Source organism: Neorhizobium vignae, assembly GCF_000732195.1.
Classification (GTDB): domain Bacteria; phylum Pseudomonadota; class Alphaproteobacteria; order Rhizobiales; family Rhizobiaceae; genus Neorhizobium; species Neorhizobium vignae.
Window position 1 is genome coordinate 1 of the sequence record NZ_JNNU01000009.1, and the last position, 230,686, is coordinate 230,686.

At 62.5% G+C, this 230,686-nt stretch carries 204 protein-coding genes, 1 pseudogene and 1 riboswitch; of the genes and pseudogenes, 116 read left to right on the forward strand and 89 right to left on the reverse strand.

Annotated features, from left to right (window positions below; translation table 11 throughout):
* Both GQ59_RS16485 and ettA read right to left on the reverse strand, forming a co-directional pair.
* Window positions 1-1,685, reverse strand: a 1,685-nt coding sequence (locus tag GQ59_RS16485; RefSeq protein WP_037083202.1) for a methyl-accepting chemotaxis protein, incomplete at its 3' end; no start/stop codon positions are given.
* A 226-nt stretch (window positions 1,686-1,911) separates the two neighbouring features.
* A complete protein-coding gene (gene ettA, locus GQ59_RS16490; RefSeq protein ID WP_037083204.1) occupies window positions 1,912-3,561 on the reverse strand; it encodes an energy-dependent translational throttle protein EttA in 1,650 nt (549 codons plus the stop codon).
* 90 nt (window positions 3,562-3,651) lie between these two features.
* Between ettA and GQ59_RS16495 the strand changes: the two genes are divergently transcribed.
* The 4 genes from GQ59_RS16495 (at window position 3,652) to GQ59_RS16510 (ending at window position 8,489) form a co-directional block, all read left to right on the forward strand.
* Entirely contained in the window at window positions 3,652-4,590 is a 939-nt protein-coding gene (locus tag GQ59_RS16495; RefSeq protein WP_037083206.1) for an alpha/beta fold hydrolase, read from the forward strand.
* A gap of 74 nt (window positions 4,591-4,664) precedes the next feature.
* Window positions 4,665-5,627 carry a DMT family transporter gene (locus tag GQ59_RS16500; protein WP_037083207.1) on the forward strand — a complete coding sequence of 321 codons (963 nt, stop codon included), beginning with the start codon at window positions 4,665-4,667 and terminating at the stop codon, window positions 5,625-5,627.
* A 1-nt stretch (window position 5,628) separates the two neighbouring features.
* Window positions 5,629-6,831: a succinate--glutarate CoA-transferase gene (caiB, locus tag GQ59_RS16505; protein WP_037083210.1), complete on the forward strand. Its 1,203-nt coding sequence runs from the start codon at window positions 5,629-5,631 to the stop codon at window positions 6,829-6,831.
* Window positions 6,828-8,489 (forward strand): thiamine pyrophosphate-binding protein, encoded by a 1,662-nt coding sequence (locus GQ59_RS16510; protein ID WP_037083213.1) that lies wholly within the window; start codon window positions 6,828-6,830, stop codon window positions 8,487-8,489. Before caiB ends, GQ59_RS16510 begins: the two co-directional genes overlap by 4 nt.
* Before the next feature lie 59 nt (window positions 8,490-8,548).
* Here the strand turns inward: GQ59_RS16510 and GQ59_RS16515 are convergent, their stop codons facing one another.
* From GQ59_RS16515 to GQ59_RS16525, 3 genes are all read right to left on the reverse strand, one after another.
* On the reverse strand, window positions 8,549-8,890 hold the full coding sequence (locus GQ59_RS16515) for a RidA family protein (protein ID WP_037083215.1): 342 nt from the start codon (window positions 8,888-8,890) through the stop codon (window positions 8,549-8,551).
* A gap of 71 nt (window positions 8,891-8,961) precedes the next feature.
* Entirely contained in the window at window positions 8,962-9,300 is a 339-nt protein-coding gene (locus GQ59_RS16520; RefSeq protein ID WP_037083218.1) for a protein tyrosine phosphatase family protein, read from the reverse strand.
* An 89-nt stretch (window positions 9,301-9,389) separates the two neighbouring features.
* On the reverse strand, window positions 9,390-10,229 hold the full coding sequence (locus tag GQ59_RS16525) for a DUF4432 family protein (RefSeq protein WP_037083221.1): 840 nt from the start codon (window positions 10,227-10,229) through the stop codon (window positions 9,390-9,392).
* A gap of 193 nt (window positions 10,230-10,422) precedes the next feature.
* Here GQ59_RS16525 and GQ59_RS16530 point away from each other — a divergent pair, with 193 nt between their 5' ends.
* Both GQ59_RS16530 and GQ59_RS16535 read left to right on the forward strand, forming a co-directional pair.
* Window positions 10,423-11,814: a L,D-transpeptidase gene (locus GQ59_RS16530; protein ID WP_432762591.1), complete on the forward strand. Its 1,392-nt coding sequence runs from the start codon at window positions 10,423-10,425 to the stop codon at window positions 11,812-11,814.
* Between the two features lie 126 nt (window positions 11,815-11,940).
* Window positions 11,941-12,543, forward strand: coding sequence for a ClpX C4-type zinc finger protein (locus tag GQ59_RS16535; protein WP_037083225.1), 603 nt, complete (start codon window positions 11,941-11,943; stop codon window positions 12,541-12,543).
* A 32-nt stretch (window positions 12,544-12,575) separates the two neighbouring features.
* Here the strand turns inward: GQ59_RS16535 and GQ59_RS16540 are convergent, their stop codons facing one another.
* The 6 genes from GQ59_RS16540 to GQ59_RS16565 form a co-directional block, all read right to left on the reverse strand.
* Window positions 12,576-13,292 (reverse strand): ParA family protein, encoded by a 717-nt coding sequence (locus GQ59_RS16540; protein ID WP_037083226.1) that lies wholly within the window; start codon window positions 13,290-13,292, stop codon window positions 12,576-12,578.
* 219 nt (window positions 13,293-13,511) lie between these two features.
* Complete coding sequence (locus GQ59_RS16545; RefSeq protein WP_037083229.1) at window positions 13,512-14,657, reverse strand: iron-containing alcohol dehydrogenase; 1,146 nt, start codon at window positions 14,655-14,657, stop codon at window positions 13,512-13,514.
* Window positions 14,654-16,039, reverse strand: a complete 1,386-nt coding sequence (locus tag GQ59_RS16550) for an aldehyde dehydrogenase family protein (RefSeq protein WP_037083231.1) — start codon at window positions 16,037-16,039, stop codon at window positions 14,654-14,656. Before GQ59_RS16550 ends, GQ59_RS16545 begins: the two co-directional genes overlap by 4 nt.
* Window positions 16,040-16,081: 42 nt before the next feature.
* Window positions 16,082-17,452 carry a glutamine synthetase family protein gene (locus GQ59_RS16555; RefSeq protein ID WP_037083234.1) on the reverse strand — a complete coding sequence of 457 codons (1,371 nt, stop codon included), beginning with the start codon at window positions 17,450-17,452 and terminating at the stop codon, window positions 16,082-16,084.
* An 87-nt stretch (window positions 17,453-17,539) separates the two neighbouring features.
* Window positions 17,540-19,090, reverse strand: coding sequence for an amino acid permease (locus tag GQ59_RS16560; protein WP_037083597.1), 1,551 nt, complete (start codon window positions 19,088-19,090; stop codon window positions 17,540-17,542).
* A 101-nt stretch (window positions 19,091-19,191) separates the two neighbouring features.
* Window positions 19,192-19,968, reverse strand: a complete 777-nt coding sequence (locus GQ59_RS16565; RefSeq protein WP_152564359.1) for an N-formylglutamate amidohydrolase — start codon at window positions 19,966-19,968, stop codon at window positions 19,192-19,194.
* 172 nt (window positions 19,969-20,140) lie between these two features.
* On the opposite strand from GQ59_RS16565, the gene GQ59_RS16570 reads away from it, so the two are divergent.
* From GQ59_RS16570 to GQ59_RS16590, 5 genes are all read left to right on the forward strand, one after another.
* Window positions 20,141-21,031 (forward strand): MurR/RpiR family transcriptional regulator, encoded by an 891-nt coding sequence (locus GQ59_RS16570; protein WP_037083238.1) that lies wholly within the window; start codon window positions 20,141-20,143, stop codon window positions 21,029-21,031.
* A gap of 147 nt (window positions 21,032-21,178) precedes the next feature.
* A complete protein-coding gene (locus tag GQ59_RS16575; RefSeq protein WP_037083240.1) occupies window positions 21,179-22,285 on the forward strand; it encodes an ABC transporter substrate-binding protein in 1,107 nt (368 codons plus the stop codon).
* 71 nt (window positions 22,286-22,356) lie between these two features.
* Window positions 22,357-23,232 carry an ABC transporter permease gene (locus GQ59_RS16580; protein WP_037083241.1) on the forward strand — a complete coding sequence of 292 codons (876 nt, stop codon included), beginning with the start codon at window positions 22,357-22,359 and terminating at the stop codon, window positions 23,230-23,232.
* Window positions 23,229-24,017, forward strand: coding sequence for an ABC transporter permease (locus GQ59_RS16585; protein WP_037083242.1), 789 nt, complete (start codon window positions 23,229-23,231; stop codon window positions 24,015-24,017). Before GQ59_RS16580 ends, GQ59_RS16585 begins: the two co-directional genes overlap by 4 nt.
* Window positions 24,018-24,026: 9 nt before the next feature.
* Entirely contained in the window at window positions 24,027-25,088 is a 1,062-nt protein-coding gene (locus GQ59_RS16590; protein ID WP_037083245.1) for an ABC transporter ATP-binding protein, read from the forward strand.
* A 68-nt stretch (window positions 25,089-25,156) separates the two neighbouring features.
* On the opposite strand, the gene metH is transcribed toward GQ59_RS16590, so the two are convergent.
* Window positions 25,157-28,930 (reverse strand): methionine synthase, encoded by a 3,774-nt coding sequence (gene metH / locus GQ59_RS16595; RefSeq protein WP_037083599.1) that lies wholly within the window; start codon window positions 28,928-28,930, stop codon window positions 25,157-25,159.
* Between the two features lie 168 nt (window positions 28,931-29,098).
* Between metH and GQ59_RS16600 the strand changes: the two genes are divergently transcribed.
* Window positions 29,099-30,355, forward strand: coding sequence for an AGE family epimerase/isomerase (locus tag GQ59_RS16600; RefSeq protein ID WP_037083248.1), 1,257 nt, complete (start codon window positions 29,099-29,101; stop codon window positions 30,353-30,355).
* 95 nt (window positions 30,356-30,450) lie between these two features.
* Window positions 30,451-30,936, forward strand: coding sequence for an MgtC/SapB family protein (locus GQ59_RS16605; RefSeq protein WP_037083251.1), 486 nt, complete (start codon window positions 30,451-30,453; stop codon window positions 30,934-30,936).
* Between the two features lie 24 nt (window positions 30,937-30,960).
* On the opposite strand, the gene GQ59_RS16610 is transcribed toward GQ59_RS16605, so the two are convergent.
* The 3 genes from GQ59_RS16610 to GQ59_RS16620 form a co-directional block, all read right to left on the reverse strand.
* Window positions 30,961-33,888 (reverse strand): hybrid sensor histidine kinase/response regulator, encoded by a 2,928-nt coding sequence (locus GQ59_RS16610; protein WP_037083601.1) that lies wholly within the window; start codon window positions 33,886-33,888, stop codon window positions 30,961-30,963.
* Window positions 33,889-34,062: 174 nt separating this feature from the next.
* Window positions 34,063-36,246 (reverse strand): putative bifunctional diguanylate cyclase/phosphodiesterase, encoded by a 2,184-nt coding sequence (locus GQ59_RS16615; protein WP_051904012.1) that lies wholly within the window; start codon window positions 36,244-36,246, stop codon window positions 34,063-34,065.
* A 216-nt stretch (window positions 36,247-36,462) separates the two neighbouring features.
* Window positions 36,463-38,004: a UbiD family decarboxylase gene (locus tag GQ59_RS16620; RefSeq protein ID WP_037083253.1), complete on the reverse strand. Its 1,542-nt coding sequence runs from the start codon at window positions 38,002-38,004 to the stop codon at window positions 36,463-36,465.
* Between the two features lie 523 nt (window positions 38,005-38,527).
* Here GQ59_RS16620 and GQ59_RS16625 point away from each other — a divergent pair.
* The 4 genes from GQ59_RS16625 to GQ59_RS16640 all read left to right on the forward strand — a co-directional run bounded on the left by GQ59_RS16625 (window position 38,528) and on the right by GQ59_RS16640 (window position 41,886).
* Entirely contained in the window at window positions 38,528-40,045 is a 1,518-nt protein-coding gene (locus tag GQ59_RS16625; protein ID WP_037083255.1) for a PAS domain S-box protein, read from the forward strand.
* A complete protein-coding gene (fixJ, locus tag GQ59_RS16630) occupies window positions 40,038-40,652 on the forward strand; it encodes a response regulator FixJ (RefSeq protein ID WP_037083604.1) in 615 nt (204 codons plus the stop codon). The genes GQ59_RS16625 and fixJ overlap by 8 nt, the downstream gene beginning before the upstream one ends.
* A gap of 115 nt (window positions 40,653-40,767) precedes the next feature.
* The gene (locus GQ59_RS16635) at window positions 40,768-41,118 is read left to right on the forward strand and encodes a response regulator (protein WP_152564361.1); all 351 of its coding nucleotides are present in this window, start codon (window positions 40,768-40,770) and stop codon (window positions 41,116-41,118) included.
* A gap of 117 nt (window positions 41,119-41,235) precedes the next feature.
* Entirely contained in the window at window positions 41,236-41,886 is a 651-nt protein-coding gene (locus GQ59_RS16640; RefSeq protein ID WP_037083260.1) for a helix-turn-helix domain-containing protein, read from the forward strand.
* 174 nt (window positions 41,887-42,060) lie between these two features.
* Here the strand turns inward: GQ59_RS16640 and GQ59_RS16645 are convergent, their stop codons facing one another.
* From GQ59_RS16645 to GQ59_RS16665, 5 genes are all read right to left on the reverse strand, one after another.
* A complete protein-coding gene (locus tag GQ59_RS16645; protein ID WP_037083263.1) occupies window positions 42,061-42,798 on the reverse strand; it encodes a copper homeostasis protein CutC in 738 nt (245 codons plus the stop codon).
* A gap of 107 nt (window positions 42,799-42,905) precedes the next feature.
* Window positions 42,906-43,895 (reverse strand): ROK family protein, encoded by a 990-nt coding sequence (locus tag GQ59_RS16650; protein ID WP_084683197.1) that lies wholly within the window; start codon window positions 43,893-43,895, stop codon window positions 42,906-42,908.
* Window positions 43,892-44,758 carry an ABC transporter permease gene (locus GQ59_RS16655; protein WP_037083266.1) on the reverse strand — a complete coding sequence of 289 codons (867 nt, stop codon included), beginning with the start codon at window positions 44,756-44,758 and terminating at the stop codon, window positions 43,892-43,894. Before GQ59_RS16655 ends, GQ59_RS16650 begins: the two co-directional genes overlap by 4 nt.
* Window positions 44,758-45,678 (reverse strand): ABC transporter permease, encoded by a 921-nt coding sequence (locus GQ59_RS16660; RefSeq protein ID WP_037083269.1) that lies wholly within the window; start codon window positions 45,676-45,678, stop codon window positions 44,758-44,760. Before GQ59_RS16660 ends, GQ59_RS16655 begins: the two co-directional genes overlap by 1 nt.
* 91 nt (window positions 45,679-45,769) lie before the next feature.
* Window positions 45,770-47,308: an ABC transporter substrate-binding protein gene (locus GQ59_RS16665; protein ID WP_152564362.1), complete on the reverse strand. Its 1,539-nt coding sequence runs from the start codon at window positions 47,306-47,308 to the stop codon at window positions 45,770-45,772.
* Window positions 47,309-47,444: 136 nt separating this feature from the next.
* Between GQ59_RS16665 and GQ59_RS16670 the strand changes: the two genes are divergently transcribed.
* Both GQ59_RS16670 and GQ59_RS16675 read left to right on the forward strand, forming a co-directional pair.
* Window positions 47,445-48,587: an ROK family transcriptional regulator gene (locus GQ59_RS16670; RefSeq protein WP_244447985.1), complete on the forward strand. Its 1,143-nt coding sequence runs from the start codon at window positions 47,445-47,447 to the stop codon at window positions 48,585-48,587.
* 8 nt (window positions 48,588-48,595) lie between these two features.
* Window positions 48,596-50,032 (forward strand): M81 family metallopeptidase, encoded by a 1,437-nt coding sequence (locus GQ59_RS16675; RefSeq protein WP_037083272.1) that lies wholly within the window; start codon window positions 48,596-48,598, stop codon window positions 50,030-50,032.
* Window positions 50,033-50,560: 528 nt separating this feature from the next.
* Here the strand turns inward: GQ59_RS16675 and GQ59_RS16685 are convergent.
* Window positions 50,561-51,235: a GntR family transcriptional regulator gene (locus GQ59_RS16685; protein WP_037083277.1), complete on the reverse strand. Its 675-nt coding sequence runs from the start codon at window positions 51,233-51,235 to the stop codon at window positions 50,561-50,563.
* 339 nt (window positions 51,236-51,574) lie between these two features.
* On the opposite strand from GQ59_RS16685, the gene GQ59_RS16690 reads away from it, so the two are divergent.
* The 10 genes from GQ59_RS16690 to GQ59_RS16735 all read left to right on the forward strand — a co-directional run bounded on the left by GQ59_RS16690 (window position 51,575) and on the right by GQ59_RS16735 (window position 61,269).
* Complete coding sequence (locus GQ59_RS16690; protein WP_037083285.1) at window positions 51,575-52,702, forward strand: BMP family ABC transporter substrate-binding protein; 1,128 nt, start codon at window positions 51,575-51,577, stop codon at window positions 52,700-52,702.
* 52 nt (window positions 52,703-52,754) lie between these two features.
* Window positions 52,755-53,882, forward strand: coding sequence for an ABC transporter permease (locus GQ59_RS16695; RefSeq protein ID WP_037083288.1), 1,128 nt, complete (start codon window positions 52,755-52,757; stop codon window positions 53,880-53,882).
* Between the two features lie 3 nt (window positions 53,883-53,885).
* Window positions 53,886-54,812 (forward strand): ABC transporter permease, encoded by a 927-nt coding sequence (locus GQ59_RS16700; protein ID WP_037083290.1) that lies wholly within the window; start codon window positions 53,886-53,888, stop codon window positions 54,810-54,812.
* A gap of 12 nt (window positions 54,813-54,824) precedes the next feature.
* Window positions 54,825-55,841: a formamidase gene (locus tag GQ59_RS16705; protein ID WP_037083293.1), complete on the forward strand. Its 1,017-nt coding sequence runs from the start codon at window positions 54,825-54,827 to the stop codon at window positions 55,839-55,841.
* 11 nt (window positions 55,842-55,852) lie between these two features.
* Window positions 55,853-56,554 (forward strand): biuret amidohydrolase, encoded by a 702-nt coding sequence (gene biuH, locus GQ59_RS16710; protein ID WP_037083615.1) that lies wholly within the window; start codon window positions 55,853-55,855, stop codon window positions 56,552-56,554.
* Window positions 56,551-58,104: an ABC transporter ATP-binding protein gene (locus tag GQ59_RS16715; RefSeq protein ID WP_037083296.1), complete on the forward strand. Its 1,554-nt coding sequence runs from the start codon at window positions 56,551-56,553 to the stop codon at window positions 58,102-58,104. Before biuH ends, GQ59_RS16715 begins: the two co-directional genes overlap by 4 nt.
* Complete coding sequence (locus GQ59_RS16720; RefSeq protein ID WP_037083298.1) at window positions 58,104-58,787, forward strand: cysteine hydrolase family protein; 684 nt, start codon at window positions 58,104-58,106, stop codon at window positions 58,785-58,787. The genes GQ59_RS16715 and GQ59_RS16720 overlap by 1 nt, the downstream gene beginning before the upstream one ends.
* Window positions 58,780-59,133, forward strand: coding sequence for a cupin domain-containing protein (locus tag GQ59_RS16725; RefSeq protein ID WP_037083300.1), 354 nt, complete (start codon window positions 58,780-58,782; stop codon window positions 59,131-59,133). The genes GQ59_RS16720 and GQ59_RS16725 overlap by 8 nt, the downstream gene beginning before the upstream one ends.
* On the forward strand, window positions 59,130-60,968 hold the full coding sequence (gene atzF, locus GQ59_RS16730) for an allophanate hydrolase (RefSeq protein WP_037083301.1): 1,839 nt from the start codon (window positions 59,130-59,132) through the stop codon (window positions 60,966-60,968). The genes GQ59_RS16725 and atzF overlap by 4 nt, the downstream gene beginning before the upstream one ends.
* A 115-nt stretch (window positions 60,969-61,083) precedes the next feature.
* Window positions 61,084-61,269, forward strand: a complete 186-nt coding sequence (locus tag GQ59_RS16735) for a hypothetical protein (protein WP_037083302.1) — start codon at window positions 61,084-61,086, stop codon at window positions 61,267-61,269.
* 20 nt (window positions 61,270-61,289) lie between these two features.
* Here the strand turns inward: GQ59_RS16735 and GQ59_RS16740 are convergent, their stop codons facing one another.
* A complete protein-coding gene (locus GQ59_RS16740) occupies window positions 61,290-62,201 on the reverse strand; it encodes a LysR family transcriptional regulator (RefSeq protein ID WP_051904014.1) in 912 nt (303 codons plus the stop codon).
* Between the two features lie 125 nt (window positions 62,202-62,326).
* On the opposite strand from GQ59_RS16740, the gene mdlC reads away from it, so the two are divergent.
* On the forward strand, window positions 62,327-65,410 hold the full coding sequence (gene mdlC, locus GQ59_RS33335) for a benzoylformate decarboxylase (protein ID WP_201772427.1): 3,084 nt from the start codon (window positions 62,327-62,329) through the stop codon (window positions 65,408-65,410).
* 82 nt (window positions 65,411-65,492) lie between these two features.
* On the opposite strand, the gene GQ59_RS16760 is transcribed toward mdlC, so the two are convergent.
* The 4 genes from GQ59_RS16760 to GQ59_RS16775 form a co-directional block, all read right to left on the reverse strand.
* A complete protein-coding gene (locus GQ59_RS16760; RefSeq protein ID WP_037083307.1) occupies window positions 65,493-65,951 on the reverse strand; it encodes a DUF3237 domain-containing protein in 459 nt (152 codons plus the stop codon).
* A gap of 5 nt (window positions 65,952-65,956) precedes the next feature.
* Window positions 65,957-67,252: a TRAP transporter large permease gene (locus GQ59_RS16765; protein ID WP_037083308.1), complete on the reverse strand. Its 1,296-nt coding sequence runs from the start codon at window positions 67,250-67,252 to the stop codon at window positions 65,957-65,959.
* The gene (locus GQ59_RS16770; protein ID WP_037083310.1) at window positions 67,249-67,749 is read right to left on the reverse strand and encodes a TRAP transporter small permease; all 501 of its coding nucleotides are present in this window, start codon (window positions 67,747-67,749) and stop codon (window positions 67,249-67,251) included. The genes GQ59_RS16765 and GQ59_RS16770 overlap by 4 nt, the downstream gene beginning before the upstream one ends.
* Window positions 67,750-67,823: 74 nt before the next feature.
* A complete protein-coding gene (locus tag GQ59_RS16775; protein ID WP_037083313.1) occupies window positions 67,824-68,843 on the reverse strand; it encodes a TRAP transporter substrate-binding protein in 1,020 nt (339 codons plus the stop codon).
* Between the two features lie 730 nt (window positions 68,844-69,573).
* Here GQ59_RS16775 and GQ59_RS16785 point away from each other — a divergent pair.
* Window positions 69,574-70,962: an FAD-binding oxidoreductase gene (locus GQ59_RS16785; protein WP_051904015.1), complete on the forward strand. Its 1,389-nt coding sequence runs from the start codon at window positions 69,574-69,576 to the stop codon at window positions 70,960-70,962.
* A gap of 4 nt (window positions 70,963-70,966) precedes the next feature.
* Here the strand turns inward: GQ59_RS16785 and GQ59_RS16790 are convergent, their stop codons facing one another.
* The 6 genes from GQ59_RS16790 to GQ59_RS16815 form a co-directional block, all read right to left on the reverse strand.
* Window positions 70,967-71,851, reverse strand: a complete 885-nt coding sequence (locus GQ59_RS16790) for a hypothetical protein (RefSeq protein ID WP_152564363.1) — start codon at window positions 71,849-71,851, stop codon at window positions 70,967-70,969.
* Between the two features lie 19 nt (window positions 71,852-71,870).
* Window positions 71,871-73,277 (reverse strand): vanillate/3-O-methylgallate O-demethylase, encoded by a 1,407-nt coding sequence (gene ligM, locus GQ59_RS16795; RefSeq protein ID WP_037083321.1) that lies wholly within the window; start codon window positions 73,275-73,277, stop codon window positions 71,871-71,873.
* A gap of 416 nt (window positions 73,278-73,693) precedes the next feature.
* Window positions 73,694-74,509 carry a GntR family transcriptional regulator gene (locus tag GQ59_RS16800; RefSeq protein WP_084683198.1) on the reverse strand — a complete coding sequence of 272 codons (816 nt, stop codon included), beginning with the start codon at window positions 74,507-74,509 and terminating at the stop codon, window positions 73,694-73,696.
* Between the two features lie 131 nt (window positions 74,510-74,640).
* A complete protein-coding gene (locus GQ59_RS16805; RefSeq protein ID WP_037083324.1) occupies window positions 74,641-75,735 on the reverse strand; it encodes an ABC transporter ATP-binding protein in 1,095 nt (364 codons plus the stop codon).
* An 86-nt stretch (window positions 75,736-75,821) separates the two neighbouring features.
* Window positions 75,822-77,588: an ABC transporter permease gene (locus GQ59_RS16810; RefSeq protein ID WP_244447986.1), complete on the reverse strand. Its 1,767-nt coding sequence runs from the start codon at window positions 77,586-77,588 to the stop codon at window positions 75,822-75,824.
* 74 nt (window positions 77,589-77,662) lie between these two features.
* Window positions 77,663-78,724, reverse strand: coding sequence for an ABC transporter substrate-binding protein (locus tag GQ59_RS16815; protein ID WP_152564364.1), 1,062 nt, complete (start codon window positions 78,722-78,724; stop codon window positions 77,663-77,665).
* A gap of 490 nt (window positions 78,725-79,214) precedes the next feature.
* Between GQ59_RS16815 and GQ59_RS16820 the strand changes: the two genes are divergently transcribed.
* From GQ59_RS16820 to GQ59_RS16850, 7 genes are all read left to right on the forward strand, one after another.
* Window positions 79,215-80,120 (forward strand): LysR family transcriptional regulator, encoded by a 906-nt coding sequence (locus GQ59_RS16820; RefSeq protein ID WP_037083326.1) that lies wholly within the window; start codon window positions 79,215-79,217, stop codon window positions 80,118-80,120.
* Window positions 80,121-80,359: 239 nt separating this feature from the next.
* Complete coding sequence (locus tag GQ59_RS16825; protein WP_084683199.1) at window positions 80,360-81,439, forward strand: amidohydrolase family protein; 1,080 nt, start codon at window positions 80,360-80,362, stop codon at window positions 81,437-81,439.
* Between the two features lie 3 nt (window positions 81,440-81,442).
* Window positions 81,443-82,582 (forward strand): amidohydrolase family protein, encoded by a 1,140-nt coding sequence (locus GQ59_RS16830; protein WP_051904019.1) that lies wholly within the window; start codon window positions 81,443-81,445, stop codon window positions 82,580-82,582.
* Between the two features lie 15 nt (window positions 82,583-82,597).
* Window positions 82,598-83,722 (forward strand): amidohydrolase family protein, encoded by a 1,125-nt coding sequence (locus GQ59_RS16835; RefSeq protein WP_051904020.1) that lies wholly within the window; start codon window positions 82,598-82,600, stop codon window positions 83,720-83,722.
* Complete coding sequence (locus GQ59_RS16840; RefSeq protein ID WP_037083328.1) at window positions 83,719-84,825, forward strand: amidohydrolase family protein; 1,107 nt, start codon at window positions 83,719-83,721, stop codon at window positions 84,823-84,825. The genes GQ59_RS16835 and GQ59_RS16840 overlap by 4 nt, the downstream gene beginning before the upstream one ends.
* Window positions 84,826-84,827: 2 nt before the next feature.
* Window positions 84,828-85,241 carry a Rieske (2Fe-2S) protein gene (locus GQ59_RS16845; RefSeq protein ID WP_037083330.1) on the forward strand — a complete coding sequence of 138 codons (414 nt, stop codon included), beginning with the start codon at window positions 84,828-84,830 and terminating at the stop codon, window positions 85,239-85,241.
* A gap of 37 nt (window positions 85,242-85,278) precedes the next feature.
* Complete coding sequence (locus tag GQ59_RS16850) at window positions 85,279-86,298, forward strand: extracellular solute-binding protein (RefSeq protein ID WP_037083333.1); 1,020 nt, start codon at window positions 85,279-85,281, stop codon at window positions 86,296-86,298.
* A gap of 84 nt (window positions 86,299-86,382) precedes the next feature.
* Here GQ59_RS16850 and GQ59_RS16855 read toward each other — a convergent pair whose 3' ends face one another.
* A complete protein-coding gene (locus GQ59_RS16855) occupies window positions 86,383-87,561 on the reverse strand; it encodes a thiolase family protein (RefSeq protein WP_037083334.1) in 1,179 nt (392 codons plus the stop codon).
* 10 nt (window positions 87,562-87,571) lie between these two features.
* Window positions 87,572-88,861 (reverse strand): beta-ketoacyl-ACP synthase II, encoded by a 1,290-nt coding sequence (fabF, locus tag GQ59_RS16860; protein ID WP_037083338.1) that lies wholly within the window; start codon window positions 88,859-88,861, stop codon window positions 87,572-87,574.
* A gap of 89 nt (window positions 88,862-88,950) precedes the next feature.
* On the opposite strand from fabF, the gene GQ59_RS16865 reads away from it, so the two are divergent.
* From GQ59_RS16865 to GQ59_RS16895, 7 genes are all read left to right on the forward strand, one after another.
* Window positions 88,951-89,523, forward strand: coding sequence for a TetR/AcrR family transcriptional regulator (locus GQ59_RS16865; protein ID WP_037083340.1), 573 nt, complete (start codon window positions 88,951-88,953; stop codon window positions 89,521-89,523).
* 147 nt (window positions 89,524-89,670) lie between these two features.
* Complete coding sequence (locus GQ59_RS16870; RefSeq protein ID WP_037083342.1) at window positions 89,671-91,275, forward strand: ABC transporter substrate-binding protein; 1,605 nt, start codon at window positions 89,671-89,673, stop codon at window positions 91,273-91,275.
* Between the two features lie 40 nt (window positions 91,276-91,315).
* Window positions 91,316-92,305 (forward strand): ABC transporter permease, encoded by a 990-nt coding sequence (locus GQ59_RS16875; RefSeq protein ID WP_037083344.1) that lies wholly within the window; start codon window positions 91,316-91,318, stop codon window positions 92,303-92,305.
* Between the two features lie 10 nt (window positions 92,306-92,315).
* Window positions 92,316-93,146, forward strand: coding sequence for an ABC transporter permease (locus GQ59_RS16880; protein WP_037083347.1), 831 nt, complete (start codon window positions 92,316-92,318; stop codon window positions 93,144-93,146).
* Complete coding sequence (locus GQ59_RS16885; protein WP_037083350.1) at window positions 93,143-93,925, forward strand: ABC transporter ATP-binding protein; 783 nt, start codon at window positions 93,143-93,145, stop codon at window positions 93,923-93,925. The genes GQ59_RS16880 and GQ59_RS16885 overlap by 4 nt, the downstream gene beginning before the upstream one ends.
* On the forward strand, window positions 93,922-94,719 hold the full coding sequence (locus GQ59_RS16890) for an ABC transporter ATP-binding protein (protein ID WP_037083352.1): 798 nt from the start codon (window positions 93,922-93,924) through the stop codon (window positions 94,717-94,719). The genes GQ59_RS16885 and GQ59_RS16890 overlap by 4 nt, the downstream gene beginning before the upstream one ends.
* Window positions 94,709-95,800: an aminotransferase class V-fold PLP-dependent enzyme gene (locus GQ59_RS16895; protein ID WP_037083355.1), complete on the forward strand. Its 1,092-nt coding sequence runs from the start codon at window positions 94,709-94,711 to the stop codon at window positions 95,798-95,800. The genes GQ59_RS16890 and GQ59_RS16895 overlap by 11 nt, the downstream gene beginning before the upstream one ends.
* On the opposite strand, the gene GQ59_RS16900 is transcribed toward GQ59_RS16895, so the two are convergent.
* The gene (locus tag GQ59_RS16900) at window positions 95,801-97,357 is read right to left on the reverse strand and encodes a VOC family protein (protein WP_037083358.1); all 1,557 of its coding nucleotides are present in this window, start codon (window positions 97,355-97,357) and stop codon (window positions 95,801-95,803) included. It lies immediately after the preceding gene.
* Between the two features lie 347 nt (window positions 97,358-97,704).
* On the opposite strand from GQ59_RS16900, the gene GQ59_RS16905 reads away from it, so the two are divergent.
* Together GQ59_RS16905 and GQ59_RS16910 are read left to right on the forward strand one after the other, a co-directional pair.
* Window positions 97,705-99,558: an ABC transporter ATP-binding protein gene (locus GQ59_RS16905; protein WP_174459620.1), complete on the forward strand. Its 1,854-nt coding sequence runs from the start codon at window positions 97,705-97,707 to the stop codon at window positions 99,556-99,558.
* Window positions 99,559-99,568: 10 nt separating this feature from the next.
* Window positions 99,569-101,467: an ABC transporter ATP-binding protein gene (locus tag GQ59_RS16910; RefSeq protein ID WP_037083360.1), complete on the forward strand. Its 1,899-nt coding sequence runs from the start codon at window positions 99,569-99,571 to the stop codon at window positions 101,465-101,467.
* Window positions 101,468-101,608: 141 nt separating this feature from the next.
* Here the strand turns inward: GQ59_RS16910 and mmsB are convergent, their stop codons facing one another.
* The 6 genes from mmsB to araD1 all read right to left on the reverse strand — a co-directional run bounded on the left by mmsB (window position 101,609) and on the right by araD1 (window position 109,338).
* Window positions 101,609-102,799: a multiple monosaccharide ABC transporter permease gene (mmsB, locus tag GQ59_RS16915; protein ID WP_037083362.1), complete on the reverse strand. Its 1,191-nt coding sequence runs from the start codon at window positions 102,797-102,799 to the stop codon at window positions 101,609-101,611.
* Window positions 102,799-104,358: a multiple monosaccharide ABC transporter ATP-binding protein gene (gene mmsA, locus GQ59_RS16920; protein ID WP_037083364.1), complete on the reverse strand. Its 1,560-nt coding sequence runs from the start codon at window positions 104,356-104,358 to the stop codon at window positions 102,799-102,801. The genes mmsB and mmsA overlap by 1 nt, the downstream gene beginning before the upstream one ends.
* Window positions 104,359-104,415: 57 nt before the next feature.
* Window positions 104,416-105,447, reverse strand: a complete 1,032-nt coding sequence (gene chvE, locus GQ59_RS16925; RefSeq protein ID WP_244447992.1) for a multiple monosaccharide ABC transporter substrate-binding protein — start codon at window positions 105,445-105,447, stop codon at window positions 104,416-104,418.
* A gap of 117 nt (window positions 105,448-105,564) precedes the next feature.
* Complete coding sequence (locus GQ59_RS16930) at window positions 105,565-107,409, reverse strand: IlvD/Edd family dehydratase (protein ID WP_152564365.1); 1,845 nt, start codon at window positions 107,407-107,409, stop codon at window positions 105,565-105,567.
* Between the two features lie 2 nt (window positions 107,410-107,411).
* Window positions 107,412-108,338 (reverse strand): Gfo/Idh/MocA family protein, encoded by a 927-nt coding sequence (locus tag GQ59_RS16935; RefSeq protein ID WP_037083370.1) that lies wholly within the window; start codon window positions 108,336-108,338, stop codon window positions 107,412-107,414.
* Between the two features lie 7 nt (window positions 108,339-108,345).
* Window positions 108,346-109,338 carry an AraD1 family protein gene (araD1, locus tag GQ59_RS16940; RefSeq protein WP_037083372.1) on the reverse strand — a complete coding sequence of 331 codons (993 nt, stop codon included), beginning with the start codon at window positions 109,336-109,338 and terminating at the stop codon, window positions 108,346-108,348.
* A gap of 328 nt (window positions 109,339-109,666) precedes the next feature.
* Between araD1 and ytfQ the strand changes: the two genes are divergently transcribed.
* The 5 genes from ytfQ to GQ59_RS16965 all read left to right on the forward strand — a co-directional run bounded on the left by ytfQ (window position 109,667) and on the right by GQ59_RS16965 (window position 115,035).
* A complete protein-coding gene (gene ytfQ / locus GQ59_RS16945) occupies window positions 109,667-110,626 on the forward strand; it encodes a galactofuranose ABC transporter, galactofuranose-binding protein YtfQ (RefSeq protein ID WP_037083374.1) in 960 nt (319 codons plus the stop codon).
* 109 nt (window positions 110,627-110,735) lie between these two features.
* A complete protein-coding gene (locus GQ59_RS16950) occupies window positions 110,736-112,262 on the forward strand; it encodes a sugar ABC transporter ATP-binding protein (RefSeq protein ID WP_037083378.1) in 1,527 nt (508 codons plus the stop codon).
* Window positions 112,259-113,308, forward strand: coding sequence for an ABC transporter permease (locus tag GQ59_RS16955; protein ID WP_037083381.1), 1,050 nt, complete (start codon window positions 112,259-112,261; stop codon window positions 113,306-113,308). The genes GQ59_RS16950 and GQ59_RS16955 overlap by 4 nt, the downstream gene beginning before the upstream one ends.
* Window positions 113,305-114,291: a galactofuranose ABC transporter, permease protein YjfF gene (gene yjfF, locus GQ59_RS16960; RefSeq protein WP_080953963.1), complete on the forward strand. Its 987-nt coding sequence runs from the start codon at window positions 113,305-113,307 to the stop codon at window positions 114,289-114,291. Before GQ59_RS16955 ends, yjfF begins: the two co-directional genes overlap by 4 nt.
* Window positions 114,292-115,035 carry a FadR/GntR family transcriptional regulator gene (locus tag GQ59_RS16965; RefSeq protein WP_037083382.1) on the forward strand — a complete coding sequence of 248 codons (744 nt, stop codon included), beginning with the start codon at window positions 114,292-114,294 and terminating at the stop codon, window positions 115,033-115,035.
* Window positions 115,036-115,041: 6 nt separating this feature from the next.
* Here the strand turns inward: GQ59_RS16965 and GQ59_RS16970 are convergent, their stop codons facing one another.
* The 5 genes from GQ59_RS16970 to GQ59_RS16990 form a co-directional block, all read right to left on the reverse strand.
* Entirely contained in the window at window positions 115,042-116,190 is a 1,149-nt protein-coding gene (locus GQ59_RS16970) for a M20 family metallopeptidase (RefSeq protein WP_037083383.1), read from the reverse strand.
* Between the two features lie 211 nt (window positions 116,191-116,401).
* Window positions 116,402-117,262 carry a shikimate dehydrogenase gene (locus GQ59_RS16975; protein WP_037083384.1) on the reverse strand — a complete coding sequence of 287 codons (861 nt, stop codon included), beginning with the start codon at window positions 117,260-117,262 and terminating at the stop codon, window positions 116,402-116,404.
* Window positions 117,263-117,323: 61 nt separating this feature from the next.
* On the reverse strand, window positions 117,324-118,337 hold the full coding sequence (locus GQ59_RS16980; protein ID WP_037083386.1) for a TRAP transporter substrate-binding protein: 1,014 nt from the start codon (window positions 118,335-118,337) through the stop codon (window positions 117,324-117,326).
* Between the two features lie 73 nt (window positions 118,338-118,410).
* Window positions 118,411-119,691, reverse strand: a complete 1,281-nt coding sequence (locus tag GQ59_RS16985; RefSeq protein WP_037083388.1) for a TRAP transporter large permease — start codon at window positions 119,689-119,691, stop codon at window positions 118,411-118,413.
* A gap of 10 nt (window positions 119,692-119,701) precedes the next feature.
* Window positions 119,702-120,265, reverse strand: coding sequence for a TRAP transporter small permease (locus GQ59_RS16990; protein ID WP_037083390.1), 564 nt, complete (start codon window positions 120,263-120,265; stop codon window positions 119,702-119,704).
* 294 nt (window positions 120,266-120,559) lie between these two features.
* Here GQ59_RS16990 and GQ59_RS16995 point away from each other — a divergent pair, with 294 nt between their 5' ends.
* Window positions 120,560-121,198: a TetR/AcrR family transcriptional regulator gene (locus tag GQ59_RS16995; RefSeq protein WP_037083629.1), complete on the forward strand. Its 639-nt coding sequence runs from the start codon at window positions 120,560-120,562 to the stop codon at window positions 121,196-121,198.
* Here the strand turns inward: GQ59_RS16995 and maiA are convergent.
* The 3 genes from maiA to hmgA form a co-directional block, all read right to left on the reverse strand.
* Complete coding sequence (gene maiA / locus GQ59_RS17000; protein ID WP_037083393.1) at window positions 121,195-121,830, reverse strand: maleylacetoacetate isomerase; 636 nt, start codon at window positions 121,828-121,830, stop codon at window positions 121,195-121,197. The genes GQ59_RS16995 and maiA overlap by 4 nt on opposite strands.
* The gene (locus tag GQ59_RS17005; protein ID WP_037083394.1) at window positions 121,830-122,846 is read right to left on the reverse strand and encodes a fumarylacetoacetate hydrolase family protein; all 1,017 of its coding nucleotides are present in this window, start codon (window positions 122,844-122,846) and stop codon (window positions 121,830-121,832) included. Before GQ59_RS17005 ends, maiA begins: the two co-directional genes overlap by 1 nt.
* Window positions 122,847-122,932: 86 nt before the next feature.
* On the reverse strand, window positions 122,933-124,297 hold the full coding sequence (gene hmgA / locus GQ59_RS17010) for a homogentisate 1,2-dioxygenase (RefSeq protein WP_037083395.1): 1,365 nt from the start codon (window positions 124,295-124,297) through the stop codon (window positions 122,933-122,935).
* A 79-nt stretch (window positions 124,298-124,376) separates the two neighbouring features.
* Between hmgA and GQ59_RS17015 the strand changes: the two genes are divergently transcribed.
* Complete coding sequence (locus GQ59_RS17015) at window positions 124,377-124,853, forward strand: MarR family winged helix-turn-helix transcriptional regulator (protein ID WP_037083397.1); 477 nt, start codon at window positions 124,377-124,379, stop codon at window positions 124,851-124,853.
* On the opposite strand, the gene GQ59_RS17020 is transcribed toward GQ59_RS17015, so the two are convergent.
* Window positions 124,850-125,329: an Lrp/AsnC family transcriptional regulator gene (locus tag GQ59_RS17020; RefSeq protein WP_037083631.1), complete on the reverse strand. Its 480-nt coding sequence runs from the start codon at window positions 125,327-125,329 to the stop codon at window positions 124,850-124,852. The genes GQ59_RS17015 and GQ59_RS17020 overlap by 4 nt on opposite strands.
* 124 nt (window positions 125,330-125,453) lie before the next feature.
* Here GQ59_RS17020 and hppD point away from each other — a divergent pair, with 124 nt between their 5' ends.
* Entirely contained in the window at window positions 125,454-126,569 is a 1,116-nt protein-coding gene (gene hppD / locus GQ59_RS17025; protein ID WP_037083402.1) for a 4-hydroxyphenylpyruvate dioxygenase, read from the forward strand.
* 74 nt (window positions 126,570-126,643) lie between these two features.
* Here the strand turns inward: hppD and GQ59_RS17030 are convergent, their stop codons facing one another.
* From GQ59_RS17030 to GQ59_RS17040, 3 genes are all read right to left on the reverse strand, one after another.
* Entirely contained in the window at window positions 126,644-127,594 is a 951-nt protein-coding gene (locus tag GQ59_RS17030; protein WP_037083404.1) for an isoaspartyl peptidase/L-asparaginase family protein, read from the reverse strand.
* 87 nt (window positions 127,595-127,681) lie between these two features.
* Window positions 127,682-129,274: an ABC transporter substrate-binding protein gene (locus GQ59_RS17035; protein ID WP_037083405.1), complete on the reverse strand. Its 1,593-nt coding sequence runs from the start codon at window positions 129,272-129,274 to the stop codon at window positions 127,682-127,684.
* Entirely contained in the window at window positions 129,271-129,837 is a 567-nt protein-coding gene (locus tag GQ59_RS17040; protein ID WP_244447987.1) for a MarR family winged helix-turn-helix transcriptional regulator, read from the reverse strand. Before GQ59_RS17040 ends, GQ59_RS17035 begins: the two co-directional genes overlap by 4 nt.
* Window positions 129,838-130,032: 195 nt before the next feature.
* On the opposite strand from GQ59_RS17040, the gene GQ59_RS17045 reads away from it, so the two are divergent.
* From GQ59_RS17045 to GQ59_RS17065, 5 genes are all read left to right on the forward strand, one after another.
* Window positions 130,033-130,734, forward strand: coding sequence for a creatininase family protein (locus GQ59_RS17045; protein ID WP_037083406.1), 702 nt, complete (start codon window positions 130,033-130,035; stop codon window positions 130,732-130,734).
* 77 nt (window positions 130,735-130,811) lie between these two features.
* Window positions 130,812-131,783: an ABC transporter permease gene (locus GQ59_RS17050; RefSeq protein WP_037083407.1), complete on the forward strand. Its 972-nt coding sequence runs from the start codon at window positions 130,812-130,814 to the stop codon at window positions 131,781-131,783.
* On the forward strand, window positions 131,783-132,658 hold the full coding sequence (locus GQ59_RS17055; RefSeq protein ID WP_037083410.1) for an ABC transporter permease: 876 nt from the start codon (window positions 131,783-131,785) through the stop codon (window positions 132,656-132,658). Before GQ59_RS17050 ends, GQ59_RS17055 begins: the two co-directional genes overlap by 1 nt.
* Window positions 132,655-134,370 carry an ABC transporter ATP-binding protein gene (locus GQ59_RS17060; RefSeq protein ID WP_037083412.1) on the forward strand — a complete coding sequence of 572 codons (1,716 nt, stop codon included), beginning with the start codon at window positions 132,655-132,657 and terminating at the stop codon, window positions 134,368-134,370. The genes GQ59_RS17055 and GQ59_RS17060 overlap by 4 nt, the downstream gene beginning before the upstream one ends.
* 18 nt (window positions 134,371-134,388) lie before the next feature.
* Window positions 134,389-135,273 (forward strand): polysaccharide deacetylase family protein, encoded by an 885-nt coding sequence (locus GQ59_RS17065; RefSeq protein WP_037083413.1) that lies wholly within the window; start codon window positions 134,389-134,391, stop codon window positions 135,271-135,273.
* A 47-nt stretch (window positions 135,274-135,320) separates the two neighbouring features.
* On the opposite strand, the gene GQ59_RS17070 is transcribed toward GQ59_RS17065, so the two are convergent.
* Window positions 135,321-135,638 carry a hypothetical protein gene (locus GQ59_RS17070; RefSeq protein ID WP_037083414.1) on the reverse strand — a complete coding sequence of 106 codons (318 nt, stop codon included), beginning with the start codon at window positions 135,636-135,638 and terminating at the stop codon, window positions 135,321-135,323.
* A gap of 69 nt (window positions 135,639-135,707) precedes the next feature.
* Window positions 135,708-136,637, reverse strand: a complete 930-nt coding sequence (locus GQ59_RS17075; protein ID WP_037083415.1) for a LysR family transcriptional regulator — start codon at window positions 136,635-136,637, stop codon at window positions 135,708-135,710.
* An 87-nt stretch (window positions 136,638-136,724) separates the two neighbouring features.
* Here GQ59_RS17075 and GQ59_RS17080 point away from each other — a divergent pair, with 87 nt between their 5' ends.
* Window positions 136,725-137,630 carry a DMT family transporter gene (locus GQ59_RS17080; protein WP_037083417.1) on the forward strand — a complete coding sequence of 302 codons (906 nt, stop codon included), beginning with the start codon at window positions 136,725-136,727 and terminating at the stop codon, window positions 137,628-137,630.
* Window positions 137,631-137,699: 69 nt separating this feature from the next.
* Here GQ59_RS17080 and GQ59_RS17085 read toward each other — a convergent pair whose 3' ends face one another.
* The gene (locus GQ59_RS17085; protein ID WP_037083419.1) at window positions 137,700-138,314 is read right to left on the reverse strand and encodes a DUF922 domain-containing Zn-dependent protease; all 615 of its coding nucleotides are present in this window, start codon (window positions 138,312-138,314) and stop codon (window positions 137,700-137,702) included.
* 186 nt (window positions 138,315-138,500) lie between these two features.
* Here GQ59_RS17085 and GQ59_RS17090 point away from each other — a divergent pair, with 186 nt between their 5' ends.
* From GQ59_RS17090 to GQ59_RS17120, 7 genes are all read left to right on the forward strand, one after another.
* Window positions 138,501-138,818 carry a hypothetical protein gene (locus GQ59_RS17090; RefSeq protein ID WP_037083424.1) on the forward strand — a complete coding sequence of 106 codons (318 nt, stop codon included), beginning with the start codon at window positions 138,501-138,503 and terminating at the stop codon, window positions 138,816-138,818.
* A 68-nt stretch (window positions 138,819-138,886) separates the two neighbouring features.
* Window positions 138,887-139,522: a TetR family transcriptional regulator gene (locus tag GQ59_RS17095; protein WP_037083426.1), complete on the forward strand. Its 636-nt coding sequence runs from the start codon at window positions 138,887-138,889 to the stop codon at window positions 139,520-139,522.
* Window positions 139,523-139,617: 95 nt separating this feature from the next.
* Complete coding sequence (locus tag GQ59_RS17100; RefSeq protein WP_037083428.1) at window positions 139,618-140,460, forward strand: metallophosphoesterase; 843 nt, start codon at window positions 139,618-139,620, stop codon at window positions 140,458-140,460.
* Window positions 140,461-140,482: 22 nt separating this feature from the next.
* Complete coding sequence (locus GQ59_RS17105) at window positions 140,483-141,778, forward strand: ABC transporter substrate-binding protein (protein WP_037083431.1); 1,296 nt, start codon at window positions 140,483-140,485, stop codon at window positions 141,776-141,778.
* A gap of 81 nt (window positions 141,779-141,859) precedes the next feature.
* Complete coding sequence (locus GQ59_RS17110; protein ID WP_037083434.1) at window positions 141,860-142,810, forward strand: carbohydrate ABC transporter permease; 951 nt, start codon at window positions 141,860-141,862, stop codon at window positions 142,808-142,810.
* Window positions 142,800-143,663, forward strand: coding sequence for a carbohydrate ABC transporter permease (locus GQ59_RS17115; RefSeq protein ID WP_037083437.1), 864 nt, complete (start codon window positions 142,800-142,802; stop codon window positions 143,661-143,663). Before GQ59_RS17110 ends, GQ59_RS17115 begins: the two co-directional genes overlap by 11 nt.
* A 1-nt stretch (window position 143,664) precedes the next feature.
* The gene (locus GQ59_RS17120; RefSeq protein ID WP_037083439.1) at window positions 143,665-144,405 is read left to right on the forward strand and encodes a tyrosine-protein phosphatase; all 741 of its coding nucleotides are present in this window, start codon (window positions 143,665-143,667) and stop codon (window positions 144,403-144,405) included.
* 35 nt (window positions 144,406-144,440) lie between these two features.
* Here the strand turns inward: GQ59_RS17120 and GQ59_RS17125 are convergent, their stop codons facing one another.
* Both GQ59_RS17125 and GQ59_RS17130 read right to left on the reverse strand, forming a co-directional pair.
* Entirely contained in the window at window positions 144,441-145,418 is a 978-nt protein-coding gene (locus GQ59_RS17125) for a S1C family serine protease (RefSeq protein WP_037083441.1), read from the reverse strand.
* Window positions 145,419-145,520: 102 nt separating this feature from the next.
* Window positions 145,521-146,315, reverse strand: coding sequence for an NAD-dependent epimerase/dehydratase family protein (locus tag GQ59_RS17130; RefSeq protein WP_037083633.1), 795 nt, complete (start codon window positions 146,313-146,315; stop codon window positions 145,521-145,523).
* A 221-nt stretch (window positions 146,316-146,536) separates the two neighbouring features.
* Here GQ59_RS17130 and GQ59_RS17135 point away from each other — a divergent pair, with 221 nt between their 5' ends.
* The 8 genes from GQ59_RS17135 (at window position 146,537) to GQ59_RS17170 (ending at window position 154,718) form a co-directional block, all read left to right on the forward strand.
* On the forward strand, window positions 146,537-147,289 hold the full coding sequence (locus tag GQ59_RS17135) for a FadR/GntR family transcriptional regulator (RefSeq protein ID WP_037083444.1): 753 nt from the start codon (window positions 146,537-146,539) through the stop codon (window positions 147,287-147,289).
* A 75-nt stretch (window positions 147,290-147,364) separates the two neighbouring features.
* Window positions 147,365-148,270 carry a 5-dehydro-4-deoxyglucarate dehydratase gene (gene kdgD, locus GQ59_RS17140; protein ID WP_037083636.1) on the forward strand — a complete coding sequence of 302 codons (906 nt, stop codon included), beginning with the start codon at window positions 147,365-147,367 and terminating at the stop codon, window positions 148,268-148,270.
* 3 nt (window positions 148,271-148,273) lie between these two features.
* Window positions 148,274-149,410, forward strand: coding sequence for a mandelate racemase/muconate lactonizing enzyme family protein (locus GQ59_RS17145; protein WP_037083447.1), 1,137 nt, complete (start codon window positions 148,274-148,276; stop codon window positions 149,408-149,410).
* Window positions 149,410-150,276, forward strand: coding sequence for an amidohydrolase family protein (locus GQ59_RS17150; RefSeq protein ID WP_037083450.1), 867 nt, complete (start codon window positions 149,410-149,412; stop codon window positions 150,274-150,276). The genes GQ59_RS17145 and GQ59_RS17150 overlap by 1 nt, the downstream gene beginning before the upstream one ends.
* An 82-nt stretch (window positions 150,277-150,358) precedes the next feature.
* Window positions 150,359-151,330 carry a TRAP transporter substrate-binding protein gene (locus tag GQ59_RS17155; RefSeq protein ID WP_037083453.1) on the forward strand — a complete coding sequence of 324 codons (972 nt, stop codon included), beginning with the start codon at window positions 150,359-150,361 and terminating at the stop codon, window positions 151,328-151,330.
* A gap of 84 nt (window positions 151,331-151,414) precedes the next feature.
* A complete protein-coding gene (locus GQ59_RS17160) occupies window positions 151,415-151,936 on the forward strand; it encodes a TRAP transporter small permease (RefSeq protein WP_037083455.1) in 522 nt (173 codons plus the stop codon).
* The gene (locus GQ59_RS17165) at window positions 151,936-153,216 is read left to right on the forward strand and encodes a TRAP transporter large permease (RefSeq protein WP_037083456.1); all 1,281 of its coding nucleotides are present in this window, start codon (window positions 151,936-151,938) and stop codon (window positions 153,214-153,216) included. The genes GQ59_RS17160 and GQ59_RS17165 overlap by 1 nt, the downstream gene beginning before the upstream one ends.
* 68 nt (window positions 153,217-153,284) lie before the next feature.
* Window positions 153,285-154,718 (forward strand): aldehyde dehydrogenase family protein, encoded by a 1,434-nt coding sequence (locus GQ59_RS17170; RefSeq protein WP_037083458.1) that lies wholly within the window; start codon window positions 153,285-153,287, stop codon window positions 154,716-154,718.
* Between the two features lie 58 nt (window positions 154,719-154,776).
* Here the strand turns inward: GQ59_RS17170 and msrA are convergent, their stop codons facing one another.
* From msrA to GQ59_RS17210, 8 genes are all read right to left on the reverse strand, one after another.
* A complete protein-coding gene (msrA, locus tag GQ59_RS17175; protein ID WP_037083637.1) occupies window positions 154,777-155,301 on the reverse strand; it encodes a peptide-methionine (S)-S-oxide reductase MsrA in 525 nt (174 codons plus the stop codon).
* Between the two features lie 74 nt (window positions 155,302-155,375).
* Window positions 155,376-156,068: a hypothetical protein gene (locus tag GQ59_RS17180; RefSeq protein ID WP_037083464.1), complete on the reverse strand. Its 693-nt coding sequence runs from the start codon at window positions 156,066-156,068 to the stop codon at window positions 155,376-155,378.
* 8 nt (window positions 156,069-156,076) lie between these two features.
* Entirely contained in the window at window positions 156,077-157,129 is a 1,053-nt protein-coding gene (locus tag GQ59_RS17185; RefSeq protein WP_037083466.1) for an ABC transporter ATP-binding protein, read from the reverse strand.
* Window positions 157,130-157,162: 33 nt separating this feature from the next.
* A complete protein-coding gene (locus GQ59_RS17190) occupies window positions 157,163-158,005 on the reverse strand; it encodes a carbohydrate ABC transporter permease (RefSeq protein WP_037083467.1) in 843 nt (280 codons plus the stop codon).
* Window positions 157,995-158,927 carry a carbohydrate ABC transporter permease gene (locus tag GQ59_RS17195; RefSeq protein WP_037083468.1) on the reverse strand — a complete coding sequence of 311 codons (933 nt, stop codon included), beginning with the start codon at window positions 158,925-158,927 and terminating at the stop codon, window positions 157,995-157,997. Before GQ59_RS17195 ends, GQ59_RS17190 begins: the two co-directional genes overlap by 11 nt.
* A gap of 11 nt (window positions 158,928-158,938) precedes the next feature.
* Window positions 158,939-160,213 carry an ABC transporter substrate-binding protein gene (locus tag GQ59_RS17200; RefSeq protein WP_037083469.1) on the reverse strand — a complete coding sequence of 425 codons (1,275 nt, stop codon included), beginning with the start codon at window positions 160,211-160,213 and terminating at the stop codon, window positions 158,939-158,941.
* A 51-nt stretch (window positions 160,214-160,264) separates the two neighbouring features.
* A complete protein-coding gene (locus tag GQ59_RS17205) occupies window positions 160,265-161,866 on the reverse strand; it encodes an FAD-dependent oxidoreductase (protein WP_037083638.1) in 1,602 nt (533 codons plus the stop codon).
* Window positions 161,867-161,880: 14 nt separating this feature from the next.
* The gene (locus GQ59_RS17210) at window positions 161,881-162,912 is read right to left on the reverse strand and encodes a LacI family DNA-binding transcriptional regulator (protein ID WP_037083471.1); all 1,032 of its coding nucleotides are present in this window, start codon (window positions 162,910-162,912) and stop codon (window positions 161,881-161,883) included.
* 107 nt (window positions 162,913-163,019) lie between these two features.
* Here GQ59_RS17210 and GQ59_RS32815 point away from each other — a divergent pair, with 107 nt between their 5' ends.
* The 5 genes and pseudogenes from GQ59_RS32815 to GQ59_RS17235 all read left to right on the forward strand — a co-directional run bounded on the left by GQ59_RS32815 (window position 163,020) and on the right by GQ59_RS17235 (window position 166,784).
* Complete coding sequence (locus GQ59_RS32815) at window positions 163,020-163,343, forward strand: SGNH/GDSL hydrolase family protein (RefSeq protein ID WP_174459621.1); 324 nt, start codon at window positions 163,020-163,022, stop codon at window positions 163,341-163,343.
* 285 nt (window positions 163,344-163,628) lie between these two features.
* Window positions 163,629-164,474 (forward strand): annotated as a pseudogene (locus GQ59_RS33075) (2-dehydro-3-deoxygalactonokinase).
* A 2-nt stretch (window positions 164,475-164,476) separates the two neighbouring features.
* Window positions 164,477-165,406: a 2-dehydro-3-deoxygalactonokinase gene (locus tag GQ59_RS17225; protein ID WP_037083472.1), complete on the forward strand. Its 930-nt coding sequence runs from the start codon at window positions 164,477-164,479 to the stop codon at window positions 165,404-165,406.
* A gap of 12 nt (window positions 165,407-165,418) precedes the next feature.
* Window positions 165,419-166,039, forward strand: a complete 621-nt coding sequence (locus tag GQ59_RS17230) for a 2-dehydro-3-deoxy-6-phosphogalactonate aldolase (RefSeq protein WP_037083476.1) — start codon at window positions 165,419-165,421, stop codon at window positions 166,037-166,039.
* A 94-nt stretch (window positions 166,040-166,133) separates the two neighbouring features.
* Window positions 166,134-166,784, forward strand: coding sequence for a class I SAM-dependent methyltransferase (locus tag GQ59_RS17235; RefSeq protein WP_037083477.1), 651 nt, complete (start codon window positions 166,134-166,136; stop codon window positions 166,782-166,784).
* A 6-nt stretch (window positions 166,785-166,790) separates the two neighbouring features.
* Here the strand turns inward: GQ59_RS17235 and GQ59_RS17240 are convergent, their stop codons facing one another.
* Window positions 166,791-167,642 carry a MurR/RpiR family transcriptional regulator gene (locus GQ59_RS17240; RefSeq protein ID WP_037083479.1) on the reverse strand — a complete coding sequence of 284 codons (852 nt, stop codon included), beginning with the start codon at window positions 167,640-167,642 and terminating at the stop codon, window positions 166,791-166,793.
* Window positions 167,643-167,870: 228 nt separating this feature from the next.
* Here GQ59_RS17240 and murA point away from each other — a divergent pair, with 228 nt between their 5' ends.
* The 10 genes from murA (at window position 167,871) to GQ59_RS17290 (ending at window position 179,428) form a co-directional block, all read left to right on the forward strand.
* Window positions 167,871-169,127, forward strand: coding sequence for a UDP-N-acetylglucosamine 1-carboxyvinyltransferase (gene murA / locus GQ59_RS17245; RefSeq protein ID WP_037083480.1), 1,257 nt, complete (start codon window positions 167,871-167,873; stop codon window positions 169,125-169,127).
* The gene (locus tag GQ59_RS17250) at window positions 169,124-170,008 is read left to right on the forward strand and encodes a glucosamine kinase nucleotide-binding domain-containing protein (protein ID WP_037083482.1); all 885 of its coding nucleotides are present in this window, start codon (window positions 169,124-169,126) and stop codon (window positions 170,006-170,008) included. The genes murA and GQ59_RS17250 overlap by 4 nt, the downstream gene beginning before the upstream one ends.
* A gap of 181 nt (window positions 170,009-170,189) precedes the next feature.
* Window positions 170,190-171,113, forward strand: coding sequence for an N-acetylmuramic acid 6-phosphate etherase (murQ, locus tag GQ59_RS17255; protein WP_037083640.1), 924 nt, complete (start codon window positions 170,190-170,192; stop codon window positions 171,111-171,113).
* 77 nt (window positions 171,114-171,190) lie between these two features.
* On the forward strand, window positions 171,191-172,711 hold the full coding sequence (locus GQ59_RS17260; protein ID WP_037083483.1) for an ABC transporter substrate-binding protein: 1,521 nt from the start codon (window positions 171,191-171,193) through the stop codon (window positions 172,709-172,711).
* 41 nt (window positions 172,712-172,752) lie between these two features.
* Window positions 172,753-173,715 (forward strand): ABC transporter permease, encoded by a 963-nt coding sequence (locus tag GQ59_RS17265; RefSeq protein ID WP_037083485.1) that lies wholly within the window; start codon window positions 172,753-172,755, stop codon window positions 173,713-173,715.
* Window positions 173,715-174,554, forward strand: coding sequence for an ABC transporter permease (locus tag GQ59_RS17270; protein ID WP_174459622.1), 840 nt, complete (start codon window positions 173,715-173,717; stop codon window positions 174,552-174,554). The genes GQ59_RS17265 and GQ59_RS17270 overlap by 1 nt, the downstream gene beginning before the upstream one ends.
* Entirely contained in the window at window positions 174,551-176,296 is a 1,746-nt protein-coding gene (locus GQ59_RS17275) for an ABC transporter ATP-binding protein (protein WP_037083489.1), read from the forward strand. The genes GQ59_RS17270 and GQ59_RS17275 overlap by 4 nt, the downstream gene beginning before the upstream one ends.
* Before the next feature lie 12 nt (window positions 176,297-176,308).
* Window positions 176,309-177,334, forward strand: coding sequence for a serine hydrolase domain-containing protein (locus GQ59_RS17280; RefSeq protein WP_037083490.1), 1,026 nt, complete (start codon window positions 176,309-176,311; stop codon window positions 177,332-177,334).
* A 10-nt stretch (window positions 177,335-177,344) separates the two neighbouring features.
* Entirely contained in the window at window positions 177,345-178,460 is a 1,116-nt protein-coding gene (locus GQ59_RS17285) for an anhydro-N-acetylmuramic acid kinase (protein WP_037083493.1), read from the forward strand.
* A gap of 47 nt (window positions 178,461-178,507) precedes the next feature.
* Entirely contained in the window at window positions 178,508-179,428 is a 921-nt protein-coding gene (locus tag GQ59_RS17290) for a DMT family transporter (RefSeq protein ID WP_037083495.1), read from the forward strand.
* Here GQ59_RS17290 and GQ59_RS17295 read toward each other — a convergent pair.
* From GQ59_RS17295 to GQ59_RS17315, 5 genes are all read right to left on the reverse strand, one after another.
* Window positions 179,425-180,168 (reverse strand): ABC transporter permease, encoded by a 744-nt coding sequence (locus GQ59_RS17295; protein WP_037083497.1) that lies wholly within the window; start codon window positions 180,166-180,168, stop codon window positions 179,425-179,427. The two genes, GQ59_RS17290 and GQ59_RS17295, sit on opposite strands and share 4 nt — an antisense overlap.
* Window positions 180,165-181,103, reverse strand: a complete 939-nt coding sequence (locus GQ59_RS17300) for an ABC transporter ATP-binding protein (RefSeq protein ID WP_037083499.1) — start codon at window positions 181,101-181,103, stop codon at window positions 180,165-180,167. Before GQ59_RS17300 ends, GQ59_RS17295 begins: the two co-directional genes overlap by 4 nt.
* The gene (locus tag GQ59_RS17305) at window positions 181,100-182,266 is read right to left on the reverse strand and encodes an ABC transporter permease (protein ID WP_037083500.1); all 1,167 of its coding nucleotides are present in this window, start codon (window positions 182,264-182,266) and stop codon (window positions 181,100-181,102) included. Before GQ59_RS17305 ends, GQ59_RS17300 begins: the two co-directional genes overlap by 4 nt.
* Window positions 182,267-182,359: 93 nt before the next feature.
* Complete coding sequence (gene osmF / locus GQ59_RS17310; protein ID WP_037083504.1) at window positions 182,360-183,271, reverse strand: glycine betaine ABC transporter substrate-binding protein OsmF; 912 nt, start codon at window positions 183,269-183,271, stop codon at window positions 182,360-182,362.
* Window positions 183,272-183,609: 338 nt separating this feature from the next.
* Window positions 183,610-184,287 carry a GntR family transcriptional regulator gene (locus GQ59_RS17315; RefSeq protein ID WP_037083507.1) on the reverse strand — a complete coding sequence of 226 codons (678 nt, stop codon included), beginning with the start codon at window positions 184,285-184,287 and terminating at the stop codon, window positions 183,610-183,612.
* Between the two features lie 163 nt (window positions 184,288-184,450).
* Between GQ59_RS17315 and araD the strand changes: the two genes are divergently transcribed.
* Both araD and GQ59_RS17325 read left to right on the forward strand, forming a co-directional pair.
* A complete protein-coding gene (araD, locus tag GQ59_RS17320; protein WP_037083509.1) occupies window positions 184,451-186,181 on the forward strand; it encodes an L-arabinonate dehydratase in 1,731 nt (576 codons plus the stop codon).
* A 24-nt stretch (window positions 186,182-186,205) separates the two neighbouring features.
* Entirely contained in the window at window positions 186,206-186,931 is a 726-nt protein-coding gene (locus tag GQ59_RS17325; protein ID WP_037083510.1) for a ribonuclease activity regulator RraA, read from the forward strand.
* A 27-nt stretch (window positions 186,932-186,958) separates the two neighbouring features.
* Here GQ59_RS17325 and GQ59_RS17330 read toward each other — a convergent pair whose 3' ends face one another.
* The gene (locus tag GQ59_RS17330; protein WP_051904024.1) at window positions 186,959-188,203 is read right to left on the reverse strand and encodes an ROK family transcriptional regulator; all 1,245 of its coding nucleotides are present in this window, start codon (window positions 188,201-188,203) and stop codon (window positions 186,959-186,961) included.
* A gap of 329 nt (window positions 188,204-188,532) precedes the next feature.
* On the opposite strand from GQ59_RS17330, the gene GQ59_RS17335 reads away from it, so the two are divergent.
* The 14 genes from GQ59_RS17335 to GQ59_RS17390 all read left to right on the forward strand — a co-directional run bounded on the left by GQ59_RS17335 (window position 188,533) and on the right by GQ59_RS17390 (window position 202,267).
* On the forward strand, window positions 188,533-189,558 hold the full coding sequence (locus tag GQ59_RS17335; RefSeq protein ID WP_037083511.1) for a sugar ABC transporter substrate-binding protein: 1,026 nt from the start codon (window positions 188,533-188,535) through the stop codon (window positions 189,556-189,558).
* A 139-nt stretch (window positions 189,559-189,697) separates the two neighbouring features.
* On the forward strand, window positions 189,698-190,762 hold the full coding sequence (locus GQ59_RS17340) for an ABC transporter permease (protein WP_037083512.1): 1,065 nt from the start codon (window positions 189,698-189,700) through the stop codon (window positions 190,760-190,762).
* Between the two features lie 2 nt (window positions 190,763-190,764).
* Window positions 190,765-191,544, forward strand: coding sequence for an ATP-binding cassette domain-containing protein (locus tag GQ59_RS17345; protein WP_037083513.1), 780 nt, complete (start codon window positions 190,765-190,767; stop codon window positions 191,542-191,544).
* A 613-nt stretch (window positions 191,545-192,157) separates the two neighbouring features.
* Window positions 192,158-192,775, forward strand: a complete 618-nt coding sequence (locus GQ59_RS17350; RefSeq protein ID WP_037083515.1) for an HAD-IA family hydrolase — start codon at window positions 192,158-192,160, stop codon at window positions 192,773-192,775.
* Between the two features lie 18 nt (window positions 192,776-192,793).
* Window positions 192,794-193,864 (forward strand): ABC transporter ATP-binding protein, encoded by a 1,071-nt coding sequence (locus GQ59_RS17355; RefSeq protein ID WP_037083518.1) that lies wholly within the window; start codon window positions 192,794-192,796, stop codon window positions 193,862-193,864.
* A 42-nt stretch (window positions 193,865-193,906) separates the two neighbouring features.
* Complete coding sequence (locus tag GQ59_RS17360) at window positions 193,907-195,145, forward strand: extracellular solute-binding protein (RefSeq protein WP_037083521.1); 1,239 nt, start codon at window positions 193,907-193,909, stop codon at window positions 195,143-195,145.
* A gap of 58 nt (window positions 195,146-195,203) precedes the next feature.
* Window positions 195,204-196,124 (forward strand): carbohydrate ABC transporter permease, encoded by a 921-nt coding sequence (locus GQ59_RS17365; protein ID WP_037083524.1) that lies wholly within the window; start codon window positions 195,204-195,206, stop codon window positions 196,122-196,124.
* Complete coding sequence (locus GQ59_RS17370) at window positions 196,121-196,984, forward strand: carbohydrate ABC transporter permease (protein ID WP_037083527.1); 864 nt, start codon at window positions 196,121-196,123, stop codon at window positions 196,982-196,984. The genes GQ59_RS17365 and GQ59_RS17370 overlap by 4 nt, the downstream gene beginning before the upstream one ends.
* A 178-nt stretch (window positions 196,985-197,162) precedes the next feature.
* Complete coding sequence (locus tag GQ59_RS32710) at window positions 197,163-197,312, forward strand: hypothetical protein (RefSeq protein WP_167336304.1); 150 nt, start codon at window positions 197,163-197,165, stop codon at window positions 197,310-197,312.
* A gap of 247 nt (window positions 197,313-197,559) precedes the next feature.
* A complete protein-coding gene (locus GQ59_RS17375; protein WP_037083530.1) occupies window positions 197,560-199,500 on the forward strand; it encodes an AfsR/SARP family transcriptional regulator in 1,941 nt (646 codons plus the stop codon).
* Between the two features lie 95 nt (window positions 199,501-199,595).
* Window positions 199,596-199,751, forward strand: a complete 156-nt coding sequence (locus GQ59_RS32360; RefSeq protein WP_156376354.1) for a hypothetical protein — start codon at window positions 199,596-199,598, stop codon at window positions 199,749-199,751.
* Window positions 199,752-200,022: 271 nt separating this feature from the next.
* A complete protein-coding gene (locus tag GQ59_RS17380; protein ID WP_037083532.1) occupies window positions 200,023-201,285 on the forward strand; it encodes a YcaO-like family protein in 1,263 nt (420 codons plus the stop codon).
* Entirely contained in the window at window positions 201,282-202,022 is a 741-nt protein-coding gene (locus GQ59_RS17385) for a TfuA-like protein (RefSeq protein WP_037083534.1), read from the forward strand. Before GQ59_RS17380 ends, GQ59_RS17385 begins: the two co-directional genes overlap by 4 nt.
* Window positions 202,019-202,267, forward strand: a complete 249-nt coding sequence (locus GQ59_RS17390; RefSeq protein WP_037083536.1) for a hypothetical protein — start codon at window positions 202,019-202,021, stop codon at window positions 202,265-202,267. The genes GQ59_RS17385 and GQ59_RS17390 overlap by 4 nt, the downstream gene beginning before the upstream one ends.
* Before the next feature lie 15 nt (window positions 202,268-202,282).
* Here GQ59_RS17390 and GQ59_RS17395 read toward each other — a convergent pair whose 3' ends face one another.
* Window positions 202,283-202,711: a helix-turn-helix domain-containing protein gene (locus tag GQ59_RS17395; protein ID WP_037083538.1), complete on the reverse strand. Its 429-nt coding sequence runs from the start codon at window positions 202,709-202,711 to the stop codon at window positions 202,283-202,285.
* A 364-nt stretch (window positions 202,712-203,075) separates the two neighbouring features.
* On the opposite strand from GQ59_RS17395, the gene GQ59_RS17400 reads away from it, so the two are divergent.
* From GQ59_RS17400 to GQ59_RS17435, 8 genes are read left to right on the forward strand one after another with little or no spacing between them, the layout of a single operon-like run.
* Window positions 203,076-204,110 carry an ABC transporter substrate-binding protein gene (locus tag GQ59_RS17400; protein WP_037083540.1) on the forward strand — a complete coding sequence of 345 codons (1,035 nt, stop codon included), beginning with the start codon at window positions 203,076-203,078 and terminating at the stop codon, window positions 204,108-204,110.
* 26 nt (window positions 204,111-204,136) lie between these two features.
* Entirely contained in the window at window positions 204,137-204,931 is a 795-nt protein-coding gene (locus GQ59_RS17405) for an ABC transporter ATP-binding protein (RefSeq protein WP_244447988.1), read from the forward strand.
* On the forward strand, window positions 204,928-205,755 hold the full coding sequence (locus tag GQ59_RS17410) for an ABC transporter permease subunit (protein ID WP_037083542.1): 828 nt from the start codon (window positions 204,928-204,930) through the stop codon (window positions 205,753-205,755). Before GQ59_RS17405 ends, GQ59_RS17410 begins: the two co-directional genes overlap by 4 nt.
* Window positions 205,756-205,810: 55 nt before the next feature.
* The gene (locus GQ59_RS17415) at window positions 205,811-207,169 is read left to right on the forward strand and encodes an FAD-dependent oxidoreductase (protein WP_037083543.1); all 1,359 of its coding nucleotides are present in this window, start codon (window positions 205,811-205,813) and stop codon (window positions 207,167-207,169) included.
* Window positions 207,166-208,323, forward strand: a complete 1,158-nt coding sequence (locus tag GQ59_RS17420) for a CaiB/BaiF CoA transferase family protein (RefSeq protein WP_037083544.1) — start codon at window positions 207,166-207,168, stop codon at window positions 208,321-208,323. Before GQ59_RS17415 ends, GQ59_RS17420 begins: the two co-directional genes overlap by 4 nt.
* Complete coding sequence (locus GQ59_RS17425; protein WP_037083546.1) at window positions 208,320-209,096, forward strand: enoyl-CoA hydratase-related protein; 777 nt, start codon at window positions 208,320-208,322, stop codon at window positions 209,094-209,096. The genes GQ59_RS17420 and GQ59_RS17425 overlap by 4 nt, the downstream gene beginning before the upstream one ends.
* A 35-nt stretch (window positions 209,097-209,131) precedes the next feature.
* On the forward strand, window positions 209,132-210,055 hold the full coding sequence (locus GQ59_RS17430) for a LysR substrate-binding domain-containing protein (RefSeq protein WP_037083646.1): 924 nt from the start codon (window positions 209,132-209,134) through the stop codon (window positions 210,053-210,055).
* Window positions 210,052-211,455: an amidohydrolase family protein gene (locus tag GQ59_RS17435; protein WP_037083548.1), complete on the forward strand. Its 1,404-nt coding sequence runs from the start codon at window positions 210,052-210,054 to the stop codon at window positions 211,453-211,455. Before GQ59_RS17430 ends, GQ59_RS17435 begins: the two co-directional genes overlap by 4 nt.
* On the opposite strand, the gene fdxA is transcribed toward GQ59_RS17435, so the two are convergent.
* Window positions 211,452-211,790, reverse strand: a complete 339-nt coding sequence (gene fdxA / locus GQ59_RS17440; RefSeq protein ID WP_037083550.1) for a ferredoxin — start codon at window positions 211,788-211,790, stop codon at window positions 211,452-211,454. The two genes, GQ59_RS17435 and fdxA, sit on opposite strands and share 4 nt — an antisense overlap.
* Window positions 211,791-211,983: 193 nt before the next feature.
* Between fdxA and GQ59_RS17445 the strand changes: the two genes are divergently transcribed.
* A complete protein-coding gene (locus GQ59_RS17445) occupies window positions 211,984-213,786 on the forward strand; it encodes an adenine deaminase (RefSeq protein WP_037083552.1) in 1,803 nt (600 codons plus the stop codon).
* Window positions 213,787-213,798: 12 nt separating this feature from the next.
* Here GQ59_RS17445 and GQ59_RS17450 read toward each other — a convergent pair whose 3' ends face one another.
* The 14 genes from GQ59_RS17450 to GQ59_RS17520 all read right to left on the reverse strand — a co-directional run bounded on the left by GQ59_RS17450 (window position 213,799) and on the right by GQ59_RS17520 (window position 230,635).
* Window positions 213,799-215,196, reverse strand: coding sequence for a M20/M25/M40 family metallo-hydrolase (locus GQ59_RS17450; protein WP_037083553.1), 1,398 nt, complete (start codon window positions 215,194-215,196; stop codon window positions 213,799-213,801).
* An 88-nt stretch (window positions 215,197-215,284) separates the two neighbouring features.
* On the reverse strand, window positions 215,285-216,142 hold the full coding sequence (nadC, locus tag GQ59_RS17455; protein ID WP_037083554.1) for a carboxylating nicotinate-nucleotide diphosphorylase: 858 nt from the start codon (window positions 216,140-216,142) through the stop codon (window positions 215,285-215,287).
* A 3-nt stretch (window positions 216,143-216,145) separates the two neighbouring features.
* On the reverse strand, window positions 216,146-217,687 hold the full coding sequence (locus GQ59_RS17460) for an L-aspartate oxidase (RefSeq protein ID WP_037083555.1): 1,542 nt from the start codon (window positions 217,685-217,687) through the stop codon (window positions 216,146-216,148).
* Window positions 217,684-218,655 carry a quinolinate synthase NadA gene (gene nadA, locus GQ59_RS17465; RefSeq protein ID WP_037083557.1) on the reverse strand — a complete coding sequence of 324 codons (972 nt, stop codon included), beginning with the start codon at window positions 218,653-218,655 and terminating at the stop codon, window positions 217,684-217,686. Before nadA ends, GQ59_RS17460 begins: the two co-directional genes overlap by 4 nt.
* A gap of 68 nt (window positions 218,656-218,723) precedes the next feature.
* On the reverse strand, window positions 218,724-219,626 hold the full coding sequence (locus GQ59_RS17470; protein WP_037083559.1) for an NUDIX hydrolase: 903 nt from the start codon (window positions 219,624-219,626) through the stop codon (window positions 218,724-218,726).
* Between the two features lie 97 nt (window positions 219,627-219,723).
* Entirely contained in the window at window positions 219,724-220,668 is a 945-nt protein-coding gene (locus GQ59_RS17475; RefSeq protein WP_037083561.1) for an ABC transporter substrate-binding protein, read from the reverse strand.
* On the reverse strand, window positions 220,665-221,447 hold the full coding sequence (locus GQ59_RS17480) for an ABC transporter permease (RefSeq protein ID WP_037083562.1): 783 nt from the start codon (window positions 221,445-221,447) through the stop codon (window positions 220,665-220,667). Before GQ59_RS17480 ends, GQ59_RS17475 begins: the two co-directional genes overlap by 4 nt.
* A 135-nt stretch (window positions 221,448-221,582) precedes the next feature.
* A riboswitch (TPP riboswitch) is annotated at window positions 221,583-221,686 on the reverse strand.
* Between the two features lie 63 nt (window positions 221,687-221,749).
* The gene (locus GQ59_RS17490; RefSeq protein WP_037083564.1) at window positions 221,750-223,438 is read right to left on the reverse strand and encodes an ABC transporter permease subunit; all 1,689 of its coding nucleotides are present in this window, start codon (window positions 223,436-223,438) and stop codon (window positions 221,750-221,752) included.
* Window positions 223,435-224,484 carry an ABC transporter substrate-binding protein gene (locus GQ59_RS17495; protein WP_037083565.1) on the reverse strand — a complete coding sequence of 350 codons (1,050 nt, stop codon included), beginning with the start codon at window positions 224,482-224,484 and terminating at the stop codon, window positions 223,435-223,437. Before GQ59_RS17495 ends, GQ59_RS17490 begins: the two co-directional genes overlap by 4 nt.
* A gap of 21 nt (window positions 224,485-224,505) precedes the next feature.
* On the reverse strand, window positions 224,506-225,531 hold the full coding sequence (locus GQ59_RS17500) for an ABC transporter ATP-binding protein (RefSeq protein ID WP_037083566.1): 1,026 nt from the start codon (window positions 225,529-225,531) through the stop codon (window positions 224,506-224,508).
* A complete protein-coding gene (locus GQ59_RS17505) occupies window positions 225,521-227,152 on the reverse strand; it encodes a CocE/NonD family hydrolase (protein WP_051904027.1) in 1,632 nt (543 codons plus the stop codon). Before GQ59_RS17505 ends, GQ59_RS17500 begins: the two co-directional genes overlap by 11 nt.
* Before the next feature lie 4 nt (window positions 227,153-227,156).
* A complete protein-coding gene (locus GQ59_RS17510) occupies window positions 227,157-227,972 on the reverse strand; it encodes a creatininase family protein (protein ID WP_037083567.1) in 816 nt (271 codons plus the stop codon).
* A gap of 22 nt (window positions 227,973-227,994) precedes the next feature.
* The gene (locus GQ59_RS17515) at window positions 227,995-229,509 is read right to left on the reverse strand and encodes a class I adenylate-forming enzyme family protein (protein ID WP_037083568.1); all 1,515 of its coding nucleotides are present in this window, start codon (window positions 229,507-229,509) and stop codon (window positions 227,995-227,997) included.
* Between the two features lie 142 nt (window positions 229,510-229,651).
* On the reverse strand, window positions 229,652-230,635 hold the full coding sequence (locus GQ59_RS17520) for a LysR family transcriptional regulator (protein WP_152564366.1): 984 nt from the start codon (window positions 230,633-230,635) through the stop codon (window positions 229,652-229,654).
* Between the last annotated feature and the right edge of the window lie 51 nt (window positions 230,636-230,686).

A 230,686-nucleotide genomic window follows, 5' to 3' on the forward strand; every position in this document is an offset into this window, starting at 1 on the left:
ATCTCGTCGATCACGCCGATGATCTGGCCGATCTGCTGCGACGACTTCTCGATCCGTTCCATGGCGGCAACCGCATTGCGGACAACCTGGGCCGACTGGTCGGCCCGGGTGCGGGCGTCGCGGACGACGTCGCGGGCTTCGGCGGTGCGCTTCGAGGTCGAAACGACGTTGGCGGTGATCTCTTCCAGAGCCGCCGCTGTTTCCTCCAGCGATGCGGCCTGCTGTTCCGTGCGCTTGGACAGGTTGTCCGAAGCGTCGGAGATTTCTCTCGAACCACTGGTAACGGTGGAAACCGAGCTTCCGACGCTCAAAAGCGCATCGCGCAGCTGGCGGACCGACGTGTTGAAGTCGTGGCGCAGTCCTTCGAACTGCGGCGCAAGCGCTTCGTCGACCTCGCAAAGCATGTCTCCGGCGGCAAGCCGCCGCAGGTTTGCGGCAAGGGCGCCTGTCGCCTGGGTGAGACGTGCTTCCGCTTCCGCTTCCGTCTGCTGCTGCAGTTCGAGACGCTCGGCCTCCGAGCGGCGGCGCGTGCTTTCGGCCTCCGATTCGAGCTGGCGGTTGCGAATGGCCGCCTGGCGGAAAATCTCGACTGAGCGCGCCATCTCGCCGATGCCGTCCTTGCGGTCCGCATAGGGGATTGCGTCGTCCGTATTCCCCGAGGCGAGGCTTGCCATGCGATCGCCGATCTTGCGGATCGAGCCCGACAGGCTGCGGGCGATGAGAACGCTGAGCGAGATGACCGCGACGATGAAGAAGCCGAGCGATGCGAACATCACCTGCAGGCTGGATGCGGCCGAGGACGACTTGTCATCCCCAAGGCTCTTGATGTCGGCAGCCGCCTGATCGATCAAGGCGCCGGTGTATTCGCGACGCTTGTTCATCGCATTGGTCCAGGCGTCGAAATCGCCAGGAGCCGGCGTATAGCCCTTGTAGGTTTCGATACCCTTCAGCGTGTTGGTGATCAGCACGCCGTCGGCGGTCTGCCAATAGGCGTCGAACTTCGCGACGACGTCCGGAGAAGAAAGATTGCGAAACGGCTTTTCGAAGATGCGGGTCTGCTGGCGGCCCTGCATGTAGCGCGCGACTTCTTCGGGGGCGAGCGTGCCGTTCTTGCTATACTGCTGACCCATGCGGTTGATGATCGCGTAGCCGTTGTTCACCTGAACCAGCGACTGATAACCATCGAGATAACGCGCCAGCTCGCGATCTTCCGTGAGGCTCGCAACGCGGCCGATAATGTCCAGGCCCCGCTCGGAGACCGGGCTTACATATTGCGCCGAAAGAAGCTGATTGGTGTCGCCGCCATCGATCTTGGCGCGATATTCACCCATGCGCGCATAACGTTCCTCCAGCGATTTGGCGAGCTCACGCAGGCCCGGCTCGCTATAGCCATTCGCGTCGATCTGCTTGTGGAGTTCGACGACCTTCCTCTGCGCGGCGTCCAGCTTGCTGCGCGCCTCGGGGCGTTGCGCCGGCGCCACTGAGCTTTCCAGCGGAATGGCATTCATGAGATCGCCCGCGGCCAGCGCGAGCCTTTCAAGCACGACCGCACGATTGAGTTCGCGGTACTGGGCATAGGCATCCAGGCTTGAAAGCGCACCCAGCGTCATGACAGCCAGAAGCGGAATGGACGCGAGAAGCGTCAAAGACATACGGAAAGGCAAACGCTCGATCAGACGCAGCATAAATAAATCCTCGAAATGGCCCCGTCGTCATGACAGCGTATAAGGCCCGCAAATCATGGACCTTCCCCGAGGGCGAAACTGCAACGCAATCTTTGCAATTGTCTTGATTAGCTCACACAAAAAATCCCCATAAATTTGGGGGTGCGAGATTTAGCACTTATTAACCTGCCTAGAATGCAAAACCCCGGCAAAGCCGGGGTTCTAACTTAGGCAAAGCTAAAAGATATTAACGCGTCAGACGCTTGTGAGCCTGGCTGCCCGGGTTGAGAGCGTCCGGGCCGAGTCGGCGGACCTTGTCCTGCTCATAGTCCTCGAAATTGCCTTCGAACCATTCCACATGGCCGTCGCCTTCGAAGGCGAGAATATGCGTCGCCAGGCGGTCGAGGAACATGCGATCATGGCTGATGATGATGGCACAGCCGGCAAAGTTTTCCAGCGCGCTTTCGAGCGCACCCAGCGTTTCCGTATCGAGGTCGTTGGTCGGTTCGTCGAGGAGCAGAACGTTGCCGCCGGCCTTCAGCATCTTGGCAAGGTGAACGCGGTTGCGCTGGCCGCCAGAGAGATTGCCGACCTTCTGCTGCTGATCGCCGCCCTTGAAGTTGAAGGCGCCGCAATAGGCTCTGGAGTTCATGTCGAACTTGCCGAGCTTGATGATTTCGGCGCCGCCCGAGATTTCTTCCCAGACGGTCTTGTTGCCGTCGAGCGCATCGCGGCTCTGGTCGACATAACCGAGATGCACGGTGTCGCCGATGCGGATCGAACCCGCATCCGGTGTTTCCTGGCCGGTGATCATCCGGAACAGCGTCGTCTTGCCGGCGCCGTTCGGGCCGATGATGCCGACGATGCCGCCCGGCGGCAGCTTGATCGACAGGTCGTTGATCAGCGTCCGGCCTTCGAAGCCCTTGGTGATGCCTTCCATCTCGATGACCACCTGGCCGAGACGCTCGCTGACCGGGATGATGATCTGCGCGTCGCCGGGACGCTGCTTCTCGGCGGCTTCCACCAGCTGTTCGTAGGACTTGATACGCGCCTTGGACTTGGCCTGGCGCGCCTTCGGGCTGGAAGCGATCCATTCCTGTTCGCGGGAAATCGCCTTCTGGCGGCCTGCCTCTTCGCGGTTTTCCTGCTGCATGCGCTTGGCCTTGGCAAGCAGGTAGGCCGAGTAGTTGCCTTCGTAAGGAATGCCGCGGCCGCGGTCGAGCTCGAGGATCCAGCCCGTGACGTTGTCCAGGAAGTAGCGATCGTGGGTGATCATCATCACGGCGCCCGGATAGTCGCGCAGGTGCTTTTCGAGCCAGGCGATGGTCTCGGCGTCCAGATGGTTGGTCGGTTCGTCGAGCAGCAGCAGATCCGGCTGCGACAGGAGAAGGCGGCAGAGAGCCACGCGGCGGCGCTCGCCACCCGAAAGGCTGGTGACTTCCGAATCGCGCGGCGGGCAGCGCAGCGCTTCCATGGCCATCTCGACCTGGCTTTCCAGATCCCAGAGGTTCTGGCTGTCGATGACGTCCTGAAGCTTGGCGCCCTCTTCCGCGGTCTCGTCGGAATAGTTCATCATCAACTCGTTGTAGCGGTCGAGGACGGCCGTCTTCTTGGCGACGCCTTCCATGACGTTCTCGAAAACGGTCTTGGACGCATCGAGATGCGGCTCCTGCTCCAGGTAGCCGACGGTCGCGCCTTCAGCGAGCCAAGCTTCGCCGGTATATTCCTTGTCCTTGCCGGCGATGATGCGCAGCACGGTCGACTTACCGGCGCCGTTCGGGCCGAGGATACCGATCTTGGCATCCGGATAGAAAGACAGATTGACGTTCTCAAGGATTTTCTTGGCGCCGTAGGACTTGTTGAGTCCCGACATGTGATAGATGAACTGACGTGCCATGGATAAAGTGCTCCGGGGGGAATTTCGGTTTGCCGCTATGTAGGCGAATTGGGAGCCGGGAGCAATGCGCGAACAGTCGAGGGAGTGAGGATGTTCGACGAAACGAGGCGGTTTACGAGCCCGACGGGCGCAAGCCTTGCCTATCATTACCAGCCGGCGACAGAACCGGCGCACGCCATCCTGCTGATCTCGCACGGGCTTGCCGAGCATTCCAGGCGCTACAGGACGTTCGCCGAGGCGATGGCCGGCCATGGCTTCCACGTCTATGCCTTCGACCATCGCGGCCACGGCGAGACGACCGCGCCGGATGCGCCGATCGGCCGTTTCGCCCGGCACGACGGCGTCACCCTGGTGCTCGCGGACGTCAAGGCCATGCGCGACATGGCGGCGGGCACCCATCCCGGTCTGCCGGTCCTGCTCCTCGGCCATTCGATGGGCGGGCTGATCGCGCTCAACGCCGCCGTCGATCATCCCGAAAGCTTCGATGCGGTTGCGGTCTGGAACTCCAACTTCCATCCCGGCCCGGCGGGCCGCGCCGCCCAGGTGATCCTGCGCATCGAAAAAGCCTTGAAGGGCTCCGACGTGCCGAGCGGGCTTCTGCCGAAACTCACGTTTGGCGCCTGGGGGAAATCGATTGCCGGCCACCGCACCGAATTCGACTGGCTGAGCCACGACCCGGATATCGTCGACGCCTATATCGCCGATCCTCTCTGCGGCTTCGACGCCAGCGTCTCGCTCTGGCTCGACCTCTTCGAGCTGACCTTCCGCGCTCCGAAGATGATCGATCGCCTGGCGAAAACCCTGCCGATCCACCTGATCGGCGGTGCTGAAGACCCGGCAACCAACGGCGGCCGCGAAATCCTGTGGCTCTCGGAGCATTTCAAGCGCAGCGGCTTTTCGAACGTCACGACCAAGGTCTGGCCCGGCACGCGCCACGAGACGCTGAACGATACCGTGCGGTCCCGCGCCACCGCCGAGTTCGCCGCCTGGGCCCGGGCCGCCCTGCCCTTACCCGCGCCGGCAGTCTGACCGCACATCAAACGGAATGAGTTCATGACATTTAATCAAGTGCTTCCGGGGCCGGTCCCGGCTATAGGAAATCCATGAATTCGTCGCCCGCAAGCCTTGCCGCATCAGCCCCGAACCGGATCGTCAACGGTATGGGTCTGATGCTGATCGCCATGCTGATCGCCCCTTTCATCGACATCTTTTCCAAGCTTGCCACCGATACCGCATCGCCCACCTTCATCACTGCCGCCCGCTTTGTCTTTCAGGCGATCTGCATGCTGCCGATCGTGCTCTGGAACGGATACTGGCGGAGGTTTTCCTGGCGGCTCAGCGCCTTCCATGCCATCCGTGCGAGCCTCATCACGGTCTCCATGGTCTGCTTCGTGGCAACGCTTGCGGTCATGGAAGTGGCCGACGCGATTGCCATCTTCTTCGTCGAGCCGATCATCCTGACGGTGCTTTCCAGCGTCTTCCTCAAGGAGACCATCGGCTGGCGGCGTTATACCGCCTGCGCGGCCGGCTTCGTCGGCGCCATGATCGTCATCCGCCCGAGCTTCCAGGAGATCGGCTTCGTGGCGCTGCTGCCGATTGTCACCGCCTTCTGCGTGGCGATCTTCGCGATCCTGACCCGGGCGCTGGCGCATCGCGAAGATCCCTGGTCGATGCAGTTCCAGATGGCGCTCTGGGGAATTCCGATCTCCGCCATCCTGCTCTTTGTCGGCGACCGGACCGGGATCGCCTTCCTGGCGCCCTCGGTGCCGGACTGGACGACCTTGCTGTGGCTCGCGGGCGTCGGCGCCTTCGCAGCCCTGTCGGGCATCCTTGCCGTCTATGCCTATCGGGCAGCGCCGGCGTCCGTGATCGCGCCGCTGCAATATTTCGAGATCGTTTCGGCGACGCTGTTCGGCTGGCTGGTCTTCGGTGACTTCCCCGATCCGGTCAAATGGCTCGGCATTTCGATCATCATCGGATCCGGCCTCTACATCATCTGGCGGGAACGCCGCGTAGCCTCCATGAAGCCGGTAACCAGCGCCGCCAAATCAACCGTGACCCCGTGACATGACCCAGACACCCAAAAAACCGCCGCTTACCGGCATCCGCGTCATCGAGCTCGCCCGCGTGCTCGCCGGTCCCTGGGCCGGCCAGATGCTGGCGGACATGGGCGCCGATGTCATCAAGGTGGAAAATCCCGATGGTGGCGACGATACCCGCGCCTGGGGTCCCCCTTTCGTGGAAGGCAAGGACGGCGAAAACCTGTCGGCCGCCTATTACCACTCTACCAACCGCGGCAAACGCTCGATCGCCGTCGACCTGAAGACCGCGGAAGGCCAGGATATCGTCCGTCGGCTGGCTGCGACCGCCGACGTGCTGATTGAGAACTTCAAGCTCGGCGGCCTCGTCAAATACGGGCTCGACTACGAGAGCCTGAAAAAGATCAATCCGAAGCTGATCTATTGCTCGATCACCGGTTTCGGCCAGAACGGCCCCTACGCCAATCTTGCCGGCTACGACTACATTGTCCAGGGCATGTCCGGTTTCATGTCGATCACCGGAGAACCGGACGGGCAGCCGATGAAGGCGGGCGTCGCCATCGCCGACATCTTCACCGGCATCTATGCGGTGACCGCCATCCAGGGCGCGCTGATCCATGCGATGAAGACCGGCGAAGGCCAGCATGTCGACATGGCGCTGCTCGACGTTCAGGCGGGCATCCTCGCCAACCAGAACATGAACTATCTGGTTTCCGGGGAAGCGCCGGTGCGGCTCGGCAATGCCCATCCGAACATCAGCCCCTACGAGGTCGTGCCGGCCGAGGACGGTCACCTCATTCTCGCGGTCGGCAATGACGGCCAGTTCCGCCGCCTCTGCCGCATCCTCGGCATCGAACAAGTCGCCGACGACGAGCGCTTCGCCACCAACAAGGCGCGGGTCGCCAACCGCGTCGAGGTGCGGCGGCTGATTCTCGCGCAGACATCGAAATGGAAAAAGGCCGAGCTGCTGGCCGCCTGCGGCGACAATGCCGTGCCGGCCGGGCCGATCAATTCGATCGCCGAGATGTTCGACGACCCGCAGGTCAAGGAACGCGGGCTCCGAATCGACCTCGAAGCGGCCGACGGCACCGTCATCCCGGGCGTGCGCAGCCCGATTGTGCTGTCGGAAACGCCGCTCGTCTATCACCGGCCGAGCCCGGCGCTTGGCGAACATACCGCAGACGTGCTGGCGCAACTTGATCAAATCGAAAAAGAGGGGAGAGAAAAATGAACACCGTCATGAAGACCGGAGGGCAGCTCATCGTCGAGGCGCTGAAGGCGAACGGCGTCAAGCGCATCTCCTGCGTTCCGGGTGAGAGCTATCTCGCCGTGCTCGACGCCCTTTATGAAAGCGGCATCGAGGTGCTCGTCTGCCGCCAGGAAGGCGGTGCGGCGATGATGGCCGACAGCTGGGGGCGTTTGAGCGGCGAACCGGGCATCTGCATGGTGACCCGCGGCCCCGGCGCAACCAACGCCTCGGCCGGCCTGCACGTCGCCAGGCAGGATTCCATTCCGATGATCCTCTTCGTCGGCCAGATCGGCCGCGAGATGAAGGAACGGGAAGCCTTTCAGGAGGTCGAATACCGCCGCGCCTTCACCGAATTCGCCAAATGGGTCGGCGAGATCGACGACGCCCGCCGCATTCCCGAATTCGTCACCCGCGCCTTTGCGGTCGCCACCTCCGGCCGCCCCGGCCCTGTCGTGCTGACGCTGCCGGAAGACATGCTGGTCGAGGAAGTCGAAGCGCCCGCTGCCCGCGCCTATATGCCGGTCGAAAGCCATCCGGGCAAAAGCCAGATCATCGCATTCGAGACCATGCTGAAGAATGCCGAGCGTCCGATGTTCATCCTCGGCGGCACCCGCTGGAGCGAGCAGGCGGTTGCCGATTTCCAGGATTTCGCCACCCGCTTCAAGATCCCGGTCGGCTGCTCCTTCCGCCGCCAGATGCTGTTCGATCACCTGCACCCGTCCTATGCGGGCGATGTCGGCATCGGCATCAACCCCGCGCTCGCCAAAGCGGTCAAGGAGGCCGACCTGCTGGTGCTGATCGGCAGCCGCATGTCGGAAATGCCCTCCTCCAGCTACACGCTGATCGACATTCCCTACCCGAAGCAGAAGCTCGTCCATGTCTTCCCGGATCCCGAAGAACTCGGCCGCATGTACCGGCCCGATCTTCCGATCTGCGCCGCCCCTGCGGAATTCGTCGCTGCCCTGAAGGACCTCGATCCGCCGGCCGCCCCTATCTGGGCCGAAGGGAAATCGGGGCTGCACGACTCCTACCTCAAGTGGTCGACGCCGCCGGAGGCCGGCCCCGGCCCGGTCAGGATGGGGCCGATCATGCAGTGGATCGAGGAGAACGTGCCCGACGACGCGATCTTCACCAATGGCGCCGGCAATTACGCCACCTGGCTGCACCGTTTCCACCGTTTCCGCAAATACAACACCCAGTCCGCCCCGACCTCCGGTTCGATGGGTTACGGCCTGCCGGCCGCGGTAGCCGCAAAACAGCTGTTTCCGGAGCGCGAGGTCGTCTGCTTTGCCGGCGACGGGTGCTTCATGATGCACGGCCAGGAATTCATCACCGCCGTCCGCTACGGCCTGCCGATCATCACCGTGCTCGTCAACAACGGCATTTACGGCACGATCCGCATGCACCAGGAGCGGGAATATCCGGGCCGCGTCAGCGCCACCGACCTCGTCAACCCGGATTTCGTCGCCTATGCCAAGGCTTTTGGCGGGCACGGCGAACTGGTCGAGACGACGGAAGAGTTCGGTCCGGCCTATGAGCGGGCGCGAGCAAGCGGCAAGCCTTCGATCATCGAGGTCCGGCTCGACCCGGAAGCGATCACGCCGGCCAGGACGCTGACCCAGATCCGCGAAAAGGCCTGAAATAGAAAAGCCGGCCTATCAAAACGATAGGCCGGCCTTCTGATTCAATATCGCAGCGATCAGATTGCAGCGGTAACGATAAACTCGACCTTGTACTTCGGCGCAGCGAGCTTGGCTTCGCTGGTGGCGCGGGCCGGCGGGTTGGCCGGATCGATCCAGGCTTCCCATACGGCATTCATTTCGCCGAAATAGGCGATGTCCGAGAGGTAGATGATCGTCTGCAGGATCTTCGACTTGTCCGAACCGGCGGCTGCCAGCAGGCGGTCGACTTCGGAAAGCGCGTCCTTGCACTGGTCGGTGACCGATTCACCTTCGCCAACCTGGCCGGCGAGATAGACGGTGTTGCCGTGGACGACGGCGGCGCTCATGCGGGCGGCCGGCTCGATACGCTGGATGCTCATGGAATTCTCCTCAAAAAAATTGAGCTTCGGGAAAAGACCCCGCGCAAAAGGCACGAGGCCGCGGAAAATCTTCAGCCGCGCAGATGCTGGCTCTTTTCGTAGATCGCCGTCGAACGGGCGCCGGACCGGCAGAAGCCGAGCATCGGGCGCGGGAACTCGTCCAGCACATCGACCATCGCCTTGACGCCCTGCTCGTCGAGGCCCATGCGGCCGACCGGGATGTGGCTGATGTCGAGGCCAAGTTCCTTGGCGCGTGCTTCGATCTCGGCGAAATGCGGCTGGCCCGGCTCTTCGTCGTCAGGACGATGGCAGACGACCGATTTGAACCCCATGGCCTTGATCTGATCGAGATCCTCGACGGTGATCTGGCCGGTGACGGAATACTCGTCGTTGATCTGGCGGATATCCATGGCTTGAGCCCTCCGTTCTGATTGAGGCGCCAGCATTACGACGGTGCCGACCGGGCGTCAATCGGGCGACGGCCGCGGGATGCCCGGTCTCAGACGAAGCAGAAGCGCAGGCCGTATTCGACGCTTTCGCCGGGTTTGACGAAGCCGAGTTCTCCGTTTGCCAACAATTCCTGACGGCTTGCCAGGCGATGTGAAACCGGCTCTATCCCAAGCACATGCGCCGGCGCCTTCTGGTTGCGCCAGACCTGCAGATGCGCAAGCGTATCGGTCCTGAACTTCACCTTCAGCGTCAGTCCGCCGATCGCTGCGATCGGACCGAGGGCAATTTCGGCCCACGGCTCGCCCTCGACGGCCGCCGGGACGCAGAATATGCCGCCGGTCTCGCCTCCAAAGGTCCAGGGGAATCCCCCGTTGTCGAGCATCGCGCCACTCAGCCGGACCCGATCGTCGAACAGCCAGGCGCCGATATTCATGTGGTACATATGCACCCGGGCGAACGGCTTCGACCCGGTATTGGTGACCTTGTCCGACAGGCTCACCTCGCCCGTCGCCCCGTCGATCCGCCAGTGGCGTTCGAGGAGGGCCGTCTCGCCGGTCGCAAGGGTCAGCGGCACGCGGGCACGGCACTCCGCATCCGGCCCCTGCGCATCCCAGAACAGGATTTCAGCGGGGTGGGACGAGAAGGATCCGTGCAGCGGATATTTCCGGCCGTCAGAGGCGCCTTCGATCGCCTCCGGGTGACGGATATGGTCCGGCCCGCAGGTAAAGAGAAAGCCTTCGAGCGAGTGATCGATTCGCGGATCCCCGTCGTCTGGAATGGCTCGGCCCGGAGCAAGGTCCACATCGCCCACAAAACAGCCTCCGATATCGAGAACGGAGCTCTCGTCGAGGAAAATCCTCGGTCCGTTAGCGGCGGAAAAAGCCTTCATAATCATTCCCTTCACGGTTTCGTCAAAACTTCTAACCGATCGTGACGTGAATTTAACGGTGTGTTCATGACGAATTCACTTTTTCCACACTACGGTCAAATTTAACTTGTCTGTGGCGACAGGCGAACGGGCGGGAACCAATGTCCGAATTCCCGATTACGTTTAAGTAGGAAACAAGGAAGTCGGTGACATCGTGAAGCGGCTATTTTTTGCATGCGCAAGTCTGGTGATCTTGACCGCGGCACAGGGAATTCCCTCCGCCGAGGCGCAGAACCGTTACGGCCGCTACCCCTCGGAAACAATGCTCGTCGCTCCTGACGGCTCGATCCTCGACTACGTACCCGACCGCGGCGATGTCATCATCAGCCGCGACGGCATGGGGCGCCGCGTCCTCATCGACCATTTCGGCAATGTCGTCGCGACCGAGGTGCGCGGGGAAACCTATCGCCCCAGCCGGGCGCAGGAATATCCACCGGCGCCCGGCGGTTACCGGTCGCTGCGTGACACGGGCGGTTACCAGCAGGGTGCAGGCGGTTATCGCGACTACCGCGAATACCGGCCGGGTGAACCCGGCGCGATCACCGGCGGCATCCCGGGACAGGGACCCGTAACCCGCATGCCGCTCGACGAGGGCCTCCCCGACGCTGATCTGGGCTATCCGCAAGAGGCCTCGATCGAACCGGACCAGCGGCCGGCGGAAACGCTTCTGCCGCAGAAGCCGATCATCACCGTCACCAAGAAACCGCAGGCGGAGATCGCGGCCCTTCAGGTCTTTCTCGATCGCGAAGGCATCTCGCCCGGCGTCATCGACGGCCATCTCGGCGACAACGTCAACAAGGCGATCGCCGCCTGGCAGGAAATGACCGGCGAGACGCTCGATCCCAACAATTCCGAAGACATCATGCAGCGGCTGACCTATTCGGGCGGCCTGCCGATCGTCGACTACACGATCACCCCGGCCGACGCCGCCGGTCCCTACGTCGCGTCGATCCCGGAAGACTATGCCCACAAGTCGCAGCTGCCGGCCATGTCCTATACATCCGTGACGGAAAAGCTCGCCGAGCAGTTCCACATGGACGAGAACTATCTGAAGGCGCTCAATCCCGGCGTCGATTTCACCATCCCCGGCTCGACCATCAAGGTCATCAATCCCGGCCAGCCGAAGGCTGGTCAGGTCACCCGCATTCTCGCCGACAAAGCCAGGAAGCAAGTCTTCGCTTACGGCGCAGACGGGCGCCTGATCTCCGCCTATCCGGCCACCATCGGCTCGACCGATACGCCTTCACCGACCGGAACCCATACGGTCGAACGCATAGCGCTCGATCCCGGTTACACCTACAATCCGAAGATCAATTTCAAGCAGGGCAACAACGACCAGATCCTGCAGATCCCGCCGGGTCCGAACGGCCCGGTTGGTACGGTCTGGATTGCGCTCTCGAAGCCCACCTACGGCATCCACGGCACGCCGGAACCCTCCAAGATCGGCAAGACCAACAGCCATGGCTGCATCCGCCTGACCAACTGGGATGCAAGGGAACTCGCCAAGATGGTCAAGCCCGGCACGACGGTCGAGTTCACCGAGTAAGATCCCGGAACAACACATCAGCCGTCGGCACCCGCTGCCGACGGCTTTTTGTTGCCTGACAATCTGGCTTCGGGCAAAAGAGGTCCTGGTTTTTTCCGAAAGACATGTGCATCGGCGGTGGATGGAATGGATTTCCCAACGAGACTGAAAGGCGCGCTGTCTCTCCTCCTCGGACGCGGGGACGACGGAACTGTCTGCTCCTTTTGCGGCGAGAACCGCCGCGCTGTCGAGGTGATCATCGCCGGTCCGGCAGCCACGGCGATCTGCAATCGGTGCATATTCGTCTGCAACCAGGTCATGCTTGAAAATTCCGGCCCGCCAGGTTTCCGTCGCCATGCCGAAAAAGGTCATGAGACGTCGATCGCAATACCGCTCGCCCATGACGAAGTCCTGTTGGGCGCTCCCGAACGTATCGCGCTCGAGCAAATGCTGCACGCCCTCGTCGGCTCGCTTCCGCAAAGCAGACTGATCGGCTGGAGTTATATGCACTCGGAGGATCGGTTCGACCTGCTGACGATCGAGATCCTGACCACATCCGGAATGCAGCCGAATGAAATCAGCAGCCTCGCCCAGCAGAACTGGCGTCAGATGCGCGACCGTTTCGTCGCCGCGCGCAATGTCCCGGCCAATCGGGAAGAGCCCGACCTCATCGCGATTGGAGCCGCAGCCACCCAGGCGGCCGGTGCATATGCAAAGGCGGTCGGCTCTCTCGAACCGACCGCCTACTAGCAAATCCTGGGATCAATAGAACTCGGCCTGGATCAGGCGGCGTAGCGTCCCAATCCGAAGAGGCGCGACGCGGCGGAGCGGGTGATCTTGACGGGCATGAGACGCATGACTTCCTGTGCGTAGGACCGGGCGTTTTCCTTTGCCTTGTCGATATTGCTGACCTTGGCTGGATCAAGTGTGTGGAGCGTTCCGCCGGTCTCGAAGAGTTCCTTGAAGGCGATTCGTTCGCCGATCGGCGTATCGAGCACATGCACGCCGCGGGCAGCCAGAAGACCCTTGATGGTCAGCAGCGCCTTGGTCGTGACCATGGACGTCACCCGCGTCAGCACCACCGAATGCGGGATCACCAGGCCGGCCTTCTCCTTCATGTAGGACAGCAGGTCGAGGATCTGCGCCGCCCCCTTCGCGTCCATGGCCGAACCCTGGACGGGGATCATCACGTGATCGGAAAGGCCGATCGCCGTGGTGACCAGCGCATCACGGGCGCCGGCCAGGTCAATGATGAAATAGTCGGTGCGCGATGCCATTTCCCGGAGATGACATTGCAGCGATGCGAGTGTGACTTCCGATACCACGTCGATGTTGCGCACCGCGCCGGAGGTCTCGAACCATTGGCTGATCCAGCGCTGCGGATCGGCATCGATGACGGTGACGCGAAAACCCTGATGGGCAAGTTCAGTCGCGAGCAGGAGCGCAGCGGTTGTTTTTCCGGCTCCACCCTTGGCATTGGCAAAGGAAATTACTGGCATTTTCGGTCCTCGAACAAGTCTTGAGCCACATCGCTCACGAGGACACCGGGAAGCATGGTGTCATGGGCACATCCTTTCCAAACATGGTTAACGAATTGCAAATTTAACCACCATTAATATCACTCAGGAGATTTAGCTTTTGGCTCTAAAACGCGGAAAAGCCCGGAGGTTTCGGCCTCCGGGCTTCGTTGAAGACGGTTTTGCAACTGTACGGAAGTCTTAAAAGCAGTCGAGGAAAAGCGCCTTTGTGTTCTCCATCGTCATGGTGACCGGGTTGCCGCCGCAGCTCGGGTCCTCCATCGCCATAGCCGTGAGCTCATCGATTCGGTCCGGCTTGATTCCCATGGCCGTGAGATTGTCTGGCACGCCGAGTTCCGAGCGCAGCGACAGCACGTATTCGTAGAACCCGTCGAAGCCGCCGGCGATGCCAAGATAGGCAGCGGCACGGGCGATCTTATCCTCGATCGCCGGACGGTTGAAGCGCAGCACCGGCGGCATGACGACCGCGTTGGTCATGCCGTGATGGGTGTTGTAGACCGCCCCGATGGGATGCGACAGCGAATGGATGGCGCCGAGCCCCTTCTGGAAGGCGACGGCGCCCATGGCCGCGGCCGACATCATGTTGGTGCGGGCTTCTAGGTCGGCTCCGTCCTTGTAGGCGCGCGGCAGGAATTCCTTGACGAGCCGCATGCCTTCGAGCGCGATCCCGCCGGACATCGGATGGTAGAAGGGCGACGAATAGGCTTCCAGGCAATGGGCGAAGGCATCCATGCCGGTTCCGACGGTGATCACCTTGGGCATGCCCATGGTCAGTTCCGGATCGCAGATCACGACGCCCGGCAGCAGTTTCGGATGGAAGATGATCTTCTTCACATGGGTGACGGAATTGGTGAGCACCCCTGCCCGGCCGACTTCCGAACCGGTGCCGGCCGTGGTCGGCACGGCGACGATCGGCGCGATCCTGGCGGCATCGGCGCGGGTCCACCAGTCACCGATATCCTCGAAATCCCAGACCGGCCGCGTCTGGCCGGCCATGAAGGCGATCAGCTTGCCGAGATCGAGGCCCGAACCGCCGCCGAAGGCGACGACGCCGTCATGGCCACCGTCATTGTAGGCCTTGATGCCGGCTTCGAGATTGTTCTCGTTCGGGTTCGGATCGACCTCGGCGAAGATCGCCCGGCCGAGACCCGCCTCTTCAAGCACGTCGAGCGCATGGCCGGTGATCGCCATCGAGGCCAGTCCCCGGTCGGTGACCAGAAGCGGTTTCTTGAGGCCGAGCGTCTTGCAGGCGTCCGCCAGTTCCTTGATGCGTCCGCGGCCCAGCTTGACGGCGGTCGGATAGCTCCAGTTCGCGACGATATTCATTTCGTGACCTTCTTGAGATGGTAGGATTTCGGGCGGGTCAGGTTGTGGAAGCCGAGCACGGAGAGCGAGCCGCCCCGCCCGGTTTCCTTGACACCGGTCCAGACCAGCGCCGGATCGAGATAGTCGGCGCGGTTCATGAACACCGTGCCGGTTTCGAGCTGGCTGCCGATCCGGTTGGCGCGATCGACGTCCGGCGTCCAGAGCGACGCCGTCAACCCATAGCGGCTGTCGTTCATGTAGCCGATCGCCTCGTCGTCACTCTTCACCTTCATGATGCCGACAGCCGGGCCGAACGTCTCTTCCCGCATGATCTCCATGGTGTGATCGACATCGACGAGCACCTGCGGCGCGAGATAGGCGCCGCCGTCATCGGCCGGGAAAAGCTTCGGATCGACGAGCGCCTTGGCACCGCTCGCCACGGCATCGGCGATCTGCTGGCGCACCACCTTGGCGAACCGCTTGTTGGCCATCGGCCCAAGCGTCGTTTCCTTGTCGAGCGGATTGCCGAGCTTGTAGTTCGACACCCAGGCAACCGACTTCTCGACGAAGGAATCGTAGAGCGATTCGTGCACGTAGATGCGCTCGATGCCGCAGCAGCACTGGCCGGAATTGTAGGTCGCACCATCCATCAGCGTATCGACGGCGGCATCCAGATCGGCATCCTCCATCACATAACCGGGGTCCTTGCCGCCGAGCTCGAGCCCTATGCCGGTAAACGTGCCGGCAGCGGCCCGCTCAATCGACCGTCCGCCCTCGACGGAGCCCGTGAAGTTGATGAAGTTGAACAACCCTTCCGAAATCAGCTTGGCCGACGTCGCGTGGTCGAGGAAGATGTTCTGGAAGACATCCTCCGGAACCCCGGCCTCGACGAAGGCGCGCACCATGCGCTCGCCAACGAGCAGCGTCTGCGAGGCGTGCTTGATGACCACCGTGTTGCCGGCCATCAGCGCCGGCGCGACCGTGTTGATCGCCGTCATATAGGGATAGTTCCAGGGCGCTATGACAAACACCACGCCATGCGGCTCCCGTTCGATGCGGCGTTCGAACGTGGCGCTGTCCTCGACGCGCAAAGGTGCCAGTGCATCCGCCGCGATCGACGCCACATAGCTGGAACGCTCGTTGAACCCCTTGAACTCGCCGCCGTAACGCACCGGCCGGCCCATCATCCAGGCAAGCTCCGGCACCACCTCGTCGACCATCTCGTTGAGGCGCGCCACGCCTTTCAGCACGAGCTGGACACGCTCTTCGAGCGGCCGCTTCGCCCACGCCTTCTGTGCATGCCGAGCGCGGCCGACGGCCTCCGCCGCGACCTCGGGCGACATGGCCGGACGTTCGGCATAGACCGAGCCGTCCACCGGCGAGATACATTGGATCATCGTCATGATCGGTATTCCCATTGCGTTTTTGATGTGTATGGCGAGGTTCTACACCCTCTCGAAACCGCGTGCCACTTCCCAATCCGTCACGCGGCGGTCGTATTCCTCCTGCTCCCACTGGCCGGCCCGGACATAGTGGTCGATGACGTCGCTGCCGAAGGCGGAACGCAGAAGTTCCGATCCGTTCATCAGATCGACCGCATCGCGCAACGTTTTCGGGATTTCGCGAATGCCCTTGCCGCCATAGGCATCGCCGACGAAGGCCGGTTCCAGCGCCATCTTCTTCTCGATGCCGTCAATTCCGGCAGCCATCAGCGCCGCCATGGCGAGATAGGGGTTGAGGTCGGAACCGCCGACGCGGCATTCGATGCGGATCCCCTTGGTCGCCTCGCCGCAGAGGCGATAGCCGGCGGTGCGGTTGTCCTTCGACCAGACGGCTTTGGTCGGCGCGAACGTACCTGCCATGAAGCGCTTGTAGGAATTGATGTAGGGCGCCAGGAAGAAAGTGATCTCGCCCGCGTGGGCGAGCAGCCCGGCAATGTAGTGCCTCATCAGTTCCGACATGCCGTGCTCGCCGTCCTTGTCGAAGAACAGCGGGGTCTTGCCGTCGGCGCTCCACAGCGACTGGTGGATGTGCGACGAGCTGCCGGCAGCCGAGTAGTTCCATTTGGCGAGGAAGGTGATCGCCTTGCCCTTGCCCCAGGCGATCTCCTTGCACGCATTCTTGATGATCACGTGCCGGTCGGCCATGGTCAGCGCGTCGGCGTAACGGACGTTGATTTCCTCCTGGCCGGCCGAAGCCTCGCCCTTGGAATTCTCGACCGGAATGCCGGCCCCCTGCAGCCCGGTACGGATCGCCCGCATGACCTCCTCTTCCTTGGTGGTCTGGAAGATGTGGTAGTCCTCGTTATAGCCGCTGGCGAGCCTGAGATTGCGGTAGCCGCTTTCGCGGGCCTGGTCGTAGGTCTGGTCGAACAGGAAAAATTCGAGTTCTGTCGCCATGAAGGCGGACATGCCCATGTCCGCGAGCCGCTGAACTTGCCTCTTCAGGATGGCGCGCGGCGAATGCGGCACCTCTTCATGGGTGTGATGGTCGAGCACGTCGCAGAGCACCAGCGCCGTGCCTTCGAGCCAGGGCAGCTTCCTGAGCGTCGCAAGATCCGGCTTCATCGTATAGTCGCCGTAGCCCTGTTCCCAGCTGGTCGCCTTGTAGCCGGAGATGGTTTCCATCTCGATATCGGTGGCGAGCAGGTAGTTGCAGCTATGGGTTTCCTTGTAGGCGCTCTCGACGAAATATTCCGCCTGGAACCGCTTGCCCATCAGGCGGCCCTGCATGTCCACCTGGGCGGCGATGATCGTATCGATACGGCCGTCGGCGACATCGCGTTTCAGATCGTCGAAGGAGTAAATCGGGGTCATGCCTCACATCCGTTTCAAAAGGGTGAACCGCCACAACCTCTCGAGTGTCGTGGCGGCGGGATCATTGGGGCGTTAAGCCCGTCGCGCTTACTTTTCTCCGACAGCCGCTTCCGCGGCAGCGATCTCGGCCTGCCGCTTGGCGATGGCGTCGCCGATCGGTGGTCCCATGAAGCGCCGGTTCTCGAAGGCGAACCAGACGATTCCGGTCAGCACCAGGAAGCCGACGGTAATTTCGAGCGCCCAGTCGTTCGGCGGCTGGATGCCGATGAAGAAGATGACGATCATCGAGATGATCGCCAGGACGGCGATCAGCCTGTAGACCGGAATACCCATGTTCCAGGGTCCCATCTTCGGCCATTTAGCGGTGCCGATCGTGAACAGCCCGAGCGCGATCGGCAGGACGAAGGACAGGAACAGGAAGATGACCGTGCAGGACACGACGATCGAATAGGCCGGCGTGCCGGCAATGGTGATCGCCGAGGTGAACCAGACGAACAGGACGGCGAGGATGGAGCCGGTCCAGATCGCCGCGACGGGCGAACGGTATTTCGGGCTGACCTTGGCGAGCACCGACGACGCAGGCAGGCCCTTGTCGCGCGAGAAGGCGAAGATCATCCGCGATAGCGAGGTGACGGTAGCCAGTCCGCAAAGGAGCTGAGAAATGAAGATCAGGAAATACAGGATGCTCTTCACGGTCGGGTTCATCTGCGCGTCCATCGCCCAGAAGAACACGTTCCAGCCCTGCTTGGCCGCATCGTCCATGTTGGGGATCATCAGTACGAAGGAGCACAGCATGATGTAGCCGAACACGGCGGACCATACGACGGCCGAGACCATGCCGCGCGGCACGGATTCCGCCGCCTTGAGGGTTTCCTCGGATGTATGGGCCGAGGCGTCATAACCGGTGATCGTGTAGATCGGCAGGAGCAGGCCGAGAAGGAATGCCATCACGCCGGAAACGCTATTCGGCCAGACGAGCGCCGCCCCCTCCGTGCCGGTATAGTTGGCGAAGGTGAAGAGCCGCGCGAAATCGAAGCCAGGGGCTGCGATAAGGCATGCGATCGTCAGCAGGATCGCGGTCGCGAAGATCAGATAGCCGGAAAAGTCGGTGAGTTTCGCGGTCAGACCTATGCCGAAATGATTGATGCCGGCCTGCAGCCCGGTGATGACGGCAACGAAAACCACGCGGTGTGTCAGCGTGTCCTCGATGCCGAAAGTCGGCCCGAAGGCGCCGAAGAAGAAATAGAACGTCCCGACATTGATGGCGCCGAGCACGGTGACGAGGCCGAGCAGGTTGAGCCAGGCGGAAAGCCAGCCGGTAAAGCGGTTGCCGAGGATCGATCCCCAGTGATAGAGGCCGCCCGCCGTCGGATAGGCCGAGCCGATCTGCGCCAGCCCGAGCGCGAAGATGCCGGAAATCAAGCAGCCGAGTGGCCAGCCGATGCCGATCGCCGCGCCGCCGGCGCCGGCAGTCGCCTGGCCCAGCGAGTTGATGCCGCCGGAGAGAATGCAAATGATGGAAAATGAAATAGCAAAGTTCGAAAACGAGCTCATGCGGCGCTCGAGTTCCTGCGCATAGCCCATGGAATGCAGGATATGAACGTCCTGCTTTTTATCGCCTTCGGTATAATCGGACATGACTTCCCCCTGTTGGCAGAAAGACCGCGCCATCGCGGCCATCCGGTTTGTCCTTCCCGCGGCGATCGACCGCGGGCATGCGAGCTGCTGCTCCCCGGGTCTTATCTTTGGATCTCTGCGAGGCTTTCCCGCAGCAATCCTGTCAAGAAATCGGCCACGACCCCCTGGCCGGTTTCGTCTGTTATGAGATCATTCCTGATTTCGATCATGACATTGAGAAGTCCCGCCGGCAGGGCGTGGACTTCCAGCGTATGCGTCACGCCGTCCGCCGGCCCGTAAGGCTCGTTGCGCTCGACGCGGTAGAGGTGCGTGTCGGATGCGGCCTGCAGCATCCGGTCGGCCAGCCGGCTGTCGGTATCGTGAAGCACGCCGATCTCGACCGGGCGCTCCTTGCCGAAATAGACCGGCGTGAAGCTGTGAATGGTGACGAGCACCGTCTGAAGCCCCCTTTCCCGCCGTGCCCCGATTTCCTCTCGGATGCGGCCGTGGAACGGCAGGTAGAGTGCCGTGGTCCGGCGCGATTTCTCTGCCTCGGAGAGGTTTTCGTTGCCGGGAATCCGGAAGATCTCGGACACGTCACGGATCGCTGCGGGCGAATCCGGCGGCCGGTTGCAGTCGTAGATAAGCCGCGAAAACCGCTGGTGGATCAGCGTCGCGTCGAGGCTCTTCGACATCAGCCGGGAGACGGCAAGCGCTCCCGGATCCCAGGCGATATGCGAGGCGAGCGCATCCGCGGAAAGCCCCAGATCGCCATACCGTTCCGGCAGGCGGCGCGAGGCGTGTTCGCAGACGAGAAGCACGTCTCCGCGCCCGTCGGCATTGTCCACCGCGACGGGCTCGCCATCCGCCTCCGTGAAGAATTCCGACTGGACCAGCATCAACGCCTTCCGGAAAAAATCGTTTAAATTGGATTAAGAAGAGAATTCTTCACTTTCCGGCTGCCGTCAACGTGATTCTGAAAATTTCTCTTCACCCGCTCCATTGACACCTGTCACAAAAGTACTTTTAACTCGTGTCATAAACCGGCGAAGACCGGAGGGAACAGCTTTCGTGCCACCAACTGCACGCACCGTATCAGATGTCATTCGTGTTCGTTACGACGGCCTGACGCGTGCGGAAAAACAGTTGGCGGACAGCCTATTGGAGAACTATCCGGTGTCGGGGCTCGGCAGCATCACTGTGATCGCGGAGAACGCCGGCGTTTCGACGCCGACGGTGGCACGCATGGTGCAGAAGCTCGGCTACAAGGGCTATCCGGAATTCCAGTCGCATCTCCACCAGGAGCTCGAGGCAACGATCTCCAATCCGATCGCCAAGCACGACCGCTGGGCCTCCAATGCGCCCGGCACGCATATCCTCAACCGCTTCGCCGACGCCATCACCGCCAATCTGCGCGACACGCTTTCGGATCTAGACACCACGACTTTCGAGGGCGCGGCCGCACTTCTGCGTGATCGCAACCGGGGCATCTATTTCGTCGGCGGCCGCATCACCGGGGCGCTGGCGGAGTATTTCTTCACCCACATGCAGGTCATCCGTCCGAAGACGACCCTGATCTCCACCAATTCCAGTTCCTGGCCGCAGCATGTGCTGAACATGAGCGCCGGCGACGTGCTGGTGATCTTCGATATCCGCCGCTACGAGCAGGAGATGGCGACGCTGGCAGAGGCCGCACGGGCCAACGGCGTCGTCATCGTCTTGCTGACCGACGTCTGGGCCTCGCCCGTCGCCAAGCACGCGCAGCACACATTCAAGGTGCGGATCGAGGCCCCCTCGGCCTGGGACAGTTCCGTCATCACCCTGTTCGTCGTCGAGGCGCTGATCGAGGCGGTGCAGAGCGCAACCTGGGAGGAAACCCGCGAACGAATGAACTCCCTGGAAGGCCTGTTCGAGCGAACGATGCTGTTCCGCCGGCCGGGCCGCCAGGGCCGCCCCGACTGATAGTCGGGGTCAAGAAATATGCCGGTAATTCCGGGGGTTTATGAGCAACAGCTCATCCTCCGGCCTGTCATATACGATACATAAACTGGCTCTACGAGTCGCGCCGAACGATCCGGACCACACGACCTGAACCCCTAGGAGGATACCGTGCTCAACAAGACCCAACGTCTTCTTTCCCTGACGACCGCCATCGTCATCGCCTCCACCGCCATCGCCGCCGCCGAGCCGAGCGCCGAGCTGATCGCAGCCGCCAAGAAGGAAGGCACGCTGACCACGATCGCCCTGCCCCATAGCTGGTGCGGTTACGGCGACGTCATCGCCGGCTTCAAGGCGAAGTACGGCCTCGAAGTCAACGAACTGAACCCCGATGCCGGTTCGGGCGACGAAATCGAAGCCATCAAGGCCAACAAGGGCAACAAGGGGCCGCAGGCGCCTGACGTCATCGACGTCGGCCTCTCCTTCGGCCCGTCCGCCAAAGCCGAAGGCCTGATCCAGCCCTACAAGGTCTCCACCTGGGATTCGATCCCGGCCGACGCCAAGGATGCCGACGGCTACTGGTACGGCGACTATTACGGCGTTCTCGCCTTCCTGGTGAACAAGGACCTCGTCAAGACGTCGCCGAAGGACTGGCCTGATCTCCTGAAGTCCGACTACGCCAATGCCGTCGCGCTTGCCGGCGATCCGCGCAGCGCCAACCAGGCCGTCCAGGGCGTCTTCGCTGCCGGCCTCTCCGGTGCCAAGGGCGACGCCGCCAAGGCCGGCGACGAAGGCCTGAAGTTCTTCGCCGAACTCAACAAGAAGGGCAATTTCGTTCCGGTCACCGGCAAGGCCGCGCCGTTCGCGCAGGGCACGACGCCGATCATCATCGCCTGGGACTATAACGCCTTGTCCTGGGGCGAAAGCCTGAAGGGCAACCCGCCCTTCGAGGTTGTCGTTCCGGCAAGCGGCGTCGTTGCAGGCGTCTACGTCCAGGCGATCTCCGCCTTCGCTCCGCATCCGAACGCTGCAAAGCTGTGGATGGAATACCTCTATTCCGACGAAGGTCAGCTCGGCTGGCTGAAGGGATATTGCCACCCGATCCGCTTCAACGATCTTGCCAAGAACAACAAGATCCCGAAGAACCTGCTCGACGCCCTGCCCCCGGCAGCAGCCTATGAGAAGGCCGTATTCCCGACGCTCGCCCAGCAGGCTGCCGCCAAGGAAACCATCACCAAGAAATGGGATAGCGTGGTCGGCGCCAACGTCGCAAAGTAATCGGAACAAGACTGACCTCCCGCGCCACCCGGCGCGGGAGTTTTCCCGTTTTCCCTGGATGGCCAGCCTTCATGACCACCGCTTCCACGTCATTCATCGATCGCCGGACAGTCATAGACTGGCTGGGCATCGTGCCGTTCATGGTATTCGCGCTCGCCTTCCTGATTGTTCCGACGCTCTATCTGATCGTCGGCGCCTTCTTCAATCCGGCTGGCGAATTCACGTTTCAGAACATTGTCGACCTCTTTTCGCCTTCCATCATGGGCGCTTACTGGATCAGCATACGGGTATCCGTCGCCTCGGCGCTGGGTGGCGGATTGATCGGTTTTTTCCTCGCCTGGGCGGTCGTGCTCGGCGGTGTGCCGTCCTGGATCCGCTCCAGCCTGCTGACCTTTTCGGGCGTTGCGTCGAACTTCGCCGGCGTGCCGCTCGCCTTCGCCTTTCTGGCGACACTTGGCCGAACCGGGTTGGTGACGATCTTCATGCGGGACTGGCTCGGCTTCAATCTCTATTCGACGGGGTTCAATCTCCTCTCCTTCTTCGGCCTGACGATCACCTACATGTTCTTCCAGATCCCGCTGATGGTGCTGATCCTGACGCCGGCGCTGGACGGATTGAAGAAGGAATGGCGCGAGGCATCCGAAATCCTCGGCGCATCCACGTGGCAATACTGGCGCATGGTCGTGCTGCCGATCCTCTGGCCGAGCCTGATGGGCGCCACGCTCCTCCTTTTCGCCAACGCCTTCGGCGCGATTGCGACCGCCTTTGCGCTGACCGGCGCCTCGCTCAACATCGTGCCGATTCTGCTCTACGCCCAGATCCGCGGCGACGTGCTGCATAATCCCAATCTCGGCTATGCCCTGGCCCTCGGCATGATCGTCATCACCGGCATTTCCAACATCCTCTACATCTGGCTGCGCAGCCGCGCCGAACGGTGGCAGAAATGAAGGCGCACAAGATCTTCGCCTGGATCGCGATCGCCATTGGGGCCATCTACTTCTTCGTGCCGCTGATCGGGACGTTCGAGTTCTCGCTGCGCATGCGGCGCGGCGTCTATTCCCTCGATGCCTACCAGTCGGTGTTTACGGACGCTCAGTTCCGCGCCACCTTCGGCTTCTCGATGCTGATGGCGCTGGTGACGATCGTCGTCGGCATGCTGCTTATCGTGCCGACCGCCTACTGGGTCCGGCTGCGCCTGCCGCAGATGCGGCCTGTCGTCGAGTTCATTACGCTGCTGCCGCTCGTCATTCCGGCGATCGTCATCGTGTTCGGTTACCTGCGCCTCTACAATTCCTCATCCTGGATCCCGTTCACGGGCTCGACGCAGGGCACCAACGTCCTGCTGACATTCTCCTACGTGACGCTGGCGCTCCCCTACATGTACCGTTCGGTCGACACGGCGATGCGCACTATCGACGTGCGGACGCTGACCGAGGCCGCGGAAATCCTCGGCGCCAAGTGGCCGACAATCATGTTCCGCTGCATTTTCCCGAACGTCATGTCGGGCGTGCTCTCCGGCGCGTTCATCACGTTTGCGATCGTCATGGGCGAATTCACCATGGCAGCCCTTCTCAACCGCCCGGCCTTCGGCCCCTATCTCCAGCTCGTCGGCGCCAACAAGGCTTACGAGCCTTCGGCGCTGGCAGTCATCGCGTTTGCGATCACCTGGCTGTCGATGGGTCTGATCCAGCTCGTTTCCCGCGTCGGCAAATTGTCGCCGTCCAGGCCTTAAGGAATTTTGATGTCGTTCCTCGTTCTCGAAAGTATCAAGAAGAGTTTCGGCCAGACCCAGGTCGTCAAGGACTTCAACATGTCCATCGAGAAGGGCGAGTTCGTCTCCTTTCTCGGGCCGTCGGGCTGTGGCAAGACGACCGTGCTGCGCATGATCGCCGGGTTCGAAAGCCCGAGCGACGGGGCGATTTCGATCAACGGCCGGAACCAGAATGCGCTGAAGACCAACCAGCGCAATATCGGCATGGTCTTCCAGGCCTATGCGCTGTTTCCGAACATGAACGTCTTCGACAACGTCGCCTTCGGCTTGAAGGTCGCCGGCAAGTCCAAGACGGAGATCGAAACGCGCGTCAAGGAAATGCTGAAGCTGATCAGCCTCGACCATCTGGCCGACCGTTACCCCTACCAGATGTCCGGCGGCCAGCAGCAGCGCGTGGCGCTCGCCCGCGCGCTTGCGCCGAAGCCGCAGGTCCTGCTGCTCGACGAGCCGCTGTCGGCGCTCGACGCCAAGATCCGTGTTTCGTTGCGCGAAGAGATCCGTGAAATCCAGCGCCAGCTCGGGATCACCACCGTCTTCGTGACGCACGATCAGGAAGAGGCCCTGTCGATCTCCGACCGCGTCGTGGTCATGAATGCCGGCCGCGCGGACCAGATCGGCACGCCGTCGGAAATCTACAATCGTCCGACCACCCGTTTCGTCGCCTCCTTCGTCGGCACGCTCAACATCATCGAGGCGACCGTCGTCGATCCGGCGGCCAACACCGTCAAGGTCGGCGAAAACACCATCAGGCTGCGGGAATCGATCGGCGCGCTAAAGGGCGGTGACAAGCTGTCGATCGCGCTGCGTCCGGAAGCGGGCTCGCTGCTGGAAAACGCCAAGGGCGATACCTCGCTGACCGGCCAGGTGATCTCCTCGCATTTCCTGGGCTCGGTCATCCGCACCAAGCTCGAAGTGGGCGGAAACCAGATTTCCTTCGACATGTTCAATTCCCCGGATGCGGTCCTGCCGCAGTCGGGCGAAACCCTGACGCTGCGCTTCAACGCCCACGATTTCCTGATCATCCGCGACTGATCGCAAACGGAAAACGGCATCCTCGCGGATGCCGTTTTGCATTTGGCCAATCTCAGGCGGCGCCGTCCTCAGGCCGCGTCGTCGATCGCATCCTGGCCGGACGCCGGCACGTAGTTGAGGACCGGGCCGAGCCAGCGCTCGGTCTCCTCGATCGACATCCCCTTGCGCTTGGCATAATCCTCGACCTGGTCCCGCTCGACCTTCGCCACTCCGAAATAGTAGGATGCCGGATGGCCGATATAGAGGCCGGAGACCGACGAGCCGGGCCACATGGCGTAGCTTTCCGTCAGAATGACGCCAGTCGCCGCTTCCGCATCGAGAAGCCGGAACAGTGTCGCCTTTTCCGTATGGTCGGGCTGGGCCGGATAACCCGGCGCCGGGCGGATGCCGTGATAGGCTTCGGTGATCAACTCTTCCGCCGAGAATGTCTCGTCGGGCGCATAACCCCAGAATTCCTTGCGGACCTGCTCGTGCATGCATTCGGCAAAGGCTTCCGCGAAGCGATCGGCCAGCGCCTTGACGAGGATCGACGAATAATCGTCGTTCGCCCGTTCGAACCGCTCCGCGATCGCCACTTCCTCGATGCCGGCCGTGACGACGAAACCGCCCACATAGTCGTTCAGGCCGGTCTCGGCAGGTGCGACGAAATCCGACAGCGCCACATTCGGGCGACCGTCCCGCTTCGAAAGCTGCTGTCGCAGCGTGAAGAAGGTCGCGAGTTCTTCCGCGCGGCTTTCGTCCGTGTAGACGCGGATATCGTCGCCGACGGCATTGGCCGGCCAGAAGCCGATCACCGCCCGCGGCCGGAACCATTTTTCCGCTATGATCTTGTCGAGCATCGCCTGGGCGTCCGCATAAAGCTGGCGTGCCGCCTCGCCCTGTTTCTCGTCTTCGAGGATCGCCGGGAAACGGCCCTTCAGTTCCCAGGTCTGGAAGAACGGGGTCCAGTCGATATATTTCGCCAGTTCCGCGAGATCGTAGGTCTCGAACACTTTCGTGCCGGTGAACTGCGGCTTCTTGGGCTGATAGGACGACCAGTCGACCTTCTCGGCATTGGCCCGCGCACGCGCGATCGGAAGACGTGTCTTTTCCGCTTCCGAGCGAGCATGGGCGGCGGCAACCTTGGCATATTCCGCCTGCACGGTGCTGATATAACCCGCCCTGGCATCCTCGGAGAGAAGCGACGACACCACGCCGACCGCGCGGCTGGCATCCGTCACGTAGATCGCCTGGCCGCGTTCGTAGCGCGGATGGATCTTGACCGCCGTGTGCACTCGGCTGGTCGTCGCGCCGCCGATCAGGAGCGGAATGTCGAAACCCTGGCGCTCCATTTCCGAAGCCACATGCGCCATCTCGTCGAGCGACGGGGTGATCAGGCCGGAAAGCCCGATGATATCGACCTTCTCGGCAATCGCCGTCTCCAGGATCTTGGTGGCCGGCACCATCACGCCGAGATCGATGATCTCGTAATTGTTGCAGGCAAGCACGACACCGACGATGTTCTTGCCGATGTCGTGGACGTCGCCCTTGACGGTCGCCATCAGCACCTTGCCGGCCGACTTCTTCTGGTCCCCGCCATTGAGGCGCTTTTCCTCTTCCATGTAGGGCAGAAGCACGGCCACGGCCTGCTTCATCACGCGGGCGGACTTCACCACCTGCGGCAGGAACATTTTTCCCGAGCCGAACAGGTCGCCGACCACGTTCATGCCGGCCATCAGCGGCCCCTCGATCACATGCAGAGGCCGCTCCGCATTCTGGCGCGCCTCTTCCGTGTCAATGTCGATGAACTCGTTGATGCCGTTGACCAGCGCATGCGAAAGGCGCTTCTCCACCGGCCATTCGCGCCAGGCGAGATCTCTCTCCTTGGCTTCCTTGGCCCCGGTCCCGCGATAACGCTCGGCGATGTCGAGCATCCGTTCCGTCGCATCGTCGCGGCGGTTGAGCACGACGTCCTCGCAGGCCTCGCGCAGTTCCGGATCGATATTTTCGTAGATCGCCAGCTGGCCGGCATTGACGATGCCCATGTCCATGCCCGCCTGGATGGCGTGGTAGAGGAACACCGCGTGCATCGCCTCGCGCACCGGCTCGTTGCCACGGAACGAGAAGGACAGGTTCGAGACGCCGCCCGAGACATGCACGAGAGGCATGCGCTCGCGGATCGTCTTCGTCGCCCGGATGAAGGCGAGACCGTAGCCGTTATGCTCCTCGATGCCGGTCGCGACCGCAAAGATGTTGGGGTCGAAGATGATGTCTTCCGGCGGGAAATCCGCCTCTTCGGTCAGGAGCTTGTAGGCGCGTTCGCAGATCGCCACCTTGCGCTCGTAGGTATCGGCCTGGCCCTGCTCGTCGAAGGCCATGACCACGATGGCGGCGCCGTAGTTGCGCAGCAGCTTGGCCTGGGCGATGAACTTCTCCTCGCCTTCCTTCATCGAGATCGAGTTGACGACGGGCTTGCCCTGCACGCATTTCAGGCCCGCCTCCATGATCTCGAACTTCGACGAGTCGAGCATGATCGGCACCCGGGCGATATCCGGCTCGGCGGCGATCAGGTTGACGAATTCGACCATCGCCCGCTGCGAGTCGATCAGGCCCTCGTCCATGTTGATGTCGATGATCGAAGCGCCGTTTTCCACCTGCTCGCGGGCAATCGCGAGTGCCGCGGTAAAATCACCGGCGGTGATCAGCTTGCGGAATTTCGCCGAGCCGGTGACGTTGGTGCGCTCGCCGACATTGACGAACGGCACGTCCTTGGTGAACTCGAAGGGCTCCAGGCCCGCAAGCGACATGAACGGCCGGTGTTCCGGCACTTCGCGCGGCTTGTACGGCGCGACCGCTTCGGCAATCGCGCGGATATGTTCCGGCGTCGATCCGCAGCAGCCGCCGACGACGTTGACGAGGCCTTCCTCGGCAAAGCCTTTGATCTGGCGGGCCATGTCTTCCGGCGATTCGTCGTAACCGCCGAACGAGTTCGGCAGACCGGCATTCGGATAGGCAGAGATGAACGTGTCGGCGACGCCCGAGAGTTCCTGCAGGTGCGGTCGCATCGCATCGGCGCCGAGCGCGCAGTTGAGGCCGACGGTGAAGGGCTTCGAATGACGGATGGAGGACCAGAAGGCCGACGGCGTCTGGCCGGACAGCGTGCGGCCGGAAAGGTCGGTGATCGTGCCGGAAATCATCACCGGCAGGCGGATGCCCTTCGCCTCGAAACGCTCTGCACAGGCGAAAATCGCGGCCTTGGCGTTGAGCGTATCGAAGATCGTCTCGATCAGGATGATGTCGGCGCCGCCGTCGATCAGGCCGTCGAGCTGTTCGCCATAGGCGATGCGAAGGTCGTCGAATGTCACCGCCCGGTAACCGGGATTGTTGACGTCGGGCGAAATGGAGGCGGTGCGGTTGGTCGGGCCGATGGCGCCGGCGACGAAACGGCGGCGGCCGTCTTCCTTCTGTGCCCGCAGCGCCGCCCGCCTGGCCAGCCGCGCGCCGTCACGGTTGAGGTCGTAGACCGCGTTCTCCATCTGGTAATCGGCCTGCGCGATGCGGGTCGAGGAGAATGTATTGGTTTCGATGATATCCGCGCCTGCCTTGGCATAGCGGTAATGGATTTCCTCCACCGCCTGGGGCTGCGAGAGAATCAGAAGGTCGTTGTTGCCCTGCTGGTGGCAGGCGCATCCGGCAAATCGTTCGCCGCGGAAATGGCCTTCGTCAAAACCCAGGCCCTGGATTTCGGTGCCCATCGCGCCATCGATGACGAGGATGCGCTCGCGCGCGGCCGCCTTGAGTGCCGCCAGAATCTCCGCGCCATCGCGAGCGGCGGCCTCGGGACCAAAGAGTTCGTCGAACATGGCACTGCCCTTCATCATTTCCGGATCGCTCAATAACCGCATAAAGATATGTTTATGTCAATATATAACCTGAGTGTCGTGCGATATAGAATAGTCGATGACATGCAACCGGCCGGGCGTTATAGGCGTTCTGACCCACTGCCCCGCCAAAGCGATTCCGAGGTTTTCATGAGTGACACCGGTCAGAGAGAAGCCAACTGGGCGAGCCTCCCCTATCATCGGCGCTGGCTCTTGGATCAGGCGGACGGGCTTTTCGATTTCTTTCAATTCCGGGCGATAAACCCGAACGGCGGCTTCTTCGATCTCGACGACCTGGGCTCGCCGATCGGCGGCACCAATCCGGCCCGCGGCATCCATGCCTCGGCGCGCATGGTCCATTGCTTCTCGATCGCCTACCTGCTCGGCCGGCCGGGCTCGGGTGACATCATCGACCACGGCATGCGCACCCTCTGGGAGCGTCATCGCGATACGCAATATGGCGGCTATTTCTGGCAGGTCAATGATGACGGCGCAGCCGATCCCGCCAAGCAGGGTTATGGCCACGCCTTCGTGCTGCTCGCCGCCGCCTCCGCCAAGGTCGCCGGCCATCCGCTCGCCGACCAGATGCTGGCCGATATCACGGACGTGCTGGAAACGAAATTCTGGGAACCCCGCCACGGCGCGATTGCGGAAGAATTCAACCGTGACTGGTCGCCGATCGATGGCGGAGGCTATCGTGGCCAGAATTCCAACATGCACCTCACCGAAGCGCTGATGGCCGCTTTCGAGGCAACCGGCGAAACAGCCTATCTCGACAAGGCGGAAAGCATCGCCGACCTCGTCATCCGCCGCTGCGCCGGCAGTGTCGGTTTCCGGGTCGCCGAGCATTTCAACCCGGAATGGACGATCGACAAGGGTTATTATCATCCCGACGAGATGTTCCGCCCGGCCGGCACCACGCCCGGCCATTGGCTGGAATGGTCCCGGCTGCTGCTGCAGCTCTGGTCGCTCGGGGATAAAAAACACGGCTGGATGCCGGATGCGGCGAAATCGCTGTTCGTCCAATCCATGTCACTGGGCTGGGACAAGGAGAAGGGCGGCTTCTTCTATACGCTCGACTGGAACGACAAACCTGCCAAGACCAACAAGCTCTGGTGGCCGATGTGCGAGGCGGCCGGTGCCGCGCATTTCCTCAACGAGCATCTGCCGGCCGATAACTTCCACGAGGACAGCTACCGGCTGATCTGGGGCACGATCGCCAACCGGTTCATCGACCACAAGAACGGCGGCTGGCACGAGGAACTGACCGAGGACATGCGTCCGGCCCACACCCTCTTTCCCGGCAAAGGCGACATCTACCACGCCCTGCAAGCCTGCCTCATCCCGCTCTTCCCGGCGAACGGCAGCCTGACGAAGGTGATCGTCGAGGCTGGAGGGCGTATCTGAGGCGTTTTCGACGGCCTCGCCTCGCGGCGGCGGAACCATCCAATCCTTCGTCAGTTTCCGATGTCACATCGCTGTAACATCGGACCATCGCCGCCATGATCAACACGCTTGCCGAGGAGTTTTCGCACGAGGCGCCCGTTGCGATCGAAGTGCTTCTGGCGAGATTGATCGGCGCCGCCGTCCTCTGTGGCCTCATCGGCCTCGAACGGGAGTTCCGCAACAATTCCGCCGGCCTGCGCACCAACATGCTGATCGGCCTCGCATCCGCGGTGTTCACGCTGGTCGGGTTGCAGGTCATGCATGAATTCGGCAACCAGCCCGATACGGTCCAGATCGATCCGATCCGCCTCGTCGAGGCTGTCACCGCCGGGATCGCATTTCTGGCCGCCGGTGTCGTCTTCCAGATGCGCGGCAACGTGAAGGGCCTGACCACCGGCGCCAGCATGTGGCTGTCGGGTTCGATCGGCCTCTGCGTCGGCCTCGGCATGTGGATCGTTGCCGTGGCGGCGACCGGCGCCGGCATCGTCATTCTCTGGCTGCTGCGCAAGACCGAAGTGGCGGCGGGCATGAAGGACGAATAGCAGCCCAGCCGCAGAGAAGACGGCTCAGCCGCCCTTGCGCGGCGTCACCATGGCTCGGATACGGCTGGTCAGCAGCTCATAGTCGTAAGGCTTGATGATCAGCGACGTCTGGTCGAGAGTTTCCGATCCAGGCACATTGCGGTCGCCGGTCGCGAAGATAACCGGCAGATTCGGCAATGTTTCGCGCAATTTCAATGCGAGCTGCAACCCGCTCATTTCCGGCAGATGGACATCGGTGACGAGGACGTCGATCGGATCGCTGTCGGCTGCGGCGAGCGCCTCGACGGCCGATCCGGCCTCGATCACGGTCATGCCGGAATCCTGCAGGAAATCCGCCGTCGAAATGCGGATCAGTGCTTCGTCCTCCACCAGAAGAACGGCGATCGGCAGATCCGACGCCGGCGTTTGCTCGACAGCAGGTTTGGCCAAAGACATCTCCCCTGGGTTTTCCGGCAGGCGCGGAGGCGCGGCCTGCCGATTCTGATCGATTACCTGGCGGATCTTCCGGGCGAGCGCCTCCCGCGTATAGGGCTTGCTCAAGAGATTGACGCCCGGATCGAGCCGTCCTCCATGGACGATCGAATTCTCGGTATAACCCGACGTGAACAGCACGCCGAGATGCGGCAGCCGCTCCTTGGCCCGCTTGGCGAGATCGCGGCTCTTCAGCCGGCCCGGCATCACCACATCCGTGAACAGGCAGTCGATCGGCACGCCGCTTTCGACGATCGCAAGCCCGCTGTCCGCATCCTTGGCCCGCAGGACCCGGTATCCCAGTTCGGCAAGCAGGCTGACGGTGATTTCCCGCACCGCTTCGTCGTCCTCGACGACCAGGATCGTCTCGTTTCCGCCAAGGGCAGGGCCACTGGTGGTTTCGGCGACCACATCCTCGTCCTCCATCGATCGCGGAAGATATATCCGTACGGTGGTGCCATTTCCAGGCTCGCTGTAGATCCGGATATGGCCGCCAGACTGCTTGACGAAACCGTAGACCATCGACAGGCCGAGCCCTGTTCCCTTGCCCTCCGGCTTGGTGGTGAAGAAGGGGTCGAAGACCTTGCCGAGAATGTCGGCCGTCATGCCCGTACCGGTATCGGTGACCGCGAGCATCACATATTGGCCGGCCTCGATGTCGAACGTGTGGCTCGCATATTCGTCGTCGAGATAGGCATTGCCGAGCTCGATCGTCAGCTTGCCCTGCCCGTTCATCGCATCGCGTGCGTTGATCGCGAGGTTGAGGAGCGCATTCTCGACATTGCTCGGATCGACGAGCGTGTTCCACAACCCGCCGCCGACGATCGTGTCGATCTCGATCGCTTCTCCCAGGCTGCGCCTCAGGAGGTGATCCATCTCGCGGATCAGGCGGCTCAGATTGATCACCTTCGGCGAAAGCGGCTGACGGCGGCCGAAGGCGAGAAGCTGCGAGGCGAGCCGGGCGCCGCGCGAAGCCCCTGCAAGCGCGCTGTTCAGCCGCCTTTGGGCAACTTCGTTGCCTGCGAATTCCCGGCCGAGAAGCTGAAGATTGCCGGTGATAACCTGCAGGAGATTGTTGAAATCGTGGGCGATGCCGCCGGCGAGATTACCGATCGCTTCCATCTTCTGGCTCTGGCGAAGCACTTCCTGCGTCCGCTCGAGCTCGATCGTTCTTTCCTCGACTCGGTGGCCGAGGGTTTCCGCGAGGCTTGAAAGCTCCGATTCTGTCTTCTTCTGCTCGTCGATATCGGTATTGGTGGCAACCCAGAGGGTGATCTCACCCTCTGCATTCTTGATCGGCACCGCACGGCTGATGAACCAGCGATAGACGCCGTCGTGGCGCCGAAGGCGGATTTCCGTCTCCAGCCGGCTTCCGGTGCGCAAAGCCTCGTCCCAGGCGGCGGCAATCCGGGGCGAATCATCCGGATGGAGCATCTCGGAGCGCCGCTCCCTGTCGAAATAGAATGACTCGAGGCCGCTATAGGTGAAGATCTGGTCGTTGCACCATTGCATCCGGCCGTCCGGCGTCGCCGTCCACACATGTGTCGGCAAGGACTGGGCAAGCGTCCTGAAACGGTCCTCGTTTTCGCGGGCCGCCTCCTGTGCACGGCGAAGCTCCGTAACGTCCTGGCCCTGCACGAAAATGCCGCTGACCATCCCGCTGTGATCGCGGATCGGCTGATAGACGAAATCGAGAAAGCGTTCTTCCGGCTCAGCGCTTTCGGGGGACTGGAAAACGACCCGCGCACCATAGGCGCTGTAGGGCGTGCCGGTCCGGTAGACCTCGTCCAGCAGTTCGTAGACACCCTGCCTGGCGAGCTCCGGCAAAGCCTCGCGCACCGTCTTGCCGATCAGGTCCTCGCGGCTGACGATCGTCCGGTACGACCTGTTGACGATCGAAAAAACATGCTCCGGGCCGCGCAGCACGGCCATGAAGCCGGGCGCCTGCTCGAACAGCATGCGCAGATATTCCCGCTCCTCGCCGAGAGCGGCATTCTGCCCTTGGACCGCATCGGCCCGGCGCATCAGATCCGTATGCACCTTGAGGGCGCCATCGCCCGCGGACCGGCTGCGCAGCAGGTGAAGCTCGGTCACGTCCACCGTATGCTGCAGGATGAAGATCAGCCGCCCCGCCTCGTCCTTGATCGGAATATGGGTTGCGCTCCAATAACGATCCTCTAGCTCTCCATCGGGACCTGGGATCGGATAGGGGATGAGCGGCAGGTGATCCACCTCGGCGGCAGAAAGGACCTTGGCGAAGGACTGGCGCAGCAGCCGGCCCGGGACGGAATCCGGTTCGCTGGGAAACGCGTCGAACATGCTGCGGCCGACAAGCTCTTCGCGGCTGCGCCCCGTCACCGCCAGATAAGCGTCGTTCATTCCGACAAGCCGCAATTCCCGGTCGAGTATGACATAGGGATTGGGCGACAGATTAAACAACTGATTCAGATCGATTTCGGAAAGCTCCGTCAGTCTGAACATGCGCCGTCCCTGATGCCAATGCATCACAGGTTATAGGGTTTCCGCTAATATTGACAATTGAAATCAGGACGGTTCAGGAAATCTCCCACGGGATTATCGCGATACGCTAAAAAACATCTAACACCCCGGTTTTGCTCCCGGTTCCGGCACCGACCCGTGCGGGATTCAGGCGGATTACTTGATCCCGATCCGCTGCCTTTCCACCGGCTGGACGAAAAGCCGGGCAACCTCGTCGGCCGGCATCGCCTTGCCGTAACGGTAGCCCTGCCCCGCCTCGCAGCCCATCAGGCGAAGCGCCGCCTCCTGCTCCTCGGTCTCGATGCCTTCGGCAATCGTCTTCAGCCCCAGTTCCCTGCTGAGCGCGATGAGCGCGCGGGTAATGGCGGCATCGCGCGGCTTGGTCAAGAGATCGCGCACGAACCCCATGTCGATCTTGAGCGTCGTCAGTGGATAGCGCTGCAGCGAACCGAGCGAAGCGTAGCCCGTGCCGAAATCGTCGAAGGCGATGCCGACGCCGAGTTCGCGCAGCGCCTGGATCGATTCGAGCGACTGGTCGTCGTCGTTGAGCGTGACCGTTTCGGTGATCTCGATCTCCAGGGACTGCGGGTCGAGCACGTAGCGTTCGATCAGGTCAACGACGTTGCGGGCCAGATCGCCGGCCCGGACCTGCGCGGGAAACAGGTTGATGCCCATCTTGATCGGCGGATACCCGGCCGCATCCCAGGCGGCCATCTGCCGGCCCGCCTGATCCAGCACCCAGAAGCCCACGTCGAGCGCGATCGAACTCTGCTCCAGAGCCGGGAGAAAGGCGGCCGGCGACAGGAGACCGCGCTCCGGATGCTGCCAGCGGATGAGCGCCTCGACGCCGAATACCTCGCCGGTATCGAGCGTCACCTGCGGCTGGTAGTGCAGCACCAGCTCGTTCTTGTGCAGCGCCCGCAGCAGTTCGTCCCGCAGCATCCGCTTTGCCAGGGTCTCGTTGCGCATCGACTGTTCGAACATGCGCACGACCCGGCCGCCGGCCTGCTTGGCCCGGTAGAGAGCGAAGTCGGCACTGGCGATGAGCTCCTCGGAATCGGAACCGTGGTTCGGTGCGAGCGAAAAGCCGACACTCGCCCCGACGCGGAACGTATGCCCGGCAACCTCGAACGGTATCTTGAAAGCCTCGATGACCGCATTTGCAATTTTCTGGGCCACGAGAGGATCCCCGGTTCCGGGAACGAGAATGGCAAACTCGTCGCCGCCGAACCGGGAGACCGTGACCTTACGGTCGAGGACCGCCGGCAATCTGACACCGATCGCCTGCAACAGGGAATCGCCGATGCCGTGCCCCAGGCGATCGTTGACGTCCTTGAACCCGTCGAGGTCGAAGAGCAGCACGGCGAGCGGCCGGTTGCGCGCCAGTTCCTCGCGCAAAAGATCCTCGAAACGGTGCCGATTGCACAAGCCGGTCAGCGTATCCTGGCTTGCCAGCCTCAGGAGCCGAGCGTCGCGGTCACGGCGTTCGGATATGTCCTTGATGATGGCGCCCACGCCGACGCCGCGCTGATCGTGCCAGATCGAAAGCGCCATCTCGACCGGAAACTCCGAACCATCCTTGCGGCATGCCGAAATCTCGACGGTCTTGCCCTTGAGCATGGAACTGCCGCCCGCGACCACGCGCGCGAAACCGGCGTTGTGGGCAGCGCGGAAGCGTTCGGGCACGATCAGGTCGAGCGACTCGCCGATCATCTCCTCCCGGCTGAAACCGAACATATCGAGCGCCGCCTGGTTGACGAACTCGACCCGGCCGGTGGGATCGACGGTAATCAGCGAGAGATCGGTGGCATCCGCAAAGTTGGCAGCCGTCGCCTGCGGTATGCCCTCGCGACGCAGTTCCATGTGCTCCATGACCATGGCGGCAAGACCGGCGAGCGTTCGCCTTTCCCGCTCGGAGAAACTTTCTCGCACCTGCGGGTCGGCAATGCACAGCGCTCCGAGCCGGAAACCATCCGGCGAGATCAGCGGCGCACCGGCATAAAACCGGATGAATGGCTCGCCTGCGACGATCGGCAGGCCGGAGAACCGTGCATCCAGCCGCGCATCGGAGACGACAAGAACATCGTCCGTGCGGATCGTGTGATCACAGAAGGATTCGGATCGGTGGGTCTCCTCGATATCGAGACCCGAACAGGCCTTGAACCATTGCCGATCCTCTTCGATCAGCGTCACGAAAGCCATGCGCGTGGAAAAAAGCTCGGAGGCAAAGCGGCAGATTCGATCGAAACGGTTTTCAGGCCCGGAGCCTGCGATACGGTAGTTCGCCAGAGCGTCAAGCCGTCTGCGCTCCGCAATATCGATGCTGTCGGCGTAAGACATCTCTGCTCCAGAGGAGGGCGGTAGTGCCGCTACCATAGAAATCCATCCATTAGAGAAAGCATAACGAGGGCCCCCCAAGAAATGAATGGTGTTTGGCAAGGGGAACACCCGTTTAGCGGGATGGAAGAGAGCTTTTTCGACTTAAAATGAAAAACCTCCCGGAATTGCCCCCGGAAGGCTGCTTCGGTAAGGCACAATGTCCCGAAATGGATCATCCTATCGGGGAAGATAGTAACGACCGCGCTCGTCACGCTCCAGCCCCTTGGAGCGGAAGGTGTCCAGTTCGCGCACGACCTCGCGGCCATCGCGGCTGCCGACGGCGGCCATCAACTCCTCGAAATGTTTGGCGCCATCCCTCAATGCCGCTTCGAGCGATGGGAAGCGCGCACCGGGATAGGTCGGAGCCTGCGGCGTGACGAGTTCCCAGTTCTGGGCATGCTGCATCGGCCAGGTCAGGTCGTAGCCGGCCTTGGCGCCGGAGCGGGCGCCGTGAAGCGACGGATCGAGCGGCGACAGCCGAACGCCGGTCGCGATCACCAGATCCCGGTCGGCCTGGAAGCGGGTACCGAACGCCCATTCCATCTGGCTGTCGTCGAAGATGTCGATATCCGGATCGACGACGAACACGTTCTTGACGCCGACGGCGCCGAGAACCGCGTAGAGTGCCGAACGTGCCTCGCCGGGATAGGTCTGGCGGATCGAGAAGCGCATGCTCATCGATCCGCCAGCGGCAACCGGCGCATAAACGGCGACCGGCTGGCGCACGACGTCGCCGAGCGTCTTCCAGACATTCATTTCCATACGCAGCGCTTCGAGGTTGGAGGTATCGGTGAAGTCCATGCGATTGCCGCTGATGGTCGCGGTCTGGAAGAGCGCGTCCCGGCGGTGGGTGATGGCGGTGACATGGAAGACCGGGTTGGTCTTCACGACGCCGTAATAGCCGAGATATTCGCCGTACGGCCCTTCCTTCTCCACGTAACCGCGCTCGTCGAAATAGCCTTCGATGACCATTTCCGCGTCGGCCGGAACCATGATCTCGTTGGTGACGCATTTGACGACCGGCAGCGGCGCCCCGCGCAGGGAGGAGATCAGTTCCAGTTCGTCGACCGGCTCCTTCATGGTGGCGGACACCATGTCGATCGGATGGCAGCCAACCACATAGGCAACGTTCAGCCTCTCGCCCCGCTCGGAAGCAGCCATGTACATGACGCGCAGGTCGCTCGGCGCAATCAGGTCGACGCCCGCTTCCTGAGGGCCGCGCAGCATCAGCCGGCGCATGCCGCAATTGTATCGGCCATCCTTCGGGTCGATCGTATAGTCGATCGTCGCGGAAATGTAGGGCGCGCCGTCGAGCGCATGCTGCACGTGGACCGGCAGCTTTAGGAGGTCGGCGTCAGTGCCGGACAGCACGACCTGCTGCACGGGCGCCTCGTTACCGGAAAGCTTTACCAGTTCCGGCTTCAGCGACAGGCGGCGGCGCATTTCCAGCGCCACTTCGCCGGCGGGTACGCCGAAAGCCTTTGCGAGACGCGAACGGCTGCCGACCACATTGCCGATCAGCTGCTGGCCTTCGGGACCGGCATTTTTGAACCAGACTGCCTTCGGGTTGTTCTGCAGGATCGCCGCGACATCGGCCAGATCGACCTTCCCCTCGCGGATATCGAGCTCGTCGGCGCTCAGGCTCTCGACGAAATTCTTCAACCGGAAACGGTCGAGATCAAGCGCGGCGGCGGATTGAGTTGTCGTATTGGCGGTCATTCTTCCTCTCCCGAAAACGCGTTTCTGCGTAGGACGTTTTCTAGCCAGAACAGTTGATAAAATCAAATATAATTATACAATGTTGTATGAGGCCGTATCGGGGAAGCGTGATCGGCCGGCGTCGACTGCAAGACCATGTGATCCGTGCGAGGAAATTCCTTCGGACTGTCATGCGTCGTCTCGTAATTGCCGCATCGGTCGCCTTAGCCGTTCGTCCCACAGAAGGAGGCCTCGGCCGGCTACGTCGAGGTCGCCCATATTCCGCAGCAATGAACCTTTGACCCCAAGGCTCGTTGCATTGGCTGAAGCGGCACCCGCCGCCGCTTTCATTCGTGCCGGCAGCCGGGCGCACATCGGCACAAATAAACGCGCAAAAGTATATTCTTTTTAAGCTACAACCGCCTCCGCCGTTGGACGCCGCATCCACGCTCATGCTAGAACGGCTTCAAAGATAGGCTGTCAGGTTTAGGATGCACAAAGGAATGGCGTACCTCCTGCAGACGATCGGCTTCGGGCAGGCATCATGACTTCCAAGACGATCGCCGAAAAGAAGGATGACTATATTCAGTCTTTCTTGAGCCGTCGGTTTTCCCCCGCCGAGGTTTATGTCATTGCGACCCTCGCCGTGCTGCTCGCGTTCCTGCTGCGCATTTCGCTGCATGGCGTCCTCGACGAAAGAGCACCATTCACGTTCTTCATTCCGCCGATCCTGATTGCCGCCCTTATCGGCGGGATGCGGGCCTCGCTTTTCGCGGTGGCGCTTTCCGTTCTGGCAGCCTACGTCATCAAGGAGCTGACGCCGCGGGGAGCCGTTTTTTCGGAAATGGCCATGATCAGCATCATCGGCGTGGTGATCGCACTGGTCGGCGAAATCCTTCACTCCGCACGCAAGGCGATCGGGAAGGCCCAGGCGAAGGCTGAATCCCGCGAAGCCCATCTTCGCTCCGTCCTCGACACCGTTCTCGATGCCAGCATCGTCAGCACAAGGGACGGGACGATCGTCTCCTTCAACGCCGCGGCTATCCGCCAGTTCGGCTACAGCGAAGAAGAGGTGGTCGGCCAGAACCTGCGCATGCTGATGCCGGAACCCTACCACCGCGAACACGACGGTTACATGGAAAGGTATCTGAGGACCGGCGAGAAGCGGATCATCGGCATGGACCGCGTGGTCGTCGGTCGGCGCAAGGACGGCTCGACCTTCCCGATGAAGCTTGCTGTCGGCGAAACCCATACCGGCGGGGAAACCTTCTTCACCGGCTTCGTGCGCGACCTGACCGAACGCGAGGAATCGGCGGCGCGCCTGCAGGAGATCCAGGGAGAACTCGCACGGCTCGCCCGCCTCAATGAAATGGGTGAAATGGCATCCACCCTCGCCCACGAACTGAACCAGCCCCTCTCGGCGATCGCCAACTATGTGCATGGTTGCGCACGCCTTCTGCGCGACATGGATGAAGCCATCGCGGTGCGCATGCGCGAAGCGCTGGAAGAGACGGCGCGTCAGTCGCTCAGGGCGGGCCAGATCATCAAGCACCTCCGGGAATTCGTGACCAAGGGCGAGACTGAAAAGGCGCCGGAGAACATCCGGCGCCTGGTAGAAGAAGCCGGCGCCCTGGCGCTGGTCGGCTCGCGCGAAAAAGGTGTCCGGGCGATTTTCGAGTTCGCGCCAGGACCGGAAATGGTCACCGTCGACCGCATTCAGGTCCAGCAGGTCCTCACCAACCTGATGCGCAACGCCATCGAGGCGATGCGCGACAGCCAGCGGCGGGAACTGGTCATCCGCACCCTCCAGGAGGACGAAGACATGATCCAGGTGATCGTCCAGGATACCGGCCCCGGCATTCCCGAAGAGATCGCCGATCAGCTTTTCAAACCCTTCGTCACCACCAAGGCCGGCGGCATGGGAATAGGGCTTTCGATTTCCAAGCGCATCGTCGAAGCGCATGGCGGCGAGATGACGGTGACGCGCAATGCGGCCGGAGGAGCGACGTTCCGTTTCACACTCCCGATCGACAAGGAGGAACGCGAGAATGCAGATGGGTGACTACACGATCCATATCGTCGACGACGAGGAGCCGGTCAGAAAGTCCCTTGCCTTCATGCTGACCATGAACGGCTTTGCCGTGCGCATGCATGAAACCGCCTCGTCCTTCCTGCAGTTCGCGCCGAGCGTGCGAAACGGCGTTTTGGTCACCGACCTCAGGATGCCGGACATGACCGGCGTCGAACTGATCCGCAAGCTGACAACCAGCCGGACCGGCATTCCTTCCATCGTCATCACCGGCCATGGCGACGTGCCGATGGCGGTGGAGGCGATGAAGGCAGGCGCTGTCGATTTCATCGAAAAACCGTTCGGCGACACGGTCATCATCGAAGCGATCCAGCGGGCCGCCGAGCTGCTGTCGGATAAAATGCTCGATACGGACGACCTGGCCGAGGTTCAGACGCGGCTTGAAAGCCTGAGCGATCGGGAGCGGCAGGTGCTGGCGGCCGTGGTTGCCGGTCTGCCGAACAAGTCGATCGCCTACGATCTCGACATAAGCCCCCGCACCGTCGAGGTGCATCGCGCCAACGTCATGGCCAAGATGAAGGCGAAAAGCCTGCCGCAACTCGTTCGCATGGCGATCGCCGCCGGTTTCGGCCCCCATTGAACGGCGGAAAAATATTGGGATTTCTTGATCTATCGCAAAGCGCTACTCCCCAGGCAGGCCCTAGATGTCTGATTTGAGCGGCTCTCCGGCTGCCCCCACCCGCGCGGGAAGTTTGGTGTTATCACAAGCGAGAAGCATAGTCGTCATCGCGCCCGATCTCGGTCTCAGGCAGTCGTTGACATTCGCACTCGAGGTAGAGGGCTACCGCGTCGAGGCGCATGAATCCTGGCGCAAGAACACCGCTGTCCTTGGTCCCACTCTGTGCATGATCATCGACGACCAGGTGCTGCGTTCTTCGAGCGATATCCTGCAGCGCGTGCTCCAGTCGGGTCAGGCAGTAATCCTGCTCACCGACGGCATGTCTCCACCAATCGAAGGCGAACTCGGCCCGGTCCTGAGTCTTACCAAGCCGTTCAACGGCGCCGATCTCCTGGGGCTCGTCAAGAACCTTGCGCTCACGGCCTGAGCCGGTTCGAAGCGGTCCTTCCGCCCCGCCCTACGTAAATCCCCCTAGTGATACAACCCAATTTTTCCCCTGCACGTCTTCTGTCATCTTGACACTACAGCAAGGGGAGACGTGAAGATGCACACCGCAGCCGCTGATGCCACGAAGTTGCAGCTCACCAAGAGCCAGATCGTGATCGCACCCCAGACAGCGGGTCTCTTCCGGGCCAATTCTGTGACGACCTTCAATGCCGGCGCCGAAATCTACGCCCCCGGCGACAAGGCGGGGACCTTCTATCACGTCGAATTCGGTGCCGTACGGATCCACCGCCTGTTGTCGGACGGAAGGAGGCAGGTCATCGCCTTCCATCTGGCCGGAGAAACTTTCGGGTTTGAGGCTGACCGGACCCATAGTTTCTTCGCCGAAGCCATCGCTCCGACAGGCTTGCGCGCCATAAGCCGCACCGCCAACGACCAGGCCTTGCCGGAACTGCTTTCTCTGGCGCTGCGCGGCATGCTGCGCGCCCAGGAACATATCATGATGATCGGCCGTCAGACGGCGGTGGAACGGATCGCCGGTTTCCTCGTCGACATGGCGGAACGCCAGGGCGGGCTCGAACATTTCGACATTCCCATGACCCGGCTGGATATAGCCGACTATTTAGGCCTGACGATCGAAACGGTGTCGCGCGTTTTCGCAAAACTCCGTGCGGCCGGCCTTATCAAACTGCGGAGCATTCGTTGCATCGAGATCAAGAAGCACGAAGCACTCCGCAGCCTCTGCGCATGACAGTCAATGAACGTGCATAGCAGTGCATGAGCGGACGATGGCGGTCGTCCGCTGACCATGGAAGTGCATCTCTCCTCTATTCGTATCATCCTCCCTCACTGCCGAGCGGCAGGTCGTCGTCCCCCCGGCGGCCTGCCGCAAAGTCGTGCCTGCCGATCAGCAGAGACCTGAGCATCAGTCCCGCGCCACTTCCAGTTCGTCGAGCAAACCGCGCATCTGCCGAACGATCTCGCTGCTTGTCTCGTGAGAAGCAGGCGCCTGGAAACCGAAGGCGACGGCGCGCTCATCCTTGCCTTCGACGGGCCGGCGGCAGGAACTGTGGACCTCGTGCACGCCGGTTTCCCGAACCACCCGTTCGACGGTCGCGATATTGATGCCGCCGCCGGGCATGATCGACACCCGGTCCCCCGCCCGCTCCACCAGCATCGTCAGCATGTCGATCCCTTCCGGCCCGCTCACCTTGAGACCCGAGGTCAGGACACGCTCGACGCCGAGTTCGATAGCCTGCTCCAAGGCTTCGAACGGATCCGGCACCAGATCGAAGGCGCGGTGGAGGGTCACGCCGAGGCCTTGCGACTGCGCCATCAGCCGCTTGAGCAGGGGCATGTCGAGCGTCATGTCCGGACGGCTCGCTCCTATCACCACACCCGCCAAACCGGCCGCCCGCACCGCATCGATATCGGCCATCATCGCCGCCTCGTTGTCGGCGTCGTAGACGAAGCTGCCGGCCCGCGGCCGGATGATCGCATAGACCGGGATCGGCGCCCTGGCGGCAAGCGCGATCATGCCCGGCGGCGGCGTCAGCCCGCCGACATCGAGTGCCGCGCAGAGTTCGATGCGGTTTGCGCCACCGGCGATGGCGGCGGCCACACCTTCGGGACTATCGACGCAGACTTCGAGCAGGATGGACAGGATCAGTCTCCTTGATGACCAGCACTCTTGTAACAGCAGGCGCCCCTGAAAGGCATTCTAATGATCTTGAGCGGCACTTTCGCGACCGTGGACGGCGCTTTCGCAACCTAGACGGCGCTCTGATGCCCGAGCACGGCAGCGCCGACCAGCCCGCCATCCTCCTGCCGCAGCGCCGGTGTCACCAGCGGGTGATCGAAGCGGTTGAGGATACGCTTGCGCACCGCCCCGTCCAGCGCATCGATGAGCGGCGTGACCGATGCGAGCCCGCCGCCGACCGGCACGATCGAGGCGCCGGTGACATTGACCGACAGCGCCAGCGGATCGGCGATGAGTTCGAGATAGACGCCGACAGTCCTTGCCGCCCTCGCCTCGTCCGCCTGCCAGTCTTCGAGGATCCGGTAGCTCGTTTCCTCGCAGCCATGCAGGAAATGATGCAGCCGCTCGATGCCGCGTGCCCCGCCGATCGTATCGACGCAGCCCGACTGGCCGCAGCCGCAGGAGAAACGCGGAATATGGATCGTCTCCCCGTCGAGTTCGACCGTCGTGTTGAGGATCGGGCCGTGGCCCCATTCGCCGGTGACGCCACCCGCCCCGCGCACCAGCCGTCCGTCGATCGCCAGCCCCCCGCCGATGCCGGTGCCCATGATGGCGCAGAAGACCACCGAATGGCCGCGCCCGGCGCCCTCGTTGGCTTCGGCAAGCGTCAGGCAGTCCGCGTCATTGGCAGCCAGTACCGGCCGCCCGAGGATCGCCGAAAGCTCGTCGCCGATCCGCCGTCCGGTGATGCAGGGAATATTGGCCGAGGTGGCGATGCCGTTTCTGGGGTCGATGAGGCCGGCGATCGACAGCGCCAACGGCGAAGCTGGATCGCCGACATGCGCATTGCGCTCGATCAGCGCCGAAAGCGAGGCGGCAAGCTCGTGCCAGTCCGCAGCCGGGGTCGCCACCTTTTCGAGCGGCACCAGCGCGCCCGGCGCCGGCGAGACCGCGAATTTCATGAACGACCCGCCGATATCGACGCAGAAGACCGGTCTTGCGGGCGCAGCGTTGCCAATTGCCGGCTGGTCTGTCGTGCGGGGTGTGGAGCCGGTGCTCATTTGCGCGGATCCAGAAGGTCGCGAAGGCCGTCGCCGAGGATGTTGAAGCCGAGCACGGTGATCATGATCGCAAGACCGGGAAACAGCGACATCCAGATGTTGAGGCCGAGATAGTTGCGGCCGTCGCTCATCATCGCGCCCCATTCGGGAAGCGGCGGCTGGGCGCCGAGGCCGAGGAACGACAGGCTTGCGGCCGACAGGATGACCGTGCCGGCGGTCAGCGTCGACTGCACGATGATCGGCCCGATCGCGTTGCGCAGGATATAGTGGCTCATGATGCGGCGGCGCGAGATGCCGAGCGAGATAGCGGCTTCGACATAATCCATGCGCTTCAGGCCCAGCGTCAGGTTGCGGCTGAGCCGGGCGTAGACCGGCACGGAGAAAATGGCAATGGCGATCAGAAGGTTGATCAGGCTGGAGCCGAGCACGCTGACGATCAGGATGGCGAGAACGATGCCCGGAAAGGCAAACAGGATGTCCATCGTCCACATGATCGCCTGGTCGACATACCGGCCGCTCATGCCCGACAGGATGCCGAGCGGCACCCCGACAAGCACCGCCAACCCGACGGCCAGAACCACCTCGGCCAAGGAGATGCGCGCTCCGAAGATGACGCGGGCAAAGATATCGCGGCCATTGTCGTCGGTGCCGAACGGATGCGCCAGCGACGGCGGCTCCATGATCGCCAGCAGGTCCTGGACATAGGGATCGGCCGGCGCGATCAGCGGCGCGAAGATCGCGGCGAGCACGATAATGCCGATCAGGAAGCCGCCGATGGTGATGCTGCGATGGGTCGCCATCCAGCGCAGTCCCCGGTAGACCGCCGGCCGGCGCGACGCGATATCGGTGTCAACGGATGCCATCAGTCGAACCTTATCTTCGGGTTGAGGAAGGCGATCAGCATCTCCGCCAGGAAATTGATGACGACGACGCCGGTGACGGCGACGAGGGTCACGCCCTGGATGACGGGATAGTCGCGGTAACGCACCGCATCGACGAGGAAACGTCCGATGCCCGGCCAGTTGAAGACGGATTCGGTCACGACAGCGCCCCCCATCAGGCTGCCGAAATTCAAGCCCACGATGGTGATGATCGGCAGCAGCGCATTGCGCAGCGCATGGCTCCAGTAGATGTTCCTCGGCAGGACGCCCTTGGCGTAAGCCGTGCGGATATAGTCCTGGCTCATCACCTCGATCATGCTGGAACGGGTCATGCGGGCGATGACCGCGGTCGGCAGTACGGCCAGCGTGATCGACGGCAGGATGAAGCTCTTCCAGGATGCGGCACCGAGCAGCGGCAGCCAGCCGAGCTGCACGGAAAACGTATTCATCGCCATCAGCGCCAGCCAGAAATTGGCGATCGAGGCGCCGGCAATCGCAAGGATCATCACGATCTGGTCCGGCCAGCCATGCCGGTAGATCGCCGCGATCATGCCGGCCGGTACACCGATGCCGATGGCGATCAGATAGGCGGTGATCGCAAGCCCAATAGTGAACGGCAGGCGCTCGGCGATCTCATCGACGACCGGCAGCTTGGATTTGATCGAAATACCGAGATCGCCCCTCACCGCGCCATAGGCGAAGGAAGCGTATTGCGCCGGCAGGCTGCGGTCGAGGCCAAGCCGGACGGTCATGTTGTCGACGGCTTCCTGCGTTGCCTCGGCTCCGGCCATCAACCGCGCCGGATCGCCCGGCAGCGCGCGGATCGCCACGAAGACCAGCAGCGACACGCCGATCAGGATCAGCGGCAGGGCCAGCAGTTTCTTGGTGATATAGGCTCTCATCCGCCTGCTGTCTTTCGGGGCCCGGACGGGCCTCATTCACTGAAAAAGGAAACGGCGGGCGGATTTCTCCACCCGCCGTCGTGTTACGATCCTACTGCTTCTTGGCGTCCTTGACGACGATCAGGCCGCCGGGGATCACCCAGGTGCCCTTGACGCTGGCGCGCGTCGCAAACAGGTCCTGCTTGGTATAGAGCAGAACATGCGGAGCCTGCTCGTTCACTTGTCTCTGGGCGTCGACATAGATCGCGTTGCGCGCCTTTTCGTCGAGCGTCGAGGCAGCCTTGTCGATCAGTTCGTCAAGCTTGGCATCGGAGAAGAAGCCGAGGTTCGCGCCGGCGGGCGACGCGCTCTTCGTGTAGTAGAGCGGGCGGAACTGCAGGTCGGCGCCGTTGACGCCCGACGACCAGGAGGCGATCGACGAGCCGATATTGTCCTTCTCCTTACCGGCCGGATCCTGGAAGGCCGCCTTCGACCAGACGCCACCTTCCATCTTGCGCACGTCCAGCTTGACGCCGGCCTTGGCCCACATCGCCTGCAGCAGTTCGCCGATGCGTGATTCCTGCTCCTGCACGATGGTCGACATGGAGAACCCGTCCGGATAACCGGCTTCCTTCAGGAGCTGCTTCGCCTTCTCGACATTGTACGGATAGGGATTGAGCGTCTTGTCGTAACCGGGGGTGACCGGAGCGAGCGGCGAATTCGCCGGCGTCGCATAACCGTTCATGAACGCCTTGACGATGCCGTCGCGGTCGGTCGCATAGTTCAGCGCCTGGCGGACGCGCACATCGTCGAGCGGCTTCAGCTTGGTGTTGAGCGACACCCAGAAGACGGCCGAACCATCGGTCGTCGAGAGCTTCATCTCCGGGTTCGCCTTGACCTGCGCGGCAAACGCAGCCGGGAACGGGTTGATGACGTCGGCGTCACCGGTCTGCAGCGCCATGTTCATCACCGAAGGCTCGGCCGTCCAGGTCCACTTGATCTGGTCCTCGCCCTTCGGCGCGCCGCCCCACCATTCGGTGTTCTTGGCCTGGATCACGTATTCGCCGGACTTGTATTCCTGCAGCTTGTAGGGACCGGTGCCGACGGCCTTGGAGCCGACCGTGCCGGCAGCATCGGCAGTCGGGCTGACCATCAGGCAGGGACCGGTCGACAATAGTGCCAGGAAGGCCGGGTACTGGGTCTTCAGCTTGAACTGAACGGTCATCGGATCGACGGCGGTCACGCCTTCGAGGAAGGTGCGCAAACGGCCGCTGGCGGCAAGGCCGCGCTTGGTGTCGAGGTGACGGGTGAAATTCTTGACCACGGCATCGGCATCGAACGCCGTGCCGTCATGGAACTTGACGCCCGGACGCAGCTTGAAGGTCCAGACGAGACCGGAAGCGTCTGCCGACCATTCGGTGGCGAGCGCGGGCTTCAGCGACAGATCGGGATCGCGCTTGACGAGACCTTCATACATCGGGTCCAGCAGAGCGGCCGTATAGGTGGCGGTCTGATCGCCCGGATCCATGGAGCGCGGGGCTTCGGCCTGCATCACGTTGAGCGTCGCGGCACTCGCCGCAGCCGGAAACACGAGGCTGCCCGCAACCGTGCAGGCAAGCGCAAAATGACGGCTTTTCAGGAACATGGTCATAGTTGTTCACCCTTGGTTTTGTTGACATGAGGGCGGACATTGCCGCCTTAGATCATTTTTATAATTTATTGGCGTTGATTTGTTCATTTTCTGAACTTAGTGTCAACCCACCTTCACAAACCGAAAACAGCCGCCCTTGAACGCATTGCTCACCTCCTCCCAGCGACAGCTCGTGCGCATCATCAGCGAGTCCGGTCCGCTCAGCCGGACCGAGATGGCGAACCTGCTGGGCCTGAGCAAGGCGGCGATGAGCGGCATTGCCCGTGACCTGATCGACCTCGGCGTGCTGCACGAAACCGAGACGGTCTATGGTCAGGGTCGCCCGTCGGTGCGGCTCGACCTGCATCCGGAATGCGCCTTCTTCGTCGGCATCTCGCTGCTCGAAGACCCGGCGCCGATGATCCTCTGCGACCTCAACGGCAAGATCATCGCCCGCCAGGCGATGCCGCTGTCGCGCGATCCGCAGGTCATCGCCGAGGCGATCACCGAGGGACTGCCGAGCCTGCTCGAAACCCATCCGTCAGCGAAGGAAAAACTGTCCGGCATCGGCATCGCACTCTCCGGCTTCGTCGACGAGACCCAGTCGAACTGCGTGCAATCCACCCTGCTCAACTGGCAGGACGTGCCGCTCGCAAAGATCATCCGCGAGCGTACCGGCGTCGAGACCTTCATCGAGAACGACGCGAAGGCGGTCGCCGTCAGCGAAAAACTGTTCGGCAGCGCCCGCGAAATCCAGAGTTTCAGCGTCGTCTCGCTCGGCGACGGCATCGGCTGCGCCCATTTCATCGACGGCAAGCTCTATCGCGGCAATCACGGCGGCGCCGGCGAAATCGCCCATTGCACCATCGAGCCGGGTGGCTCGCCCTGCCGCTGCGGCAAGCGCGGCTGCCTCGACACGGTCTCCTCGATGAAGGCCATCAAGGAAATGTCGCGCGCCGAGGGGCTCGAATGCGTCTCGCTTTCCGACATCGAGAACGAGGCCTCGACCGGCAATGCCGCCGCGATCCGCATCCTGCACCGCGCCGGATCGGGGCTGGGACTGGCAATCGCCAACCTCATCCAGATCAACGACCCCGGCCTGATCCTGATCACCCATGTCGAAGGCTCGTTCGACGGCCTGTTCGGCACGGTGGTCAACCAGGCGATCGAAACCAACGTGCTGCCGCGTTACGCCGGCCAGACGCCGATCCGCATCAAGCGCGTCGATGGCGATGTCTGGGCGCGGGGTGCCGCCAGCATCGCAGCCCATAATTTCCTGATCGGCCCCAATACAAACTGAGGTATCCCATGCGCATCGCTGTCGGCGGCATCCATATCGAATGCAGCACCTATAATCCGGTCCTCAACGAGGAGAAGGATTTTCGCATCGTGCGCGGCGAGGACCTGACCACGGCCCCCTATTTCGCCTTCCTGAAGGATTACGACGCGGAATTCCTGCCGACCATCCACTGCCGCGCCATTGCCGGCGGCCCGGTCTCCCGCTCCACCTATGAGCGCTTCAAGGCCGAATTCCTGGACCGCCTGAAGCCGTTGCTGCCGCTCGACGGTCTCTATCTCGCCATGCACGGCGCCATGTATGTGCAGGGCATGGAGGATGCCGAGGGCGATTGGATCACCGCCGCCCGCGACCTGGTCGGCCCCGACTGCACGATATCGGCCAGTTACGACTTGCACGGCAATGTCAGCCAGCGGATCATCGATGCGCTCGACATGTATTCCACCTACCGCACCGCGCCGCATATCGACGTCGAGGAGACCATGCGCCGCTCGGTGAAGATGCTGGTCGAAAGCCTGAAGAGCGGCGTCAAGCCGGTGCTGCTCTGGGCACCGATCCCGGTCGTGCTGCCCGGAGAGCGTACCAGCACTGTCGATGAGCCGGCCAAGAGCCTCTACGAGATGATGCCGGAAATCGATGCGATCGACGGCGTCTGGGATGCGTCGCTGATGGTCGGTTACGTGTGGGCCGACGAGCCGCGCGGCACCGCCGCCGCAATCATGACCGGCACCGACCGCACCGTCCTCGAGCGGGAAGCCAAACGTGTCGCCAAGGCCTATTGGGACGCGCGCGAACAATTCGTGTTCGGCTGCGAGACCGGCTCGATACAGGAATGCGTCGACAAGGCGATCGCCTCGAAAACTGCTCCGGTCGTGCTCGCCGAATCCGGCGACAACCCGACCGGCGGCGGCGTCGGCGACCGCGCCGAGGTGCTGGCCGACCTGATCGAGAAGAAGGCGACCGGCGTCGTGTTCGCCGGCATCGCCGACAAGGCGGCGACCGAGGCCTGCTATGCTGCCGGCGTGGGTGCCGAACTCGACCTTTCGATCGGCGCCTCGCTCGACACGATCGGGAGCAAGCCGGTTCAGACCAGGGTCAAGGTCCAGTTCCTCCACGAAACGTCCGACCTTGCCGACCGGCAGGCGGTCGTGGCAATCGACGGCATAGAACTGGTCCTCTCGGCCAAGCGCCGCCCCTATCACTACATCGCCGACTTCACCCGCCTCGGCCTCAACCCGAACGGCGCCAGGATCATCGTCGTGAAGTCGGGCTACCTGTCCCCGGAACTGGCGCCGATCGCCAATCCGAACCTGATGGCCCTGTCGCCGGGTGTGGTGGACCAGTTCGTCGAACGCCTGGAACGGCACCGCAAGCTGAAGCCGACCTACCCCTTCGACAAGGACTTTGCCTACGAACCGCAGGTGTTTGTTTCGGCGCGGTCGAAGTGACGATCCACGAAGCAGCTTTGAAGACGAGGGTTCCCCACCCTCCCTCATTCCTGTGCTTGTCACAGGAATGAGGGAGGGTGGGGACTGGCGCCAAGGTGACACGGAAAGCGCACCACCGGGCTGGTTGCTCCGACGAACAGCTCACTCAAAACGGGGACGATTTCAGCGCCCCTGAAAAATTCCCCATCGGCGTTCAACGACTTAGCCGCATTCCCTTCCCCATCCGTCCCCGCCTCCCGCAACCGCCCGCATAATCTCCCCGTCATCGGATGGGAAACCGGGTTCGCGAACCGGCCGCATCATCCGGCTCGCAAGGTCCGGTTTCCGGTGGCGGTCGAGGAAGCGTTGGAAGGGGGCTCGGAAATCCCCGGAAAGCGCAGAAAACGGCCGGGGCGGGCGGAAAGCCTGAATACCCACTACCCCAAAATACCCCGCCTGCCCCATTCCCGCAAAACGGAACCGTTGGATTTTTCATCCGGGCGGCCAAAAGTGCTGTCTGGAAAAGAGGTCGTGGCGTTGACCGGCCGACTATTCTCCGGCAGCCGCGAACACCGCGCTGGCGTCGCTGACGATCGCCACATGCGAATAGGCCGCCTGCCCCGCAGCAACCGCATCGGCACGGATGATCGCGGTGACGATCTGGTCGTGCTCCTCATAGGATTTCGCAAGGCGCCCCGGCAGGCGGAACTGTGCGCGGCGGAAAGGGGCGAGCCGCGCCCGCGTCTGCGTCACCATCTCGAAGACGTGGTCGTTATGGGCGCCGCGATAAAGCCTTGTGTGGAATTCGGTATTGTGCGCCGCATAATCTTCTTCGGCACCGGCATGCACGAGCCGCATCGAACCGCGATGTTCGAGTTCCAGCGCCCGCCGTTCATCGACCGTCATCCGCTCCGCCGATAACCGGGCGCAAATCCCTTCGAGCTCGGCCATCGCCTCGAACATCGAATGCAGATAGGTCCCGGTCACGTTGGTGACGACGGCGCTGCGGTTCGGTTCGCGCCCGACAAGGCCCATGGCACCGAGCTCGCGCAGGGCCTCGCGCACCGGTGTGCGGGACACTTCGAAGCGCGAGGCGAGCGTGATCTCGTCGAGCTTCTCCCCGGGCAGGATGGCTCCCGTGACGATCATGTCGGCGATGGCGCGCACCATCTGTTCGACGGTGGTTCCGGTACGGATGACTTCTCTGCGCCTGACCTGCTTCACGGGACGATTCTACTCACACTCGCAACCTGCATACAGATGCCGTTCCGGATTCGATAAGTCAAATGACGCCGGCAAGACATTGGTAGTTTTCAGCTTTCTGACGCCGGAAAATCCCACCGTCAATTGCCGTATTGCTCCGCATGCGAGATTGCTGAACAAATCATAATGACTGATTATTTATTAAGCGAAGATGCGCTGAATCTGTATGCACTTTTTATCCCCGCTTTTCCGCCTGTAAAAATTCGGACGCAATAACAACAGCTTGAAGCCTGGCACGCACATTGCATGCACTTTTCTGTACCCGTTCGAAACCGGCCCAGCGCCGCAAGGAGCATTCCGATGACCAAACTCCTTCCCATGAACCGCCGCAACTTTCTCCAGGCTTCCGCCGCCGGCCTGGCCGCCGGCACCGTGCCCGGCCTGTTCGGCTCGCAGGCCATGGCCCAGACGGCGCTCACCGTCGGCTTCATCTATGTCGGCCCTAAGGACGACTATGGTTATAACCAGGCGCATGCCGAGGGTGCGGCCGTCATCAAGAAGATGCCGGGCATCACGCTGGTCGAAGAGGAAAACGTTCCGGAAACCGTCGATGTCCAGAAGACCATGGAATCGATGATCAATCTCGACGGCGCCACCCTGCTCTTCCCGACCTCTTTCGGTTACTTCGACCCCCATATGCTGGCCATGGCTGCCAAATATCCGAAAATCCAGTTCCGCCATTGCGGCGGCCTGTGGACCGAGGGCAAACATCCGGCCAATACCGGCTCCTATTTCGGCTATATCGGCCAGGGCCAGTATCTGAACGGCATCGCCGCCGGTTACGCCACCAAGAGCAAGAAGATCGGCTTCGTTGCCGCCAAGCCCATCCCGCAGGTCGTGCAGAACATCAATTCCTTCCTGCTCGGCGCCCGCTCCGTCGATCCGACCATTACCTGCCAGGTGATCTTCACCGGCGAATGGTCGCTCGCCGTCAAGGAGGCCGAAGCCACCAACGCGCTGATCGACCAGGGCGCCGACGTCGTCACCTGCCATGTGGACAGCCCGAAGGTGGTGGTCGAGACCGCTGCCGGCCGTGGCGCCTTCGTCTGCGGTTACCACGCCAACCAGAGCGCCCTCGCCAAGGACAAGTACCTGACCGGCGCCGAATGGGCCTGGGGCAATGTCTATACCAACTTCATCAAGGCGGCCCAGAGTGGCGGCAAGCTCGGCAATTTCGTCCGTGGCGGCCTGAAGGACGGCTTCGTCAAAATGAGCCCGCTCGGCCCGGCCGTTTCCGCCGAAGGCCGCAAGAAGTTCGAGGCGACGCTTGCCGAGATCATGTCCGGCAAGTTCTCGGTCTTCAAGGGCCCGATCAAGGACAACAAGGGCAATGTCGTCGTCACCGCCGGCACCGCCTTTGCCGAGGATGCGATCGAGCTCGAAAGCATGGGTTACTTGGTCGAGGGCGTGGTCGGTTCGACCTCCTGACGTGATGTCCTGACCTTACGTCCCTAACCTCACGTCAAGGGGGAAAAGCGCCATGACGGCCGAAGCGAACGATCCGAGACTATCCATCGCGGCGGGGGGCAATGCGTCCTTCCGCCCCCTCCTCGAATGGCTGGCGCGACGGGCCGAACCCGTGGCGATCGGGCTCGTGGCGATCCTGATCGGCCTGGCGCTTTTCTCCCTCTTCATCCTGGCGGTCGGCAAGTCGCCGCTTACCCTCTTCCAGCTCATGTACACGGGCGGTTTCGGAAGCTGGTTCTCGATCCAGAACAGCCTTTCGCGGGCCGCGCCGCTACTGCTGACGGCGCTCTGCGTGGCGCTGCCGGCACGGCTCGGCCTCGTCATCATCGGCGCGGAGGGCGCGGTCGTGCTCGGCGGCGTCGCGGCAGCGGCGAGCGCCATGCCCTTCGTCGGCATCGTGCCGCCGATCGTGCTGTTCGTCTTCATGGCTATCGCCGCCATGGTCGTCGGCGGCATCTGGATCGGCTTTGCCGGTTTCCTGCGCCACTATCGCGGCGTCAACGAAACGATCTCCTCGCTGCTGCTCGCTTATATTGCCATCGCCCTGATGAACCAGTTCGTCGAAGGACTGCTGCGCGATCCGGCGAGCTTGAACAAGCCCTCCACCAAACCTCTGCCGAAGGACTACATGCTCGGTCAGATCCCCGGCATGGACGTCCATTGGGGCCTCGTCATCGGCGTCATCGCGTGCATCCTCTCCTGGGTGCTGATCGAGATCACCAGCTTCGGTTTTGCCGCCCGCATCGCCGGCGGCAATGTCCGTGCCGCCCAGATCCAGGGCCTGCCGGTCGGCAAGCTGATCGTCGGCTTCACCGCGATTGCCGGCGGTTTTGCGGGCCTCGCGGGCATGATCGAGGTCGCAGCGGTGCAGGGTAGCGCCAACGCCTCGCTTGCCGCCGGCTACGGTTATACCGGCATCCTCGTCGCCTTCCTGGCGCGGCACAATCCGTTGGCGATCATTCCGGTCGCCATCCTGCTCGGCGGCATCTCCGCCTCCGGCGGCCTGATCCAGCGGCGCATGGGCCTGCCGGATGCCACCGTTCTGGTGCTGCAGGGCACGCTCTTCATCGTCATCCTGTTCTGCGAGACCTTTTACGGCCGCTTCAAGATCTTCAATCCCGACCTCTGGAAAAGGAGCTGACCGATGGAAGACACAGGTATCGGCCTCTGGGGCGTGCCGCTGGCGATCTTCGCAGGCGCCATCCGCGTCTCGACCCCCTTCATCTTCGTCTCGCTCGGCGAGACGATCACCGAGCGTTCCGGCCGCATCAATCTTGGGCTTGAAGGCACGCTCGTCTTCGGCGCCATGACGGCCTATGCGGTCGCGGTGATGACAGGCTCGCCGACACTGGGCGTACTGGCCGCCATGGCGACCGGCGCCATCTTCGGCACGATCCACGGCTGGATCTGCAAATGGCCGAAGGTCAACGACATCGCCATCGGCATCGCCATGATGCAGTTCGGCCTGGGCCTCGCCTTTTTCCTCGGCAAGTCCTTCATCCAGCCGGTGGCGCCGAAATTGCCCTCCATCCCGCTCGGCGGCTGGTCGGCGGTGCCGCAAGTGCAGGCGGCGCTTAACATCAACGTGCTGTTCTTCATCGGCGCCGCACTCGCGCTCTTCCTCTGGTGGGCGTTCAGGAATACCCGTATCGGCCTCACCTTACGCGTCGTCGGTGACAGCACCGATGCGGCCCGCGCCATGGGCATCAGCCCGGACCGCGTCCGCCTTCTGGCGACCGCTGCCGGCGGCTCGCTGGCGGCGATCGGCGGCGCCTACCTGTCGCTCTATTACCCCGGTTCCTGGAACGAGGGTATTTCCTCCGGCCAGGGCCTGATGGCGGTGGCGCTGGTGATCTTCGCTCGCTGGAACCCGATCGGCTGTTTCCTCGCCGCCCTGCTCTTCGGCGGCGCCGGCGCGCTTGGCCCTGCCCTGCAATCGGTCGGCGTGACGCAGGGCTATTATCTGTTCTACGCGGCACCCTACGTGCTCACCCTCATCATCCTGATCGCGACCTCGTCGCCCACCCGCTCGCTTGCCGGTGCGCCAGGCGCGCTGTCGCTGACCAAATAAGGGAGATCGGTCATGAACGGATTGGGCGGCCTCAACAAATCGGAGCACGGCGTCGGTATCGGCCTCGTCCAGCTCCAGCTTCCGGTGACGGTCACCAGGGCGGATCTTGCGAAGCAGACACAGGTGATCGTGGATATGGTCGCCAAGGCGCGACGCAACCAGCCGGGCATGGATCTCGTGGTCTTCCCCGAATATGCGCTGCACGGACTTTCGATGGACATCAATCCGGAGATCATGTGCTCGCTCGACGGCCCGGAAGTCGCGGCCTTCCGTAAGGCCTGCAGGGACAATGGGATCTGGGGCTGCTTCTCGATCATGGAGCTGAACCCCGGCGGCATGCCCTACAATTCCGGCATCGTTATCGACGATAACGGCGACCTGAAGCTCTATTACCGCAAGATGCATCCCTGGGTGCCGGTCGAACCCTGGGAGCCGGGCGATTTCGGCATTCCGGTGATCGACGGACCGAAGGGCGCAAAACTCGCCCTGATCATCTGCCATGACGGCATGTTCCCGGAAATGGCCCGCGAATGCGCCTACAAGGGTGCCGAGATCATGATCCGCACCGCGGGCTATACCGCGCCGATCCGCGAAGCGTGGCGCTTCACCAACCAGTCGAACGCCTTCTGCAACCTGATGGTGACGGCGAGTGTGTGCATGTGCGGCTCGGACGGCACGTTCGATTCCATGGGCGAAGGCATGGTCTGCAATTTCGACGGCACGATCATCGCCCATGGCACGTCCGGCCGCGTCAACGAGATCATTACCGCCGAGGTACGGCCCGATCTGGTGCGCGAGGCCCGGCTTGGCTGGGGCGTCGAGAACAATATCTACCAGTTCGGCCATCGCGGTTACGTCGCGGTATCCGGCGGGGCGGGCGATGCGCCCTACACCTACATGCACGATCTGATTGCCGGGAAATACAGACTGCCCTGGGAGGACGCGGTGAAGGTCACCGACGGCACCTCCTGCGGCTTCGACAAACCCGTGCGGTCTTATGGAGAGACTTTCAAGCTGGCTGGCGAATAGGAGAGACAATGATGGACGCGATGGGTGAAACCAAAGGGCATTATATCGACGCCGATCCCTATGCCTGGCCCTACAACGGCGACCTGAGACCCCAAAACACCGCCCTCATCATCATCGACATGCAGACCGATTTCTGCGGTAAGGGCGGGTATGTCGACCATATGGGTTACGACCTGTCGCTGGTGCAGGCGCCGATCGAGCCGATCAAGACGGTGCTCGCCGCCATGCGCGCCAAGGGCTACCACATCATCCACACCCGCGAAGGCCACCGCCCGGACCTCGCCGACCTGCCGGCCAACAAACGCTGGCGCTCGCAGCGCATCGGCGCCGGCATCGGCGATCCCGGTCCCTGCGGCCGCATCCTGACGAGGGGCGAGCCCGGCTGGGACATCATTCCTGAACTCTACCCGATCGAAGGCGAAGTGATCATCGACAAGCCGGGCAAGGGCTCCTTCTGCGCCACCGACCTCGAACTCATCCTCAACCAGAAGCGCATCGAAAACATCATCCTCACCGGCATCACCACCGACGTCTGCGTCTCGACGACGATGCGCGAGGCGAACGACCGCGGTTTCGAATGCCTGATGCTGGAAGACTGCTGCGGCGCTACCGACTATGGCAATCACCTAGCCGCCATCAAGATGGTCAAGATGCAGGGCGGCGTCTTCGGGTCCGTCTCCAACTCCGCTACCTTGGTGAGCCAGCTGCCATGAACAACATTGTCCGCGATACGCCCCTACCCCAGGCCGGCAAGGCGGTCGGCATTGAAACGCTCGGCATGACCATGCGCTTCGGCTCCTTCACCGCGCTCGACAACGTCTCGATCGACGTGCCGGCCGGCTCATTCCATGCGCTGCTCGGTGAAAACGGCGCCGGCAAGTCGACGCTCGTCAAATGCATCATGGGTTTCTACCACGCAACGTCCGGCTCGCTTTCGGTCGATGGCCGCGAAGTCTCGGTCGCCTCGCCCAAGGACGCCGCGACCTACGGGCTCGGCATGGTCTACCAGCATTTTACGCTGGTCCCGTCGCTGACCGGGGCCGAGAACCTGGTGATCAGCCGCACTTCCGTGCCCTCGGTGATCAACTGGGCGAAGGAGCGTAAGGATCTTGCCGCCTTCATGGAACGCATGCCGTTCCAGATCCCGCTCGAACGGCCGGTCAGCGAACTGGCGGCCGGCGAGAAGCAGAAGCTGGAAATCGTCAAGCAGCTTTATCTCGGCCGCTCCTTCCTCGTCCTCGACGAACCGACCTCGGTCCTGACGCCGGCGGAAGCCGACGAAATGCTCGGTATCGTGCGCGGCATGACCGAACGCGGCGAGCTGACCGTGCTGATGATCAGCCACAAGTTCCACGAGGTGACGAAATTCGCCGACGCGGTGTCGATCCTGCGCCGCGGCAAGCTGGTCGGCACCGGCAAGGTCAGCGAACTTTCAACCGCCGACATGGCGGCGATGATGATCGGCGACGTCAAGCTCGCCGAACTCGACAGCCGCCTGCCGGTGCCGGAAGCTGCGAAATCGGTGCTGAAGGTCGAACAGGTCAAGGCACCGGATCGCTCCGGCCTGAAGACCATCGAGATCGACAATCTTTTTGTCCGTTCCGGCGAGATCGTCGGCATTGCCGGCATTTCCGGCAACGGCCAGAAAGAACTGACCGAAATCCTCGCCGGCCAACGCCCGACCGACCGAGGCACAGTGACCGTCAACGGCGAGGCCTATGGCGCCACGAGGCCGGAGACGCGCAAGAACAACGTCCGCTTCATTCCGGAAGAACCGCTGCAGAACGCCTGCGCGCCAAAAATGACGGTCAGCGAAAACCTCGCCTTCCGCACCTTCGACCTGAAGGGTGACGGCAAGGATGCGATCTGGCTGAACAAGGGCGAGATGAAGAAGCGGGCCTCCTCGCTGATCTCGGATTTCAAGGTCAAGACCGCCTCGTCCTCTTCACCCATCGCCGCCCTCTCCGGCGGCAATGTGCAGCGCGCGGTGCTCGCCCGCGAACTGACCGGCGATGTCGATCTGCTGATCGTCTCCAACCCCTGTTTCGGCCTCGATTTCTCGGCTGTGGCGGAAATCCGCGCCCGCATCATGCGAGCCCGAAACTCCGGTACCGCCGTGCTGCTGCTCTCGGAGGATCTCGACGAACTGCTGGAAATGTCGGACCGCATCATGGTGATTTCGGAGGGCAAGCTGGTCTACGAGACCTCGATCCGCGCCGCCGATATCGGTGTGATCGGCGCCCATATGGCGGGGCATCACTGATGGGTCAGATCAAGGCAGAACCCTTCGCCTTTCCGGCGAAACTGGATGCGCTGGCGCTCATTGTCATCGACATGCAGCGCGATTTCGCCGAGCCCGGCGGTTTTGGCGCCAGCCTCGGCAACGATGTCGGGCGCATCACCAAAATCGTGCCGGACGTCAAACGCCTCATCCAGGGTTTTCGCGATGCCGGCCTGCCGGTCATCCACACGATGGAGTGCCACAAGCCGGACCTTTCCGACCTGCCGCCCGCCAAGCGCGACCGGGGCAATCCGACGCTCAGGATCGGCGATGTCGGCCCCATGGGGCGAGTGCTGATTTCAGGCGAGCCCGGTACGGCGATCATTTCGGAACTTGAGCCGATCGACGGTGAAGTGGTGATTGAAAAGCCCGGCAAAGGCGCCTTCTATGCCACCGAACTCGGTGACGTCCTGAAGGCGAAAGGCATCAGCCAGCTCGTCTTTGCCGGCGTCACGACGGAAGTCTGCGTCCAGACGACGATGCGCGAGGCGAACGATCGCGGTTACGAATGCCTGCTCGCCGAAGAGGCGACCGAGAGCTATTTTCCCGAGTTCAAGGCGGCCGCCATCGCCATGATCCGCGCCCAGGGCGCGATCGTCGGCTGGACCGCCCATGTGGAGGACATTCTGGACGAGATCGCGCTAAAGGGGATGACCAATGCCTGAATCAACCCGCGAACTCCTGACGCTAGGCGGCTGGAAAGACTTGCAATTCGAGCCGTTCCGCGACGAAGTCACGATCCACTGGATCCGCCCCTTCGAGGGGGACCAGCCGGGCGTGGCGCTTTTGAAATACGAGGCCGGCGCCGGCGTTCCCCGCCATCGCCATGAGGGCCTCGAAACCATCCTGGTGCTCGAGGGCGTGCAATCCGACGAGGCGGGCGACTATGGCCGCGGCAGCTATATCGTCAATGCGCCCGGCACCGAACACTCCGTCTGGAGCGATACCGGCTGCGTCGTGCTGATCCAGTGGGACCGGCCGGTGACAATACTGGAAGAGGAAATGGCATGAGCTTGCCGGAACAGACGCCCGCCTTCGATATCGCCTCGCTTCACGCGTTCTACCAGGATGGCGGCAGTGTCGCGGAGATCGTCGAAGCGGTTTTCACGCGCATCGTTGAAGTGAGCGATCCCGGCATCTTCATCCATCTGGCCGACAAGCAGGCAGTGCTGGCAGAAGCCGCCAAACTCGGCGCCTTCGATCCGACAAAACCGCTGTTCGGCATTCCCTTTGCCGTGAAGGACAATATCGACGTCGCCGGCATGCCGACAACAGCCGCCTGCCCGGACTATGCCTGTACGCCCGAGAAGGACGCGACCGTAGTCGGCCTGCTCAAGGCCGCCGGCGCTCTTGTCATCGGCAAGACCAATCTCGACCAGTTCGCGACCGGCCTCGTCGGGGTCCGCTCGCCCTATCCGATCCCGAGAAATGCCATCGACGCGAGGCTCGTGCCGGGCGGTTCATCTTCCGGTTCGGCGGTCGCGACCGCGCAGGGAATCGTCAGCTTCGCGCTCGGCACCGATACCGCCGGCTCAGGCCGCATCCCGGCCGGCCTCAACAATATCGTCGGACTGAAGCCGAGCGTCGGCGCCCTATCGACCACAGGCGTCATTCCCGCCTGCCGCACCCTCGACTGCGTCTCGATCTTCGCGCTGACTACGGACGACGCGTGGACGGTATTCTCCGTCGCCGCGAAATACGACGAGACGGACGCTTATTCGAAGGTCGTTCCGGCGACCGGATTCGGCTCGGCGCAGCCGGTGCTGACGATCGGCATCCCTGACAAGGCCGACCTGCAATTCTTCGGCGATACGGTCATGGAGGCAGCCTATGGCGATGCCGTATCGATGCTCGCAAGGCTCGGGCATCGCATCGTCGAAGTGCCCTTCGGCGAGTTCTACAAGGTTGCCAACCTCCTCTACGAAGGCGCCTGGGTGGCCGAGCGTTATGCGGCGGTAAAGGACTTCTTCGACACGAGGGAAGAGAGCTTCCACCCGGTAACCCGCAGGATCTACGGCGGCGCCAAATCGCTCTCCGCAGCCGACGCCTTCAAGGGTCTTTATGCGCTGCAGGCGCTCAAGAAGACGCTGGCGCCGCTGATCGCCTCCGTCGATCTCTTCTGCGTGCCGACCGCACCGACCCACTATACGCGCGCCGATCTGGATGCAGAGCCGATCCGGGAAAACTCGCGGCTCGGCACCTACACGAATTTCGTCAACTTGGCCGACATGTGCGGCATCGCCGTGCCGACCGGTACCCGCGCCGACGGCCTGCCGGCAAGCGTCACGCTGCTTGCCCCCTCCGGTCGCGACGGCCTTACCGCCTCCGTTGCCCGTGACCTTCACCAGACGAGCGGCCTTTCGCTCGGCGCCACCGGCTGGCCGCTCCCGGCGCCTTCCGAAACGCCCGCAATCGTCGCCGACGATGATCTGATCGATATCATCGTGGTCGGGGCCCACCTTTCCGGCATGCCGCTCAACCATCAGCTTACCGATCTCGACGGCAGCTTCTCCCGCGTCGCAAAAACCTCCGCCGCCTACAGGCTCTACGCGCTCGCCGGCACGGTGCCGCCGAAACCCGGCATGGTCCGCGTCGCAGAAGGCGAAGGCGGCGAGATCGAGGTCGAGGTGTGGAAGCTGACGCCGGCGGCCTTCGGCCTGTTCGTCGCGGCAATCCCGCCGCCGCTCGGCATCGGCACCGTTACCCTGTCGGACGGCACCTCGGCCAAGGGGTTCCTTGCCGAACCGTTCGCGCTTCAGGGCGCGCTCGACATCACCGCCTATGGGGGCTGGCGGGCCTATCTCAAGGAGTTCGCATCGCTGCCGCGGGTCGGCAACGTCGGCTGACCTACTGCGGCTGGCCACGCGGGCAAGCAAATCCGGAAAAGATGCGCATGCGCGGGAACGCCTTCACGCGCCGTCCGTTCGACTGCTGCGCCAATCAGGCGCTGGAGGAGAAATCATGGGTATCGAACAGGCACCGACCGAAAAGGGCCGGGAATCCGCCCGCGGTCTGAAGCAGAGCACCCGCAAGGAAGAGAAGAAGGTCGAAGCCCAAAAGGGTTCGGACCTCGCCAAGGGCGCCGACCGTTTCGAGGAGCGGTCGAAGAGCTCGGACGGCAAGAGCGCCGGGGCCAAACAGCGGTAGAGCGTAAATCGCCCTGCCCCTTACATCGACCAGGTCTCGCTGACGCGGCGGATGCATTGCAGCAGATTGACCGTTGTCGGCGTCATCAGGCCCTTCTTTCGGCGATAGACGCGGAACGTCCGCTGCCAGTCGAGTTCTGGCACGTTGACGCGTGCCATGTTGCCCCGTTCCACGTCCTCGCGCACCAGGGGCAACGGCATCCAGCAGAACATCGCTTCCGAGAGAACCGCGGCCTTGAGGACCGGCACCGAGCGGGAGACGATCGACGGCGCGTTCGGCTCCAGCGCATTGTCGTGGAACCGCCGCTGCCACTCCCTGACGGTCGGTGTGCCCGGTGGAGGCATGGCCCAGTCGAAGCCCGCCGCCTCGGCAAGCGCTACATGCTCCCGGCTGATGATCGGATGATCGGACCTTGCAAAAACCGAGACCGTATCGTGCATGATATCAGGCGTCGCCATGATGATGTCGTCGTCGAGATAAGGCTCCGGTGAGATCGCGATATCGATCGTACCGCCCTTCAGCCCTTCCAGCACCCGGTCCTCCAGGTCCTCTATCACCTGGTACTGCACTTCCGGATGTTGTTTGCGCATCTCGCCGATCACGGCGATGATGAAGCCGCCCACGACGCTCGCCACTCCGCCGATCCGCACCACGCCGCGGCTGGCGCCGCGCATTTGCTGGATCACGTCGGTCGCATTGCCGATCTCGGAAACGACCAGCTTGGCATAGGGAATCAGGGCATCTCCGAACACGGTCGGCACCACCCCGCGCGTCGTGCGCTCGAAGAGAGGAACGCCATAGCTGTCCTCCAGCCGCTTCAGCATCCGCGTGATCGCCGGCTGCGTCATGTTCAAGGCCGTGGCGGCCGCGCCGAGGCTGCCGCGCCGCGCGCATTCCAGAACGATTTGAGCCGAGCGTACATCCAAAGTCATGCCTTGATGTAATGGATTCTTGGAAATTCTTCAATTCCAAGATGGGGCGCTATCTGCGACACTTCCCACGACAAGATATGCGCTCAGGGTGGCAACCCTGAAGGCCGGGAGGAGGCCTCGAAGCTATGAACAAGATGTCGCTGGATTTCCTGTCCGGCAGCACGAAGCTGCGTGGACAGACGGTAAGCGAGGCGGTTTTCGATTTTCTGAGGCAGAAGGGCATCGACCGGATTTTCGGCAATCCGGGCTCCACCGAACTGCCGATGTTCGTCAACGTCCCCGAAGACTTTTCCTATGTGCTCGGCCTGCAGGAATCGATCGTCGTCGCGATGGCGGACGCCTATGCGCAGGTGAGCCGCAAGCCGGCCTTCGTCAACCTGCATTCCGCCGCCGGCCTCGGCCATGCGCTCGGCAATATCTACACGGCCTATCGCAACCGCGCGCCTCTCATCATCACCACCGGCCAGCAGAGCCGCGAGCTGCTGCCGCACGATCCGTTCCTGTTTGCCGAAAGCCCGACCGAGTTTCCAAAGCCCTATGTGAAATGGGCCTGCGAACCGGCTCGCGCAGAAGACGTGCCGGCAGCGATTGCCCGCGCCTACTATATGGCGATGCAGGCGCCGCGCGGCCCGGTCATGGTCTCGGTCCCCTTGGGCGACTGGCAGGCACAGGCAGCCCCGATCGCCATCCGCGACGTGGAAACGGTGATCAGTGCGCCGGCTTCCGCGATCGACGACCTCGCCCGCCGGCTGAACGACGCCCGCGAGCCGGTGCTGGTCGTCGGGCCGGGCGTCGATATCGACAATGCCTGGGATGCCACGGTGCGGCTGGCGGAAATCCTGCAGGCGAAGGTGTGGGTAAGCCCGCTTTCGTCGCGCTGCAGCTTTCCGGAACGCCATCCGCTGTTTGCTGGCTTCCTGCCGGCCTTCCAGCCGAAGCTCGCGAACTGCCTGCATGGCGCAGACCTCGTTCTGGTGCTCGGCGCGCCGGCCTTCACCTATCATTTCGCAGGCTCCGGCCCGGATATCCCGGCTGGCGCCGAACTCTGGCTGATCACCGACGATCCGGCCCAGGCGGCGAGCGCCATCGTCGGCAACGCCATGGTCTCGAACCTGCGCGCCGCCACCGAAAGCCTCGTCTACCGCCTGCGCTGCCGCCCGCAGCGCACCGGCGGCCCGGCCCGCACCATTCCAAGCCTGAAAACGCCGAAGGGCATTACCCAGGAATTCTTCTACCAGACGCTCGCCGACGTCCGCTCGCCGGACAGCATCGTGTTCGAGGAAGCCCCAAGCGGCCGTGACGCGCTGCACGACTTCTTCCCCATCGAACGGCCCGGCGGCTTTTTCGCCACCGCCAGCGGCGGGCTCGGCTATGCCCTGCCCGGCTCGGTCGGTGCCGCTCTGACCAGGCCGGAACATCCGGTCATCGCCGTGATCGGCGACGGATCGAGCCTCTATTCCATCCAGTCGATCTGGTCAGCCGTCGAATACGATGCCGATCTCATGATCGTCATCCTCAACAACGGCGGCTACAAGGTGCTGAAGGCGATTGCCGAGCGTAGCGGCTCCGGCCGTATCGACGGGGTCGATATCGGCCACATGGATTTCGTGCAAATCGCCGAGGCGCAGGGCTGCAAGGCCGTTCGCTGCGAAAAGGGCGATGAACTGTCGTCATGCCTACGGGACCTTCTCAAGATGAAGGGGCCGCGGCTTTTGGAAATCATGCTATCCGAGGAGGAGACTGAAATGAATGTCGCTGTCAGAAACGAACAGATCCTGAAAACCCCCGAAAAATTCTTCATCGGCGGGGAATGGGTCGCCCCGCTCGGCACCAACAAGCTCGACGTCATCTCGCCGGTGACCGAAGAAGTGCTGATGAGCTATCCGGAAGCCAGCAATGCCGATATCGACAAGGCCGTTGCCGCCGCCCGCGACGCCTTCGACAACGGCCCGTGGCCGCGCATGACCTTCAAGGAACGCGCCGGTTACCTGCGCAAGGTCGCGGACCTGCTCACCGCCCGCCTCGACGAGATCGCCAATGCCTGGACCACCCAGGTCGGCGCGCCGATCTTCCTGACCAAGAAGCTGGTCGGCCAGAACCCCGGCCTTTTCAACTATTATGCCGGCCTGATCGAGAACGACGAGTTCGTCGATCAGCGCAAGCGTGCCGATGGCGGCGAAGTCCGCGTCGTGCGCGAGCCGGTCGGCGTCTGCGCCGCGATCACGCCGTGGAACGCGCCAATGGTGCTCCTCAACTACAAGGTCTCGGCAGCGCTTGCCGCCGGCTGCACGATTGTCGCCAAACCGTCGCCGGAGACCCCGCTGGACGCTTACCTTCTGGCCGAGTGCATCGAACAGGCCGGGCTGCCCAAGGGCGTCTTCAACCTCGTTCCGGCCGGCCGCGAAGGCGGCGATTACCTCGTCCGCCACACGGGCATCGACAAGGTCTCCTTCACCGGCTCGACCATCGCCGGCAAGGCGATCGCCGCAGCCTGCGCAGACCGTCTGGCCCGCGTCAGCCTGGAACTCGGCGGCAAGTCCGCGGCCGTTCTTCTCGACGATGCCGACTTCGCCAAGGCGCTGCCGGCGCTGATGGTCTATTCCATGCCGATCACCGGCCAGGTCTGCTTCTCGCTGACCCGCATCCTGGTGCCGGAATCCCGCAAGCAGGAATTCATCGACCTCTATGTCGGCGCCGTGAAGAACATCAAGGTCGGCGATCCGGCGGATCCAACCACTCAGATGGGCCCGCTCACAATGGCTCGCCAGCTTGCCCGCGTCGAAGGCTACATCGCTGCCGGCCGCGCAGGCGGTGCGACGGTTGCCTGCGGCGGCGGGCGCCCGAAGGGCCTCGACCGCGGCTACTTCATCGAGCCGACCGTCTTCACCGACGTGACGATGGACATGAAGATCGCCCAGGAGGAAATCTTCGGCCCGGTCGTGTCGATCATCAGCTACAAGGACGATGACGAAGCGGCAAGGATCGCCAACGACACGACATATGGCCTGTCCGGCGCCGTCTTCACGGCCAATCCGGAGCGTGGTTATGCGTTTGCCCGCCGCATGCGGACCGGCAGCGTCACCGTCAACGGCATGATCGTCGACATCCACCATCCGTTCGGCGGCTTCAAGCAGTCCGGCATCGGCCGCGAAGGTGGTCCGGAAGGTCTCGAAAACTATTTTGAGGTCAAGACGATCCATATGGCCTGAGGCCAGCGGGTTTTCATAGTCAACAAAAAGGCCGCCGGTTTGATGATCCGGCGGCCTTTCCATTTCTCGGTGGACTGGTGGATCAGAGCACTTCGAAAACGCTGATGCGCACAGCACTTGCCAGACGCTCGCCGGTGCCGATGAAGATCGTATGGTTCAGCCAGGCATAGCGCGGATCGCCGGTCTGCAGACGCGGCGTTGTGCGCATGTAATAGAGCGCCGGATCGACCGTCTCGCCCGCCGCCAATTTGGCCAGCACGTCTGCCGGCCCATGCCGGAAGCCGAAATTGCGGATGTCGATCATCGCCCCGTCATGGGTTTCGATCACGTAGCGCGTGTCGAGTTCCGCATACCCGGCGTCATAGACGCTTTGCCAGTCGGCGCCGAGATTGAGGACGCGCCCCGAAAGGCGCTCCCCCTCGACCACGCCGCCGATGATCGGGATGATCCGCCATCGGCCGCCCGGGCCGCCTCCCTTCTCGATCGGCGTCCCGAGTTCGGCGCGGATTTCGCAAAACTGTCTGAGGCTCGGAGCGATCATGTGCGTCATCTCATCGTTTGCGGCAGCCAGAGCGAGATCACCGGGAACGCCACCAGCAGGAAAAGCCGGATGATATCGTTGAGAATGAAAGGCATGACGCCGCCGTAGATCGTGGTGATCTTCACGTCCTTCGCAATCGAATTGATGACGAAGACATTGATTCCGACGGGCGGCATGATCATGCCGAGCTGGCAGGCGACGACGATGATGATGCCGAACCAGACCGGGTCGAAGCCAAGATGGCCGATGACCGGGAACACGATCGGCACGAGCAGGATGATCATCGCCATCTCGTCCATCAAAGCCCCCGCGATCAGGAAAATGACCAGGATCAGCGTCAATGTCCCGTATGGCCCGAGATCCATTCCCACCAGCAGTGCCGTCAGCTTCTGCGGCGACTGGGTGATCGCCAGGAAATAGCCGAACAGGATGGCGCCGATCAGCACGCTGAACAGCGAAACCGACGTCCGGAGCGACTCCACGAGGCTCGCCATAATGGACCGATAGTTCAGCCGGCCGCGCAGCAGGCCGATGACCATGGTCATCAGGGCCCCGACCGCCGCCGCTTCCGTCGCGGTTGCGATGCCGAGATAGATTACCCCGATGACCGAAATGAAAAGAAGCATGACGGCCCAGACGTCCCGAAGCGATGCGAGAGCTTCCCTCAGCTCGAACGGCTTTCCGGGCGGCAACCGCTTGCCGTGGGCGATCAGCACGGTCGCCATGTACATGAAGGTCGCCATGATGCCGGGGATGATGCCGGCCATCAGCAGCTGCGCGACATCCGTCTCCGTCAGAAAGGCGTAGACGACCATGATCACCGAAGGCGGGATCAGGATGCCGAGCGTGCCGCCTGCGGCGATGACGCCGGTCGAGGTGGCATCGGCGTATTTCGCCTTGCGCATCTCTGGCAGCGCGATGCGGGTCATTGTCGCGGCGGTCGCAATCGAACTGCCGCAGATCGCCGCAAATCCGGCGCAGGCGCCGATCGTGGAGAGGGCGAGCCCTCCCCGGAACTGTCCGAGCCACGCATTGCCCGTCCTGAACAGTTCCCGCGACATGCCGGAATTGGTGGCAAAGGCCCCCATCAGGATGAAGAACGGCACGAGCGTCAGGTTGAAGTCGGTAATGACGCGGATCGGCGATGTCGTCAGCAGGTTGAGCGCCGGCGACATGCCGCGCATGGCGGCAAAGCCGAATATGCCGACCAGCCCCATCGAAACCCCGAGCGGAACGCGCAGGCCCATGAGCACGAACATGGCGACAAAGCCGCCGATAGCGACGAGATCAGCAGTATTCATACGCCGTGGCCCTCAAGCGGATCGATATCTTCAGGTTCCCGCCGAACGAAAGGCGAGATCGCGGTGGTGACGACGGCCGATGCGCAGCCGAGCCAGATCAGTCCGATCAATGGCCAGACGGGGATGCGCAGATCGAACGTCGCTTCATTGCTCCGATAGGCGCTGGCGAGGCGGAAGGACATCATGTAGGCGAGCATGGCCGTGAAGGCGAGGAGCAGGGCCCAGGCGATGAAATTGAGGATGCGGCGCCCCCGCGGGCCCATCGGCTCGTAGACCAGGTCGACCGCGATATGCCCGCCGCGATAACCGAGCGACGCCAGGCCCCACATGATGCAGGCGCCGATCAGATAGCGCGAAATATCGAAGGAGTCTGGGATCGGCCACGCCAGGACATAGCGGCCGACGGTGGAAGCGACGATCAGGATGGTACACAGCCCCAGCAGGATGCCTGCCACAAGATCGACCACGTCGCTGAAGCGTTCCAGATAGCGGTTCATGGACAGCACTCGATGAACGGATGGAAAACGGCGGGCGCCGCGACAGCACCCGCCTGCGAATGGTCCCGAACGCGCTATTTCACGTCGGCGCCGTATTTCTTGAGTGTCTCTTGCAGGCCCGCCCAGGCTGCCTTCGCGTCTATGCCGGCCTTGGTGGCTGCAGCCTCCCATTCGCCCTGCAGCGAACCTGTCGCCTTTTTCCAGAGGCCCACCTCATCCGGGGTCGGCTTGTAGAGGGTGTGGCCGCCCGCATCGATCATCTTCTGGCGCCCGGCCGCTTCCGCATCGGCCCATTTGCTGGCCATCTTCTCGGCCCATTCCGGCGTGCAGTGATCGTCGATCACCTTGCGGTCGGCGGCGGAAAGCCCGTCGATCTTGGCCTTGTTCATCACGAAGGCAAAGGTTGTGGCGTAGAACGGCAGGTCGAGATGATGCTTGGTCACGTCCTGCAGACCGAACGTATAGATCGAATTCCAGGGCGAGGCGGTCATGTCGGCACCTCCCTTGGAGATCAGTTCGCGCATTTCGCCCGCCGGCACCTGCACCGATGCGGCCCCGAGCGAGCTCACCATGCGGGCCATGGTCGCGTGCGCCGGGCGGATGTTCTTGCCCTTGAGGTCGGCAGGAACCTGGATCGGTCCCTTGACGCCGTGCAGCGTTCCCGGGTCATGCAGATGCACCATGCAGACGTAGACGTCCTTCATTTCCTTCTGGGCGTACTGTCCATACCATTCGTCGAGCGCCCGCGACCCGCCCTTGGCATTGGCGATCAGGAAGGGAATTTCGCCCGCCGCGATGATCGGAAAGCGCCCTGGCTGATAACCCGGATTGATGAAGCCGATGTCGACGATGCCGTCGCGCGCCATGTCGTAATGATCGGGTGCGGCGCCGAGCTGGGAGGCAGGGTATATGGTGATGTTGATGCGCCCGCCGGACGCTTCCTTGATCGATTTCGCCCAAGGCTCCATCCCGCCCGGTTGCAGCGCATGGGTGGCGGGGACCCAGTGCGACAATGTCAGTTCCACGTCGGCGGCGTGAGCGGGTGCAGTCAGCGCCGCGAGGCAGGCCGAAGCGAGCAATGCCTTCAGTTTCATGTGTTTCTCCTCCTTTGAGATCAGAGGCCGGCGGGGCTCCCTCCCCGCTCCGGCCGACGAATATCGCGGTCAACCCACCAGGAGAGTTCAAGTCCCGGGCAGATCGCCGAAGTCGTTGGAAGTTCCGTGAAAAGACGCGATTGCGCGACGCATAAAAACGGCCGGCGAAAGATGCGCCGAAAGGTCGGCGGCGACGCGGCCGCGCGTCATCTCCGCAGCCGGAACCGAACCCGCCATGTCTGTGGCAGAAGCAGCTGTCCCGGCCAGTGTTGTATACATGTATTTCCTCCCGTGCCCGGTCTCCCAAGGTGACGCCGTCCTCCCGACATCGCCTACCCGAACATTCGAATTTCAACACATCCGGCCTGAAACAACAAGCTTCCTTTTCGTTTTGGATACAAAAAGTCAGGGTTCCTGAGATTTTTTCGATAGGCACTTCAACCGCCGTTCAAACCGTCTAGAATGTCGCGGCGGCACTTATTGCATACACGGCAGAAGGAATGCGGCAACAAGGCCAGGCTGGAAGGCGCTGGTCCGAAGGAGGGAATGTTCGGCCGGGAGAAACTGCCCGCCGATCGGTTGGGATACGGTATCGGCGTCCAAAACCGTTCGCGGAAGCATCGGGACGCGCCAAGATTTCCGGCCCGGGTTCCTTTGAATCCGTAGGCCGGATCGCGCCTCGGGCACGATTATTTCAAGTCATCATTGCGGCATCAGGGAGGAAGAAAAAATGGATGATCTCGTCACGCCGGTCGGTCAGGCGGTTGCGAAACTCAAGGGCATTCTCGGTGACAGGTTGGTGACGTCGGCCGCCGTCCGCGAACACCACAGCCACGATACGTCGCGGCTGGCCCCTCACCTGCCCGATGCCGTCGTTTTTCCGCGCACCGAAGAGGAGGTCCAGGCGATCGTCTCGGCATGTGCTGCGCATGGCGTTCCGGTCGTGCCCTTCGGCGCGGGATCTTCGATGGAGGGCCACACGATCCCGATCCGCGGCGGCATTTCGCTGGACACCCGCGAGATGAACAGGATCATCGAGATCCGGACGGAAGATCTGCTGGCCGTCGTGCAGCCCGGCGTCACCCGCAAGCAGCTGAATGTGGACCTGCGCGAAACCGGCCTGATGTTCTCGGTCGATCCCGGCGCCGACGCCTCGATCGGCGGCATGGCCTCCACCCGCGGCAGCGGCACCACCTCGGTCCGCTACGGCACGATGCGCGAAAACGTGCTGGCTCTTCGGGTGGTGACACCCGACGGCGAGGCCATCCAGACCGGCTCGCGGGCCAGAAAATCCTCGTCCGGTTATGACCTGACGCATCTCTTCGTCGGCTCCGAAGGCACGCTCGGCGTCATCACCGAATTGACGGTCCGCCTGCATCCGATCCCGGAGGCCATTTCATCGGCGATCTGCTCCTTCCCGACGGTCGCCAATGCCGTAGAAGCAGTGATCGAGGCGGTGCAATATGGCATCCCGGTCGCCCGCGTCGAATTCCTCGATGAGGTGGCGATCGCCTCGACCAACAATTATTCGAAGCTCGACCTGCCGGTCGCCCCCACCCTGTTTTTCGAGTTCCACGGCACCGAGGCCTGGGTAAAGGAACAGGCGCAACTGGTCGAGGAGATCACCAAGGGCCATGACGCGATCTCCTTTCGCTGGACCGCGGATGCCGACGAGCGCGCCAAACTCTGGCAGGCCCGCCACGATCTCTACTGGGCGACCAAGGCGATCATTCCCGGCTACGAACTCTATACCGGCGACATCTGCGTGCCGATCTCGCGGCTTGCCGAAAGCATCGTCGCGGCGCGCGCCGATATCGACGCCTCGTCGCTGAAGGGCCAGATCATCGGCCATGTCGGCGACGGCAATTTCCACACCGCCTACCTGATCGACCCGAACAATCCGGACCACCTGAGAGAAGCCGACGAGATGGCCGACCGCGTCGTCGAGCGGGCGCTCGCCGTCGGCGGCACCGCCAGCGGCGAACACGGCATCGGCATCGCCAAGCTCAAGTTCATGCGCAAGGAACACGGCAAGGCGGTGGACGTGATGAAGAAGATCAAGGCGGCACTCGATCCGCTGGGGATCATGAACCCGGGGAAGATGGGGGATGCTGGCTAGGTAGCTACTTGGTGTAATCAAAATCTTGGAACGGATCAGCTTCTCCCTCCAAGATTTGCCAATTGAAATCGTATCTATCGTTTGTGGGTATGTTCTCAGGAAATTTTATAAGGAAGTAGCTTCCAATACCGTGCTCGAATTTATCGAGCGGTACATCAATGTTAATTGAAAGCGATGCAGTCGATGAAAATGCTCCATCGAGAAATTGCGATGAAAGCACGACTAGTAGGCCAGCCACTGCATTCAACAGATTGTCAAAATTTGCTTTCCGAAACTCGTTGTGCCGGTCGTGTTTCGACGAATTATATGCCTGATACCATATAGGCTTGCCATGCTCTAGCCAGCCTTTGAAGGGATGGAAAACTTTATTGTTGCCCCGCCACACCGGCGCCCTCACTTGGTATTCAGACAGAAAATGCGACGCTTCCATCTTCTTATAGTCAGCAATATTAAGGCCATTTGCCTTTGGGAATTTGTTTTCTCGAAGGATTGCTTTAAAATTTGCCTCGATTTCAGTGCAAGCACGAAGCAACAACTCATGAATCCGAAATGAGTATGTACAATTATTCAAATCATCAGGCTCGATGTAATCAAAAAGATCAATGACATCTTTCTGAATTATCTCGTATGCTCGAATGTAGTGGGCTGCATCGGTACTGAATTTCGGATGGCGCATATACTTCCATCGGCCACCTTCAGAGTATTCACCGTCTATGAACTGCCGAATAGTTCGTCGAAATGGCTTGCCTACGGACATATTCCCTCCAGCGCGTGGAATGGCTACCCTACAATAAATTGGATACAAAGAAATCGGCTGAGCGATCGAGCCGGGGAGCGCCCTCAACTCTCGCCCAAAACGAAAAACGGCGCCCGAAGGCGCCGTTCTCATGTGATATCCTGGGAGGATCTCAGACCTTCTTGGTGCGCCAGCTTTCGGCGTAGTTTTCGCGGGCTTCGGCCGCATAGGGGGTAGGCGAGACGCGGACCCGGATTTCGGCCTGCTTGTGGCCCTTTTCGATCGAGGTCTTGGCCGTGCCGCCATTCGGCTCGCCCCAGATCAGCGTCAGGACATCGCCTTCCTGGACATCGGCATCGACGATGCCGAGCGACAGCATGCAGCGTTCATTGTAGCTGTAGCCGTTGAACATCGACATGCCGACGACCTTGTCGCCATGCATGATCTTGTCGGCGCTGGACGAGGCATAGTTCGGCTGCGGCAGGTCGATCCACTTGTAGGCTTCGCTGCCGGGAACGAAGTTCGAGGCGATGACCTTCATCACGTCTTCCGCATTCCACTCGAAGGTGACCTTCTTGCGCTGCGGCTGACCCTTCATCTTTTCGAGGGCCTCGCGGCCGACGAAGTCGTGGTCGAACTTGATGTAGATGCCGTAACCGAGCTCGTAAGGATTGACGTAGTAGTCTTCGATATTGTCGGAGACGAGGCTGCCGCCGATCGAGCCGGTCGCTTCGTAGCTGTCTTCCGTCAGCCAGTCGCGGTAACCCTGCAGTTCGGCGCCGGTATAGATGCCCGGCAGCGGCGACGGAATCCAGCCGGATTCCAGGGTGTTGGTCGAATAGGCGCGCGCACCGACGAGATAGAGGTCGACGCCGGCATCCTTTGCGGCCTTGACGATGATCTCGCGAACCTCGTCCTTCTCGGCATAGGGACCCCAGACCTCGAGACCGGGAGCGCCGGCCATGCCGTGGCGCAGGGCCTGAACCTTCTTGGAGCCGATATTGATCCAGTCGACATGGAAGAACTTGATGTCGGGGATCGGGCCGCCATTCATCTTCTCAAAAATCTTCGGAGCGTCCGGGCCCTGGATCTGGAAGCGGTAGTGAACGCGATTGACTTCCTTGCCGTCCGGGCGCGAAGGCGAACGCGGATCGTGGGTGAGCTTGACATCATGCTTGCCGAGCGAGGCGTTGTAGCGCAGCCAGTTGGCGGTCGGCGCACGGCCGACGAGCACGAATTTGTCATCACGCTCGCGGAAGATGATCATGTCGCCGATCACGTGTCCGGCAGGCGTCACCGGAACGTAATGCTTGGCGCGATCGACGCCGAAATTGGCAAAGCTGTTGATCGCCAGGCTTTCGAGGAACTTGGCCGCATCCGGGCCTTCGACGATCAGCTCGTCCATGTGGTGGGACTGATCGAACAGGACCGCCGAATGGCGCCAGGCCATCTGCTCGGTGCGCCAGTTCGAAAATTCCGGTGCGACGACCGGATAGATATACATGCCGATGCGCGAATTGCGCAGCATCTCGACAGTATTGCCCTTTTCTTTCAGGATCTGGGTCAGATTCTTCGGCATTTTCTTGGCCTTCCCTCGGTTGCGCTCCGGCATAACGCCCCACCGGCAAACCCGGTTCGGGATACGATATGCATCGTCTCAAGATGTCTCATGCAATTGAGGGTCAGCGGTCTCCTCCCGCCATCTCCTCTGAACAGCCCGGTTCTCGAACCTCGCCTCGACGGCTTGGCGGAAATCGAGGCCTCCTCCCGGTCGAAGCAATTCATAGAGCAATCGATTTTGGGATACAATACCCATATTGGGCCGATCGACGAAAAGCGCCGCAACAGCCCATTAGAATTGCGCCGTTTCTATAATCTATGGGTAATAATTGATGCAGTGCGGAAAAACCAACGGGATCCGGATTAGCGCCCTTTAAGGGGGAATCTGGTAACTTGGGATCCCAAATGGAAACCCTCCACCGCCGGAGCGTGGGCCTAGTCTTCGTTTTCGTCCTGCATCAGGCCGTTGATATGGCCCGCCGGACTGTCAAGGTCGAAGATCGGTAGGATGCGCGAACCGTCGATCGCAAAAAGCCCCTTGCTGATGCCGAGGCTGATCTTCACGCCTTCCCCATGCTCGCGAAAAAGGCTTTCGGCACGGGCACCGTCGCGGGCGATCAGCGCCGAGACCATGTGATGGTGCTGCCAGTGCGCGTAATGCAGGTGCTGCGCCCGCTCCTTGCGGGTGATGTTGTCGAAGCGGATCGAATCCGGGGCGCCGAAGGGCACGCGATCGAAAAGGCTGGTGAGCTGGTGCAGGAGATTTCCACCGGCGGCCTCGATGATCAGCGTGTGGAAACGCAGGTTCATCACCGCATAACGTTCCTCGTTGACCGGATCGTCGATGCCGCCGTTCTCGAAGATATCGTCGCCCTCGCGCAGGCAATCCTTGAGCTCGGCAATCAGCGTCGGCAACGGGCCGTCGGTGGCGATCTTCTTGGCCGCATAACCTTCGATCATCGAACGCAGCTCGATCGCCTCGATCACATCGGCCACCTTGTAGGCCCTGACCCGATATCCGCGGGCGCCGACGCGCTGCAGCACGCCCTCTTCGACGAGCACGGCCAGCGCATGCCGGATCGGCGTGCGCGACACGCCGAGCGCTTCGGCAAGCCCGGATTCGGACAGTTTCTTGCGCGGGTCGATCGTGCCGTCGCTCGCCCAGGTCCTGAGTTTGTCGATCACGTGCTGCTGGCGGGTCTCCTGCTTCTCAGGCCCGGGAGGATTCTGAGTTCGGGTGCCTGTGGTCATGCTTGGGCCTCACCTGCGCCATATCGAAATGCGGATCGCGCCAGACGAGACATGCCGGCGGGAACGTCGCTTCAATATTGAATATCTGCGACAAAACGCAAGTTTTCCATATCCGTGGACAGCCGAAACGATCAGTTGCGCACGGCCCAGGCGGCCTCCACGGGTGCGGCGACCGTGACCGGACGGCCGATATCCACGTTCGAAAGCGACGATGCCTCGACATGCAACGTCTGCGCCGGCGTCTTGACCATGATCGAGCGGTGCGAGCCGCGGAAGATCGCCTGCGAAACCTCGCCCGACCAGGAGAGATCGCCGTTCACCTGGCCCGCATCGCGGACATGCAGGTTTTCGGGTCGCACCATGACGGTGACATCCGCTCCCTTCGGCATTTCGGTTGCCGCATGACAGTCACCGGACCACCCCTGGCCTTCGACCGAGAGCTTGTAATATTGCCCGCCGTTCGGGCGGCAGTCCTTGACGGTCGCGTTCAAAAGGTTGGGCGTTCCGAAGAAGGCGGCGACCTGCCGGTTTTCCGGCCGGCGGTAGATCTCTTCCGGCGCGCCGACCTGCAGGATCTTGCCGCCATGCATGACGACCACCCGGTCGGACAGCGCCATGGCTTCCGCCTGGTCGTGGGTGACGTAGAGGGCGGTGATCTTCAGACGCTGCTGCAAGGCGCGGAAATCGTCGCCCATCTGGGTGCGCAGGCGCGCGTCGAGGTTGGAGAGCGGCTCGTCGAGCAGCAGCACTTCCGGCTCGAACACCAGCGCGCGGGCGATCGCCACGCGCTGCTGCTGGCCGCCGGAGAGCGCCGGCGACGGACGTTCGGCATATTGCTCCATCTCCACGAGACGCAGTGCGTTCATGACGCGATCCCGGACTTCCGTGTCGGGACGGCGGCGGATGCGCAAGGGGTAGGCGACATTGTCGAACACCGTCATATGAGGCCAGATCGCGTAGGACTGGAAGACCATGCCGAGACGCCGGCGTTCCGAGGGCACAAAATAGCCTTTGTCCGAATCCGACACGACATTGTCGCCGATCGAGATGCGGCCGCCGGTATTCTTCTCGAGACCGGCCACCATGCGCAGCGTCGTCGTCTTGCCGCAGCCCGAGGCCCCCAGCAGCGTGACGAACTCGCCGCTCTTGATCTTCAGGTTCACATTGTCCACGGCGGTTATCGCGCCATACATGCGGCTCACGTTTTCGAGCGTCACCGAAGCCATATTTCTCTTCCTTTCGGAGCGGATGCCAGGATCCGCTTAAACGACAACCAAAAATCGGCGGCGGTCGCAACCGCCGGGCCTGAAACCTAAAGCTTGCTGATGCGGGCCTTGATGAAACTGAGCTGGACCCAGCGGAACACGATGACGAGCAGCATCATCATCAGGCCGATGACGCTCACCTGTTCGGCATTGCCGTTGGCCCAGAGCTTCATCAGCACGACCGCCAGCGTTTCAGATCCGACCGAATAGAGAAGGATCGACGCCGACAGTTCGCGCATGATACCGAAGAAGGTCAGCACCCAGCCGACGGCGAAGGCCGGCCAAGCGAGCGCCACCATGATCCGCCACATGGTCTGGGCCCAGGTTGCGCCGTGAACGCGGGAACATTCTTCCAGATCATAGGAAAGCTGGTGATAGGCGCCGGTCATGACCCGCACGGAGACCGGCGTACCGAGCGCGATATAGGCAAGCAGCAGCGCCCAGATGGTGCCGTAGATCGGGATCGGTCCCGGCAGCATCGCAAACGCCCAGAGGAACCCGACGCCAAGAACCATGCCCGGCATCATCCACGGAAGCCAGGCCATGCTGTCGATCAGGTTGCGTCCGCGCCAGCGGGTGCGCACCGAGATGTAGGCAACGATCGCGCCGAGCGCCATGGTCGCGGTGGCGCCGAGCAGGCCGAGAACCATCGTATTGCGGACCGCCCGCCAGAATTCGCTGTTGGCGAAGACGTTCCGGTAGTGCTCCAGCGTCAGCATGTCGTAGGTGTAGAAGCCGAAGAAGCGGAAGAACGAGCCGAGCATCAGCTGCCCGATCGGCAGTACGACCGTGATGAAGAAGAACAGCACACAGAAGGCGAAGGTGACCCAGCGCCAGGGGCCGAGTTCCATGACGCTCGGGCGAAACCCCTTGCCCGTGACGGTCTGGAAACTCTTGCCGCGCAGCATCCACCACTGCCAGATGACGAGCAGGAACATCAGCCCCATGATCGCGAAGGACAGCGACGTCGCGTACTGGTAGTCGGGCGTGGCGCGGTGGTTGATGGACTCGTAGATGTCGGTCGTGATCACCTTGATGCCTGCGGGCAGGCCGAAGAACAGCGCCGACTCGAATGTCTCGATGCCCTTGATGAAGCTCAGCATGAACGAGCTGGTCAGCACCGGCAGCATCAGGAGCAGGGTGATCTTGCGGAAGGTCGTCCAGCGCGATGCACCGCACATCCGGCTCGATTCCTCAAGCGACGGGTCCATCGCCCGGAAGGCGTCAACCATGAACAGGAACAGGAAGGGGATCGAATACTGGCACATGTGCCAGATGACGCCGCCATAGGAATATATGTTGACGAGCGGATCGGTCGCGCCGGTTGCCCAGCGCCAGACCATGTTGATGACGCCCACCTGCGGATTGGCGAGCATGCCCCAGGCCATTGCCGTCAGGATCGGCGGAATGAAGAACGGCAGCGTGATCAGCACTTCCAGCGTACCGCGGAACGGCGTGTCGGTGCGCGCGACGATCCAGGCGAGAAACACCGCGATCGTCAGCGAGGGTATGGTCTTGGCAAGCGAAATGCCGATCGTGTTGGCCAGAACGATGAGGTTCTGGGTTGTCATGATCGACCGATAGCCATTGAGATTGAACTCGCCGGCCATGCCGGGCGGCGTCGAATGCAGGCTGCCGTAGAGCAGCATGGCGAGCGGATAGATCGTCAGGAAGCCGAGGATCAGGATCAGCACCAGCATGCCGATCAGACGCCACAGCGATCCGCCCGAAAAGGCGCGCGTGAAAGCATTGCCGGCAAGCGTCGGCGCAGTTTCGGCAATGTCGTCTAGGGGGCGATTGTGGATAATCGTCATGGGATCCTCGCGGCTCCGGGTATGAAGAACGGCACCGCCGGCCCGAACATCGGACCGGCGGTGGCCTGGGAGGCTTACTTGAAGATGTCCTTGGACTTGGCCAGCATCTCGTTCTGGCGGGTCGTGTCCGTCGTGCCGTAGAGCTTGGCTTCGGAAATCGCCTTGACGTCCGCCGGCAGGCCATCAGTCATGCCGGGAAGGACGGGACCGTAGCCGAGACCCGCGTAGATTTTCTGCACGACCGGTCCCTGCATGAAATCGAGATAGAGCTTGGCGGCGTTCGGGTGCGGAGCCTTCTTGAGCATGACGTTGCCGTAAAGAACGTAAGGAACGCCCTCCTCCGGAATGATGAATTTGACCGGCAGCCCCTTCAGATCCGAAAAGTCGGTCATGATAACCGGCATGTAGATCGAATATTCGCCACGGGCCGTGCGGCGCTGCGATTCGCGCTGGTCGCGGGTGAAGACGAGCTTCTGGCTCGCGACCTTCTTCACATAGTCTTCGCCGATCTTGTCATAAGTCGAAAAGAACCAGAGGTAACCGGCACCGATCGCGCGCGGATCGTCGGACAGGATCTTGCCCTGCCACTTGGGGTCGGCAATGTCTTTCCAGCTCTTCGGCTCATCGGCCGGCTTCACGAGGCCGGTATTGATCATGATCCCGTAGGGAATGGTCATGACCGAGGCCATCGGCACCTTGAGCTTGAACTTGTCGCCGATCTTTTGCGAATTCGGGGTCACTGGCAGCGGATCGACGGACTTGTCCTCCTTGTCGTAGAGCATGGTCTGCCCTTCGCTGGTGAACATCACGTCGGCGGCAAACCGGCCGGCGGCCTGCTCGACGCGGACGCGCTCGCGGATTTCGCTGGCGCGCGCCTCGAGAATTTCGACTTCTATACCGTATTCCTTGGTGAACGCGGCAGCGATCTGCTTGGTGCTCGGCTGGCCGACCAGCGCGGTATAAAGGATGAGCTTGCCTTCCTTCTTGCCGGCCTCAACCACTTTCTGCCATTCGGCATCCTGTGCGAAAGCGGGCAGGCCTGCCGCCGCCGAAATGGCAAGGCTGCCCGCAGCCGCCATGAAAAACCGGCGCGACCATTTTTGAATGGCCGAAGTCATGGATGTGTTTGTCGTCACGTGTCTCTCCTCCCTGGAACTGACGATCGAGCATCACGTCCGGGACCCGATCCCGGCACTCGACGCTCAAAATTTCCGCGGCCACCGGCCGCGATCTCCTTTGTCACCGCAAGCGGCGCCGCTTTCCCGAACGGCTACTCAATCTCGACGGCTTGCCGATCGCTTCGAAACGATCTGGCGCGCACCCTGCAATTGACAAGGTCCCTGATAAGCACCGCGTGATGCGGAACATTTGGGCCTTCGGCTCGGACAGGATTGGCCTTGGCCAACTCAAACTCCCTTTTCTGAATTCCGATCTGCGCCGGCTCTCCCTGCCAGTCGCGGCGATGCCACAGGCACCGGAATTCCCTCTTCTGTTAGATTGACCTTTTCCCGTGCAGGGGAAAAGCACCATTTTTTTACATTCACTTTTCTCGAAAATAGAAAGATGAATTGTGCTACCGTTTACGCGGAGGGCCGCTCGACAGGGCGGCATGGGAGACCTAAGACATTGGATACGCTAATCAATATCCGCACGTTTCTGGCGGTTGCCCGGTCCGGCAGCTTTTCGGCGGCGGGCCGGCATCTCGGCGTCGCACCGTCAGTGGTAACGAAACGCATCAGCCGGCTGGAAGACCAGATGCGGGTGAAACTCTTCGTCCGCTCGACCCGCCAGATCATCCTGACGGAGATCGGCGAACGCTACCTGCCCCGCTACCAATCCCTGGTCAAGGAGATCGACGATGCCATCAGCGGAGCGGCGGCCGTCGCCCAGCGGATCGAGGGACATTTGAGGATAAAGGCGCCGACGACCGTGACGATCGCCTTCCTCGCCCGCATCCTGAGCGACTTCCAGCAGGAAAACCCGAACGTCACCATGGACCTTGCGCTGGTCGACCGCTCCGTCAATCCGGCAGAAGAGGGATATGACATCGCGCTCGGCGCCCTACCCGCCTCCTATTCCAACGTCGTCGACGAACCGCTCTGCCCCTATCCGCGAAAACTCTGCGCCGCTCCTGACTATCTCGAAAACCGTGGACTGCCGAAACATCCGCGCGATCTGGTCAATCACATCTGCCTGACGTTTCACGCGACGGGTTCAACCTGGTCGTTTCGGAGCCCCGGCGGGCCGATCGATGTCGAGGTACGCTCCGCCTTCAGCGCCAACGATACCCAGATCCTGCACGACCTGGCGCTGCGGGGCCGTGGTGTCGCCATGGTGGCGAATTACGTGGCGGAAGAATCCATCCGGACGGGCAAGCTGATCGAGCTGCTGCCGGACTATCCCGTGGCGGAACTCTGGCTGAAGGCGCTCATCCCCCAGACCCAGGCACGCAAACCGACCGTGCGGGCGCTGATGGAATGGCTGCGCATTCATATGCACGCGGCTCTCGTTCCGGGTGATCGAGCAGCGTGAGCGCCGCGCCTTTGCCCGAGGAGAAAAGCTGAAAGCCGTTTGGCTTTCTCGAATCGAGAAAGCCGCTACGATGAAAAAGCATATTCTCTTGGCTCCCCGTGCCGCTTACCCTCCCAAATCGAGGAAACGCATCGCTGATGCGAGGGTGGCCACCGTCTGTCGACGCACCGCCTGGGAGTGAGGTTCAGGTCCGCCGCGAAACGAGCGGCCGGGCTGACAGACAAGGGAGGTTTTAAGCGGTGGATACTGCTGTGACCCAGCAGCGCCCTGTGCTTTCGCAATTGGGCGCGATCGATTGTGACGTTCATCCGGACGCGCCGCTGCGCGAGGATCTTCTACCCTATTTCGACGAATACTGGCGCGAGATCGTCACGACGCGCGATATCGACCGTCTGGAACTCACCAATTTCCCAACCCGCACCAAGCCCTTCTTCCGGGAAGACTGGAAGGCGACGGAGGGGAAGGGCGTCGAAAAGCTGCGGAAAAACCTGCTCGATCCCTACGGTCTCAAATATGCGATCCTCAACTGCGTCACCGCCGTGCACGCGATCTACGATCCCTATCTCGCGACCGCCGTGTGCCGCGCCACCAACGACTGGCTGAAGGCGGAGTGGCTGGACCGCGACCCGCGCCTGCGTGCTTCTCTCGTGCTGCCGATGCAGAACCCGGAAGCCGCCATCGAGGAAATCGAGCGCTTTGCCGACGACAAACGTTTCGTGCAGGTGCTGACGCTCTGCATGGGCGAGATGCCGCTCGGCCGCCGCATCTACTGGCCGGTCTACGAGGCCGCCCAGCGGCACGGCTTTGCGCTGGGCGTGCATGCCGGCAGCGCCTATCGTCACGCGCCGAGCCAGAGCGGTTTCCTCTCCTATCTCGCCGAGGACTACGTCCACCAGGTCCAAGGTTTTGCCGCCCAGGTCGGCAGTTTCGTCGCCGAGGGCGTGCTCGGCAAATTCCCGGACATGAAAATCGTGCTCATCGAATCCGGCGTCTCCTGGCTGCCCGGCCAGATGTGGCGGATGAGCAAGGACTGGCGCGGCGCCCGCATCGAAATCCCCTGGGTGAAGGAGCCTCCGTCGGCGCTGGTCCGCCGGCAGATCCGCATGACGACGCAGCCCTTTGACGCGCCGCGCGATCCGGCCGAACTGGAACGCATCATCGAGCATCTCGATTGCGACGACATGCTGCTGTTCTCGACCGACTATCCGCATGCGCAATTCGAGGGGGATGCCGCGATCCCCGCCGGCTTCCCGGAACGCCTGATCGACCGGCTGGTTCGGGACAATGCGCTCGCCACCTATCCGCGACTGGAGGACTAAGCCATGGACCATGCCGTTCTGGACAAGGACGCCACTCCGGAAAAGGACCCCACTTTGGAAAAAGATAGGGGGGCAGACGCCAGGCTCGGGATCGTCGATTGCGATATCCATCCGGCCTTCGGTTCGCCCGCCGAACTTGCGAAATTCCTGCCCGTTCGCTGGCGCGACCATCTCGCCGACTATGGCCAGCGCAGCGCCAATCCGGTCGTCGGCACCCTGCCCTATCCGCGCATGACCCCCGGCAACGGCATGCGCCGCGACGCCTGGCCGCCGAATGGCGGACCGCCGGCCTCCGACCTTGCCTATCTGCAGGAGCAGCTGCTCGATCCGCTCGGCATCGAATACGGCATCCTCCAGCCCTTAGCGGCCGGTTCCTCGACATTGAACCAGGAACTCGGCGCCGCCATGTGCGCCGCCGTCAACGACTGGCAGCTCGACAAGTGGACCGGCCCGGACCCGCGCCTGAAAGCGTCCATCTCCGTCACCCAGGAAGACGTGACGGCGGCTCTCGCCGAAATCGAGGCGCGCATCGGCGACAGGAGTTTTGCCCAGATCGCCATTCCGCCGCGCACCATCGAACCGGCGGGCCGCCGCCGCTACTGGCCGATCTACGAGGCCGCCGAACACTACGACATGCCGATCGGCATGCATTCCGCCGCCTACGGCCAGCACGCCAATAGCGGCGCCGGCTGGCTGAATTTCTATATCGAGGAACACTACGCCTTCTCGCACAGCCTTCAGAGCGTCGTCACCAGTATGGTCTTCGAGGGCGTCTTCGAACGCTTCCCGAAGCTGAAACTGGTCGTCGTCGAGGGCGGTTTTGCCTGGGCGGCACCTCTGATGTGGCGGCTCGACAAGCAGTGGGAACGGATGCGCTCCGAGGTGCCGCATGTGAAGCGGCCGCCGTCCGAATATATCCGCGAAAACGTCTGGTTCACCACCCAGCCGATCGAGGAGCCGGAAAACAACCGCCACCTGCTGGACACGCTGCGCTGGGTCGGCACCGACCGGCTGATGTTCTCGACCGACTACCCGCACTGGGATTTCGACGATCCGCGCTACGCCTTCAAGGTGCCGCTGTCGCCGACCGAGCGCGCGCAGATCTTTCGCGATAACGCAAAGAACGTCTACCGCCTGCCCTGAACACGGAGTGCTCACATGAACGAAATGGTGAGATCGCTGGGCAACGAGCCCGGACTGTCGACCATCGGCGGCATCGACTGCGACCTGCACCCGGCCTCGCCGGCGACCACGACACTGCTGTCCTATCTCGACGACTACTGGCGCGAAACATTTATCATGCGCGGCGTCGATCGGATGAGTCTGGCGATGACCGCGTCGCCCCCGCGGGCACCGATCAATGTCCGTTCCGACTGGAAGGCGGCAAGCGGCTTTGCCGGCGATACGCTGGAGGCTGTCCGCGCCCAGGCGCTCGATCCGTTCGGAACGCGGCTGGCGATCTGCAACGTGCTGCACGGCTCGATGATCATGCATTCCGACGACATGGCCGCCGCGCTCTGCGGCGCCGTCAACGAATGGCTGGCGCGGGAATGGCTCGACAAGGAGCCGCGCCTGCGCGGCTCGATCATCGTCTCGGCCCAGAATGCCGAACTCGCCGTCGCCGAGATCGAGAAGCGCGCCGCAGACAGTCGTTTCGTGCAGGTGATGATCCTCGCCCAGAACGACGAACCGCTCGGGCGACGCCGCTACTGGCCGATCTACGAGGCCGCCGCCCGCAATAGGCTGCCGCTCTGTATCCATGCCGGCGGCAGCAACCGCCATGCGCCGACCGCCACCGGCTGGCCGAGTTTCTTCGTCGAAGCCTATGTGGCTCAAGCCTCGATCTTCGAAAGCCAGCTCCTCAGCCTCATCGCCGAAGGCGTCTTCCACAAGGTGCCGGACCTCAAGGTCGTGTTCGCCGAAAGCGGCTTCACCTGGCTGCCGTCGTTCTTCTGGCGGGCCGACAAGACCTGGCGCGGCGTGCGCGCCGAAACACCGTGGGTCACCGAACAGCCGAGCGACATCGTCAAGCGGCATGTGCGCTTCACGCTGCAACCGGTCGAAGCGCCACTCGAAACCGATGCGCTCGCCCGCACGCTCGACCACATCGACTGCAACGACATCCTGCTGTTTTCGACCGACTATCCGCATGCCCAGTTCGAGGGCGTTAATGCGCTCTCGGCCAGGTTCGGCGAGACGCTGGCCAAGAAGATCCTGATCGACAACCCGCTCGCCACCTATCCGCGGATCGCCGCGGATTTTAGGAAGGAGGCCGCACGATGACCGAAACCCAAACGCTGGAACGCCCGGTCGAGGCGAAGACCAAATTCAATCTGATCGACTGCGACATCCATCCGTCGATGAAGACGCCGGCGGAGATGCATCCCTACCTCTCGCAGCGCTGGCGGGATCATCTCGCGACCTACGGCGGCCATACCCGCCAGGGACTGTCCGAAACGCTGTCGCATCCGCGCATGGTGCCGGAAGTCTCGCGCGTCGATTCATGGCCGCCGGCAGGCGGACCTCCCGGCTCCGACCTGCCCTTCCTGCGCGAACAGCATCTCGACGGGCTTGGCATCGATATCGGCGTGCTGGTGCCTCTGCGCTTCAACGCCAGCGGCCAGCGGCACCCGGATTTTGCCGCCGCCATCGCCACTGCCATCAACGACTGGCAGGTCGGCAAATTCCTGGAGCCGGAACCGCGCCTGCGCGGCTCGATCGTCGCTACCCAGGAAGACCCGGAAAAGGCCGTCGCCGAGATCAACCGCCGCTCCTCCGACAAGCGTTTCGTGCAGATCCTCCTGCCGCCGCGCTCGATCGAACCGCTCGGAAAACGCCGTCACTGGCCGATCTTCGAGGCAGCCGTCAGCCACGGCCTGCCGATCTCCCTGCATGTGGGCGGCGTCGGCGGACATCAGGCGACCGGCGCCGGCTGGCCTTCCTATTACATCGAGGAGCATCACAGCCAGGTCCAGACCATGCAGTCGGTGATCGCAAGCCTGATCTTCGAGGGCGTCTTCGAGCATTTTCCGGGCCTGAAGATCTCCTTCGTCGAAGGCGGCTTTTCCTGGCTGCCGGCCTTCGGCTGGCGCATGGACAAGGCCTGGGCTGCGATGCGAGACGAAGTTCCGCATGTGAAGCGCCTGCCTTCGGAATATCTGAAGAAGAACGTCTGGTTCACCACCCAGCCGATGGAAGAGCCGAATCCGGCCAAGAACCTCACGGATACGCTGAACTGGATCGGCACCGACCGGCTGATGTTCTCGACCGACTATCCCCACTGGGATTTCGACGATCCCCGCTACGCCTTCAAGGTGCCGCTGTCGGCGGCCGAGAAAACGGCGATCTTCGCCGGAAACGCTGTCAACTTCTATGGATTGAATTGAGCATGGCCCGTCACGTAATCGCCAAGGTCGATGAACTCGAAGTCGGCAAGTCCAAGCTGGTGAAGGTCGCCGGCCGCGACATCGCCCTCTTCAACGTCAAGGGAGAGTTTTTCGCCATCGCCAACCGCTGCCCGCACGAAGGCGCCGATCTCTGCCGTGGCCAGGTCGTCGGTCTTGCCGAGTCGGACGAGCCCGGCAAATACCGCATGACGCGCCATGGCGAGCTCGTCCGCTGCCCCTGGCACGGCTGGGAATTCGACATCCGCACCGGCAAGTCCTGGTGCGATCCGGCGCGCACCCGCGTCAAGAGCTTCGATGTGTCCGTCGCCAAGGGCGGAGCGCTTGCCGAAGGCCCCTACCAGGCCGAAACCTTTCCGGTCTCCATCGACGAGGACTACGTGATCGTGGAGATCTGACGACCCTGTCACAAGCGAATATTCTCGGGAGGAAAAAATGTCGCTCATCACCAAACTGGCCGGGCTCGCGCTCGGCGCGATGCTCTGTAGCCCGGCGCTTGCGCAGGATGCCGACTGGAACAAGGTGGTGGAAGCCGCCAAGAAGGAAGGCACCGTCACCGTCTACAATTCGCAGCTCGGCGCCCCGAACTTTCTCGCCGTCGTCGAAAGCTTTCAGAAGAAATACGGCATCAAGGTCGAATCGCTCGATCTGCGCGCCAGCGAACTGACCGAGCGCCTCCGCGCCGAACAGGCCGCAGGCCGTTTCATCGCCGACATCCAGATGCATTCGGCGAACTCGATCGAGACCGGCGTCACCCAGGGCACCCTGGTCCAGCCGCTCGGCACGATTCCGAACGTCGCCAATATCCGCGAGGACATGAAGAAGGAAATCACCGACACCCACGTGCCGGGTTTCCTGCAGGCCTACGGCATCCTGGTCAACACCAGCCTGGTCAAGCCCGAAGACGAACCGAAGAGCTGGAAGGACCTTGCCGACCCGAAATGGAAGGGCAAGATCCTCTCGGACGACATGCGCCCACTCGGTTCCGGCGGCACCATGTTCGTGGTCTTCAACAAGGCCCTCGGCCAGGCGTTCAACGAGAAGCTCGCCGAGAACAAGCCGGTCTTCAGCCGCGATCTGCGCAATGACGCCAAGCGCGTCGCCCGAGGTGAATATCCGGTCTACATTCCGCAGATGTTCGCCTTCGCCAACGACCTGAAGGGCCTGCCGATCAAGGTGATCGTGCCGCCGGAAGGTGTGCCCTACGTCTCGATCCATTTCGCGATGATGAAGAACGCACCGCATCCGAACGCGTCAAAACTGTTCATCAACCACTTCCTCGACATGGAATCGCAGGTCACCTACGCCAAGGCCTGGATGCTGCCGGTGGTGAAGGGTGTGGAAGACCGGCTCGACCCGGAATCCAAGCGGTTCGCCGGCGCCAAGCTGCTCGGCACCCGCGAGATGAACGAATACGGCCCGATGATGGATCTGGCCAAGAAAATCTATCCGTAAGGGTCTCCAAGACCCTAAGGTCCTCTCTGCCTGGATAGACGGAAAGCGCGGCGATCCCTCTTGCCGCGCTTTTTGCTGCTCCTATCAAATCATTTCCAGCGCCAGCGCGATGCCCTGGCCGCCGCCGATGCAGAGCGTGACGATACCGCGTTTCAGGCCGTCGCGCTGCATCGAGTGGAGAAGCCGCGTCGTCAGGATGGCGCCGGTCGCCCCGATCGGGTGGCCATGCGCCACCGCCCCGCCTTCGACATTGGCGATATCCTCCGGCAGGCCGAGTCCCTTAAGGACCGCGAGCGGCACGGCGGCATAGGCCTCGTTGATCTCGATCCGCTCGATATCGCCGATCGTCCAGCCGGACCGCTCCAGCGCCTGTTTGACCGCCGGGATCGGTCCGAGCGCGAACATGCCGGGTTCGACGGCGGCAACGCCATAGGAGACCAGCCGCGCCATCGGCTGCAGGCCCTTGGCTTCGGCAAACGCTCGATCCGCGACGATCATCGCCGATGCGCCGCTGTTGAGGCCCGGCGCATTGCCCGCGGTGATCGTGCCGTCTTCGCGGAAGGCGGGCTTCAGCTTGGCAAGCGCCTCTGTCGTGGTATCCGGCCTTGGCGTTTCGTCAGCGGCGAAACTTTTCACGCCACCCTTCACCGGAAGGTCGATGCCAACGATTTCGGGCGCGAACTTGCCCTCCGCTTGTGCCGTGCTGAACCGCTGCTGCGAGCGCGCCGCCCAGCGGTCCTGGTCCGCGCGGCTGATCTGCTGCGAGGCGATCATGTCTTCCGTGTGCCAGCCGGAATGTCTGTCCGAAAACGCATCGTGCAGGCCGTCGAGCAGCATGCTGTCGAAGATTTCCGCATGGCCCATGCGATAACCCCAGCGGCCGCCGCTCATCAGGTAGGGCGCGCGGTCCATGTTCTCCATGCCGCCCGCAATCGCTGCCCTGGCATGGCCGAGCCAGATATCCTTGGCCGCACTGGCAATCGCCTCGGCACCCGAGCCGCAGACACGGTTGACGGTGACGGCCGGCACCGAGACCGGCAGGCCACCATGGATCGCCGCCTGCCGCGCCGGGTTCATTTTGTTGCCGGCCTGCACGACATTGCCCATGGTGACCGACGCAACCTCGGAAGCGGCAAGGCCGGAGCGCGCGATGGTCTCGCGGATGACCGCAGCACCGAGATCGACGGCGGGAATGCCGGCGAACGAGCTGTTATATTTGCCGATCGCGGTGCGGACCGGCTGGACGATGACGACGTCGAACATGGTGGTTCTCCTAGTTTGCGTTTTCGTCGAAGCGGCGCAGGATGACGCTGGCATTGACGCCGCCGAAACCGAAACCGTTGGACAGCGCGTATTCGACCTTAGCGCGGCGCGCCTGCGGACCGATGAGATCGAGCCCTTCGGCGAGCGGATCGGGATCTTCGAGATTGAGGGTCGGCGGCAATATGCCGTCGCGCAGCGCAAGCGCGGTGATGATGGCCTCAAGCCCGCCAGCCGCACCGAGAAGATGGCCGGTCGCCGATTTGGTCGAGGAGATCGCCGGACCGCTACCGGTGCCGAAAACGGACTTGATTGCCGCGAGTTCGCCCGCATCACCCACGGGTGTCGATGTGGCATGCGCGTTGAGATAACCGATGGCATCAGGTTGAAGGCCTGCCATCTGCAGCGCCCGCTGGACCGCCCTTTTCGCCCCGGAACCATCGGCCGGACCGGCGGTCAGGTGATAGGCATCGGCGCTGGTGCCGTAACCGACCACTTCGACAAGCGGCGTCGCGCCGCGGGCGAGCGCATGTTGGAGCGTTTCGAGAACGACGATGCCGGCGCCCTCGCCCATGACGAAACCGTCGCGCGCCGCATCGAACGGCCGGGAAGCCTTTTCCGGGATATCGTTGAAGGCCGTGGAGAGACCACGCGCCGCGGCAAACCCGCCAAGCGCCACGCGGTTGATACAGGCCTCGGTGCCGCCGCAGAGCGCGACATCCACTTCGCCGCTCCTGATCATCCGCATGCCGTCGCCGATCGCCTGGACGCTTGCCGCGCAAGCCGTCACCGGCGCACCAATCGGGCCTTTGAAGCCGTAGCGGATGGAGACATGGCCGGCAGCCAGATTGACGAGGAAGGACGGCACCGTGAACGGCGACAGCCGGCCGGCGCCGCGCGCGTCCACCGTGCGCACCGCCTCGGCGATCGAATGGAACCCGCCGATGCCGGAGGCGATGATCGTCGCGGTGCGGTCCTGCTTGTCGTCGGTGTCGGCGACCCAGCCGGACTGCTCCAGCGCCTGCCGTGAGGCTTCGAGCGCAAATGCGATGAAGCGATCCATCTTCTTGCGCTCCTTGTGCGGCACCGCAAGGTCGATATCGAAGCCGAACTCGTCCTCGGCGACGCCGGGCACCACGCCGCCGACCTTCGCATCGATATCCGGCACGATATCGTCAGAAAGCCGGCGCAGGCCGGAACGGCCCTCGATCAGGCGTTTCCAGGTGGCCTCCACGCCGCTGGCGAGCGGCGATACCATGCCCATGCCGGTGATCACTATTCTGTCGTTCGGTCTTGCCGGCATGTTTCACCTCGATTTAAATTTTGATCATCATTTATCTCATTTAAATGATGATTGGAATATAAGAGTCAAGGTGTCCGAAGGAGAATACGATGAAGGTGAGCCGCCAGGAAGCCGAGGAGAACCGCGCCCGCGTGGTGTTGAAGGCCGGCGAACTGTTCCGCGAACATGGCTTTGACGGCATCGGCATTGCCGACCTGATGAAGGCCGCCGGCCTGACGCATGGCGGATTTTACGGTCAGTTCAAATCCAAGGTGGATCTGGCGGCCGAGGCGTCGCGCCAGGCGCTGGCGCTCAACATCGCCCTCTGGCGGGAGACGATCAACCGCGCCCGCGACAAGGCCCTCAAGGCGATCACCGGCATGTATCTTTCCCGGCCGAATCTGCTCGTCAAGGCAAAGGGCTGCACTCTCGCCGCTCTCTGCGCCGACGCCTCCCGCCAGGGCGAAGCGGTGCAATCCGTGTTCGCCGAAGGCATCGAAAACCACCTCAAGCTGCTGCAGGAGATGGTCGACGGCGATGGCGATGAGGATCGGCGACGCCGGTCGATCGTCATCCTGTCCCAGATGGTCGGTGGGATGACCCTCGCCCGCGCGGTCGGCGATACGCCGCTTGCGGAAGAGATCCTCGCTGCCCTTCGCGACAAGCTGGAGACCCGGCACTAAACCTTTATGGCGCAATGGAAAATTCACCTACCACTCCTCCGCGTCCAAGAATTTGTTCCCGAATGCCTCGCAGAGGAATTTCCTGCCTGTGCGACCGCGCATTTCGCTGGCAATATGCTGGAAAATGGCTGGATGCAGGAGAGAGCAATGACGATCGCCACCCTATCCCGAAGGACCCTTTTGCAGGCGGGCGGCACCCTGCTCGCCTCGACAGCTTTGCCGACTTTCGCCATTGCTCAAGGTGCCGGCAACCGGCTGATCGTCGCCGCAGATTCCGAACCTAAAAACCTCAACCCGGCGATCGTCGCCTCCAACGGCGTGTTCTTCAGCGCAAGCAAGGTGGTCGAGCCTCTCGCCGAAGCCTCCTTCGACGGCAAGGACGGCCTGGCGCCGCGCCTCGCCACCTCCTGGGAAGGTTCTGCCGACGGCAAGTCGGTCACCTTCAAGCTGCGCGAGGGCGTGAAATGGCATGACGGCAAGCCGTTCACCTCGGCCGACGTCGCCTATTCGGCGCTCAACATCTGGAAGCCGCTGCAGAACCTCGGCCGCCTGGTCTTCGCAAACCTCGAAGCCGTCGACACGCCGGACGCAACGACCGCGGTCTTCAAGTTCTCCAAGCCGACGCCCTTGCAGCTCATCCGCAACGCCCTGCCGGTCGTCAGCAGCGTCGTGCCGAAACATCTCTATGAAGGCACCGACATCGCCACCAACCCGGCCAATGTGAAGCTGGTCGGCACCGGCCCGTTCAAGCTCACCGAATACAAGCCGGGCGAATATTACCGCCTGACCAGGAACGCCGACTACTGGGGCAAGGGCGAACCGAAGCTCGACGAGATCATCTTCCGCGTCCTGCCGGACCGAGCCGGCGCCGGCGCGGCGCTGGAAGCGGAAGAGATCCAGCTCGCGGCTTTCTCGGCCGTGCCGCTTACCGATCTCGCGCGTATCTCCAAGGTGCCAGGCATCAAGGTGATCTCCAAGGGCTACGAGGCGCTGACCTACCAGCTCGTGGTCGAGATCAACCACCGCCGCAAGGAGCTCGCCGACGTCAAGGTCCGACAGGCAATCGCCCATGCGATCGACAAGAAGTTCGTCGTCGATACGATCTTCCTTGGCTACGCCGCCGCCTCGACCGGCCCGGTGCCGAAGAATGCGCCGGAATTCTACGATGCCAGCGTGCCGACCTATGCTTTCGACACCGCCAAGGCGAACGCGCTGCTGGACGAGGCAGGCTACAAGAAGGGCGCCAACGGCACCCGTTTCTCGCTGAAACTGCGCCCGGCGCCTTATTTCAACGAGACCAAGCAGTTCGGCGATTACCTGCGCCAGGCTCTTGCGGCAGTCGGCATCGACGCACAACTGATCAACGCGGATTCGGCGGCCCACCAGAAGGCGGTCTACACGGATCACGATTTCGATCTGGCCATCGGCCCGCCGGTCTTCCGCGGCGACCCGGCGATCTCGACCACCATACTCGTCCGGTCCGGCATCCCGGCCGGCGTGCCCTTTTCCAACCAGGGCGGCTACGAGAACAAGGAGCTCGACGGCATCATCGCCAAGGCTGCGGAAACGGTCGATACCGCAGCCCGGACGGAACTCTACAAGCAGTTCCAGAAGATCGTCGCCACCGACCTGCCACTGATCAACGTCGCCGAATGGGGCTTCATCACGGTGGCGCGCGATACGGTGCAGAACGTCTCCAACAATCCGCGCTGGGCGGTCTCGAACTGGTCGGATACCGCGCTGAAATCGTGATAGGCTTGACCGACCATCCGATTCAGGAGCGCTTTCCGGCGTGAACCGTGCCATTCGATTGATCCGACGTCGCGCGATCAGCAGCATTCCGGTGCTGCTGATCGTCATCGTCCTGACCTTCCTCCTGCTCGAATCCGCCTCCGGCGACGCGGTGGATGCCTATCTCCTGTCGATCGGCGGCGGCGACGCGACAGTCGCCCAGTCGTTGCGCCAGGCCTATGGCCTTGACCAGTCGATGCTTGCCCGCCTCTGGCTCTATTTTTCGTCGCTCGTCACATTCGATCTCGGCTGGTCGGTCGCCTTCGGAAGGCCCGTCCTCGACCTCATTTTTGAACGCCTTCCGAACACCCTACTGCTGATGGGAAGCGCCACCGCGCTTTCCTTCGGGTTCGGCTCCGCACTCGGGATCCTTGCCGGTGCAAAGCCTGAAAGCATAAGGGACAGAGTGCTTTCGACCGGTTCTCTCATTCTTTACGCGATCCCCAGCTTCTGGCTTGGCCTGGTCCTCAGCATCGTCTTTGCGGTGCAGCTCCGCTGGCTGCCGACCTCGGGCATCGAGACGATCGCCTCCGGCAAAGCGGGCTTCGCCCGAGCTTTGGATATCGCCAAGCATCTCGTCCTGCCGGTCGGAGCGCTGGCGCTGATCTACATGGCGCTGTTCCTGCGGGTGATGCGCTCCGGCATGGCGGAAGCCTGGGCGCTGGATTTCGTACTCTTTGCCCGTTCGAAAGGCCTGTCCCGCAGCCGCATCGTGCTGCGCCACGTGGCGCGCAATGCGCTTCTGCCGCTGGTCACCATGCTCGGCCTGCAATCGGCGGCCATGCTCGGCGGCAGCGTCGTCATCGAGAGCATCTTTGCCATTCCCGGTTTCGGCCGGCTGGCGCAGGAGGCCGTCAGCGGACGCGACGCACCGCTGCTGATGGGCATCATCGTCGTCAGCGCCGTGCTGGTGATCTGCGTCAATCTTCTCGTCGATCTCGTCTATGCCGCACTCGACCCACGCGTCGGTGCCTCGGAGCCGAATACATGAGAGGGCGTGCATGAGGCTCCTACGCGATCTCGTCCGGACGCCGGAAGGCGCGATCGGGCTCGGCATTTTGGCGGCTCTGATGCTCGTCGCGCTGTTTGCGCCGGTGCTGTCGCCCGGCGATCCGCTGCGCATTACCGGCCGGGCGCTGCTGCCGCCCTTCACCGACCCCGCTTTCCCGCTCGGCACCGATCGGCTCGGCCGCGATGTCCTGGCCGGCATTCTTCACGGAACCCACACCTCCCTGGCTGTCGGCCTTGCAGCGGCGCTGGCGGCGATTGCCATCGGCCTATGTGTCGGCTTGACCGCGGGTTTTGCCGGCGGGCTGGTAGACGAGGGGCTGATGCGCGTCGTCGATGCCTTCCAGATCGTCCCGAGCTTCCTGCTGGCGCTTGCCTTCGTCAGCGTCATCGGCGCCTCGGTGCCGGTCGTGGTGCTGGCGATTGCGCTCGGCGCCTGGGCCGATCCGGCGCGGCTGACCCGGGCGCAGGTGCTCTCCATCCGCGAGCGTGATTATGTCGCCTCCGCCCGGGTGATCGGGATGCATCCTGCCGAAATCGCCTTCCGGGAAATCCTGCCCAACGCCCTGCCGCCGGTGCTGGCTCTGTCGGCCATCATCGTCGCGGCGGCGATCCTCACCGAAGCCGCCCTTTCCTTCCTCGGCCTCGGCGATCCGAACGTGGTCACCTGGGGCTCGATGATCGCCGAGGGCCGCAACATCCTGCGCTCCTCGCCCTCGCTGTCGATCTTCCCGGGCATCGCGCTGGTGGTCACGGTCGTCGGCGTCTACCTCTTCAGCGAAGGTCTCACCAAGGCGCTCTCGAGCCGGAGGCTGGAGCCATGAGCGCGCTTTGCGAAATCCGAAACCTGTCGGTCACCTATCGCGGCCAGACGGTGCCCGCGCTGAACCAGATAGACCTCGATATCGTCGCCGGCGAGCGGCTGGCGATCATCGGCGAAAGCGGATCCGGAAAAAGCACGCTTGCGCGTGCCCTGGCCGGCCTATTGCCGTCGGGTGCCCGGCTGGCGGGCGAGATGCGCTGGTCCTCGGGCCTGCCGCCTTTGCCCGGCCGCGATCTCGGTTTCGTTTTCCAGGACCCGTCTTCCAGCCTCAACCCGGTATTGACGATCGGCGAGCAGGTGGCCGAAGGCGCCCGCCGGCATCTCCGCCTGTCGTGGAAAGCAGCCTATGGCGGCGCGCTGGAAATGCTGGCGCGGGTCCGCATTCCGGAGCCGGACAAGGCGATGAAGGCCTTCCCGCACCAGCTTTCCGGCGGTCAGCGGCAGCGCGTCGCGATCGCCGCAGCACTTGCCGCCAGCCCCGGCATGCTGATCGCCGACGAGGCGACCAGCGCGCTCGACATGGTCGTCCAGGCCGAGATCGTCTCGCTGCTCGACGAGCTCGTCCGCGAGGCCGGCATGACGCTGATCTTCATCACCCACGACATCGCATTGGCCTCTGGCTTTGCCGACCGGGTGGCGATCTTCAAGGACGGCAGGCTGGTGGAATCGGGCCTGACCGGACTTGTCCTCTCGTCCCCCAAAGAGGCCTATACGAAAACCCTGATCGCCAGCCACCGCGATCTCGCGACGCCTCCGCTCATCCGGGAGGCCGCGCTATGACCTTGCTGGCAATCGAAAACCTCTCGAAGCGTTTCTCCTCCGGCGGGCGCAAGGTTGCGGCGGTCAGCGATATTTCGCTGACGCTTGAACCCGGCGAGACGCTCGGCCTCGTCGGCGCCTCGGGTAGCGGCAAATCCACCCTCGCCCGCATCCTGATGCGGCTGCTGCCGGCTGATGCCGGCGCGATCCGTTTTGAAGATAAGGACTGGCTGGCACTCTCTGGCGCCAACCTGCGCAATCGCCGCGCCAAGATGCAGATGGTGTTTCAGGACGTGCTGGGCGCCTTCAACCCGCGCGCCACCGTTGCCTCGGTCTTGGATGATCCATTGCGCATCCACAACATCGTGCCGAAAGCCGAGCGAGCGAGGGAGATCGCAGCGCTTCTCGATCGCGTCGGCCTGCCCGCGAACTATGCGCAGCGGTCGATCCGCGAGGTTTCCGGCGGCCAGCGGCAGCGCATTGCCATTGCCCGCGCCATCGCCACAAAACCGTCGCTGATCGTGCTCGACGAGGCGGTCTCGGCGCTGGATGTCTCGATCCGCGGCAGGATCCTCGAATTGCTGGTCGAGCTACAAGAAGAGCGCGGCATCAGCTATCTTTTCGTCTCACACGATCTCGCCGTCCTGCGCGCCGTCTCGCACCGGATCGCCGTCATGGATGCCGGGCGGCTCACCGAGACCGGGCCGATGCGGCAGGTGATCGAAAACCCGCAATCACTTGCGGCCAAGGCCCTGATCGGCGCCGTACCGCGCCTCGTGACAGAACCAACGGAAGGACCATCCCATGACGTTTGACCGCTGGAACCCGCTGAACGACGCACCGTCCTTCCCCGCTGCCCGTTACGCCACGATCGCCGACCGGATCGGCAGGATCCTGAAGACGCGCAACGACGTGCTGCTGATCCAGGCGGAGGCCGTCGTCGCGCTGGAGGCGGCGGCCCTCAGCCTCGCCCGGCCGGGCCTGAAGGCGATCAACATCGTCACCAGCATGTATGGCGGATGGTTCGGCACCTGGCTCAGGCGCGGCGGCGCCGAGGTCGTCGACCTCTCGGCCGAAGCAGCCCGCCCCATCGGACTGGAAGCGGTGGAGGCAACGCTGAATGCGCATCCGGACATCAAGGTCCTGGCCCTCGTTCATGCGGAATCGGCAAGCGGCATCCGCAACCCGATCGAGGAGATCATAGCGCTTGCGCGTTCCCGCGGCATCGTCACGGTGGTGGATGCGGTCGCCTCGATCGGCGGCCATGCGCTGAACATCGACGAACTCGGCATCGACATCGCCGTCATCGGACCGCAGAAGGCGCTGGCGGGACCAGCGGGGCTTTCGGCTCTCTCGGTCAGCCCTGCCGCCTGGAAACTGATTTCTGAACAAGGGGCGCCAAGGGATTCGATTCTCTCGCTTCTCGACCAGAAAGCCTGGCTCGAAACCGGCCGCGGCGCTTTATCCGGCACCACCGCCCCGCTGGAATTTTTCGCTCTCGAAGCCGCCCTCGATCGCGTCGAGGCGGAGGGCATCGATGCGATTGTCGCCCGCCATGTCCGCGCCGCCCGGGCAACACGTGCGGCACTCGCTGCCATGGGCGGCGAACTCTGGGTCGATGCCTTGCATGGTTCGAACCTGGTGACGGCGGCCAGGCTTCCGGCCGCAGCCGATGCAGCCGCCGTGCTTTCCGTGGCGCCGCGCGGCATCGAGCTTTCCGCCGGTGTCGGTCCCGGCGCCGAACGGCTGATCCGGCTCAACCACACCGGCCAGCGCGCCCGTTTCGATATCGTTCTCGGCAACCTGACGGCCTATGGCATGGCGCTTCGGCGGCGGGGCTTCAAGGCGGACATATCCGCCGCCGTCGATGCCATCGCCCTGCATTACGGCGATTGATCAGAATCCTCTTTCGATCAGCCAGTCGCGAGCGATCATCTCGTCCTCGGTGCCGATCCCATGATTGGCCTCGAGCTTAATGGCAGTGAGTTCCGCGCCCGCAGCGCGAAGCCGCTCTTCCAGCTCCTCGGCCAGCGACCCGTAAAAATCGTCGGTGGCGCTGAGCGACAGGACATGCGTCCCGGAAAGATCGACGGCTGGCCGATCCTCCAGGCAGTTCATCGACCGCAATAGGACCGCTTTGCGGATCAGGTCCGGATGAAGCTGCATCACCGCACCGATCATGTTGCCGCCGTTGGACCAGCCGGCAAAGGCCGTCCGCGCCGGATCGACGCCATAGGCTGGACCGAGTTCCTCCACGAAGGCGACGAAGGCCTCCGCTTCCGAGGCGATCTCCTTCTGATCGAACGTCGTCTGCATGAAACGGCGAAAATATCGCGGATGCCCCTCGTCGGTCGAACGCCCGCGCACCCCGATCAGCATGGCGTTCGGAGCCGCCTTGCGTCCGAATGGCAGCATGGTCGTTTCATTGCCGCCGGTGCCGTGCAGCAGCACCAGCGTCGAACCGTCCCAACTCTCCGGCATGTGGATACGGTGCACGAAGGGCAGGTCGCGGTAGATGATGCGCTCCTCCCCCGGCAGGCCGAACTGCGGCAGCATGACCCGCAGGACGTCGTGGTCTTCCTTGAAATGCGCCGGGATGAACAGTTTCGACCCGAGCGTCTCCAACGGCTCGTCTTCCGTGAAACCCGGCCCGTCTGTCGCAAGCTCGATCAGCGTACCGGACGGTTCGCGGACGTAGAGTGAATAGAAATAGTGCCGGTCGTGCATGTTCATCTCGCCGGCGTCTTCTGTCAGCAATCGCGCATGCACCGCCTCGACCTGAGGCCTATCCACGGCGCGGAAGGCGATATGGTCGATCGTGCCGGTGCCGGGCGCGGCAGTCCAGAAACCGCCCGCATCGCGGACATCGACGATATCCTGCGCGTCGGACACCAGCCGCTGGATATTGCCCTCCTTCGGCCCGAGCCGAAGCCCCATATGCCGCGTCAGAAACACAGCCGTCTGCTCCGGCCTTTCGGAAAGGATCGTCGCGCCGTGGAGTTTTCTGATCGCATCCGCCTCGCTTATGCCGCCGCCGCTCCACCAGACCCAAGGCGTTGAGTCATCGACGCCGACGAGCTTGACGATAATGCCGTCGGGGTCGGTCAGCCGCAGCACCGGTTCGCCAAACTCCTGCGCCGGGCCGGAAAGCTTGACGTTGAACTGCAGCGCCCGCGTCAGCCAGAAACCGATCGCATCGGGCGCAATCGCAAAACTGATCTCACTCGGCGCCCCATGCCCGACGCGCCCGAGCGAGCCATCTTCCCAGGCAAGGAAGGTCACCAGCGAACCGGGCGTCGCCGCACCGTCCCCATAGAACAGATGCAGCTGGCGGGCATCCTCGAAACCGGCGGTCCTCTTGACGAGCCTGAGGCCGAGAAAGCCCGCGTAGAAATCGACATTCGCCTGGATCTTGCGGGTGATGGCGGTGATGTGATGCAGGCCGCTGGTCATGCTAAAGCCGAACCTCTTTCATGTGAGTTATGACGCGACGATATCAGGCGCGAACTGACCTAGCGATATGCACGGAGACAAAAGAAAGTGCGGTCAAAATCCTGATAGGCATTCTCCCTCCCGCATCCGCATGCTCAGGCAGTGAAAGACCGAGAGGCCCGTTGCCAAAAATTCAGGCGTCACACAGGTCAAAAATTCACCACAGTAGCCCCGGTTTTCGGCCCAAATCGGTTGACTGATCAGCGTCCTTATGCAGGCTAGATTCAGGTCCCGAATCTTCATCTCATAATGGCCGTCTTCCCGGATAATTTTTATCCGACTCTGTAATTCATTTTTGGAATAGATCCGTGAGCAGCGATGCAACAGTTCGCGTCGCGAAGCCGTCGGCTTCGTTGGCGCTGGTAAATGCGGCAGGTTGGGGCAAAGGCTTCTCCATATTGACCCGCATTACCGTCATGGCCTTCCGTCATCCGTGGCAATCGAGCTTCGCGATCGGCGCGACCCTGATCGCCTCCGCCTTCCAGCTGATGATCCCGCGGCTGCTGGGGCAAGCGGTAGACCACACGCAGGTGGCACTAACCGGCGGCGATGCCGGCCAGGCGGCCCAGGATGCGCTGCTGAACACCGCCCTGCTGCTCCTCGGCGCCAGCGTGCTCCGCGGCGTTTTCACCCTGTTCCAGAACTACTATAGCGAGGCGGTCGGCCATCACATGGGCTATCGTCTCAGGCTTGCCTGTTACGAGAAGATCCAGCGGCTTTCCTTCAGCTTCCACGACAGCATGCATTCGGGCGACCTGATCACCGTCGGGCTTCTCGATCTCGAAGGCGTGCGCATGTATTTCTCGACCGCGCTGGTGCGCATGGTTCTTTTGACCGTGCTGATCGGCTTCGGCGCTTATCTTCTGCTGTCCACCGACGTGGTGCTCGGCCTGCTGGCCTTGAGCTTCGTGCCTTTCGTCGGCTGGCGCTCGTCGGTGACGCAGCTGCGGCTGCGCGCCACCTGGCTCGACCTCCAGGAACGGCTTTCGGTGCTCACCCGCGTCATGGAAGAAAACCTCGGCGGCATCCGCGTCGTGCGCGCCTTCGCCGCCCAGGATCACGAGCTCGACAAGTTCGAGACCGCATCCAAAAGCGCAGTGTCGCTGGCGCATCAGCGCGTCGGCATCCGGGTCGCCAATACCAGCGCCATGACGCTGTCCTTCTTCGCCGCCATGGGCCTGGTTCTCTGGGTCGGCGGAAACAAGGTGATGGCCGGCGAGATGACGGTCGGCACGCTCACCTCCTTCCTCACCTTCATGACCATCCTGCAGATGCCGGTGCGCCAGCTCGGCCTGATGGTCAACGCCTTTGCCCGCGCCTCCACCTGCGGAGCGCGCCTCTTCGAACTGCTCGACCTCGATATCGCCATCAAGGACGAGAAGGACGCCAGGGAGCTGAAGGTCACCGAAGGCACGCTGCGGTTCGAGAATGTCGATTTCGCCTATCCCGGCGCTGAAAAACATCAGGTCCTGACCGGCGTATCCTTCGAGGCGAAGCGCGGCGAGACGATCGGCATCGTCGGCCCGCCCGGCAGCGGCAAATCGACCATGGCCCACCTGATCCCGCGTTTCTACGATGTGACCGGCGGCAAGATCACCATCGACGGCCAGGACATCCGCCGCGCCACGCTGCAATCGCTGCGCCGCTCGGTCGCCGTGGTCCAGCAGGACAGTTTCCTGTTCACGACGACGATCGAAAACAACATCGCCTACGGCGATCCGTGGGCGAAGGAAGGCCGCATCGAGCGCGCCAGCGAAAGCGCCCAGCTGCACAACTATGTGCTCGGCCTGCCGACCGGTTACAACACGGTCGTCGGCGAACGCGGCGTGTCGCTCTCCGGCGGACAGCGCCAGCGCCTGTCGATCGCCCGCGCGCTGATGCTGCGCCCGGCGGTTATGGTGTTCGACGACTCGACCGCCGCGATCGACGCCGGCACCGAGCAGCGCATTCGCGGCGCCATGCGTAGATACGCGGCCGACCGGGTGACGATCATCGTCGCCCATCGCCTGAGCTCTCTGATGCATGCCGACCGCATCCTCTTCATGGAAGAGGGCCGCATCGTCGAAAGCGGAACGCATGACGAGCTGCTTGCGCTCGGCGGCCGCTACAAGGCGCTTTACGATCTGCAGGTACGTCCGGGCGACGACGCGCTCAGCGCCTGAGGGAGGATATATGGCCGAGGAACTGGAAACCGAACGCTCCGACGTTCGTGACGACGGAAGGCGCCCGCCCCGCGCGGTGGTCGGCTCGCACCGCATCGAAGAGGAAATCTTCGGCAAGGTCTTCGACAGCAATATCGTCAGGCGGATCTGGAGTTTCGTGCGGCCCTACCGCACCAAGATCTATTGGGCCGTGCTTGCGGTGCTGACCTTCACGGCCATGCAGCTCCTGATCCCGCTGATCATCCGCTACGCAATCGACCACGGCATGCAGGCGGGCAGCGACAGCCAATCGATATTGATCTGGTCGATCGTTGCCTTTCTCGCGGCGATCCTCATCAATTTCGGGGCCAGCTATGCGCAGGAAACGCTGGTCGGCGGTGTGGCGGAAGACGTGCTCTTCGATATCCGCAAGGCGATGTTCACGCATCTGCAGCGCGTCTCGCTGTCCTGGATGGACAAGACGGAAGTCGGCCGGCTGATGTCGCGCCTGCAGGGCGACGTCAATTCCATGCAGGAATTCCTGGAAACCTCGGTTCTTTCGGTCGGCGATATCACGCTGCTGTTCGGCATCGTTTTCGTCATGCTGACGCTCGATTTCAAGCTCGGCCTCCTGACCCTCTGCGCGCTTCCTGTCCTCTTCGTCGTGCGCCTCTTCTGGCTGCCGCGTGCCCGAAAATCGTTCATGGCCGCGCATGAAACCAACTCGATCGCCAACGGTGCGCTTGCCGAAGCCATCCACGGCGTGCGCGCCGTCCAGAGCATGGACCGCCAGAGCGTCAACTTCATGCTCTATGACGACAAGGCGCGCGCCAACCTCAACACGCATCTGAACGCGGCCAAATACGCTCAGGTGATGGTGCCGATTGTCGATTCGCTGACCGGCCTTGCGATGGCGCTCGTCGTCGTGGTCGGCGGCGCCCGCGTCCTCAACCAGGCGCTCGACGTCGGCGTCATGGTCGCCTTCCTCTTCTACATCCAGCGCTTCTTCGACCCGATCCGGTCACTGACGCTGCAGTATTCGGTGATGCAGCGCGCCATGGCATCCGGCCAGCGCCTGACCGAAGTGCTGGACGTGCCGGTCGACGTCCAGGATGCGCCGAACGCCAAGGTCCTCACATCCGACATGGACGGCTCGGTCGAGTTCAAGGACGTGGTGTTCGGCTACAATCCCAAGCACCCTGTCCTGAAACATGTGAGCTTCAAGGTGAACCCCGGCGAGACGGTTGCACTGGTCGGCCCGACGGGTTCGGGCAAGTCGAGCTGCATGTCGTTGATCCACCGTTTCTACGACGTTCAGCAGGGCCAGGTTCTGGTCGGCGGTCACGATGTTCGCGACCTGACGCAGGAATCGCTCGGCCGGCAGATCGCCATGGTGCTGCAGGAGCCGTTCCTGTTCACCGGCACGGTGTTCGAGAACATCCGCTACCACAAAACGGAGGCGACACGGGAGCAGGTGATTGAGGCGGCCGAGGCGGTCGGCGCCCACGACTTCATCATGCGCATGCCGGACGGTTACGAGAGCATTCTCGGCCAGCGCGGCGGCAATCTCTCGCTCGGCCAGCGCCAGCTCCTCAGCTTCGCCCGCGCGCTGGTGGCGGACGCGAAAATCCTGGTGCTTGACGAGGCGACCGCCAATATCGATAGCTATACGGAAATGCTGATCCAGAAGGCGCTCGTAAAGCTGCTCGAAGGCCGCACGGGGCTCGTCATCGCCCATCGCCTTGCTACCATCCGCGAAGCCGATCGCATCATCGTGCTGCAGAACGGCGAGCTGATCGAGAGCGGTAATCACCGCGAGCTGATGAAGAACAAGAAGCTTTATTCGAAGCTCTACAACCTCAACTACTCGTCCTTCGACGACATTCCGGAAGATGTCATCGAAGAGGCCGTGACCGAGCAGGCGACCTGATGAAGCCAGCCGGGGTCGATGTTTCCCCTCGCCGGGAAACCGACGGCGGGTAACAGGCCAGAGCACAAAAAAAGCCCGGAGGCGTCTGACGCCTCCGGGCTTTCGAGTTTCATCTGGCAATCTTGAAGGAAGGCCCCGCCTTTAGCGGCGCTGGTTGTAGACGTCGACGCAGACGGCGCCGAGCAGAACCAGGCCCTTGATCACCTGCTGGTAGTCGATACCGATACCAAGGATCGACATGCCGTTGTTCATCACGCCCATCAGGAAGGCGCCGATAACCGCGCCTGTCACCTTGCCGACGCCGCCATAGGCGGATGCGCCACCAATGAAGCAGGCCGCGATGACGTCCAGCTCGAAACCGGTACCGGCCTTCGGCGTGGCGCTGTTCAGTCGTGCGGCGACGACAAGCCCGCCGAGAGCCGCAAGCACGCCCATGTTCACGAAGGTGAGGAACACCAGCCGCGTCGTCTTGATGCCGGAAAGCTCTGCAGCACGGGCGTTGCCGCCGACCGCATAGATCTGCCTGCCGATCACCGTACGGGTGGTGAGGAAGCTATAGGCGGCGATCAGCACCGCCATGATGATCAGCACGTTCGGCATGCCGCGATGCGACGAGATCAGGAAGGCGATATAGCCGACGCCGGCCAGAATCAGCAGGTTCTTGGCGACGAAGAAGCCGAACGGCTCCGACTCGACGCCATGCGAGATACGCCGCTTGCGGCTCGCGAAATTCTGCACGATGAGAATGACCGCCAGCACCAGTCCGAGCAGGAACGAGGTGATGTAGAGGCCGCCGGTCGACGAGATCAGCTCGACGACATAACCGGACGACAGCTTCTGGAAAATCGGCGGGAAAGGCCCGATTGCCTGGCTGCCGAGAATGGCGATCATCAGTCCGCGGAAGACCAGCATGCCTGCCAGCGTCACGATGAATGACGGTATCTTGAAATAGGCGACGAAATAGCCCTGGATCGCCCCGATCAAGCCGCCGACGGCAAGGCTGATGACGATGACGACGGCAAAATTGAGACCCCACTGGACCATCAGCAACCCGGCAAAACCGCCGATAAAGCCCGCGACCGAACCGACCGACAGGTCGATATGGCCGGTGACGATCACCATCAGCATGCCGAGCGCCATGATGACGATATAGGAGTTCTGCAACACGATGTTGGTGACGTTGAGCGGCTTCAGGAGCACGCCGTCCGTGGCGATCTGGAAGAAGATGACGATCACGACCAGCGAAATCAGCATGCCGAAATCGCGCAGATTGTCCTTCAGAAAACCGCCCACGCTCTGAGGCGTCGATATCGTTTCCTGCGGAGTACTCATTATTCTCTCCCTTTGCGCCGCATGATGGCGCGCATGATATTTTCCTGCGTGGCTTCCTCGCCGGCCACTTCGCCGACAAACGCACCTTCGTGCATCACCACGATACGGTCGCAGATGCCGATCAGCTCGGGCATTTCCGACGAGATGACGATCACCGCCTTGCCCGCATCGGCGAGTTCGTTGATGATCGTGTAGATTTCATATTTCGCGCCGACATCGATGCCGCGCGTCGGCTCGTCGAGAATGAGCACGTCAGGATCGGTGAACAGCCATTTCGACAATACCACTTTCTGCTGGTTGCCGCCGGACAGCTTGCCGGTTTCCTGGTAGACGTTGTGGCTGCGGATGCGCATGCGGGTGCGGAATTCCTGCGCCACCTTCATCTCGGCGATGTCGTCGATGACGCCGCGCGAGGACACGCCGCCAAGATGGGCGAGCGAGACGTTCTTGCGGATGTCTTCCGGCAGGATGAGGCCGAGTTGCTTGCGGTCCTCGGTCACATAGGCAAGGCCAGCCCTGATCGCCTTGTGGACGTCGGAAAGGTCGAGTTCCTTGCCGTGCAGCTTGGCGGTCCCGGTGACGTGACGCCCCCAGGACCGGCCGAACAGGCTCATGGCGAATTCGGTGCGCCCTGCACCCATCAGGCCGGAGATGCCCACGACCTCGCCGGCCCGCACCTTCAGCGAGACGTTCTTCACCACCTGCCGGTCCGAGTGCATCGGATGATAGGCGGACCAGTTCTCGACTTCGAAGATGACGTCGCCGATCTTGGGATCACGCTTCGGATAGCGGCTCTCCAGGTCACGGTCGACCATGCGCCGCACGATCTCGTCTTCGTCCACGGGACCGGCATGGCAGTCCAGCGTGCCGACGGTGCGGCCGTCGCGCAGCACCGTGATGCGGTCGGCGACCTCGGAAATCTCGTTGAGCTTGTGCGAGATCATGATCGAGGTAATGCCGTTGCGGCGGAATTCCTTGAGCAGTTCCAAAAGCGCGGCACTGTCGGTCTCGTTGAGCGACGCGGTCGGCTCGTCGAGGATCAGCAGCCGCACGTCCTTGGACAGCGCCTTGGCGATTTCGACCAGCTGCTGCTTGCCGACGCCGATATTGGTGATCAGCGTGTCCGGCTGTTCTGTAAGCCCCACCTTTGCAAGCAATGCCTGGGTGCGCTTGTGGCGTTCGCTTCGGTCGATCACCCCGCGGCTTGCCGGGGGATTGGTCAGGAAGATGTTTTCCGCAATCGACATCAACGGAATGAGTGCCAGTTCCTGATGGATGATGATGATGCCGAGCTTCTCGGAATCGTTGATGTCGCGGAAATGCCGCTCCTCACCCCCGAAAAAGATGGAGCCCTCGTAGGAACCGTGCGGATAAACGCCGGAAAGCACTTTCATGAGGGTCGATTTGCCAGCGCCGTTTTCACCGACGAGGGCATGGATCTCACCCTCCTGAACGGCGAAGCTGACGTCGGAAAGCGCCTTGACGGCGCCAAAGCTCTTCGAAATCGCCCGCATCTCGAGGATGGGTGGCTTTTCGGCAAGCGGAACGGGATCGAGCATGATCACTCCGAAAAAAAGGGTCCGCGCGGCAGAATACCACCGCGCGGATTAAAAGGCTTACTTAAGCTGCGATTCTTTGTAGTAACCGCCATCCACCAGAACCTGCTTCCAGTTGGTCTTGTCAACCACGACCGGCTTCAGGAGGTATGACGGAACGACCTTCTTGCCGTTGTCATAGGTCTTGGTGTCGTTGACAGTCGGCTCCTTGCCGCTCATCGCAGCATCGACCATGTCGACGGTGACCTTGGCAAGATCGCGCGTGTCCTTGAAGATCGTCGAATACTGCTCGCCGGCAATGATCGACTTGACGGACGGAACTTCAGCATCCTGGCCGGTAACGATCGGCATCGCCTGACCGCCCGAACCGTAACCGACGCCCTTCAGCGACGACAGGATACCGATCGAGATGCCGTCATAGGGAGACAGAACGCCGTCGAGCTTCTTGCCGGAATAGGTCGACGAGAGGATCGCGTCCATGCGGGACTGGGCAGTTGCCGGGTCCCAGCGCAACGTCGCGACCTTGTCCATGCCGATCTGGCCGCTGCCGACCTTCAGCACGCCCTTGTCGATCAGCGGCTGGAGCACGCTCATCGCGCCGTTGTAGAAGAAGAAGGCGTTGTTGTCGTCCGGCGAGCCGCCGAAGAGTTCGATGTTGAACGGGCCCTTTTCGGTATCGGCCTTGAGGCCCTTCACCAGCGAAGTGGCCTGCTGAACGCCGACCTGGAAATTGTCGAAGGTCGCGTAGTAGCTGACGTTCGGGGTATCGCGGATCAGGCGGTCATAGGCGATGACCTTGATCTTCTGGTCGGCAGCCTGCTGCAGCACGTCGGAAAGCGTCGTGCCGTCGATCGAGGCGATGACGAGAACCTTGGCGCCCTTGGTGATCATGTTTTCGATCTGAGCGAGCTGGTTCGGGATATCGTCTTCAGCGTACTGGAGATCGGTCTTGTAGCCGCGCTCTTTCAGAACCTTGACCATGTTGTCGCCGTCCGCGATCCAGCGGGCGGAAGACTTGGTCGGCATGGCGACGCCGACGAGGCCCTTTTCCTGTGCGCTGGCCGGAGCCGCAACGACCAGACCGGCCAACATGGCCGCGGTCGCGAGATATTTGAACATTCGCATGGATTACTCCTCCTTTGGAGCGGCTCCCTTCGAGCCGCCAATCTTGTCTAAGGGCGGCCTCCGCCACCCTGGGGATCGAAACAGTCAGTGATTGTCCCGCGGAATGCCGTTGGTCTGGGCAATCCGCTGATATTTGACGGCCGGCTCCAGAACTGCGCCGGTTTCGAGCTGGCCGACATAGTGGCGCTGGATTTCCTGCCAAGGCGTCTGATGCTTCGGGTACTGGTAGCCTCCCGCCGCTTCGAGTGCCTTCCGACGCTCCGCCATCTCCTCGTCGGAGATCAGGATGTCCGCGGTGCCGCGGCCGACATCGATGCGCACGCGATCGCCGGTTCGCAGGATGGCGAGACCACCACCGGCAGCAGCTTCCGGCGAGGCATTGAGGATCGAGGGGCTGCCCGAGGTTCCCGACTGGCGACCGTCGCCGATGCAGGCGAGCGACGAGATGCCCTGTTTCAGGAGATAATCCGGCGCCCGCATGTTGACGACTTCGGCAGCGCCCGGATACCCGATCGGGCCGGCGCCGCGCATGAACAGGACCGTATGCGCGTCGATTTCGAGCGACGGGTCGTCGATGCGGTGATGATAGTCCTCCGGCCCGTCGAACACGACCGCCCTGCCTTCGAAGGCTTCCGGATCGTCCGGGTTGGAGAGATAACGCTGGCGGAATTCCGGCGAGATGACGCTGGTCTTCATGATCGCCGACGAGAACAGGTTGCCGCGCAGCACCCGGAAGCCCGCATGGGCCTTCAAAGGCTCGTCGTAGCGGCGGATGACCTTCTCGTCCTCGATGATGGCGCCACGGCAGTTCTCGCCGATGGTCTTGCCGTTGACCGTCATGGCGTCCTCATGGATGAGGCCCTGGGTCATCAGCTGGTTGACGACGGCAGGAACACCGCCGGCATGATAATAGTCCTCGCCGAGATATTCGCCGGCCGGCTGCAGGTTGACGAGCAGCGGCACTTCTTCGCCGTAGGCCTGCCAGTCGTCGACGGTGAGCTCGACGCCGATATGACGGGCAAGCGCGTTCAGATGGATCGGCGCATTGGTCGAACCGCCGATCGCCGAGTTGACGCGGATGGCGTTGATGAAGGCTTCCTTGGTCAGGATGTCGGACGGCTTCAGGTCTTCCTTGACCATCTCGACGATACGAAGGCCGGTCAGATAGGAGACCTCCTGCCGGTCGCGATAGGGCGCCGGGATGGCCGCCGAACCCGGAAGCTGCATGCCGAGCGCTTCGGCAAGCGAGTTCATCGTCGTCGCCGTGCCCATCGTGTTGCAATAACCGGTGGAGGGCGCCGAGGAGGCGACGAGCTTCACGAAGCCCGCATAGTCGATCTCGCCCTTGGCCAGCAGCTCTCGAGCCTTCCAGACGATGGTGCCGGAGCCGGTGCGCTCGCCGCGGAACCAGCCGTTCAGCATCGGACCGACCGACAGCGCGATCGCCGGAATGTTGACGGTGGCCGCGGCCATCAGACAGGCCGGCGTGGTCTTGTCGCAGCCGATCGTCAGCACGACGCCATCGAGCGGATAGCCGTAGAGCACTTCCACGAGGCCGAGATAGGCAAGGTTGCGGTCAAGGCCGGCGGTTGGACGCTTGCCCGTTTCCTGAATGGGATGGACCGGAAACTCGATGGCGATGCCGCCTGCCTCGCGGATACCCTCGCGCAGACGATGCGCCAGTTCCAGATGATGCCGATTGCACGGCGAAAGATCGGAACCCGTCTGGGCGATGCCGATGATCGGCCGATCGGACTGCAGTTCCGCCTGGCTGAGACCGAAATTCATGTAGCGCTCGAGATAGAGCGCCGTCATATCGACGTTCGACGGGTTGTCGAACCACGCGCGAGAGCGGAGCTTGCGGACCTCCTGCCGGCGCTGGTCGGTTTCGGCGATCTCGTTCGAAGTTACGTTTTCCGAATTGGTCATCATCAGTCCTCAAATACGTCTGTTTGAATGCGCCGGCCCAGCATAAAGGCATCGGCGACATGCACCAGCGGCGAGAAATCGGCATCGCTGCGGCTTTCGGCCACCAGCGCCACGAAATCACGATAGAGATTGCGGTATTCCCTGTCTTCCTCGACGATCGCGCTTTTGCCATCGACGAAAAGGCGGCTGCCTCCATGGGTCAGAACGATCGGACCCTCGTCGGTCTCGACGCGGATATCCCAGGTCTGCGGCCCGGTCTGGCGCCAATCGAACTCGGCCAGGACCGGAACGCCGCCGTCCGTCTCGAAAGAGAGGCTTGCCGCGATCGGCGCCGCCCGGTTGGCCGGGAAGGTCAACTCGGAACGGGTGAGATGAAAACTTTCCGGCAGGATGCGCGTGACGATCGACAGCGCGTTGATGCCGGGGTCGAAGACGCCGAGGCCACCCGGCTCCCAGATCCAGGCCTGGCCCGGATGCCAGTGGCGGACATCTTCCTTCCACTCGACCGTTACGCTGCGAATCTTCCGCTTTGCAAGCAACGCCCGCGCCGGCTCGACAGCGGCAGCCGCGCGCGAATGCCAGGTCGAGAACAGCGAGACGCCTTTTTCCTTGGCAAGCTTCTCCAGCGCATAGACTTCCGAAAGCGTCGCACCCGGCGGCTTTTCGAGCATCACATGCTTGCCGGCATCGAGTGCGGCCTTTGCCTGCTCGAAGCGTCCCACGGGCGGCGTACAGAGAGAGACAGCGTCGAACTCGACGTCCGAGGCGAGCAGATCGCCGATCTCATGGAAACAGGCGATGCCGTCGAGCTTGGCGTGGCGGCTGGCGACGGCCACGAGTTCGATGCCGTCGGTCGCTTCGATCGCGCCGAGATGCTGATCCCTGGCGATCTTGCCAAGCCCGACGATGGCGATGCGGATGGGAGCCATGGCCGCCTCAGAGCTTCTTGATCGTCACAGGCGCATCCGCCGCGACAGTCAGCCGGTTGACGAGCGGCAGCTTGAAGGGGGCCGCGGAAATCTCGAAAACGTCGCCCGGCTCCGTCTTGACCCCCTCGGAGAACGACAGTGTCGCCGTTCCGAAGAAATGTACATGCAGATCGCCCGGCTGGCGGAAGATATCGTATTTGAAATTATGATGTTCGAGGTTGGCGATCGTGTGCGACATGTTCGCCTCGCCCGAGAGGAACGGCTTTTCGAAGATCACCTCGTCGCCGCGCCGCACGCGTGATGTGCCTTCCACGTGGTCCGGCAGGTCGCCGACCAGAAGTTCCGCGCCGAGGGCGGCCTGGCGCAGCTTGGAATGGGCGAGCCAGAGATAGTTGCCCTTCTCGGTCACATGGTCCGAAAATTCGTTGGCGAGACAGAAGCCCAGCCGGAAGGGCGTACCGTCGGGACCGATCAGATAGATACCCGCCAGTTCCGGCTCCTCGCCGCCATCGAGCGCGAAGGCCGGCGATACCAGATCGCTGCCGGTGGCGCGAAGCTGCGAGCCGTTGCCCTTGTAGAACCATTCCGGCTGTACGCCGGCCTCGCCGGGTTTCGGCTTGCCGCCTTCGACGCCCATCAGGAACATGCGCATCGAATCGGTCGGCTTTTCCGTCGCCTGCGCCGCCTTGTGCATCTTGTCGCGACCGTCGGCCGAGCCGAGATGCGTCAAACCGGTGCCAGCGACGATGAAATGCGCCGGGTCCGGATGGGTGATCGGCAGGCCAAGGCGCCTTTCGCTCGTGGCCTTTTCGAGGTCCACGACATCGCCGAGACCGGCCGCTTCGATCCGTTGAGCCAATGTCTGGCCGGCGGCAATCGCTTGAGAGGCGAGGTCATAGGTGGACGAAACGCCGTTCACGGCGCGGGCAGCACCTTCGCCATCCCACGCGACGACAATAGACGCACCAGCGCCATTCACGACCTGAAGAACCCGCAACATCGATTTTATCACCCAAATGCTTCCAATACCAACATGACGTCTCCTGCCGCCATGCCACTCCTCCCATCAGAACCATCCGGCCCGATGTAGTCATTAATACGACTATTGGATTGGCATCAGGCTTGTCAAGAAGGAGAAAAACCGCTTTCAGCAATCCCGATCTTTTCAAGGATGCCTTTTATCTCAATGATTCAATCGATTGTTGGGGTCCAAAACAGCCGGATACCGCCTTTCTCGCAGTTTGTTCAAAAAAAGCGCTTGAAAAAGTAATATTATATGCCAATCCTTGGGCCGTCAGTTCGCTTTATCATCTCTGGGAGGATTTAAGATGAAAAGAGCTCTCGCGGCAGCTGTAGCCGCTCTTACCCTATCGTTGGCATCCGGCGTTTCCGCCGCGTCCCTGACAGTCGGTTTCTCGCAGATCGGATCCGAATCCGGCTGGCGTGCCGCCGAAACCACGGTCACCAAGCAGGAAGCCGAAAAACGCGGCGTTACCCTGAAGTTTGCCGATGCGCAGCAGAAGCAGGAAAACCAGATCAAGGCGATCCGTGGCTTCATCGCCCAAAAGGTCGACGCGATCTTCATCGCACCGGTGGTCGCCACCGGGTGGGATGCGGTTCTCAAGGAAGCCAAGGAAGAGAAAATCCCGGTCATCCTGCTCGACCGCGACATCGACGCACCGAAGGACCTCTACCTGACGGCCGTCACCTCCGACCAGGTGTTCGAAGGCAAGGTCGCCGGCGACTGGCTGGTCAAGGAAATCGGCTCCAAGAACTGCAAGGTCGTGGAACTTCAGGGCACCACCGGCTCTTCGCCGGCCATCAACCGCAAGAAGGGCTTTGAACAGGCGATCACCGGGCATGCCAACATCAAGATCGCCCGCTCGCAGACCGGCGACTTCACCCGTACCAAGGGCAAGGAAGTCATGGAAAGCTTCATCAAGGCCGAAGGCGGCGGCAAGGACATCTGCGCGGTCTATGCCCATAACGACGACATGGCCGTCGGCGCCATCCAGGCGATCAAGGAAGCCGGCCTGAAGCCCGGTAGCGACATCAAGGTCGTTTCGATCGACGCCGTGCCGGATATCTTCCAGGCGATGGCCAAGGGGGAAGCCAATGCGACGGTCGAGCTGACGCCGAATATGGCCGGCCCCGCCTTCGATGCCCTCAACGCCTATCTGAAGGACAAGAAGGCTCCGCCGAAGTGGATCCAGACGGAATCGAAGCTCTATACCGCCAAGGATGACCCGATGAAGGTCTACGAAGCCAAGAAGGGCCTCGGTTACTGACCTCCCGCCGCCCGGCTCCACCTCCTACCCCTTTGAGCCGGGCGACTCCAGCAACCGGAGCGGTGCACCCTCGCCGCTCCGGTTCTTCGATAGACGCGGGACTTTAGGCATGTCGGATACGAATTCACTTCTGGAAGCCCGGGGCATCGGCAAGGCCTTCCTCGGCATCACAGCGCTCGACGCCGTCGACTTCGCGCTGGAGCGCGGCGAAATCCATGCGCTGCTCGGCGAAAACGGCGCCGGTAAATCGACGTTGATCAAGATCCTGACTGGGGTCTACAGCCGCGATCACGGCACCATGCGCCTCGACGGCGCGGAGGTGACGCCGACCAGCGTCGCGGAGGCGCAAGGTCTCGGCATCGGCACAGTCTACCAGGAGGTCAATCTCCTCGAAAACCTGACGGTCGCCGAAAACCTCTTCCTCGGCCGCCAGCCGCGCCGTTTTGGCCTGATCGACCGCCGCGAGATGCGAAGCCGGTCGAAGGCGCTTCTGGAACGCTACGGCCTCGATATCGATGTCGACGCCCTGCTCTCGTCCTATTCCGTGGCCGTCCGCCAGCTTGTCGCCATCGCCCGCGCCGTCGATCTGTCCGGCAAGGTTCTCGTGCTCGACGAGCCGACCGCCAGCCTCGACGCTCACGAGGTGGAGATGCTGTTTGCCGTCCTGCGCCGGCTGCGCCAGGAAGGTCTCGGCATCATCATCATCACCCATTTCCTCAACCAGGTTTATGCAGTAGCCGACCGTGTCACGGTCTTGCGCAACGGCCGGCTTGTCGGCACCCGCAAGCTCGCCGAATTGCCGCGGCTGGAGCTGATCTCGATGATGCTCGGCCGCGAGCTGCAGCACATCACCCGCGAACATCAGGCGCAGGAAGAAACCATCGCCTCGACCGCCGAAGCACCGATCCGTTTCTCGGGCTACGGCAAGCGCGGCAGCGTCGCACCTTTCGATCTGGACATCCGGCCCGGCGAAGTCGTCGGCGTCGCGGGCCTGCTCGGCTCCGGCCGTACCGAGACAGCCTTCCTGCTCTTCGGCATCGACCATGCCGACAGCGGCACGGCAACCGTCGACAACCAGCAGATCACCCTCTCATCTCCGGAAGCGGCGATTGCCAGCGGCTTCGGTTTCTGTCCCGAAGAGCGCAAGACGGACGGAATTATCGGCGATTTTTCCGTCGCGGATAATATCGCGCTTGCGGTGCAGGCCCGCCAGGGTTGGGCAAAACCGATCTCCTCGCGGGAGAAGGCGGCGCTTGCCGAAAGCTTCATCAAGTCGCTGGATATCCGGCCCGCCGATCCCAGCAGACAGATGAAATTCCTCTCCGGCGGCAACCAGCAGAAGGCGATCCTCGCCCGCTGGCTGGCGACCGAACCCCGCCTGCTGATATTGGACGAACCGACGCGCGGCATCGATATCGGCGCGCATGCGGAAATCCTGAAAATGATCGAAAAACTCTGCGCCGACGGCATGTCGCTGGTCGTCATCTCCTCGGAACTGGAGGAACTGACCGCCATCGCCCATCGCGTCATCGTGCTTTCAGACCGCAAGCATATCGCCGAACTCAAGGGCGATCAGGTGACTGCCGACAACATCATGCAGGCGATCGCGGCCCCTGCCCGGACGGAGGCTGCATGACCAACCGCCTCACCCGCCGGCTGAAACGTCTGGCACCCCAGATCATCGCACTGGCCGTCATCCTCGCTCTGATCACGGCGGTCGCGCCCGGTTTCCTCAACGTCTCGTTCCAGAACGGCCGGCTCTACGGCAGCTTGATCGATATCCTGGTGCGCGCCGCACCCGTCGCGCTTTTGACGATCGGCATGACGCTGGTCATCGCCACCCGCGGCATCGACCTCTCGATCGGCGCGGTGATCGCAATCTGCGGCGCGGTCGCCGCAACGCTGATCACACACGGTTATCCGTTGCCGGTCGTGATCCTGATCTCGCTCGGCGTCGGCCTCCTCTGCGGCCTGTGGAACGGCGTGCTGGTCGCCCTCCTCGACATCCAGCCGATCATCGCCACGCTGATCCTGATGGTGGCCGGCCGCGGCATCGCCCAGCTGACCACCGAAGGCGTCATCCTCACTTTCAACAACGACAGCTTTGCAGCGCTCGGTTCCGGTTCGCTCGGCGGCATTCCGATCCCGATCCTCATCTGGGTCTGCGCCGCCCTGATCATCGGCCTGCTGGTGCGCCGCTCCGCGCTCGGTTTCCTGATCGAGGCGACCGGCATCAACCGCCGCGCCGCGACGCTGGCCGGGGTGCGCGCCCGTTTCCTGCTGTTCTTCGTTTACGCGATCTCCGGCATCTGCGCCGCCATCGCCGGCCTGATCGTCACCGCCGACATCCGCGGCGCCGATGCAAATAATGCCGGTCTCTGGCTGGAGCTCGACGCAATCCTCGCCGTCGTCATCGGCGGCACCTCGCTGAACGGCGGGCGGTTTTCCATCACCGCATCGCTGATTGGCGCGCTGATCATACAGTCGATCAACACAGGCATCCTCGTTTCGGGTTTTCCGCCGGAATTCAACCTGATCATCAAGGCCGGTATCATCATCGTCGTCCTGACCCTGCAGTCGCCGGCGATCATGGCGCTGTTCAGCTTCGTCAAGCCTTCGCGGCGCAGGGAAGAGACGGTATCCCGCGAGACATCCCCCAAGGCGGCAGGAACGGTTCGATGATCCACACCCGCAACCTGCCCTTCGTCACCACGCTCGGCATTTTCGTCATCGCCTATGCGCTGTGCGTGCTGCAGTTTCCGAACATGCTGTCGACCCGGGTGATCGGCAATCTCCTGACCGACAACGCCTTTCTCGGCATCGCCGCGGTCGGCATGACCTTCGTCATCCTGTCGGGCGGCATCGATCTGTCGATCGGCTCGGTGATTGCCTTCACCAGCGTTTTCGTCGCCGTCCTGGTCGGCTCCCTCGGCGTTCATCCGCTGATCGCCTTTGCGGCCGTCTTGGTCATCTCGACTCTTTTCGGCAGCCTGATGGGAGCGATGATCCGTTACCTCGGCATTCCGCCCTTCGTGGTGACGCTCGCCGGCATGTTTTTGGCCCGCGGTGCTGCCTACCTGATCTCGACGGAATCCGTGCCGATCTCGCATGAGATGATCGACACGATCCAGGGCTTCTATTTCCGCTTCCCGGGCGGCGGCAGGCTGACCGCGCTTGCCATTCTGATGCTGCTGGTATTCATCATCGGAGCCTTCATCGCCGGCCGCACCCGCTTCGGCGCCAATGTCTATGCGATCGGCGGCAGCCAGCAGTCGGCCGAATTGATGGGCGTCCCGGTCGGCTCCACGACTGTCGGCATTTATGCGCTCTCCGGCTTCCTCTCGGGCCTCGCCGGCATCGCCTACACGCTCTACACCTCGTCCGGCTATTCGTTGGCGACGGTCGGCGTCGAACTCGATGCGATCGCGGCGGTCGTGATCGGGGGCACGCTGCTCACCGGCGGCGTCGGCCTGGTCGCGGGAACATTCATCGGGATTTTGATCCAGGGCTTGATCCAGACCTACATCGTCTTCGACGGCACGCTGTCGTCCTGGTGGACGAAGATCGTCATCGGCATCCTGCTCTTCGTCTTCATTGTATTGCAGCGCGGAATCATCTGGTATTCAAACCGACGACTGGCCGAAGGACGGCTGAAGGAGATCTGAGTGGGACTTCTGGAAACGACGATCAGTGGGCGAAAGCGCCGCAGCAACCACGCGCATGTGGTGGCGGAGCTCGGCCGGGGGATCGTTTCCGGCAAGATCCCGGAAGGCTCCCTGCTGCCCGGCGACACCGAGCTTTCCGCCCGTTTCGGCGTGTCCCGCACGGTGTTGCGCGAATCCATGAAGACGCTCGCCGCCAAAAGGCTGGTCGAAGCCAAGGCCAAGGTCGGCACCCGCGTGCTCGACAAGGCCAGCTGGAACTTCTTCGATTCGGACGTGCTCGGCTGGCGCTTCGAATCCGGACTGGATTTCGAATTCATCGAGCATCTGGCGGAAATGCGCATGGCGTTGGAACCGGCGGCAGCAGCCGCAGCTGCGTTACGCGCCTCCAGCGACGACATCGTCGCGCTCTACGCGATCGCCGCGAAATTCGATGATCTCTCCCATACGCCGGAAACCATCGCCAAGGTGGACCTCGAATTCCACCTCGCCATCGCCCGCATGTCGGGCAATCCGTTCATGCGCTCGGCGAGCGCGCTGATCGAAGCGGCGCTTGCCATTTCCTTCCAGCTCTCCTCGCCGGCTGCTTCGCCGGAAAAGATCGACGAGGTCGCCACCAACCACCTGAGAATCGCCCATGCCGTCGCCTCGCGTGATCCTGACAGGGCGATCTCCGCCATGCGGCATGTCATCGAGGTCGGCAAGATCCGCATTGCCAACTCGTTCGAAGTGACCTTGCCGGCCTGAGACGGGTTATCTCGCGTCCAGCGAGATCATCAGGTTGGCTAGCAGGGCGGTGCGCGGCGCAACGCTGCTGACGAAGATATGCTCGTTGAACGTATGCGCGCCGGCACCGTCTGCACCGAGCCCGTCGAGCGTCGGCACGCCGAGCGCTGCCGTGAAATTGCCGTCCGAGCCGCCGCCCGTCGTCACTCCTTCCAGCGCGATGCCGAGACCGTCGGCGATCTCTGCGGCGACATCGAAAAGGCGCTTGCCTTCATCCGACTGCGCGAATGGCGGACGGTTCATCTGGCCTTCGATTCCAAAGGTGATATCCGGATCGACAGGCTTCATCGCCTCGATCTTGCCGGCGATCTCCGCGGCGATCACATCGTCGGGAACACGAACGTCAACCTGCAGACGGCATTCCGCCGGCACGGTGTTGCGGCCCGTTCCACCCTGGATCGTCCCGACCGTGACCGTAACGCCGCGCTCGGTGTCGTTGAGCGCCTCAAGCTCCAGAACCAGCCGGGCGGCTGCGCGAATGGCACTGCGGCCGTCCTGCGGCCTTGTACCGGCGTGCGAGGCATGTCCCCGCACGGCGACATCATACATGGCGACCCCTTTGCGGGCGATGACGATCTTGCCGCCATCGCGGGCGGGTTCCACCACCAGCGCATAACCTGCATTCTTCGCCGCCTCTTCCATGAAAGCGCGCGACGACAGGCTTCCCATCTCTTCGTCGGGCACGAAAATCAGGTCGATCGGCATCCTGCTGCCGTGCCTGACTGCGAGCTTCATCGCCTCGAGCGCCATCAGCGCGCCGGACTTCATGTCGTAGATGCCGGGGCCATAGAGCTTGTCCTCCTCCTGACGCAGCGGCAGCTGGTTGTCGATCACGCCGACCGCATGCACGGTATCGAGATGCGCCAGTACCAAAACGGTCTTTTCGTTGCCGCCAGCCGGGCGCGGCGATCGGATCGACAGGATATCGCCGAAACCGAGCGTGCCCGGCACCCGTTCCGTCTCCAGACCAGCCGCCTTGCCGATCGCCTCAACCCGATCCGCCAATACGTTGACAGCCGCGGCATCCGGTGTCGGCGTCTCGATCTCGACCCACTGTTTCAACTCGTCGATGAGAGCCTTGTCGTCGATGTCCTTGGCGGAAATGGCAAGCGTCATGGTAGTAACCCTGGGCGTTCTTCGGGGGGGATGATGCCGCGGACGGTGCGGCCCGGCCACTATAGCCCGCCAAGAGAGGATCGCCAGACCCCCTGCCGAGATAACCGGCAAAATCGCGGGGCGCCCCGGATGGGGCACCTCGGTCGCGCGCCTGGGCCAGAACGGCGCTGCCGCGCGCGACTATGTGACGAGCGGGCCGGAAGATTTTGCTTCAGGCCGTCAGTGCTTCGAAATGCTGGAGCATGCGGGCGGCATCCGGCTCCCGGCCGGTGAACAGCTGAAAGGCGCCAACTGCTTGGAAGACGGCCATGCCGCCGCCGTTCAACACCTGGCAGCCGCGCTGGCTGGCAACGCTCAGCAGCTCGGTTTCGAGCGGGAAATAGACGATCTCCGCTACCCAGTGATGCGACTGGAGAAGTTCCGGCGGCAGCGGCAGGCCCGGGTATTTTGCCATGCCGGTCGGCGTTGCATGGATAATGCCCGAGACGTCCTGCATCGCCGAGGCGATATCGGATGACGCCTGTATCGAGGCGTCCGGAAAGAGTGCGGACATCGTTTGGGCAAGCTGCTCGGCCCGATCTGGCTCGCGATCGAACACCGTGAGTGCCTTGAGGCCGAGGGACAGGATCGCATAGGCCGTCGCAACGCCTGCGCCACCGGCGCCGATCTGAACCGCCGCGCTGAGATCGGCCCCCGGCAGACCGCGGCGGAAACTTTCGGCGAAACCCCACCAGTCGGTATTGTGGCCAAATCGCTTGCCGTCCTTCAGCACCACCGTGTTGACGGCGCCGAGCGCCCTCGCCTCGTCGGAGAGTACGTCGAGATAGGGAATGACCAGCTGCTTGCAGGGGTGTGTGATGTTGAGGCCAATCAGCCCGCGTGCTTCCGCATCATCCAGGAGTTCAGGCAGGCTGCCGGGCGTCAACCCGAGCAGATTGAGATCGATCAGCTCATATTCGTAGCGAAAGCCTTGAGCTGCGCCTTCCTTCATATGCATGGCCGGCGTCAGCGACGCCTGGATGCCGGCGCCGATCAGGCCGGCCTTCAAGGGTTTCAGCAATGTCTCGGCCATGGGTATCGCGCCTCGTTTCGGTGGAAGGACCGGCCCGCCGGAAGACGGGCCGGCGCGGATGTTACTTCTTGCGGACGGCGTCCAGTTCCTTGAAGAGCAGCGAAACGGTATCGGCACCCACATCGGCGCTGAACTTGTCGATCAGCGGCTTCACGGCATCGCGGATCTTCTGGGTTTCAGCGGGGCTGAGTTCGGTGACCTGCATGCCGGTCTTCTTGATCTCGTCGAGCGCCTTGGCGTCCGCTTCTCGGGAAACCTTGCGCTGGAAGTCGCGGGCTTCGGTCGCAGCCGACTGGAGAATGCCCTTTTCCTCGTCGTTAAGGCCGTCCCAGAACTTCTTGCTGATCAGCACGATCTGCGGATTGTACTGGTGGCGGGTGACCGTCAGGTACTTCTGCACTTCGTAGAACTTGGCGTTGATGATGTTGGCGAACGGATTTTCCTGGCCGTCGACCGTACCGGTTTCAAGCGCGGTGTAGAGTTCTGTATAAGGGAGCGGCACGGCATTGGCGCCGAGGCTGTTGAACAGCTCGATCGGGATCGGCGACTGCAGCGTGCGGATCTTCAGGCCTTTGATGTCTTCGAGCTTGGTGACCGCGCGGCGATTATTGGTGAGGTTGCGGAAGCCGAGTTCCCAATAGGCGAGACCCACGAGACCGGTCGCCGGCAGCTTTTCGGAAAGGCTCTTGCCGAAGGCGCCGTCCATGACCTTGTCGGCCTCTTCCCCGCTGTTGAACAGGAACGGCAGGTCGACGGCGCCAAACGCCTTCACGTTGCTCGACAGGATGCCGGCATTCAGCACCAGCATCTCGACCACGCCGCCCTGCAGCGCGGAGACGGTCTGCACGTCGCCGCCGAGCACGCCGCCCGGAAACAGCTTGACGTCGATCTTGCCGCCGCTCTTCGACTTGACGATCTCGGCGAATTTTTCCATGCCGGTGACTTGCGGATGGCCCTTGTTGTTGGCAGCCGCGAACTTCAGCGCATGCGCGCGGACTTCGGCGGATGCCGTGCCGGCAAACAGCATCACCGGCAAGGCGATCCCGAGCGCCAGTTTCATCATCGTGTTGAACATGTTTTCCTCCCACTGATGGCCGGGGACCCCCACGGCCGGTTGATATGCACTAGGTTACAGAAGCTTCCCGGCCTCACCGCCCGAACCAGGCGACCGGCACGGTCACCAGTTGCGGGAAGAGGACGAGAAGGAAGAGAACGATCAGTTCGGCGATCAGGAAGGGCATCACGCCCTTCATCAGGTCTTCCATCGAGAGCTTGGAGACGCCGCAGATGACGTTGAGTACCGTACCCACCGGCGGCGTGATCAGGCCGATCGAGTTGTTGATGATGAAAAGCACGCCGAAATAGACGGGATCGATGCCCGCCTGCTTGATGATCGGCATCAGCACCGGCGTCATCACCAGAATGGTCGGCGTCATGTCCATCGCGGTACCGACCAGGACGATCAGCACCATGATCGCGAGCAGCAGCAGCGTCTGGTTGTCCATCAGCGGCTCGAGCAGCGCGACGAGATCGCCGGGTACGTCGGCAACCGTGATCAGCCAGGCCGAAACCGCGGCACAGGCGACGAGGAACATCACGACCGCGGTGATCTTCGCAGCCGCCACGAAGACGCTGAAGAGTTCGGAAGGCGCAAGCTCGCGATAAACGACCATCGAGACGAACAGCGAATAGACGGCGGCGACGACGCCGGCTTCGGTCGGCGTGAACACGCCGAACTTCAGTCCGACGATGATGATCACCGGCAGCATCAGCGCCCAGATGCTGTCGACGAGCGCCTTGATGCGCACCTCGCGGCTCTGTCTCGGGGGCAGTTCGAACTGCTCCTTGCGGGCGACGATCAGCCAGGTAATGCAGAGCGCCAATGCGATCAGCAGGCCGGGAACGATGCCTGCGAGGAAGAGCTTGGTGATCGAGACGCCGCCGATGACGCCATAGAGGATGAAGCCGATCGAAGGCGGGATGATCGGCCCTATGACCGAAGCCGATGCCAGCAGTCCGCCGGTCCGCGCCGGATCATGGCCCGATTTGATCATCATCGGGTAAAGAAGCGCGCCGAGCGCAGCGGCATCCGCCACCGCCGAACCCGAAAGGCTCGACAACACGCAGGCGGCGAAGATCGCCACGAAACCGAGACCACCGCGCACGTGGCCGACCAGGGCCATGGCGAGATTGACGATACGCTTCGACAGGCCTCCGGTATTCATCACCTCGCCGGCAAGCAGGAAGAAGGGAACGGCCATCAGCGGAAAGCTGTCGGCGCCGTTCAGCACGTTCTGCGCGACGATCTGGGCGTCGAAGATGTCCATGTACATCATCAGCGCCACGCCGCTGAGGATCAGCGCAAACGCGATCGGCACGCCGAGCGCCATGGGACCAAGAAGGGCGCCGAGGAAAATGGTGAGCGTCATCGGTCTCTCCTCAGGCCTTGGGGACGCCGGCGGCGACCGCGGCTTCCGGATGGTTGTCGAGAGCCACCTCCTCCTCGCTGTCGCGCACCAGTTGGGCAGTCGCGATATCGATGCGGCCGGTTGCCACCTGGAAGGCGTCCCAGAGGATGATGAGGAAGGTCGGAACCCCGAACGCAAGGCCGGCGCCGTAGAACCAGCCCATCGAAATGCCGGTTGCGGGCATGGTGGCGGGCAGGTTGATCAGCGTCTGCGTCCAGCTTCCGCTGATCAACAGCCAGGTGGCGACGAGCATGAGCCCCTGCCCCATCAGCACTGCGATCCTGGCACTTGTCGGCGGCAGCCGCTTCAGAAGCGAATCGACACCGAGGTGGCCGTGTTCGCGCATCGCAACGACGCCACCGAGAAACGTCAGCCAGATGAAGAAGACGCGCGACAGCTCTTCCGAAACGGTGATCCCCTGATTGAAGGCATAACGCAGCACGACATTGCCAAAGACAAGCACCACCATGCCTGCCAGAAGCAGGGCGATGACGACCTTCAGCGCGAAGAAATAGAAATCGATGATTCGTGTCACTTCCGTCCTCCCAAGGCTTCCGTCACCGGATGTCGATAGCGGCCTCCGCTGATGCGGCTGGCCAATCGGTCCTTTGACGAGATAACCTCCGCCGGGACCGCCTCCTCAGGGATCGACCGGCAATTCGGATAAAATGTACGAACTAGTGCGTATGTCAAGCGCGATCTATTGAAAGCCTCCCACAGGCCCATTATGACTTTGGAACAAATGCGAAAATTCGATGTGGACAATCGGTTGTCCACAAGGCCTGTTTCTGTGAGCATGGCGGACGAAACGGTGAAGGCGGATTCGGGGATGGCGGCGAAACGCGAAAACGGCAGGAAAAACGACCCGCAACGCACCCAGGAAGACATCCTGGATGTGGCGACGGAGGAGTTCACGACCCATGGCCTCGCCGGCGGCCGTGTCGATGCGATCGCGGAGAAAACCCGCACCTCGAAACGGATGATCTACTACTACTTCGGCAGCAAAGAGGGGCTCTACCTCGCCGTTCTCGAGCGAGCCTACCGCAAGATCCGCACGCTGGAAGAAGACCTGCAGCTTTCCAACCTGCCCCCGGAACAAGCGCTGCGGGTGCTGATCTCGACGACCTTCGAACATGACGAGGCGAATCCGGAATTCGTCCGGCTGGTCAGCATTGAGAACATCCACCACGCCGCACATATGCTGCGGTCCGAGGCGATCCGAGACCTGAACGTCTCGGTCATCGAGACGATTGCCGCGATCCTTGATCGCGGTATCGCGGCCGGCGTTTTTGCCCGCAAAGCCGACCCGATCGACATTCACATGCTGATCAGCGCCTTCTGCTTCTTCCGCGTCTCCAACCGCTATACGTTCGGCACGATCTTCCGCCGCGACCTTTCGGAACCGGCGACCATGGAACGCCATAAGGGCATGATCGCCGACGCGGTGATCAGCTACCTGAAAACCTAGCGAACCGCCTTGTCGGGATGGGCGTTGGCAAACGGTTTCAGCTCGGCGCAGCGGTCGGCGATCTCGACAAGTTTCGGGCAACCCGAGAGATCGACGCCCCATCGCCGCGCATTGTAGACCTGCGGCACGAGACAGATATCCGCCATGCTCGGCCGGTCGCCGTGACAGAATGTGCCCGTCGATGGGGAACCGAGCAGTGCCTCGAAGGCGGCCAGCCCCTCGCCGATGAACTTCCGCATCCAGGCCACCCGGGTTTCGTCGCCGCCACCGGTCAGTGACATGACGTGGCCCGTGACGTTGAGATTGCAGACCGGGTGGATTTCCATGGCGATGACATAAGAGAGCGCCCTCACCCGCTGCCGGCCGACGGAATCTCCCGGCAGGAAAGCCCCGCCGCGCGTCTCGTCGAGATATTCGATCACGGCGAGCGACTGGGTGAAGCTGTGCCCGTCAATTTCCAGCATCGGAACAAGCCCTTGAGGATTGCGATGAAGATGCTCCGGCGACTTGTGCGCCTTGGCGAGCAGATCGACCGGCACCGACCGGAACGTCTCCGCAACCATGTTGAGGGCGATCCTCAACCGGTAGCTCGCCGATGACCGCCAGTAATCGTAGAGCACCGTATCGCTCATCAAGCCTTCTCGTATTTCGTCACGGTCTGCTCGATCGCGCCAAAGATCGAATGACCCTTGTCGTCCTTCATCTCGATCCGCACCGTATCCCCGAAATGCAGGAACGGCGTTTTCGGCACGCCGAGATTGATCGTCTCAATGGTGCGGATTTCGGCGATGCAGGAATAGCCGGCCCCGCCATCGGCAACCGGCTTGCCGGGGCCGCCGTCGAGCTTGTTGGAGACGGTACCCGAACCGATGATCGTGCCCGCGACCAGCGGCCTGGTCTTCGCCGCATGGGCGATCAACTGCGGGAAATCGAAGGTCATGTCGATGCCCGCATTGGCCCGGCCGAAAGGTTTGCCGTTCAGATCGACCTTCAGAGGCCGCGAAAGCTTGCCGCCATCCCAGACGGAACCCAGCTCGTCCGGCGAGACCGCGACCGGCGAAAACGCCGAGGACGGTTTCGACTGGAAAAAGCCAAATCCCTTGGCGAGTTCGGACGGGATCAGCCCGCGTAACGACACGTCGTTGACGAGCAACACGAGGCGGATCGCCTCCCGCGCTTCATCGACGGTAGCTCCCATCGGCACGTCGCCGACGATCACGGCGATTTCGCCCTCCATATCCGCACCCCAGGCTTCGTCGCCAAGCGGGATCGGATCGCGCGGGCCGAGGAAACTGTCGGAACCGCCCTGATACATCAGAGGATCGGTCCAGAAGCTCTCCGGCATGTCCGCATTGCGCGCCCGGCGCACCAGTTCGACGTGATTGAGGTAGGCAGACCCGTCAGCCCACTGGTAGGCGCGCGGCAGCGGCGATGCGGCATCATGTTCGTGGAAACGGATGGTCGGCTGCGAACCGGTCTCGATACCCTCCGCGACCCGTTCGAGCCGCGGGCCGACATAGGCCCAGTCATCGAGCGCGGCCTGGAGCGTGCGGGCGATATGGCCGACCTCCGAGCATTCGGTCAGGTCCTTCGAGACGACGACCAGGCGGCCGTCGCGGGTGGAGTCCTTCAGTGTCGCGAGCTTCATGAATGAGTGTTTCCCGTTTTATCGTTGGTATTGCCCTCAGAATGTGAGGAGATCGCGCCAGAAGGCAACCGTAATGTAGCACCGCCTCACTTGATCCCCGGCGTGCCGTCGAACTTTCGCTCGAGACCTGACCAGCAATCCACGTAATTATCCTGCAGGGTCTTCAGTTCGGCCGCGAATTTGGTGAGCTGCTGGGGGAAACGGGTCTCGAACATGAACGCCATCGTATTGTCGAGCTTGACGGGTTTGAGCTCGCCGTTCGAGGCCTTTTCGAAGCCGGTAAAGTCAGGCCCGTGCGGCAGCATCATGTTGTGCAGGCTCATGCCGCCCGGCACGAAACCCTCCTCCTTGGCGTCGTAGCGGCCGCAGATCAGGCCCATGAATTCGCTCATGATGTTGCGATGGTACCAGGGCGGCCGGAACGTGTGCTCGGCCACCAGCCAGCGCGGCGGGAAGATCACGAAGTCGACATTCGCGGTTCCCTCTTCGCCAGAGGGCGCGGTGAGAACCGTGAAGATAGACGGATCTGGGTGGTCGAAGAGAATGGCGCCGACCGGGGAGAAGGTGCGCAGGTCGTATTTGTAGGGCGCATAATTGCCGTGCCAGGCAACCACGTCCAGCGGCGAATGGCCGATCTCGGTCACATGGAAGGAACCGCACCATTTCACATGCACCCGGCAGGGCGTCTCCTTGTCCTCATAGGCCGCCACCGGCGTCTTGAAATCGCGCGGATTGGCAAGGCAGTTGGCGCCGATCGGCCCGCGATCCGGCAGGGTGAACTTGGCGCCGTAATTCTCGCAGATATACCCGCGCCAGACCTTTTCCTCGCCGAGCCGGGTCACCTTGAACATGGTCCCGCGCGGGATGATGCAGATCTCCGAAGGCTCCAGATCCATCTTGCCAAGCTCGGTGAAGACGCGGATCGAACCCGCCTCCGGCACGATCATCATCTCGCCGTCGGCATTGAAGAAATAGTCGTCCACCATGTCGCTGTTGAAGACATAGACATGCGCCGCCATGCCCGACTGGGAGAGCGCATCGCCCGCCGTCGTCATGGTGCGGACGCCTTCGAGGAAGTTCAGCTGCTCGTGAGGTGACGGCAGCGGGCTCCAGCGGAGCTGGCCGAGCGCCAGTGAATGTTCGGCGACATGCGGTGCCGTCTTCCACAGAGGATAATCGATCTTCGTGAACCGGCCGGTATGCCGCACGCTCGGGCGGATACGGTAGAGCCAGGAGCGCTCGTTGGTGCCGCGCGGTGCGGTGAACGGCGAGCCGGAGAGCTGCTCGGCATAAAGCCCGTAATTGCATTTCTGCGGGCTGTTCTGGCCCTGCGGCAGGGCGCCTGGCAGGCTCTCGGTTTCGAAATCATTGCCGAAGCCCGGCATATAGGCGAGCGTCTCGGCATTCGCCCCGGTAAACTGCGCGGCGTTCGGATCGACCTTGTCCAGCATGGCTTGTTTCCTCCCATGGCGACGATATGGTTGCAAATGTAACCATCAATTTTGTAACCATCAACGCCCCATCAATGATATGACGACCGATAGTTTCGAACTCGAACAGTTCCTCCCCTACAGGCTCAACCGAGCCGCCGAATTCGTCGGCCTGCGCTTTGCCGCGCATTACAAGGCGAAATACGGTCTGACTCGGCCGGAATGGCGCACGCTTGCCGCGCTCGGCAGTTCGGGCCGTATGACCTCGAAGGCGGTCGGCATTCATTCCAGCATGCACAAGACCAAGGTCAGCCGCGCGGTCTTCGCGCTCGAACAACGCCGCTGGCTGAAACGCAGCCAGGACGATGCGGACCGGCGTCTCGAACACCTGGAACTCACGGCTGCCGGCCAGCAGGCCTACCGGGAACTGATCGAGCTCGCCCGCCGCTACCAGACCGAACTGGAGGTGGAAATCGGCGAAAGCGGCATCGAGGCTTTGTCGACCGGTCTTACGGCAATCGAGGAGGTCATCCGCCGCTCAGGCAAGGGAAAACAACCGGAGCCGGACGATCTCTAAGCCTTGGCAGGCTTTTGAATCGGAATCCCACCAAAATCCTTCAACACGCTGAGAACGATCGATGTTTTGACGTGCTGCACGCTCTCGTGCGGCAGCAGTATGTCATTGACGAAATGGGAGAGGCCCGCCAGGTCCCGCGTCACCACTTTCAGGTGATAATCCATCTCGCCCGTCAGCGAGAAACATTCGAGCACTTCCGGAAGGTCCTCGACGAGGCGCGCGAACCGCTTGGCATTGTCGCGGTTATGCGTTGCGAGCGTCACGGCGATCACCACCAGGAGGTCGAGGCCAAGCTTCTGGCGGTTCAGATGCGCCCGGTAGGTCTGGATGTACCCCTCGCCTTCGAGCCGCGCCCGCCGGCGCGAACATTGCGATGGGGACAGCGCGATGAGCTCGGACAATTCGTTATTGGTCAGCCGCCCGTCGATCTGCAGGTGGCTCAAGATCTTCAGGTCATATCCATCCAGCGCGTCCATCGTGCATGCAACTCCTGCAATCCGCACACTCCATGCACAAATCCAGCAGAACACCGCCAAGATTGCAAGCACAATGCGCCCGTCCTGCATCATCATGATCAGCGAATGACAGGAGGAATTTGCCATGGGTCCTTTCCCGCACGACGCACCGGTTTCGCAGATCACCGCCGACAACCCGGCAGGGACCGACGGTTTCGAATTCGTCGAATTCGCCCATCCGGAACCGCAGAAGCTGGAAGAGCTGTTCACCCGCATGGGCTACAAGCCGGTGGCGAAGCACAGGTCGAAGAACATCACCGTCTGGCGCCAGGGCGACATCAACTATATCCTCAACGCCGAGCCCGGCAGCCATGCGATGCGCTTCGTCGATGAACACGGCCCCTGCGCGCCGGCCATGGCCTGGCGCGTCGTCGACGCCAAGCACGCCTTCGACCACGCGGTCGCCAAGGGCGCGACGCCTTATGAAGGCAAGGACAAGACGCTCGACGTGCCGGCCATCGTCGGCATTGGCGGTTCGCTCCTCTATTTCATCGAGACCTATGGCGCAAAAGGCTCGGCCTACGAGGCCGAATTCGAATGGCTCGGCGAAAAGAACCCGAAGCCGGAAGGCGTCGGTTTCTATTATCTCGACCACCTGACCCACAACGTCTATCGCGGCAACATGGACAAGTGGTGGGACTTCTACCGCGAGCTCTTCAATTTCAAGCAGATCCACTTCTTCAACATCGACGGCCGCATCACGGGCCTGGTAAGCCGGGCGATCACCTCGCCCTGCGGCAAGATCCGCATCCCGCTGAACGAGTCCAAGGACGAGACCAGCCAGATCGAGGAGTTCCTGAAGAAGTACAAGGGCGAAGGCATCCAGCACATCGCTGTCGGCACCGACGGCATTTACGAAGCGACCGACAAGCTCGCCGACAACGGGCTGAAATTCATGCCCGGACCGCCGGATACCTATTACGAAATGTCCGGCACCCGCGTGCACGACCACGACGAACCGATCGACCGCATGAAGAAGCACGGCATCCTGATCGACGGCGAAGGCGTGATCGACGGCGGCATGACCAAGATCCTGCTGCAGATCTTCTCGAAGACGGTGATCGGCCCGATCTTCTTCGAGTTCATCCAGCGCAAGGGCGACGAAGGATTTGGCGAGGGCAATTTCCGCGCCCTCTTCGAGTCCATCGAGGAAGATCAGATCCGCCGCGGCGTGCTGAAGCCGCAGCAAGCCGCCGAATAACAAGAGCAGCTCCGGAGGGGTGCAAGGCCCGGCGGTCACTCCGCCGGGCTTTTCGTGTCGAAAGCTCTGCCGGTTCAGGGCTTGATCGGAAAAACCTCGGCATGGGTGGCGACGTAGAATTCGCCCTCCGGGGTCACCCAGCCACGAAACATGCCGTCGGTGTTATAAGGTGCCGTAATCGAACCGTCGGCGCCGACCGCCACGAGGCCGGCCCCGATATTGTGCTGCTTCAGGTCTTCCTGGATGACCTTGGAAGCCGCCTTTTCAAGGCTCTCGCCGAGATAAGAGACACGGGCCGCTACTTCGTGGCCGACTGCATATCGCATGAAATATTCGCCCTTGCCGGTGCCCGAGACGGCGCAGGCGCCGTCACGCGCATAGGTGCCCGCGCCAATGATCGGCGTGTCGCCGATCCGGCCCTCCGGCTTGTTGTTGTAGCCGCCGGTCGAGGTGGCAGCCGCAAGATGCCCGGCACCGTCGAGCGCAACGGCGCCGACGGTTCCGTGTTTTTCCGCCTCGCTCGCCTTCGCCGCCGTGCCGGCCATCGCATGCGCCTTGATCGCCGCCAGCGCCTTGATGCGGCGTTCGGTGGTGAAATAGTCCGGCTCGACCATATCGAGCCCGGCCTCGCAGGCGAAATCGTCGGCCGCATCGCCACCAAGCAGGATCGCGTCGCCCTTTTCCATGATCTTGCGGGCCGCCTTGATCGGATTGCGGATGCGCCGCACCAGCGTCACGGCGCCCGCTTCAAGCGTGCGCCCGTCCATGATCGACGCGTCGAGTTCATGCTTGCCGTTGGTGTTGAGCGCCGCCCCGTAACCGGCGTTGAAATGCGGCGAATCCTCCATGACAACCACGGCTGCCTGCACCGCATCGAGCGCCGCACCGCCTGTCGCCAGCACGTCCCAGCCGGCTTTCAGCGCCCGGCCGAGATCGACGCGGGCGGCCGCCCATTCCTCGTCGCTCAGGTCGAGCTTTGCCATGACGCCGCAGCCGCCATGGATCGCCAGTGCAATCTTTCCCATCGGTCCCTCTCCCTGTCTGAATTTGAGGTCTTTTCAGAAAAAAGGCCGGGCAAGGTGCCCGGCCGGTTGCTCACGTGGTGGGAGGCCTTATTTCGCCGGGCGAATGTTCATCGCCAGCGTGTCCTCGTCGGAACGGGGAACGATGGCGATGCCCTTCTTCATGCCCCAGGCCGAGACGGTCGAGGCGATCGCCAGATAGGGCCGGTCGGTCGAAACCAGCGCATTGGCGTCCATCAGGAATTTTTCGCGCTTCTTGGCGTCCATCTCGACGGCGGCGTCCTCGATCAGCTTGTCCATGGTCTTGTTAACATAGCCGCGAAGGTTGAAGGCACCGAGCTTGGTCGCCGGGTCATTGCTGTGGGCGAGCGACGATAGCGTGTAGTTCGATTCACCCGTCAGCGTGCCCCAGCCCGACATGGTCATCGAGTAGTCGCCGCGTGTATTGGCCGGAAAGAAGACCGCGCCCGGCTGGGCGTTCGCCTCTGCCTGGATGCCGACCGCGGTCAGCATCTGGGCGATCGTCGTGCCGACATCCTTGTCGCCCGGCAGGCGGTCGTTGGTGAAGGAGAAGGTCACCTTGAAGCCGTTCGGATAACCCGCTTCGGCAAGCAGCTTCTTGGCTTTTGCCGGATCGGCCTTCGTGGATTTGACGGCCGGGTTCCAGCCGAAGATGTTCGGCGTCACGAGCTGCGACTGAACGCTGCCCATGCCCTCCATGGCGATCTCGGTGATCGTTTCGCGGTCGATCGCCAGATCGAAGGCTTCGCGCACCTTGGGATCCTGGAAGGGGTTCTTCGGCAGCGGTGAACCGTCCTTGGCGCTGACCTGCGGCGGCTTATCGCGGAAATCGAAGGCGATGTTGAAGAGGTAGACGCTGTCCTGGCGCACGACGGTGAGCTTGGAGTCCTTCTCGAGCGTGGGCACGTCGGAGGCCGGAATGCGAGAGATCAGATCGACCTGGCCGGCCTTCAGCTGTGCGACGCGGGCCGCATCATTGGGGATTTCCTTGCGGGTGACTTTGTCCCAGGGCTCCTTTTCGCCCCAGTAACCGTCGAACTTCTGCAAGACGAGCTGTTCCTTCGGCGTCCAGGAGACGAACTTGTAGGGGCCGGTGCCGATTGCCGCCTTGCCGGAATTGAAGCCTTCCGACGCCTTCTCGGCATTGGCGGAAAAGTCCTTGGCGGCCGTGTGCGACACGATGAAGAGGCGGATGAAATCGTTCGGCAGGTTCGGTGCCGGACCATCGGTCTTGATGCGGATCGTCAGCGGATCGACGATCTCGATGCCGCGCACGCGGCGGACATAGATGGTGGTCGGGTTCGGGCCGGTCACCGCCGGAATACGCTCGATCGAGAACTTTACGTCCTCGGCGGTGAAATCCGAACCGTCATGGAATTTGACGCCAGGACGGAGCTTGAACTCCCAGGTCGTGTTGTCGATGGCCTTCCAGCTGGTCGCAAGTCCCGGCTCGAGCTCGAGATTGTTGCCGGATTTCACCAGCGAGTCATAGATATGCTTGACCGCCTCGGCATGGGTGCCGGCGGCGGTGAAATGTGGATCGACCGACAGCGGGCCGGCGCGCACGCCGATCATCAGGTCTGCAGCAAGGGCGGCACCCGAAACGCCGCCGAGCAGGACGGCGGCGAGAGCCGCGGTGCGGAATGTCTTCAAAATCGTCATTCTTCGTTCTCCTCTATATTTATCATTGGAGGCCAGTTGGGTGAATCCACGACGACTTTCGCCAGCAGTTCGGAGAGCATCAGCTTTTCGGCAGGGGTCAGCCCCGACAGCATGACCTTTTCGCGCTCCACCATCGGCTGCATGGCTTGATCGACGATGCGCTTTCCTTCGTCCGTGATGAAGAGGACGAAGCTTCGAAGATCCGCCGCGTCGATCTCGCGGCGGATGATGTTCTTGTCGATCAGCTTCTGGATCGCCCGGCTCATCGTATTCTTCGGGAAACCCGAGGAGCTGCTGATGGCGCTCGCCGTCAGGCCGTTCGAAAGGCCGAGCGAATAGAGAACGACGAATTCAGGCCGGGCGAGCCCGTACTCCTTCTCGATCCAGCGATAGATCGGCTCGTTGAACTGCAGCGCCAGGAAATTGATGCGGAACGAAAGCCAGCAGGGGTTCTGCCACAGCTTCACGGAGACCAGATCGTCGACGCCGTGACTGCCGGCTGCGGCCTTGCCACCCTGCCTGAGGAGCGCATCGAAGGATGAGATTTCCAATTCCAACGCCATCAGCTCCCGCAGAAACTCGCCCGGATTTTGTTCCGTATGGAACTTGACGGTAGGTTATTTGGCTGTCAATCTCTTTTTTTAGTTCCGTATGGAACCTTGCACTTGATCGGCGCAGCGCCTGTCAAGGCACATTTTTTGTGCGCAAGCGCGAGATTTTGATCATTTTTTGCGCGGCGCGGATGCAGGTGGGAATTTATGAAGATCGCGGACATGAACTGGATGCAGGTGGAGGAACGGGCGGCCGAGGATGATCGCTGCATATTGCCCATCGGGAGCGTCGAACAGCACGCCTATCTCAGCCTCGCGACCGACATGATCCTTGCGGAGAAGGTCTCGCTCGACGCGGCGGAGCCGCTCGGCATTCCGGTTTTTCCGGTCGTGCCCTACGGCCTCGCTTCGTCGTTTGCGACCTTTCCAGGCACGCTGACGCTGACGCTGTCCACCTATATCGGCGTGATCCGCGACCTGATGGACAGCATCCACCGTTCCGGCTTCCGCCGCATCCTGATCGTCAACGGCCATGGCGGCAACACGCCGGCGACTGCCGTCATTTCCGAATGGCTGAATGCCTATCCGGACGCCTCGGTGAAATTCCACGACTGGTGGCGGGCGCCCAACACCTGGGCGAAGGTGCAGGAAACCGATCCCGCCGCCTCGCACGCCTCCTGGATGGAGAACTTCCCTTGGACCCGCACCACCGACCAGCGTCAGCCGACCGGTGCTAAGCCGAAGATAGACTTCGCCGGCCTTGCCCGCGTCGATGCAGCCCGCAAGCGAGCACTGCTCGGCGACGGCAACTATCACGGCCTCTATCAGCGACCCGACGAGGACATGCTGGCGATCTGGGAGGTGGCCGTCGCGGAAACCCGCGACCTTCTCGAAAACGACTGGCACTGACGGCGAGACATCCTTCGGGACGCCTCACCCCTCCGAACCCGCAGAAGACGGGCCTGGGGACAAGAACAGGGGAATACATGTTAGGTTTCGTCTTGCAACGCCTGTGGCAGGCGGCCATCGTAGTCATCGCGATGTCGGCACTCGTCTTCTGCGGCGTCTATGCCGTCGGCAATCCCATCGACGTACTGATCTCTCCGGATGCGACGCAGGACATCCGTGCCGCGGTGATTGCCCAATACGGGCTCGACCAGCCGCTATGGCGGCAATATTTCGCCTTTCTCGGCCGGATCGTCGAAGGCGATTTCGGCCGCTCCCTCGTCTATAGCATCCCGGTCAGCGAGCTGATCCTCACCCGCCTGCCGGCCACCCTGGAACTGACGCTGGCAGCCGTTCTATTTGCCAGCCTCGTCGGCATCCCGATCGGCATGTACGCCGGCTACCGGCCGCACAGCCTGGTTTCCCGTGCCATCATGGCGATCTCGATCCTCGGCTTCTCGGTGCCGACCTTCTGGTTCGGCCTGATGCTGATCATGGTATTTGCCGTTCAATGCGGCTGCATGCCGGCCGGCGGACGCGGCGAGACGGTGAACCTGTTCGGTGTCGATTTCAGCTTCCTCACCGGCGACGGGTTCGCGCATCTCGTGCTGCCGGCTCTGAACCTCGCACTCTTCAAATTCTCGCTGATGATCCGGCTCGCCCGCGCCGGCACCCGCGAACTGATGCTGAGCGACACGGTGAAATTCGCCCGCGCCGCCGGCCTGTCGGAATTCACGGTGCTAAGCCGGCATGTGCTGCGGCTGATCTCAATCCCGCTCGTCACCGTCTTCGGCCTGGAACTGGGCTCGACGCTCGCCTTTGCGGTCGTCACCGAAACCATCTTTTCCTGGCCCGGCCTCGGCAAGCTGATCATCGACAGCATCACCTCGCTCGACCGGCCGGTCATGGTCGCCTACCTGATGCTCGTCGCCCTCCTGTTCATCGTCATCAACCTGATCGTCGATTTAACCTATGCGCTGCTCGATCCGCGCCTGCGAAAGGGACGTGCCTGATGCGCGATACTCTGCTTGGCCGTTTCCTAGAGGAATTCTTCCGCAACAAGGTCGCGACAGGTGCCGCGATCGTCGTTTTCCTGATCGTGCTGACCGCGATCATAGCGCCGCTGGTCACGCCGCAGGATCCGTATGACCTGACCAGCCTAGTGCTGCGCGATGCGCGACGCGCGCCGGGTTATGTCGGCACCGGCGGCTACACTCATTGGCTCGGCACGGACTCGCAAGGCCGCGACCTGCTGTCCGCGATCATCTACGGCCTGCGCATCTCGTTGCAGATGGGCGTAATTGCCGGCGGCATCGCCTTCGTGATCGGCGCGGTGGTCGGCTGTTCGGCTGCCTATATCGGCGGCCGTTTCGAAAGCCTCGCCATGCGCATCGTCGACCTGCAGCTGTCCTTTCCGGCAATTCTGCTCGCCTTCGTCATCGCAGCCCTTCTCGGCCAGGGGCGTTACCAGCTGATCATGGCGCTGATCTTCGCCCAATATGCCTATTTCGCCCGCACCGCCCATGGCGCGGCATCGGCCGAACGACAGAAGGATTATGTCGAGGCGGCGCTCTCCATCCCGCTGTCGCCCTGGCGCGTCGTGCTGAAGCATATCCTGCCGAACTCCCTGCCGCCGCTGATCGTCGTCGCCACGGTGCAGGTGGCGAGCGCCATTTCGCTCGAAGCCACCCTCTCCTTCCTGGGCGTCGGCCTGCCGCCGACCGAACCGTCGCTCGGCATGCTGATCGCCAACGGCTTCCAATATCTGCTCTCCGGTCGCTATTGGATCTCGATCTATCCCGGCGTCGCGCTGATCCTGTTCATCGTCTCGCTCAACCTCGTCGGCGACCAGATCCGTGACCAGCTCAATCCGAGGCTCCGCCGATGACTGAAACGACGAGTGCCCCGCTTCTCGAAGTCACCAACCTCAAGACCTGGTTTCCGAGCGGCCGCGGCGAAATCAAGGCGGTCGATGGCGTCTCGTTTTCGCTGGCGCCGGGCGAAGTGCTCGGCCTCGTCGGCGAATCCGGGTCCGGCAAGTCGATCACCGGCTTCTCGATCATCGGCCTGATCGACGAGCCCGGCCGCATCGTCGAGGGTTCGATCAGGCTCGAAGGCCGCGAACTGATCGGCCTGCCGCCTCATGAATTGCGCGCCATCCGCGGCAAGACCATTTCCATGGTCTTCCAGGACCCGATGATGACGCTCAATCCGGTGCTTAGCATCGGCACCCAGATCAAGCTGGCGCTCGAAGCGCATGAAAACATCAGCGCGGCCGATGCCCGCGAAAGAGCGATCAAGGCGCTGGCGCAGGTCCGCATCAGCGAGCCGGAACGCAAGGTAGATTTCTTCCCGCATCAATTCTCCGGCGGCATGCGCCAGCGCGTCGCGATCGCGATCGCCCTGCTGCACCGGCCGAAGCTGATCATCTGCGACGAGCCTACGACGGCCCTCGACGTGTCGATCCAGGCGGAAATTCTCACGGAGATGAAGGAGCTGGTGGCCGAGCTCGGGACCGCGCTGATCTGGATCAGCCATGACCTCGCAGTCGTATCGTCCCTGGCCGATCGGGTCGCGGTAATGCGGTCCGGCAAGATCGTCGAGATCGGCCCGGCGCTCGGCGTGCTCACCCGCCCGCAGCACGACTACACCAAGGCGCTGCTCGACGCGCTGCCCTCGCGCGCCAAGCCCGGCCAATTGCTGCTGCGCGGCAGCGGCATTGCCGATGCGGCACCGCCGCCGCGCAAGTCCACGACATTGAACCTGCCGCCGCTCGGCAGCCCGTATCTCGTCGTCGACAATGCCATGAAGCGCTTCGAGAAGCCGGCGGGCCTCTTCAGGAGCCTGGCGATCAAATCCGGCATTGCCCAGCCGCTGCCGGTCGTGCAGGCAGTCGACGGCGTCACGATCACGCTAAAGCGCGGCGAAGTGCTCGGCCTCGTCGGCGAGTCCGGCTCCGGAAAATCGACGCTCGGCCGCATGGCGGCCGGCATCACGGTCCCGACCTCGGGTACGATCCGCCTCAACGGCAGACCGGTGATGAGCGAGGGCCGCAATGCGCGAAAAATCACCACACGCATCCAGACGATCTTCCAGGATCCGTTCGCCTCGCTCAACGGCCGCATGCGGATCGGTGACATCATCGCCGAAGGTCCGCTCGCGCACAAGCTCGTGAGCCGGGCCGAAGCCCTCGTCTATGTCAAGGAATGGCTGGCGGCAGTCGGGCTTGACCCCACCTTCGCCAACCGTTTCCCGCACCAGTTCTCCGGCGGCCAGCGCCAGCGCATCGCGATTGCTCGCGCGCTTGCCATGCAGCCGGATGTGATTGTCTGCGATGAGCCGGTCGCCTCGCTCGACGTCTCGATCCAGGCGCAGATCATCAACCTGCTGATCCGCCTGCGTGCCGAACTCGACCTGTCACTGATCTTCATCAGCCACGATCTGTCGGTGGTCAGGCATCTCTGCGACCGCGTCGCGATCATGTATCGCGGCAAGATCGTCGAAGAAGGCGTGGCGTCGACGATCTACGCCGACCCGCAGCATGATTATACCAGGCGGCTGCTCGCGGCCGTGCCTGTGCTGCCCGAGGCGGCGGAATAACAAAAGGGAGAACGGGACATGGAACCCTGGGAATGGGACGAGGCCACCTGGCGCGGCAAGGTCAACAAGGTGCGCGCCGGCCGCTCGCTGAAGCCGAAAGCCTGGAAGGATGGCGCCCGCTGCGCAGTTGCCCTTTCCTTCGACAGCGACCATGAGACCAACGAACTACGTGACGGCGGTGAATCGATCGGCCGCATGTCCCAGGGGCAATACGGCAACCGCATAGGCGTGCCGCGCATCCTAGAAACGCTGAAGAATGCCGATGTCCCGGCGACCTTCTTCGTTCCGGCCGTCGCGGCCCTCCTCTATCCGGACGAACAGCGGCGCGTCATCGCCGAAGGCCACGAGATCGGCCTGCATGGCTGGATCCACGAGGTGAACACCAAGGTTCCGGCCGACAAGGAACGGGAACTGCATTTCCGCGCCGCCGATACGCTCGAAAAGATCACCGGCATCCGCCCGGTCGGCATGCGCACGCCTTCCTGGGATTTTTCCTATGAAACCCTGAAGATCGAGCGCGAACTCGGGCTCATCTACGATTCCTCACTGATGGCCGATGACGACCCTTATGAACTGGTCGAAGACGGCGAGCCGACCGGCATGGTCGAACTGCCGGTCGAATGGATCCGCGACGACGCGGTCTATTTCAACATGAACCGGTTTACGGCGCTCCGCCCCTACACGCCGCCGACCTCGGTGCTCGACATCTTCAAGCGGGAATTCGACCGCGCCTATATCGAAGGCGGACTGTTCCTGCTCACCATGCATCCGCATGTGTCGGGTTACCGCTCGCGCATCTTCGTGCTGGAGGAACTGATCAGGCATATCCAGGGCCACGAAGGCGTCTGGTTCGGCACCCATGCGGATATCGCCCGCTTCGCCAGGGACAACGGCGGTGCGTGAGGCCTCCCACTGATCGGCGATCGTGGGATCGGGCACGGTAGGGACGACTAACTCCGGTCGACCAGGATTTTCATGATCGCCACCCGCTCGGGCAGTTCAACGAGGTAATGCGGGTCGCGGTCGAGATGATGCACCTTGTTCGGATCACCGCCGGTAAACGCCGCCATCGACTCGAAGTCGGGCCAATAGGACGTCGTCACGAACTCCGTTTCATCGCCAAGTTCCTCGCGAAAAAGCTGGACGGCAAGCGCGGTTCTGACGAGCGGCGGAATACCCGTCTCCAGCAGATAGGCCTCGTATTCGTCAGCAATTGTGGTGCGCGTACGCCCCCGCCAAATCCTTGCTATCGTCGCCTTTGTGCTCATGGAATGCTCCTCAGATCCTGTTTTCCGGAGCAACTAGAGCCGGCAGAGCGATTGCCAATAGGAAGGGTGCTAACCCTTGCCCCGTCCCGGCGCGGTGAAGGCGGCGATAGCCGCCTCGTCGAGCCCCGCCTCCTGCAGGAAACGCCGCGCGAACTCGGCACCGGACGCCTTCATCGCGTCGTTCGGGCGGATCAGATGGAAGGCGACATGGTGATCGATGGTCCTTCCCGACACGGCGACGACCCGGCCGGAGGCAAGCGCCGCGTCCGCAAGCGGCGGCCGGGCGAGCGCGATGCCGAGCCCTTGCGCGCAGGCGTCGATCACCAGGTTATAATCCTCGAACCGCCGGTCCTGCCCACGCGGTACGTAGTCGACGCCCTCCACTGCCAGCCAGCGCCGCCAGGCCTCCACGTTCGAATCGTGCAGAATAGGAATCTCCAGCAGGGATTTCGCATCCGACCGCCCGGCCAGACGTTCGGCGATGGCAGGCGCCGCGATCGGCACGAGCTTCTCCTGCCACAGCGGCAGGCTGCGCACGCCGGCCCAGGGTCCCTTGCCGCAGCGGATCGCGAGGTCAATCCCCTCGCTGAAATCCGCCAGCCGATGTTCGAGGATCAGTTCCAGATGAATGTCAGCGGCCTCCAGTTTCGACAGGCGCGAAAACAGCCAGAGCGAGGCGACCGATGGCGTCACCGAAAGCCGGACGACCGTCTTGTTGCGGCGCGGCAGCCACCGCTCGTCCGTATCGACGAGCAGTGCCAAGGCCTCTTCCGCGCGAGCAAAAAACCGTATGCCTTCCGGTGTCAGCGTCACACCGCGGGCCTCGCGTGCGAAGAGGCGGACGCCCATCCAGCGCTCCAGCCGGGATATCTGCCGGGAGACCGCGCCATGGGTGACGCCGCCCTCTTCCGCCGCTGCGGAAAACGATCCGAGACGCGCCGCGCGAGCGAAAGTCTCGAGCGTGTCGAGCGGTGGTAAAGTCTGCGAGCTGTGAACCATAGGCACATATGATCATCGATCGCGGTGCTTTTCAAGCACGGATGCGTGGAGCTAAATCCTGGCTTCCACGCTTCGAGGGAGAAAGAGATGAGCACGGTCGCCATGAGTACTGCAACAGACGAGAGACAGGGATTTGATGTGATCGCGTTCCTGGCGATCCTGGTGACAATCGTTGTCTGGGCCTCGTCCTTCGCCGTGATCCGCATCGCGCTCGGGCCGCTGACCCCGATCGAGCTTGCCACGGCACGTTATGTTCCTGCCGCCCTGATTGCGGTCGTCTATCTGGCCGCTGTCCGGCCAGCCCTTCCGGCCAGGGGCGATGTCCTTCGCCTCGTCGCGGCAGCCGTACTCTTCATCGCGGCCTATGCCGTTCTTCTCAACATGGGCGAGCGAACCGTCGCGGCCGGCCCGGCCAGCTTCATCATCAACACCATGCCGGTCTTCACCGCCCTTATCGCCACGTTCGTGCTCAGTGAGCGGTTCGGCCGCTGGGGCTGGGTCGGAACGGCGATCTCCTTTGCCGGCGTGGCTCTGATTGCGGCCTCCGGCGAGGATGGCTTCGATCTCGATCCGAACGCGATCCTCATCCTCGGCGCGGCCCTCTGCTCGGCGATTGCAAGTGTGCTGCAGAAGCCGATCCTCGGCCGCATGCCCGCCTTGGCCGTCACCGCCTGGCTGATGCTGATCGGCTCCATCCCGCTCCTGCCGGCCGTCCCATCCACTCTTCAGGCGCTTGCCGCCGCTCCGGCGGACGTCAACTGGGGCATCGCCTATCTGGTGCTCTTCCCGACCGCGATCGGCTACGTCACCTGGGCGATCGCCTTGAAGCGGCTGTCTGCCGCCCGGGCCGCCAATTTCCTTTACGGCGTTCCTCCGACCGCCACCCTGATCGGCTTCCTCTGGCTCGGCGAAGTGCCGACCCTGATCGGCGCGATCGGCGGTGTCATGGCGATCGTCGGCGTGCTCTTCGTCAACGTGATGCGCAAGAGATAGTGCAACCGTTGAATTCATCAGAAAAAGCAAAAGCTTCCAGCCAACTGATGAATCAATCTATGCGGCGGCCTATCTGGCGGGGCCGTTCACCAGCTGCAGGATAAGCTGGTGGACATTGCCACCCTCGCCCATCTCCATCCGGTCATAGTCGCTGCTGCGTTTTTGCTGGGCCTTCGAAATCTCGCCGAGTTTGGCGGTCAGTTCGGTCCTGATCTTTACGCATTTCGGATCGTCGGTGACGCTGAGCCCCACGCTTACCCGCTCGATCTCCTTCACCATGTCGGTGATGATGACGCCGTGGACCAGTTCGTGCTTGTGGACGCCGGTAAAGAAGGTATCCCATTTCCTCTTGAGTTCGGGGGAAAGCGCCGAGGCCGGCTTGGGAAGCGTATAGGTGATGATCAGCTTCGGCCGCGCCGAAACCAGCGTACAGGCGCCGTCCGGCTGCGGCCGGTAATCACGGGTCCAGGTCAGCTTGAAATTGGTATGGGCGATGGCGCGCACCTCCTTGCCGATCTTCGGGCCACGCTCGCCGATGGAAGCGTAGAGATCGACCCCGGAGTCACCCGTGATGGAATAGGTCTGGATCTGCTCGACCGGCTGCCACTGGCTCTGCGCCGACGCCTCGAGAGGCACCACCCCAAGGCAGAGCGCCGCCCCGAGAATTCCCGCACCTATCCTCACTCTTTTTCTCCCAATCCCGTTGCCGCGGCGAAACTAGAGATGCCACAGCGCCATTTCAATTCGTCACACATGTCCAGTGAACGCTATCCCTCATAAGTTTTGTTCCAGGCCCTTGCCATATTTCCCCCAAGATGAATGATGACAGTTATATGACATAGTCATTTTGATTGAGTGCGGGGAAGTGTAATGGGAGAAAAACGAAAGGTTTACGAGGCATTGGTCGACGGCGCGATGGATGGCCTCACGGACGACGCATTGTTCAAATTCGTCAACAAACGCTGCCCGAAAACATCGAGCAGGAAGATCGTTCGGGCCGCGCTGCTCGGCCTCACCGATCCCCACCTGCGTGACCGGAACATCCTCGATACGATCTATGCGCTGGCCATCAAGCACCGCATGGACGAGTTTCGCGATGGCCAGGATGGCGATGACGAAAGGGACAATTGGCCAGCACCTTTCGCCCGCCCGCTCGACAAGGAAACGGCCCGCACAGATGTGGCCTAGGCGTTTTCCCGCACTGTCATCCACCCTACACAGAAGCGGTCTAGGCTGCCCTCATCGAGGGTGAGTTCATGCACGGCCGCACCAATCTCACAGCCATGAGGCTCATGGATGCCTGCGAGCATCTGCTTTGCGAAGCCGAGGCTCTGGAGGATCTGACCGCACGGCGGATCGCCATCGAAGCGCATGCGACGCCGTCGGCCATCAGCTACCATTTCGGCTCCCAGGAAGAACTGGTGGCAGCCGTCGCCGAGCGGGTCTACCGGCGGCTCAATGCCGAGCGGCTGAGCCTGCTGCGCAAAGCCGCCGATCGCCGGGCGCCTGAACCACCGGATCTCGATGAAGTCATCGCCGCCCTGGTCGGCCCGTCGATCCGCTGGAGCCTCGACCCGACCTCCAGCTATCCGGTCCTGTCGCATTTCACCTCGATGGCGAAGACCCACCGGGAGCGCGCGCCGCATTACCGCCGCATCATCGACAACGTCGAACATCATCGGGCTTTCGTCCCGCATCTGAAGCGGATAGCGCCCTGGCTCGACGACGTTGATATCGGCTGGCGGCTCAATTGTGCGCTCGGCATCCGCTCGCAGGTCACCCGCTCGCGGTCACGTACGGAAGTGTTGACCAATTACAGCATCGACCTCGACGATCCGGACATCGTCATCGCCCGCATGGTCGAGGTGATCGCGCCGATGTTCCGTCGCTGAACCGGTTTCGAACGGCATTCGAAATCCGTCACTCCCTCGAAACAAACCCCTTCTAACGGTCCTCCTGACGAAACCGTCATCCATGGAGGCATCCGGTGCGACGCGAAACCACATTCATCCATCTGACCGACCTGCACATCGGCACCGCCGACGACAGCCATCTGCACAGCGACACGACCGAGACGCTGCATCAGGTGCTCGATCTCGTCGCGACCGTGACGCCGAGGCCGCAATTCGTCGTCGCCAGCGGCGACCTCACCAATCGCGGCGATGCGGAAAGTTTTCGCCGGCTGAAGGAGATCATCGACGCCAGGATCGATGTTCCTGTCGTCTACGCGCTCGGTAATCACGACACCCGCCCCGGCTTCTACGAGGGCATGGGCATCGAGGCTCATGATCCGGATGCGCCCTACGACCACGACACGATCATCGACGGCATCCACATCATCACCATCGACTCGACGACGCCCGGCCTGATCGGCGGCACGATCGATCCGGAACAGTTCGACTGGCTCGCCTCGACCCTCGACAGCCATCCCGACCTGCCGAAGCTGATCGTCGTCCACCACCCGCCGGCACTCGGCGAGGAAGCCGATGCCACCCACTGGCGGACGATCCATTTCCCGCAGTCGGAACGTTTTCGCGAACTGCTGAAGGGCCGCAACATCATCGGCATCCTGAGCGGCCATATCCATCACGACCGCGTCTCCGTCTGGCATGGCATTCCGGTCGTCGTCGGCACCGGCCAGCATGCCGCCACCGACATCCTGCGCACCGACATCCTGCGCATGGTGCGCGGCGCCTCCTTCGGCATCGGCACGATCCGCCCGTCCGGCCTCACCATGGCCTTCGTGCCGCTGCCGTCCGATCGCGCCGAGCTCAACACCTATCCGCTCGAACTTCTGATGGCCCGGGCAATGCCGGTCGCCGCTGAATAACCCTCACCCGGAGACACGCAAAATGCTGCGCAGAACCACGCTCAAGCTTCTGGCGACGCTCACCGCCGCCTCGATGTTTCCCTTCGGCGCTTTCGCCGAAATGCCCGCCACGGTCGACAAGCCGGTCACGATCAGCTTCTACAACTACAACCTCGCCTCTGCCGGCATCGGCTCCGAGGCCACCAAGGAACTGATCGCCGGCTTCGAGAAGAAATTCCCGAACGTGAAGGTCGAGACGATCGCCGTGCCGTCGAACGAGATCATCAACCGCGTCCAGGCCGATATCGTCGCCGGCAAGCAGCCGGACGTCGCCCAGCTGACCTTCCGCGACCTGATCTTCATCGCATCCGATCTCGGGGGCAATGCGCTCGAGGACATGGTGAAACCGGCTGAACTGAAGGACCATCTCGCCGGCATGATCCCCAAAGGTCTCGAACTCGGCAAGGTAGACGGCAAGACCTATGGTCTCGCCTACACTTTCTCGACGCCTGTCCTTTATTACAACGGCGACCTCTTCAAGCAGGCGGGTCTGGACCCGAACAATCCGCCGAAGACCTGGGCCGACGTCAACATCGCCGGCAAGGCGATCAAGGAAAAGACCGGCAAGAACGGCTTCTTCCCGGGTGCTTACGGCCCGAGCGACGGCACTTTCGTCTACCAGGCGATCGTCATGTCGAACGGCGGCAGGGTGCGCGACGGCAACAAGCTCACTTACGCGGACAAGAATGCCGCCGAGGCCGTCAAGATGCTGCGCGACATGGTCGATAGCGGCGCCCATGCCAGGATCGATCCGGCCAGCGGCTCGGACACCTTCGCAGCCGGCAATCTCGGAATGTTCGTCTATACGACCGCGACACTCGGCGCCTACAAGAAGGCCTCCCAGGGCAAGTTCGACCTGCGCATCGCCCCGATGCCGTCCTTCGGCGAAAAGCCGACCGCCCCGACCAATTCCGGCAGCGCCCTCTTCGTTTTCAGCAAGGATCCCGCCAAGCAGCGTGCAGCCTACGAGCTTCTCAAGTACCTGACGAGCAAGGAAGCCTATACGGTCATCACCAGCAAGATCGGCTACCTGCCGCTGCGTCTCGATATCGTGGACGACCCGAACTATCTCGGCCCGTGGGTCAAGGAAAATCCGATGTTCCGCGCCAACCTGGAACAGCTGAACCGTCTCACGGCCAACGTCGCCTTCCCCGGCCCGAACTACCGCCAGGTCGAGAAGATGATGATGGACTCGGTGCGCGAAGCCGTCTTCGGCAAGGGCGATCCGGTCGCAACGCTGAAAGCCGCCCAGGATCAGGGCCAGGATCTGATGCCGTAACCAATCACGAGGAGATGCCGGGCGGGTCTCGCTTTCCCGTCCGGCATCGTTGTCCCGTCGGGGACCTTTCGGGGAAATTTCATGACCGACATCCAGGCCGATCTCGCAAGACCGCTCGCCGTTGCCCGGGCGCCCGCGGCTGGCCGCCAGCGCGGCCCATTCACCGTGCAGCCCTGGCTCTATCTGGCCCCGGCGCTGTGTCTCCTCATGATGTGGACCTATGTGCCGTTGGTCGAGGCCTTCCAGCTCTCGTTCTACCAGTGGAACATGCTGCCGACCTCCCCGCAGCGCTACGTGGGCCTCACCAACTACCAGCGCCTGTTCGCCTTGCCCGAAATGCGCGCCGCCCTCTGGAACACGCTTTTCTACATTCTCGGCCTCTTCCCGATGTCGGTGATCATTCCGCTCTTCGTGGCGATCTGGACCCAGGATCTCGAGGGCCGCGCGCGGACGATCTATCGCGCGCTGATCTTCGTGCCGATGATCGTCGCCCCCGTCGTCGCGGCCATTCTCTGGCGCTGGCTGCTCAACGAGGACCAGGGGCTGATCACACTTGGCCTGGAGACGATCGGTCTCGGCCGCATCGGTTTTCTGACCGACCCGAACTATGCGCTTGCGACCCTGACCTGGATCACCGGCTGGAAGCTGATCGGCTTTTCCACCCTGCTGTTTTCCGCCGCCAATGCCGGCATCAACGCCTCCTATATCGAGGCAGCACGCATCGACGGCGCCAGCCGCTGGGGCATCATCCGCGATATAAGACTGCCGCTGCTGTCGCCGACCATCCTGCTTCTGTCGATGATGACCATCCTGTTCGGGGCGCAATGGAGCTTCGCCTATATCAACGTGCTCACCAATGGCGGCCCCCTGAAATCGACAACCAACATTTTCTACCTGCTTTGGGAATACGGTTTCCAGACCATGTCGGCCGGCTGGAGTTCGGCGGCCGGCATGATCGCCTTTGCCGGTTTTGCGGTGGTTGCAGCGGCCTGCATGTGGCTCACGAAAAGGTTCGCGGTCTATGACAATTGACGTTTCGCCTGATCTTGCCTCGCTTGCCACCGCCGGGCCGAAGGCTGGCCATGCCCGCCGGTTGGCTGTGCATGCTGTCATGATCCTCCTGTCTTTCCTGTCGATCTTTCCGATCTACTGGATGATCGTCACCTCGCTTCGGCCGGAGAACGAGATCTTCTCCACCTCGCTCTGGCCGTCCAACCCCTCGCTCGAAAACTATGTCTTCGTGCTGACCCGCATTCCGATGATCGGGATGCTGATCAACACCACGATCGTATCCGCCGCGACGGCGCTCCTGCAGGTCGTGACCGGCCTGTTTGCGGCCTATGCGCTGGTCCGCTGGCGCATGCGCCTTTCCGGCGTCATCCACGGGCTCATCGCGCTTTCCTGGCTGGTGCCTTTCCAGGTTACGATGATCCCCAACTACGTGCTCGCCTCGCGGCTCGGTCTTCTGGATACGCTGACCGGTCTCATCGTGCCGAATGCGGCGCATGCCTTTGCCATTCTGCTGCTCTACAACGCGATGCGCTCCTTCCCGACCGAGATCCTCGAAGCGGCGCGCATCGACGGCGCGAGAAGCTGGAAGATCCTCTGGCAGATCGTCGTGCCGAACATGGGCGCACCGATCGCCTCGCTGTCGATCATTGCCTTCATCTCCGCCTGGAACGAATATTTTTGGCCGCTGCTTCTGTCACGCAAGCCGGAAAACTCGGTCGTCCAGATCGGCCTGCAGATGTTCATGACCCAGGAGGGCAATCTCTGGGGCCCGCTGATGGCGGCGTCCGCACTCGCCAGCCTGCCGATCCTGATCATCTACCTGGTCCTGCAGCGCCACGTCATCGAATCCTTCATGAAATCCGGAATCCGCTGATATGCTGAACTACGAACGCCTGATCGCGCTGGAAGGCGCCCACAATGTCCGCGACCTCGGCGGTTACAGGACTGCCAACGGCGGCCTGACCCGCTGGCGCTCGATCCTGCGCGGCGACGCATTGCACCGCCTGAGCGGGGCCGATATCGACACCTTGCTGGACAACGGACTGACAACCGTCATCGACCTGCGCAATGCCCACGAAATCGCCGCCGAAGCCAATCCGTTCGTGGGCCATGCCGAAGTGCGCTACCACAACACGCCGCTGTTTTCGGCACTGGCGCCGGTGGAGATGATGGCAAATGCTGCGGTGAGCTTCGACATGGGCGACCGTTACTGCCAGGCGATCGACGACTGCCAGCCGGCCATCGCCGAAGTCCTGAAGACCATCGCCGACGCGCCTGAAGGAGCCGTGCTCTTCCATTGCAGCGCCGGCAAGGACCGCACCGGCGTGATCTCGGCCCTGCTGCTCGCCAATGCCGGTGTCGATGAGACGACCATTATCGAGGATTACGCCCTGACGGCGACGATTTCCGGTCCGCTGATCGCGGGGCTAAGGGATCGCGCCCTCGGCCGTGGCACGCCCGCAGCTCTCGTCGATATCGTTCTGGCCTCCGAACCACGCAGCATGCGCCAGGCGCTGGACCATATCGGCAAGAATTACGGCAGCGTACGGGACTATCTCGTCTATCTCGGTTTCGACGAACCGGCGATGGAGCGGTTGAGAAGCCGTTTGTCCTGAGGCAAGGCGCCTCGGCTGACAGCCTCACCGGGCCGTCATGCGCCGTTATGCGGCCGCGCGGCGGGAACGAGTACGTGATCGACGATCCGCGAGTCGAGATCGTAGACGGAGATCGGCGTATCCTTGCCGATCCGGGTCCCGTCCAGGAGACGGATCAGATCGTCGGCGCCGCCGACCGGCTGGCCGTCGATCGCCAGGATGAAATCGCCTTCCTTCAAACCCGCTTTGTCAGCCGGGCTGCCCGCATCGATGCGGCGGATGCGCACCGTCGTCTCTTGCGTCATCCCGGCCTTCACCGCCACACGGCGCGGCAGCGCGGTCGTGTCGACGACGATGCCAATGAAGGCGCGCCGCACATGGCCGAAACGCAGGATCTCCGAGACGACGAAATTGGCGGTGTTGGAAGCGACCGCAAAGGCAATGCCCTGCGCGCCGCGGATGACCGCGGTGTTGACGCCGACCACCTCGCCGGAGGCCGAGACCAGCGGCCCGCCGGAATTGCCCGGATTGAGGGCGGCGTCGGTCTGCACCACGTCGTCGATCAGCCGTCCCGTGGACGAGCGCATCGAGCGGCCGAGCGCAGACACGACGCCTGAGGTCACCGACCAGTCGAAGCCGAGCGGATTGCCGATTGCAATCGCGATATGGCCGCGCCGCAATTTCTGGGAATCGCCGAGCCGTGCCCAGGCCTGAACGTCCATGTCGGCGCGCACCAGCGCAATATCGGTATCGGCATCGCGACCGAGAACAGCGCCCTGCCCGACCGCGCCATTGGCGCTGCGGATGCGCACCGTCTTGGCGTCGGAAACGACGTGGTGGTTGGTGATGATCAGGCCATCGGGCGAAATCGCAAAGCCCGACCCATGGCCCCCTTGGCCGGCAACGCCGCCGAGCCGCTCGATGCGGCTGACGGCAGGACCGACGCGGTCGACCGCGCCGGCAACCGTCTCCGAATAGGCGTCGCGAAGGACGCCATCCTCGGGGACGGGAGGATTAATATCGATAAATCCCATGACAAGAACTCCGGAAAACACCTTCTGAGAGAGGAGAAGGTTTTAGTAGGAGCTGATGTGGTGGGTTCGAAAGCCGGAAACAAGAACCCGGCAATCGCCGGCTCAGTCCTCCGAAAAGATCGGGTCCTGAGTGAACATGCCGCCCTGATAGATGGCAGCCGGCGACGTCGGTTCCGGACGCCCCTTGGCATCCAGCTCGGCGCGGAAGCGCTCGGCATTGTCCTTCGGTTTCCAGCCGAGATAGGAGGCGTGGGAATTGTCCCACCACTTGCTGTCATTATCGGAAATGCCCCAGATGATTGGGCAGCCAAGCATCGGCGCGCGGAAGACGCAGTCGATCAGGGACGCGAAATCGTCATAGGACATCCAGCCGGACAGCATGCGGTGGTTGATCGGTTTTTCGAAGCAGCTGCCGATCCTGACCAGCGCCGTCTCCTGGCCGAATTTTTCGAAATACATGCGCGCCAGCGCCTCGCCGAAACATTTCGAAACGCCGTAGAGACCATCCGGCTTCATCGGGGCCTTGACGTCGATATGCTCGTCCTGGCGATAGAAGCCGACGACATGGTTGGAACTGGCGAACAGGATACGCGGCTGACCGTGGGCGCGCGCCGCTTCGTAGAGATTGTAGAGGCCGAGCAGGTTGGCGTTGAGGATTTTCGAGAACTTGTCCTCCACCGAGATGCCGCCGAGATGCAGGATACCGTCGCAGCCCTCGACCAGTTTCATGACCGCATCAGAGTCTCCGAGGTCGCAGGTGACGACCTCCTCGTTCGGCCCGGGCGCGCCGATATCGACGATGTCGGAGAGGCGAAGCGTCTCGGCAAAACCGGCAAGTCGCGAGCGCATGGCGCGTCCGAGGCCGCCGCCGGCACCGGTGATCAAAAGTCTTTTCAAGAAATCATCCTCCGAAAGCGGCCCGTCGACCGCGGCAATCCAGTTCATTGGCCAGTTCATCGGCCGGTTTGTAGGCCAACTTGTTCGTGACAAGCGTCGATACTTATCATACATGTTGAGAAAGCTCGGTCAACAAGTCGGGGCCGGTTTGACACGGCCGCTCAGCTTGACATGCGAGTTGACGCCATAGTGTGATGCGGCGCCGAGCAGGGAGGAATGAAATGAGCGTTGAAACCAGACTCGATACCGGCAGGGGATCGAGGACGCTCGTTTCCCGCCTCGGAGAAACGCTGCGGCAGGCGATTGCGGCAGGCCAGTTTCCGCCGGGTTCGCGCCTGCCAAGTGAGGCTCAGCTGACCGAGGCGCATGGCGTCAGCCGCACTGTCGTGCGAGAGGCGATCGCATCGCTGCGCGCCGACCGGCTGGTGGAGGCCCGCCAGGGCGCCGGCGTCTTCGTGCTGGAACCCTCGATCGCCGCTCAGCCGGTCATGCTGTCCCTCTCGAATATCGATCTCGCCCGCGTATCCTCGATGATCGAGCTCCTGGAGCTCAGAACCGCCGTCGAAGTCGAGGCCGCGGGGCTTGCCGCGCTTCGCCGCTCGCCGGCGCAGGAAGAGGTCATCCTCGATCGTCATTATGCGGTCCGGGCCTGTCTCGAAGCGGCAAAACCGACCAGCGAGGCGGACTTTGCCCTGCATCTGGCCATCGCCGAGGCGACCAACAATCCCCGCTTCCGCGAGTTCCTGACGATGATCGGTCGCAGCCTGATCCCGCGCGCAGCCCTGCGCCCAGACGATTCGGAGGCCGACCAGGCAACCTACATCAAGCTTCTCGACGAAGAGCACAACGCCATCGTCGTGGCGATTTCCGACGGTGACGAAGATCGCGCCCGCGATGCCATGCGCCGTCATCTGCGGGGTTCGCAGCTGCGTTATCGCACCCTGCTCCGGGAGCTCCGTGAATCTGTAAGATGACTTGTTGACACAAGTCGGAGCAACCTGTACGACAATTTCTGTCTGGAGGAGACGCTTACAGAGGAAATCCGCATGATGACGCCTGAAGAAATCAAGGTCGCACTTGGTGCCGGCCTCCTGTCCTTTCCCGTCACCCATTTCGACAAGGAAGGCCAGTTCCAGCCGGAAAGCTATCGCCGCCATGTGGAATGGCTGTCGGGCTACGATGCGCCGGTTCTGTTTGCCGCCGGCGGCACGGGCGAATTCTTCTCGCTGTCCCCCAATGAAGTTCCCGCCATCGTGTCGGCAGCCAAGGAAGCCGCTGGCAAGACCGCGATTGTTTCCGGCTGCGGTTTCGGCACCCATGTCGGCGTCGAAATGGCCCGCGCGGTCGAAAGGGCCGGCGCCGACGGCATCCTGCTGCTGCCGCATTACATGATCGATGCGCCGCAGGAAGGCCTCTACCAGCATGTGAAGCGCATCTGCCAGTCGGTGGGCATCGGCGTCATGGTCTATAACCGCGACAACTCGATTCTGGCCGTCGACACCCTGAAGCGCCTCTGCGACGAATGCCCGAACCTGATCGGTTTCAAGGACGGCAGCGGCGATATCGGGCTTGTCCGACAGATCACCGCCACGATGGGTGACCGGCTGATGTATCTCGGCGGCATGCCAACCGCCGAACTCTTCGCCGAAGCCTATCTCGGCGCCGGCTTCACCACCTATTCCTCGGCGGTCTTCAACTTTGTGCCGGGTCTTGCCGTCGATTTCTACAAGGCGCTGCGCGCCGGCAACCGCGCCCGCTGCGAGGAGATCCTCAAGGACTTCTTCTATCCCTTCATGGCGATCCGCAATCGCCGCAAGGGTTATGCCGTCTCGGCCATCAAGGCCGGCGTGCGCCTGCAGGGCTTCGATGCCGGCAAGGTGCGCCCGCCGCTGGACGACCTGACGGCGGAAGAAGAAGAGATGCTCCTGAAGCTCATCGGCCCCTGGAAGCGCTGATCCATGAAGATCGTCTCCGTCCGCACCCATCTCCTCGAACACAGGCTCGACGTCGCCTTCGAAAGCGCCTCGATGCGCTTCGATCGCCGCGCCCATGTGCTCGTCGAGATCGAGTGCGATGACGGCACGATCGGTTGGGGCGAATGCCTCGGCCCTGCCCGGCCGAATGCCGCCGTGGTCGCAACCTATGCGAACTGGCTGATCGGCGAAAACCCGCTCGAAACCGAAAAGATCTGGGCGCGGCTCTATAATGCGCTGCGTGACCAGGGCCAGCGCGGCCTCGCCGTCACGGCGCTTTCTGGCATCGACATCGCGCTTTGGGACATCAAGGGCAAGCATTTCGGCGTGCCGGTCTCTATCCTGCTCGGCGGGCGGTTCCGCGAGAGCATCAAGGCCTATGCGACCGGCAGCTTCAAGCGCGACGGCGTCGATCGCGTCGAGGACAATGCGACGGATGTCGCCCGCTATTGGGATGAAGGTTTTCACGCCAGCAAGATCAAGATCGGCTTCGGCGTCGAGGAAGATCTGCGCGTCATCCGCGCCGTGCGCGACGCCGTCGGTCCCGACATGCGGCTGATGGTCGATGCCAACCATGGTTATGACGCCATCGAGGCGATCAGGTTCGGCCAGGCCGCTGCGGAACTTACCATCGACTGGTTCGAGGAACCCGTCGTGCCGGAACAGCTCGCGGCCTATCGCGAAGTGCGTGCCCGTCAGCCGATCCCGGTTGCCGGCGGCGAGACCTGGCACAGCCGCTGGGGCATGCGCGAGCCGGTGGAAACCCGTGCCGTCGATATCCTGCAGCCCGACCTTGCCGGCGTCGGCGGCTTTACCGAAGCCAAGCGCGTCGCCGATCTCGCCTCGCTGCATGGCATCCGCGTCGTGCCGCATGTCTGGGGCACCGCTGTCCATATCGCCGCCGCATTGCAGTTCATGGCGGCGATGATCCCGAGCCCGGTTCGGGTCAATCCGATCGAACCGATCCTCGAATTCGACCGTACCCACAATCCGTTCCGTCAGGCGGTGATCAAAACCCCGATCGAACACGAGCGCGGCGTGGTGCAGATCCCGAACGGCCCAGGCCTTGGGATCGAAATCAACCGCGATGCGCTCAAAGAATTCCGCATGGGAGATATCTGATGCTCGTCCGCACCCTTTCCGGCACGCCCCCCAAGACCAGACTGCCCAAGGGCGCGATCGACACTCAGATGCATGCTTATCTGCCGGGCTTTCCATCGCTCCCCGGCGGTCCCGGGTTGCCGGCTGGTTATTTGCCGACGCCCGCCCAGTATCTCGAGTTCATGCGCTGGATCGGCATCGATCGGGTCATCGTCACCCAGGGCAATGCCCAGCAGCGCGACAATTCCAATCTCAACGCCTGCCTTGCGGAATTCGGTTCGATCGCCCGCGGCGTCTGCGTCATCGACAGCACCACGTCGGAAGCCGAACTGGATAGCCTCGCAGCGGCCGGCAATGTCGGCGCCCGCATCATGGACCTGCCGGGCGGCGCGGTGAGCCTGTCGGAACTCGAAGCCGTCGACGCCAAGGCTGCGTCCCGCAACTGGATGGTCGCCGTCCAGTTCGACGGCAGTAACATTCTCGACCACGAAGAGCGTCTGAAGAACCTGAAGTCCCGCTGGGTCTTCGATCACCACGGCAAGTTCTTCGCCGGCGTCACGCCCGACAGCCCGCAGGTCGACGCCGTCAAGCGCCTCATCGACGGCGGCAAATGCTGGTTCAAGTTCGCCGGCGTCTACGAATCCTCAAAGGCCGGCGGCCCGGACTATGCCGATGTCGCCGCGGTCGCCCGGGAAATCGCCAGATATGCACCGGAACGCATCGTCTGGGGCACCAACTGGCCGCATAACCTCGCCCGCGAACAGGCCGATTATCCGGATGACGCGGCGCTGACAGATACGGTGCTCGGCTGGTTCCCGGACGATGCGGCACGCGAACTCGCACTCGTGAAAAACCCCGAAGAACTTTACGGCCTGCCCGCCCGATAGACGGCAAGGGGGGCCTGAGGAAGACTGATAGATTCAACGACCGGGGCGTGGAGGCTCCGGCGCTCACCCAGAGGAGGACAACATGAAACTCACGAAACTGCTCGGCCTTGCCTTCGGCCTCGCGCTCGGCGCGACGGCCGCCAATGCACAGGTTACCCTGCGTTCCGCCGACATCCATCCGGACGGCTATCCGACCGTCGACGCTGTTAAATACATGGGCGAACTGGTCTCCCAGCGCACCAACGGCCGCATCAAGATCCAGGTGATGAACAACTCGGTACTGGGCGGTGAAAAGGACACGATCGAGCAGACCCGTTTCGGCGTCATCGATATGAACCGCGTCAATGCTGCGCCGTTCAACAACCTCGTGCCGCAGACCACCGTTCTCGGCCTGCCCTTCCTGTTCCGCTCGACCGAGCACATGCACAAGGTCGTCGACGGCCCGATCGGCGACGAAATCCTGAAGGCCTTCGAACCGCATGGCCTGATCGGCCTTGCCTATTATGATTCCGGCGCGCGCTCCTTCTATACGACCAAGAAGCCGATCACCAAGCTTGCCGACCTGAAGGGCATGAAGATCCGCGTCCAGCAGTCCGACCTCTGGATCGCCATGATGCAGGCCTTCGGCGCCAACCCGACGCCGATGCCGATGGGCGAAGTCTATTCCTCGCTCGAAACCGGCGTGGTCGACGGCGCCGAAAACAACTGGCCTTCCTATGAATCGGCCCGCCACTACGAGATCGCCAAGAACTATACGCTGACCGAACATTCGCTGAACCCGGAAATCCTGGTCATGTCCAAGATTTCCTGGGACAAGCTGACCCCGGAAGACCAGAAGATCTTCCGCCAGGCCGCCAAGGATTCCGTCGTCAAGATGCGCGAACTCTGGACCGCCCGCGAAAAGTCCTCGGAAGCCAAGGTTCGTGCCGGTGGCGCCAACGTCATCAAGGTCAACAAGGACGAGTTCTCGGCCGTCATGAAGCCGGTCTATGACAAGTTCGTCACCGACCCGAAGCAGAAGGCCCTGCTGGAACAGATCCAGGCCGTCAAGTAAGCCGACCGGAGACCGGCCCTCGCCAAGAGGGCCGGTTTTTTCTTGCATATCCGGCAGCCCTGCTGCCGCGAAGAGGACAGGATCATGAGAAATTTCATGCTGGCCATAAAGCCCTATCTGGGCGGGCTTAGCCGCATATCACTTTATATCTCCGGCATCGGCATGATCGCCATGACCCTCATCGTCGGCTGGCAGGTGTTCGGGCGTTATGTCCTCAACGACTCGCCGAGCTGGTCCGAGCCGCTGTCACTCTATCTGATGTCCTGGTTCATCATGCTCGGAGCCGCCGTCGGCGTGCGCGAGAGCGTGCATCTCGGACTCGATATCGTTCGCTACGTCATGCCGCCGGCAATCCAGAAGGCCATGGACCTCCTGAGCCTGGGCCTGATCGTGTTCTTCGGCATCGGCATGGCCTATTATTCGACGCTGCTGGCCATGGGGACCTGGTCGGCCACCATTCCCGTTCTCGGCTGGCCGGGCGGCACCGATTTCTTCCCAATGATCGTCGGCGGCGCGATGATCTCCCTTTTCGCTCTGGAGCGCTTCGTCGACGTCGCCATCGGCGAGGAAGTTGCTGCCGACGTCCTCGTGCAGGAGGCTGCGTAATGGCCTACGCCATTCTTTTCGGTTCGTTCACATTCCTCATGCTCATCGGCATGCCGATCGCGTTCTGCCTCGGCATCGCATCCTTCGCGACGGTCCTCTACATAGGCCTGCCGCCGATCGTCGTCTTCCAGCAACTGAATTCCGGCATGAACGTCTTCGCCATGATGGCGATCCCGTTCTTCATCTTCGCCGGTGACCTGATGGTGCGCGGCGGCATTGCCCAGAGGCTGATCCGCTTCGCGGCAGGCCTCGTCGGCCACATGCGCGGCGGTCTCGGCCAGGTCAACGTCGTCGCCTCGACGCTGTTCGGCGGGATTTCCGGTTCGGCCGTGGCGGACGCGTCGGCCGTTGGCGGCTTGATGATCCCGCAGATGGCTGCGCGCGGTTATGACAGGGACTATGCGGTCAACGTGACGGCCAACGCCGCCATCATTGCGCTGATGATCCCGCCCTCGCACAACATGATCCTCTATTCGATCGCAGCAGGCGGCAACGTCTCCGTCGCCGACCTCTTCACCGCCGGCATCGTTCCCGGGCTGCTGCTCGCCGGCGCGCTGATGGTCACGGCCTGGTGGGTTGCCGTCAAGCGCGGTTATCCGGCCGATCCCTTCCCGGGCTTCGCCCGTGTCGGTTATTACCTGCTGGCCTCGCTGCCGGGCATTCTGCTGATCGCCATCATCTTCGGCGGCGTCCGCTCCGGCGTGTTCACGGCAACGGAAAGCTCCTGCATTGCGGTCATCTACGCCTTCCTTGTCGCGATGCTCGTTTATCGCGAACTGAACTGGGACGGCTTTGTCGAGGCCGTCATGGGCGCAGTGCGCACCACCGCGATGGTACTGCTGGTCATCGGGACCGCAGCCGCGTTCGGCTGGCTGATGGCATTCCTGCAGGTCCAGACGCTGATCATCGCGGCGATCAGCGCGGTTTCGGACAATCCGATTATCGTGCTCCTGATGATCAACGTCATCCTGCTGGTCCTCGGCACGTTCATGGACATGGCACCGATGGTCATCATCTCGACGCCGATCCTGCTCCCGGTCGTCAAGGCCTTCGGCATCGATCCGGTCCATTTCGGCGTCATCATGATCCTCAATGCCGGCATCGGCCTCAACACGCCGCCGGTCGGAACCGTGCTCTTCGTCAGTTGCGCGGTTGGCGGCATCACGATACGTGAAGCGATGCGCACGATCTGGCCTTTCTTCGGAGCCAGCATCGCAGTATTGCTGCTCGTGACTTACATCCCTGCCCTGTCGCTCTGGCTGCCAAGCATTTTCAGGTAAGCGACTGAACAAGCTCTATCTGACGGTCCCGCCCCATGGCGGGGCCTTTCACATGAAAGGAGAGGTCCATGACCATCTACCAGAACCTGATCGCCGGCGAATGGGTCGGCTCAGACGCTTCCAAGAACATAAACCCGTCCGACACGAATGATGTCGTGGGCATGTATGCCCAGGGCAGCGCCGAGGATGCCAAGCAGGCAATCGCCGCCGCCAAGGCCGCCTTCCCGGCCTGGTCGCGCTCCGGCATCCTGGAGCGTCACGCAATTCTTCGGAAAGCTTCCGACGAAATCCTCGCCCGCAAGGAAGAACTCGGCGCGCTCCTCGCACGCGAGGAAGGCAAGATCCTTCCCGAAGCGATCGGCGAAGTCACCCGCGCCGCCCAGATCTTCGATTTCTTCGCCGGCGAAGCGCTGCGCCTGACCGGCGAACTGGTGCCCTCCGCCCGCCCGAATATCGGCGTCGAGATCACCCGCGAACCGCTCGGCGTCATCGGCATCATCACACCGTGGAATTTCCCGATCGCCATCCCGGCGTGGAAGATCGCGCCGGCGCTCTGCTACGGCAATACGGTCGTCTTCAAGCCTGCCGATCTCGTACCTGGCTGTGGCTGGGCGATCGTCGACATCCTCCACCGCGCCGGCCTGCCGAAGGGCGTCCTGAACCTCGTCATGGGCCGCGGCTCGGTCGTCGGCCAGGCCATGCTCGACAGCCCGGATCTCGCCGGAATCACGTTCACCGGCTCCACCGGTACCGGCAAGCGCGTCGCGCTCGCCTCGATCGAGCATAACCGCAAGTTCCAGCTGGAAATGGGCGGCAAGAACCCGATGGTCGTCCTCGACGACGCGGACCTCAACGTCGCCGTCGAAGCCGCTGCCAATTCCGGCTTCTTCTCGACCGGCCAGCGTTGCACCGCTTCGTCCCGCCTGATCGTGACCGAAGGCATCCACGACAAGTTCGTCGCGGCACTCACCGAGAAGCTGAAGACGCTCAACGTCGACAACGCCATGAAGGCCGGCAGCCATATCGGCCCGGTCGTCGACGACAAGCAGCTGAAGCAGGATACCGACTATATCGAGATCGGCAAAAACGAAGGCGCCAAACTCGCCTTCGGCGGCGAGCTCATCAAGCGCGACACGCCCGGCTTCTATCTGCAGCCGACGCTGTTCACCGAAGCGACCAACCAGATGCGCATTTCGCGCGAGGAAATCTTCGGACCGGTCGCATCGGTCATCCGGGTGAAGAACTACGAGGAAGCGATTGCCGTCGCCAACGATACGCCGTTCGGCCTGTCGGCGGGCATCGCCACCACCAGCCTCAAGCATGCGACGCATTTCAAGCGCAACTCCGAGGCCGGCATGGTGATGGTCAACCTGCCGACCGCCGGCGTCGATTTCCACGTGCCGTTCGGCGGCCGCAAGGCCTCGTCCTTCGGCCCGCGCGAACAGGGCAAGTATGCCGCTGAATTCTTCACTGTGGTGAAGACCGCGTACACGCTGGCCTAAACAAAAAAGGCGCTGCCATTTCGAAATGGCAGCGCCTTATATGCAGAAATCGAGATACTTATTCGGCAGCAGCGACGCTGGCGCGCTTCGGCAGCTTCCAGTTCGGCCGCGGGAAATGGCAGGTATAACCGTTCGGATAGCGCTCCAGGTAGTCCTGATGCTCCGGTTCGGCCTGCCAGAAATCACCGACCGGCTCCACTTCCGTCACCACCTTGCCCGGCCACAGACCTGAAGCATTCACATCGGCGATCGTGTCTTCGGCGACGCGTCTCTGTTCGTCGTTCTCGTAGTAGATGGCCGAGCGATAGCTCATGCCGATATCGTTGCCCTGGCGGTTCTTCGTCGACGGATCATGGATCTGGAAGAAAAACTCCAGGATATCGCGATAGCTGGTCTTGGCCGGATCGAAAATGATCTCGATCGCCTCGGCATGGGTGCCGTGATTGCGGTAGGTCGCGTTCGGCACGTCGCCGCCACTATAGCCGACGCGGGTCGAAACCACGCCGGGCAGACGCCGGATCAGGTCCTGCATGCCCCAGAAACAACCACCGGCCAATACGGCCCGTTCGGTAGACGTCGTCATGCTTTCCTCCTTCGGTTTTGGATTTGCACCTAAAATGGCGATCCGACCGAAGAAATTCAATCCATCTCCACCACTCAGCCGACTGCTGCCTCGACGATCGGACGGACCGCCTCTTCCAGGCTCTTCGGCGTCGTACCGGTGACGATGACGCCAAGCAGCGGCGCCGCGATGCCGGCCGCCTTCAGCTTTGGCATATCATCGGCCACGAAGCGCTTCTGGCTCGGCGCGATGACCGGAATACCGGCCTTCGAGGTGATTTCCCTGTAGCGGCCAAGGTCGGCCTCGTTGAGCGGCCTGCCGTAATCGGCAAACGACGCGACGGACGCCTCCATCATCGCGCCGGGAATGGCGACTATGGCCTTCAAATCCTCGTCCGTGCTTTCCTCGCCGAGCGCCGGGATCGGACGGAGCTTCGACTGCAGCAGATGCGGCTGCAGGTGATCGAAATAGACGTTGAAACCTTCAAAACCCAACTCCGCCAAGGCATCGAGTTCTTCCGGCGTCGGCACCGTCTCCTGACCGGCCATCACCAGCAGCGGCACCCCGAGAGGAGCAAGCTTCTCGAAGAACGGTCGTTCCTCGGCAAAACTGCCGAATGTGGTGCCGGTGGCGCGGTGATAGGCATTGAGGTGCACCTTGATAGCAAATGCCCCTGCCCCGATCGCCGCCTTGGCAAGATCGAGGTCGTGCCGGGCAAGCGAAACTATGACCGGGAATTCGTCGCCGCGCAGGGCCTTGGTGAGCTTGGTTTCGGGATAATTCGGCATCACGGGCCTCAGTTCAAACGCTGGCCGCCGTCGGCGGCGAAGAGATGGATATTGCCGAGATCAGGTCGCACGCGGATCGTCGCTCCCGGCGACAGCGAAACTCGCTCGCGAAACACGCCGGTGGCAAGCGTTTCGCCGAGCTTCATCGTCACCTGGGTTTCCGACCCCATCGGCTCGACAAGAATGATTTCCGCCGGCACGCCGTTTTCGTCGAGGAAGAAATGTTCGGGCCGAATGCCGTAGACCGCCTTTCGGTCCTTGTGCCCATGCTCTGCCTCGGGCAGCGGCAGCAGGATTCCGGGTGCGGAGAAACCTTCGGGCGTAATCGTCCCGTTCAGGAAATTCATCGACGGCGAACCGATGAAGCCGGCGACGAATTGATTGGCCGGCCGGTCGTAGAGGTCGAGCGGTGCGCCGATCTGCTCGACCCGGCCGCCGTTCAGCACGACGATCTTGTCGGCCATGGTCATCGCCTCGACCTGGTCGTGGGTGACGTAGATGGTGGTCGTCTTCAGCCTCTGGTGCAGGCTCTTGATCTCGCCGCGCATGACGACGCGCAGTTTCGCGTCGAGATTGGAAAGCGGCTCATCGAAGAGGAAGACCTTCGGATCGCGGACGATCGCCCTGCCCATCGCGACGCGCTGGCGCTGGCCGCCGGACAGCTGGCGGGGATAGCGGTCGAGCAGCGGCGCGAGGCCAAGAATGTCGGCGGCCCATTTGACCCGTTCGGCGATCTCCGCCTTGCTGCCGCCGCGGTGTTCCAGCGAGAAGCCCATGTTGGTCGCAACGGTCATATGCGGATAAAGCGCATAGTTCTGGAAGACCATGGCTATATCGCGGTCCTTCGGATCGAGATCGTTGACCACCCGCCCGCCGATCTTCACATCGCCGCCGGTAATCGTCTCCAGCCCGGCGACCATTCTGAGCAGCGTGGACTTGCCGCAGCCGGACGGGCCGACCAGCACGACGAACTCGCCGTCGGTGATACCAAGGTCGATGCCGTGGATGATGTCGACGGCGCCATAGCTCTTGCGGACATTGGAAAGGGTAACTTCAGCCATCAATCAGATTTCCGTTTCTTCAGCCCTGGTATTTCAACCCTTGAGGCCGGTATGCGCGAGCCCTTCGACGAATTGCTTCTGCGCGATGATGAAGACGATGAGAACGGGCAGCGCCGTCAGCGTCGCGGCGGCGAGCTGGATGTTCCACATCGGCCCGCCATAGGCATCGGTATATTGGGTGAGCGCCTGCGGCAGCGTGAATTTGTCCGCACTCGACAGGAACACGATCGGCTCGAGATAGAGGTTCCAGGAATGCAGGAAGGTGAAGATCGCCACAGACGCGAGCGCCGGCCTTGCAAGCGGCAGGGCGATCTTGCGAAAGATTTTGAAACGGCCGAGGCCATCGACCCGCGCGGCCTCTTCAAGTTCGACGGGCAGCGCGATGAAGAACTGCCGCATCACGAATGTCGCGAACACGCTCGGTGCGCCGAAGATCGGCACCAGGATCAGTGGCCAGTGGGTGTTGACCATGCCGGCCTTCAGGAACATCTGGAACAGCGGCACGATCGTCACTTCCGACGGGATCAGCAGCCCCAGCAGCACGACCATGAAGATCGTATTGGCAAACGGAAACCTGATGCGCGCAAAGGCATAGCCAGCCATGGAGGAGACGACCATCGTGCCGATTGTCACCAGCGCGGCGATATAGGCCGAATTCCAGTACTGCTTCACGAAGGGCTGCAGCTCGAAGACCTTGGAATAGGTCGTCCAGTCATAACGCGCCGGCACGAGCTGCGGCGGAAAGGCGAAGATGTCGCTGATCGGCTTGACCGACGACGTCACCATCCACCAGGTAGGGAAGACGAAGGGGATGAGGAGAACGCAGAGCAGGCCGTAGAGAAAGACTTGTCTGCGCGGGGAGAGCTCAGCTTTCATAGAAGACGATCCTCTTGCGCATCTGCCACTGAGCGAAGGTGAGTACGGCGACGATCGCGAACAGCACGATCGACAGCGTCGAGCCGTAGCCGAAGAAGTGGAACTGGAAGGCCTGCTGGTAGAGGTAATAGACGAGCACTGTGGTCGTTAGACCCGGCCCGCCTTGGGTCAGCACCGCGATCTGCGCGAACACCTGCAGCGACCCGACGATGGTGATGATCGAGGTCAGCAGGATGGTCGGGCTGATCAGCGGCAGGGTGATGCGGCGGAACTGCTTGAAGCGCGGCGCACCGTCGATGCGGGCGGCCTCGTAGAGTTCGTTCGGCACGCCCTGGAGGGCGGCCAGGAACAGGATCATGTTGAGGCCGACATTCTTGAACACCTGCACCACGATCACCGAGATCATTGCCGTCACCGGTTCACGCAGCCAGTTCGGCCCCTCGATGCCGAAGACGAGCAGCACGCCGTTGATGCCGCCGTTCTTCTGCAACAGGAAACCCCAGACGATCGTCCAGGCGACCAGCGACACGACGACCGGCGAGAAGAACATTGTGCGAAAAATGGTGATGCCGGCGAGCTTCTGGTTGAGCAGCACCGCAAGCAGCAGCGCCAGGCTCAGGTTGAAGATCACCAGCCCGGCAGAAAAGATCGCCGTCGCCCCGAGCACCGAAGGCAGGCTCGTGTCTTCGAGCAGCATCTCGTAGTTCGCGACGCCGGTATAGGTGAAGGTATTGGCGAGCACGTTCCACTCGTGCAGCGAATACCAGAAGACGAGGCAGAGCGGGATCAGCACGAAAAGGGTGATCCCGATCAGTTGCGGGGCGATGAAGAGAAAGCCGGCGAGGCTGTCGCGCCGCGCGATCGTCCAGAACGACGATGAAGAACGGGCTTCCGGACGGGCGGTTTGCTGCACGACAGCCATCGACTATTCCCTTAGCGCTTCAGAAGCGGGCCGATCTGGCCGCAGATCTGCTGGAGGGCTGCCGGGATATTCGCATCCCGGCGCCAGACGGCATCGAGGCCGGAGCGAACCGCCTGCTGGATCTGCGCAAAGCCCGTATGGCCCGGAATGACCTTGCCGGTGGCAATGCCGGAGATCACGACCTTGTCGATCTGCTCCTGGCTCAACAGCGGATTGGTCTTCTTCAGGACTTCCGCATTCAGCAGCGACTTGCGGGCCGACGGGAAGAACTGGCTGAGCTTGGCCGAGTTTTCCGGGTTCGTCATATAGGCGACGAATTCGGCGGCGGTCTTGGCGTTTTTGCCTGCCTGCATGACACCGACGCCGGCCTGGCCGATCAGCGCATAGTTGCCGGCCGGACCCTTGGGCAGCGGCACGAGATCCCAGGCGAAAGGCTTGTCCTTCGGCAGCAGCGAGGCGCGACTGATCTGGGTGATGGTCATCGCCGCATTGCCCGCGAAGAAGTCGACACTTTCGCCGGGACCCGGCATCGCCTTGTTCTTGAAGGCCGCCTGATGGATAAAGGTCAGCGCATCGACCATCGGCTTTTCGGTCATCGTGCAGGTCTTGCCATCGGCGCTCCACGGCGAGGCGCCCCAGCCGTTCCAGATGGAAGCGAGGTTCTGCCAGGTCTGGTAATTGAAGTCGCGAACGATCAGGCCGCCCTTGCCCGGAACCTTGCCGACGGCGGATGCGGTGGCGATGGCATTGTCCCACGTCCACTGGTTGGCTGCGATCATTTCCGCCGGCGTCTTGGCGCCGGAGGCTTTGATGAGATCGTTGTTGACGAACATCGCAAAGGGCGAGGTCGAGAACGGATAGGCAAACAGCTTGCCGTCCTTGGTCCAGCGCTCGGCGGCCGTCGCGCTTAGCTCTTCCGCGTTATAGCCCTTGGTGGCCTTGAGCGTATCCGTCAGCGGATAAAGCGCGCCGGAATTGACGAAGTCATAGGCCGCGGTTTCGAAGATCCAGGCCATGTCGGGCGCATTGCCGCCGGCGATCTGGGTCGTCAGCGCCGTGGTATAGGTTTCGAACGGCAGCGACTCGTAGGTCACTGTGACATTCGGATGGTCCTTCTTGAAGCCGGCGGCGATCTCGTTAAAGAGCTTCAGATGCGCCTCGTTGGCGCTCCAGATGGTCATGCGCAGGTTGACGGCGTCCTGCGCATTGGCGATGCCGCTCCAGCAGAGCGGCACGGCCACGGCCAATGCCGCGACCGCAGATTTCAAAGTCCGATGATAGTTCATTCCCGTTCCTCCTCCAAAGGTTGGTTCTGATAGACAGGCCGCCGGCCGTCCCTAGTAGGCGGCGATATCCGGCCAGCGCATTTCGATGCCTTCACGGCTGAGCTCTCTCTGAAAATTCTGGAGCTTCTCGTCGTTTTCCTGGACCTGACGGGGCGTGAGATTTTTGTCGAGGCAATGCGCCGCAAGCATGCCGGCAACTTCGCCGACGTTCCACTCGACCGGGTGCAGCCGGTAGCAGCCATTGGTGATGTGGGTGGTACCGATGTTCTTGCCGGCCGGGATGAGATTCTTCACCCGCTGAGGCAGAAGCGCGCCGAGCGGGATCTCGAACGGGCAGGACGGCACGTCGATATAGTTGTCGCCACCGGTCGAGGGATGCAGGTCGATCCGGTACATGCCGATGCCGATGCTGTCGCGGTAGTTGACCGCGCCCTTCTCCCCGCGCACCGAATAGGACAGGTCCTGCTCGACGATGCGGGTGACCGGCTTGATGCGACGGCTCTCGCGGATATAGGGGGCCATGGCAAGCCCATGCTCGGTGCCTGTGATGTCGCCGCGCAGGCGAAGACCCGGGAAACCCTGGCCGCCGTCCACGCGCGGCGCTTCGGTCTGCAGCCAGTAGAACAGCGAGTAGGAGAGGTCGGCGGCGGCTTTCAGCTGCTTTGCCTTCTCCTCTTCGGAAAGGTCGATGATCGTGCCTTCCATGTAATCGATCATCGGCCAGTTCACGAGGCAGATGTCGGAAGCGTAAGCGCCGGGCACGAAGTTGTTGCGCGCCGCGATGCGGCGGAAGATCCACAGGTTCTCGTCGCCGCCGCCCTTGCGCTGGTCGGCATCGACGGCGAGCGGATCGTCATTCGGATTGGGCGTGAACGAGCGGGTGGTGAAATCCAGCGTGCGGGGATGCGGCGCGGTGAAGCCGAGCAAAGGGCCACCCCAGAAATGCGGCTGGTAGGTGCGCCAGTAGTCGTAGTTCTCCGGCTTGTCGATCGTCTGGTCGCCATCGACGTGATCGATCGCAAAGCAGATCGACACGGCCTGGACATTGTCCGGCTGCGCTTCAGACGGCGCACTCGGCTCGCCGGTGTCGGACTGGGCCTCGAAGCCCTTCACATACTCCGTACCGGTCATCGGCAGCAGTTCACCGAGTTCGGTGGCATCGAGGATGTAGGCGGCAGAAATGGTGATCTCGCGGCCGGTGTCGCGGTGACGAACGGTGACGGAGCGTACCGTATCACCTTCGACGTCGGCTACCACAGGACGGTATGGCTGCAGCACCTTCAGCTTGCCGGCGCCGCGATAGGGCGCAAGCATCGCTTCCATGACGGCAAGGCTGACGCGCGGTTCGGCGCAGATGCGGCTGACCCAGCCGGCACCAGGATTGAGATCGCCCCAGGCGCGCGCGCCCTCGGTCAGCGGATAATGATCGCGGTAATATTGGCGGACACCTTCCCGTAGCTTCCGGTAGGAACGGGTGATTCCGAACTGCTCGACCCAGGTATGTTCGTCGGAAGGTACCGCCTGGCTGGTCAGCTGGCCGCCGATCCAGTCGAACTCCTCGGTCATGATCACGCTGCGGCCCGCCCGGCATGCGCCGAGTGCTGCCGCAACGCCGCCAAGACCACCGCCTACCACCAGAATATCCGTATGCATCTCTGTCACGCTCATCATGTCCGTTTTTTTGCGGGTCCAAGGGTTTCCCCCTCAACCGGTTCACAGGTCAGAAGAATTTGGCCACCGGCATCGCCGCTCTCGATGCGACGCACCAGCATGGCAGTCGCCTGCCGGCCCATCTCCTCGCGGGGGATGTCGAAAGCGGTGAACTGCATGTGGCTGCGTTCGGCGCGGATATGGCTGCCGAGTACAACGGCGGAAAAATCGCCGGGAATGGACAGGCCGCGCGCGCGGGCGGCGGCCTCGACGCGCACCGCATCGGCGAGTTCGACGAAGAAGGCGACAGTCGCACCGCTGCCTAAAAGAGCGTCCAGTATCTCGTCTGCCGCGCATCCCACCGTTTCGATATGCAGGACAAGTTCGAGACCGTTGCCGAGAGCGCGGTCGAAGCCCGACCACCGATCGGCAGTCGATTCCGCCGGTCCCGGCGGGCCGATATAAGCAAGCCTCGAATGTCCGAGCGCGCCTGCCTTCTCGACCAACGCCCGTGTGCCGTTCGCATAGTCGCCGCCGACATAGGGAACCGGCCCGCCGGCATCCTCGCGTCGGCCGATTGCCACGAACGGATAATCGCCGGATACCAGCCGCGTCAGCTCGGTGCGGTCGAATTCGCGGCCAAGGACGAGGCACCCATCGGCGATCCTCAGGCGATTGCCGTCGGCAAAGATCTTGCGATCCTGCCCAACGCCAGCCCCAGTCAAAAGTAGAAGGTCGTAGTTCTGGATCTGCGCCTCTTCCTCGATGCCCAGCAGGAAGGGCGTGAAGAAGTCCGCCTGGGCGCTTGGAAACGCCGGTTCGTAGGTGAACACGCCGAGAATGCGATTGAGCCCCTTCGCCATCCGGCGCGCGATCGGATCGGCAACATAGCCGGTAGTGCGGATGACCTGCTGGACGCGCTCCCGGGTCTCCTGCGGAATACGCGCCAGAGCTGTCGGCGCACCGTTCAGCACAAGCGAAACGGTCGCCTGACTGACGCCGGCCAATTTCGCAATATCGTGCTGGGTCAAACGCTTAGGCGCAGCCACGCAACATCCTCCCTGCCCCCCAATTAACTGCTAATACGCATTAGCAGTTAATACGTATTAACAAGATTGAGCGGGCTGATGTCAAGCGGGAAAATGAAGAGGAGTTGGTGACATTTGCGGAGCATCTGAAATCGCTGGAGATTTCCGGCACCTGCGTATTCGGCGACAGCATCACCGCCGGGTTCAATGCCTCCCACTCCGAACTCGCATGGCCGGCGCTGTTTGCCGGTGCGGTCGATGGCTTTCCAATCCGCAATCACGCCATCCCGGGAACGGTGTTGCAGGGCTCAAGGCTCGCCGAAGGAAAGCCGAGGCCGAACAATGGAGTCGGGAGATTTGTTGAATCACTTCTTGAGCGGCCGCACGAGGACGCGATCCTGATCCTTTATGCTACAATGACGCCCGCTACACCGCGGCCCCCGAAACCATGAACGTCCCAGGCTTCGTGCGGGATTATAGCCGTATCCTAAAGGCGCTGAACGCCACGGGCCACGGATCGCGATCGGCAGCCCGCCCTATGTTCCGGATGCCGGATTCTGGGTTGGAAGTGCGGGGTTCACCGGCCAGACTCGCCAGGGTTTTGAGCGCTATGTGGAAGCGGTCCGCGATCTTGCTCGGCAATTCTCGGTTTTTTACGCCCCGGTCTACGAACGGATGATGGAGCACGGCGACGGCCTTCTCGCCTCGCCCGTGCACTGCTTCTCGACGACGAAACGATACTCGGGGAAAAGAAGAGCGACCGCGGCACGGCCAAGGTGGCGGCCAACGGCTTCGAGATCGCGCTCAGGGACTGGATCGACAAGCTGGAAAAGATCCTGTTCTCCGGCATGGTCACCAGCCGCAACGGCCGGATGGAAAGTCCCTTCACACCGGTGCCGGCTGGGCCTGGGGATTTGTTGGCGCAGGCTGAGACACATAAGGCCGAAGGCTTGCCGCCGCTGATCTTCCTGCCCGGCATCGCCCAGACCAAACCATTGCCCGACGTGATGCGCGGCGAGTAAATGTCGCTCTTCGGCCTCACGGAAACCGACGGCATCTTGGTGCTGCCCGGTCCTCATGCCAAATGGGTGACGATGGAGGCTGGCCGCATCACCGCGATCACCACCTACATGTCCGGCGAGATCCTCAATCTGCTCAAGAAGGATTCGCTCGTCTCTCGCCTCATCCCGGCAACCTACGAGGCCGCCCGGAATCCTTTCGCCGTGGCGTCCAGACGGCGTTTGAACAAGAGACCTGCCCGGCCGCATCCTCGCCCGCGTCTTTTCAGCGCGCAACCTGGTCCTGTTCGACCGTCTGGCGCCCGAAGAGATCGCCGACTACCTGGCCGGCCTGATGATCGGCGCGGAAATCTCCGAGGCGCTGGGCAGGACAAACCGAAGAAAATCAACGTCGTCGGTCACGTAGCGCTTGCCGAGGGTTACAAGATGGCGCTCGAGATCTTCGGGGCGGGCGCAAATCTCGTCACGCCCGACATTGCCGCCGGTTTCCGCCGGGTCGCCTCTCGACAGGGTGATAGGTCACGGGCTATCGAAGGGGCGAAAGCCGCTTCGGGAGAAATGTGACCATGCCCAAACCCACCTCGATCATCCTCGATTGGGGAACGAGCTCGCTGCGCGCCATGCTGGTTTCGGAAACAGGCGAAACGCTCGATACCCGCGATACGTCGAGCGGCGGCATCCAGTTCGTCAAGGACGGCGCCTTCGAGCAGGCGTTGATGGAAACGGTGGGCGAATGGTTTTCGGCGCACGGCCCCCTGCCCGTCCTGGCAAGCGGCATGATCACCAGCCGCAACGGCTGGGTCGAAGTACCCTATGTGGATACGCCCGGCGGGATCGACGAGCTTGCCGCCGGCACGCGCAAACTCGCCCTTCAGAACGGCGCCGTCATCACCTTCCTGCCCGGCATGCGCGATCCGGCCGCCAAGCCGTTTCCGGATGTGATGCGCGGCGAGGAAACCCAGATCGTCGGTTACGGCCTCGACCGCGACCGCACCCTGGTCCTGCCCGGCACCCATAGCAAATGGGCACGGGTCAAGGACAACCGCATCGACGGTTTCCAGACCTACGCGACCGGCGAAGTATTTTCGCTTCTGACCAAACATTCGTTCATCGCCAAGGCTCTGGAGCCGAAGCCGGGCGCCGAGCCGGACTGGCAGAATTTCGATCGCGGGGCGGAATTTGCAGCCAGCGATTCCGCCGCCGCCGATGCGTTCCTGTCGGCGATCTTCAGCGCCCGCACCGGCATTCTCGACGGTAAATTGAAGCCTGAGGATATACTCGATTACGTCTCCGGCCTCGTCATCGGCTCGGAATTCCGCCAGGCCCGCGCTGCCGGCTGGTTCAAGAACGGCGATACGATCGGCATCGTCGGCAACAACGTGCTCAACAGCCGCTACGGCCGGATCGCGCCCCTGTTCGGCCTGACCGTCGAACCCGCATCGGAAAACGCCGCGAAACGCGGCATCATGCTGATCGCGGCCGAAGCCGCGCAATAAAGGAGTTTCGAGATGACCTTCGAAGAGGCGCTCAAAGCATGCAATCTCGTCGCCATCCTGCGCGGCATCAAGCCGGAAGAAGCGGAAGCCGTCGGCGAAGTGCTCGTTCAGGCGGGCTGGCGGATCATCGAAGTGCCGCTCAATTCCCCCGATCCGCTGAAAAGCATCGAAAAGCTGGTCAAACGTTTCGGAGACCAGGCACTGATCGGAGCCGGCACCGTACTGACATCTGCCCAGGTCGCCGATGTCGCCGCGACCGGCGCCAAGGTGATCATCTCGCCGAATGCGAATGTCGAAGTCATCAAGGCCAGCCGCGCGGCCGGCATGGTGAGCCTGCCGGGTGTCGCGACCCCCACGGAAGCCTTCGCGGCGATCGAGGCCGGCGCCACCGGCATCAAGGCGTTTCCGGCGGAAGCGATCCCCCCCTATGTCATCAAGGCATGGAAGGCGGTGCTGCCGAAGGATATTCCGGTGCTCGCCGTCGGCGGTGTCACGCCCGAGAACATGGCTGTCTACGCGCAGGCGGGCACCGCCGGTTTCGGCATCGGTTCCTCCCTTTACAAACCCGGTGCCGACATCGCCTCCATCGGGCAAAAGGCGAGAGAATTCATCGACGCGATGCGCGCCCTCTAAGGTCTAAAACCCCGTCGCAAAACCGTCGCGAACCGGAACTATCGTTTTCGTCCTGAGTTTTAGCCCAATTCGCGGCAAACCGGAGGGGACGATCTTGGCAGTGATCCGCAACAGCGCCGAACATCAGCAGAAGGTGTATGAACGGTGGGCGCCGGTCTATGACCGGGTCTATCGCGGCTTGCTGCGCGACGGGCATCGCACCGTCGCAAAGCTCGCCGCCGAAGCCGGACGGGACATTCTCGAGGTCGGCGTCGGCACCGGGCTCGTATTGCCCTATTATCCGAAACACTGCCGGGTCACAGGCATCGATCTTTCCGAACACATGATCGCCAAGGCACGTGAGAAGGTCGCGCGCGCCGGGCTCGCCCACATTCAGTCGCTGCATGTCATGGATGCGCACGACCTCGAATTCGCCGATCGTTCCTTCGACGCAGTCTGCCTGCCCTTCGTCATCACGCTGATCCCGGATCCCGAACGGGCTCTTGACGAGTGCGCCCGCGTGTTACGCTCAGACGGCGAGATCATCGTCGCGAGCAAGCTCGGCGACGGGCGCGGCCTACAAGGAGCGATCGAGGAAGCCGTAGCGCCACTGGTACACCGGGTTGGATGGAGTTCGTCCTTCCGCATCGCTCGGATTGTCGAATGGGCGAAGCGGCGCGGCGATTTCGAGGTGGCGGAGATTCGTCGCGTGTTCCCGAATGGATTCTTCAAGGTCATCCGTCTGAAGCACCGCCTGAGCGCCTGAAGGAGATCACTTGGTCTTCAGGACGGAGACCGCAAGTTCGCTGTTATGGACGTATTCATTGGCGTCCGGCTGGCGTTGGACGAGCAGGATGAACAGCAGGTCCGTCAGCATCAGCTGTGCATCGCGCGCGGTGATGGAGGACGAGCGCACCCGCTCCTCGTCCGCGACCGTATAAAGCCGGATATCCGCTGCCTGCATCAGCGGATTGCCGTTGAGACCGGTAATGGCGATCACCGTCGCGCCGCGCTGGCGCGCCAGTTCGGCGATCCTCAGCGTCTCGAAACTGGTGCCGGAATAGGAAAGTGCCAGCAGTACGTCCTGGCTGTTGAGCGTCGAGACATTCGCCATCTGCACATGGCTGTCGCTGTCATGCAGCACGTTGCGCCCAAGCTTCATCAGCTTGTAGGAAAAATCGCGCGCGACCAGCGACGATGCCCCGACGCCGGCCATATGGATGCGTCGCGCATCGTTGAGAGCCGTCAGGGCCCGCTCGATCTCCTGCTCGTTGTTGACCGCGAGCGTCTGCTGCATGGACAACATCTTGCTGCCGATCAGCTTCTGCAGGATCGTCAGATAACTGTCGCCGACCTCGATCGAGCCGTGGATCATGCCGGGAGGCGCATGCCATTCCTGCGCCTTCGCCTCGCTGACGGCGAGCTTCAGCTCCTGATATCCGGCAAAACCCAGTTTCTGGCTGAATTTCACGACGCTCGACTGGCTGCGCCCCGTCTCGGCCGCAAGCGCTGCGGAGGAAAGCCGTAGCATCTGGTCGGGATTGTCGAGGATGAACTGGCCGATCTCCCGGTCTGCCGGTGCCATATCCTCGAGCTGCGCGTTGATCTTCTTTAAGACTGACATGCGTTCCTTCGGAAGCTCCGCGATACGGCCTTGGGTCTGGTGGAGGATACCACCGCAACGGTCGTCCGCAACAGCGTTTCCATCCCCCAGCCGAGGATGGATTATCGCAGATAATGCCGCACAAAGGAATAAAAAATTCCGAATGATTGACAGGGACGCGCCGTGGTTTAGTTTCGAGGAAGCGCAGATTGATTTGAGATTCACCGCGCCTCTTCGACAGGTTTCGTCATGGACAGATTACGGATCGTCGGCGGTCATCGGCTCCAGGGAGCCGTCACCATTGCCGGGGCGAAAAACGCGGCGCTCCCGCAGATCGCGGCCACGCTGCTCAGCCCCTACCCGGTCGAGCTCACCAACCTGCCACAAGTCAGCGATGTGGAAAACATGCTGGGGGTCGTCGAACTGCATGGCGCCGCCGTCACCCGCACCGGCCATTCCACCATCGTCGATGCCAAGGCAATCGTCTCGAAGGAAACCTCCTACGACACCGTTCGCAAGATGCGCGCCACCGTGCTCGTCCTTGCACCGCTGCTCGCCCGCTTCGGCCAGGCACGCGTATCGCTGCCCGGCGGCTGCGCCATCGGTGCGCGTCCCGTCGACATGCATATCAAGGCGCTCGCGGCTCTCGGAGCGGACATCGATATCGAGAACGGCCTGATCGTCGCTTCGGCACCGGGCGGATTGAAGGGCGGCCGCATCGTGCTTCCCTCCCCCTCCGTCGGGGCTACGGAGACAGCGATGATGGCCGCCACCGCCGCCAAGGGCGAAACCGAGATCCTCAACGCCGCCCGCGAACCCGAAGTCGCCGATCTTGCCGCCTGTCTGATCGCCATGGGCGCGCGGATCGAAGGCGCCGGCACCCACCGCATCCTGGTCCAGGGCTTAACCACCTGGCAGCCGGCGAAACATCACGGCATTCCCGACCGTATCGAAGCCGGAACCTACGCCGTGGCAGCCGCCATCACCGGCGGCATGCTGGAACTCACCAACGCGCGGCTGGAAAACATGGCCTCGATCGTGCAGGTGCTGGAAGCTATGGGCGTCAGCATCTGGCCGAGCGATCGCGGCCTCGTCGTTTCGCGCGAAGGTCCGCTGAAGGCGACAGATATCACCACCGAGCCCTATCCGGGTTTCCCGACGGATCTTCAGGCGCAGTTCATGGCGCTTGCAGCCTGTGCCGAAGGTGCATCGCTGATCCGCGAAACCGTCTTCGAAAGCCGCTTCATGCACGTGCCGGAACTGATGCGCCTCGGGGCCAATATCGCGCTACAAGGCACTACCGCACTGGTACGCGGCGGCGCCCCGTTGAAGGGGGCGCAGGTGATGGCGACGGATCTGCGCGCCTCCGTCTCGCTGGTACTCGCCGGGCTGGTTTCCTCGGGTGAAACGGTTATCAACCGCGTCTACCATCTCGACCGCGGATACGAACAACTCGACCGCAAGCTTGGCCAATGCGGAGCCGATATCGAGCGGATCAGCGCATGACGGCCGGAACCGAACGCTTTTTCCTGGGCGTCGATGGCGGCGGCACCGGCTGCCGCGCCCGTATCGAAGACCAAGCCGGCTCCGTTCTTGGACAGGGTCTTTCCGGCCCTGCCACGACGCGGCTCGGTATCGAACAGGCCTGGGCCTCGATCTCGCGCGCGTTCAAGGCCGCCTTCGACGAAGCCGGGTTCGGGTCCGACGAGATAGGCCGCACCCATGTGGGCATCGGGCTTGCCGGCACCGGCCGCAAGGGGTCTGTCGAGGCCTTGAAGGCGATACCGCACCCGTTCGCCAGCATCGATTTCGTCAGCGACGGAATGGGCGCCTGCCTCGGCGCCCATTCCGGCCGCGACGGCGCGATCGTCATCGCCGGCACCGGCTCGATCGGTCTCGGTTTTGCCGAAGGCCGCAGCCTGCGCGTCGGCGGTTACGGATTTCCCATTTCCGATGAAGGCAGCGGCGCAGATCTCGGCCTCAAAGCCGTGCAGCTGGCGCTCCGCGCTCATGACGGACGGATCGAGAAAACCGCTCTGCTGATCGAGGTCATGCAGCGCTTCCAGAACGATCCTTTCGAAGCCATAGCCTGGATGGACCGTTCGTCCGCCACGGACTACGCCTCGCTTGCGCCGATGGTGATGCGGCATGCGGACCAGGGCGATTCCGCCGGCCGTCGCATCGTCCAAAGTGCTGCCGAACAGATCGACACGCTGGTCCGCACGCTGTTCGATCAGGGCGCTCCGCGCGTTACCCTGCTTGGCGGCCTGTCGAGCCCGCTGGAGGCCTGGCTGGCACCGGACGTCCGCCGCCGGCTGAAGCCCGCCGACGGCGATGCCGTCTCAGGCGCGATCATTCTCGCCCGCCAAGCTGTCAAGGCCTCCTGAACCCCAATCCCGCCTTCAGAAAGGCTGAGTGACGTGGAATAATATATTCCAATTTTTCATTGACTCATGGAATGGATGATCCTAATCCTTTGAGGAAAGGATAACAAAGGGTGAGGAGCAACATCGTATGACGCCGATCCTGCGAAGCGCTGCGCCGCCCTCCGATCTCGAAGGCAGGGTCATGAGCGACGAACGGCTGATATCCGAACTGGAAAGACTGGTTTCGGAAGACCGCAATCCCCGCTCCATGGATATCGATCTGCTGCCCACAATCGACGTGCTGCGCGAGATCAACGAAGAAGACCAGGGCGTTCCCGCAGCGGTCGAGAAGGTAATCCCGCAGATCGCCGAGGCCGTGGAGGAAATCGTTCGCGCTTTCCAGAAGGGCGCCCGGCTGGTCTATATCGGCGCAGGCACCAGCGGCCGCCTCGGCGTGCTCGATGCGTCCGAATGCCCCCCGACTTTCAGCGTCCCGGAAGGCATGGTCGTCGGCCTGATCGCCGGCGGCGACCACGCCCTCCAGCACGCCGTCGAAGGCGCCGAGGATAGCCCGGAACAGGGCCAGCAGGATCTCGTCGACATCGGCCTGACCGCAGACGACGTCGTTGTCGGCATCGCCGTCAGCGGCCGCACGCCTTACGTCATCGGTGCCTTGAACTATGCCAAGGAGCTTGGGGCGAAGACGGTCGCCCTCTCCTGCAATCCCGATGCCGTCATCGCCGATATCGCCGATATTGCCATTTCGCCGGTCGTCGGCCCGGAAATCCTCACCGGCTCAACGCGCCTCAAATCCGGAACGGCCCAGAAGCTCGTACTCAACATGCTGACCACGGCGAGCATGATCCGCATCGGCAAGAGCTATCAGAACCTGATGGTCGATCTGCATGCCAGCAACCAGAAGCTCGTCGCCCGCGCCGCCCGCATCGTCATGCAGGCAACCGGCTGCACGACGGAAGAGGCGCGCGGCGTGCTTGACCTCACAGGCAACGACGTCAAACTGGCGATCCTGATCGCGCTGACGGGAATGGATGTCGATACGGCGCGCGTGGCGCTCGACAATGCGGGAGGCTTCCTCCGCAAGGCAATTGATGGGAAGACGGCGTAAAGCTGCTGAATGCCGGCCGCGGCTCGAATGTGGCTGGGTCGAGACGACGAACAGATATCAGAAGAGGGAGAATAAAAATGGGAAGACATCTTTCGACTAAATTCCTGTCCGTCCTTGCGCTGGCCGTCACCATCGGCGCGACCGCGATCGCCTCGCCGGCATCCGCCGCGTCGCTCAAAATGGCCTGGAAGCAGGATGCGACCGGCCTTGACCCGCACAAGCAGACTGCATTTTCCTCGATCCGCCTGCTGGAACTGATCTATGAGCCGCTCGTCCGCCTCAACAAGGACCTGCAGATCGTCCCGGCCGTCGCAGCTTCGTGGGAATTCGCACCCGACGCCAAGCAACTGACCTTCAAGCTTAACCCGAACGCAAAATTCCAAGACGGCAAGCCGGTAACGGCCGCCGACGTGAAGGCCTCGTTCGAGCGCCTTCTCGACGAAAAGACCGCGGCTGCCGCGCGCGCCAACTTCCTGTCGATCGCCTCTATCGAGACGCCGGATCAGACGACGGTCGTCTTCAAGCTGTCGCAGCCGGACGTGCCGCTCCTGACCGCCATGGCGAGCATCAACGCCGCCATCGTACCAGCCGCTGAAATCGCTGCCGGCACCATCGGCACCAAGGCGCTCGGCTCCGGCCCGTTCAAGCTCGACAAGTGGGAGCCGAATTCCAAGGAAACGCTCTCCGCCAACAAGGACTGGGCCGGCGGCAAGGTCGCCATCGACGGCATCGACATCAGCGTCCTGCCGGACGAGACCGCGATCCTTGCGGCGCTGCGCACCAAGCAGGTGGATTTCGCGCTGATCAACGATCCGCTGGTCGCAACTCTGGTACCGAAGGAGCCAAGCCTTGTGCTCAACCGCACGCCGGTTCTGGCCTACCACGTGCTGCAGATGAACCCGTCCCGCAAGCCGATGGACGTTCTCGCCGTGCGCCAGGCGATCTCCTGCGCCATCGACCGCAAGGACGTGCTCGACACGGCTTCGGTCGGCGAAGGCAAGGTCACCGGCCCGCTGACCATGCCGGGCTACACGTCCGATGCCAGCACGCTGTTCTGCTACAAGCAGGATATCGCCAAGGCGAAGAAGCTGATGGCTGACGCAGGTTTTGCGAACGGCTTTACCGCGACCGTGATCGCCGCCAATGGCGAACCTGCAACTGCGGCTGCAGAGGCCCAGGTCCTGCAGTCCCAGCTGGCCGAAATCGGCGTCAAGCTCAACATCAAGATGATGGAGCTCAACGTCTATGTCGATGCCTGGCTGAAGGGCGACTTCGACATGGCGGTGGCGCTGAACGGCGGCCGCGCGGATCCTTACTCCATGTATAACCGCTACTGGACCAAGACCGGCAACCTGCAGAAGGTCACCAACTACATCGACGATACGCTCGACAGCCTGATGCAGAAGGGCCGCGTCGAGACCGACCCTGCCAAGCGCAAGGTCATCTTCGCCGACTTCGAAAAGCACCTTGCCGAAGTTTCGCCCTGGGTCTGGCTCTACACGTCCTACAGCTACACCGCACAGCAGAAGAACGTGCAGGGCTTCGTGCCGACGCCGGAAGGCTCGCTGTTCGGCCTGAGCAAGGTCACGTTGCAGTAATCGCGAAAGCATGACGGTACGGATACGAGGTTGGTGAACGAATGAGTTACCTGGCGCGACGGCTGTTGACGTTTCCGCTCGTGATGCTCGGGGTCTCCATCCTCGTGTTCGTCGCAATTCGACTGGTGCCGGGTGACGCGATCACCGCGATGCTCGGCACCGAAGCCGGCCTTCTGACGCCGGCGCAGAGGGCGGCGCTCTCCGCCTATTTCGGCATCGACAAGCCGATCCTGGTGCAATACTGGAGCTGGCTTCTCGGCGTCCTCCAGGGCGATCTCGGCATTTCGGTGATCCACGGCAAGCCGGCGCTCACCATCATCCTCGAACGTTTTCCGCTGACGCTGCAGCTCGCGTTGATGTCCATGTGCGTGGCGCTTCTCGTCGGCCTGCCGGCCGGCGTGTTCGCCGCCACCCGCAACGAAAAGATCTCCGATCTTGCGGTGCGGATCTTCGCGATGATCGGCCAATCGACCCCCAATTTCGTCGTCGGTCTGCTGATCATCTATGCGTTGTCGGCCGGTTTCGGTATCCTGCCGACCATGGGCGAGTTCACGCCGTTCCTCACCGATCCGCTCCGCAATCTCGGCCAGATGATCCTGCCGGCGATCACGCTCGGCTTCGCCTTCGCCGCCTCCGTCACCCGTATCTCGCGCTCCGCCATGCTCGATGTGCTCTCCGACGACTATGTGCGCACCGCCCGCTCGAAGGGCGTGCCGAAACGCAGCGTCATCTGGCGCCATGCCCTGCCGAATGCGCTGATCCCGGTCGTCACCCTGAGCGGCGTCGAATTCGGCTATCTGCTCGGCGGCGCCGTGCTGGTGGAGCAGATCTACGCCCTGCCCGGCCTCGGCCGTCTCGTCCTCGAAGCGATCCTGCAGCGCGATTACGCGCTGGTGCAGGGCTGCGTCCTGTTCATTGCCTTCAACTTCATGGTGGTCAACCTGCTCGTCGACCTCGCCTATGTGACGCTTGATCCGCGCATCCGGCTCGGAGAGAGCAACTGATGTCGATGCTTCGCGCAATTTTCAGCCATTCCAGCGGCAGGATCGGCGGGACGATCGTCGTGATCTATGTGGTTGTCGCGCTGCTCGGCATGTTCGGCGTCACCCCTTACAATCCCCTGCAGCAGTTCCGCATCGACCGTCTGCATGCGCCGAACGCCGTCTACTGGATGGGCACCGACCTGTTCGGCCGCGACGTCGCCAGCCGGCTGATGAACGGCATCGGCCAGTCCTTCCTCGTCGCCTTCTGTTCGGTCGCTCTCGCAACACTTGCGGGAACCGTGCTCGGCCTGACCGCCGCGTGGTTCGGCAAGGCCTGGGACGGCATCGTCATGCGCATCATGGACGTGCTGCTCGCCTTCCCGGCCATCCTGCTCGCCCTCCTCATCATCGCCGTTGTCGGCCCCGGCACCTGGACGAGCGTGGCTGCCATCGCCATCGTCTACACGCCGATCTTCACCCGCGTGGTGCGTGGTCCGGCTCTCTCGATCAAGGCCCGCGAATTCGTCGATGCCGCCCGCACCTTCGGTTCCAGCCGACGCTATATCCTGACCCGCCATCTGCTTCTCAACCTGGTCGCGCCGCTGACCGTGCAGGTGACGTTGGCGCTCGCGTGGTCGCTGCTGACCGAGGCCGGCTTGAGCTTCCTCGGCCTCGGCACCCAGCCGCCGGCCTCCTCGCTCGGGCTGATGCTCGCCGACAGCCGCAACCTGATGGAAAACGCGCCCTGGCTCCTGATCTTCCCGGCGGTCGCCATCATGATCAGCATTCTCGGCTTCAACCTGCTCGGTGACGCCTTGCGCGACATACTCGACCCCAAGACGCGGAGGTCCGCGCCATGACGCCGCTTCTCTCGGTATCCGGCCTGCGCGTCGGTTTCGGGCGCGATCCGAAGCAAAACGAGATCGTCAAAGGCGTCAGCTTCGACCTGGATGCCGGCGAAACACTGGCGATCGTCGGAGAAAGCGGCTCCGGCAAATCAGTCACGGCGCTCTCCATCAACCGGCTCGTCGATTTCGGCGGCGGTCGCATCATCGGCGGTTCGATCACCCTGAAACGTGCCGACGGCAGTATTCTCGACATCACCGGGGCGCAAGAACCGGTGCTCGAAAAGATCCGCGGCTCCGAGATCGGCATGATCTTCCAGGAGCCGATGACCTCGCTCAACCCGGTGCTGACGATCGGCCGCCAGATCGAGGAATCGTTTCGTCTGCATCGCGGACTGACCGGCAGGCAGGCGACGGCCGCGGCGAAGGACGCGCTCGACCGCGTCCGGATTCCCGATGCGGCGCGACGCCTCAAATACACCCCGAACCAGCTTTCCGGCGGCATGCTCCAGCGGGTCATGATCGCCATGGCGCTTGCCTGCAATCCGCGCCTGCTGATCGCCGACGAACCGACGACCGCACTTGACGTCACCGTCCAGGCGCAGATCATGGCGCTGCTCGGCGAGTTGAAGCGCGAGACCGACATGGGGATGATTTTCATCACCCATGACATCGGCCTCGTTGCCGGCATTGCCGACAAGGTCATGGTCATGCAGGCCGGCGAAGCGGTCGAACAGGGACCGCTCGGCGACGTCCTCGACCAGCCGAAACACCCCTATACCCAGCATCTGCTGAGCGCCGTGCCGCATTTCGAGTCCGGCCGCGCCGCCCGTTCCGATTTCAGCCGGGAAAAATCCGAGGCGATTGTCCCTGCCCTGAAAGTCGATGGCCTGACGGTCCGCTTCAAGGTGGCCGGCAGCATCCTCTCCCGCTCGCCGGGCTCGGTCCATGCGGTCGAGAATGTCGGCTTCGACCTGATGCCGGGAGAGACGCTGGCGATCGTCGGCGAAAGCGGCTCCGGCAAGTCGACCACCGCCCGCGCCATCCTCGGGCTCGTGAAGCCCACCCGCGGCAGTTTTTCCGCCAACAACGGAAGGATCGTCGATGGCAGCGATCCCTCCGTGCAGATGGTCTTCCAGAACCCCTACGCCTCGCTCAACCCGCGGCTTCGCATCGACAGCATCCTCGCCGAACCGGTGATCGCCGCCGGCGGCCGGATCGATGCCGAAACGCGGGCCAAAATGGTCGCGCTGCTCAAGCGCGTCGGCCTGCCCGAAAACAGCCTGCTGCGTTACCCGCACGAATTCTCCGGCGGCCAGCGCCAGCGCCTCTGCATCGCCCGCGCGCTGATGCTCAATCCGTCGATCGTCGTGCTCGACGAGGCGGTTTCGGCGCTGGACGTGTCGGTACAGGCCAAGGTGCTGGAACTGCTGGTCGATCTGCAGCACGAATACGGCCTCGCCTACCTCTTCGTGTCCCATGACATGGCCGTCGTCGAACGCATCGCCCACCGCATTGCGGTGCTCTACGCAGGCCAGATCGTCGAGATCGGTAACGCGGCATCGCTTCTGTCCAACCCGCAGCATTCCTATACCAAGCGGCTGATCTCCGCCGTGCCGAGCATCGAGCGCCGCAACCAGCATTTCGAACTCGATACCCGCCAGGTTCCGTCTCTGGTTCGGCCACCGGGTTTTGAGCCGCCGCCCGCCGAATGGCAGACCTGTGGACCGGATCACCGGGCGCGGGCGGAAGCCTGAGGATGTAACGATATGAAAGACAAAGTTTCAGCCAGTCCCGAACTTGCAGCCGTTTTCGAACGGGCCTTCGCCCCGCTCGAACAGTCCGTCATCGACAGGCGCATTCCGGGCGGGGTGCTCGGCATCGTCGACCTGAAATACGGGCGGATAACACGCGCCGTCGGCTCTGCGCAGGTCGTTCCGGTTGATCGTCCGATGACCGTGGACACCTGGTTCGACCTCGCGTCGCTCACCAAGGTGATCTTCACCACGACGCGCATCTTGAAGCTCGCCGATGAAGGCACGATCGATCTCGACGCACCGCTCACCACCCTGCTACCGGACCTGCGCCAATACAATGCAGAGGCCTGGGAGCGGAAGATCACCTTCCGACAGTGCCTCGGCCATCAGACGCCGTTTCCGGGTGTCGAGCCGATCTATACGTATGGCCGCGATCCGGACCTGCTGCGCGCTTTCATCCTGCAGCGGGAATGGAAAGCCGGTCCGCCGGTCTATTCCGACATCAACTTCATCCTGCTCGGCTTCGCGCTCGAACGGCTGGCGAAGAAGACGATCCGTGAGATCGATCCCGGTCCGGGCTTCGCCTGGTCTGCCGATCCGGAAAACTCGGCCGCCACCGAAGACTGTGCCTGGCGGCAGCGGATCCTCTCGGGCGAGGTGCACGACGAAAATTGCTCGGCGCTGCAGGGTTCCGGCCACGCGGGCCTGTTCGGCACGGTAAAGTCGGTTCTGGACTACGCCGAAAGCCTGCTCGACGGCACCGGAGCGTCCGGGAATGCGATAACGCTGATGCGCACGCCGCTCTCGAACCGGCGCACCCATGGCTGGGAACATCCCTATGCCGACTGGTGGGGTGGCAATCTATGCAGCTCCGGAACGATCGGCCATACCGGCTTCACCGGCACCAGCCTGCTGATCGATTTCGACAGGGGCCGTGCCGTGACCCTCCTCACCAACCGCATCCACCCGACCCGCCATTTCGACAGCGGCATCCTGCCGCTCAGGCAGGCGGTCTGCAATCTCGTCAATCAAACCTGAGGAGCTGATCATGGAGCCAATCTGGGCTGTCGGTCTGATGACCGGAACCGTTCTCGACGGCAATATCGACGTGGCGCTGCTGAAGACCGACGGCGAGACGATCGAGACGTTTGGCGCCTACACGCTCGCCCCCTATCCGCCGGAAATTCGCACCCTCCTTGAGGAGACACTCGCGCAGGCCCGCGTCTGGAATTTCGAAGGACCCGATCCCGCGATCTTCCGCGAGGCCGAGGAAGCGCTGACGAAGGCGCAGTCCTACGCCGTCAAGGACCTCGTCGAGAGCACGGGGCTGACCATGGCCGATATCGGCATCGTCGGTTTCCACGGCCAGAGCGTGCTGCACCGTGCGCCGACCAAGGACAGGCTCGGCGATACCCGCCAGCTCGGTGACGGCGAACTGATGGCCTCCATCCTCGGCACCAGGGTCGCCTACGATTTCCGCTCGGCGGATGTCCGTGCCGGCGGCCAGGGCGCGCCGCTTGCCGCCGCCTATCATTCCGCTCTGCTGCGCGGCGTCGATACGAGCGGCGATACGGCCGTGCTCAATCTCGGCGGCGTTGCCAACATCACCTGGTGGGACGGCAAGGACCTGATGATCGCCTTCGACACGGGCCCGGCCAATGCACCGCTCAACGATTTCATCAAGGCACGCGGCCTCGGCGAAATGGACCGCAACGGCGCACTCGGTGCCTCCGGCAAGGTCGACGAGGACCGCCTCGCAAAACTCCTCGAGCACCCCTATCTCACGGCGCCCTATCCCAAGTCGCTTGATCGTTTCGACTTCACCGCGGCCATGGCGGACGGCCTGGACGACGCGACAGGCGCGGCAACGCTTTCGGCCTTCACGGCATCCGCGGTCGGCAAGGCTCTCGATCTCCTGCCGCACCGGCCGAAACGGCTGATCGTCAGCGGCGGCGGTCGTCACAACCCGACGATCATGTCGATGATCGAAAGCCGCGCCGGCGTCAAAGCCGTTTCCGCCGATACGCTCGGCTGGCGGGGCGATGCGGTCGAGGCGGAATGTTTTGCATTCCTCGCGGTGCGCGTGCTGCGCGGCCTGCCGATCAGCTTTCCGACCACGACCGGCGCACCGAAGCCGATGCTGGGCGGGCGCCTCGCCGGCTGACCGGCCATTCCATTGCAATTTCAGGGTCGGGGGGACTCTTAAACACCATGGACAAAAGAGCCTCTTCCGCCTTCGGCGGCAATGCCGCACTGGCCGGCGTCCTGCTGTTCCTGCTCGGCGCCTTCATGTTTTCGCTCAACGACGCCATGGGCAAGTGGCTGGTCGCAAGCTTCTCGGTCGGCCAGGTCCTGGTGATCCGCTCGTTCGGAGCCTTCTTCATCCTTGGCCCGATGATTGTCCGCCAGCCGATATCGGCGCTGTACAAGGTCGAGCGTATGCCGCTGCAGGTGCTGCGCGTGCTCTTCGCCACGGGAGATCTAGCGCTCTTCTACGCCGCCGTCGCCTACCTGCCGCTCGCCGACGTGATGACCTTCTATATGGCAGGACCTATCTATGTGGCGGCCCTTTCGCATTTCCTGCTCGGCGAACGGATCGGCTGGCGACGCTGGCTCGCCGTCTTGATCGGGTTCGTCGGCGTGGTGATCGCGCTTCGCCCCTCGTCGGAAATGCTGGCATGGCCCTCCGTCTTCGGCCTTGTCGGCAGCCTGTCCTTCGCGCTCACCCTCGTCCTGAACCGCAGGCTGCGCGCGACCACCGATGCGACACTCGTGACCTGGCAGACGATTGCCGGCCTGATCGCCGGGATCTTCCTCAGCATCGGCCACTGGAGCCCGTTCAATACCGGCGAATTGCTGGCGCTGCTGCTGCTCGGCGTCGTCGCCTGCATCGCCCATCTCCTGATCACCCGCTCATTGAAGCTCGCGCCGGCCTCCGTGCTGGCGCCGCTGCAATATACGCTGCTGGTCTGGGCGGTCATTCTCGGCTGGCTATTTTTCGGGGATTTGCCGGATGCGCAGACCTGGATCGGCGCCGGCATCATCGTCATCGCCGGACTGTTCATCTTCCATCGCGGCAACCTGAAGCAGGATGCTGAACCTGTCGTGCCGACCGATTCCAGCCAACGCTAGGCCGCACCCGTCCGGCGGGCGATCATGGCCTCGACGGCCGAAAGCCCGTCATAGATCAGCACGGCCAGCGCGCCGACGATCAGGCCGCCCTGGAGCACGAATGCAAGGTTGTTGGATTGCAGCCCAGCGATGATCACCTCGCCGAGCGTCTTTGCCGCAACCGTCGAACCGATCGTCGCGGTGGCGAGGCTGATCACCACCGAAAGCCGGATGCCGGCGACGACCACCGGCAAGGACAGCGGCAACTCGACCTGAATGAGCCGCTGGACAGGTGTCATGCCGGAACCACGCGCTGCCTCCATCACCGATCGCGGCAGGTTGGTGAGCGCGGTCAGCGTGTTTTCAAAGATCGGTAGAAGCCCGTAGAGAAACAGCGCGATCAGCGTCGGCTTCTCGCCGAAACCGACAGCCGGAACGGCAAGCGCCAGAACCGCGACCGGCGGAAACGTCTGGCCGATATTGACGAGGCTGCGAGACAGCGCCAGGAACTCCGCCCCGAACGGCCGGGTAACAAGGATCGCCAGAAGCACGGCGATGATCGTCGCCGCCAGCGTCGCGATGAAGACGGTCCGCAGATGCAGGAGCGTCAGGCTGAGCAGGCTGCCCTGATTGTAGATCGCCGGCGCGTTCGGCTGCACGAGGGGTTTCAACAATGGCTCGAAACTGCCCGGCGATACCAGGAAGGCAATCAGCAAGAGGAGCAGAAAGCCGCGCAGTATGGTCGGCACCCAAGCCCTCATCGCGGCCTCGCGGCACGCTTGAGGATCGCGTCGAGGGTCACCCGGCCCATTGGACTGCCGCTCATGGAAATGACCGGAAGCGCATCGCGGCCACTCCATATGAGATCGGCAAGCGCCTCCTGCTGGCTCCTGTCCTCCCGGATCGGCTCGCCCTCCGCCTCGCCCGGCTCTGCCGCAGCGCCGGTCCTTGCAATCGAAAGCAGCCGGAACGGCCGTTCCGCGTCGCCGATCAGCGTCTCGACGAAAGGGGTCGCCGGAGCACGGACAAGTTCGGCCGGCGGCCCGTATTGCACCACCTTGCCCTTGTCCATCACCGCGATCTTGTCGGCGAGATGAAAGGCTTCGTTCATGTCGTGGGTGACGAGCACGATGGTCGTGCCGAAATGTTTCTGGATCGCCAGCAGATCCTCCTGCGCCTTGGCGCGGATGATCGGGTCGAGCGCCCCGAAGGGCTCGTCCATCAGCAGCACGTTCGGTTCGGCTGCAAGCGCCCGCGCCACCCCGACACGCTGCTGCTGGCCACCGGAAAGCTCGTGCGGATAACGCGGGCCGAACGTCTTCGGTTCAAGCTGGAAGAGCGTCAGCAGTTCCTCGACCTTGGCGTCGATGCGGGACCTTTCCCAGCCGAGCAGGCCTGGCACCGTCGCAATGTTCTGCGCTACCGTCCGGTGCGGGAACAGCCCATGGCCCTGGATGGCGTAGCCGATCCGGCGCCGCAACTCGTAACCCGGCATGGACCGGTTGTCCTCGCCGTCGAGCCGGATGGCACCTTCGGTCGCTTCCACCAGCCGATTGATCATCCGGATCAGCGTCGTCTTGCCCGAACCGGACGTGCCGACCACGACCGTGACGGTGCGCGGCTCGATCACCATCGAGACGTTGTCGACGACGGTGACACCGTCATAGCGCTTGGTAATGGCGTCGATCTCGATCATGCGGATCTGGCTCCGTTGGGGACGCGGGAGTTCATTTCGATCAGCGCGTCGAGGACGACGGCCGAGGCAAAGGCGAGCGCCACAGTCGGTACGGCGCCAAGCAGGACGAGATCCATCGCTGTCTGGCCGATACCCTGGAAGACGAAGACGCCGAAACCGCCGCCGCCGATCAGCGCGGCAATCGTCGCCATGCCGATATTCTGGACGAGCACGATACGGATCGCGGTCAGGATGACCGGCAGCGCCAGCGGGAACTCGATCTTGAACAGCCGTTGCCAGCCTGTCATGCCGATGCCGCGGGCAGCGTCATTCGCAGCGCGAGGCACGCCCGCAAGCCCGACGACGGTGTTGGCGACGACAGGCAGCAGCGAATAGAGAAACAGCGCGACAAAGGCTGGCGCTCCCCCGATGCCGCGGATGCCGATCGCCGCGGCACCCGGCACATTGGCTGCGATCCAGCCAAGCGGCGCAATCAACAGGCCGAAAAGCGCGATCGACGGGATGGTCTGGACGAGGTTCAGCGTGTTGAGCACGCCATCCCTCAGCGGCGCCACCCGATGACAGAGGATGCCGAGCGGCAACCCCACCAGAACGGCAGCAAAGAGCGAGCCAAGCGCCAGCTCCACATGTTTGCCCGCCTCGACCCAGAAGACGTCGGCGCGGCCGGAATATTCCTTCATGATCGACAGCCCGTTCCAGCTTCCCGACATCAGCAGCGTGCCAATTGCCGCCGCGGCCACGACCAGAAACAGCACCCGCATCGCCGGCGGCGGATCGAGCCGCGTGATCGCATCGGCAGCCAGAAGCGCGAAGGCGAACAGCAGGATCCAGAAGCCCGAGGCGGGTGAGACCCGGGCATAGGTATTGCCGGCCGGCGTCAGGAATGTCGCCGCGTGCCCGATCGAAAGCGTCAGCGCCGCCAGCGCCGCGACGGCGGCAAGCAGTTTTATCCAGGGTGACGTGCGAAAGAGTGCTGCTGCCGTCGCAAGAACCAGCACGCCGATCAGACCCCAGCCTGCCCAGGCCGGCAGCGATTGAAGCATCGCCTCCGCCTTGCCCTGTACGATCCGATTGGGCTTAAGCGTCGCAAACGACGCCCAGAGCCCGCCGTAGACGGCTAGAAGGGCGATGACGATGCCGAGTTTATCGAACTGAACTCTCAAACCGTCCCTGCCTATAATCGACCTGCGACCGATGAAAAAGCCGGACGCTGTAGCGCCCGGCCCATGTTGACACGAAACCGCGCCGAAAAGGAATTACTTCAGGAAGCCGTTCTTCTTGAGAAAATCCTCGGCAACCGCCTTGGCCGGTTCGCCACCTACCTGCACGCGACCATTGAGGTCCTGCAGCGTGACGAGATCGAGCTTGGCGAAGACCGGCTTCAGCACCGCCTCGATGGTCGGGTTCTTCTTGAGCACCTCCTCGCGGATGATCGGGGTCGGCTGGTAGACCGGCTGAACGCCCTTGTCGTCTTCGAGAACAACGAGCCCGGAAGGCGCAATGCCGCCGTCGGTACCGTAGACCATGGCGGCATTCGCATTGTTAGTCTGGTTGGCGGCAGCACCGATGGTCGCTGCGGTATCACCGCCCGAGAGCGTGATCAGCTGGTCTGGCTTCAGCTTGAAGCCGTAGGTGGTCTGGAAGGCCGGCAAGGCTGCGGCCGAATTGACGAATTCGGAGGAGGCCGCCAGGACGATCTTGCCGCCTCCCGCAACATATTTGCCGAAGTCGGTCAGCGTCTTCAGCTTGTTGGCGTCGGCAACGTCCTTGCGCACCGCGATTGCCCAGGTGTTGTTCGCCGAAGACGGCGCCAGCCAGACGATCTTGTTGGCGTCATAATCGAGCTTCTTGACCGCTTCATAGGCCTTTTGCGGGTTCTTCCAGGTGGGATCGTCGCCCTTCTCGAAGAAGAACGCGCCGTTTCCGGTATATTCCGGATAGATGTCGATCTCGCCGGCGGTAATCGCCTTGCGGACGACCGGCGTCGCTCCGAGCTGGATACGATCGGTGGCCTGGATGTTGTTCGCCTTCAGCATGGCAAGGATGATATTGCCCAGCACGCCGCCTTCGGTATCGATCTTCGACGAGACGACGACCTGAGCGTTCGCCATGGTGGCCGACACGCCAAGCGCAAAAGCTATGCCCAAAAGCTTTTTCTTCAAAGACATGACAGAATTTCCCTCCGGATCGCCAGTCACCACCTCGTTTGACTTGGCCTGGAACACATAAAAGCCACTGTTATGTAGGGCAGCTTATAAGATGTGCGAGTTCCGGAAGGGCGCATCCGACAAATATTTTGTGCGGTGCGTTTTATCCGCCGATCGACCTATCCGATAAGATCTGCCGCCCGCTGTTGGCTGGCTGAAACAAGCCTTGTCGGAGGCCCGGTGGGCGGCATCGACAACCAGTTCGAAATTGCCCGCCTTCAGCCTGGAGAGGGTGGCGTCCGCCATCGATCGTATCGGCGTCGTCGAACCTCACGATCAAAACCCTCGTTCACTTGACTTCACGCTTCGGACACGCGGATCAGATGTTTCTCGCCCGAGCGAATGACGTGATCGCGCATCAGGCGCTCGGCAAGATCGGGATCGCGGTCGGCGATCGCATTGGCAATCGCCTCATGCTCCTCGACCGCCAGAAAGCGCTCCCGCTCTTCCGACAGCACGCTGAGACGGGCTGCATGGGTATAGATGCTCTGACCGCCCTGCAGGCGACGCAGATAGCCGCAGCCGGATGCTTCATGGATGACATTGTGGAAGCGCTCGTTGAGGGCGATGAGCTGCAGCACGTCCACCGTCATGAGGCCGGCCCGCATCTCGACGATGAGTTCGCGCATCAGGGCCACGTCCTCATCCTTCACCCGCTTGGCGGCCTGGCGAGCAATCATGCTCTCGAGCGCTGCGCGCGCCAGCATCATCTCTTCCGCCTGGCCGGCATTGAAGGTGACATAAATCCCGCGGCGAGGCTCCGACCGTACCAGCCCTTCGGCCTCAAGCACGCGCAAAGCCTCCTTCAGCGGTGTCGTGCTTATGCCGAGCTGCCCCGCGAGGTGGCGTTCGTTCAGCTTCTCGCCGCTTTTCAGTCGGCCGGAAAGAATGGCATCGCGTACCAGCCCGTAAACATGGTCGCGCAGGCTTTTCAGAAAAACCGGCGCCACTGGCAGAAGCGCATTGTCAATCCCCATCCGCGTCCTCCACCTTGTCTCTCGGGCTGACCTAGCATCTGAAATTTGATATATCAATTTAAAACGAGCGTGTTTAAGTTGGCGCTGGGCGGGAGGAGCTCCGTCCCTGGGATCGCGACACAATCGATCCCGGAACGATGGCAGGATTTCTGGAAGAACAAGCATGACTAAGAAAGCAGCCGATCTCCGCAGCGCCCGTTGGTTCGCGCCGGATGATCTCCGGTCGTCGGGACACCGCTCCCGAATGATGCAGATGGGTTTTGACGAGAAGGATTGGGGCAAGAAGCCGATCATTGCCATCCTCAATACCTGGTCCGACCTCAACGCCTGCCATGCCCATTTCAAGGATCGCGTCGAACACGTTAAGCGCGGCGTGCTTCAGGCCGGCGGCTTCCCGGTAGAACTGCCGGTACAGTCGCTCTCCGAAAGCGCGCTGAAGCCGACATCGATGCTCTATCGCAACTTCCTCGCCATGGAGGCCGAGGAGCTCTTGCGCGCCCATCCGGTCGACGGTGCGGTGTTGATGGGCGGCTGCGACAAGACCACGCCGGCTCTGGTCATGGGCGCCATCAGCGCCGGTTTTCCGATGATCTTCCTGCCCGCCGGCCCGATGCTGCGCGGCAACTACAAGGGCGAATGGCTGGGCTCCGGCTCGGACGCCTGGAAATACTGGGACGAACGCCGCGCCGGCACGATTTCCGAAGAACAATGGACTGGCGTCGAAGAGGGCATTGCCCGCTCCTACGGCCATTGCATGACCTTCGGCACCGCAAGCACCATGACCGCCATCGCCGAAGCGCTCGGCCTTACCCTCCCCGGTGCCAGTTCCATTCCCGCTGCGGACGTTAACCACATACGGATGAGCACGCGCTGTGGCCGCCGGATCGTCGAAATGGTCTGGGACGAACTGACGCCTGACAGGATCATCACGCCGGATGCAGTCCACAATGCGACGACGGTCGCCATGGCGACGGGCTGTTCCACCAATGCGGTCGTGCATCTGCTGTCGATGGCTCGCCGCGCCGGCGTACCGCTGACGCTGGACGATCTCGACAAGGCGGGACGCACGACGCCTGTCGTCGCCAACATCCGTCCGTCCGGCGACAGATACCTGATGGAAGACTTCTACTACGCCGGGGGCCTGCGCGCCCTGATGTCGGAGATCAAGGATCTTCTGAAACTCGACGCCATGACCGTCAGCGGTGTCCCGCTCGGCGAGACGTTGAAAGGCGCGGAAGTCTACAACAGCGACGTCATCCGCCCCTTGTCGAACCCGATCTATCATGAGGGTTCCCTGGCGGTCCTCAAAGGCAACCTAGCACCGGACGGCTGCGTCATGAAGCCTTCCGCCTGCGAGCCGCGGCTGCGGGTCCACGAAGGTCCCGCCCTCGTCTTCGACAGTTATCCGGAAATGAAGGCGATGATCGACCGCGAAGATCTCGACGTCACCGCCGACCACGTGCTGATCCTGCGCAACGCCGGCCCCAAAGGCGGTCCCGGCATGCCGGAATGGGGCATGCTGCCGATCCCGAAGAAGATCCTGAGACAGGGTTTTCGCGACATGCTGCGCATATCCGATGCCCGCATGTCCGGCACGAGCTACGGCGCCTGCATCCTGCATGTGGCGCCTGAAGCCTATATCGGCGGCCCGCTGTCGCTGGTGCGCACCGGCGACATCATCCGCGTCGACCTGCCGAACCGCTCGATCGACATGCTGGTGGACGAAGCAACGCTCGCCAGGCGCCGTGCCGAATGGGTGGCGCCCGCCGACAAATACGAACGCGGCTACGGCTGGATGTTTGCCAAGCACATCAAGCAGGCCAACGAAGGCTGCGACTTCGACTTCCTCGAACGGGAATTCGGCGCCACCGCCGGCGAGCCCGAGATTTTCTGACCCGACATGTCTGAGTGGAACCCTATGACCGACTACATTCTTTCCGACGCCACACGCCAGAAATACGAAAGCGTCAGCTGCGCGACGATCTGCACCGCGCTCTTCAAGCGCGGCCTGCGCAATCAGTTCATCCAGGATGTCCGGCCGCTTTCCCAGAAACCAGGAAACATGGTCGGCCAGGCCTTCACGTTGCGCTACATCCCGGCGCGCGAAGACCTGAACCCGCTTTCGGTGTTCCAGAACCCGCAGCATCCGCAGCGTGCCGCCGTCGAGCAGTGCCCGCCCGGCCATGTCCTGGTCATGGACAGCCGCAAGGATCCCCGCGCGGCCTCCGCCGGCTCTATCCTCGTATCGCGCCTGATGGTGCGCGGTGTCGCCGGCGTCGTCACTGACGGCGGTTTTCGCGATAGCCCGGAAATCGCCGAACTCGGCATCCGGGCCTACCACAACCGCCCCTCCGCCCCGACCAACCTCACCCTACACCAGGCACTCGACATCAACGTGCCCATCGGCTGCGGCGACGTCGCCGTCTGGCCGGGCGACGTGGTGGTCGGCGACAACGAGGGAGTCGTCATCATCCCGGCGCATATCGCCGACGAAATCGCCGATGAGGTGATCGAAATGACTGCGTTTGAGGATTTCGTGACCGAGGAAGTCTTGAACGGCCGCTCGATCATCGGCCTCTACCCGGCGACGAAGGAGGAAAGCAAATCCGACTTCGCCCGCTGGCGTCAGGCCAAGGGCCGCTGAAGCGACCTCTGGCCGATATCCTGCCGCCTATGAACCTGCCGCTGTTTCGCGCAGGTCCTTGAAAAGCACGTTCTGGTCGGACAGGTACTTGGCAAAGATCGGCAGGCTGGCCCCGCCGATCGCCCGCGCCTGGGAGCCGACCATTCCCTCGATGATATCGGGGATGATGACGCCTTGAAGGTCGAGCCGCGTCACCGCTTCGATGGTCGAGGCGACGATCCGTTGCCTGACCCAGGCCGGAAAGCCGCCGTCGATCACGGCCGCGCCGAAATCGATGATCGAGGCCGCCGCAACGATCGCCTGGGCAAGCGCATCCGCGGTTTGCCGGATCCACAGTTCGAGCGGCTCTCCGAAGTCGATCCAGTCGTCGGCGGAATACCAGAGCGGCTGGGGATCGACGTTCCGCTCCTTCAGGAGATTCTCCAGAACGAAGATCGAGGCGATGTCGAGCAATTGGCGTGTCTCGCCATCGCCGCCGCGCACGGGAAGCGGCCCTACAGCGCCCGCGGTCCCGGTCCGTCCGGAAAAGATCGCCGAGTTCAGAACGATCCCGCCGCCGATGAACGATCCGATGAAGAAATATACGAAATCCGGATAGGAGGGGCCAACGCCGAACACCAGTTCGGCGCCGCAGGCGCTTGTCGCGTCGTTCTGCAGGTAGACCGCATGCTGGACCTTGCTCGCGATTTCAGCCTGCAGATCGAACCCGCGCCAGACTTCCATCGCCCCTTGCGGCGCGCCCACCTCCTCGGCCCAGTTCCAGAGTTCGAATGGCGCGGCGATGCCGATCCCGGCGATACGCCCGCGTTGCACCTCGGTCAGCTGGCCTTCGAGCCGCGCAATGCCGGACGTGATGATCTCGATGATCTTTCCGGGAAGCGGATAGGCGTAGGATTCGTGATATTGCAGCCGGATGCGGCCGACGAAATCCATCAGGACCAGGTCGGCGCTGCGCCGGCCGATCTTCACGCCGAACGAATAGACCGCATCCGGATTGAGTCGCATCGGCACCGAAGGCTGCCCCACCCGGCCGCGCACCGGCTCACCGCGCAACAGAAGGCCGTCCTTTTCGAGCGCCCGCATGATGACCGAGACGGTCTGGGCCGAAAGCCCGCTGCGCCGTGTGATATCCGCCTTCGACATGGAGCCGTTCAGACGCACCAGCGAAAGCACGAGCCGCTCGTTATAGGCCCTCACCCGCACCTGGTTTGAACCGCCGGTGAAATTGCCCAGCAGCCCATGGCCCGGCGCCACGCTATCTGAAACCGACATTGGCTCTTCCTCCCAGAAGCCTTGAATCGACGTGGCCACCTCATTCAGGAATACGGGTAACCTTTTGATATCCCCTAGCATCCCGCAAGACACAGCGGACACCGATCGTCAAATTCTGAACCTCCATTTCGGCAAACTATGGCATGAGAAATAAATAATTCAATCGGAATTAATTATTGACAGATGTTTCAACTCGTTCTTAATTAGGGGTGTAAGGGCACAGGACGGCTGGGAGGAGGCGCCTGTCGAACTCGGTGGCACCGGTGCCCATTCATTACGCCTAAACATTGGGTCCGCATTGCGGACAGTCTTAACTCTGGGAGGAGACCATGAAGAAATCCGTATTGTCCGCCGCATTCGGCGCCCTTGTCCTCGGCGTTGCGTTTTCCGCCCCCGCGGAGGCCGCAGGCGTATCCGCGTGCCTGATCACCAAGACCGACACCAACCCCTTCTTCGTCAAGATGAAGGAAGGCGCCACGGCCAAGGCCAAGGAACTCGGCGTGACGCTGAAATCCTATGCCGGCAAGATCGACGGTGACAGCGAAAGCCAGGTCGCCGCCATCGAAAGCTGCATCGCCGACGGCGCCAAGGGCATTTTGATCACCGCCTCCGATACCAAGGGCATCGTGCCGACCGTCAAGAAGGCCCGCGACGCCGGCGTCCTCGTCATTGCGCTCGACACCCCGCTCGACCCGATCAATGCCGCCGACGCCACCTTCGCCACCGACAACCTTCTTGCCGGCAAGCTGATCGGCCAGTGGGCCAAGGAAACCATGGGCGACAAGGCCAAGGATGCCAAGGTCGGCTTCCTCGACCTGACACCTGATCAGCCGACGGTCGACGTGCTGCGCGACCAGGGCTTCATGATCGGCTTTGGCATCGATCCCAAGAACCCGGACAAGATCGGCGACGAGACCGACAAGCGCATCGTCGGCCATGACGTGACCAACGGCAACGAGGAAGGCGGCCGCAAGGCCATGGAAAACCTTCTCCAGAAGGATTCCGGCATCAACGTCATCCACACGATCAACGAGCCCTCCGCCGTCGGCGCCTACCAGGCCCTGAAGGCGGTCGGCATGGAAAAGAAAGTGTTGATCGTCTCGGTGGACGGCGGTTGCCCGGGCGTCAAGTCGGTCAAGGAAGGCGTGATCGGCGCCACCTCGCAGCAATATCCGCTGCTGATGGCATCGCTTGGCATCGAGGCGATCAAGAAGTTCGCCGACACCAAGGAAAAGCCGAAGCCGACCGAAGGCAAGTCCTTCTTCGACACCGGCGTTGCGCTCGTCACCGACAAGCCGGTCCCCGGCGTCAAGTCGATCGACGTCAAGGAAGGTACGGCCAAGTGCTGGGGTTGATCCTCACCATCTAGCCCATCCCGGCCGGGGTTGATATCCCCGGCCACTTTCGACCAGTGATGCGCCGCTGGGAAGCAACCGGCGAAGACCGGGCAAACCCAACGGACGGTTCCTGCGTATTCAGCGCGGAGGAGGAAACATGAGCGGAACCCAGGAATTCGAGCGCGTTCTCGACGGCAGCGACAAAAACGTTGCCTCGTTCGAGAGCCAGGACGTCTCTCTCTTAAAACGCGCGCAGCATTTTCTGCACTCGACACCCGCTGCCGTACCGCTGATCGTGCTGATCCTCTCCATCATCATCTTCGGCGTCGCCATCGGCGGGCGGTTCTTCTCGTCCTACACGCTGACGCTGATCCTCCAGCAGATCGCGGTTGTCGGCATTCTCGGCGCCGCCCAGACGCTGATCATCCTCACCGCCGGCATCGATCTCTCGATCGGGGTGGTGATGGTGATATCGGCCGTCATCATGGGCAATTTCGCCGTGACCTATGGCATGCCCACCGGCATCGCGATCCTCGTCGGCCTGATCACCGGCGGCGCCTGCGGCTTTTTCAACGGGTTCCTCGTCGCGGTCATGCGGTTGCCGCCATTCATCGTGACGCTCGGCTCCTGGAACATCATCATGGCGACGAATTTCATCTATTCCGCCAACGAGACGATCCGCGATACCGACGTGGACGAAAAGGCCCCACTCCTCCATCTCTTCGCGCTCAATTTCAGGATAGGCAGCGCCATCCTGACGCTTGGCGTCATCGCCATGGTCCTGCTCGTGGCGGTGCTCTGGTACATCCTCAACCATACGGCCTGGGGAAGGCATGTCTACGCCGTCGGTGACGACCCGGAAGCTGCAAAACTCTCCGGCATCCAGACCCGCAAGGTTCTGCTCAGCGTCTATACGATCGCGGGGGTCATCGCCGCCTTCGCCGCCTGGGTATCGATCGGCCGCAACGGCTCGATCTCGCCGTCCTCGGCGGTGACCGACTTCAACCTGCAGGCAATCACCGCGACGGTGATCGGCGGAATTTCGCTGTTCGGCGGCCGCGGTTCCATCCTCGGCACGCTGTTTGGCGCCATGCTCGTCGGCGTCATGTCGATGGGGCTCAACATGCTCGGGGCCGATCCCCAATGGAAAGTCATGCTGACCGGCTGGCTCATCATCGCCGCCGTCGCAATCGATCAGTGGATCAGAAAGGTCTCGGTGTAATCATGAGCGTCGAACCCATTCTCACAGCCCGCGGCCTGGTCAAGCGTTACGGACGCGTGACTGCTCTCGACAACGCCGACTTCGATCTCTACCCCGGCGAAATCCTCGCGGTCATCGGCGACAACGGGGCCGGCAAGTCCTCGCTGATCAAGGCGATCTCCGGCGCGGTACGGCCCGACGAGGGCGAGATCACGCTGGAGGGTCGGCAAGTGCAGTTCAAGTCCCCGCTCGAAGCCCGCGATGCAGGCATCGAGACCGTCTATCAGAACCTCGCGCTCTCGCCTGCCCTGTCCATCGCCGACAACATGTTTCTCGGTCGGGAAATCCGCAAGCGGGGCGTGCTCGGACAGTGGTTCCGCATGCTCGACCGGCCGACGATGGAAAAGCAGGCACGCGACAAGCTTACCGAACTCGGGCTGATGACGATCCAGAACATCAACCAGGCCGTCGAGACCCTGTCGGGCGGCCAGCGCCAGGGCGTCGCCGTGGCACGTGCCGCAGCGTTCGGCTCCAAGGTCATCATTCTCGACGAGCCTACCGCCGCGCTCGGCGTCAAGGAAAGCCGGAAGGTTCTGGAGCTCATCCTCGACGTGCGCTCGCGGGGCATCCCGATCGTGCTCATCTCGCACAACATGCCGCATGTGTTCGAGGTGGCCGACCGCATTCATATCCATCGGCTTGGACGACGGCTGACCGTGATCGATCCGAAGGAATACACGATGTCCGACGCGGTCGCCTTCATGACCGGCGCCAAGGCCCCCGCCCAGCCCGTCGCGGCGTAACAATCGCACCGACCAAGCTCCTGTCGGAGCCGTTCTCCGGTCGCCTGGTCCAAGAGATACAGGCGATCGGGTTAACTCACTATAGCCCGTCGCCCTCACCCACCGCGGCCGTTCGCGGTAAAGGACGACTGCATTGTGCTGCGAACCTTGAGAAGCAGCCGTTCCCCTGGCCGGCTCGACTGCCGCGCGTCCCCAACACAATCAACCGCTGCCATTCTTGATTGCATCGAAGGCTGATGTCGATCACCGGGACGACATTAGTCTTCCCGCTGATCGTTCGATCGGATCCTTGCGGCTAAAACGAATACGATAGAAAATTCCCGACACCAAAAATATTGAGAATTTTATATTCCATTTCGCTCCACGGCATTGCTGGCGCGACATTACCCGCCCGCTCCCAAATCAGGCGTGTTTTTAAGGCCTTATCGCCTGCGGCTCATTACGTCCCGCACCAATGCCCATGGTAGATCCGCTATTGAAATGGAGCGAAGGCAGCATCAGCCTGTTGAAAACAGTCGACACGAATAAAAAATTCCATACTTAATTGACAGGACGGAATTATCTAATAGGTTGTTAACGCTCAAGGGGTGGGGAGTGGTGCTGGAACCGGCTCATGAAGAAACGCGAAAAACTCTTCATTTTTGATATTGGCGGAGTATTCGTGAAGCTCGATCCGGCCTCCCGTGACCGCGCAGTCTCGAAACCCGGCGCCGCAGGCCCGTCCCTGCGATACGGCGATGTTCCGGAAGCTATCTTCCGCGATTTCCGGCTGGGGCGGTCCACGGAATCCGATTACGTGCAGGCGCTTGCCGACGTATTCGGTGTGCCGCATGCAAGCATCTACGAAGCCGAACATGCCTATATTGCCGACGGTTTTCACGAGTTCATCGAGTTCGTCCGCAGGCTCCGGGAAAACCATCGCGTCGTTTGCCTCAGCAACAATCAGGCGATCCATTGGCGCCATATCAGCGAGAACCTTCTTGGCGCCGGTTATTTCGACAGGGAATACCTTTCCCATGAAATGGGCCTTGAGAAACCGGACCGCCTGATTTTCCAGGCAGTATCGCAGGCGGAGGGATGTTCGGAAAAGGACGTCTTCTTCATCGACGACATAGAGGAAAACGTTCTGTCGGCTCGCGAAGTCGGATGGCAGCATTGCATCGTCCATCGCGATTCCATTGAAACGGCTGAATTGCTCACGGCGCTCGCCGCTGAGCAGACTTTGAATTGACCAGTACGGAGTTTCGGCATGGCTCGAATGACCCTCAGCGGCATCAAGAAAAGCTTCAAATCCGTCGACGTGCTGCACGGGATCGACCTCGAGATTTCCGACAGGGAGTTCGTCGTTTTCGTCGGCCCGTCGGGATGCGGAAAATCCACGCTGCTGCGATTGATAGCGGGCCTCGACACGATCAGCTCGGGTGAGTTTCACCTCGACGACCGCCGGATGAACGACGTCGCCCCCTCGCGCCGCGGCATCGCCATGGTCTTCCAGTCCTACGCTCTCTATCCGCATATGGATGTCTACGAGAACATGGCTTTTGGCGCGCGGCTGATGGGGCTTGAAAAGGACGAGGTCGAAAAGCGCATCGACGAAGCCTCCAAGATGCTGCGGCTCGATCCGCTGTTGAAGCGCAAGCCCCGAGAGCTTTCCGGCGGCCAGCGTCAGCGTGTCGCGATCGGCCGCGCGCTGGTCAGGAAGCCTAAAGTCCTGCTTCTCGACGAGCCGCTTTCCAACTTGGATGCGGCGCTTCGTTCCGACGTGCGCCTGGAAATCGCAAGGCTCCACCGGGAAATCGGCGGCACTACCATCTACGTCACCCATGATCAGGTCGAAGCCATGACGCTTGCCGACCGGATCGTGGTCATGAACAATGGCAACGTGGAGCAGTTCGGCAGCCCGCGAGAACTCTACGAGAGGCCGGCGAACACGTTCGTTGCGACCTTCATCGGCTCTCCCCGCATGTCGCTTCTCGATGTCGAGCGAAACGGCAATCATCTGGCGCTCGCCGGATCAGGTGCGGTCAGCGCCTCCCGCCTTCCCCATTCGGACGAACGGGATCTGGTCATCGGGATCCGGCCGGATGCGATGACGATCTCCACGGACGAGACCACCGAGGGCTTCAAGGGCAGCGTCGTCTACACCGAATATCTGGGCGAGAACACGTATGTATATGTGCGCCTAGGCGACGGTACGCTGGTCGGCATCCGGTCCTCGGCCTCGATCGACCTGCCGCCGGACACGCCGGTGGTCATCACGGTCGCTTCGGAGCAAATCCACTATTTCAGCCGCGCAACGAGGGAGAGGTTGGCGGCCTGAGAGCACTTTCGTCTCCTATAAATACCAAGAGGATGGAACAAGATGAAAAAGCTAGTTAGCAGCACGATAATAGCCCTGGGAGCCCTGGCGACGGCTTTGCCGGCAATGGCGCAGGAATTGACCTTCTGGAGCTGGCGCCAGGAAGACAAGGCCCAGTACGAAAAGTTCATCGACGTTTTTGAGGCGAAGAACCCGGGCATTACCGTCAAGTTCGAGACGTTCGAAGCGACGAACTACAACACCATCCTGTCGACCGCGCTTGCCGGCGGTTCGGGACCGGACCTGATGTTCACCCGCACCTATGGCGGCATGGAAACGGTCGCAAGCGGCGGTTATCTTCTGGCTCTGGACAAGACAAATGTCCCTGCCCTCTCGACCTTCACCGCGCCGGCGCTCGCCTCGGAAACGATGCGCTCGAACAAGACCACCTATGCCGTTCCCTTTGCCAGCCAGACCATGCTGGTGATCTACAACAAGGACATCTTCGACAAGAACGGCCTGAGCGAGCCGCAGAGCTGGGATGACTTCATCAAGGCATCCGAAAAGCTGAAGGCTGCCGGCGTCATGCCCTTCGCCAACGGTACGGCGACCGCCTGGCAGAACGAAGTCGTGGTCGGTGGCCTTGTCTCCTCGATCATGGGTCGCGGCTTCTACGACGACCTGATGGCCGGCAAGGCCGACTTCACCGACAAACGTTATGTCGGCGCACTCACCAAGCTCAAGGAAATCACCAAATATTTCCCGGACGGCTTCATCGGTCTTGATTACGCTTCCGCCCAGCAGCTCTTCTCCTCCGGCATGGCCGGCATGTTCGTCGGCGGCTCCTACGAGCTTGCCAACTTCAAGAAGCAGAACCCCAACATGAAGATGGGCATCTTCGCCGCTCCCGGCCTGAAGGCCGAGGACGAAAAGCTCGTCGCCCTCTATTTCGACGGTGGTTATGCGGCAAACGCGAAGGGCAAGAACCAGGAAGCCGCGGTCAAGTTCCTGAACTTCCTCGCCAGCCAGGAATTCGGCCAGATGTTCGCCAACGACCTGAACAACATCTCGGCCGTGCCGGGCGTGACGTTCAAGGAACCGCTGCTTGGCGAAGTGGCCGACCTCAACAAGCATTCGATCCCCTACCTGATGCTGGTCCATTTCCGTTACGGCGAGCCGTCGGGTTCCGTCCTGCTGCAGAGCGAGATCCAGAAGCTGCTCGGCGGCAAGGCCACCCCGGAAGAAGTCGGCAAGAACCTGACGACCGGCCTTGCGGCCTGGTACGCCCCGTTCAAAAAGTGACCTCAAGCGGCGGGGCGGCTTGGAAGTCGCCCTGCCTTCAAACCTCAAGAGAGTTGTGATGCCCGGATCGCCCCTTGTTTCGCGAAGGCTCTGGATTTCGGTGCTGATCGTGCCGCCGCTTGCCTTCGTGGCGCTGTTTGTCGTCTACCCGATCATTTCTGCCTTCGCCTATGCTTTCTTCCATTGGAACGGGCTGGCGCGGGGGGAATTCGTGGGTTTCGCAAACTTCTACAAGGTTCTGTTCACCCAGCCTTATGCCGATTGGACCGTCAACGCGTTCCTCCACAACGTCTGGGTCTTCTTCGCGCTGATGGTGCTGCAGAACGGGCTCGGTTTTCTGCTCGCCTATTGCCTGTGGCGGGAATTGCCGGGTGCGGCCTTGCACAGGATTTCCGTCTTCCTGCCGGTCGTGCTGTCGACCATCATCGTTGGCTTTCTCTGGAAGCTCTTCCTCCATCCGCTCTTCGGCGTGGTCAACATCTCGTTCCGCGGGCTGGGCCTGGGCGGACTTGCCCAACCTTGGCTGGGGCAGGATTCCACCGCGCTCTGGTCGTTGATCGTTGCCAACGCTTGGCACATGGTCGGCTTCCCGACCTTGGTCTTCCTCGCCGGCATGCAGCGAATTCCGGGAGAGATCCTCGACGCCGTACGCATGGAAACCGAAAGCGAATGGACGAAGATCACCAAGATCGTCTGGCCGCTGGTGGCACCCAGCGCCACGGTCGTCTTCACGCTTCTCTTCGTCGGCAGCTTCAACTGGTTCGAGATCCCCTACGTGATGGTCGGCCTTGAAGGCTCTCCGCACGGCGCGACGGATGTGCTCGGGCTTTATTTCTACCGCACCGCCTTCGGCAACATGTCGGGCTCGGGCCAGGATTTCGGAGCCGGCAGCGCGCTTGCCGTGCTGATCTTCGTCTTCATCGCCCTTGTCGCCGGCGTCATCACCTTCAAGCTGCGGGCCAGGGAAATCCAGATATGAGTGCTGCTTCGCAAAGCTACTACGATCGGCGCGGCATGCTCGCCACGCTCGGCAAGGATGGCCTGATCCAGATCATCCTGATTCTGAATACGGTGGTGATGCTCGCCCCCATCGTCATCATGCTGTTTGCCGCGTTCAAGACCAATGCGCAGATCTTCCAGTCGCCGTTCGGTTTCCCGGATTTCTCCAACTTCGCCAACATCACCAAGATCTGGAGCCAGACCAACTTCCTGCGCTATCTCCTGAATTCGGTGATCGTCACCGGCGCGTCGATCGTCGTGATCCTGACGCTTGGGACGATGGCAGCCTATGCCGTCGGTCGCTACAAGTTCCGGGGATCGAGCTTCGTGCTGATGTTCTTCCTGGCGGGACTGACGCTTCCCCTCAAGCTCGCGATCATCCCGCTCTTCATCCTGATGCGCGATCTCGGCATCCTGAACACGCAGCTATCGCTGATCGTCATCTATGTGGCGATGGGCCTGCCGACCACCGTCTTCATCATGACCGGCTTCATCGCCACGCTCCCGAACGAACTGGAGGACGCGGCCCGCATGGACGGCGCCAGCGAACCCCGGATCATGTGGTCTATCATGCTGCCGCTGGTCAGGCCCGCCCTGGTGATCGCCGGCATCCAGAACGTCGTGCCGATCTGGAACGATTTCTTCTTCCCGCTGATCTTCATTCAGAAGGACAACCTGAAGACCCTGCCGCAGGGCCTGACCACCTTCATGGGCGAATACACGACCGATTGGGGCGTGCTGTTTGCGGGGCTTCTGCTGTCTTCGGCTCCGGTCATCATCGTCTACATCATCCTGTCGCGCCAGTTCATCAACGGCATGACGGCGGGAGCCGTGAAGTAGACCGGCAAAGGACCGTGCTGGGGTTGGCCGGTGAACGAGGGCATTGTCGCGAATAGGGTCAGCTCGATGACGATGGTTGTGCTGTTATGCCCGTCTTGGATGCCGCTCGCAGCCGCAACATCACAAAACAATCGCAACCCCATAGCGGATCAGGGCGTTCAGCGGTAAAAGCAGATTCATGAACGACAACATCATCAAATTCCGACGCCCGGAACCGCCGCCGCGAGAGCCGAATCCGCTGCTGCGCAAGTTGGCGGTTGTTGCAGCCGTGATCGTGTGCCTTGTTCTCGCCTGGGCGTATTTCCAATTCCTTGGAAACCCGGCGTAAATCCGGGTTCCTGGTTTAGTCGGCGCCAGTATTCTGGAGACGCCGTTTTTGTTGTTGCTTTCGGCGCGCCATCCCAACCCGAAGAGGGAATAGGAACGCGATTCGACCATGGCGATAAAAGCCGGTTTGACGAAACTCGCGATAGCTGTATCCTAATGGTCCAACAGTCTCAAGAAATGCATGTACATGCAGTCCCCTTAACGATACATATTTCTGACAACAACTCGTAGTTCCGAACAACAACAAAATGCTCGAAAATACGACGCTCAAAATCCGGTTGCTCGGTCGCCCTTCACTTGAGTTGGAGGGCGCGAGCATCGCGCTGCCGGAAAAGGCGTATTTTCTCTTTGCCGTCGTTGCGATGGCGCCCAGATTGACGGTCGACCGCGAAACGATACGGCGGCTTCTCTGGCCTTCCCACGACGCGGAGAAGCGTGCAAACAGCCTGCGTCAGCTTTTGGCACGCATCGCCAAGGCTGTCGGTCCGGATGCTCCGGCCATCCTTGTCACCGACGAAGAAGCGCTGAGGCTTGATTGCGATCGGTCCGACATCGATCTCCTCGCCCTGATGGAGACCGGCCCCCTAAGGGAAGAGGACTGGGATCTTGTTCGAGGCGAACTGCTCGAAGCCGTAGAGGCTCCGACGGGCGGCGCGGAAGACTGGTTATTGGACGCACGGCGCAAGGTCGGGGACTGGCGATCGAGCCACATCGAAAGCCTGCTGGCGAGATCGTCCCATCAGCAGTCCTCGTCATTGCCCTTGCTCGCCAACCGCCTGATCGAACTGGATGCCGCCCATGAGGGCGCCGCGCGGGCGTTGATGAAGTATCATGTCGGCCATGGAGACTTCGCCGCCGCCCGCCAAGCCTATAGCCGATGCCGGGACCAGCTCAGGGCCGATTACGGTACGCCACCGACACCTGAGACGGTTGGGCTCGCCCACGAACTCGGCATCCTCAGCCAGCCCGGGTCGGACCGCACGCCCGAAGCGGAGGAACGCCCAAGGGATGTCATGCCGGCACAGCCGCGCGTGGTGATCCTTCCGCCCGAGACGATCGTCCACGATGCGCTGGTCCAGCGGCTCGGCAGGGCCCTTTTGGAAGACGTCACGATCGGCCTCAGCCATCAGCGTGTCTTCAAGATCATCGCCGCCCACACGAGCTTTGAACTGCTCAATCGATCAGGAGATCCAAATCAGCGCCAGTCGGCCCTCAGTGACCTTCAGTTCGATTATTCCGTGTTCGTGACGATCCAGGGCGAAGGCGACGAGATTTTTGCGACCTGCAGGCTGACACGGGTCGGCACCGGCGAGGTGCTCTGGGCCATCAACCTGCCGCTCGACGTCCAGCAGATGAGGGCGTCTTTCAGCCAGTTGGCGCGGCGTATTTCGATGTCGCTGACCGATGTCATCGAACGGCATGAAATCGCCAGGTCCCTCGATGATGTCGATCCCTCTGCCTACCGCCTTTATCTCGAAGGAAAGCGCTATCTGTCCGGCACGGACCTCCAGCATCTGCGCCAGGCACGCAAATGGTTCAAATCGGCGGTCAAGCGGTGTGACAGCTTTTCGCCGGCGCATGCCGGAATTTCACGCTCACTGGGCATGGAATGGCTGGTTCGCGGCATGAAGGACAATGAGCTGCTGGATGTCGCCAATCAATCCGCCCGCGCATCCCGCGATCTCGATCCCGGCAGCGGCCGCGCCTTCCGCGAACTGGGCTTCATCTCCCTCTATCGCCGGCGTTTCGATGAAAGCCTGGATCTATTTCAGGAGGCTCAGAACCTCAATCCGAGCGATGCGGACGTATTGGTCGATTATTCGGACGCGCTGTCGCATGCGGGCGACCTGGACAAGGCCCTCGATCTCGGGCTCGCGGCTTTCAAGCTGAACCCGCTGCCGCCGGACTATTACTACTGGATCCTGGGCTCCACCTATTACGTGCGCCAGGAATATTCGAAGGCGATCGATACCATCGACCCGGTCCGCACCAAGCACGCCACCGCGCGGCTGCTTGCCGCCAGTCACGCGATGGCTGGTGACATGCCTGCCGCGCGTAAATATGCCGCGATCGTCAGGGAAAATTTCCCGGACTTCCGCAGCGAGGACATCCGTTACTTCGTGCCGGACCGCGACCCCGCCCACGCAGAGCTCCTCATTCATGGCCTCCGGCTCGCCGGGCTGCCGTAAACAGGCGTGAAAATGCCTGTCACGCTGGAATAACACCCGGTGTGGTCCTTTCTCGACGCAACGCAGCACAAGCTGCCTATTAGCGGAGAGAAAGCATGGAAACGAAGTTCAAGACCTCCAAGCCGGTTGAAACCACTGCCTCTGCCCCGACGCTGCGGTTTTCCGCCGCTGCCGAAGCCGTGCTTGGCGGCCGGACCGACATTGCGCCGAACGCGCTCTCTCAGGTCACGCATGCCATGAGATATCAGTAATGAGCCTGGAAGCCCAAGGTGCCGACGGCTGCCTTGGGCTTAACCACGCGCCGCCAAGCAAAAGATCGTTCAAGCAGCCAGACGAGCCCCCTGAACAAGCCTGTCACGCCCAAGTCACGGTGCCTTTGGTTTCCTCTCCATTACAAACCCTTGGAGAGGACGATTCGACCAGATGAGTTCGGCACCGCAACCACTTTTGCAGACCCGGCAGTCGCTCGCCCGATCTCGCTCCAGTTCAGGGCCTCTTGAAATTCGGCCGCCGGAAATGATGATGCAGGTCCAGTCATCGATCCAGACATTCGCAGCCTCGCTGACCCAGCGGGAGCAGGGTTTCAGCACGTATCATGACCGGCGCGTTTCCCCGGCGGAAACCTTCGACGCGATCAGCCCGTTCTTCCGAGATCTTGGCATTACCCGGGTCGGCTTCCTGACCGGCCTCGACCGTGTCGGCATTCCCGTCGCCTTTGCGACGCGCCCGAACAGCCACACTCTTTCCGTCTTTCAGGGCAAAGGCGTCGATGCCGATGCGGCGCGTACCTCGGCCGCCATGGAGGCCCTGGAGACGCGGGTCGCGGAAATCGAACCGGCATCACTCACCTGGGCGACCGTCAACGACGTTGCGAGCTCCGCAGCGGCGATGATCGATCTTCATTCGACCGCACGGTGCGTGCCCTCCGAAATTGGTGACCGCCAGATACCTTGGGTCCCCGGTCTGGATATCCTTTCCGGCAATCAGGTCATGGTGCCTTGGTGGCTTGCCGGAATGGACCACCGGGGCGAACGGCCGGCCGGTTTCGAGCAGTCCAGCGATGGTCTTGCATCCGGAAATACCCGCGCCGAGGCACTTCTTCACGGGCTGTGCGAACTCGTCGAGCGTGACGCCTGGACGCTTGTCCAGCTCAAATCCGAACAGGAATTGAATGCCTGCCTCGTCGATCCAGCCACGGTCGAGGATGCCTTGATCGACCTGCTGGTCGGTCGTCTCCGCGATGCAGGCATGCAGCTCCTCCTCCTCGACATGACGACGGATCTCCAGGTTCCGGCTTTCCTGGCAGTACTGATCCCGGACTCCACGGCCAAGCGGTCAGACCCGCGTTGGAGCCAGATTTGCGGCGGCTGCGGTTGCCACCCCGATCCGATACGCGCAATGCTGCGCGCCATTACCGAGGCCGCGCAGAGCCGCCTGACTGCTATTGCCGGCAGCCGCGACGATTTTTCGCCCCGCATCTATCAGCACATACGGGCGGACAACGCTCTCGGCCGCCTGGTCGCCCTGTCGTCGCTGGACAGGCGCCCGGTCCGGTATCGCGAGCTTGACGCAACCCGCCACTCCATCAACGGCACGATCGATCACATACTCGGTCGCCTCAGGCTTGCCGGCATCCGGCAAGTCGTTGCGGTTCCCATGCAGGATGCGGGGCTCCCCGTATCGGTCGTCCGTGTCGTCGTTCCCGGCTTGGAAGTTGAACTTTCAGGCCAATATTTGCGGCTCGGTATCCGCGCTGCAAACGCCATAAGGAGGTCACGGCATTGAAAGTGGTTTTTGTCGGACCGAGTCTCGGGTCTTCGACCCGCCAGATGAAGCAACGATTTCCCTCGCTAACCTTCCGCGGGCCTGCGGCGCGTGGCGACATTCTGAAGGCGGTCGAGGACGGCGCCAAGGCGATCGCGCTCATCGACGGTTATTTCGGCGAGTCCGCCTCCGTATGGCACAAGGAGATTCTCTATGCGCTGAGCTGCGGTGTCTCCGTCGGCGGCGGCTCGAGCATGGGAGCTTTGCGCGCTGCCGAATGCGAGGCATTCGGAATGGTCGGCATCGGCAGGATCTATTCCGATTATGCCGCCGGCCGGTTGATCGACGACGAAGCCGTCGCACTGATCCACGGACCCGAGGAACTCGGCTGGATGCCGCTCTCAGTGCCCCGCGTCGATTACGAGGCGACGATCCGCAAGCTTGGGCGTATGGGGCTTATCTCGGCCGCCGAGCGGGAGAGATTTTTCCTCGCCGCCAATTTCATGCACTACACCGAGCGAACCTATCAGGCCATTCTCGAACGGTGCGATTTCAGCGATCCTCAGCGCAGTGCAGTAATCCTTCACGACATCAAACGCCATCAGGTGGAATTGAAGCGTGAGGATGCGAGAGCCGTCCTCGTCTGGTTAAACGGCATCAGCAGTACCAACAAACACTCCAAATGGACGTTCGCACAGACCGCCCACTGGGAAAAACTGCGCGACGAGGTCGACTCGGCGCAAGGATCCATGAAATGATTGATCTCGCAAATGACGTTGCCAGCGACGAGTACGCCCGCCTGTTCCGCATGCTTTCGGCGGTCAACAAGGAAGCGGAATCGCTTCAGCTCTCCACGGTCGTCCACCTAACGAACATGGCACTTCTTCAACTCTCGCTCGACTGGGAAGGCGTCAGCCCCGAAAACGAGAGGAGCGTGAAGCTGAATGCGATATTCCGCAGCAAAACGAAGCTGGCCCTCGATGAGGACGGTCCGAGGACGTAAACCGTCAGGGACCCATCACTGGGCGGGCTGTCTTTCGATCTCGGCGAAAAGCGCTTCCGCCTCGAATTCTTTTGCGGCAACCGCCTGAACCAGTTCCAGGATGCGTTTGCGAAGAATCGGCTTCGAAATGCTCATGAATGCCGTGCTCATCAGCAGCGCTTCATGCGTGAAATCGAATTGCGGGTCTTCGAGTTGATTGTCGTTCGACGGCTCGACTGTCGGGATGCGGTCGAAGAACGCTACCATCTCGACCCTCAGCGCGGTCGCAATCTCCACGAGCTTGCCGACGGCAATCCGGTTGATGCCGTTTTCATATTTTTGAAGCTGCTGAGACGTGATGCCCACATGGTGGGCAAGTTGCGGTTGGGTAAGTTTTTTCTCTCGCCTGTAGAGGCGGATCCGCTTTCCAACCTCTCTGTCGGCGGCATTGGGTGCTTTGCTCACTGCAGGACCATCTCTCCGGGCTAGGATACACAGGTGTTATTTGTATCCTATCATCGATAGGTTGCCGAGTACCCTTCAACTATTTTCTATCTTGAGTGGATAAATAAAGAATCCGTCGACTATGAACGCCTGCCCCTCCGGCATTTCCGGTCTCGCAGCGAGGCTGTGGTACGCGAAGACGCCTTCCATTTGTCAGATCGCGGAAATCGGCGACACGACGGTGTTGCCTTTTCGGCAACGAAATATGCGAAATATTGTTCTTTATTAGAACGCGACATTGCGCCATCCTCCCCTCAATCCGGCACCTGAGACCGGCCAAGTCAAGCGAAAATGTATCAGGCCACAAGGCCAACAGGGGAACGCTATGTCTAATTTCACGATGAATCGCCGCCGTTTTATCACCAATGCGGCGGCCGCGGGCGGTCTTGCCGCGACCTCCAGCTTCCTCGGCATCCGGGCCGGCAACGCCAAGGACGTGGCCAAAGTGCGCATGCAGCTCGGCTGGCTCGTCTCGAACGGCGTGCTCGGCGAAGTCGCCGCCATGAAGAAGGGGGTTTTCCAGGAACAGGGCATCGAGCTTGAAATCGTCCCCGGCGGACCGAGCGTCGATGGCGTCGCGGGCGTGGCATCGGGCCAGTCCGCAACCGGCCAGATTTCCTCCAGTCCGTCCGTCATGCTGGCGCGTTCCGCCGGCCTGCCGGTCAAGGCCTTCCTGTCCGGCTACCAGAAGCACCCCTTCACCTATTTCTCGCTGAAGAGCAAGGCAATCAAGACCCCGAAGGACATGATCGGCAAGACGATCGCCACCCAGCCGACCGCCTTCATCCTGCTGCGCGCGCTTCTCGCACAGAACGGCATCGCCGAGGATCAGGTGAAGATGGTCAACATGGGTTCGGACATGAACCAGCTGATCACCGGCCAGGCCGATGCGGTCACCGGCTGGCTCACCAATGTCAACGCTCTCGATGTGCTCGGCGACAACCGCGTCGACATGATGCTTTGGGACAGCGGCCTGCAGCTCTACGCCAACGTCTACTACACGACCGACGACCAGATCGCCAAGCACTCCGACGTTCTCGAACGCTTCACCCGCGCCGCTGCCAAGGGCTGGGGTTATGTTCGCAACAACCAGAAGGAAGCTGTCGAGATGCTCTGTGAGACCTATCCGATCCTCGACAAGGCCAGCGAAATGAAGGCCGTTGCCCCGTGCGTCGACTTCTCCTTCGGCGCCACCACCAAGGCATCGGGGTGGGGTACCATGTCGCGTGAAAACTGGGCGGCCCAGATCAAGGCCTATGCCGATCTCAAGCAGTTCAAGGGTACTGTTCCCACGGTCGACGACGTCGCGAACTTCTCCATCCTCGAAGCCACCGCCGACATCCGCAAACAGGTGGGGTGATGGCCATGTCAGGAGCGGCGAAATTGATGCCGAGCGTTCCCTTGACCGAACCGGCAACCACGGCGGTTTCCATCCGAAACCTCTCCGTCCGGTTCGGCGACAGGAACAACGAATTCACGGCCCTTTCCGACGTCTCCGTGGACATACCGGAAGGTGCCTTCGTCACCATGCTTGGGCCCTCCGGCTGCGGAAAATCGACCCTGCTCAGATGCGTGGCGGATCTCGTCCACATCAGCGACGGTTCGATTTCCGTCTTCGGCCGCAGCCCCCAGGAGGCTCGCCAGAGCCGCGACTTCGCCTTCGTTTTCCAGGATGCAACGCTGCTTCCCTGGCGGAACGTCCTCGAGAACGTACGCCTGCCGCTGGAAGTGGGAAAACACGCCCAAACCGGCGACAATGCGGATCCGCATGAACTGTTGGCCATGGTCGGGCTGAAGGGGCGCGAAAATGCGCTCCCTCACGAGCTTTCGGGCGGCATGCGCCAGCGCGTGGCGATCGCCCGTGCGCTGATCACGCGGCCGCGCATCCTGCTGATGGATGAGCCGTTCGGGGCGCTGGACGAAATCACCCGCGACCGTCTGAACGAGGAGCTGCTGCGCGTCTGGCAGGAAACGGGAACGACGATCCTGTTCGTCACCCATTCGATCCCGGAAGCAGCCTTCCTCGGCCAGAACGTGCTGATGCTCCAGGCCCATCCGGGCCGCGTAAAGGAGTTCATGAAGGTCGATCTCCCCTTCCCGCGTTCGCTTGCCGTGCGTGACACCGTCGAATTCATCGGCGTCACCGCGCATCTGCGCCGCCTTCTGGAGGAATGCCTGTGAGCCACGTCGTTTCCTCCACAGCCAAGACCGAGGCCGATCGCAAGATCGCGCTTCTCGATGCCACCGCCGGCGTGCTCGTCAAACATATGCCGGCGATCGCGGCCGCCGTCGGGCTGGTGGTCCTCTGGCAGTTTGTCGTCTGGGCCTTCAAGATACCGACCTTCATGGCACCTAGCCCGGTCGATGTCGCCTATGCTTTCCGCGACAATGCCGGGATCCTCTGGACCAACATGCTGCCAACCATCCTCGAGGCTTTTCTCGGCTTCGTCTTCGGCAATCTCGTCGCCATCCTTCTGGCGATCTGGTTCGTCCACAGCGCGACCGCGGAAAAGGCCTTCTACCCGATCGCCGTCTTCATCAAGGCGATCCCGATCATCGCGCTTGCCCCGATCCTGGTCCTCATCTTCGGCAACGGGCTTGCGCCCAAAATCATCATTGCCGGGCTGATCTGCTTCTTCCCGACGCTGGTCAACATGGTCCAGGGCCTGAAATCCGCGAGCCCCGCCATGCTGGACCTGATGCGGGTGCTGTCCGCCAGCAACACGGAAATCCTCTGGAAGGTGCGGCTGCCGAGTTCGATGCCGTTCCTGTTTGCGGCACTGAAGATTGCCGCGACCAGCAGCGTCATGGGCGCCATCGTCGCTGAATGGATCGGCTCCAGCTTCGGCCTCGGCGCTCTGATCATCGAGGCGACCTACAATTTCCGCTCGCCTCTGCTTTACGCAACCGTCGTCATCGCCGCGGTCCTCGCGGTCGTCCTCTTCTTCATCGTCTCGGTGATCGAAGCCCGGATGATCCGCTGGAAGCCGGCCGGATCGCACTGAGCCTTATCCACTGAGCCAACTGTCCTCAGGCCCAGCTTTTTGGGAGTTTGAACCAATGCAACAGACAATTCTTCAGGCGGCGCGCAACGTCGCAGTGGTGGACCGTTCCGATGTGGTCGTGGTCGGTGGAGGACCGGCGGGCATTTCAGCAGCCGTTTCCGCAGCCCGCAACGGCGCCAAGGTGACCCTTCTCGAGCGCTACCCCTATGTCGGCGGGCTTGCCGCCGGCGGCATGGTGCTGGTGCTCGACGACATGATCAACAACCTCGAAATCACCGTGCAGGGCATCTGCATGGAGATGATCGAGCGGATGAAGAAATGGGACCTCTGCGTTACGCCAACCGGCCGCGACCGCGAACTCGATATCCGCGAGACGCCTGAAGCCTGGCGGCGATGGGCGCGCTGGGGCCTGTTCGATTTCCACACCCAGTCCATGCCGCACCCGATCTGCTTTTCCGCAGCCTTCGATCCGGACGGCTTCAAGCGCGCCTCCTACGACGTGCTGACCGAAGCCGGCGTAAAACTCCGCACCCATAGCTGGTTCTCCTCCGCGATCATGGAGGGCAAGACCATCAAGGGTGTCATCTGCCAGACCAAGTCGGGCATGGAAGCGATCCTCGGCGATATCGTCATCGACACGACCGGCGATCTTGATGTCGCGGCCTCGGCCGGCGCCTCGCATGTGGAATCGAACTTCATCCTGACCACCGTCTCCCGCTGGGGCGGCGTCGATACGGATGCCGCCGAGCGCTTCGAGTTCGAGGAGCCGGAAGCCTTCAAGAAGATCGACCACGAGGCAAAACGCCTGATCGGCGGCTGCTGGTCGTTCTGGTGGCTGAAAACCCCGCTGCCGGGCGTCGTCTGGCTCAACTGCCCGCATATGCCCAACCTCTCCGGCCTCAAGACCGAAGACCTCACCAAGGCCGAGCTCGAAGGCCGCAACCGCATTGCCCGCCTGCTCGATTTCACCCGCGAAAAGATGCCGGGTTTCGAAAAAGCCTATGTAGTCGATTTCGCGCCGCAGACCGGCGTGCGCCAGACGCGGCTGCTGGAAGGCGAATACGTCGTAACCAAGGACGACGTGATGAACCGCATCCACTTCTCCGACACCGTCTGCCGCGGCCGCGACTATTACACGCCCTACCGGTCGATGCTGCCGCGTGAAGTGGACCAGCTGATCGTCGCCGGACGTCACTACTCGGCGACACCGCAGGCGCAGAAATCGAGCCGCGAGATCCCGCCCTGCATGGCCATGGGCGAGGCCGCGGGCGTCGCCGCCGTCGTGGCGCTCAATGCCGGAACCACCGTACGGAAAGCCGATATCGGCAAGATCCAGAAACAGATGCGGGCCCAGGGCGCCGATCCCGGCGATGTGCCCTCAGATAATGCAACATTCCTGGAGGCTGCGGAATGAATTCTTTACCCCTCGACGGCGTCCGCGTGATCGATTTCACGCAGGTCATGCTCGGCCCCTGCTGCACCCAGACGCTCGCCGACTATGGCGCCGAAGTCATCAAGATCGAAAAGAGCAAGATCGGCGACCTGTCCCGCTGGTCGCTCGGTTCCGATCCTGATGGCCTCAACAACCCGGTCTTCTGCTCGCTGAACCGCAACAAGAAGAGCCTGGCGCTCGACCTGAAGCTCACCGAAGCCCGCGACGCCGTGCTCGCCCTGATCGCGGGCGCCGACGTGGTGGTCAACAACTTCCGCCCGGGCGTGATGGAGCGCATGGGCTTCGGCTACGAGGACCTGAAGAAGATCAACAAGCGGCTGATCTATGCCGTCGGCACCGGCTTTGGCCTCACCGGCCCATACCAGCACAAGGGCGGCCAGGACATTCTCGCCCAGGCTCTCTCGGGCGTCATGCGCCGCAAGTCGGATAGCGCCCACCCGACCTCGATCTATGCGACCCCGCTCGCCGACTATTCCGCCGGCATGCATCTGGTCCAAGGCATTCTGCTGGCGCTCCTGCACCGGGAAAAGACCGGCGAAGGCCAGCATGTGGCCGTCAGCCTCTACAATTCCATGCTCGCCATGCAGATGCAGGAAGGTGCCGCGCACATGATGCGCGAAAAGGATCTGAACTGGGGTGCCTTCCCGCTGACCGGCGTGTTCGACACCACCGACGGCGCGATCGTCATGGTCGGCGCCTTCAAGCAGAACCCGTTGCAGGACATCTGCAACGCGCTCGAAATCGAGGACCTGTCGGCTCAGCCGCGCTACAAGGATTTCGATTCCCAGATGGCGCATCGCCCGGAACTGCAGGAGATTTTCCGCGCGAACTTTGCCAGGAACAGCAACGCCCATTGGCTGAAGCGCCTGGAAGAGGTCGACATCCTCTGTGCGCCAGTGCGCAACCTTGCCGAAGCGCTGCAGGACCCGCAGACGGTCATCAACAAGATGATCCTCGAAGCCGGCGAAACGGCTGCCGGACCAATCCGCCTGATCGGGTCGCCGATCGACATGTCGGCCGCACCGGTTTCGGTTCGCATCTCCCCGCCGAGCCTCGGCCAGCACAATGACGAAATCCTTGCCTCGTTGGAGTCTCGCCGCGGAGATGCGGCATGACCGTCGGATTTTCCGTCGAGAACCGTGTCGCACGGGTCACGCTCGACCGCCCGGACCGCATGAACGCCGTCGACGCCGCGACCGAAAAGGAGCTGGACGCCATCTGGTCCGAGATCGAGGCCCGCGACGACATTTCCTGCGTGGTCCTGACCGGCAGCGGCCAAAAGGCCTTCTGCACCGGCGCCGACCTCAAGGGCGGCGCCACCAAATCCGGCCTCGAATACTGGGCCGAAAGCCGCACCAACGGTTTCGGCGGCCTCGCCTTCCGCAAGTCGCTTGACGTGCCCGTCATCGCCCGTGTCAACGGTTACGCACTCGGCGGCGGCCTCGAAATGGTGCTCGGCTGCGACATCGTGATTGCCGCAGATACCGCCAAGTTCGGCCTGCCCGAGGCCCGCGTCGGCCGCATGCCGCTCGACGGCGGCATGGTGCTCCTGCAGCGTAAGATCCCCCATAACCTCGCCATGGCCGTCATGCTGACCGGCCGGCAGTTCACTGCAGCCGAAATGCAGGGTTTCGGCATCGTCAATGAAACCGTTCCCTTCGACGCGCTGGATGCGGCCGTCGACAGATGGGTGAGCGATATCGTCGCCTGCGCCCCGCTGTCCTTGAAGGCGATCAAGCAGACCGTCAACCGCACCGGCCATCTCAGCCCCGCCGAAGCCCAGGGCCTGCGCACCCCCGCGTTGATCCGCGCGCTTCAGAGCGAAGATGCCGTCGAAGGTGTGACAGCCTTCCGCGAAAAGCGTGCTCCGGTTTGGCAGGGCCGGTAGGTATGGTATGAATTTCAGGAGCTTGGGGGATGAGTATGCACGCCAGTATCCTGAAATATTTCGTCGAAGTCGCCCGCTCCGGCTCGATCCGCAAAGCCTCCGAAGAGCTGCATGTGGCGACCTCCGCCGTCAGCCGCCAGATCCGCAAGCTTGAGGACGAACTCGGCACGCCGCTGTTCGAACGGTTCTCCGACGGCCTGCGCCTCACCTCCGCCGGCAAGGTGGTGCTGAAGCACGCCAAGGAGACGATGCACCACTACGAGATCATGAAATCCGATCTCGGCGACCTCCAGGGCAAGCGCACCGGCCGCGTCCATATCGCCTGCCTGGACAGCCTGGCCGTGCAGTTCATGCCTGAATTCGTGATGGCGTTTCACCACAAGAACCCGGCCGTCGATTTCCGCATCCGCGCCGACAACTTCAACAACATCTTCCATTTCGTCGCCGATGGCGACTGCGACATCGGCATCACCTTCGATCTCGCCCGGCCGCACGATATCAAGCTGGTGCATGGCGTGCGGATGCCGCTGATGGTGATCGTCGCAAAACACCATCCGCTGGCCCGCCAGAAAAGCGCGACCCTGCAGGAATGCGCCCAGTTCAAGCTTCTGCTGCAGCTCGACAACGAGGTGATGAGTTCGATGATCGCCGTCGAACTCGCCTCGCTCGATCGCGTCGGCCGCACGCTTGTCGCCACCAACAACCAGATGATGCTGAAACCGCTGATCCTGTCCGGCGAAGGGGTCGCCTTCTTCACCCCGCTCGGCCTCCTCAAGGAACTGAAGGCTGGCGACGTGGTCGCCCTGCCGATCGCCGGCTCCCGCCTGCAGAACTTGGAGGTCGGCATTGTCGCGCCCCATAACCGTCAACTCACCCATGCCACCGAAGCCGTGATCGAGGCGCTCAGCGTCGATCTCGAAAAATTCAGCAACCAGATCGCGGAGGTCATCAACCGGTGACATCTAACGAGGACACGCGCTTCCTGCAGCATCCGGGCCATCAAAAAGCCCTGCGTGGCGATGCGGCACAAGCCGCCCTTCCTGCTCTCGCCTCGGTCATTCCGCTTGTCCCTGGCGACCTCATCCTGCCCATGCCGATCAACGCCCACGACCACGGCTACGGCATCCGCACGCTGGATTTCGGCAGCCTCGACGACGCGCTGGAAACCTGGATCCCGACGATGCGGCTACGGCCCCGCACCGACGCCTATCTCGAAGCGCTTGTCGCCTTCGGGCGCCTCGCCAAGACCGGCGTCGCGGCAACCATCCACTGCCACAACTCCCTGAATGCGGCCCGCATGGTCGACGAGGCCCTGGAGGTGATCCGCGCGGCAAAGGATGTGGGCATCCGCCTCGGCCTCTCCTGCCCGCTGCTCGACCACGACGCCTGGGCCTATGACGGCGGCCCGGAACGGCTGAAGCCGTTTCTGAGCCCGGCGGACTGGGAGGCCCTTTCTCCCCTCGCCCCACGCTACGCCCCGTTCCGCGATCAACTCGCCGCCGCCGATGCCGTTGCAGCCGCAAACTCCAATCCGCTGGTCGATGTCCAATACGGCCCGATCGGCCCGCAATGGTGCTCGAATGCCCTGCTCGAAGCGATCGCCGAGGCCTCCGCCGCCAACGATCGCCGCATCCATATACACCTGCTCGAAAGCCCACGACAGAGAGCATGGCTGGACCGCCGCTTCCCCCAGGGCATCGTCCGCTATCTCGACGACATCGGCTTCCTGTCACCGCGTCTTGCCGTCGCGCATGGCGTTCAGCTCCGGCCGGACGAATACGAACTGCTCGCCGAGCGCGGCGTTCAGCTCGTCTCCAATCCCTCCGCCAACCTGCGCCTGCGTTCCGGCATCGCGCCGCTCGCGGACGCCGTCAAACGGGGCCTGCGCTTCGGCATCGGGCTGGATGGTGGTGCCTTCGATGACGACCAGGACCTCTGGCGCGAAATGCGGCTCCTCTATTTCCTGCACGGCGGGCGCGAGCTTGAAAGAGATTTTACCGCTGCCGACATCTTCGACGCCGCGATCCGTACCGGCGCGACCGTCGTCAACGCCCCGCTCGGAGAGGACTTTACGGTCATCGACTACGAGGCGCTGATCGCCGACAGCGTCTTCGACGATCTCGACGAGGCGGAAGTGCTGCTGAACCGCATGTCCGCCGCGCATACCAAGGCCGTCTATGTCGCCGGCCGACCGGTCATGCGGGACGGCAGGCTCGTGAATGTCGATTTCGATGCAGCCCGCAAGGAACTGCTGGCGCAGGCCAAGGCGGACTTGCCGCGCCTCACCGTCGAACGGGAAAGATGCGGCAAACTGATCACTGCCACCCGCGCCTATTATGGAAGCTGGACCAACGGCTAGTGGGCCGCCTCACGTACGGGCGCGACTGTCACCACCGGGTGATCGACGGACCGCGTCCGGCTTTTGTCCCAGCCGCCGGGCGATCCCAACCCCGTGACCTCAGGCCCGAAATAATCCCGGTTGACGGGAATGAACGCCATCTGTGCCTCGGTCGCCTCCTCGTCATAAGCGATGGCATCGACCGGACAGATGGAGAGGCAGAGCCCGCAATTGATGCACTCGTCCGGATGGATATAGAACATCCGTCCGCCCTCGTAGATGCAGTCGACGGGACACGCCGCGGTGCACGCGCCGTCCTTCACGTCGATACAGGGTGCGGTGATGATATAGGCCATCGGATCGTTTGCCTCTCATTGCCTCAGCCGCACTATCCCAGACCGGGGCGTTGCTGAAAAGCAGCATATTTCGCCGCGAGAGTTCGAATTTCGGCAACGCTCCAATTGCTTGCCTTCCTATTGGCGCTTCCTTGCCTCGGCGGCTTTCCCTACAATCCACCTGTCCTCCCCGAGTCCCGGAAATGAGATTTTCATGAGCACCCTCACCCGCTTCTCCGTTCAGCCGCTTTCGACCATGACCCGCCGTCTCGCCGATGTCGCCTCGGCCCGTCGCGACCCCGATCTGGTCATCCAGGGTGCGCGCGTGCTGTCCACCTATTCGGAGCGTATTCTCGACGGACGCGAGGTCTGGATCTCGGGCGGCCGCATCGCAGCCGTAAAACCGGCCGGCAGCTACCGGAACGGCTCGGCAAAGCTCTACGACGCCAAAGGCGGCATCATCGCTCCGGGCCTCGTCGATCCGCATATTCACATCGAATCCTCGATGGTCACAGCCTGCGCCTATGCCGAGGCAGCACTCCTCAACGGCACCACGACGATCTTCTGCGACAGCCACGAGATCGGCAATGTCATGGATGTCGCAGGCGTCGAGGCCATGCTCGAAGATGCGCGCCAGGCGCCCCTGTCGATCTTCCTCACTGTGCCGAGCACGGTGCCGGCCACGTCACCGGAACTCGAAACCGCCGGGGGTGACCTGACGCCCGCCAAGATCGCCGCCCTCTTCGACAAATGGCCTGAGGCGGTGGCGCTTGGCGAAAAGATGGATTTCGTCCCCGTCGCCATGGGCGACGAGCGCAGTCATGCCATCCTTGCCGCAGCGCTCCAGCGCGGCCGGCCGGTCTCCGGCCATGTCTATGGCCGGGAATTCGTCGCGGCCTATGCTGCGTCCGGCGTCACCGATACCCATGAGGCAATCGACCGCGACATCGCCGACGACCTGCTCGAGGCCGGCGTATGGCTCTTCCTGCGCGGCGGCCCGCCGACGACGCCATGGCATTCGCTGCCGCATGCGATCAAGACGATCACCGAACTCGGCGCCTCGCATAAACGCGTCGCGGTCTGCACCGACGACCGCGATGCCGAGGACCTGCTCGCCTTCGGCCTCGACTGGGTAACGCGCGAAGCCGTCAAGGCCGGCATGACGCCGGAACAGGCTTGGGCCATGGGCTCGCTGCATGGCGCGACCCGTTTCGGCATGGAAGGCGAGATCGGCGGTCTCGGCGGCGGACGCCGCGCCGACCTCGTGCTTCTGACCGACGACCTGAAACCGGTCAGCACCTGGTATGGAGGCGAATTGGTGGTCGACAATCGCAAGATCACCCCGGTTCTCGATGAGGCACTTTCGAAGCCTTATCGCTACCCGGAGGCCGCCTATCATACCGTCAAGCTGCCGAAAAACCTCAAGTTGTCTCCCGATTTGCCGACCGACACCGTCACCGCCCATACCATCCGCACGGAGCTTCCCGGCATCACGCTCGGCCATGTCACGGTGACGCTCGAACCCGCGAACGACTGGCAGGCGCATTTCGACCGTCATGACCTCTGCTTCGTCACCGTCGTCGAGCGGCACGGCAAGTCATCCGGCAATGTCGCGCACGGGCTGCTGAACAGTTTCGGCCTGAAAAAGGGCGCGGTCGCCTCCTCAGTCGGCCACGACAGCCACAATATCATCGTCGCGGGCACCAACGAGGCGGACATGCAGGTGGTACTGGACGCGATCGAAGAAACACAGGGCGGCGTCTGCGTCGTGATGGACGGCAAGGTGACGGCCATGGTGCCGCTGCCGATCGCCGGCCTGCTTTCCGACAAGCGCGTCCACGAGGTCGCAGACGAGGTGAAGGCCCTCAAGCTGGAATGGGAAAAGGCCGGCTGCACCATCGCCTATATGGGCTTCAACCTCATCCCGCTATCGGTCATCCCCGAGATCCGTATCACCGACAAGGGACTTGTCCTGGTGCCGGAAATGGTAATCTCGCCGCTCTTCGAAAAGGCCTGACCGGCGGCGGGATCAGTCCGCAAGCTGGGCGAGGATACGCACCCACGAGCGGATGCCCTTGTGGAAGCTCGACAGGTCGTATTTCTCGTTCGGGCTATGAACGCGGTTGTCGAAACGGGCAAAGCCGACTAGCAGCGCATCGCAGCCGAGCCGGCGCTTGAACTCGCCGATGATCGGGATCGAGCCCCCGGTTCCGGCAAGCGCCGCCTCGCATTCCCATTCGGCGGAAAGCGCTGCGAGCGTCTTCGTCAGGAACGGGCTTTCGACCGGCATGACGGTGGCCGGCGCCAGGCCGAAATCCTTGAACGTCACCGAGCAATCCGCCGGGATGCGCGCCTGAACATGCGCCTTGAAAGCATCGCGGATCTTCTCCGGCACCTGCCCCTCGACCAGACGGAAGGAAATCTTGACGGTCGCCCTGGCCGGGATGACGGTCTTGAACCCCTCGCCGGTATAACCGCCGCTCATGCCGTTGATCTCGCAGCTCGGCCGCGCCCAGACCTGTTCGAGTACGGACCGCCCAGCCTCGCCCGCCGGAATATTCAGCCCGATATCGGCGAGAAAACCCTTCTCGTCGAACGGCAACCGATGCCACTGCGCCTTGATGGCCTCCGGCAGTTCCTTGACGCCGTCGTAAAAACCTTCGACCGCCACTCCGCCATCCGGCGTCCTCAGGCTCGATACGACATCCGACAGCACCTGCAGCGCGTTGCGGGCGGCATTGCCGAACATGCCGGAATGCAGGTCCCGGTCAGCACAAGTGATCTCGATCTCGGTGCTGTAGAGCCCGCGCAGCATGGTGGTCACGGCCGGCGTTTCGCGGTCCCACATGTCGGTGTCGCAGACATAGACCATATCCGCCTTCAGCTCGTCGGCGGTCGCATCGAGGAACGGCGCAAGGCTCGGGCTACCCGCCTCCTCCTCGCCCTCGAAAAGAATGCTGACTTGCACCGGCAGCTTGCCGGTCACCGCTTTCCAGGCGCGGCAGGCCTCGACGAAGGTCATCATCTGGCCCTTGTCGTCCGAGGCCCCGCGCGCGACGATCGCGGTATCGCCATTCGGCAACGGCTCCAGCCGAGGCTCGAACGGATCGCTGGTCCAGAGCGCCAGCGGATCGACGGGCTGGACGTCGTAATGGCCGTAAAACAGCAGATGCGGCCCGGCCGCCTCCTTCTGGTGCGCGACGACCATCGGATGGCCCGTGGTCGGCCGGACGGACGCATCGAAGCCGATCGAGGCGAGGTCGCGGCTCAGCCATTCGGCAGCGGCCTTGCATTGGTCGCGATAGCCGGGATCGGTGGAGATGCTCGGAATGCGGATGAGATCAAAGAGGCGCGCGAGGCTCTTGTCGATATCGGCATCGACCAGAGCCAGCACGGCATCGATTTCGTCACTGGATAGTCTCGGCATCTCGCACTCCTTGTCCGTTCTGTGTTCCAGATCAAGGATGTAGCATTGTTTTCAATGGCTCCGGAAGCGTCTAGCGCCGTCGGCCACCCTAATTTGCAGACCTGAAATCGAGCCCGATATCCAGCGTCGGCGCACTATGGGTGATCCATCCGATGGAGAGCAGATCGACGCCCGAAGCGGCCACGGCTGCGGCCGTCAACGGCGTTATGCCGCCGGACGCCTCGGTGATCGCCCGGCCCGCGACGATGCCGACAGCCTCGCGAAGCTCACCCGGCGTCATGTTGTCGAGCAGCACCGCGTCGACGCCCACGTCCATGGCTTCATGAAGCTGTTCGAGTGTATCCACTTCCACTTCGATCTTCACCATATGCCCGACGCCTGCCTTGGCGCGGCGGATGGATTCGGCAATTCCACCGGCAATCGCCACGTGATTGTCCTTGATCAGCACGGCGTCATAGAGCGCAAAGCGATGGTTCATGCCGCCACCGGCGCGCACCGCATATTTTTCCAGCGCGCGAAGCCCCGGCGTGGTCTTGCGGGTGCAGACGACGGAAGCTCTTGTGCCTTCGATCGCCGCGACGATGCCGGCCGTGACGCTGGCGATGCCGGAGAGATGGCCGAGAAAGTTGAGGGCTGTGCGTTCCCCGGTCAGAAGGCCTCGGGACGGGCCTTCGATCGTGGCGATTACGTCACCCGGCTTCACCGCCCCGCCGTCCTCGACATGGCGGGTCATGACGATCTTCGGATCGACGAGCTGGAATGCCAGTTCCGCCGCATCGAGGCCTGCGATGACGCCGGCCTTGCGGGCGGCCATGACAACCGTCGAGCGATGATCGGCCGGAATGACCGCCGTCGAGGTGACGTCCCCGGCAAGGCCAAGGTCTTCCAGAAGTGCGGCGCGCACCGGCGGTTCGACGAGAAGTCGCGGAAGGGCAGCAAGGGTCATTTGTCAGGCACTCCGGGCAAGGGGATGGGAGGCGGTAGCGCGGGCAATTTCCAGCGCGTCGGCGAAGCACATCTGCCGCCTCTCCGCATAGGCGAGCTTCAACGGGAAATCGGTGCGGGCATGCGCACCGCGGGATTCTTTTCTGAGCGAGGCGAACACGGCGATCAGCAGCGCAACGATCGCCGGATCGGCGGCCGCTCCTTCACTCTCGACGAGCGGCAGCAGGGAGGCGATCGCACCATGGATGGCGCCGGCATTTCTGAGGACGCCGAGATGCCGAGATACGATCGGCCGCACCGCGGAAATGTCCGCCGGCGCCGGCAGCGCGGCATCGACAAGCCGACGCGCAATTTCGGCGGAGGTCGCCGAAAGATCCTGCGCGGCCCGCATGCCCAAAACGGCCGCCTCGAGCAACGAATTGCTGGCCAGCCGGTTGGCGCCGTGCAGGCCGGTCGAGGCCGCCTCCCCGACCACCCACAGCCCTCGCAACGAGCTGCGCCCGTTCACGTCGGTCGCCACCCCGCCCATGTGGTAATGAACGGCGGGGCGAACCGGAATGAGGTCGGAATTGGGATCAACGCTCGCCTCCCGGCAGAGCGCGTCGATCGCCGGGAAACGGCTCGAGAAACCGCTTCCAAGCGCCGGCCGGGCATCGAGGAAGACGCGACCACCCCGGGCAATCTCGGCGCTGATCGCCCGTGCCACGATATCGCGCGCAGCAAGTTCGGCACCCGGTTCGCGGGCGAGAAAACGCTCGCCCTTTTCGTTGACCAGCACCGCGCCCTCGCCGCGTACCGCTTCACTCACCAGAGCCAGCGGCCGTCGCTGCGAGTCCAGCGCCGTCGGGTGGAACTGTACGAATTCCATATCCGCAAGCACCGCACCGGCGCGCGCAGCAAGCATGACGCCCTGGCCGAAATTGCCGGTGGGGTTGGTGGTCGCGTCATACAACCCGCCGAGACCGCCGGTCGCCAGAACCACCCGCTCGGTCGGAACAACAACCGCTCCCGAGCCCGCCGCGCAGAGCAGGCCGGAAACCGCATCGTCATTTGTCAAAAGCCGACGAGCCTCGACGCCATCAAGCACCGTAATCGACGGCGTCCTGGAAACGGCCTCGACCAGAGCCTGGACGATCGCCGCACCCGACCCGTCGCCTGCCACATGCACGATTCGGCGCCGCGAATGGGCAGCCTCCAGGCCAAGCGAAAGCGAGCCGTCGGCGACCCGGTCGAAACGCACACCGAATTTTTCCAGGATGGCAATGGCGTTCGGGGCTTGCCTCAGGATCGAAGCCGCCACAGTCGGATCACAAAGTCCGTCACCGGCGGCGAGCGTATCCGCCAGATGCAGATCCGCACTGTCGTCGGCACCGAGGCTTGCGGCAATGCCGCCCTGCGCCCAGGCACTCGACGTTTCCGCGCCCAGCGCGGCGCGGGTGATCAGGACGACGGGCTGCGGCGCCAGGGTCAACGCCGTCACCAGCCCCGCCAGACCGCTGCCGACGATCGCGACGCGGCCGGCGAGATGGTCTAAAATCTCGGTCATATGGCGAGCATCCTCTCGACCGCACGGCGGGCGGCGACCGCGATCGACGGATCGACGGTCACCTCGTGCCGGTTCTCCTCCAGCGCCTTGCGGATGTTCGACAACGTGATCCGCTTCATGTGCGGGCAGAGATTGCAGGGCCGCACGAATTCCACATCCGGATGATGCACGGCGACATTATCGCTCATCGAGCATTCCGTCAGAAGCACGACGCGGGCCGGCTTCTTCTGGCCGACGTAGTCCGACATAACGGCAGTCGAACCGGCAAAATCGGCCTCGGCCACCACTTCCGGCGGGCATTCCGGATGCGCCAGAACCACGACGCCCGGATGTGCCTCGCGCAGATCGCGGACATCCTGCGCGTTGAACAGCTCATGCACCTCGCAATGGCCGTGCCAGGCGATGATCCCGACATTGGTTTCCCGTGCCACGTTCTGCGCCAGGTATTCGTCCGGGATCATCAGCACTTTCGGAACGCCGAGCGATTCCACCACCTGCTTGGCATTGCCGGAGGTGCAGCAGATATCGGACGCCGCCTTCACCGCCGCGGAGGTGTTCACATAGGTGATAATCGGCACGCCCGGATGCGCCTGCCGCAGCAGAGCGATATCTTCCGGCGTGATCGAATCCGCCAACGAACAGCCCGCCGCCATGTCCGGGATCAGCACCGTCTTGGCCGGGTTCAGCAGCTTCGCCGTCTCCGCCATGAAGTGAACGCCCGCGAGCACGATCACATCCGCATCCACGTCGATCGCCTTGCGGGCGAGCGCCAGGCTGTCGCCGACGATATCCGCAACGCCATGGAAGATTTCCGGCGTCTGGTAGTTGTGAGCGAGGATGACGGCGTTGCGGGTGCGCTTGAGCTCAAGGATCGCCGCGACATCCGCCTCGTAGCTCATCCATTCCGCCTTCGGAATGACGCGGCTGACACGATCGTAAAGCGAGGAAACCGAAACCGGAGAATTCATGAACCGCTCCTTTTATACTCGAAGTGAGTATATCCGGCGCAAAGAGATATTCTCGATTCGAGTTTATGTCAATTGCGTGAAAGCGGAAGTTTCGAACCGGACAGCGCGCGCTCTTCGAGGACCGCATGACGGTAGCGGAAGAGTTTGGCCGGCCGGCCGCCGGTCTCGCTGGTCGCCTCGCCTGTTTCCTCGATCAGCTCCTGCTGGTCGATCAGCCGGCGAAAATTCGGCTTGTGCAGGGTGAGGCCCGCCAACGCCTCGACCGTGCGCTGCAATTGCGACAGCGTAAAGCTCTCCGGCATCAATTCGAACACCACCGGACGGTATTTGATCTTAGCCCGAAGCCGCGCGATCCCGGTCGCGAGGATACGGCGGTGATCGGCAAACATCGAACGGCCGAAACTTTTGGCCGGCGGGCAACCGGCCTCGGTCACCAGCCCCGCCTCGTACATCAGCTCATACCGCTGCAGGCCGAGATCCTCGTTCCAGGCAGCACCATCGAGGCCGAAGGCGAAATCGACGCGGCGCTGGCGGTGTTCCCGGCGCGCCGTTTCCGAGGCGACCCAATCCTGCAGGCGGCGAGTGATTGCGGCCAGGATCTCCGGCCTCCCCCCGCGATGGTCTTCCCAGGGGAAATATTCGTACCAGCCGTGCCAGCCGGGTTTTCCGGCTCCGGGTGCGGCCTGTTCGCGGACGAGGCCGAGATAGCTGATCGAGATCGTCCGCCCCTCGGCATCCTCATGGGTCCGGTCGCGGTCGGCGAAGGTATAGAGCTGTTCGAGATAACCGAGCGGATGGCCCGTCTGGTCCCCCACCCATTCCCGCAGCCCGGCCTGAAGGCTCCTGTGGCCGAGCTCGAAAGGCCCCGACGGCAGCGCATCTCCGGAGCGAACCGTCATCACGCGCGGCTCGTCGCCTGTGACGGCGGAAAGAACCGCGATCAGTTCCGCATGGGCAAGTCCGATGGTCAAGCAAACTCCGGGGTACGTAACGTGGAAAGCCTATCTGGCATGGAAATCACGTTACGCGAACCACGGAGCTCAAATCAAACGATATCAGCAACTTGGCCTATTTGATTTCGACCGCGAGCTCCCCGATCGGCGGCACGGTCTTGATCAGTCCCATTTCCTGCATGAAGGCGGCGAAACGCTGGTAACGGCCCTGGTCGAGCGCGGCCGGGCGCTTGGCGAAGCGCGGCAGGGTGTCGAAGAATGCCGTGCGGTTCAACTCGTCATCAAGGTTAGGATAGGCCTTGATGAAAAGCTGCCAGGCCTCCTGCGGGTGGTTGGTGATGTAGATCGAGGCCTGTTCGACGGCATGCAGGAAGCGCGGCAACCGGTTGTCGGCGGCAGAATCGCGGCGGGTGACGAAGATCAGTTCGTCATAGGCCGGCACGCCGTGCTCCTCCGGGAAAAACGCGCGTCCCGGATGGCCTTCCAGCTTCATCTGGGTCAGCTCGAAATTGCGGAACCCGCCGAGCGTCGCATCCACCTTGCCGCCGATCAGCGACGGCGACAGGGAGAAGTTGACGTTGATCAGTTCCACGTCGCCGTTGGAAAGACCTTCCGAGGCCAGCATGCGCTTCAGCATGGCATCCTCGAAGCCGGTGACGGAAAAGCCGACCTTCTTACCCTTCAGGTCCTTGAGGCTCTTGATCGGGCCGTCCGCCAGAACCGTGACGGTGTTGAGCGGGGTTTCGACCAGTGTGCCGAACCGCACCAGCGGCAGGCCGGCTTCGTGGTCGAGGTAGAGATTGGGCTGGTAGTGGATTCCGATATCCGCCTGGCCGGCAGAAACCAGCCGCGGCACCGCCGACGGATCGGATGGCGCGATAAGCTCGACATCGAGATTGGCATCAGCAAACAGGCCGCGCTGCTGGGCGATCACCATCGGCGCATGGTCTGGATTGACGAACCATTCAAGCAGCACGCTGAGCTTGTCGGCCGCCTGTGAGGGCCCGGGCGCGGCAAGGCTTGCCAGCGCGATGAAGGACGCGGTGAGAATACGGATCATGATTTGACGGAACTCCCTGATGCGGATGAGGATGAAGGGTCGGCTTCGCTGGCCCAGGGGGCGAGCCCGGCGGTCAGCCGGTCGATGAGAAGCCTGAGAATGAGGGTGAGAATGGCGAGGACGGTCATGGCCGCGAATACCGTGTCGGTCTGCATGCGCGCATTGGCCTGGACCATGACGAAGCCGAGTCCGCCGGACGCCCCGACCCACTCGCCGACGACGGCTCCGAGTGGCGCCAGCGGTGCCGCGACCCTGAGGCCTGAGACGAGGCTCGGTATCGCCAGCGGCACCCGCATCGAGACCAGCGTCTGCCAGTGACTTGCCCCCTCCAGGGAGACGGCGTCGAGGATTTCCTCATCGGTGCGGCGAAGACCGTCGGCAAAGGCCGATGCGACCGGAAAGAAGATGATGATCGTCGTCATCGCCACTTTCGAGGCGAGGCCGAAACCCAGCCAGAGAACCAGGATGGGGGCCAGCACGAAGACGGGAAAGGCCTGCAGGATCAGCACCATCGGCCAGACCAGACGGCCAAACCGCGGCAGCGCTGCGACGCCGAACGCCGTGGCGATGCCGAGGCCAGCACCGATCACCAGCCCCAGCGCGATTTCCGTCAGCGTGACGAGACTGTTTTGCAACAGGAAACCCGGCTGCCGCAGAAAGGCGGACGCGACAGCAATGGGAGACGGCAGAATATAGCGAGGCGGAGCAAACAGCCAGACGCCCGCTTGCCAGAGGGCGACAAGCAAGACGAGGCCGATGACCGCGTGGGAGGCGCGCATGATGCTACGCGTCGAACCTAGACGCGACGGCCGGATATCCTTTTGGGACAACGGAAAGGATGAATGTCATCGGTCGATCTCCAGATCAAATCAATCACGGAGATCCAGGTGAAGCGGAGAAGAGAAAAATCGTCGGATGACGCCTATTTCCGTTCCTACGCCGGCATGACCCGGATCAGGTTCAAGGGTCCGGCTCAGCGCCATCTCAGCATCGTCACGATGCTCCCCTCGGAATGGGACGATAACTGTCGGTTTTCAGTAAGCCTGTCAAGCGGGCCGGCCGGCCCGCTGTCGTTTCGAACTCACCGTGCGTAGAGACGGTCGAGGCGAACCACCCTGCCCAACAAGACCAGCGCGATGACCGTGAAGACGATCAGCACGGCCGAGATGGCATGCGCGGTCGGCTCCAGGCTGAAGGTCGATTCCGCGTAGATGCGGACCGGCAGCGTCGTCAGGCGGGCGGTGGTGAGGAAACTCGTTACGGTCACCTCGCCGAAGCTCAGGAGGAAGCCGACGATACCGGCCGCAAACAGTCCCGGCGCCAGGCCCGGCATGATGATCAGGAAGAACCGCCGCGCCGGGCTTGCTCCGAGGCTCGCCGCCGCCTCTTCCTGCGCCCGGTCGAGCCCCATGACCGAGGTGGTCAGCAGCGTGATGGCGAAGGGAAGGATGACGATCACATGGATTGCCACGAGGCCGAAAAACGGCGGGATGACCAGGTAGATCTGCAGCAGCCGCAGCATGCCGACCCCGATCGCCACATGTGGCAGCGACATCGGCAGCAACCAGAACGTCAGAAGCGCGGAACGGCCCTTGAACGGGTAACGGGCGAGCGCAAACGCCGCCGGCAGCGAGAGTGTCAACGCCACCAGCATCGAGGTGACGGCGAGCCTCACCGATACCCAGAAGGCGTCTGCGTAAGTTCCGGCGAAGAACACCGCCTCGTACCATTTCAGCGTGAAGCCGCGGAAACCGGACGCGGTCGCCTGCGGCACGTCGTTGAAACTCTGGATGCAGACCAGCACCAGCGGCAGCAGCAGGAGCAGCAGCGAGGTGGCAAGCAGCAGTTTCGAGACAATCGGGCCGAGGATATTGATGACAGGCACGATCCAGCGCGGAATGCTCCACGGATTGCTGGGCTTGCCCTTCAGCCATGGCATCAGGCGATTGAGGGAATAGGCGCAGAGCGCCGCGAAGGCGAGACCGGTCACGGTCATGATGATAGCAAGTGCGGCGGCAAGCGGCGCGTTGAGGTTCTTGATCGCTTCCTGCAGCACCAGCATGCCGGTGGTCCAGACCTTCTTGCCGCCGAGCAGCGAAGCGGAAACGTAGGCCGTGGTCGCCATCAGGAAAACGATGACGGCCCCGGAGCGCAGGCCGGGCAGCGACAGCGGCAGGTCGACGGTGAGGAACCGGATCGCCGGAGACGCACCAAGACTCTGGGCCGCCTCATGCACGCGTGGTGAGGTGTTCTGCAAATTGTCGTAGAGCGCCAGCACCATGAACGGCAGGAAGACCTGCGCCAATGCGACGGCGACTGCGCCATGGGTGAACAGCATGTATCTCGCCGGCGGAATTCCGATCAGGCCGGTGACCGAATTGATCAGCCCTTCCGGCGCCAGCAGCAGGATGATGCCGAGCGAGCGCACCACGACATTGGTGAGCAGCGGAATGAGGATGACGGCGAACGCGGCCGCGCGGTATTTCACCGGCATCCGGGCCAGCCAATGGGCGAGCGGATAACCGAGAAACGCCGTGATGACGGTGACACCGAGACCGAGCAGGACGGTTTCGGCGACGACGCCGAAATAGAAACCGTCCGATGCGATGTCCCGAAACTGCGCGATCGACGGCGCTATGAACAGCGGACCGAAAGGATCGGGATACTCGTGCAGGGAGAGCACGAGCACCACGAACATCGGCGCCGCGAAGGACAGAAGCAGCCAAAGGGTGACCGGCGCTGCAAGCGCCGGCCCGATCCAACGGTTCATCCCGCGATCTCCCGATCGTATTTTGCCTGCCATTTGGCGCGGCTGGCATTGATCACGTCCCAATCGAAATCGACGAGCTTGGCGACATCGGCATCGCCGAGCACGAGTTTCGACTTGAGATCATCCGGGACCGTGATGTTGTTGACGGTCGGCGAATAGTAGATCTGGCGTGCATAGGCGAGCATGCAGGGCTCGGAGAGATGCAGGTTGATCCACTCCTCTGCGAGCTTCTGGTTCTTCGTGCCTTCGGTAATGCAGGCGACGTTCATCGAAAGCGCCTGTCCCTCGACGGGGGTGGCTATCGCGATATTGGGATTGCGCGATTCCACATAGGACCGCGTGAAACTGCCGAACTCGACCGAGAGATCGGCGAGCTTCTGGTCGAACATTTCGAAAAGCTGCGCCTGGCTGCCCTGGATCGCCGCGAACGGCTTCAGTTCCTTGACCTTTTCAAAGGCGATGTCGGCGTTCTTTTCATCGCCGCCCCAGACGCGGGCGGCCATCATCAGCGCGGAAATACCTTCGGCACCGAGACCGTCCGGCCAGGCGATGCGGCCCTTCCATTCCGGGTTCCACATGTCCTTCCAGGAGGTGATCGGCTTCGACGCCTTGGTCTTGTCGTAGACGATCGTGCAGGGGTTGAAGGCAACGCCGTAACCGCCCTTGCGCGCGCTCGGATAGAGAGCCTCGAAGTTCTTGACGGCAGGCGTCGGGGCCTGGGTCACGCCGTCCTTCACGGCCTGGCGGCTTTCGAAGATGTTGAGATAGAGAACGTCGAAGCTCGGACGGCCGCGCTCGGCATAGGCGCGGGCACGGCGATCACCGGTACCGCCGAGGACGTAGCTGACCTTGCAGCCGTATTTCTCGACCAGCGGCTTCTCGACATGTTCCTTGACGATCTTTTCCTGAGCGCCGCCCCAGATGCCGACGACGAGCTCGTCGCCCTTCTTGGGCTCCTGCGCGGAGGCGGGACGGATGATGTGGAACGGTGCGGCAAGGCCTGCACCGGCAATCAGCTTGTTGAATGTACGACGCGAGACGTTCATGTCTTTGTTCCCCTTTTTCGGTCAGATGAATGTGGCGCCACCCGGCTGGGTCTGGATGCTGCACGGCGTCCCGAGGGGCGGAGGCGGCATATCCGAAGGCACGATCAGGCGGATCATGCCGCATGCGGATTGGATATCGGCTTCGTAGGTGTCGCCGAGGAAGGCTGCATTGACGAGCGTGCCGGAAACATTGAGCGGCCCTGGCCCGTCCGAGAGCCTGAGCCGCGACGCACGCAGAACGAGGCGGGTGGCGCCGGAAGGCGCCCCCTCGCAGGTAAGCCCCGGCGCAGTGAACAGGCCGTTCTCGGTCTTCCCCTCGATCACGGTGCGGGCGCCGAGGAAGGAGGCGGTGAACGGCGAATGCGGCCGGTCGCAGAGCGCAACCGGCTTGCCGATCTCGGCCAGCAGCCCCTTGTTCATCACCGCGACGCGATCCGACATCGCAAGCGCTTCCTGCTGATCGTGAGTGACGAACACCGTGGTGATGCCGAGCCGCTGCTGCAGCGTGCGGATTTCGGTACGCATGTCGGCGCGCAGATGGGCATCGAGATTGGAAAGCGGCTCGTCAAGGAGCAGCACGTCCGGCTCGATCACCAGCGCGCGGGCAAGCGCCACGCGCTGCTGCTGGCCGCCGGAAAGCTGGCCCGGATACCGGTCGTAATAAGCGCCGAGACCGACCGTATCGAGTGCGGCGGCGGCGCGCGCCCGGCATTCAGCCTTGCCGACATGGCGCATGCGCAGGCCGAAGCCGACATTGTCGAGCGCCGTCAGATGCGGGAACAGCGCGTAGGACTGGAAGACGACGCCGATGTTGCGGGTATGGACGGGCCGTTTGCTGATATCCTCGCCGTTGAGGATGATACGGCCTTCCGACGGCTGCACGAAACCGGCGATCATCCGCAGCGTCGTCGTCTTGCCGCAGCCGGACGGCCCGAGCAACGACAGGAGCTCGCCCTTGGCGACCTCGATCGTGAGGCCGCTGACGGCGACGGAATCGCCGTAGGTGGCCGTGATGTTGTCGAGCGTCAGGTAGTGCTTATGCGACATTGTCGAGAGCCTCGGGCATGATCAGGCGGGAACGCTTCGTCCCGCCATGGCAGATGGAAATGGTGATCGGTCGTCGCGCCATCTCGGGCACGGAAGCGAACGGCCCGTTACCGGGATGAACTTCGAAGACGGGCGCACCGGCGCCCTGCAGCGAAAGCCGCAAGGCAAAACCTTCCGGCACGGTGACGCAGATCGGGCGCAGACTGATGCGCGCCGAAAACCGGCCACCGCCCGCGAGTCGCGCATAACCGGTGCTGAGCACCCTCGCCTCTCCGGATGAGCCAACGAGCGACAGCGTCGCGCAGAGATCGAAACCTTCGGACTGCGTCTCAATCTCGATCTCGGCCAGGGCCTCGCCGGCGAAGAACCGCGCCACCGCGAAGGGCCGGCTGGTATAGACGGCGACATCGGCACGGTTGTCGTGCCCGCTGCGATCTGCAAAACCCGCCGGCGTGCCAAGATGACCCCCGACAAGCGGCGTGGGACGGGTGGGATCGTGGACGAACGTATCCCGCACTTCCGCACCGCTCTTCATCGAAAGACTGCCGTCGCTCACCATGGCAGCGCCGAGACCCGACGAGGAGAGGAAGAAACTGGCGTCCTCCGCTTCCGGCCGGTTGTCCAAACTAAGCCAGAGCCGCCGCCCCATGTCGAACAGCCTCACCGGCTGCGGCCGTTCCCCAAGCCCCTTGAGGTAGAAATCGAAGAAGGCCAGCTGGGCGCGATCGACCGAGAATTCCGCCGCCTGCCCCATGTCGGTGGCACCGCCTGCGCGGTTCCAGGGCGCATGCGCCCAAGGGCCGATCACCAGGTGAGTGCTGTCGCTGTGATTTGCCCTGAAGGCCGCATCCGCTGCCCAGGTGCCCTGAAGCAGGAAATCGGCCCAGCCGCCGGTGTGGAGAACCGGGATGTCCAGCGGATCATCGGCCAGCAGCACGCCGGGCGATACCGAATCCCAATAGTCCTTCTCGTCCGCCACCCACTTGGCGAGATGCGATATGTCAGACCGGGAAACGAGCAAGTCCCGAAGGTCGGCGTCGTCTCTGGCCGCGCCAATCGCAGCATAGGTCTTGGCATCCTCCCGCCTCGCCGCGGTCAGCCGGGCCATCTGCGCCGCCCAGCCGACATTGAGCCCGAGCCGGAAGGCATCGCCCTCATAGGCCCAATCGTCGCGTGGCATCCAGGAGCCCATGGCAGGCGCAATCGCATCCGGCCGCACACTCCCCTTTCCGGCAATGGCGAAATATTGTGTCACCGCCTGGTAACTGAAACCGTAGAGGCCGAGCTTGCCGTTGCTTCCCGGCAATGCGGCCGCCCATTCCAGAGTGCGCGCGCCGTCCGCAATCTCGCTGACGAAGGCCTCGAAGACACCACCGGAATCGCCGCAGCCGCGCACGTCCTGGATGACCACGATATAGCCATGCGCGGCGTACCAGGAGGGGTGCGCAAGCACCAATGTCGAGGCGATTGCACGTCCATAGGGTTGGCGCATCAGCAGCACCGGGAACGTGCCCTCCCCCTGAGGACGATAGATATCCGACACCAGCACGACGCCGTCATCGAGCAGAAGCTCACCCCTTTCGGGGCCGGCAACGCCGTATGGTGCGCGTGGGATCGTCAAGTCATCACCCCTTGTACATGGTTTTGGAGGTGATCCGGTCGAGCGGAAAATCCAGGACTTCCTTGATGAGCTTCAGGAGGTTGGCTGCACTGCGCTCGACATAAAGCCGGCCGCGTTCGGCATCGCCGGCAGCCGCATTGCCGCAGGCGCCGGAGGGCTGCACGTCCTGGGTCTGCCAGCCGTAACCGATCCGGCCTTCCGGCATCAGCAACCCGCCGGCCGCTTCGAGTTCGACGGAAACCGGCACGAAATCCTCGGCATATTGCATGTCGATCAGCTCGCGATGCAGGTGCAGCATGACACTGGTCTCCGCTTCGCCGCCATGGATGCCGTGCTTCATCTCATGGGCGCTGAACAGGTCGGAGAAATCGGCGCCGGCGCTTGCCCAGGCGCTGACGGCGAACATGTCGAGCTTGATGCGCAGCTCGCGGCAGACGATATCCATCACCTGCGGCTGGCCGCCATGCGAATTGACGAAGATGATCTTGCGGCAGCCGGAGCGGTTGACGCTTTCGCCGAGCTCGAACCACATCTTGGCGAGCGTGTCGTAGTTGAAGGTCAGCGTGCCCGGATAGGCGGTATGCTCGACCGACTTGCCGACCGGCATCATCGGCAGGACCAGAACCGGCAGATCGTCTTCCATCAGCTCGACCGTGCGGACGACAACGCCGGCATTGATCGCGGCATCGACCCGGACCGGAAGATGTGGTCCATGCTGCTCGACTGCGGCGATCGGCAGGATCGCGACGAACTTCTCCATCTCGAACTCCGAGAAGTCCCTTGCCGTGTGGTCCCACCACCAATGCGATTTCAGCTTCATCGACATATCCTCGATTTCATTGTCAGGCCGCAGCGGCGCGCGCCGCCAGCTCTGCCTTGGCAATCTTGCCGGTGGGGGTCATGGGCAGCTCTGCGAGCGATATCACCGTCATGACGGAGAGGTCGTAGGGAAGCGTCGCTGCGATCTGCGCCTTGGCGGCCTCGCCGTCGACCGGTGCGGCGGCCTGCACGAAGGCGACCGGCCGCGTCTTCATGGTCGGATCTGGCACGCCGACGACCGCCGCCTGCTCGATACCGGCCACAGTCGAAAGCGCCTCCTCCACGTCACGCGGATACCAGGTCTTACCGCCGACCTCGAGAAGCTCGGAGCGACGTCCCATCATGGTGACAAAGCCATGCCGGTCCATCGTGCCGATATCGCCGGTCCACAGCCAGCCGTCGCGCAACGTCTCGGCGCTCTTTTCGGGCTTGCCCCAGTAACCCCACATGAAGCCACCCCGGAGCGCGATCTCCCCGACCGAGCCGCAGGGAAGTTCGGAACCGTCGGAATCGAGGATGCGGACCTCCTTGTCCGGCAGCGGCATCCCCGCACGACGGGTCTCGATGTCGGCGCTGTCGAGCTTCGGGAAGCCGAGCGCCACGAAACCGCCAAGCTCAGACTGGCCGTAGCTCTCTACCAGCGGCAACCTCAGCTTCTCCTGCCAGCCTGCTTTCAGCACCGGCGGAACCGGGCCACCGCCGGACATGCTCATGCGCAGCTTGGAAGGCGCATGGCCGCGGATGGCGGCCTCGTTGAGCACGTCGGTCAGAATAGGAGGGTTGGCGATCAACATGGTCGCGCCGCGGGCTTCGAGTGCATCGAACCCGGTCGCCTGCGTCCAGCGGCCCATGACGTTAATCGCAGCACCACGCGAAAGCTGTGGCAGAAGGTTGCCGACCAGCTGATAGGAACTCGACAAAGCGCTCGGGCCGAACGAAACGTCGTCCGCCGTGATCTGCAGCCGCTCGGCGATGCAGCGGGTCGCCCGCACCGTCGGTTCATGCTTCAGGCAGGCGCCCTTCGGTTTGCCGGTCGTCCCGGAGGTGTAGGAAAGATGGGCAATCGCATCTTCGTCGCCCGGATCGGCGGGCACCAGCAGGGCAGCCGCCATTAACTCCGGCAGCGAGTGAGCACCCGGTTGCGGCCCGTCCATGCAGATCAATGCTCGGATTGTCGGCACGCCGGCGGCTGCGGCGCTGACCTGTTCATGTTTGTCGTGGGTATAAACGACTGCGGTCGGCTGGTGATCGCCGAAATAATAGGCAAGTTCGTCGGCAAATTTGACGTTTACGAGAGCTGAAATTGCCCCGAGGCGCCAGCAGCCCAGCATCGTCGTCAGGTAGTCCATGCCGTTGTGGGCGAAGATCGTCACCCGGTCGCCAGGCCTGACCCCGAGACTATGCAACGCGCCCGCAGCGCGTTCCATTGCTTCGACGGCCCCAGCATAGGTCAGGCTCCTGTCGCGATCGACCCAGTGGAAACATGCGTGGTCGGGATCGCGATTGGCGCCATCCACGAGAAGGGTGTGCATTAGCATTCGAAATTCCCCGGCGATAAATCTGCCTGCTCAAATCTTTGGCAGAGGTAAATCCTGCCTTCAGCATGGGCAAATTTGATCCTCGGGTGAATGCCACGACCGTCGATAGCGGGTATATCCGTTTGCTTATACTTGTTTGGTCTCAGGATACCGCCCGCAGCGGCTTTTCGGATGGAACCGGATGCAGCGTCTGGTCGAAGCGCCGCGCGACGGTGCGGATCACATTGCGCAGCCACCGATTGGCGCCGCTGTTGTGGGCTCTTTCGTGCCACAGAAGGTAGAGGTTCATCTGGTCGAATTCCCGCGGGGCCTCGACGAGCTGCAGATGGTTGGCCGGAGCATTCGCGACGATATATTCGGCATATGGGCGCGCCGTCGTAAAGATCAGGTCGGTTTCAGCGAGGATTGCCGGGATCAGAGCATATTCGGGAACCGACATGGCGATGCGGCGGCGCATCCCGAGCTGCGCGAGGCGGCCGTCGATAGGGCTATAGACCGCATTCGAGCCCGGCGTCGGCGAGACGTGGTCAGCATCGAGATAGTCGTCGAGAAGAAGGCGTCCGCGCTTCGCCAGAGGGTTCGACTTCTGCACGACGCAAGCAATGTCACAATGGAGAAGCGTGCTCGACTTCAGGCTCTGCTGCGGCGCCGGCCAGTTGCCGATCACCATGTCCACCCGGCCGGACCCCAGATCCTCGATAAGGTCGCTCTGCTCTGAGGGCGCAAAAAAATCCACCGATATGCCGGGCGCTTCGCGCCGGATGCTGGTGGCGATCGGCGGGATGAGGAACGTGCCGAAACAATTGACCGCGGCGATCCGCATCCGGCTGTGGACCATGCCTGGATCGAACTGGCTGCTGCGGTTCAGCGTGTCCAGCAGGCCTTCGAGCATTGCTGCGATGGAGGTCATCACCTCTTCACCTCGCTCGGTCAACACCAGCTTCTGGCCGCTGCGCACCAGAAGCGGATCGGAGAAGATTTCCCGTGCCTTCTTGAGGCAGGCGCTGACCGCCGGCTGGCTGTGTCCGAGCAGCACCGCGACCTTGGAGACATTGCGCTCCCTGAGCAGCAGATAGGTAGTGCGCAGCAACCTGACGTCGATGGAAGGATTTATGTTCGCGTACACGGCCGTTTCCTTTTGCAGGGGCAACCGTTTTACGAAGCAAGCGACGTGCCA

Bases quoted from the DNA above. Each gene is read 5' to 3' on its own strand.
- GQ59_RS17475 (WP_037083561.1), bottom strand. From the start codon at position 220,668: ATGATCCGTATTCTCACCGCGTCCTTCATCGCGCTGGCAAGCCTTGCC.
- GQ59_RS16980 (WP_037083386.1), bottom strand. From the start codon at position 118,337: ATGTTCAACACGATGATGAAACTGGCGCTCGGGATCGCCTTGCCGGTG.
- GQ59_RS17035 (WP_037083405.1), bottom strand. From the start codon at position 129,274: ATGACGATTTTGAAGACATTCCGCACCGCGGCTCTCGCCGCCGTCCTG.
- GQ59_RS16855 (WP_037083334.1), bottom strand. From the start codon at position 87,561: ATGTTCGACGTCGTCATCGTCCAGCCGGTCCGCACCGCGATCGGCAAA.
- GQ59_RS17225 (WP_037083472.1), top strand. From the start codon at position 164,477: ATGCCCAAACCCACCTCGATCATCCTCGATTGGGGAACGAGCTCGCTG.
- GQ59_RS16930 (WP_152564365.1), bottom strand. From the start codon at position 107,409: ATGACCAATTCGGAAAACGTAACTTCGAACGAGATCGCCGAAACCGAC.
- GQ59_RS16640 (WP_037083260.1), top strand. From the start codon at position 41,236: ATGCACACCGCAGCCGCTGATGCCACGAAGTTGCAGCTCACCAAGAGC.
- GQ59_RS17230 (WP_037083476.1), top strand. From the start codon at position 165,419: ATGACCTTCGAAGAGGCGCTCAAAGCATGCAATCTCGTCGCCATCCTG.
- GQ59_RS17045 (WP_037083406.1), top strand. From the start codon at position 130,033: ATGAAGATCGCGGACATGAACTGGATGCAGGTGGAGGAACGGGCGGCC.
- araD1 (WP_037083372.1), bottom strand. From the start codon at position 109,338: ATGTTGCGGGTTCTTCAGGTCGTGAATGGCGCTGGTGCGTCTATTGTC.
- GQ59_RS17425 (WP_037083546.1), top strand. From the start codon at position 208,320: ATGACCGTCGGATTTTCCGTCGAGAACCGTGTCGCACGGGTCACGCTC.
- GQ59_RS16525 (WP_037083221.1), bottom strand. From the start codon at position 10,229: ATGAAGGCTTTTTCCGCCGCTAACGGACCGAGGATTTTCCTCGACGAG.
- GQ59_RS17460 (WP_037083555.1), bottom strand. From the start codon at position 217,687: ATGACCGAGATTTTAGACCATCTCGCCGGCCGCGTCGCGATCGTCGGC.
- GQ59_RS16700 (WP_037083290.1), top strand. From the start codon at position 53,886: ATGGAAGACACAGGTATCGGCCTCTGGGGCGTGCCGCTGGCGATCTTC.
- GQ59_RS16705 (WP_037083293.1), top strand. From the start codon at position 54,825: ATGAACGGATTGGGCGGCCTCAACAAATCGGAGCACGGCGTCGGTATC.
- GQ59_RS17480 (WP_037083562.1), bottom strand. From the start codon at position 221,447: ATGCGCGCCTCCCACGCGGTCATCGGCCTCGTCTTGCTTGTCGCCCTC.
- GQ59_RS16565 (WP_152564359.1), bottom strand. From the start codon at position 19,968: ATGCTGGTCCAGTCGGAATTCTTCACGGAGGCGGATGGCGAGCCCGTC.
- GQ59_RS17275 (WP_037083489.1), top strand. From the start codon at position 174,551: ATGACGCCGCTTCTCTCGGTATCCGGCCTGCGCGTCGGTTTCGGGCGC.
- murQ (WP_037083640.1), top strand. From the start codon at position 170,190: ATGAGCGACGAACGGCTGATATCCGAACTGGAAAGACTGGTTTCGGAA.
- GQ59_RS16765 (WP_037083308.1), bottom strand. From the start codon at position 67,252: ATGAATACTGCTGATCTCGTCGCTATCGGCGGCTTTGTCGCCATGTTC.
- GQ59_RS16535 (WP_037083225.1), top strand. From the start codon at position 11,941: ATGGATTTCCCAACGAGACTGAAAGGCGCGCTGTCTCTCCTCCTCGGA.
- GQ59_RS17190 (WP_037083467.1), bottom strand. From the start codon at position 158,005: ATGAAAGCTGAGCTCTCCCCGCGCAGACAAGTCTTTCTCTACGGCCTG.
- GQ59_RS17450 (WP_037083553.1), bottom strand. From the start codon at position 215,196: ATGCCGAGACTATCCAGTGACGAAATCGATGCCGTGCTGGCTCTGGTC.
- GQ59_RS17070 (WP_037083414.1), bottom strand. From the start codon at position 135,638: ATGAGCACAAAGGCGACGATAGCAAGGATTTGGCGGGGGCGTACGCGC.
- GQ59_RS16550 (WP_037083231.1), bottom strand. From the start codon at position 16,039: ATGACGATGATCCAATGTATCTCGCCGGTGGACGGCTCGGTCTATGCC.
- GQ59_RS17180 (WP_037083464.1), bottom strand. From the start codon at position 156,068: ATGCCGAATTATCCCGAAACCAAGCTCACCAAGGCCCTGCGCGGCGAC.
- GQ59_RS16985 (WP_037083388.1), bottom strand. From the start codon at position 119,691: ATGACGCTCACCATTTTCCTCGGCGCCCTTCTTGGTCCCATGGCGCTC.
- GQ59_RS16735 (WP_037083302.1), top strand. From the start codon at position 61,084: ATGGGTATCGAACAGGCACCGACCGAAAAGGGCCGGGAATCCGCCCGC.
- GQ59_RS17420 (WP_037083544.1), top strand. From the start codon at position 207,166: ATGAATTCTTTACCCCTCGACGGCGTCCGCGTGATCGATTTCACGCAG.
- GQ59_RS16510 (WP_037083213.1), top strand. From the start codon at position 6,828: ATGAACACCGTCATGAAGACCGGAGGGCAGCTCATCGTCGAGGCGCTG.
- GQ59_RS16500 (WP_037083207.1), top strand. From the start codon at position 4,665: ATGAATTCGTCGCCCGCAAGCCTTGCCGCATCAGCCCCGAACCGGATC.
- GQ59_RS17145 (WP_037083447.1), top strand. From the start codon at position 148,274: ATGAAGATCGTCTCCGTCCGCACCCATCTCCTCGAACACAGGCTCGAC.
- GQ59_RS16665 (WP_152564362.1), bottom strand. From the start codon at position 47,308: ATGACCATGTTCCTGAAAAGCCGTCATTTTGCGCTTGCCTGCACGGTT.
- GQ59_RS16600 (WP_037083248.1), top strand. From the start codon at position 29,099: ATGAGTGACACCGGTCAGAGAGAAGCCAACTGGGCGAGCCTCCCCTAT.
- metH (WP_037083599.1), bottom strand. From the start codon at position 28,930: ATGTTCGACGAACTCTTTGGTCCCGAGGCCGCCGCTCGCGATGGCGCG.
- GQ59_RS17405 (WP_244447988.1), top strand. From the start codon at position 204,137: ATGCCGAGCGTTCCCTTGACCGAACCGGCAACCACGGCGGTTTCCATC.
- GQ59_RS17250 (WP_037083482.1), top strand. From the start codon at position 169,124: ATGACGGCCGGAACCGAACGCTTTTTCCTGGGCGTCGATGGCGGCGGC.
- GQ59_RS16555 (WP_037083234.1), bottom strand. From the start codon at position 17,452: ATGACCCCGATTTACTCCTTCGACGATCTGAAACGCGATGTCGCCGAC.
- GQ59_RS16580 (WP_037083241.1), top strand. From the start codon at position 22,357: ATGACCACCGCTTCCACGTCATTCATCGATCGCCGGACAGTCATAGAC.
- GQ59_RS17080 (WP_037083417.1), top strand. From the start codon at position 136,725: ATGAGCACGGTCGCCATGAGTACTGCAACAGACGAGAGACAGGGATTT.
- hmgA (WP_037083395.1), bottom strand. From the start codon at position 124,297: ATGCTGGACAAGGTCGATCCGAACGCCGCGCAGTTTACCGGGGCGAAT.
- GQ59_RS17040 (WP_244447987.1), bottom strand. From the start codon at position 129,837: ATGGCGTTGGAATTGGAAATCTCATCCTTCGATGCGCTCCTCAGGCAG.
- GQ59_RS17005 (WP_037083394.1), bottom strand. From the start codon at position 122,846: ATGAAGCTCGCGACACTGAAGGACTCCACCCGCGACGGCCGCCTGGTC.
- GQ59_RS16870 (WP_037083342.1), top strand. From the start codon at position 89,671: ATGACGATCGCCACCCTATCCCGAAGGACCCTTTTGCAGGCGGGCGGC.
- GQ59_RS16770 (WP_037083310.1), bottom strand. From the start codon at position 67,749: ATGAACCGCTATCTGGAACGCTTCAGCGACGTGGTCGATCTTGTGGCA.
- GQ59_RS17290 (WP_037083495.1), top strand. From the start codon at position 178,508: ATGGACAAAAGAGCCTCTTCCGCCTTCGGCGGCAATGCCGCACTGGCC.
- GQ59_RS16850 (WP_037083333.1), top strand. From the start codon at position 85,279: ATGTCGCTCATCACCAAACTGGCCGGGCTCGCGCTCGGCGCGATGCTC.
- GQ59_RS16995 (WP_037083629.1), top strand. From the start codon at position 120,560: ATGGCGGCGAAACGCGAAAACGGCAGGAAAAACGACCCGCAACGCACC.
- GQ59_RS16835 (WP_051904020.1), top strand. From the start codon at position 82,598: ATGAACGAAATGGTGAGATCGCTGGGCAACGAGCCCGGACTGTCGACC.
- yjfF (WP_080953963.1), top strand. From the start codon at position 113,305: ATGATCCACACCCGCAACCTGCCCTTCGTCACCACGCTCGGCATTTTC.
- GQ59_RS17360 (WP_037083521.1), top strand. From the start codon at position 193,907: ATGAAAAAGCTAGTTAGCAGCACGATAATAGCCCTGGGAGCCCTGGCG.
- GQ59_RS17500 (WP_037083566.1), bottom strand. From the start codon at position 225,531: ATGTCGCATAAGCACTACCTGACGCTCGACAACATCACGGCCACCTAC.
- GQ59_RS17125 (WP_037083441.1), bottom strand. From the start codon at position 145,418: ATGGGATTTATCGATATTAATCCTCCCGTCCCCGAGGATGGCGTCCTT.
- GQ59_RS17205 (WP_037083638.1), bottom strand. From the start codon at position 161,866: ATGCATACGGATATTCTGGTGGTAGGCGGTGGTCTTGGCGGCGTTGCG.
- GQ59_RS16975 (WP_037083384.1), bottom strand. From the start codon at position 117,262: ATGGCCGAGACATTGCTGAAACCCTTGAAGGCCGGCCTGATCGGCGCC.
- GQ59_RS17490 (WP_037083564.1), bottom strand. From the start codon at position 223,438: ATGAACCGTTGGATCGGGCCGGCGCTTGCAGCGCCGGTCACCCTTTGG.
- GQ59_RS17090 (WP_037083424.1), top strand. From the start codon at position 138,501: ATGGGAGAAAAACGAAAGGTTTACGAGGCATTGGTCGACGGCGCGATG.
- GQ59_RS17110 (WP_037083434.1), top strand. From the start codon at position 141,860: ATGACCGACATCCAGGCCGATCTCGCAAGACCGCTCGCCGTTGCCCGG.
- GQ59_RS17370 (WP_037083527.1), top strand. From the start codon at position 196,121: ATGAGTGCTGCTTCGCAAAGCTACTACGATCGGCGCGGCATGCTCGCC.
- GQ59_RS16800 (WP_084683198.1), bottom strand. From the start codon at position 74,509: ATGACCACAGGCACCCGAACTCAGAATCCTCCCGGGCCTGAGAAGCAG.
- maiA (WP_037083393.1), bottom strand. From the start codon at position 121,830: ATGAGCGATACGGTGCTCTACGATTACTGGCGGTCATCGGCGAGCTAC.
- GQ59_RS17165 (WP_037083456.1), top strand. From the start codon at position 151,936: ATGGCCTACGCCATTCTTTTCGGTTCGTTCACATTCCTCATGCTCATC.
- mdlC (WP_201772427.1), top strand. From the start codon at position 62,327: ATGAACAAGATGTCGCTGGATTTCCTGTCCGGCAGCACGAAGCTGCGT.
- GQ59_RS16725 (WP_037083300.1), top strand. From the start codon at position 58,780: ATGCCTGAATCAACCCGCGAACTCCTGACGCTAGGCGGCTGGAAAGAC.
- GQ59_RS16955 (WP_037083381.1), top strand. From the start codon at position 112,259: ATGACCAACCGCCTCACCCGCCGGCTGAAACGTCTGGCACCCCAGATC.
- GQ59_RS17300 (WP_037083499.1), bottom strand. From the start codon at position 181,103: ATGATCGAGATCGACGCCATTACCAAGCGCTATGACGGTGTCACCGTC.
- GQ59_RS17065 (WP_037083413.1), top strand. From the start codon at position 134,389: ATGGAACCCTGGGAATGGGACGAGGCCACCTGGCGCGGCAAGGTCAAC.
- GQ59_RS17325 (WP_037083510.1), top strand. From the start codon at position 186,206: ATGACCGACTACATTCTTTCCGACGCCACACGCCAGAAATACGAAAGC.
- GQ59_RS16910 (WP_037083360.1), top strand. From the start codon at position 99,569: ATGGCCGAGGAACTGGAAACCGAACGCTCCGACGTTCGTGACGACGGA.
- GQ59_RS16540 (WP_037083226.1), bottom strand. From the start codon at position 13,292: ATGCCAGTAATTTCCTTTGCCAATGCCAAGGGTGGAGCCGGAAAAACA.
- GQ59_RS32710 (WP_167336304.1), top strand. From the start codon at position 197,163: ATGAACGACAACATCATCAAATTCCGACGCCCGGAACCGCCGCCGCGA.
- GQ59_RS17400 (WP_037083540.1), top strand. From the start codon at position 203,076: ATGTCTAATTTCACGATGAATCGCCGCCGTTTTATCACCAATGCGGCG.
- GQ59_RS16970 (WP_037083383.1), bottom strand. From the start codon at position 116,190: ATGACGCTTGCCATTTCCGCCAAGGACATCGACGACAAGGCTCTCATC.
- hppD (WP_037083402.1), top strand. From the start codon at position 125,454: ATGGGTCCTTTCCCGCACGACGCACCGGTTTCGCAGATCACCGCCGAC.
- GQ59_RS17105 (WP_037083431.1), top strand. From the start codon at position 140,483: ATGCTGCGCAGAACCACGCTCAAGCTTCTGGCGACGCTCACCGCCGCC.
- GQ59_RS16935 (WP_037083370.1), bottom strand. From the start codon at position 108,338: ATGGCTCCCATCCGCATCGCCATCGTCGGGCTTGGCAAGATCGCCAGG.
- GQ59_RS17280 (WP_037083490.1), top strand. From the start codon at position 176,309: ATGAAAGACAAAGTTTCAGCCAGTCCCGAACTTGCAGCCGTTTTCGAA.
- GQ59_RS16585 (WP_037083242.1), top strand. From the start codon at position 23,229: ATGAAGGCGCACAAGATCTTCGCCTGGATCGCGATCGCCATTGGGGCC.
- msrA (WP_037083637.1), bottom strand. From the start codon at position 155,301: ATGACGACGTCTACCGAACGGGCCGTATTGGCCGGTGGTTGTTTCTGG.
- GQ59_RS17515 (WP_037083568.1), bottom strand. From the start codon at position 229,509: ATGCTAATGCACACCCTTCTCGTGGATGGCGCCAATCGCGATCCCGAC.
- atzF (WP_037083301.1), top strand. From the start codon at position 59,130: ATGAGCTTGCCGGAACAGACGCCCGCCTTCGATATCGCCTCGCTTCAC.
- GQ59_RS16605 (WP_037083251.1), top strand. From the start codon at position 30,451: ATGATCAACACGCTTGCCGAGGAGTTTTCGCACGAGGCGCCCGTTGCG.
- GQ59_RS16560 (WP_037083597.1), bottom strand. From the start codon at position 19,090: ATGTCCGATTATACCGAAGGCGATAAAAAGCAGGACGTTCATATCCTG.
- GQ59_RS16610 (WP_037083601.1), bottom strand. From the start codon at position 33,888: ATGTTCAGACTGACGGAGCTTTCCGAAATCGATCTGAATCAGTTGTTT.
- GQ59_RS16760 (WP_037083307.1), bottom strand. From the start codon at position 65,951: ATGATCGCTCCGAGCCTCAGACAGTTTTGCGAAATCCGCGCCGAACTC.
- fdxA (WP_037083550.1), bottom strand. From the start codon at position 211,790: ATGGCCTATATCATCACCGCACCCTGTATCGACGTGAAGGACGGCGCG.
- GQ59_RS17340 (WP_037083512.1), top strand. From the start codon at position 189,698: ATGAGCGGAACCCAGGAATTCGAGCGCGTTCTCGACGGCAGCGACAAA.
- fabF (WP_037083338.1), bottom strand. From the start codon at position 88,861: ATGCCGGCAAGACCGAACGACAGAATAGTGATCACCGGCATGGGCATG.
- GQ59_RS17265 (WP_037083485.1), top strand. From the start codon at position 172,753: ATGAGTTACCTGGCGCGACGGCTGTTGACGTTTCCGCTCGTGATGCTC.
- osmF (WP_037083504.1), bottom strand. From the start codon at position 183,271: ATGTCTTTGAAGAAAAAGCTTTTGGGCATAGCTTTTGCGCTTGGCGTG.
- GQ59_RS16660 (WP_037083269.1), bottom strand. From the start codon at position 45,678: ATGAGAGCCTATATCACCAAGAAACTGCTGGCCCTGCCGCTGATCCTG.
- GQ59_RS17415 (WP_037083543.1), top strand. From the start codon at position 205,811: ATGCAACAGACAATTCTTCAGGCGGCGCGCAACGTCGCAGTGGTGGAC.
- GQ59_RS16545 (WP_037083229.1), bottom strand. From the start codon at position 14,657: ATGAATATCGTCGCGAACTGGAGCTATCCGACCGCCGTCAAGCTGGGC.
- GQ59_RS17030 (WP_037083404.1), bottom strand. From the start codon at position 127,594: ATGGGAAAGATTGCACTGGCGATCCATGGCGGCTGCGGCGTCATGGCA.
- GQ59_RS16805 (WP_037083324.1), bottom strand. From the start codon at position 75,735: ATGGCTTCGGTGACGCTCGAAAACGTGAGCCGCATGTATGGCGCGATA.
- GQ59_RS17380 (WP_037083532.1), top strand. From the start codon at position 200,023: ATGCAGGTCCAGTCATCGATCCAGACATTCGCAGCCTCGCTGACCCAG.
- nadC (WP_037083554.1), bottom strand. From the start codon at position 216,142: ATGACCCTTGCTGCCCTTCCGCGACTTCTCGTCGAACCGCCGGTGCGC.
- GQ59_RS16865 (WP_037083340.1), top strand. From the start codon at position 88,951: ATGAAGGTGAGCCGCCAGGAAGCCGAGGAGAACCGCGCCCGCGTGGTG.
- GQ59_RS17430 (WP_037083646.1), top strand. From the start codon at position 209,132: ATGCACGCCAGTATCCTGAAATATTTCGTCGAAGTCGCCCGCTCCGGC.
- GQ59_RS17495 (WP_037083565.1), bottom strand. From the start codon at position 224,484: ATGAACGTCTCGCGTCGTACATTCAACAAGCTGATTGCCGGTGCAGGC.
- GQ59_RS17115 (WP_037083437.1), top strand. From the start codon at position 142,800: ATGACAATTGACGTTTCGCCTGATCTTGCCTCGCTTGCCACCGCCGGG.
- GQ59_RS16830 (WP_051904019.1), top strand. From the start codon at position 81,443: ATGGACCATGCCGTTCTGGACAAGGACGCCACTCCGGAAAAGGACCCC.
- GQ59_RS16790 (WP_152564363.1), bottom strand. From the start codon at position 71,851: ATGAGAACGGCGCCTTCGGGCGCCGTTTTTCGTTTTGGGCGAGAGTTG.
- GQ59_RS16885 (WP_037083350.1), top strand. From the start codon at position 93,143: ATGAGCGCGCTTTGCGAAATCCGAAACCTGTCGGTCACCTATCGCGGC.
- GQ59_RS16520 (WP_037083218.1), bottom strand. From the start codon at position 9,300: ATGGATATCCGCCAGATCAACGACGAGTATTCCGTCACCGGCCAGATC.
- mmsB (WP_037083362.1), bottom strand. From the start codon at position 102,799: ATGAGTACTCCGCAGGAAACGATATCGACGCCTCAGAGCGTGGGCGGT.
- biuH (WP_037083615.1), top strand. From the start codon at position 55,853: ATGGACGCGATGGGTGAAACCAAAGGGCATTATATCGACGCCGATCCC.
- GQ59_RS16785 (WP_051904015.1), top strand. From the start codon at position 69,574: ATGGATGATCTCGTCACGCCGGTCGGTCAGGCGGTTGCGAAACTCAAG.
- GQ59_RS16675 (WP_037083272.1), top strand. From the start codon at position 48,596: ATGCGCATCGCTGTCGGCGGCATCCATATCGAATGCAGCACCTATAAT.
- ytfQ (WP_037083374.1), top strand. From the start codon at position 109,667: ATGAAAAGAGCTCTCGCGGCAGCTGTAGCCGCTCTTACCCTATCGTTG.
- GQ59_RS16715 (WP_037083296.1), top strand. From the start codon at position 56,551: ATGAACAACATTGTCCGCGATACGCCCCTACCCCAGGCCGGCAAGGCG.
- nadA (WP_037083557.1), bottom strand. From the start codon at position 218,655: ATGAATTCTCCGGTTTCGGTTTCCTCGCTTTACGATCGTGTCAGCCGC.
- GQ59_RS16620 (WP_037083253.1), bottom strand. From the start codon at position 38,004: ATGACCGCCAATACGACAACTCAATCCGCCGCCGCGCTTGATCTCGAC.
- GQ59_RS16625 (WP_037083255.1), top strand. From the start codon at position 38,528: ATGACTTCCAAGACGATCGCCGAAAAGAAGGATGACTATATTCAGTCT.
- GQ59_RS17375 (WP_037083530.1), top strand. From the start codon at position 197,560: ATGCTCGAAAATACGACGCTCAAAATCCGGTTGCTCGGTCGCCCTTCA.
- GQ59_RS16650 (WP_084683197.1), bottom strand. From the start codon at position 43,895: ATGAGCACCGGCTCCACACCCCGCACGACAGACCAGCCGGCAATTGGC.
- GQ59_RS16615 (WP_051904012.1), bottom strand. From the start codon at position 36,246: ATGTCTTACGCCGACAGCATCGATATTGCGGAGCGCAGACGGCTTGAC.
- ligM (WP_037083321.1), bottom strand. From the start codon at position 73,277: ATGCCGAAGAATCTGACCCAGATCCTGAAAGAAAAGGGCAATACTGTC.
- GQ59_RS17330 (WP_051904024.1), bottom strand. From the start codon at position 188,203: ATGTCGGTTTCAGATAGCGTGGCGCCGGGCCATGGGCTGCTGGGCAAT.
- GQ59_RS17335 (WP_037083511.1), top strand. From the start codon at position 188,533: ATGAAGAAATCCGTATTGTCCGCCGCATTCGGCGCCCTTGTCCTCGGC.
- GQ59_RS17390 (WP_037083536.1), top strand. From the start codon at position 202,019: ATGATTGATCTCGCAAATGACGTTGCCAGCGACGAGTACGCCCGCCTG.
- GQ59_RS16880 (WP_037083347.1), top strand. From the start codon at position 92,316: ATGAGGCTCCTACGCGATCTCGTCCGGACGCCGGAAGGCGCGATCGGG.
- GQ59_RS17365 (WP_037083524.1), top strand. From the start codon at position 195,204: ATGCCCGGATCGCCCCTTGTTTCGCGAAGGCTCTGGATTTCGGTGCTG.
- GQ59_RS17185 (WP_037083466.1), bottom strand. From the start codon at position 157,129: ATGGCTGAAGTTACCCTTTCCAATGTCCGCAAGAGCTATGGCGCCGTC.
- GQ59_RS17350 (WP_037083515.1), top strand. From the start codon at position 192,158: ATGAAGAAACGCGAAAAACTCTTCATTTTTGATATTGGCGGAGTATTC.
- GQ59_RS17055 (WP_037083410.1), top strand. From the start codon at position 131,783: ATGCGCGATACTCTGCTTGGCCGTTTCCTAGAGGAATTCTTCCGCAAC.
- GQ59_RS17155 (WP_037083453.1), top strand. From the start codon at position 150,359: ATGAAACTCACGAAACTGCTCGGCCTTGCCTTCGGCCTCGCGCTCGGC.
- GQ59_RS16695 (WP_037083288.1), top strand. From the start codon at position 52,755: ATGACGGCCGAAGCGAACGATCCGAGACTATCCATCGCGGCGGGGGGC.
- GQ59_RS17195 (WP_037083468.1), bottom strand. From the start codon at position 158,927: ATGGCTGTCGTGCAGCAAACCGCCCGTCCGGAAGCCCGTTCTTCATCG.
- GQ59_RS17285 (WP_037083493.1), top strand. From the start codon at position 177,345: ATGGAGCCAATCTGGGCTGTCGGTCTGATGACCGGAACCGTTCTCGAC.
- araD (WP_037083509.1), top strand. From the start codon at position 184,451: ATGACTAAGAAAGCAGCCGATCTCCGCAGCGCCCGTTGGTTCGCGCCG.
- GQ59_RS17135 (WP_037083444.1), top strand. From the start codon at position 146,537: ATGAGCGTTGAAACCAGACTCGATACCGGCAGGGGATCGAGGACGCTC.
- GQ59_RS17075 (WP_037083415.1), bottom strand. From the start codon at position 136,637: ATGGTTCACAGCTCGCAGACTTTACCACCGCTCGACACGCTCGAGACT.
- GQ59_RS17120 (WP_037083439.1), top strand. From the start codon at position 143,665: ATGCTGAACTACGAACGCCTGATCGCGCTGGAAGGCGCCCACAATGTC.
- GQ59_RS17270 (WP_174459622.1), top strand. From the start codon at position 173,715: ATGTCGATGCTTCGCGCAATTTTCAGCCATTCCAGCGGCAGGATCGGC.
- GQ59_RS16720 (WP_037083298.1), top strand. From the start codon at position 58,104: ATGGGTCAGATCAAGGCAGAACCCTTCGCCTTTCCGGCGAAACTGGAT.
- caiB (WP_037083210.1), top strand. From the start codon at position 5,629: ATGACCCAGACACCCAAAAAACCGCCGCTTACCGGCATCCGCGTCATC.
- GQ59_RS17050 (WP_037083407.1), top strand. From the start codon at position 130,812: ATGTTAGGTTTCGTCTTGCAACGCCTGTGGCAGGCGGCCATCGTAGTC.
- GQ59_RS17315 (WP_037083507.1), bottom strand. From the start codon at position 184,287: ATGGGGATTGACAATGCGCTTCTGCCAGTGGCGCCGGTTTTTCTGAAA.
- GQ59_RS16740 (WP_051904014.1), bottom strand. From the start codon at position 62,201: ATGACTTTGGATGTACGCTCGGCTCAAATCGTTCTGGAATGCGCGCGG.
- mmsA (WP_037083364.1), bottom strand. From the start codon at position 104,358: ATGCTCGATCCCGTTCCGCTTGCCGAAAAGCCACCCATCCTCGAGATG.
- GQ59_RS16845 (WP_037083330.1), top strand. From the start codon at position 84,828: ATGGCCCGTCACGTAATCGCCAAGGTCGATGAACTCGAAGTCGGCAAG.
- murA (WP_037083480.1), top strand. From the start codon at position 167,871: ATGGACAGATTACGGATCGTCGGCGGTCATCGGCTCCAGGGAGCCGTC.
- GQ59_RS17095 (WP_037083426.1), top strand. From the start codon at position 138,887: ATGCACGGCCGCACCAATCTCACAGCCATGAGGCTCATGGATGCCTGC.
- GQ59_RS32360 (WP_156376354.1), top strand. From the start codon at position 199,596: ATGGAAACGAAGTTCAAGACCTCCAAGCCGGTTGAAACCACTGCCTCT.
- GQ59_RS17060 (WP_037083412.1), top strand. From the start codon at position 132,655: ATGACTGAAACGACGAGTGCCCCGCTTCTCGAAGTCACCAACCTCAAG.
- GQ59_RS16900 (WP_037083358.1), bottom strand. From the start codon at position 97,357: ATGACCAGCGGCCTGCATCACATCACCGCCATCACCCGCAAGATCCAG.
- chvE (WP_244447992.1), bottom strand. From the start codon at position 105,447: ATGTTGGCCGGTCTGGTCGTTGCGGCTCCGGCCAGCGCACAGGAAAAG.
- GQ59_RS16840 (WP_037083328.1), top strand. From the start codon at position 83,719: ATGACCGAAACCCAAACGCTGGAACGCCCGGTCGAGGCGAAGACCAAA.
- GQ59_RS17355 (WP_037083518.1), top strand. From the start codon at position 192,794: ATGGCTCGAATGACCCTCAGCGGCATCAAGAAAAGCTTCAAATCCGTC.
- fixJ (WP_037083604.1), top strand. From the start codon at position 40,038: ATGGGTGACTACACGATCCATATCGTCGACGACGAGGAGCCGGTCAGA.
- GQ59_RS17170 (WP_037083458.1), top strand. From the start codon at position 153,285: ATGACCATCTACCAGAACCTGATCGCCGGCGAATGGGTCGGCTCAGAC.
- GQ59_RS17015 (WP_037083397.1), top strand. From the start codon at position 124,377: ATGACGACCGATAGTTTCGAACTCGAACAGTTCCTCCCCTACAGGCTC.
- GQ59_RS17200 (WP_037083469.1), bottom strand. From the start codon at position 160,213: ATGAACTATCATCGGACTTTGAAATCTGCGGTCGCGGCATTGGCCGTG.
- GQ59_RS17345 (WP_037083513.1), top strand. From the start codon at position 190,765: ATGAGCGTCGAACCCATTCTCACAGCCCGCGGCCTGGTCAAGCGTTAC.
- GQ59_RS17160 (WP_037083455.1), top strand. From the start codon at position 151,415: ATGAGAAATTTCATGCTGGCCATAAAGCCCTATCTGGGCGGGCTTAGC.
- GQ59_RS16495 (WP_037083206.1), top strand. From the start codon at position 3,652: ATGTTCGACGAAACGAGGCGGTTTACGAGCCCGACGGGCGCAAGCCTT.
- GQ59_RS16515 (WP_037083215.1), bottom strand. From the start codon at position 8,890: ATGAGCATCCAGCGTATCGAGCCGGCCGCCCGCATGAGCGCCGCCGTC.
- ettA (WP_037083204.1), bottom strand. From the start codon at position 3,561: ATGGCACGTCAGTTCATCTATCACATGTCGGGACTCAACAAGTCCTAC.
- GQ59_RS17260 (WP_037083483.1), top strand. From the start codon at position 171,191: ATGGGAAGACATCTTTCGACTAAATTCCTGTCCGTCCTTGCGCTGGCC.
- GQ59_RS17020 (WP_037083631.1), bottom strand. From the start codon at position 125,329: ATGGACGCGCTGGATGGATATGACCTGAAGATCTTGAGCCACCTGCAG.
- GQ59_RS17510 (WP_037083567.1), bottom strand. From the start codon at position 227,972: ATGAAGCTGAAATCGCATTGGTGGTGGGACCACACGGCAAGGGACTTC.
- GQ59_RS16590 (WP_037083245.1), top strand. From the start codon at position 24,027: ATGTCGTTCCTCGTTCTCGAAAGTATCAAGAAGAGTTTCGGCCAGACC.
- GQ59_RS16655 (WP_037083266.1), bottom strand. From the start codon at position 44,758: ATGGCATCCGTTGACACCGATATCGCGTCGCGCCGGCCGGCGGTCTAC.
- GQ59_RS16775 (WP_037083313.1), bottom strand. From the start codon at position 68,843: ATGAAACTGAAGGCATTGCTCGCTTCGGCCTGCCTCGCGGCGCTGACT.
- GQ59_RS17295 (WP_037083497.1), bottom strand. From the start codon at position 180,168: ATGAGGGCTTGGGTGCCGACCATACTGCGCGGCTTTCTGCTCCTCTTG.
- GQ59_RS16690 (WP_037083285.1), top strand. From the start codon at position 51,575: ATGACCAAACTCCTTCCCATGAACCGCCGCAACTTTCTCCAGGCTTCC.
- GQ59_RS16890 (WP_037083352.1), top strand. From the start codon at position 93,922: ATGACCTTGCTGGCAATCGAAAACCTCTCGAAGCGTTTCTCCTCCGGC.
- GQ59_RS16895 (WP_037083355.1), top strand. From the start codon at position 94,709: ATGACGTTTGACCGCTGGAACCCGCTGAACGACGCACCGTCCTTCCCC.
- GQ59_RS17240 (WP_037083479.1), bottom strand. From the start codon at position 167,642: ATGTCAGTCTTAAAGAAGATCAACGCGCAGCTCGAGGATATGGCACCG.
- GQ59_RS16810 (WP_244447986.1), bottom strand. From the start codon at position 77,588: ATGACGATTATCCACAATCGCCCCCTAGACGACATTGCCGAAACTGCG.
- kdgD (WP_037083636.1), top strand. From the start codon at position 147,365: ATGACGCCTGAAGAAATCAAGGTCGCACTTGGTGCCGGCCTCCTGTCC.
- GQ59_RS17150 (WP_037083450.1), top strand. From the start codon at position 149,410: ATGCTCGTCCGCACCCTTTCCGGCACGCCCCCCAAGACCAGACTGCCC.
- GQ59_RS17445 (WP_037083552.1), top strand. From the start codon at position 211,984: ATGAGCACCCTCACCCGCTTCTCCGTTCAGCCGCTTTCGACCATGACC.
- GQ59_RS16950 (WP_037083378.1), top strand. From the start codon at position 110,736: ATGTCGGATACGAATTCACTTCTGGAAGCCCGGGGCATCGGCAAGGCC.